The sequence below is a fragment of the Chitinophaga dinghuensis genome (assembly GCF_003259435.1).
GTDB lineage: Bacteria > Bacteroidota > Bacteroidia > Chitinophagales > Chitinophagaceae > Chitinophaga > Chitinophaga dinghuensis.
Map to the genome: position 1 here is coordinate 461,371 of NZ_QLMA01000003.1, position 230,686 is coordinate 692,056.

The following is a 230,686-nucleotide window of genomic DNA, read 5'->3' on the forward strand; positions in this document are numbered from 1 at the left end:
GTCTCCCTTTTTTATCTCTATGATATAGTGCAGATTAATCTGCCAGTTGTCTTTTATAGAGCTGGATGGTGTTTTCCAGACCGAAATAGATGGCGTCAGCAACGAGGGCGTGACCGATGGATACCTCTTTCAGTTGTGGGATATGCAGTTTAAAGAAGCGGAGGTTATCCAGGTTAAGATCGTGACCTGCATTGAGATCCAGCCCGATAGCGGTGGCTTCCCTGGCCGTGTTTTTATAGTCGTTGAACAGTTGCAGATTCTGCGGCTGTGTACGTGCGTTCGTATATTCTTCAGCGTAAGGACCGGTGTACAGTTCAATACGATCTGCGCCAGCGGATTTAGCGCCTGCTACTTTATCCACTTCCGGATTGAGGAAGATAGAAACGCGGATGCCTGCTTTCTTCAGTTCGGAAATGACATCTTTCAATTGAGATTGGTATTTGATAGTATCCCAACCGGTATTGGAAGTGATGGCATCAGGAGGATCTGGTACCAGTGTACATTGATGCGGTTTTACGGACAATACGAGGTCCATAAATTCTTTACTGGGATATCCTTCGATGTTGAATTCCGTTGTTACAATAGGTTTGAGATCCAGCACATCCTGATAGCGGATATGACGTTCGTCTGGGCGTGGGTGAACGGTAATACCGTCTGCGCCAAAGCGTTCGCAGTCCTGCGCTATTTTCAAAATATCGGGAACGTTGCCACCGCGAGCATTGCGCAGTGTTGCAAACTTGTTGATGTTAACACTAAGCTTTGTCATGCTGCGAAATTATTGATTTTTTCTGGCAATGAAGGGGAAAGATGCGAGGCACTATAAACAAAAAGCTCCTGCTGATGGCAGGAGCTTTTTTGATATGATATATCGTAACTGATTAGTAACGATAGTAGTCAGGTTTGAATGGACCTGCAACTGGAATACCGAGGTATTCAGATTGAGCAGAGGTCAGTACATCCAGTTCTACGCCGATTTTTTTCAGGTGCAGACGGGCAACTTTCTCATCCAGGTGTTTAGGCAGTACGTAAACTTCGTTTTTGTAGTTTGCGGAGTTCAGCCAGAGTTCCAGCTGAGCCAGTGTTTGGTTGGTGAAAGAGTTACTCATCACGAAAGATGGGTGACCAGTAGCGCAACCCAGGTTTACCAGGCGGCCTTCAGCCAGCAGGATGATATCTTTACCATCGATAGTGTATTTATCTACCTGTGGTTTGATTTCAACTTTAGTATGACCGTAGTTGGTGTTCAGCCAAGCTACATCGATTTCGATATCGAAGTGACCGATATTGGAAACGATACATTTATCTTTCATCAGTTTGAAGTGCTCACCATTGATGATATCGCGGCAACCGGTAGTAGTAACTACGATGTCGGCTTCTTTGATAGCATCGTTCATTTTTTTCACTTCATAACCTTCCATCGCAGCCTGCAGTGCGCAGATTGGATCGATTTCAGTTACGATTACGCGAGCGCCGGCGCCACGGAGAGACTCAGCAGAACCTTTACCTACGTCACCGAAACCAGCAACAACCGCCACTTTACCAGCGATCATTACATCGGTAGCACGACGGATTGCATCTACGCAAGATTCGCGGCAACCGTATTTATTATCGAATTTGGATTTTGTAACAGAGTCGTTGATGTTGATCGCAGGCATTGGTAAAGTACCATTTTTCATGCGCTCATACAGGCGGTGAACACCGGTAGTGGTTTCTTCACTCAGACCTTTTACATGCTGGATCAGCTCAGGGTAACGGTCCAGTACCATGTTGGTCAGATCGCCACCATCGTCCAGGATCATGTTCAACGGACGATCTTCGCCACCGAAGAACAGGGTTTGTTCGATACACCAGTCAAAATCCTGCTCGTTCAGACCTTTCCAGGCAAAAACAGGAGTACCTGCAGCCGCGATAGCAGCAGCAGCGTGATCTTGTGTAGAGAAGATGTTGCAAGAGCTCCAACGTACTTCAGCACCGAGGTGAACCAGGGTTTCGATCAGTACGGCAGTTTGGATAGTCATGTGCAGACAACCAGCAATACGAGCACCAGCCAGTGGTTTAGAGTTGCCGTATTCTTCACGAAGAGACATCAGACCAGGCATTTCTGCTTCGGCCAGCTCAATTTCTTTGCGACCCCATTCTGCCAGGGACATATCTTTTACCTTATATTTCAGGCTAAAGTCAATGTTTGATTTTGAAATAGTAGACATTCTTACTTTTTTTTACAAATCTATGGGTATTTTTTCTTTTTTCAAGGACTTTCACCCTATGATTTTTCTTTTTAAGCGTTAAATATTCTCCAAAAAATCTAAAATGACGGGCTTTTTACCGTTTGCATATTTTAATTTGAATAAATATAATTTATGTTATAGATTTGTAAATTAAAATATATGATTTTATAATTTATTGTTTGCGGATAATAGACAATAAGTAGTAGATAGAATAAATTATATAGATCATCCCCGGTGCAGCAAGTGTGCAGGGAACTTGTTTCCCCCACGTTGGCATACAACGAACTAAAACGATAGATTAAGACCGGCAGCAGGTTGTTCTGCACATCAGCTAAGTGTGTGCCGTCGGGAAGCCATTTAGGAAATACGCATCATAGCATATAGGTTGGCAAAGTTTTGTTTTTTCATTTTGTGACTTAAGAATCTATATGCATAAATAGAAATTTACAAGCTTATTATGTTAGTTCTGTCCTATCCTATGAAAGATATCCAGACTGCTATGCCCCTACTTTTCCGTCGGCTTGCCGGAGGTGTAGTATTGGCACTGATGTTACTGTTTTCCACGTTTACAACCTCAGCTCAGGTGACCATTAATCCGACCGGTGGAACCAATACCACAGATGGATTAAAAATTGTAGTTAAAGCCAATGGCGATTATCAGATTTTCAGAAATGGAAGAACGGAAACCGGAGCAGATCGAAATGAAGCCGGAAAAGTGGGAATCCGTAACTATTTCAGAATGTATGTCAATTCCCTTGTTAGCGATACGATTACACCTACTGTAGATTATGTATCCGGCCTTATGGGAGACGGTTCTGCCGCCAATCCATATGAGGTAGCTATCTTCTCTCATTTCGATGCAGTGAAATCTGGAGTGACTTATCGCATGATCGTGCGTAAAGTGATTAGCTACGAAGCGCCTAAAAAATACTTCCACCTGAAGTATAATGTCTTTCCCAATGACGCAGCTGCTACTGCTTTTATTCCTATGCTCTTTTTTACAGAGTATCCCAAATTGCAGGATAATATAAGTACGGCTCAAGATGATAATAACCGTAACTGCTTTGCAGATACGGCTATGGGAATTGCAGGAACCCCACGTCTGGCAGGTATATACCGTACTTCAACAACTACGGCTCCCAATAGTAATAATGGGAACTACAGTCATATGTTCCGTACCATCGATACTTCTCGCTTCTATGGGCTCAGTATCAATTATGATTATGACCGGGAGGAAGATTCGCAGGATGGAAGAATGCTGAATGGCCTCATGAATAAGTTCCCAGGCACAGGATTGAACTATTACAGAGGAGTTGGCCTATGGACCATCATGAACCAAACAGGTACTACCCTGACGAAATTAATGTCTTCCGGTACAGTAGTACGCGTTGGATATGATGATACGCAAACAATCAAGAACTCCACTACCGCAACAGATGCCATGTCTACCGCCCACAGCGGAAAGAGTACACAGGTAACCGTTGCTTTTACCAAGGATACATTATCCCAGCTGGAAGGCGATGTGACAGCCACTGCTACCAACCTGACACTCACGGTAACAGGAGGGATTTTATACGGTCCCGCTTTCGTTCAGATAGATGTAGCTGCTCCTGCCAGTGGTGAACAACATCCTGCTGTAGAAGGAACAGACTTCACCATCAACAGGGTTGGTTTTATGATCCCTGCAAGGGACTACACAATAGCCGCTAACCAAACGGTAACTGTTCCACTTGTAAGCATAAAAGGAAATAAAATCCTGGAATATGACAGACGACTGAATTTAAAGTTATTGTCATCTCCCGATAATATGATTAAGCTGGGGGCACAATCCACGACCTGCTATGTCATTGTAGATGATGAACCCAGCAACATCAGCGCTCCCGCCACTGCCACTGTACAGGAAGGCAACAGTCTCCCTATTCATGTACAATTGCCAGCCGGTGTGAACGCGTCTGAAAAAATAAAAGTCACTGCCTCTATTGTTAATGACGGTACTGCTAACCTGGCCACAGTAGGAGATGATTTCGATCCTATTGCTGATGCAGAAATTGCTGTAAATGGTAATGGCACAGATCTGATACTGGTGACAAAACCAGACCTGGTACTGGAACCGGATGAATATGTGAAACTGAATATCACTGCGGTAGTAATGGGCAAAACTAAAACCGCGACTACTACCGTTACCATCACAGATGCTACCCGTCTCGATCCGGAAAATATTAAATTAACTTTCTCCACCATTCCTGCTACAGGACTGAAAGAAGGTTATGATGGTAAACTGGCCGTATCGCTGCCTAATGGCGTCACTACTACTGTTCCTATCAATGTCAATCTGAATAATATTACAGGAACGGCTTCTACACTGGATTACACCCTGGTCAACCCTTTCACATTATCTTCCGGAAATGCCACTACCACGGATCTGCATCTGCTTCCCGACGATCTGCTCGAAGGAGATGAAACCATGATCCTGGGCGGCGTTGCCAGCGATGGCATCACTAATTTTACACTCAATCCTTACACCATCACCATTGGAGACGCAGACTATCCGCCTGCGCATCCTGTGATTGTACACCTGGATCAGGCTTCTGTAAAAGAAGGAGATGCCACTGGCGCAGCCTTCTGGCTGGAGTTGCCAGACGGACTTAAAGCAGGAAAACAATTTACATTCAACCTGACGGCCGACGCCACTTCAACTGCGGTAGCAGCCAGATATGTACTACCTGCTACCATTACCATTGATCCGGGTAAGTCGGCCTCCGATAAAATATATATCAAGGCAAACACCAACGATGTCCTCTTTGATGATGCCATTTTATACATCAATACCGCCTGCACTGATACTAATATTCCAACTGATGGACAGAAACAACTGAATATTCTGGATAATACCAGTCAGACCACCAGCGGTAGTAAAGTGCTGACCATCACTCCGGTTAAATCCACCATCAAGGAAGGGGAGAGCGTGCAGTTCAAAATATCGCTGCCTCCGAATGTGACCAGTACCAAGGATATTAATATTACCCTTACCAGAGATGCCGCTTCCACCATTGGCATATCAAATGATTATACCCTGTTGCAGAATGTCATCAAACTGCCTGCAAATACCAATAGCATCACCACCGCAGAAAACATTGTCAGAGCAGAAACGGATCTGATTATTGAAAACACAGAAACATTGTTACTCAATGCAGCAGCAGATGTGGACGTCACCACTAATCAGATCAGACTGGATGTGACGGATGAAACCAGTAAGAATCCGGATAATCTCAAACTGAGCATTACTTCCCTGGCTGCGCCGGCAGATTTCAAGGAAGGCTACAAAGGACCTTTAACCGTTTCTCTGCCTACGGATGTTACTACAGAAGTGGAGATTAGTTTCACTTTCAAACCTAATACTGGAACCGCCAGTTCGGCGGATTATACTATTACGCCTGCCGCTTTCACACTGCTGGGACACTCGCAGGATGTAACCCTGGACCTGCTTACTGATAATCTCGTAGAAGGTCCGGAAACGCTGGTGTTGGATGGTATTGCTACGGACGTTATCAATACGCCGTACACGGTTACCAGCAAAACTATTACCATCATTGATGCGGACTATCCTCCTGGAAATGTGATCCTGCATTTGGATCAGACTTTCGCAAAAGAAGGCGATGCTACCGGCGCTGCTTTCTGGGTGGAATTACCAGGTGGCCTGGCTACCGCCAACCAAATGAATTTCAGTTTATCAGCCGGCACAGGTACTACAGCGGCTTTAGCGAGATATAATCTTCCTGGAACCATCAGTATCGCAGCCAATAAATCAGCTTCTGATAAAATATACATTACTGCCAATACCAATAAAGTACTGAATGATGATGCAGTGCTGTATATCAACGCTACCTGCACAGATCCTTTGATCACTACTGCACCTGCTGTTAAACTGGATATCCAGGACAACACGCGGGTTACTTCTCCAGGCAGCGACGCAGTTACTGTAACACCTGTAAGTACGGTATTAAAAGAAGGAGATAAAACGAAGTTTACCATTGCGCTGCCAGCAGGTATCACGTCTGCGACAGCCATCACCGTTAATCTCACGCCAGTATATGTTGCCAATGGCGCTAGTGCATCTGATTATGATCTGGCTAATCTGCCATTGACATTAGCAGCAGGCAGCAACAGTACCACCACTATTGACGATATCCTGACAGCAAATACAGATAATATTCTGGAAGCAGATGAAGCGGTACAACTGACAGTGACGCCATCCACAGGCTTCACTGCTACGCCGGCTTCTCTGAATCTGACGATCACCGACGAAACGCGTAAGAATACAAATAATCTGAAGTTGACTTTCATCACTGATCCAGCCGATCAACTGAAAGAAGGCTACCATGGAAAGGTGACAGTTACCTTACCTCCAAATATCACTACAGAAGTACCTATTACCGTTGTCTTTAAAGCCAATACGGGTACTGCTGATCTGAATGATTACAGCCTGACTTTACCACAGCCATCTTTCACCGGTCACTCTATTGATGCAGACCTGGTGCTGAAAACCGATGGTCTGATGGAAGGTCCGGAAACGCTGGTGATCGACGCTACAGCGGTAGATGCACTGAACACTACTTTTGCTGTTACACCAACTACCATTACCATTATAGATGCAGACTATCCGCCGGCCAATCCGGTGATCCTGCACCTGGATCAGACTTTCGCCAAAGAGGGCGACGCCACCGGCGCTGCTTTCTGGGTAGAACTGCCGGATGGTATTATAGCAGGTAACCCTGTGAACTTTACACTGGCTGCCGGCACAGGTACTACAGCGGCTTTAGCGAGATATAATCTTCCTGGAACCATCAGTATCGCAGCCAATAAATCAGCTTCTGATAAAATATACATTACCGCCAATACCAATAAAGTACTGAATGATGATGCAGTGCTGTATATCAACGCTACCTGCACAGATCCTTTGATCACTACTGCAGCGCCTATTAAACTGGATATCCAGGACGATACCAGGACCACTTATCCGGGTAGTAATGCACTCACACTTGCAGCCGTTACAAATCCATTGCTGGAGAATACGGCTACCAAAGTGAGTATCGCACTGCCTGCAGGCTTTACTTCTGCCAAAGACATTACTATTAATCTCGCTGGCGCTGCTACCAGCGAAGCTGGTGCAAATGACTTCGACTTACTCAAAACGGCGGTTACACTGCATGCAACAAATAACAGTGAAACTACTACCGAAGACATTATCCTGGCGAAGAAAGACGATGTAATTGAGAAAGACGAACTGCTGACCATCCATCCGGATGCAGGTACTGGCTATACCAGCGCTGATTTCTCCCTGACCATTAATGATGCTACCCGCAGAGATGCCAACAACAGAAAGCTGTCAGTAACGCCAGCCGGCAAACTCCAGCTGCATGAAGGCGATGCGCAACAGTATACATTTAGTCTCCCTGCAAATATCACAACAGAAATACCTATCAATATCAGCTTCAGTACCAGTGGCACGGCTACAGAAGGCGCGGGACAGGATTACACCATCCCTGCAACTGCCAGCTTCAGCACAGGAAATAGTACAGTCGTTACCGTGAATGTATTAAATGATGACCTGGTTGAAGGAACAGAAACATTTACCGTTACCGGAACAACAACTGATGCTACCGGTGAAGCCTACACGACGGATGCAATCACAGCCGATATTATCGATGCACAGTATCCTGTAACGCTGGAAATTACGGCCTCGCCGGATCATATCCTGGAAGGCTTCAGTTCTGCTGTAAATGTAAAATTGCCAAACAACTGGAGAGCAGGATTTGATATTCCTGTGAACATCAGCAAAGGCGCCGCATCCACCTTAGATAATGCAGAGCATAGCGCTTTACCTGCTCAGTTCATCATTCCTAAATTTAGCAATACAGCTACTGCGGTGAATGTATTAGCGAACAGAAATGATATGTTGGGAGACGGCGGTACGATTGTAGTGGAAGGAACTACCACAGATGCCAATATTTTGGTAACTCCGGTAACCATTACTGTAGAAGATAGTACGATCAAACGTCCGGGTACTAATATCCTGAATATCACCAGCAGTAAAACTGTACTTAAAGAAGGCGAAAGCGCTGATATCACGGTAAGTCTGGGTACTAACCTGAGCTCTAAATCTCCGATTGTAGTAACCCTGGATCGGGGCGCCGCATCTACCGCTTCAGCCAGTGATTTGAGCTTTGTGTCGAAAACGGTTACACTGCCTGCTGGTCAGCATAGTATTACCTTTGCCAATCTCATTAAAGCAGAGAACGATGATATCCTGGAGCGAGATGAAACCTTTATTATCACAGGTACATCAGGTCCATATGTGATCGCTGATCTGCCTATTACTATCCAGGATGAAACAAGGAATGATCCACTGAAAACGGTACTGAATATCACACCAAGCAAAACCGGTACACTCCTGGAAGGCGATGATGTGACATTACAGGTAAGTCTGCCTGCGGGAGTTACCACCGAAGTGCCTATTACGGTAACGCATATACTGAGTGGTACCGCTACCGCTGCCGACTATACGATTCCGGCTTCTTTTGTTTTCAATAAAGACACCAGCATCGCTTTGCATATTGTGACAGATGACCTGGTAGAAGGCGATGAAACATTACAAATAGGACTTTCAGCCACAGATGGCATTTCCTCTTATACGAATACACCTGTTAATTTTACCATCAAGGATGCCCAGTATCCTGCCCGGATTCATCTGAGTGCAGAACCGGATAAGATCGATGAAGGCGGTGCAGGAACTGTGCTGAAAGCCACCTTTGAGAATAACTGGAGAGCTGGTAAGGACTATACCATTAACTTATCCAAAGATGCCAGCAATAGTACCGCAGATGATACCGATCACTCTGCCTTGCCAGCATCCATTACCATCAAAGCCGGAGACAATGCAGGCGCTGCTGCTACTTTGCTCACAGCCTTTAAGGATCTTATCCTGGAAGATGATGAAATAGTAAGTATTACAGGTGTCTGCAACGATCCGCAATTGCCGGTGGATGCCACCCGCGTAACGATCCTCGACAGAACACATGATGATCCAAATACAGGAAGAATCTATTTGTCGCCAGTAACGCCAGGAAATACGGTAGTGGAAGGGGACAGCTATACTGTAAAAGTGGCTTTTGCGCCAGGTGTTACTTCCAGCAAACCGTTGGTAGTAAGATTGGATGTATCGCCAAATTCCACCGCAGACGTATCTGATGTAAATGGTCTGCCAACCACTATTACTATACCGGCAGGCGATCATGAATACTCCTTTGCCTTCACTGCGCTGAAAGACGATATCATTGAAAGACCTGAACTGTACAGAATAGTGGCTACTCCGGTTAACCTGCCTGGTATGAGTGGAGACTCCATCGATGTAACCATCATTGATGCCACCAGTGCAGATCCGAATAACCTGAAAATGAAACTGAGCATAGACTCTACCACTTTACAGGAAGGGCACAGTACCAAAGTGTTGCTCAGCTTTACAACAAATAATATTGTGGCAGGGGAAGACGTGGTTCTTCATGTAGCTCCGGATGCTACCTCCACCGCAGATATCAATGATTACAGTGGTCTGCCGGATAACCTGGTATTGCCAGCTGGAGAGCATCAGATAGAATATACCTTAACTGCGGTAGCGGACAAAGTAATTGAAGGAGATGAAATACTGCAACTGCAAGGCAATTTCGTGAACAGCTTCTTTGCCTACCAGCTGCAGCCGCCACATGCCCTTACCATTACAGAGACGGTACAGGCAACAGTACAGTTGCTGAAAGGTACAGATGCCGCTGAGCCTTCCACAACAGGTGCTTATACTGTGAAGCTACCATTGGATTATACCGCAGCGGCGCCGGTACAGGTAACCTTGTTTGTAGGCAGCGTACCAGGAGCTACCAACATTGGTAGTGTAGCCAATACCGTTACCATCCCAGTGGGTAGTAACAGTGCGGATGTACAGGTACCTGTGATTGATAATAATATTATTGATGGAGACGAATTCCTGCCTGCCGCACTGCAAACAGCATCTATGGTAAGAGGAACGAATACCATTCCATTTGCTGTCAACAAGCTGGATACCATTAAGCTGCCGGTGCATGACGATGAAAGTGCCGCCACTGGCCCTAAAGCGACCGCCAGAGAATTACTGGTAGAAAAAATCAAGGATGCCGCCGAACCGGCAACGCAGGGTCAACTGAAAGTTCGCTTTACCGAACCTGCACTGACAGCCGCCAAAGATGTGACAGTGAATTATACCGTAGGTGGTACTGCCACGCCAGATGTGAGATACAAGAAACTGAGTGGTCAGGCTGTAATTCCGGCAGGTAAGAATGAAGTTGTCATTAATGTAGATCCAATTGATAATGATATTGTAGAGGGAGATGGAACTGTAGCGCTGCAACTGAAGAATGTAACCAGCAACCTGGTAAATGTAACATGGCCGTTCTCCGCACAAGCCATCCCTGATCTCATTATCAGCGACAATGATACCCTGATAGTAGAGTTGTTTACCACCGTGACCACAGTTCCGGAAGGTAAACCTATCCAATACACGATTAAATCGCCAAGTAGAGCGGCAATTCCTGTACCTGTAAGAATACAGATAGACCAGGATGCGGTGCGCACCTTCACAGCCAGCGAAGGGCAGATCAATGGTAATATTCTGACCATCACCTTACCGGCGATGCAGTCTGAACACAACTTTACCATTTCTTCTTCTGATGATGCTACCAACGATGATGATGGCTTCCTGAATACAACGCTGCTTCCTTATGCAGGTAGCAACAGTACGCCACTGTACCTCCTGGGTAGTCAGATCTCTAATCACGTCATTGTAACAGATAATGATCCGCTGAATATCTCCTTCGCTGATACGAAGTTTAGTGTGAAAGAAGGAAATATGGGAGACACGAATCTCCTGCGCTTTGTGATCAAACTGAGCAACAAGAGCTCCCGTCCTGTGACCATTACCTTCGATAATGAAGAAGCGACAGAAGGAGTTAGTTATCCATTCTTCGACTTCAAAGCTACTCCAGGAGAGGACTTCATCATGGATGTGAAACAGATCACGATCCCTCCGTTCTCCTCAGAAGGGGAGCTGTTCGTTAAAATCATCGGTGATACCACTTTCGAACAGAATGAATCCTTCTATGTGAAGATGTTGTCTGTTTCGGTTCCTTCCAGCACCAATCTGCCTAAGCTGGTAGATCCGGTGAAGGCGCTGGGCGTAATCCTGAACGATGATCCTATGTGCGGTGAATGTGATACCGACGGCGATGGCTTAACCAACGCAGAGGAAGATATCAATCAGAACGGCGATCCATTCGATGATGATACCGACGGAGATGGTATTCCTAACTTCCTGGATCTGGATTCAGACGGCGACGGCGTACCGGATTCTGTGGAAAGATGGACAAGAGATAAACGCTACATTAACGATAACAACGGTCTTATCAGGATACATCCGGCTATTTCGCCAAACGGAGATGGCAAGGGTAACGATGTGATGTATATCGAAAACATTGACAAGTATCCGGATAATGAAGTGGTGATCTTCAACCGTTGGGGTGGTACTGTATTTAAAACAAAGCATTACGATAACAAGTCCAACAACTTTAAGGGTAAAGCGAATGTAGGAATGGGATCGGGAGCAGATGTGCCAGATGGTTCTTACTTCTATACAGTGCAGATTCGCACAGAAGGAAAGTCACAACAGGTAACGGGCTTTATCGTAATCAAACGCTAATAAAAAAAGTTGAAATCTATGCGAAACTTTTTGGTAAGATCAGGATATCTGCTGGGCATGCTTCTATGTTTCGGTCTCTATGCGGAGGCCCAGCAGCAACCGATTTACTCTCAGTATATGTTTAACGGTATGGTCATCAACCCTGCCTATCCTTCAATGGATGAATCGTCCAGTCTGACCGCTGTAGGGCGTAATCAATGGGTAGGAGTGGAAGGGGCTCCGAAAACTTTATCGGCCTCCTTTTATACCCCTATCAAAGCGAGTAATACCAGTTTTGGCGTATCGTTGATGAATGAGAAAATTACGGTTAATTCCCAGACGCAGGTAAATTTCAACATATCTCAACGTGTAAAGCTGAACGAAAAAATGTATATAGCGCTCGGTTTGAAAGGAGGGATGTCGCAATATCGGGAAGATAATGCCTCATTGGGAACCTATGATCCCGTTTTTGCGGAAAACCAGAGCTATTGGAAGTCGGATGTAGGATTTGGACTGATGTTGTTTACGGATAACTTCTTTATTGGATTATCTTCGCCTACTTTTCAGAGTTTCGACCTGGGAAGTAAGTTAAACAAGGTGGAGTCCAAACCGCATTATTATTTGCAGACGGCTTACCTTTTTACCATTAATGACGCTATAAAAGTTAAACCTAACCTTTTGATTCGCGCTGTAAAGGGTTCTGGTATTCAGTATGATATCAATGCCAACGTATTGCTGAAAAACCTGGTCTGGCTGGGAGCTTCCTGGAGATCGGAACAAACGCTGACGGGGCTGGTGCAATTACAGGCTACCAAGAATTTACAGATCGGATATTCCTATGATACCCCTATGCAATCCAATCTTAAGGGAGCGCAGACGGTATCACATGAAATAATGGTGAACTACCGGTTTGCGTGGAGCAAGTGGAAAGTGGTAGCGCCTCGCTATTTCTAATCGAAAAAACATGAATGTATGCCAACGAAGCCCTTTAGATCCCTTATATTAATACAGGGTACTGTATTGATTCTCGCATCATGTTCTGTCGTGAAAAATTCCGGCAGCTTTGGAGATATGTCCAAGGTAAACCGCGCCGAGCGCTTATTTAAGCGTCAGGACTATGAGCATGCCATCTCCCTATGCAACAGCGTTATTAACAATGGCAGCAGTCCGGAGGCCACCCGAAAAGCTAAATTGCAACTGGCAAGGGTGTATTATGAAACCCGGCAGTTCGAAAAAACCATCAGTTTATATGATGAAGTATTGTATAAACCTGAAAAAGATATCCAGGAAACGGATGTCACCAATTACACAGATCTTCTCAAACGTACCGGTAGAGTAGAGAAAGCAAAGCAAATTGCAGACAACTTCTCTAAAACCTACGCAGATAATACCCGCTTTGCCAATATTCAGCGTTCCCTGAATAATTATTATTCCTTCTTCGACAGGAAGACAGCTGCTACCATGAAGATAGACAGCCTGCAGCTCAACCTGCCGGGATATCAGTACGGACTGGCCCTGTTCAAGGATAATGTAGTGTTCCTCTGTAATGATGTTAAAAAGAAGGATGCCCAATCGCTGTACACGAATTCGAAAATGTATATGATCTCCGAAAATGGAGTTCAGCCTTTCAATACTTCGCTCAAAGGTATTCTGCAACTGGGACCAGCCTCTTTTTATGATGGCGGTCAGAAGGTAATTTTTACCTCCAATCAGTTTTCCGATGTCCGGAATGAGAAAAATTCCTACATCAATTACAGTAACAATACCCAGTTACTGGCTTCCACCTTCCAACCAGAGCACAATACATGGACTCGTCCGGTAAGGGTGGAAATCGGAAAAAACAGCGCTTCTTACTCAATTTTGCATCCTTCAGTTGCTCCTGACGGGAAACGTTTGTACTTTGCATCCGATATGCCAGGTGGTTTTGGTGGAACAGATATCTACTATGCCGACTGGGATGCCACAGAAAAACGGTGGAAAGCGCCGGTGAATATGGGCCCAAAGGTAAATACCAATGGAAATGAGCTGTATCCTTACATCGCGGGAGAGAAATTATTCTTTTCTTCCAATGGCCTGGAAGGGTATGGCGGCCTTGATATTTATGTCATCAATACGAAGAAGCCGGAAGAAGGCGTTGAACATTTACCTTTCCCGGTAAATACCCAGTTCGACGACCTGAATCCAGTGCTGGATGAAAATAAGTGGTTGCTGTATTTTACTTCTGATCGTTCGGGAGTACACGATAATGACCATATCTATGTATTGAGCCTGCAAAACAATCCTTTGAAACAGGTAGGTATATCCAATCCCGATGCACCTGCCGAAGATGTTAAACAGTCCCTTACCGTGATTCAGACGGATGAACGCCGTCAGCACACCTATACCGGAGACGCGCGTTATGACAATCTCATCTCAAAAGATTCTTCTGTTAAGGCGATTATCAATGAACCTGTTCAAAAGGGACAGTCACGCGCGGAAGTAAAAGACCAGCGTGTAACAGTAGACTATGCCAATTCAGCCGCCAACAGCACTCCTGAAATAATCTCCTGGGAATACCAGGCCGGAAGTCCGCAAGCCGCTGCTGCCGCTCAGCTGCAGCAAAAGGCCCGTGCCTCCGAAAATATGCAGTCCGAGAAAACGGTGAATAGTCAGCCGGCAACTATTGCCTGGCAACCTAACGCCAACGCCGCTACAAAAGATAACGGAAATACGGTGCAGGAAAAAAAAACGGTAGCCGTAAACGATAATGCCTCCGCCTGGCAACAGAACAATCATGGCCTGGATGCCCGTATGGACAGCATTACACGCGCCGCCAACATGCTGCTGCGTATGCCCGGAGTGATCTATTTCGACCTGAACTCCAGTATACCGCTGGATCAGGAATGGGGAAAGCTGGATACGATTTTTCGTCGCTGGAAAAAATATCCGAAGCATATGATCGTGATCAGCGGACATACAGACATCATCGGCACCGAAAAATACAACCTGACCTTGTCTAAAAGCAGGGCAGTGTATATCCAGGAATGTCTGAAAAGCAAAGGAGTAGAGGCGGATAAGATCCGTATCAACTACTATGGCTCCAGCAAACCGGTATGGGTGGCTGGTCAGCAATCGCTGGATAACGACCGGGTGGAATTTATCCGCCAGCAGGGAGTGAACCGTAGATGTGAGGTGAAAATATTGTAGTAATAATGTTTAGCGGATATCAAAATTACAGAAATGAACAAAATGCAACCTGACCTTGTCTAAAAGGGCAGTATATATCCAGGAAGGTCTGAAAAGCAAAGGAGAAGAGGCGGATAAGATCCGTATCAACTACTTTGGCTCCAGCAAACCGGTATGGGTGGCTGGCCGGTAATCGCTGGATAACGACCGGGTAGAATTTATCCGCCAGCAGGGAGTGAACCGTAGATGTGAGGTGAAAATATTGTAGTAATAATTTTTAGCGTATATCAAAATTACAGAAATGAACAAGATTGCTTCATTAATGCTTTTCCTGGCTGTAGGTACACAAGCCATGGCTCAGGAGATGCCAGTAGTGTTCAACAAGAGTTTCAGTGGCGCCAAGAACCAGTATAAGAAACTGGCTATTGCCGACAATAATTCTATTGTTGCTATCGGTGGAGGAACTGATAATGGATGTATTACCAAGTTATCATCTGCCGGAAACCTTATTTACAATGCCAAGCTGAATAAAGGAGGTCTGGTAGCATACCAGGACATGCTGATGCTGCCTAAAAATGAGCTGGTAGCCGTGGGTGGAGGTACGATTGCCTATGGTAATGCACGTATCACCAAGCTGGCTTCCACCGGTGAAGTTATCTTTGATAAAAGCATCGGCAACGGCCAGGGTGGCTTCTTCACCAAAGTGATTACCGACCGTCATGGTAACTATATCACTGTAGGCGTGGATGGTAGCAAACCTGCACAGGCCCGTATCACGAAAATGGCTCCCGATGGCAGAATTGAATTCGATAAAGCCTTCGGTGCGCATAACGTATTCAACAACGTACTGATCGACGAAGATGAGAATATCATTGCCGTTGGTGGCGACGTTGGAGATGGCCAGGGTAAAGCCTTTATGGTGAAAGTAGACGGTAAGGGAGAGAAATTATTCGAACTTACTTTCGGTAAACCAGGGGCCGTATTTGAAAAAATGTTGTTGCTGGAAGATGGCGCAGTACTCGCAATGGGTGGCGGCGCTTATGGTACCGGCAACGCCAGCCGTATCGCGAAAGTGAATACGGAAGGACAGGTAGTATTCGATAAAGAATACAGCACTGTAGATGGTAAATTCAACGAGATCCGCGTAAACGATCTGGGTCAGATCTTTGCCTGCGCGGAAGAAAAAGAAAAAGGCCGTATCGTGAAACTTCGTCCGGATGGAACGGAGCTGTTCAATAAAGAAACCGATGCTGCCCTGTATGCACTGGAAGTAGGTAAAAACGGTAAAGTAGTAGCTGCCGGCGGTAACTCTGGCACCAACACTGGTAAAATCGTTAAACTGCTGCCTGACGGTACAGAAGTGATCAACAAAAATGCAGGTACTTCCTTCTCTCATCTGTTACTGACAGAAGATGATGAAATCATGGTAGTTACCAAAGAAGGCTATCGCCTGATGAAATTCAATCCCGATGGCGAACAAATGTTCGACAAACAACTGGGTAAGTACGATGCAAAAACTTCTCTCTCTGCCCTGCTGATGAGCCCTTCCGGCGAAATCATTGCAGCTGGCGGTGGCGACGAAGACGGTAACCGTATCATCAAAGTAAGTCACGGCGTATCTATCAACGATATTGTGGTAACAGAACCGCTGAATGGTCTGTCCAACGCATCGCTGACCATCTCTCTCTCCGGCTTCCTGCGTAGCAATGGCGTTCGTATGCCCGTTAACGTGCATTACAAAACCGTAGCGCATAAAGGTGGCGCTGGTGTGGGCGATTTCGATGCTACTGAAGGAACTATTTCTTTCGTACCATCTGAGTTTGCAGCAGGCGCACAGATCACCAAAACCATTCAGATCCCTGTAAAAAGCGATAATCTGCTGGAAGGGAAAGAAACTTTCCACGTAGAAATCATGGATGCATCTGATCTTCACCTGACTAAAAACAAAGGAGAAGTAACGATCCTGGATCAACCTGCGATTGTGAAATTCATTGGCGGTAGCAATGGTGCAGAACCTGCAACTGATGTGGTTTTCTCCGCTGGTTTATTTAAGAGAGACGGTACTCCGCTGATCAATGCTACTTCTAAGCCAGTACGTATGACTTACAAATTCGGTAATGGCACAGCTGTACCAGGTTCCGATTTTGTGAACAGTATTAAAGCGCCTTTTGTGATTGACAGTGGTTCCAGCACAGCTAACCTGAATGTAAAAGTGAAAGACGATAATCGTTTTGAACTGGCAGAAACAGTAGTGCTTGTACTGAGCGAAATCAAAGCAGAAAACGAAGCAGTGGTAGGCTATAATGGCGATGTAACCAGCATCTCCGCTACACAATACATCCAGGATCAGGCAGCATATATCACGCTGGTAAAACTGACAGATGCCAACGAATCTGCTACAGCGCCGGTGAGCATGTTCAAATGTATCCTGGTTAAAGCTGCTGATCAGTCAGTACAAACTAACTGCACAGGTAGCGATATCAATATCTTCTTTGGTGTAGATAGCGCTTCCACTGCTGCTTATGGTAAGAAGTATATCATCATGAACGGCGATATGGTGAAAATCACTGGCGACTGTGCGTTCAGCGAAACTGATATCCAGGTGGCTTTGGTAAACGATCGTATCAAGGAACCAGATGCACTGATAGTACTGAAATTGCGTGATGTTACAGCAGCTACAAATGCAGGAATGCTGAAAGTGGCGCCTGATATGAAACTGAATAAAGCTGTAGCAACTATCCACGATGATGATACAGACGAAAATGGCGCTGTATTGACATCGAAATAAAAACGGCTTGATTATTTAACCGATATACGCACTCAAGCACCTACGTTCCCGCATAGTTTCTTCTATGCGGGAATTTTTTTTATCAATATGATAGTATTAACAATTGAATAATAGATGAATATGAGCAAATATTATTTATATAGCTGGTAATCAATTATATATGAATTGTTTATAAAAAATTATATGTTTTTTGGCTAATAAAAAATCCAAAGGGAATATAGGGGCGTATATGATTGAGAAGGCATTAAAGAAGTTTTTTACCGTATCCTACATATACTAACCAGTTCTTGTAAAAGATTGTCAGAAATTCGGATGAGCAATGCTCATTCTTTATGGAGGCACATGTTTTTTTCTTGTACATCGTGGAGTCTCCTTGTACTGGTTCAAGGGCAGATGAAATTAGACGACAAAGGTTTCTCTGCCACGACCGTACAGATTCAGTAATGCGTTTTTTAAACCACTTCGGTGTAGAAGAGCTGCAAATTGAGCGTTGTAGATTTTTTGGTTACACAACGTTCAATTTGCAATAGCTGAAGCCTGAAGAAATTTAAAAACAAACGAACTAGTAATGCTACCCATTCGTGGGACTATGGAAATTATTCAATTCTTTAAAGAGTTGTGTCTTTTAATGGTTAACTTGGGAATAAGCCTGGTATCTCCTTACCGGGCTTTATTTTTTTACAACTCTTTTGATCCTGTTTATTTCAGCGGCTTTTGCATTACATAATCTTCCATCAAATAGCCGTTGCCGATGTCTGTATTTTTCTCCTTTATAACGGAAAAACCCATTCTTTCGTAGAAATGCAACGCTTTATTGAAGCGGTTCACGTCCAATTCCAAAATGGTTGCGCCTTTAGCCGCCACCTGATCAGCAACGGTATTCAGCAGAAATTTTCCGGCGCCCTTGCCCTGATAGGCGGGGTCCAGATAGATTTTATGCAGTTTATAAATGGCTGCATCATCGGTTTTACTATAGGCAGCATAGGCAATGGGGGCCTCTTCATCTGTCATAATAATAAACTGATGTTCCTTCTCTGTCATTTGTTGTTCAAGCGATTGATCGCTGTACATCATGTCCATCATAAATTCCATCTGCTCTGGACTAAGAATAGAGGAATAGGTAACTGTCCATATTTTAGCTGCCAGTGCCTGGATAACAGGGATATCTTTGGTCGTTGCTAATTGTATCTGATACATCTCTTATTGTTTATTTTGACTTTCTGCGAGGATATTGTCGATGGTCTGCTGTACTTTTTCAAGTGGCGCAAATCCTCTGGCGCAGAGATATAGTTGGTCGCCTGTGTCCAGGATAGCTGCCGGAAATCCGGTGATACCCCAGTTTTGAACCAGTTGAAATTCCTGTTGTGTTTCGTAACGGGTTTGTTCTTCCTGCATTTTCTGGAGGAACTCTTCTACTGGCAGTTCATAGCGGGCAATCAGTGGTCGGTAAGTATCATCATCGATCAGATTGTGTCCGTCGAAATTTAAGGCTACCTGCATATCATGTGCGAAGTCCAATGCCTTTGCTGGCAAGTACTGTTTGAATACGGTAAGTGCGATCGCTGGTTTCTCTGAATCCATTTTTTGAGAGGAAGGCAGTAGTTCATACAGAAACGCGTCTCCAAACTTCACACCTGTCATTTCTTCTACATTCTTATGTGCCTGCAGAATATAGGCCTGCATGGAGGACCATGGTCGTTTGTTATCGCCCAGGATCATACCGCCGGAAAGCACTTCAAATTCCCAGTCGGGATGTTGTTGCTGGAGCTGTTGCATTACAGGTGTGAAGCCATAACACCAGCCACAGAGTGCATCGTATACATAGATTATTTTCATTACTGTTTGATTATCGTTGAGCGGTTAATTTATAGGATATCGTCAGCTTTGGCCGCGATTATCATCTTCATTAAAGTAGTTATTCTCGTGCAGTTTCTCTGATAATGCACGATCTTTTTTAATAGCTCTGATGGCATTCCTGATGGCGAAAAATAAAGTTACTAATGCCGCGCCAAAGAAGAACAGATTATTTCCGGTGAAGAGGAAGAAATCGTATGTCCCGTGAAAAAATATGGCTACCAGTAATCCTTTTCGAAGCAGTTCATCTTTTTGCTGAGGCAAGAATTTCGCCAGTCCTACATAATACCCCATTAGCACGGCAAAAGCGCCATGCGCAGGCACCGAGAGGAACATACGGGCCACGCCGGTGCCCATGCCATATTTGGCCACATATGCGATATTTTCCAGGGTAGCGAATCCCATACCTATCATTACCGCATATACGATTCCGTCGAACGGTTCATTGAATGCTTTTTTCGGATAGGCGTACAGGTAGAGGACCAGGAATTTTGCCAGTTCTTCTGAGAATCCTACGATGGCATAGGCGAAGAAAGCGGTGTTGAAAATGGTATCACCGCTTTCGCTAAAGCCCAGCATCAGGGCGCCGGATTGTACTACCAATGGAAGTATAATGGACGCCATGCCCAGGAAGAAGCATTTCAGCAAGAGCCCTAGTGGTTCGCGGTCGTATTTGTCGAGCGCATAAATCAGCATAGAGATTGCCAGTCCGGGTGCTACTGCCAGGGCCAAGAGTATCATGAGATCAGATTTTTTTGTTTTTTCCTTTCTTTCAGGAAGGCATCCAGCTGATCAACAGTGAAGCTACTCAGATTGTTTGCCTTTGTCAGGCCGCCTTTCTGTGCAGCGAGGGTACCGTAAAATACATCTTGGTAACCTTCAATGCTATGGGCATCTGGATCTATGGAAATGAGTACATTTTTTTCCAGGGCATAATGAATCCAGGACCAGTCCATATCCAATCTGCGAGGGTGGGCATTGAGTTCTATCACCACGTTATTAGCGGCGCAGGCGTCAATGATTTTTTTATGATCTACGGGATAGCCATTTCGACTTAGTAGGAGTCGGCCGGTCATATGTCCCAATATCGTTGTGTAAGGATTTTCGATGGCTTTGAGCAGGCGTGCCATTGCTTTTTCCTCGGTCATTTTCAGCGTAGAGTGCACAGATGCAATTACCAGATCGAATGTAGCGAGGATCTCATCTGGGTAATCGAGGTTACCATCGTTGAGGATATCTGCTTCGATACTTTTGAAGATGCGGAATGGCGCCAGTTGTTTATTCAGTTCATCTACTTGTGATTGTTGTGCCAGAACGCGGGCAGCATCCAGACCGTTTGCATAGAAGGCAGAGCGGGAGTGGTCGCTGATTACCAGGTATTCAAAGCCTTGTTTCTGAGCGGCTACCGCCATTTCTTCCAGGGTATAAAGGCCGTCGCTCCATTGGCTGTGGGAGTGGATAATACCTTTGATATCGGACGATTGAATCAGTTGTGGCAATGTTCGGGAGCGTGCTTGCTCCACTTCGTATATACCTTCCCGTAGGCATGGCGGGATAAAGTCCATATCGGCTCTGCTGAAGATATCCGCTTCGCTGGTGGCGCCAGCGATGGCTGAATGGCCGCCGGCAGCGTTGAATTTATCAATAAAGGCAGCAGATCCTGTAGTGAGGAAGAGTTGTGCGGGGAAGTCGGCCTCACTGCATGCATGGGTAATAATTTTTATTTTCTCTTCGGTAGACCAGATGATATTGGTATCGTTCACGGCTTCCAGGTGAAATCCTGGCAGGAGAGAAAGTTGTTCCTGGATGGTTTGTACAGGAGCGGCTACCAGCAGTTCTATTTCGTCGATGATGATAGCGTTTCTTCTGAAGGCGCCGGTGATACTAACGGGAGCTGGCTGGAACAGTTCCTGCAGTTGTTTCTCTAGCTGGACGCCGGTGGCGGCTACTTCAGCGTAGAGGAAACGGTGTTTATTGGAGAGATAGAATTCAATATTCTGGCGGACGTTATCCTGTGTTTTCTGGCCGAAGCCTTTGAGGAGGAGTAGTCTGTTTTCGTTACAAGCATAGAGGAGTTCGCCCATGGATTCTACTTCCAGTTCTTTCCAGATGGTAGCAATTTTCTTAGGGCCGAGGCCTTTTATTTTCATGATTTCGAGGATACCGGGAGGTGTGACTTCCAGGTAATGATCGAGTAAGGCAAAGCGCTGGTTTTCCAGCATTTCTATGATAGCTTTTCCGGTAGATTCTCCGATTCCTTTGATTTTAAATATATCGTTATGGGGAGTATCTTTTAATTGGCCCGGGAGTTTTTCTATGGTAAATGCAGCGGAGGCAAAGGATTTTGCTTTGAAGCTGTTTTCGCCGTGAATATCCATTAGTTTGGAGAGCAGGGCGAAGTTATCGGCAATTGCGTAGTTGTCCATTTGATAAAATTAAGGGATTTTTTCACGTGGTGGTTTGGTCTCGCGAAGGGCTCAAAGAAAATGTGATGCAAAGGGCGCAAAGGGAGGGTGTATGAATTGGAAACGGGGGCTGGTCTCGCAAAGGGCGCAAAGAAAAGTGACGCAAAGGGCGCAAAGGAAAGATAGTTAGCGTAACTAAGTCAGGCAACAAAATCTAATCTTTTGCGGCCTTTGCCTCTTTGCGTTTTTGCGAGCCTCCTTCGCAAAGGGCGCAAAGGAAAGATAATTAGCATAACGATGCAGGCAACAAAATCTAATCTTTTGCGGCCTTTGCCTCTTTGCGTCTTTGCGAGAATCTCCTTCGCTAAGGGGCAAAAGAAAAGGTCCTGAATTTCAGGACCCTTATAACTACATTTTGTAAATCCGATCTTAGTTAGCTGGATTTGCTTGAGCTGGAGCGCTAGCAGGAGCGGCTTTCTTAGCAGCAGCTTTCTTCTTAGGCGCAGCTTTTTTAACAGCAGCTTTCTTTTTAGGAGCGGCTTTTTTAGCAGCAGCTTTCTTTTTAGGAGCAGCTTTCTTAGCAGCAGCTTTCTTTTTAGGAGCAGCTTTCTTAGCAGCAGCTTTTTTAGGAGCGACTTTCTTAGCAGCAGCTTTCTTTTTAGGAGCGGCTTTCTTAGCAGCAGCTTTCTTTTTAGGAGCAGCTTTCTTAGCAGCAGCTTTTTTAGGAGCAGCTTTCTTAGCAGCAGCTTTCTTTTTAGGAGCAGCTTTCTTAGCAGCAGCTTTTTTAGGCGCAGCTTTTTTAGCAGCCGCTTTTTTAATTGTTGCCATTGTTTTTTGAATTTGGGTTAGTAAAAAATAATTGGGTATAAAAAAACTTTATGGCAAACACTGATTAGGCTTCAGCCTGAGCAGTGGTGTCAAATGCTTTAACAGAAACGTAGGTTTTGTTTTCGCGACCTTTTCTGAATTCCACAACACCGTCAGTTACTGCGAAAATGGTAAAATCTTTACCAATGCCTACATTTTGACCTGGATGGTAAACAGTACCTCTCTGGCGAACAATGATGTTACCAGAAATAGCAGGTTGACCACCGAAAATTTTAACGCCCAGCCTTTTGCTTTGGGAGTCACGGCCGTTCTTTACACTACCTTCACCTTTTTTATGTGCCATTGTATAATTACTTTAAAAAACTTGTCTAAAAAATAAGTTGCGCTTAATGTACAAATTAAGCGATTTCATTGATTTTGATCTTAGTGAAGTGGGTACGGTGACCAACTTTCTTTCTGAAGCCTTTTCTTCTCTTCATTTTGAAAGCGATAACTTTATCACCCTGAACATGTCCTAAGATTTCTGCTTTTACTACTGATTTTACATCAGTACCTACAGCCAGCTTACCAGCGTTATCTGTTAACAGCACTTCAGAAAACTCCACTTTATCTCCGATATTTCCCTGTAACTGCTGTACAAATATTTCCTGGTCTTTTTGTACTTTAAATTGCTGACCTGCGATTTTTACAACTGCAAACATAATTATCCAAAATATAATTTCCGCAAAAGTACCATTTGTTTTTCTAATTGACAAAGTTTTCCGGCTTTTTTTAATTCACATGTGTAAATTAATGTATTCAACCAGATAAAACTTAATCTTTTCAAAGATACGTACTTTCCTGAAATTTAGATTTTTTTAACAATTTCTTACCATATTTTAAATCATCATTTTTACGGTGAAAGGCATCGCATTTTTATATACATTTGTCGTTTACACCATAATATAGTGGATGTCCATTCTCTCAATAATAAAATAAAGAGGCATGAAGTTTAAATCACTGCTGGCCAAACCATTTGCTTCCATTGTGCATAACAAGATCAAGAAGGAAATGCTGAGGGCGGTAGAAGACCAGGATCGCATCCTGGAGGAGCTGATAAAAACAGGAAGGAAAACGGAATTCGGCGCAGAACATAAAATGGATGCAGTCAATACCCACGAGGAGTTCAGGCAGGCCATCCCCGTTCGCGACTATGAGCAATATAAACCTTATATAGAACGAATTAAGCAGGGTAAACAAAACGTTCTTTGGAAAGGCCAGCCCATTTATCTGGCCAAAACATCCGGCACTACCAGCGGCGTAAAATATATTCCCATCACAAAGGACTCTATCTCTAATCATATAGATACCGCTCGCAATGCGCTGCTCAACTATATGGGAGAAACCGGCAATACAGCCTTTGCTGATGGTAAAATGATCTTCCTCTCCGGTTCCCCTGAACTGGAAAGAGTAGGAGGTATCCCCACCGGAAGGCTCAGCGGTATCGTTAATCATCATATTCCAAAATATCTCCGTACCAACCAGCTCCCATCCTACGAAACAAACTGTATCGATGACTGGGAAACCAAACTGGACAAAATCGTAGAGGAAACCATTAACCAGGATATGACCCTGATCAGTGGTATTCCACCTTGGGTACAGATGTATTTCGACCGACTAATGGAGCGTACCAACGGGAAACGAATAAAAGAAATATTTAAAAACTTTGATGTAATGGTATATGGCGGGGTGAATTTTGAGCCTTACCGCGCCAAGCTGATGGCTTCCATCGGCGCGCCTATTCATACCATCGAGACTTTCCCGGCTTCAGAAGGATTTTTCGCCTTCCAGGATTCCCAGGAACAAGAAGGATTACTCCTGAATACCAATTCCGGTATTTTCTATGAATTTGTTCCGGCACAGGAAATATTTAACGAAAATCCAACCAGACTGTCACTCAAAGATGTACAGGTTGGCGTAAATTACGCCCTGATTATTAATAATAATGCCGGCCTCTGGGGATATAATATCGGAGATACCATTAAATTTATATCTACCAATCCTTATAAAATCCTGGTAACTGGTCGTATTAAACATTTTATCTCTGCATTCGGAGAACATGTTATCGGAGAGGAAGTAGAGTATAGTCTGATGAAAGCGGCACAAGAAGAAAATGTCCACATCACTGAGTTTACTGTAGCGCCGATGATTCAAACAACCGGGGAATTACCTTACCACGAATGGTTTGTGGAATTTGAGAATATGCCGGCAAATCTGGAAGCTTTCGCCAAAAAAGTGGATGAAAACATGCGCCAGAAGAATATATATTATAACGACTTATTGACTGGCAATATATTGCAACCCCTGAAAATAAGACCTGTACGGAAACAGGGCTTTATCGACTATATGAAAGCGATTGGAAAACTGGGCGGACAAAACAAAGTGCCTCGTCTGAGTAACGACAGGAAACTGGCAGACGAGCTGACGCAGTATTTACAATGATAGTATTCCGGGAGGAACTTATATAACTGCTGTAAACCATTTTTACAGCTGATCGTTCATGTATTGTTAACCGATAAAATGTAAATCACCGTAATGAATAAACGAAAAATTGCCATCTTCGGCTCCACCGGATCGATTGGTATTCAGGCACTGGATGTGATAGCGGCGCATCCCGACAGATTTTGTGTGGAGGTACTGACCGCACAAAATAACGCAGACCTGTTGATTGAACAGGCGCTGAAATTCAAACCTAATGCGGTTGTCATTGGGAATGAAGAAAAATACAAGCAGGTTAAGGACGTTTTATTTGATAAAGGCATTAAAGTATTTGCCGGCGCTAAATCCATGGTGGAAGTAGCTGCCTGGAATTCTATTGATATGATGCTGGCAGCCATTATGGGCTTTGCTGGTCTGGCTCCTACCATGGCGGCCATCGAACAAGGTACTGCCATTGCCCTGGCCAACAAGGAAACCCTTGTTTGTGCCGGCGATATCGTAATGGCGGCTGCTGCCAGGAGAAATGTGCCGATTATACCGGTAGATTCCGAGCACTCGGCCATCTTCCAGTGTTTGCTGGGAGAACCACTGTCCAAACTGGAGAAAGTAATCCTTACCGCTTCAGGCGGTCCTTTCCTCGGTAAAAAGCCGAACTTCCTCATCAACGTGAAAAAAGACCATGCGCTCCAACATCCAAACTGGAGTATGGGCGCTAAAATCACCATCGATTCCGCCACCCTGATGAATAAAGGACTGGAAATGATCGAAGCTAAATGGTTATTTGGTCTGAAACCAGAAGATATTGAAGTAGTGATCCATCCACAGTCCATTATCCATTCTATGGTGCAGTTTGTGGACGGTTCCCTGAAAGCCCAGATGGGCCTGCCGGATATGAAACTTCCTATCCAGTATGCACTTGGCTTCCCTGACAGGCTACAAAATGATTTTCCTCGTTTCTCCTTCAGAAACTATTCCTCGCTGACTTTTGAACAGCCAGACACGAAAACTTTCCGCAACCTGGCAATCGCTATTGAGGCCATGTACAAAGGCGGAAATGCGGCCTGTGTGATGAATGCTGCCAATGAAGAAGTGGTGAATGCCTTCCTGAAAAACCGTATCGGATTCCTTCAGATGACGGAAGTAATCGAGGAAACAATGGCAAAAATCCCGTTTGTAGAAACGCCTTCACTGAACGATTACTACGAATGTGACACTGCAGCCAGAGAGCACGCGTCTTCCTTAATCAATTCCATTGTAATTTAATAGCAGTCAAAAATTAACAACACATTTTGCCTTTTTATCTGTTAAATCTGATATTTTACAGGCGGAATAAAAGCAGCATATACTAAATGACATTAGAGTTAATATTAGTGAAAGGCGGACAGCTTATTCTGTCGCTCTCTATACTGGTGGTTCTGCATGAGCTGGGCCACTTTATCCCTGCCAAGTTGTTTAAAACCCGTGTAGAAAAATTCTACCTGTTCTTCGACCCCTGGTTTTCCCTGTTTAAAATCAAGAAAGGAGAAACGGAATACGGTATTGGCTGGCTTCCGTTGGGCGGATACGTGAAAATATCCGGTATGATCGATGAAAGCATGGACAAGGAACAAATGGCCAAACCCCCGCAATCGTGGGAGTTTCGAGCCAAACCAGCCTGGCAGCGACTGATCATCATGATCGGTGGCGTTACGGTGAACATCCTCCTGGCTTTCTTCATCTATTCCATGATTCTATGGTCTAAAGGATATACCTATATTCCTACCAAAGACCTGCCTTATGGCGTAAAAGTAGATTCTCTCGGTAAAAGCATCGGGCTGCAGGACGGCGATAAAATCCTTAGCCTGGATCATAAAGAAGTAAAGGAATTTGATAAGATTCCGGTTTATATGATCCTGCATGGCGCCAAAACTATCCAGGTGGATAGAAATGGTCAGCAGGTAGATGTGGCCGTTCCGGAAGGTTTTATTCGTCGTGTAATGGGGATCATGAAAGGTGGCGGAAGCTTCCTGGACCCTAATATGCCAGATACCGTGCCTTATGTAATCGGAAAAGTAGTGGAAGGATTCCCGGGCGCAAAAGCTGGTCTGCAAACAGACGACCGCATGCTCGCTGTAAACGGGGTGTCTACACCGGATACCAAGTCTTTCCTGACGGAAATGAAGAAGTATAAGTCACAGACCATCGATCTGCAGATCCTCCGCGGAAAAGATACCATGACCGTGCATCCTGTTTTGGATACCACTGGTAAACTGGTACTGTTACCATTTAAAACAGTGACCATTCACTATTCCTTCCTGGAATCTTTCCCGGCAGGCGTAAGAATGGGTGTGGATAAACTGAATTCCTATGTGCTGCAACTGCGACTGCTGTTTGTATCCAAGGAAGTGAAAATGACAGAATCTGTAGGCGGTTTCGCCAGCATTGCCAAACTGTTCCCGGATCAGTGGAACTGGCTGGATTTCTGGCAACTGACAGCGTTTTTGTCGCTCATCCTGGCATTTATGAATATCTTGCCTATTCCGGCATTGGATGGTGGCCATGTGCTCTTCCTCCTGTACGAAATAGTAACAGGCCGTAAGCCAAGTGAGAAATTCCTGGAATATGCACAAATTGTGGGAATGGTCATCGTACTGGGGCTCTTGCTCTTTGCGAACGGACTGGATATTTGGAGAGGAATTTTCGGCAAATAGCCACTTTTGCATAAATTTTTGAAAAAAGCATACAGCTATCACAGCTGTATGCTTTTTTACTTTGCGGAAAAGTTGTATATTTGTGGAATAATCCGGGGGCTGCCTGGTTTTGACAGCATAGGTCTTTGAAAGTGTAAGCATGTCGTGCGTTGGATAATTAGCACGTTAATCTGAATATTCAAACTTTAAATGGCGAATCTAACTACGCCATGGCTGCCTAATCAGAGATTAGACACCCATTATAGCCGCCTGGAGTTGTCGCCTTATGCGACTCCCGCCGCTGAATCATCAAACCCATAGGGATAGGTACTCATGGTTTCTGTGAGTGAGTACTGAAGCTACAACGGATAAGAACGAGGTTGGTTAGTTGCGCCCCTGCTGAGTTCCGACATACCAATGCGTAAATAAACATGTAGAAGCCTTTCGACGAATATGTTTGGACACGGGTTCGATTCCCGTCAGCTCCACTAAACGCCTTCTCTACCCAGTAGAGAAGGCGTTTTTTATTGCACATATCTTTCCTTTTTTTACAACTTACCTTGTAGTAAATACCCACTTTCTGATACCCACTGTTCCAATAAATTGTCTATATTGTCATTGTTTGTTGGCATTGAATTGACCATGATCTGAATTAATTCATTATCCCTGTTAAACAGATTTACAGATAAGCAACTGTCGTGTGCCATAGTACTGTAAGCATACTCCTGTTGAGATTATCCCTGAAACCAGATAAGAAAAAATCTAATTGCGATGAAAAGAGTCCTACCTATGACAGGAAAAAGTGTGTTCGCATTTTTTGTACTGTTCCTATGTTTTGCTATAAATAGTATGGCGCAGGATATGAAGTATGCAACCATCAAAAATTTTATTCCCCCTTCACCAGATGTAGCCGCCTTTGCCAAATATGGCGATATCCCCGTGAGTTATTCCACTGGTATCCCGGATATCAGTATTCCATTGTATGAAATTAAATCCCGTAAACTTTCTTTACCACTGACGATTTCTTATCACGCCTCCGGATTCAAACCAGATGAGATTCCTTCTATTGTTGGATTAGGATGGGTGTTGAATAGTGGAGGTATGATTTCAAGAACGGTAGTAGGCCGGCCTGATGAGCTTCCTGGTGGATACCCCGATACTACGGCTAATGCCTATAGAACCCGGAGTTCTCTGCAATATGCTACTTACAGCACCAGCGATGATAATTTTTATTACCTCAATAAATGGTCGAATACAGGTAACCTGGATACACAGGCGGACCTTTATAATTTCAACTTACCGTCTGTGGCCGGCCAATTTATGTATGATACCAAAGGAAAGATACATTATACGCCTACGGACCGTAAACTGAAAATTAAAAAGATCGACCTCAATACGTTCACCGTTACAGATGATAACGGAACTATCTACACTTTTAATGAAACAGAAACAACAAGGACAGCAGACCAGGCAGGCCTGGAACCAATTACCTGTTGGTACCTGACAAAGATGGTAACTTATGATCATACTGACTCTATCGTTTTCCATTACAGAAATGCGGTAGAGCAACATGATATTGCTTGTAGCTACACTTTTAATATACACGTAGATCCACCATTAGAGGGCCCACCGAGTATTACGCCAAGTGTGCGTCAAAGTATAGTGGATATGTATTTTAAACGTAAGCTGCTTGACAGTATTATCTTTTCCGGAGGAAGCATAGGATTGGAATATCTAAACGACCGCCAGGATTTAGGACATGAAAGAATCTCATCGCTGAAAATTTATAACGCCAACGGTATTCTGCGTACCGTTAGTTTTAATCAGTCGTATTTCCCTGGTCCGGATAAACGGCTTAGACTTGATGGGCTTAGCTTTAAGGATGCGACACTGAATACGGTGAATACTTATGCTTTGGCATATGATAATACCTTTGACCTTCCCAGGTATACACAGCAATCTGGTCCCTTTACCGGGTTTAAGACTGCTTGTACAGACTATTGGGGATATTATAATGGTAACGCATCCACAACTACCTTACCGCTCGATTACAATGATGCAATAAATACTTTCATCATCAATATGAATGGCTCATCACTGAGTTATATCACCAACTATTATCAGAATTATGCCGGTAACAGGAGTGTTAATCCTAGTCTCTCCCAGGTTGGAATCTTAAAAAAGATTACCTATCCTACCGGCGGTTTTACTGAGTTCTCCTATACCAATAACTGTGTAAACTATACCGGAAATGATAAGGATCTTCTGGGAGGGCTCCGGATTTTCGCCATCTTAAATTCGGACCCTGTCACAGGCAAATCCAAAATCAAAACATATACGTATGATTCAGGAATTGCTATGGCCAGAGTTGTTCCGGATAACTTTTATTACAGACAGCCTACGTTAAAACGTATTCAGCTATCGCCAGTCTTGAATTATGATTTTTTCCGTTCTGATTTTAATGTGGTATGTAGTCCGGTGTCTTCTTTTGGTTACTACAACGGCTCCACTGCTCTCTATAATAAGGTAACCGAATACGAGGGCTTCCCAGGTAGTAATAAGGGAAAGACGGAATACGTATATGATTATGCGCCGGATTCTCTTTATGGAAGCGATATGTCCAAAAACTGGAATCTCAGCTCTGACAGAAGTTGGATGAGAGGACAGCTTTTAAGTAAAAAAGTGTATAGAAATGATAGTACTCAATATACACTGCTGCATCAAACCAGTAATACTTATGGCAATTTTGGGTTGGAATCATTCGCGATTGGTGTAATAAGTGAACCAATGTTGACGACCTTTGGTTCCAACATTACTCTGGAAGCATATCTGCAGCAACTGGTCATTTATGGTGCCTCCTTACCATTGTTAAGTTACTTCGATTACCAGGATCTCCGTATGACAATCGGTACAAAGGCGCTGTTGAAAACAGAAGAAACTGAATACTCGAACGGTACTCAGGTTACTACAAAAACCTTCACGTATGGTGGAAATAATCACCTGTATCCAACTATCCTTACTACTTCGGGAAGTAAACCTAATGAAGTAATAACGGAAATCAGGAAGTATCCATTAGATAAGAATTTGATCGGTGGACTTTCAGCATCCGCATCCGCTGGTATAGATGGATTAACTGCATTGAATGTGGTGGCTGCGCCATTAGAGATAGAAACAAAACTGAATAATAATACCATTCAGATAAACCGGACCGATTATCAATCCTTTGGAGCTCCGGAAAAAGTTTTTCCAGCTTTAATTTCACAGAGAAATGGTAATAATCCATTGGAGCCGCGTGTACAGTTTGATAGCTATGATAACGTAGGAAATGCCACTACACTAAGATATGTAAATGGTGGTGCGGTGTCTTATATATGGAATTATGACAAAAAAGAAGTGGCTGCCAATGTTAAAAATGCGGCTGATAACGAAATCGCATTTACCAGCTTTGAAACTACTGATGGCGGCGGCTGGCAGTATTCCGCAGCTGCGGTTAATGGAGGTTTTGCGGGATTGAAATCCTATAATTTAAGTCAGGGAAATATTGTCCGTAATGTATTGAATACTTCCAGAAATTATGTGGTATCCTATTGGTCAAAAAATGGTAGCGCGAACGTAAACGGAAGCCCAGGTATATCGAAGAACACCAGCAATGGATGGACAAGATATGAACACATCATTAGTACGCCTGCTTCTATTACGGTCTCAGGGAATGTATTGATAGATGAATTACGGTTGTATCCTGTAGATGCACAAATGACAACATTTACGCACATTCCACTGGTAGGAATAACCGCTACATCTGCTCCCAACAATACTTATAGCTTCTTTGAGTATGATGCTTTTGGCAGATTATCTGTTGTAAGAGACCTGGATAAGAATATCCTTAAACAGTATGATTACAGTTATCAGGATGGGAACGCGATATCTAAGAAAGGTACCTGGCAGTTGTCACAATATACGCAAGGCAATGGGTTGAAACAAGGTGAGTATCTGGACACGGATCCATCCAGTCCTACCTATAATTCAAAAGCATGGATGACAATCGGATTACTGACTAATTATACTCCTCCTATTAGTACCTGGATTCCAACCGGACAAAAAACATGTGAGTTGGTTCCTGTAACAGGGAATACTGGTTATACATTGGTAGAGATGATTGATAAAGGTATTTACAGTAGCAACTATGGTAAGAAAACTTGGATTAAAGGCCCTTATGATGCTACCACATGCCCTCCACCATGTAATCAGGAAGGACAAAAGTTAGTAAATGGTATTTGTCAGACAGGGACTAAAATATTTACGAATTATCGTCAGTATATCATGAACGGTCAAACCTATTGTGAAGCCACATATCATTACAACTTTACGGATGGTACTCGTAGCATTGACTATTTTGTTACCACGACTGGTGAGTGTCCATCTGATTCCTGATGCATACTGCTGAATGCAGTATCCTGTTTAATCCTTCAACCTATTTGCAATGATATCTCGATATATAAAACTCCTTATACCAGTAACCCTGTTACTATGCGCCCTACAGCCCTGGACGGTTGATGCGCAACAGAATGCTCCTGTCGCAAACCCCCAATCTAAACCAGGAGCTACGCCGGTGAGTATAACCCCTGTTCCTGCTACTAATGTGAATGTGGTAAGAACCTATCAGCCAAGTGTTCCTATAACGGACCCAAATGCTGTGAGAAATACCAGTGATGTCAGTCAGGTGAAACAAAAAGCCCAATATGTTGATGGTTTAGGAAGACCCATACAAACGGTTCAGAAAGGGCTTTCACCAAGTGGAAAAGATAATGTGGCGCCCATCACCTATGATGAGTTTGGGAGGGAAGTGTACAAGTATCTCCCCTATAGTCACCTGGATAAATCCAATAGTGCCCGTTCTTCAGATGGTATGTTTAAAACAGATGCTTTCATCAACCAGGCTGCTTTTTATAACGAGCGTACAGGACAGGCAGATGAAAAGGTGTTCTATGAAGAAACGGATTATGAACCCAGTCCCTTAAACCGGGTAGTAAATAAATTCGGCGTTGGGGCTTCATGGGCAAAAACAGGTGGTAACAGACCCGTGTCTGCCAGATATCTGCTTAATACTACAACTGATAATGTACGTGTTTGGGAATGGCCTCAAACAGCAAATGTACCTGTAACAACAGGCAGTTATGCGGCGGGAGCATTAACAAAGAGCGTCAATATTGATGAGAATGGAAACCGGATAGTGTCATTTTCAAATAATAGGGGAAAGTTAATTCTGAAACAGATTTACCTGACGGCCGATACCGCAGATGGCTATACGAATAAGCTAAGTACTTATTATATCTATGATGATTTCGATAATGTGCGTGGCGTGATTCCTCCAAAGGCAGTTGAACCATTGTTGGCTGCCAATTGGAATGTTACACAGAATATTGTAGATGAGCTTTGTTTCCAGTATCAGTACGATGGTCGGAACAGGATGATTGTAAAGCGGGTACCAGGTGTAACGGCTGCGACGGAAATGGTGTATGATCTGCGGGATCGCCTGGCTTATATGCGCGATGCCAATTTGCGTCGGGATAATCAATGGTTGGTGACATTCTATGATGCACAGGATCGTCCGGTGGAAACGGCGCTGTACAATCGTGGTGGTACACGTGAGGAATTGCAACAGGCAATGAATCAATTTACGGCAACTACCACTACCATGATATATAATTCGCCAGTGAAACAATTGGTGGTGGCTAATGACGATGGCAGAAATAATTACGTCGCGCAGGAGACTGTGGAATTAATCCCTGGTTTTGAAACGGGATCTGGTGCGGAGGTGACGATTAATATTGATCCCAATGCTACTGAAACAATTACACAGGTAGTCACGCTTAATCCACTGCCAATAACAGAAGGCGGTGCATTATATCCGTTGACCTTTACTTACTATGACGACTATACGTTCCCAAATGCAGCTCCTGCTAATAGTAGTGCGTATACTAAAATTAGTCAATATGATAGTCGTTTTAGTGCGAATGCAACAGTTGTCTCACAGGAAACAAGAGGTCTGCAAACCGGTGCACGCATAAGAGTATTACAGGATGGAGAAAAGTGGATGACCACTACAACATATTATGATCGCAAAAGCCGCCCTATCCAGACTTTTAGTAATGATGGGCTGGGAAAGCAGGAATCTGTGAGCATATTGCTGGATTTTGAAGGTAAGGCCTTAAGTACACTTCATCACCAGCGGAATGCTGCTGCTATAGCAACTCCTGAGTCTGAAATATTTACCAGATTGGAATATGATGCTGCTGGGAGATTGTTAACCGTCAATAAACGTATTAATGGTAGTGCTGAGAAATTAATTGCTTCCAATGAATACGATGAGTTGGGACGTTTAAAGAAGAAAACCCTGGGAACTGATCTGGAAAGTCTGAATTACGAATATGGTTTAAATGGCTGGTTGCAAAGTATCAACAAGGATTTCGCAGTAAATGGTAATGGCCATTATTTTGGTATGGAGTTGTCCTATGATATAGGATATAGTAAAAACCAATATAATGGAAACATTGCTGGGATTAAATGGAGAGGTTTTGCAGATAAGGAATACAGAAGTATGGGTTTTGACTATGACAAAGCCAATCGCCTCCTGTTCTCCGACTTCAACCAGTTTACAGGAGGAGCCTGGAATAAATCGGCCAATGTGAACTTCTCCACAGTGATGGGAGATGGGATTAATCCACAGACAGCCTATGACGCGAATGGAAATATTCGAGCCATGATCCAGAATGGTCTGAAAGGCGGTGTGAGTACGATTATTGACAGTTTGTCTTATAGTTACCAGGGAAATGGCATCAGTAATCGTTTACAGGGGGTGCAGGATGCAGTGGTAGATCCATCCTCCACATTGGGCGATTTTAAAGAGGTGAATGGTAAAGGCTTAAATGATTATACGTATGATCCTAATGGCAACCTGACTAAAGATGATAATAAGGGGATTCTCTCTATTAGTTATAATCATCTGAATTTACCTACCGTCATACAGATGGCTAATAACAAGGGATCTATTCGTTACATCTATGACGCATCAGGAACAAAGCTTTCTAAAATTGTAGAAGACAAAACAGGGGATAGTGTAAAAACAACCATCACTGATTATCAATCCGGTACAGTATACACGGATAATAAGCTGGAATTCCTGCCGCAGGAAGAAGGGCGTATTCGCTTTGTAACTAAATCCGGACAGGCGCCTTACCTGGCATATGATTATTTCCTGAAGGATCATCTTGGAAATATCAGAACGGTATTGACAGAGGAAACTTCCAATGGTATTTATGCCGCCACAATGGAAAGTGTTAGTGCGGCTAAGGAAGAAGCATTATTTAGTAATGTAGGATCTACCCGTGTGGCTACTCCGGCAGGTTATCCTAATGCCGGATCTGGGAATCAATATGTTGCAAAACTAAATGCCGGTACTGGGGCCAAGGTGGGTCCTTCCCTGGTATTACGTGTAATGGCGGGAGACACGCTTCGTATAGCCGGCAATGCCTTCTACAAATCTACTGCAGCAAAAAATAGTAACGTTACGCCATCGCAGATGCTGACAGCAGTGTTGAATGCATTCTCTGGAACGTCTGCTGGTGGCGGCGCACATACCGCCATCGGATCAAATGAATTGTCCACCAATTTCAGCAGCTCCGATATGCGCCATCTGATAGAAAAGGATAACAATCAGAATCTGCCTGACAAACCGCGAGCCTATATCACTTTTGCCGCTTTCGATGACCAGTTCAAACTGGTGGATGACAACAGTGGTTCCCGCCAGGTACAGGGATCTCCGGATGTATTACAGACACTCGGCGCCGATAATATTATCATAAAGAAGAGTGGATTTATTTATATTTATACAACTAATGAGAGTAATGAAGATGTATACTTTGATAACCTGGTAGTTACGCATGGCAGCGGGCCATTGATGGAGGAGACGCATTATTATCCGTTTGGGTTGACGATGGCGGGGATTAGTGCTAATGCTTTGGTGGGTACGAAGTACCCTAAGAATCATAAGGAATACAATGGGATAGAGCACACAACGGAATTGGATCTAAATCAGTACGATGCTTTTTATAGGAATCTTGATCCACAAATTGGAAGATGGTGGCAGATTGATCCTAAACCCAATTTTGCAGAAAGTCCATATGCTTCAATGAGTAATAATCCAATCTTGAATATGGACCCATTAGGTGATTCGCTCCTGAAAAAGGCAGATCACAGAATTGCCAATAGGATTGAAAAGCAGCTCAACTATAAAAATGTAAGCTTGAACAAGCAGATAACAAGGCTGAATAATAGGATTGCGAGTGCTGAAGCTGGAGGCGATAAAAAAAGGACTGAAAGTCTAAGGGCTGATTTGAAAGATGTTAATGCCAGAATAAGTGCCAATACAGCTACTCTTTCACGTTTAAATGCGATAAAGGATGATCAAAAAATGGCATATACATTTAACGAGTTGCCGATGGGTAGCACACGAGGTGAAACTAAATTGGACGCTGTAAAGAATTCTGCCGGAGATTATCAGCCTGCGATTGTTATGAGTATTACAAGTGATGTAAATGCTGTACACGAAATTACTCACGCTTATCAAGGGGGTATAGAGCATTCTATTATGTTAAACGGGAGCGGAGCAGCTTATTTAGGATCGAATCTCGCTGCTCAGCAAATGAGCAATGCGAAATCTGAAATTGAAGCATATAGGGCGCAATATGGGTTTGATCCTTCCTCGATGCCTTCTTCTACAATGACGAATACTCCAGCAAGTATGCAGGCTGTAGGGATTTTTTATATAGGTGGAATCATTAATAACGCAACTTCTAAGCCTGTTTATCAACACATTCGAGATAGAGTTAATGTTATTATTCAAGAACTGATGATTTTTTAACAGTATGAAATCTTTTCAAACAACAATTATTATTTTTTTGCTTTTACTTTTGGGGGGCTGTATATCCACGGCGCATGTTCAAGGGACGTATACCAATGTTTATGCTGAAGTTGCAGGAGTTGAGTTTAAGTTATGTCAAGAACCTAACAAATTTGAATATTATTCTAGGACAGAAGGGAGTGTAACAGACTACTCTTCAGGAACTTGGCAACAGGACAAAAAATCAATCTTCTTGCATGGTTTTGATGATAAAAATATCAAAGTTCTGAATGTGGAAAGTAAAGTGGAAGATTCTCCAAATGAAAATGACGACAAAATTGTGGTAAATTATAAGGGCAATCCATATGATACATTCATCAAAGTAGATATTTTAATAAATGGATGTTTCCACTCCCGTATCACTGGTGATACAATTCACTCAACTGATAAAGTAGTTAGGACACTTCAGGTAAAATCGTATATGATGCATGATGGTTTTGGTTTTGTAGCACCTCCTCACATTGATACTTTGTATTCTCCTGAGATAGTACTAACTAATCCAAATAATCGAAAAAGAATACTTCTAAAAATTAATGTAGCTCACAAAGATTATTATAGATCCAGCTTTACAGATACTTTAATCGTCAAGAGTAAGCATACTCTAGAATGGCGTGGGCAGAAGTTTAGAAAATTAAGGGATTAACTTATTCTCAATTTCATAATAAAGGAATACCTATAAAAAGACTATCTGGATTATACGGGTGGTCTTTTTATTGTGATAGCTATTTAGAACTTATGTTATTAATATTTCTTTATTAATATCATAAAAAAAATTGCAAACAAAGGATTCGTGATGTTCAATATATTTATCATAACGGGTAACTACTCGGTTGAACTTATTAATTATCCCCGGATATCTTTTGTACTTGGATTTAAGTATAATAGAATTATGACGTTTTAAAAAGTTAAATACTGTTTGGTACTGGGGGAAGCCCACTATTATACTCCAGGGAAGCATTTCCCGCTTTCAAATCCTCGGGCATTTGATAATGCGGCTCATCAAGAAACAAATTATTTTATTGTATTTAACCTTGATCCAGATCTTAACCCAAATACAATCAGCTTTGTGCCAGGTAAGGGAGGAAATGTCGGATCGGCACCTTTAGAAACTGTCTCATTCAGTGGAAATGCGCCTGATGGATTTACATCAAATGATTCGTTTATGCCTGGGGCCTAGGTACTCAGTTAATAATAGGTACGGTGCATCCCCACCCAGATCCTGGGCCGGATAAAATACTTGAGCGGGGTGTAAGTACAGTTAAAAATGAGTATGGTGGAAATGACCTTGATGTAGCCACTTCAATGCATATACCAGTGTATGCCCGTGATAATAGGAATGTGCATAAAGTAGATCAGAACGGAAAAGTTTCTAATAAACAAGACAAGTCAATGCCTATCATCAACGATGCATTGAAAACAATAAATCAATTAAAGCGTTAAAAAAAAATGCGTTTGATCCATCTCACAATGCTTCTACTTTTTTTAAGTGGTGGAGCTATCGCTCAACTACAGCCAATTTACTATCGATTTGATAAGCAGGTTTTAAATGAAATTAATACTAGTATAGGTAGATTGCCATTAAACGATACTACCATGCCATTTATTCAATGGGTAAAATCTATAGATACTACTGCTATTATGGTTACAACTTACTGTTCCTCTTGTAAAAGTAGCCCACTCACACGGATCGTTGAAAATTCTAATAGATTTGTCATGCTTAAAGATGATAAACAGCTTCCGATTGTGCTATCGACAGATTTAGTTTACACGGATTTCTTGAATAAGGTAGCCAATGAAGGAACCGCCACCGAAAATATTACTGTATTACGTTTTCAGCCTTCTGGATGGATAGTGAAATTTATAGAACGAAGGGGAAATATGAAAATTGTATCCGTTACTTATTTTCAGCGGTAATCTATAAGGAGTTCTTATTTTGGAACTACTACATTTGAGTGAACATGAAGACACGCTAATGATGCAATGATATTGGAAGGGTAGTAAATAATAACACAAGAGTTATCACTGCGGATAGGAGATATGTAAGAAGTCGAAAGTGGGAAATTTTTACTCAATTTATCAAGATTGCATGGAGTATTTTCCTGGTTTTGGGAGAATCAATAATGATAGTCTCTTTGTTTAATAAGAATTGGACATTATTCTTCCCGAAACTGGAGAATTCTTGGTCATGGATAGCCATCTTTTTCTAGTGGGGATCCAGAGAATCTTAAGACTACTATTCATATTGACGGTAATTATAAAGAAATACGTACAAAAGCAATACATTAACATGACTATGAAAAGGATATTGGACATATTTGCAATTCTTTTAACTGTAGTAATCGAATTGATAGAAATATATAGTAGTAAAAATACCGCTGTTTTAACAATTTTATATTGCGTTTTATTAGTATACGTTTTTCGCCACTATAACTATATTATACTAGAAAAGGATTACTATAAAGTAAAGGGAAAAGAATCTGTTGTCATTGCAATTGTGAAAATTGTATGTTTCTATATAGGGTTGGGAGGTGTGTTTCTTTTATGGAGTAGCTGGTCTAGCTATCCTTTATATTTACTAGTACCTAGAATGCTGTTTTGGATTACCGTTGGGCTATTTCCTATAATATATTTTAAGAATATTTGGAGGCGTAAATGTGATAATACTTTAAAAATTTAAATTGGTCTAAGTGTATCGGTAGGACTTTCTGTGAATGTAGGCACTATTGGTGTTACATATTCTAACACTATTTTTTTAAATGATGTCAAGCCGACATCAGAAAGAGGATTTTTTGATAGATTGACTAATGCTACAATGCCAATAATGTCATCATTTACCAAAGTCGGATATTCGGCCGTAAAAAAACTCTTGAATTAATTTTTATGGGAAAATACAAGCTATCGCTCGCTTTATTTATTATGTTCCTGTTTGGAATTTGTTGCTGGAGTTGCGTATCAGACCAGTTTTCAAAGGCAAATATCCGTTTACAGAATCATGTTAAATTCTCAGGAAAAATTATTTATCTGAATGTATCTAGCAATCACGCTTATGGGATAATTGGAATTTCTGTATTGACAACAAATAAGAATGAATTGGTAGATTCTGCCCAAAACTTTTTGTTTCCGTACAGACTGAGTCAGGAGTATGCGGAATTTTATGGCTATGTACCTGTGGAAACAAAAATTGGTTTTAATATTGAGCTTGATTCTGATAAAGGGATAATGAGGATTTATGATGGTAATAAGCTGATCAGGGAGACTGCTGTTGCTGTTTCTTTCGAGAGAATGAACATCGATTTTGTTAGAAAGAATTCGAAATTTAAGTTTTCAGCCCCAGCGTGAATGATACAAGAGTAGAAGATAATACTGGTTCTATACTCAGTTGGTAGGGTGTTTAAAATCAGTATGTCAAAATCTTATCGAGGTCGCGGTTAATGGCATCGGTATTATTACATAAAGTGTGTCACGTTGATTAAAAGATTAAGTTTCAATCGATCACTAAATATAATTGATAATTGCGCTAATGTCTGGCTCCAGTTGTGTACTGGCTTGTTCCACTTGGTACATATATTCTCAAAAGTTAACTGGCAAACCAGAGTATTATTCGGGGCAATTACTTAATAATAAATAATATTGTAAGCTATAGGAGAGAAGGTTGTTGAACTTAAAAATAAATAAAGGATGCAGATTAAGATTAAACATTTCACAAAGAATGTTCTTCTCTGGGACAAGGTAATTGAAAATCCTGATAAGAATTTTACACTGCCAGAAAGGATTTTCTACGTTTTACTCAGTCGCCTGTTTATAGATAAAGAAATTACATTATTAACAATACAACCGCAATCATATTCACTTGGATTTGAATTGTTAGACTATAAGGCGATAAAGACCAATGGCATGAGATATTTAATAAATCATGTTGAAAATTGTGATGATAATTTATTGACGGATATTACTTCTTCTGAGGAGTTTAAAAGAACTTTGTTAATAATAGTCCAGACTGATATACAGATTGATGACCTCTTTATTTCGGAGTTGATGGCTTTGGTGAAAGACGCTGCTTACCAATCAGAATTGCTTACTTCGGCTACGGTTGCTTATTGTGAGGATGACGGAAATAGCCTGTATTTGTTTAATTCAACACTTCTGCCGAACGAAGTGGATGCGATATAAGACAAGAACGATTGAGAATATGTTTAAATACATATCAAGCACAATTTACCATAGATAGTGGCTCTTACCCGGCACCTGGCGGCGCGAGGAAAATTAGTGATATAAATGGAATAAGTTTAAGAGCAATAATTGGAGATAATGGGACACCTATTTATTCATTTTAGAGAAAGTATTGTGAAGCTTTTTGTTTGTATTATTTTATGCTTTACATTTTTATCATGTTTTAGCCAACAAATAATATATCCATCTGGAGGAAATCCTGACGTCGGAGTGTCTGGCCGATATCAAAAAGTAAATGGTGACGAAATTCTATTATTTAATAGTGATGGCGCATTTATTTGCCTCAGAAATCATATTCAGAAATCTGATGTAGTTATACCCCTTTGTGATACTTTGAGTAAAGGTTTTTGGAGTTTAAAGGATGGATTTATTCTACTAAAGAATCGTAATGGGTTTAATGATGTTAAATATTCTATCATTGAATCGACGATGGGATCCCAGGATTCTGTATACTTCAAGATTATATTACCTGAAGAGGACGCCTTTAGCTATAATAATTTTAAGTTTTCAATTGTTACGTCTCCCATATATCGGCAGTTCGTAAAATCCGGAAAATCGGAATTAGCGATATCAAAAAAACAATGGGGGAACATGGCCTTTGGGCTTGTGATACAAAATATTTCTCCTAATGTTTATTATGGAATGAAATCTTATCAGCGTGTTTATTTTAAAATTTTCGAATCTTATAAAGCTATTGACGGTAGTAAGAATTGCTTTACTATTCTTGTTAGTGGTTTTAATCAGTGTTTTTATGAATCTATGGATATAGATAATGAAGTAATTGGCATAGACAATAACACATTGATTTGGAGAGGAAATATTTATAAGAAAAGTAAATAGCCTAACTGGTTATTGCTAAACCTACTTTAATATCCATTTGGGTTGGTGATGGCGTGGATTAGTTCGAATGCACTGAGAGGGGCAGATTATGTGGAGAATAGGACGAAGTATAATGGGAAGGAGTTACAGAGTAAAGAGTTTGGTGATGGGAGTGGATTGGAGTGGTATGATTATGGAGCGAGGATGTATGATGCGCAGGTGGGAAGATGGCATGTATTAGATCTGCTATCAGAAAAAATGAGAAGGCACTCTCCGTACAATTATGCGTTTGATAACCCAATAAAGTATGTTGATCCTGATGGAATGGGGCCTACGGATATTATAATTCGTGGTAATCAGTCGCAAGAGGCATTTAGACAGTTGCAAAACTCGACAAATTTGCAATTGTTGCAAGATGAAAATGGAAAGCTTGCTATTGCAGGAGGTAAAGCAGAAACAGATGCTGATAAGAAGCTTCAACAAGCTATTTCGGATAAGAATACTATAGTGAATATTAATGCCTCCTCCGAGAATTTTACTAAAGATGGAGTAGCAATAGTAGGTGGCGCATTTTTAGGAAATGCCAGCTTTGCTGGAGGAAAAGATGATGGAAAAGTTGAGGCTCGGCAGCAAGTAAATCCCGCTCAACTTGCTATTGTGGATGATATTACTAATAGCAGGTCCGGGGTTTCAATGCTACATGAGGTGTTAGAGGCATTTATTGGTGGTGAAAAATACGCTAATTCTCCGACGGCCTTAAGTTCTAACACTGAAGCAGAGAATGCTAATTTTACTAAAGCACATGATGAAGCGGTTAAGATAGATCCTAGAAAGAAAGATGATATTGACACAGAAATTAAAGAGCATAAAATTTATATTCAATACAACGGTAAAGAAAAGGTAATCAATAATTTGGAAAAAAAATAATACGATGAGGAAGATCTGTCTAGTTCTAAGTATAATTTTCAGTTTTTCTTATAGTTCCCAAGGTCAGACAAACGACACTCTTTCGGCTAAAGTAATATGGATTAAAAATTTTCAAGAGTGTTCGCTTATCGGTGCGGTGTCATCCTGTAATGCGATTGATACAAGTGTTCTGATTTCTACGAAGAATATTAATACCAATTTAAGAAAAGAAAGAAAAATACAAGTGGGCCAAACCTATACATTTTTTGTTGAAAAAGATATAGTCATTGCTAGTCCAACAAGAAGAATGTCCGTCAAATTTAAAAACACGATTGTCTGGACTAATGAGGAACCATATAAGCTAAAACCCAGATTATGTTTAAATTGTATTGGAGAGTACATGAAATAAGCTTCCTCAGATGGAGAAGACGCTATTATTATCCATTTGGGTTGACGATGGTGTGGTATAAGATCAATAAAGATAAACTTGCAATAAGCCACAGGTGTTGTCTGCGGCTTATATGCCGTCCAATAAAACTTTGAAATATTCAGTAACCTTAATGCATCCAGGTCCTTTTACGATGCCAGGAAATTTAATGAATCAAACCGCAGCAAGTGATGCAGGAATGAAAGTGAATAAAAACCAGATTCAGCAAATAATAGATGCATACCTCGATAATAAACTTAATAAAGGTAGACAACGCTATTAAAATTTTTTTATGCTAAAGATTTTTTTAATGCTCTTGATGACCATGAATAACTCATCCACTTCGCTGCCGAGAAGAGATAGCTTACAAAATAAAATCATTTTTTGAGATTGATTTTCAAGATTTTTTTAAAAATGATAAGGTCGATTTTAGTATTAAAAACTGTACAGTTTTTAGAAACTTAATATTGACAAGTGACGGAACTGATGGCTTCACGGGAATTTCAATAAAAGCTTATAGTAAAAGCAAATCTGATATACTAATAAAAAAGTCGGATTCCATATGTACTATCTGTAGGCTAAATAAGGGCGAATTATTCATTATAACACTAACAATTAATGAGAATAAAAGGTTTTATTCAGTTGATTTAAATAATGGTAGGTATATAGGCATCTCAAAGGGAAAAGAGAATGACTTCCATATTAAGCAATCCCATAAGCCATTCATATATGACTAAAGTTTTATTAATCCTTTTCTTTCTATCCCCAAAAATAGAAGTATCGATAGTGTATTCCTGAGTTGGAATAAGGCTACTTATTACTCATTGAATGAGATGTGTAAGAAATCGAAAGGGGAAAGTCGTTACTCAATTTATCAAGATCGCTTGGATAACATTTCTGGTTTTTTGGGAATCGATAATGATAGTCTCAACCAACTTTCAATTCGGTGGAAGTTTTTGAAAAGAATGGAAATGGATACTATCTTGTTTAATAAGAAGTGGACATTAGTAGAAGTGATGAAAACAGGAGAGAGAGTTAGATTAGTAAATTATGTGATTTTCTTTTCAAAGAAATTATACCAGTGTTCTGGCTTATAATTATATTTATGGTGATTGGTCAAGAGTTTATGAAAAACGAGTTCGTCAAAGAAGGTCGGATGTTAACCTTCCCCTAATTGGAGAATTCTTTACCTTGGATAGTTTTCCATTCGACTTTATAGTATCCAATTTTACAGAGGAATTTGTTGTTGGAACTAATTACTATCTACAGCATACGATTAGTAATAAAAATAACTTTTTTAAGTTTGTTGAAATGGCAAATTAGACTGGTTTAAATTGGTGATAATACCAATGGTCTTCAAAAAGACCCCAAACCACAAGATATGCCTTCTGTTACTAAAGAAGAAAAGGAATCAGATAAAAAAGCTAAAATACCTTTCAATCTATCGGTATTCATCGATAAAGGTAAATCATAGAAGATGCGATTAATCATGAACCCAACAGCGATAAGATACCTGCCTATTGTATTATTGATGGTAGTGATATTGAATGCATGTAGCCATAGAATCGATAAGGTTTCGAAATCTGTCACTGGAAGTGTAATGCAGGGTGAGATGAATTATTATTCAGATAGCAATATCTTAATTTATAGAAGTAATGTAAAATTGACTGCTGATAAAGAGATTTTTAATCCCAAATCATTTTATGCTAAATTGCCGAAAGGAATAGCATGTTGGACATTTTCTAATTCATCATCATTTATTTTTCTTTATCCTCATAATCAGGCAATCGCCATTAATGTACGATTGGATAATATAAGCCTATCGGATACTACTTTTATACCAAATGAATTGGAAATCGATAGTTTTCTAAACCGGGAGATCTCTGGTTCTAATAATTGTGATGTCAGGAAGATTCGAATTAGATCGAATCGAAAACAATGTTTTATTCAAAAGGGGGCAGCAACGATATTTCTTTATAATATCGCTAAAACCAGATTTAGTAAATATGTAGACGATTTACAACAGTTCAGATTCTTGGATAACTAAATTTATACGATAAGCTACACGGAGCAAGCATCCTTAGCTTTTAATACCTTTACCACGAAAACATACAAGTTATGTCCCTGGTAATCAAAACCCATAAGCCTGATCCCGTTATCGCGCCTTATGTAGACAGCCTTTGGATGCTGCATAATCCCGATAAAGAAGATAAGAAAGTAGTGGTGCTACCTGATGGAAGAATAGATATCTTCCTCTCTCAATCTACCTCAGAATCCTTTCATATCACCTTACACGGCCTCGGTACGGAACCAGGTCAAGGCCTCATCCATGCTGGCACACTTACTTTTGCCATCAGTTTTAACCTGCCTGCGGCAGAATATATCCTCCATCAGTCAGTAACGGAATTGGTAAATAAGGTCGGCGGTCTCCCCAATACTTTCTGGAACTATACAGTAAACGACCTCCAGCATTTCGACGATTTTTGCGCAAAAACAACTCGCCAGATTAAATCATTAGTACCCGCTGATCCAGATACCCGAAAGCTGCAACTGTTCGAACTCTTAGCCGCTACAGAGGGCAATATCAGTGTGAAGGAACTCTCTGAGAAAGTCTTCTGGAGCAGTCGCCAAATCAACCGCTATTTCAATCAACAGTTTGGTATTTCCCTAAAGGCTTATTGTAATATTCTTCGGTTCCGGGCTTCCCTGCAGCATTTGAGCGAAGGCAAATTATTCCCCGAACAGCACTTCGCTGATCAGTCCCACTTTATTAAAGCAGTCAAAAAACTCACAGGCGTTACGCCTAAAGAACTGTTCCAAAATCAAAACGACCGATTTGTACAATTCTCTGCGATGAAATCAGACTAGCTTCGTAGTATCAAAAACGAAGAAATGATGCTGATTACAAATAAACAGATAGCTATTGTAGGCGGCGGCCCAGGTGGACTTATGCTCGCCAGGTTATTACAAATGAAAGGCGCTACCGTAAAAGTATACGAAAGAGATAAAAACAAAACCATCCGCCAACAAGGCGCTACATTGGATCTGCATGAAGAATCCGGCCTGAAAGCTATGACTGCAGCCGGTTTAATGGAACAATTCCAGCTGCATTACCGGCCAGGAGCAGAGAAACTTCGTGTGGTTGATGAAAATGCCACCATCCTCCTGGATGAACATACTCACCAAGATAATAATGTAAGTCATCAACGACCAGAAATAGACAGAGGCCCTCTCAGAGATATTCTCATGGCTTCCCTGCTGCCAGACACCATCACCTGGGATGCCCAATTTGCATCCATGGAAACGAAGGATAATGGATGGAAACTTCATTTCAAAAACGGTGCAACGGCCCTCGCAGATATCGTTATTGCAGCAGATGGCGCTAATTCCCTTATTCGTCCCTGGTTATCGGATATCGCACCTATTTATAGCGGAGTCACTGCGGTGGAAGGAAATATCTATCAAGCGAAGAAAAATGCACCCAAGTTGAACGCGCTGTTGCAAGGAGGGAAAGTCTTTGCACTGGGGAAAGAAAAATCGCTCATTATGAGTGCTAAAGGTGATGGTACGCTTTCTTTTTATGCCGGATTTAAAGCAGTTGAAAACTGGCTACAGACAAGTAATATCAATTTCAAAGATCCCCAAAGTGCATTTGATTGGTTCCTGCATGTATATGCCGACTGGCATCCGATCTGGCAGGAGTTATTTCAGGCGGAAGATATCTCTTTTGTACCCAGACCCATGTATCATTACCCGCTGGATCAACAGTGGCAAACACAATCCAATCTGACGATGCTGGGAGATGCGGCCCATCGCATGCCGCCATATGCGGGTGAAGGCGTAAATATGGCCCTGCTGGACGCATTGGAACTGTCGGAATGCCTCACCAGTGAGCAGTTTGAAACGATCCATGATGCTATCGCAGCTTACGAAAAACAAATGCTCCCGCGCGCTGCTGCTGCTACGGAAATGTCTGTTGCCAATACGGCATTATTACATGGAGAAAATGCGATGAATAGCCTGTTCGCTATATTTCAGGGAGATTAATGGAATACTATAGGGAGATGAAAAGGCCGTTGATAGAATAGGCTCATGAATGCCCGAATACTGCGTGTCTCACTGAAACACTTTTAATATCCGGTCGGTTAAAGTCTCCTGCTTCCTCGTGATAATCACTGTGCCTTCAGCCCCACTAGCTGGACTGATACGATGTCCTTTATCCGTTTGCATACCTGTTGTATTGGAAGAGAGCACCAGCGCCTGACCGTCGCCATCCAGTTGATTGATTGCACTCACTGTACTGTTCACATAACCCATGTTCTCAGGAAACGCTTTGAACGCTAATACCAGCGGACTTCCGACATGTATATCTGCGACTACCTCCTGCGGGAGATTTACAACCAATGATTTATCATGGAACACGAAAGTAGTTTCATATGTAATTGGAAAACGCATCATCATCAGTAGCGTTGCTGATATGATGAGAAATATCACCATGATGCTGTTGGCCAGTACATAAACATGTCTGGGAAAGGAAGTCAACATTTTCTGTACTTCCTCTGAATGCACGGTGAGCGCCTGGTTAGGCTGATTAGTTGTCATCTTCCTAATTCTAACTGGTTTCTGATCAATTCAAAATAATTGCCTCTTTTTTCTACCAGGGAATCATGATTACCCTGTTCTACAATACGTCCTTTCTCCAATACGATGATCTGGTCTGCATTGTACACCGTACTCAAACGATGTGCAATAATCACCACTGTTCTGCCTGCAAAGAATTTTTGCAGGTTTTGCATGATTTCTTTTTCATTATTGGCGTCCAGGGCGCTGGTCGCCTCATCGAAAAACAAGAAAGAAGGATTCTTATAGACAGCCCTCGCTATCAGGATACGCTGTTTCTGACCTGTACTGAGTCCCATCCCCGTATTGCCAATCAATGTTTCATACTTTAACGGCAACGACTCAACGAATTCATGAATATTGGCAATCCTGCAAGCCTCCTCTAATCGCTGTAAATCGATCGATTCATTACTCAGTGCTATATTTCCGGCAATAGAATCATTGAAGATATAGCCTTCCTGCATCACCACACCACAGGCGCTGCGCCAGTTATTATGAGAAACCTCCTTTAACGGCGTATCCCCTAGCAGTACTTCGCCTGTCAAGGGTTCATAAAATTTCAATAATAATTTAATCAGGGTAGTTTTGCCACTGCCGCTGGAACCTACTATAGCCGTTACTTTCTGATGCGGAATGTTTAAGGAGAGGTCATTAAAGATAAAAGGCGCATTACGCACTTTACTATATTTAAAGGAAACCTCATGCAGACTTATATCTCCTGCCACACGGTTACCTGCACTTAATGGACGGCTATCTGGCAGTTCCTCCTCTTCAATCTGATGAATATCATTGATCCTGGCTAAACTAAGACGGGCATCCTGGTAATCTTGTAAGAATTGAGTGATGATGACCATAGGGCCGTTCAATTGTCCTATAATAAAGGAAACAGAGAGCATTACGCCGAGTGTCATCTCTCCCTTCATGACCAAACTGGCAGCGAGGAAGGTAATTAGGATATTTTTGAGCTCATTGATGACTGAGGAGCCATCCATCTGTAATTGCCTCAATCGCAGGGAAGAAAGGTTGATGTGGAATTGTTTCATTTGCAAACGTTCCCATTCCCAGCGTTTCCTGTTTTCCGCATTGCCCAGTTTGATTTCCTGCATTCCATGGAGTATTTCCATGTTTTTTTCTGTAATCGTCGCCAGCCATTCGAACCGCCTAGAATCCAGGAAGGCTCTCCTGCGGGAAAAAGATTTTATCCAGATGAAGTAAAATGCGCTGCCAATCAGAAAAACAAAGAATATACTGCGACTATAAAACGCCAGTACAGTCATGAATACCAGAAAGTTGATGGCAGAAAAAATCACAGATAATAATCCCGTTGTGATGAAATTGTCCAGCCGCGTATGATCAATGATTCGCTGCATGATATCCCCACTCTTGCGCTGATCGTAATAGGAGATAGGTAGTTTGAATAACTTGATGAAGAAGTCGGCCAACAAACCGATATCTATTCGTATACTCAGGTGTAGCAACAGATAGCTGCGTATCATTTCTATCACGGTTCTGCCGAGGAAAATAACCAGTTGAGCAGCGAGAATCAGATATAGCAGTTGGAAGTTATGCTGCTTAATACTGCCATCAACAATACTTTGAGTCAGGAATGGGAGGGTAAGTTGCAGTAAACTCGCGGTAAACAGCCCGATAATAATACGGGTAATGACCTTCCGGTAACGATTCAAATGTTTCTGTACCAGGCGCGTGCCGATTTTTTCATCTGCGGTGTGATGTGGTATCTCTTTAAAATCAGGGCCTGGTTCCAACAGCAGCACAATTCCTTTGCCATCTGCCTGCTGCCAGTTTTCGAGGAATTCTTCTTTACTGTATTTAATCAGTCCGCTGGCAGGGTCAGAAACTTTGACAGTGGTGGCAGTCATGTGATATACTACCACAAAATGTTTTTTCTTCCAATAGCAAATAAATGGAAATGCCTTTGTAGCCACGAGATCATCGTATCGCGCTTTGGCGCCGATAGTTTTGAATCCCAGCTGTTGCGCAGTTTCGCTCATATCCAATAATGAACTGCCTTCTCTGGAGGTAAACAGCAGCGCACGCAGATGCTCCATGTTGAACCGCTTGCCGTAATACTTTCCAATGATCTTCAGACATGCTGGTCCACAGTCCATTTCATCCAGTTGCCTGAAATGTGGAAAGCGTTTGAATATCTTAGTGAAGCTCATGTTCATTTATTTATTCTCCATTCTGGTTTTTTCAGTTTCGATACCGGTTTTCCGATTACTGGCCTGCTTCAGTTTCTGGTTGCCCAGTTTATAGCGCAGTGTCAGACTGATCGTTCGGTTATCACGGAAGAGGCGTTGCTGATATTGCAGATTGTTATAGTTTGTTTTGTATTGAAAACTCACATGGGTGAGCTGATCGCTTAAACTCAGGTTGACGTTCAATCTGTTTTTGAGCAGGCTTTTACTGAAGCCAAGACTGGCGAATCCACTCCCGGAATATTGAAAAATAGTGCCCCGGTAAGGCGCGCTGTAGGCCACCACCACACTGGTGGAGAATTGGTGTGGAAGACTGATATTATTAAATAAAAACAGATTAAATCCCCATCCTTCATTTTTTACCGGCGCATTTCTGAAATCTGTGTTGATATAGTTGTAAGTCAATACAGAAGAAATGGAAGTGGTCCATTTTGAGGTAATGGCGCCACTGTAAGACATATCCAGTTCCCAACTGCGGGTAGCAGATAAGTTATCATAAGTGGTGATTAGTGCATTATCCTGATCGTTTTTCAGGTATAATGAGGAGACGGCATTTTTTGTCCAGGTGTAACTAATTGTGGTGAAAAGCTTATTCTTGAATGAGTGACCGGCCTCCACAGATCCCACGATGGCAGGATACAAATCAGGATTACCTATCGTATAGTTAAACTGGTTCTGGAATTGCCGGAAGGGGTCCATGTAGTTATAGGTAGGGCGATTGATGCTCTTCCTGTAAGACAAGTTAAATTGATGTACCTGGGAAGGAGTGTATTCCAGGTTTACACTTGGGAACAGATCCAGGTAGTCTTTTTTAAACTGTTGGTGAATAGCGACTGAATTCCCGTTAATATGAGTATGTTCTGCACGTAACATTAACTGCATACTGATTTTCTTCCAGGAGTGCTCGTAACCGCCGTAGAATGCATTAATATTTTCGGTAAAAAGGAATTGATTGGTAACGGAGCTATCTATTTTCCAATCATTGTTGTGCTGGGTTTGCCAGGTATATTGATTGTCTCTGTCAGCTTTATAGAGCTTGAATCCCATGAGTATTTTACTATTTTTCAAGGGATGGGTATAGTCTGCTTTCAGGGAATAGATATTATTGATGCCAGGCATATCGCTTCTCAGTAGCAGATCATCTGCATATTTATTGCCTATGTTATTGAAAAAAGAGTTTTGAAAGTCCTGGTTCAGATGCCTGTCGAACCGCCAGTAGTCCAGGTTTACAATCAACTCGCTACGCCTGACAGTATCTACTGTTACTTTGTAATAAACGTTGACAGATGGGTTAAATGAATTAGCGCCGGTGTGCATATTCATTTTCACAAGACTATCGGTGACCGCTGCTTTGTTGAAGCGGGTATCATTATCCTGTTGTTGTTGTAGATTGGAGATGGTGCTGTAGAACGTGATGCCTAAGAGACTGTTCTTAGTAGCAGCATAATCCATTCCTACTTTAATATTATGATTCCTCGTCCTGTTGATATTTTCGCTGCCGATGTCTATCATTTCAGGCGGTTGGTGCGTGTCTAAAGGGCGGTCGCTAAAGCTGCTGGTGCGTTCTTTCACACGAGAGAAGCTGTAGGTACCGAACAAATTGACTTTATTCTTTTTATAGTTCAGGTCCAACGAGGGCGCATAGCGGGTGAAATGCCCTTGTGTGGCGCTCAGGCTGAGTGTGCCGTTCCATCCTGCGCTGCGGGATTTATTGGTAATAATATTGATAATAGCGGATGCCTGGGCATCATGCATCATAGATGGATTCTTGATGAGTTCTACTTTGCTAATAGTATTGGCCGGAAGGCTGCCCAGGTAGTTTTTTAGTTCATCTCCTGATATGTTTAAGGGTCTGCCATCAATCATGACTGTTGCCAGTTTACCTTGCAGGAGCAGGATACCATCTTGTTGCAACATTACGGACGGCATTTTCTGCAACAGGTCAAAGGAGGTGCCTGAATTAGTGAATACCGTGTTATTGACATCAATGATGGTTTTATCGAACTTTCTTTCAATTTTTAGCTGGTTACTGTTGACGGTAACTTCTTTAAGGTCATATTCCTTTTTATGGAGGAGTACATCCGGCAGCAAGGTATCTTTCGAAAGCGCAATAGGAAAACGTTCCGTACTATAATTTTCGAAAGTGACAATCAGGATATATTTGCCTGTTGGGATATTGCCAAGCACGAAGCCTCCAGTTTGATCTGTTCTTGTAGTCTGTATTATCTTGCCTTTTTCCGCTGTTAGTATAACATCCGCGTTATTGATTGTTTGGGGAGACGCCATATCCTTTACTTTCCCGGTTATTCTTGCCAATACAGGCTGTTGTGCGGCAGCAGTTGCCGGCAGCAGCATGAACAGGGCGAAAAGAATATTATACAGGCTTTTGATCATGTATTTTTCAGTTTGTAACAGGAGTGGAGCTGGTGGTTTCAAGTGTCCGGAAGAGTTTACTCTGCGGATTTTCCGTTTCGTTGAGCCATTGTGCGGTATAAGGATCATAAGAGCATTTGGAGGGCTTGCTGTATGGATCATTCTCATCGGCCACAAATACCCTGCAATCCACGCACATATATCTGAATTCACAATCTTTACAAACGGCGGTTTTGTCTTTTGAAATATCCCACGCTTTTCGGAATGCAGATTGACTGATAACAGATTCCAGAGAAGTATGCTGAACATTCCCGAAAGCCTGCGTGGCAGAAGGACAATTCTTGATGTTCCCATTTACATCAATGCCTACTTTCCGGTTCAGACAGGAATTATGAGCCTGGGCTTCGGTGAACAGTTCGATATTGGTTCTGAAATGAGAAGCGTTGATAAAGCCGCAATGGGAGGCGTCATTGATCACTTCTGTAGTATATACCAACGTGGCATTGAATGCAGGTTTCAGTTGCCTGGATGCAGTTGGTGCGCTATGTATGATGATACTGTTAAGACGTTTATTCTCCTGCATGAGCGTATCCAGTACTGGTTCGGTAATGGTTTGCTGATAGGGGATGACCAGTTCTACAGATCGTAATCTGGATTGTTTGGCTGCTGCAAGAATGGATGTAATCGCCGTAAGTGTCACTTCTTCATAGAACCTGCATTGTAAAGCAGCACAACCCAGTTGACTAAGCTGGGTAATAATATCATTATAATCGTGGTTGGAATGAATAGTAGTATCGATGACTGCATTGGTAATATGAAGGGCCGACTTCCATTCCAGGGATATCTTAGGAAAATGATCCGGCGTATCTGTATGGAAGGCCAATTCATTGTTGAACAGGAATGCAATATATTGATCAATAACGGCATCATGCTCGTGCTGATAAGCTGCTTTGGCCTCCTCCAGGGGCTTTCCTTCATACAATGTAATTAACTCATACATGGCATTAGGAATAAAATAATATCGACCGCGTTGAAGATCATAAATGAGACTTCTTCTGCTGCCTTTCACCGGAATACAGCAGGAGAAGAGCATCCACACCTGGTTGTTAGGCATTGTACTCATACAATAGAAGAGAATTGTGAAATGGATTTGTGTAATGGAACACAATAGTAATTTTGCTCATTGTAATAGTCGCAAGCTTCCGTGGAAGGCGGGAGCGACTTTGCATCTGCTGGCGTGAGCTGAAAATAACATAATGGAATATAGGGCTCGCTTCCAGTGAATTCTTCCAGGAAGAATTGCTGGAGTGGATTCGTATAGAGATTGTTGTTTGTATTCATGCTTGATCTTTTTCTATAAGCCAGTCTGCAATTTTTTCTTCCAGGAAATAATTGCATGGAAAAGATACCATCCCGAATTGGCCTACCGGGTTGACTTCCAGGAAATAGTATTTCCCTTCAGGCGTTCTTACAATATCAATAGAACCACAATTCAGATCTATTAGTTGCATCAGTCGGCCTATTTTAGCAGATAGTTCCGCTGGCAATTTGTAGGGAACATTTCTATTGGGAGTTGCTCTGTCATATCTTCTGAAATCCACCGCTGTCTGGTTATTTGACTGTGAGAATATAGCCATCGCATAACAAGCACCATCCAGGTAAAATACTCTCAGTTCATAGGCTTTGGGAATATTTTCTTGTACCAGTGAAGGATGAAAGGTGGCTGGTAATGCAGCCAGTTGCGCTTCATTAAAAGTAGCTGTATAGGAAACATAGTTGCTACCTTCATAGGAGTACATGGCTGGATTACAAAGACTTTTCACAATGATATCCGGAACAGACTGACGAAATTCCAGCAGGTGTTGTTTGCTGGAAGTAACGATACTGCGGGGAATATCCATACCTGCCTGAGCAGCGGCCACCAAGACTTCCAGCTTATTGAGCGCATCTTTGGATGGATTTCCTAGCGTTTTGTTCGTCTTCAGATTATGCAGAAAATATTCCCGAATAGTCGCATTCTCTTTACGCAGGAAATTGTAGACATTAATGAGATTGGCATCTCCACCTATTTCCAAGCTGGAGAACATGGTTGCTTTTCCGGACATCCATCTCCGAAACCAGATAGTGTCTGTTTTTGATGGTAGTATAGTATCCGTATTATCTGTTCTTTCAATGCGTGTTTCGTTACCGTTTCCCAGGAGATAGGTATGCCGAAGTATAGCATCGAGACCGTTTATTCTGTAATGATGGGCATTCTTGTAATGGAGCCAGTCCATCACCGCAACGGTGGAGTGTTCTCCTTCTGCCTGACTAATAATAAAAATCATATTCAAAAATGCTACAGGCTTATATTACGCGGGATTCCGGGTAATGGGGAATTAGTGGATAGTCAACACAAGAGGGTACTTTTAACAAGTAACCTCTTGTAGAAGAGGACATCAGTCAACGTCATCAACGTCAATGGCAGTACCCTTTTTGGTAGGATCATCAATATTGGTGATGTTAACGAGTGTCAATGATATGGCCATTTGTGCGCCACCATTGATTTGGCTCATGCCTTCAGCAGAAATCTGCTCGAACAGATGTTGGTTGAGTTGCTCGAATTTCATAAGTTTCATGCTTTAAAAGTTAAATGGAAATCAATTGGAATAGAGGACAGGAGGAATACTCTCCGAGAAAGATTCCTCCTGTAAGAATTAGGATCAATCAACATCACCTGCATCAACAGGGTCAGCTTGTTTGCCAACGCGAGTTGCAATGATAACGGTGTTGCGGATGTCTGTCAGAGAAATAAACATTTCAGCTGCAGCGCCGCCATTGATTTTGCCCAGGTCTTCTGAGGAGATTTGCTCGAAGAGCTGCTGATTGAGTTGCTCGAATTTCATAGTTTCGTGCTTTAATACTAGGTAATTGGATTGATGCCTACTCTTTTCGAAGGTTTTCGGCTTCCCCTGGATTGACTAGGTTACCAAGGACATGAAATGTCCAGTCAGATAAAATCCGAAACAAACTCAAATTGTGAGAAAAGCTACGATTGGTGGAACACTTTTAGTGTTAGGACAGTGTCATTAAAAGTTATTTTGATTTAGCTATCTCCAAAAAACAAAACTTCTACGTTAGGGCTCTTTGTTTAGATTTTTTAGATACTGGGTCTTGGGCTTGGGTTCTGCGCTGTGTAAAATAAAAGTATATGATTAGTTTTTAATAAACAAATATTTCTTCAATTTTTTTGCGACAATGTTTCAGTTGAATTCGGACTGCAAACTATAATATAGATAAGCGCGATTTATTGTAAATACCCGTTTTTTTCCTTTTGATATTTTAGAAAGATGACAACCGCTCAATACTAAATAAGCAAATTAATATCAGTAATTGCGAATCCGCTGCAGGATGTATTGCAATCGATTGTTTAGTTTCGGAATATATTGTTCACCCAAATAAATTCCCTTATGAAAATCAATCAGGCACTTATTATTGGCCTGTTGGGTATTTCCTGTATTACAGGATTAACCAATTGCACTAAAGACAACAGCAACCCTGCAACTGCCAAGACTGGCAACGCCGGCGCTCACGTGGAATCCCTGCTTTTTAATGGCGACGCAGCCCTCGGTTCTTCCAATGTTTGGAAGGTACTGAACTTTGAAGGTAGCGGTACCATTACTGTAGAAACAGATCCTACTTACGGACAAGTATGGAAGTTCTACAAGCCAGCAGCGAGCCATCGTACAGAAGGCCATGGCGCTAAGAATTATCAGGCTGCAGAAGGAGATGACATCTACATCGGATGGCGTTCTAAACTGAGCATTCCTGCCAATCAGAACACCAATGCGGTATTCCAATGGAAGGCATTCGGTTCTACGTTGCCCATGTTGCAGAATTATCCCATTGTACTCAGTACCTCTTCCAGCAACACTTTCCACCTCATGCACTATGCACCGGGAAAAATTGGAACAGAAGTATGGGTAACTCCTTTGTCGGCCAACGTTTGGAACACAATGGTATTACATCTGAAAGTATCGCGTGATTCCTCTATCGGCTTCATCGAATTCTGGTACAATGGCACGAAACAAACACTGGTAAATGGTACCCAGCGTTACTATGCCCGTACCCTGGATGCCGATTACTGTGATCCTAAATGGGGAGTATATGGTGGAGATCCCGCTGATATCACTAACTATGTGCATGGGATTAAAATCGGTACCACCCTCGCTGACGTAGATCCAGGTGGCGGCGGCTCGCCAGCACCGCAGGTCCTGGTATACCAGAACTGTAGCTATGGCGGCTGGAGCGCGAGCTTTGGCCCAGGTCAGTACAATACCGCTGCTATTGTTGCTGCCGGCGGTCTGGATAATGACGCGTCTTCCCTGAAAATTCCTGCCGGCGTAACCGTTACACTCTTTGACGGCGATAACTTCACAGGAGATTCTCTGGTATTAACTTCCGATGCGAGCTGTCTGAAGAACACCAGTACGTTTAATGACCGCACTTCTTCCTTGAAAGTAAAGGTGAATTAATACGTCACTGAAAATTGTTGAAAACGGCCATGGGTAATAGTTTGCTCATGGCTGTTTTCTTTTGGTATGACGTGGATTTTTCCTGATGGATGTAAAATTGAAACGCATTTAGTAGAAGTGTATCATCAAACTTTTAATCCCACTTCCGCCATTCCCGTCGCTGTATTGAACGGCACAGAACTATGTGAAGCCACAATCTTCCATTCGCCTTGTAACTTCTCCCAGCAAAGGGTTTCCCGCCAATACATATCCACTTTTTTTCCGGTTTTTAACTGCGCATTCATGTGCTTGAGACAATTGCTGAATGCAACAGATTCTTCGGCGACTACCACCAGTTGATGGGTTGAGAGCAGCGCTGGCTCTTCACTGAAAGTCTCCATCCATGCCATTAACCGGTTTTTCAATTCTCTGGCCCCTTGATCCTGCAGTGGCCCCACTATGTCAAATATCTTTACATCATATTGAAAATATTCTACTGCCGCATTGAAATCCCTGTCGCTGACAGCCTGATCCTGCGCGGTTATCAACGCTCCTATATGCGTCTCCTCCCGATGATGATGACTTTCCATATAAAGACATTTTAGGTTCACTTTAATCAACACCTAAATACACTGCTGGTTCAATGCATAATTAACAGATTTTGTTAAAATGTGACCCGATTTTGTTCATTTTGCAATAAAATGGCGGTTTTGTTTAAAAATATTTCATTATTTGGATAATATTTTTGAATATTGTCGCATAAATCACGACTTTTGTAAAATATATTCTAACAAAGTCATATAATTAACATAGAAAAAGCAACGGAAGTATTATGCAACCGACGGCCAAAACATCAGCACAAAGCGATATGCTCGCGAAAGAACAAATTATTGCACAGGTGAAGGATTTCTTCGCTACTCAACTGTGCCAGCAGCTGTCCCTGATTAAAGTGACAGCCCCTCTGTTTGTGAAATCCGGAACTGGTTTTAATGATGATCTTAATGGCGTGGAAAAACCTGTTCAGTTCCAACTGAAAGGCGTTTCCGAATCTGTGGAAATAGTGCAATCTCTCGCTAAATGGAAACGTATGCGTCTCCATGAACTGGAAACACCTTCCGGACACGGCATCGTGACGGATATGCGCGCTATCCGCCCGGATGAAGTAATATCGCCCATCCATAGTTTCTTCGTAGACCAATGGGACTGGGAAAAACGCATCAGCCAGCAAGACCGCACCCTGGCATATCTCAGACAAACAGTGAACGCTATTTATCAGGCAGTTAGAGCTACTAATGATATGGTAGCCGCCGAAACCGGTCAGGCACTGGATCTGCCAGCAACCATTCACTTTATTCATAGCGAAGACCTACTCAAACAATACCCGGATCTCACTCCAAAAGAAAGAGAGAATGAAATTACCCGTCAATACGGCGCAGTATTCGTCATGGGTATAGGCGGCCCACTCAGCAATAGCCAGGTACATGATGATCGTGCCCCTGATTATGACGACTGGACCACTGCCAACGAAGATGGCTACCATGGCCTCAATGGAGATATTCTCATCTGGAACCCAGCACTCAATAGCGCACTGGAAATCTCTTCCATGGGTATCCGCGTAGATGCGACTGCATTGAAAAAACAACTCGCACTCAAAAATTGTGAAGAACGCGCCGCACTGGAATTCCATTCCAATGTCCTGAACAGCGCCTATCCACTGTCTATGGGCGGCGGTATCGGCCAATCACGCCTTTGCATGCTGCTGTTGCAAAAACAACATATCGCTGAAGTGCAATCCAGCATCTGGCCTAAAGGCGCCTATTAAAATAATCCAGGAATAGTATACCGTAAAAAGCCACCAACAGGTGGCTTTTTTTTATTGCATTTGATCCGTATCTTCATATATCCCTCGGTCATTTATTTTCTAATTTAATCATGCTCAAACTCAAAGCTATTCTGGCTGTTTCCTTGATGCCACTTGCTGCATTTGCACAGCAATATGCTGATGGACCATACGTCTACTACAAAGGAGACAGCGCCATTGTGAAAACAATTTTTCAACGGGAAGATCTGAGATCCGTTGAAACAAAAACTTATCCGAAAGACAAAACTCCTGCATTACAAACAGGCGGATTTTCGGTACAATTAAAACAAGACATAAAAATCCAATCCTCTATCAGCCCAAAGGCAGACAAGGTTTTTATACTCTCTGATATTGAAGGCGAGTTTGATGCGGGCAAACAACTACTCCTGGCCGCAGGAGTCATTGATCCGCAGTTTAACTGGACTTTCGGGAAAGGTAACCTCGTTATTGCCGGCGATTTATTTGACAGAGGAGTGGCAGTAATGCCCTGGCTGTGGCTCCTCTATAGCCTGGAAGATAAAGCTGCCGCCGCAGGTGGCGCCGTGCATGTAGTACTCGGAAATCATGATGTGATGCAACTGAGTGGCGACTTCCGATACACCGATGCCAGCTATTTCAAAAATGCCTGGCTAATGGGGCGCGATATGCGTACCGTTTTCGCTACCGATACGGAACTTGGCAGATGGCTGCGGAGCAAAAATGTGATGGAACAAATCGGCGATCTGCTGGTGATGCATGCTGGCCTATCCCCAGATCTGCTACGCAAAGGATGGTCACTCGAACGCATCAACGAAACCGTAAGACCCGCATTAGGCACTCCCAGAAAACAATTACCCGATTCCATGCAAGTATTCTTCGATAGCAGAGCCCCCTTCTGGTACCGTGGCTATTTTATGGACCCCGCTGCCAGCATGGCGGTTGTCGACAGTACCTTACAATTTTATAATTGCAAAAAAATCATCGTAGGACATACGATCACAGATACCACCATCGTCACAAAATATAATGGTAAAGTGATAGGCGTAGATGTTGACCAACATGAAGGCCACCACCAGGGCCTGCTCATTGAAGGCGAAAAATACTATGTGATCGATAATACAGGTCGCAGAAAACCGTTGGAGTAGCCAAAAGGCTACTCCAATATTATTTCCCTGGTAATACCAATATCTTCAGTAAAAGATCGATCATGCGAAATCAGGATCATCGTTCCCCTGTATTCCGCGAAAATCTTTCCCAACATAGTAATATTGACCAGGTCCAGGTTATTGACCGGCTCATCCAGGAAGATGACGTCCGGCGTTTGATTCTGAAGTATCATACAACAAAGCGATAAACGCAGCATTTCTCCTCCGCTCAGTACAGAACAGGGTTTATTCCATGTGTCCGGCTTAAAGATGAAATTAGCCAACATGGTATGTATCTGCGCGGGCTCCAGTTTCCGTTCATTGTAGGCAAACGCTTGTTCCAGCAACGTTTTGTTCCTGTCTATCAACGTATAATCCTGATCCAGCAATACGCTGGAAAAAGCGGCTCGCTGTAAGCTGCCAGCACTCGGTTGCAGTTTCCCCAACAATAATTGCAATAAAGTAGATTTACCAGCGCCGTTACTACCGGTAATGGCTATACGATCTCCACTACGAATAGTAAAAGTAAGCGGCGTTTGCCATAATGGCGACTGCTCCGTATACCCGAAGTTCATATCATCTGCCTGGAATAATACTTTTCCATTATGCAGGATGGCATTCTCAAAGAAACCTTTCATCATCTGTTGCATCTGTACCAGTCCGGCCGCGTCCTGTAAGGATTCCCGGATATTCCCGATTTTATCCGCATGGACCTGTTTTAATTTTCCGGTACTGTTTTCTGCCGCTACTTTCCGGCCATTCAACAGGATTTTCGGTTCAGAACTGAACTTACTTTTTTTCCTCGCTTGCGCATCGGCATGCTGCTTGCGTTCCAGTGCTTCCTGCTGCTTCTTTCTGGCCTCTTTCAGGGCCTTTTTGTGAAAGTCGAGCTGCTGCTCCTTTGCGGCGGTTTCCTGTTCTTTTTGCGAGGCATACAGATCATAATTGCCTCCGTATTCCTGCATACCATCAGCTGTAAGCTCCATGATAGGCTCGCATAACCGCAGTAGTTCCCGGTCATGACTGGTGAGTAATACTGCGCAGTTGGTAGTGGCCATCCACTCATGCAACTGCGCTCTGGCTTTACGATCCAGGTGATTGGTGGGCTCATCCAGCAGTACAATGTCTGGCGAAAAAATAGAGATCCCTGCAAGGAATAGTTTCGTTTTCATACCGCCACTCAGCGCCAGTAAAGACTGATCGAGGCGTATACCTGTTAATCCCCATTCAGCAAAGGCTTCTTCGCATCTGGCCACGATATCCCAGTTATGTTCCATTATATCGTAATCCTCCTGCGCTACAGAACCGTTTTCTATGGCCTGCATAGCGGCTGTCAGATGGGAAATACCCAATGCGCCAGCTACTGTTTGCTGATCAAAATGACCATAGTGCTGTGGCACATAATACAGTGAACCACTGATCAATAAACTGCCTTGATAATCCGGTAATTTTCCGGCAATGATTTTGAGTAAGGTACTTTTCCCTACTCCGTTTTTTCCAACAATAGCGGCCTTTTCGCCTTTCTCTATTGTAAAGGAGACATGTTCGAAAATGCTGGTGGAATCAGGTTGACGGAAGGATATATTTTGTGCGTTAAGTAGCATGGAAATTGGGTTGAGAGATGAGCAAATAAATGAGGCGTCCGTTGGCAGGATGTCAGTTTCATGTCAGTAAATTTTAGTTAAGAAATATGTGTATATGAGAAATAGCAGTGCCGGGTGGCCTGCAATAGCTTGGTGCTATATTTTTGGAAGGATCAGAATCACATAGTGACGCAAAGGTAGGCAAATTTTTTAAAAATGCTATAGGCCCCAATTTTGAGCGAGTATGTTCTCTAGTAGCTCAGGGTAGGTCCAGCCGATTTTAGCGGCGGCTATGCCGGTCAGACTTTCCATATTCCGCCGGTGAAACCTGGAAGGACCTGGCAGCGCGGGTTGCATGTTGAGGTCGATGAGGGTAAATGTACCGGTGGCATCAGCGCGGCAATCGATTTGTATAGGCGCACGGATACCTACCAGTCTGGCTGCCGCTTCACAATGTTGATAGGCAGCCTGCACCTGCATGGTATTTTCTTCTTTATCGTTCAGCACTTTATTATCCTGAAGAATGGTAGCTGGATTGGTTTCCGGTGAGATGCTGTTATGATGGTCCAGTCGTTTTACACCTGGGAGATGCCATGGACTTTCCTGTACAACTGTTTTTCCTGCTATATTGTAAGTGCCGGCCGGCATGATCGTCACGGCGATTTCTTCGCCCGGCAGAAAGGATTCCAGCAGCACAGCGGTACCGTGTCTGTCTACATCAAACATTTTAGTCAGCGCTTCCTGGAAGTCCTCTTTATTCCGGATAATCGCAATCGTATCGCGGTGATGTCCCCGAATAGCCTTTGCTACCAACGGGTAACGGAGCTTTTTATTATAATTCCGGAAGGCGTCATATGGTAGTAGTTCCGCTTCAGGAACGGGAATATCATTGTCTTTCAGCAGCAGCAAAGTATTCCATTTATCGTTGTACATACCGGAGAGCATAGGATGTTGTCCTACCACGCGGATACCTCTGTTCAGCCAGGTGGTGATGGGATGATCTGCGGTGAGACAAGTGTTCAGCCAAATGCAGTCTGCCCCGCTATTCACCGCATGTTCAATCCCTTTCGCGGTATCGGGGAATACCCAGTCACTATCTTTATCGATATAGGGATTTTTTGCAGGAGTAATAACAGTCATCGGAAGATTTCTCAGTGCACAGGCAATATCAGCGCCACTATCAGTATGACTGGGACTGTCTTTAGCAGCGGCCTGGCAGGCTACCGCTATTTTAAGTGATTCCGTCATGATAAAAAAGTTATGCCTTATCAGGTATCAACAAAAATGCCGGAGAACAGTTTGTTTCCCGGCATTTTTATTTCCATTACAGTAACGTAGAGGCGTTACCGTAATTATAATTCTCTGATCCAGATATTGCGGAAGCTGATAGGTTCGCTTTTATCGCCATGCGCCTGCAATTTGATAGGAGAGGCGCCGTGTGCCTGTGCATAGGACGGTTTACCGATATATTGGGTAGGTCCGAGCAGGGAGGTATTATTTTGTACTAGTATGCCATTGAAGAATACTGTTACGCGGGCCGGAGATTGCAGGGAGCCATCGCCATTGAAAACGGGAGCTGTCCAGATAATATCGTACGTCTGCCATTCTCCTGGTTTACGGGCCGGATTAGCGAGGGGAATAAATTGTTTGTAGATACTGCCTGCCATTCCGTTGACATAGGTTTTATTATTGTAGCTGTCAAGGATTTGCAGTTCATAGCCACCATCACCTTTACCTATAGAGGCGAGAAAGAGGCCGCTGTTACCGCGGGCCTGACCGCTGCCTGTGATATTGGCAGGAATACGCCATTCGATATGTAACTGGTAATTGGAGAAGGCTCTTTTGGTTTCGATATTGCCGGCGGATTTGTTGACCGTCATAACATTATCTTTTACATCCCAGCCAGCCGGCTTGGTTCTGTCTGCCACAGATACCCATTCATTGAGGTTTTTACCGTCAAATAAAATGATGGCATCTGAAGGCGCATTGTCGAAGGTGATTTTACCGGGAGTAACCACTTTTGGAACGGGTTCCCATACTTCTGTGTCTTCAGGTTTGGCTTTGTCCTGAGCATGTACCATAAAGCTGCCGCATGCCAGCAGCGCGGTGAGCAAATGTTTTCTCTTCATTGTGGAAAGTTTAGCAATATGTAATCTACCATTTTACGGATGGTTCCGGCGCGGATAAAGGTGATCTCTACACGCCTCAAGATAGGAGAAAAACTTTATTCTTCACAGTGTAATTGCACTACGCAATTCTATTGCGTACCGACAGCTTAGTTTTGATGTCAGAATAATGAATACATGGACGAACAACAATTTTGGGCTTTAATAGACGCATCCTGGAAGGATATTCCTGGAGCAGATAAAATGCGACAGACAGGCATTAGAACAAACGAACCGGAACTTATTTTTGAATTGAGCGAATTGTTGTCAGTAGAAATTGCCAGTTGTATAAAGACACGGTTACTCGATCTGGAAAAGGCCGATCTGGTGCGGTTTATTCGGATACTCGAGGCCAAACTCCATCAGATCAACCGGGAGGAAATACATTTTTATACGGATGGTTCTGATGAGGGCTTCCTCTATTGCCGGGCATTTATTGTGGGCATGGGAGAGGCGTATTTTAATCTGATAGACCGTCATCCTGCTTATGCCACCTGTGATGCAGAAGCGGAGATCATCAGTTTTATAGGCTATGCCGCCTACAGTGACAACTTTGGACATGAATTTCACAGAGATGCAGATAATCTCTCTGCCTTAGATGCTGCAGAGGGCTATTCCCTGAACTAAAATATTGCAGTGGCGCCGATACCTGACTTCCCAACACTTCCCCCTACTAGGGTGTTGGCGCCCTGTATCTAAATATACAGTTAACCCGGATTTACTGCGATTGAATAGCAGCAGCATCGCCATTCTTAAGCTGATACCTGTTCTGCATCCAGGTAATGGGTTAGTATGCTTTCATCCATTGTTTGTTTCCTTTCTGACGTTTAACGCACAGGAGCCGTCAGAAGGTACTAAATAGTCATGGCATCATAAACAACCACGCGTTCCCATAAATGCCCGTAATTTTTGACAAACTCCAGATGTACGGGATGGGTCTGATACGATGCCTGGCCGGAAATGTCATCAAAGAAGATCATCTCTGATACATCCCAGGAGCCATCTACCACTTCTCTTTTCTCTGTATCCGCCACCACCCCTACATGTAAGGTGCGGATACTTTCGATTTTACCCAGTCCTCTCACTCCTTCAATTAGTTTATTCCTGTCTTCCACAGAATGCGGATTTTTCAGCCAGAAAAAAACGTGATGAATCAAGGGCTGGAGGCTTTTTGAGGGAGCAAATGGTTTTGCTGAGGCGGTCACCGCGCCTACGGCAAGCGCCGCGGCGGTGCCGATGAATTGTCGGCGGTTAGCGTTGGACATAGTGTATGAGGTTAAGTACCCTGAAATTACGCATAACCGCGCAGAAATCAAAGCGCAGCCGGGATTTGCAGGCATTCGTAACAGAATATTGCTATTTCATCCCATTTTATTACCGCAGCAACAGCCAATGCTTAATATTGCTGTAAATATTAAAGCCTTATATGAATCAGCAACAATTGCGAAAAATTGAATTTGGAGTGGCTACAGGAATCTTCCTGCTGGCGCTGATCAATCTCCTGGGGCCTTCTTTCATGTCCCATGACGGACGGATCTCCGTAGACGGTCCTTATGCCTATAAATTCGCCCAATATCACCAGGTATACGATTATTACCTGCATTATGTAATGCCCGCCATGGGGAAAATCGTATTTCTATACCTTTCCTTTGTAGCAATGAGTTTCCTGATTGGCCCCTATTTTTTTGAAAAAAGAAAATGGGTTGCCGGCGCCATGTTAACCTTCCTGGTTTTGGTAATCCTCTTTTTCGCCCTGCTCGTCACTAACTCTTATACCTATGGCTACATGCTGGGACGGTATTCCTCCATTCGGGGCGCCCATATGCAATTCGCAAAAATGGCCTTTCTCAGCACCGCCGTATATGCCATCCTGTATGTGATCTATTACGTTTTCAAAACCCTCTATGCCGGATACCTGCATCGTTGGGTGACAGAAAAATTCCTTCCTGCAAAAGGCGCGAAAGAACTGTTGATTATGGGTGTCATTTGGGCGGCGTTAGTGGCTGTAACCTTTAGTACTACCAGGAAAGTCATCTTCTTCTCAGGACCCGTAATAATGGCTGTGTACTACTTTACCCAATACCGCATATTCCCGGAATATGAAGGGCATCGCAACAAACGTGTACTATGGAGAGACCTGTCCATCTTACTGTTGACGGCTAATACCTTAATGGTAATTATTTTTGCCCTGATATCCCATCGCAACGCCAACATCAGTGTACCCATGGGCTTACTATGCCTGCTGTTCTGCGTGATATTGATATTGCCACTTTGCTGGATGCTGTTTAAGTCGAGGCTCCAGCAACAGGCTACCGTTACCGGCCTCCAGAAAGCGCTCGGGCATTCCGCCGCAAATCTGGATTTCCTCCGCACACAAATTAACCCGCATTTCCTTTTCAATGCACTGAATACACTCTATGGAACCGCATTGCAGGAAGAAGCCGCCCGTACCAGTGAAGGTATTCAGAAACTAGGGGATATGATGCGATTCATGCTGCACGATAACCATCTGGAAAAAATTCCGTTGGATAAAGAAGTTGCGTATCTTCAGAACTATATTGATCTACAGCGACTGCGTGTACTCGTGTCTCCCGATATCAAAATTGATGTGAATATCGATGAAACAAACTGCCGTCATGATATTGCTCCTATGCTGCTGATCCCCTTTGTCGAAAATGCTTTCAAACATGGAATCAGCCTTAGAAATAAATCTAGTATAGTCATTTCAATGTCCTGCAGCGAGGAGAAAATATTTTTCGATGTATATAATACAGTACATCCCCGTCCTGAAAATGATCCGGAAAGAGATAGCTTAGGTATAGGACTGAACAATGTGAAAGAGCGACTGGTATTACTTTATCCCGACAAACACGAACTCAGTATAAGACAAACCGGCACCGGATTTTTTGTACATCTTACCATTGATGTGAATTGATAAACAGACCATGACAACTTCATCAGAAAACAAAATTCAACCTGCTCAGACAGAACCAGATGCCATCACAAAATTCTTGTGGTGGCTTTCTGCTGCTGATACCGACATCCTGAAAGAATGCAAAACAGAGAAAGAACGCTACCGCATCGTTGGTATCGCGGTATTTGTCACCTGGATGTTTGCCACCCTTGCCTGGGGATATTTTTTCTCCACCATCGTCAGCGACGATATGATTGTATTGGCGCTGGCCCTCTTCTTCGGCTTCGCCATTCTCAGTATTGATCGCACCCTCATTGCCGCCATGACACGCAGCAATGGTAATAATAAATGGATGCCGGTCGTATTCCGGCTACTGCTGGCCATCACCATTGGATTGTTTATCTCCCAACCGGTTGTGCTGATGCTCTTCAAAAAAGATATCAACGCACAACTGGAAATTAATAAGCAAACAAAAATCGATGCTTTCAAAGATTCCCTCGTCAAACAAAATGCGGTACAGCGACAAATGTTTTTATCGGACCTTGATAAACTAAATAAAAACATCGCACAGAAAGAAGCACAAACAAAAGACTATAAAGACGGTTATATCAAGGAAACAGACGGTACTGGCGGATCTGGCAGAATCGGCGAACAGGCCGTTGCCCGCGTGAAAAAAACTGCCTGGATCTCATCAGAAGAAGAACTCGCCGGATTGCGCAAACAACTGGCGCCCCAACAAGCCGTACTGGAAGAACAACTGGCACATATGCGATCTGTTGATAGTATCAAAGTACTGGCCTATACCAGTAGCCTTACAGATGGCTTTCTGGCACAGATTGAAGCCCTGCATGATCTGACCGACAGCCATCCTCCGCTGAAACAACGCTACCGCCTGATTGTATTTATTATTACGCTCATTGAAATCATGCCCCTGCTCAGTAAAATGCTGATGCCCAGAGGCGAATATGATGAAAGACTGGCTGCTGCGAGCTCACAAGGTATGCTGAATGCCAAACTGGAACAGGAAAAAGGCCGGGAACTACAGGAACATTTTCAGGATGCTGCCACGGCGGCAGACAAAGAACTTATGGACTACCTGATGGAAGAAAGTAATGCGATCCGCCGTCAACAGGCAGAACAGCTGGTCAGAGAATGGAAACAACGAGAACCCGCTTCTATCAGATTATTCTGGCAGCAGGCGAAGAAATTGTTTTTTGGAAAAATGATGTAAAAGGTAACTGAATTTATGAAACTCACTGCAATAGCTATAGATGATGAACCCGTTGCGTTGACGGTGATTAAGAATCACGCTGCCATGGTGCCTTTCCTGGAGATGAAAGGCTATTTTACCAATGCCTTCGAAGCAATGGAATTCCTGAACAAGGAGAAAATCGATCTCCTCTTCCTGGATATTAAAATGCCGGACATCTCCGGGCTCGACTTCCTCACCAGCATGCCGGAGCCGCCAATGACCGTTTTTACAACCGCATATTCAGAACATGCGGTGAAAAGTTTTGAACTGGATGCCATCGACTATCTGCTCAAACCTTTCTCCCTGGCACGTTTCATTAAAGCATGCAATAAAGTACATGGCTTATGGTTACTCAAGCAACGCCAAACAACCGTTCGGGATGTACCGGAATATATATTCATCAAGAGCGGATATGAACAATTGAAAATCATTCTGGATGATATTCTTTACCTGGAAAGCGCAGGTAACTATGTCAATTTCGTGCTGAAGGATAAGAAAATTATTTCCAGGTTATCTATGCAGGAAGCCATTGATCTCCTCCCTGAATCTATGTTTACACGGGTACACAGATCCTATATCGTAGCCAATAACAAGATTGAGCGGGCCGACAGGAACTCCCTGTATATTCAGCATTTCCCCGTTCCAATAGGGGCGGCATTTGCGGAAGCAGTGGAAGAATTACTGTTGCGTAAATAAGTTGTCGCATTTACCCCGGTAAATGTCTTAATACCTCCCCAGGAAAAAGGAATAAGCAGTATAATTTTACATCATCGAAAGCAACCGATTATTTAACTATTATACTGTTTATTATGACAACCTTAACCACTTCCCGCATTGCCAAAAAAGATCGTATTATCTATTGGATTTTTACTTCCCTGTTTGTATTGCTGGATAGCGTTCCTGCTATCTGGTTCAACAGTGAACTGGCACGTCAGGGGATGAAAGATATGGGCTTCCCCGCTTATTTCGGCGTAGAATTAGGTATTGGAAAGATTATAGGTGGACTATTGCTGATCTTGCCAATGATTCCTGCACGTTTCAAAGAATGGGCCTATGTAGGATTCGGTATTTCACTAATCTCAGCAGGTATTGCCAACCTGGTAGTAAAAGGACCACTCTTCGCATTAGCGCCACTGGCGGGCCTTGTAATCCTCACTGTATCTTATGTTTATTTTCATAGAATCAGGAAAGATGCCGCTTTATAAGCCGGCATCCTTCCCTGTCATTCATCAAAAAAAGCAACCTGTATTCTCATAAAAACGATATATTTAAATAAAACCACGTTATTATGAGCAATACGAACAATCGCCGTGATTTCCTGCGCCAGGTAGGACTTTACACCATGGGACTAGGAATCCTTCCTTCTATTCTGGCGGCCTGCAACAACGGGCAATCCACCGATGACAAGGATAAAAAAGACAGTACCGGCAATAAACTGGTCACTGAAAATGTCCATGATCTCTTCTTCAAAATTTCTTTGGCAGAATGGTCTTTCCACAAAGCCTTGTTTGCTGGAAAAATGAATCACCTGGACTTTCCGCTGCGTGCCAAAAATGAATTTGATATTCATGCAGTAGAGTATGTAAATCAGTTTTTCAAGGATAAAGCGAAAGATAAAACCTACCTGGGTGAGATGAAGAAACGTTGTGACGACAACGGCGTGAAAAGCGTATTGATTATGTGCGATGGGGAAGGGGAAATGGGAGACGCAGATCTGAAGAAACGGCTGCAGGCAGTCGAAAACCACTATAAGTGGGTAGAAGCGGCACAGTTCCTCGGTTGCCACGCTATCCGCGTAAACGCAGCAGGAGCCGGTAATCCAGAGGATGTTGCCAAAGCGGCCGCAGAATCGCTGGCGAAACTCGCTGCATTCGGGAAAGATCATAACATCAACGTAATCGTGGAGAATCATGGCGGCAACTCCTCCAATGGAAAATGGCTGAGCGGTGTCATGAAAACCGTCAATATGCCTAACTGCGGTACCTTACCGGATTTCGGTAACTTCTGCCTGGAACGCTCCAAACCAGAAAGTAATACGCCGGAAGCATGGGCTAAAACCAAATGTCTGCAAGACTATGACCGTTATACCGGTATCCAGGAACTGATGCCTTTCGCAAAAGGAGTAAGCGCCAAATCATACGACTTCAATGATAAAGGAGATGAAACTACGATGGACTTCGCCCGTATTATGAAGATTGTTAAAGATGCCGGATACACAGGCCATGTAGGGATTGAATATGAAGGTAACAACCTGTCAGAAGAAGATGGTGTTCGCAAAACAAAAGAACTGCTGTTACGCGTAGGCGCTAGTCTTAGCTAACAACCACTAGATAAATATGGATGACAAGCAAAGCAATTATACTGCTTTGCTTGTTTTTTTGTACTGAAAGCGAACATGATTTGTTTCAAAAATGAACATATGTGTATTTGTTTAATACTTATGGATTTGATTATATTGATGTAGATTTAAGGGCACTGCATTGGTTACTCACTGGCATTATATCAATTTACACCTTATGATCCGCAATTATTTTAAGGTTGCCTTACGGAACCTGGTAAAGAACAAAACCTACGGCCTGCTGAATATACTGGGGCTGGCGTTGAGTCTGACTTGTGGTATACTGATAGCAATGACAGTGCAGTTTCACCTGAGCTTCGATAATTTTCACAAGGATAGTGATCGTATCTATCGTTTTGTTACGGAGCAACACCGTGATCGTATATTCTATTCCGCAAGTGTACCGCCGCCACTAGGAAAAGCTTTCATCCATGATTATACATCTGCGGAAGATATGTGTCGGGTAGTAGATCCAGGTCCTGTTTTGTTAACCATGAAATCAGGCAGTGATATAAAGAAGATAAAGGAGGAGTCTGGGGTAGTTTTTGCAGACCCCTCTTATCTGAAAATGTTTTCATTTCAACTGTTGCAGGGAAATGCACAAACGCTAGATGAACCTAATACAGCCATCATTTCTTCATCTATAGCCCAAAAATATTTTGGAGATAAAGATCCTATTAATCAGGTATTATATTATGATAATAAGCAAGCGGTACGCATTACCGGAGTAATACAGGATCTGCCGAGAAATACCGATCTGAAAGGAAAAATTATTCTTTCCTGGCCTACTGTAAAAGTGTATAATGATTGGTTTCTAAAAGACGATTCATGGGGTGGGATTGCCTCCGGACTGAATAGCTATGTACGGTTGAAGCCGAATGCGAATGTTGCGGCTATTGAAAAAGATTTACAGTTATATGTAAAGCGCTATCGTCCTACTAACAAGAATGTACATCACTATTTGCTGCAACCGCTTGCGGATGTACACTTCAATGCCCATTATGATGGAGTAATGGAGAAAAAGAATCTATGGATACTCTCTCTTATCGGTGTTTTTCTACTCATAACCGCCTGCATGAATTTTATTAATCTTGCTACTGCTCAGGCTTTGAACCGTAGTAAGGAAGTAGGTATCCGGAAAGCGCTTGGGAGTTTTCGTGGCCAACTGTTTTGGCAATTTATTGCAGAAACAGGTGTTATAACTATAACGGCTACACTTTTAGCGATCATATTGTCGTATTTCACATTGCCATTTTTTGGATCGATGTTTAATGCAGAGATTCCGTTCCATCTTTTCAATAACCCATTGTTGCCTTCTATTATACTCTTGATGGTAGTTGTTGTGACTTTCCTTGCGGGCGCTTATCCCGGACTGATCTTATCTGGATTCAAGCCAGTGGAGGCATTGAAAGGAAAGCTCTCCTTTCAGCAGCTCGGAGGTTTCAATACTAGGAGAAGCTTAATTGTAGTGCAGTTCAGTATCTCATTGGTTTTAATCATTGCGATGCTGGTCATTACCCGACAGATGCAATATGCGAAAGAGTTTAATATGGGATTTGATAAGGAAGCTATCGTGATGGTACCTGTAGGCACAGAAGAACAGGATATTAGTCGAATGACCCTTCGTCGGGAGCTGGAAGCGATTCCCGGCGTACAGAATGCCAGTATCTGTTATTCTTCTCCCTCTTCTAATTCAAACTGGACGACTACCATCACCTTTGATAATCGTCAGGAGCCAGAGGCTTTTCATGCCAGTATAAAAGGAATTGACGAGAATTATCTGTCTACATTCGGACTGAAGCTGGTGGCTGGTAAAAACGTTTTTCCTGCGGATAGTGTGAGGGAGTTTATAGTCAATGAGACTATGGTACATAAATTGGGATTAGCTTCTCCGGAAGAAGCCTTAGGCAAGCTTGTCTCTATCAGTAGTGGCGCTTTTGTCGCCACCATTACCGGGGTGGTAGCCGACTTTCATGACGGTTCTCTCCATGATGATATTGGAGCAGTCGCCATGGCTATTTATCCGGATCAGTATGAGTACTATGCTGTTAAGCTCGATACTCGGAGAATGTTGACTACCTTACCTGCGATTGAGAAGGTATGGAATGCCATGTATCCGGAAAAAATGTATTCTTTCCAATTCCTCGATGACCGTATTGCAGAGTTCTATACTACAGAAGAAACCATGTTGAAAATCATTCGCATGTTTTCCCTGTTGGCTATATTTATTGCATGTCTTGGCTTGTATGGGTTGGTATCCTTTATGGTAGTGCAAAAACGAAAGGAAATCGGCATCCGTAAACTGCTGGGAGGAACGATACCCGGCATATTGTGGTTATTCGGGAAGGAATTCGGCCGGCTGATTCTAATATCATTCCTGTTTGCAGCCCCGCTGGGATGGTGGCTGATGAGTAACTGGCTAAATGATTTCCGTTATCATGTGGAGTTAGGACCTGGCGTATTCGGTGTTGCTATTATTGTCACGATTATCATAGCGGCACTTACTGTTGGAATGCAAAGTATACGTGCCGCTATGGTGAATCCTGCGAAGAGTTTGAAAAGTGAATAACTGCTGCTATTTCATACCAAACTGCTTACGAAGAAATGCGATAGCATAGCCATACGCTTCTGTGGTGGCTTTGCTATCGTATATTGGATTACTCGGATTAGCGAAACCATGTTCTGCATCAAAGGAGTACACCGTTAATTTCTTTCCTGCTGCCTGCATGTTTTCCTTGAATGTTTTTACCACTTCAGGATTGATGCCTTTATCTTTCGAAGCAAAGAGTCCGAGTACTGGCGCATTCAGTGTTTTAAGTCGCTCAATATCTTTTTCCGGCATACCGTAATACATTACATCGCCGATATTCTGTTTACCATTTATCAGCCCGGATTGCAGGGATAATCCTCCGCCGAAGCACCAGCCAATAGTAGCAATTTTAGCAGATTTCCCAGCATACTGCAAGGCGCCCTCCATAATTGCCTGGAGGCGTTCCCGTGGCGCAGCCTGCATTAGTTTACTGGCATCCTCCCGATTGGTGGCAATCTTCCCATCATACATATCCAGGGCCAGCACATTCACTTTCCCACCGAGATCGTTATACAACTTTTCAGATTCTTTCTTGATGTAATCATTCAGTCCCCACCATTCCTGGAATACAAAAAGGTATTTATCAGAAGGCGTTTTTGCTTTGAACAAAAAGCCATGTACTTCTTTTCCGTCAGGAGCTGGAAAAGACACATTTTCTCCTTCGGCGCCCTCATATTTATAAGGTAGGGGATTGGCATGCTGATTTCTGAAATCGGAAGAATTGGCAAGGTCGGCAAACTCAGTAACGGCATCCTTATGGCAGCAACTGGGGGTCTGTGCCTTGGCGGCCGAAACCAGGCCCAGCAAGGCAATAGCGAATAGTAACTTTTTCATGGAAAGTTGATTTGAGTAGAAGGTACAAAAAATGTATAAAAAGCCTGCTAACGGAGAAGTATATACGTTAGCAGAACGATTAAAATTTTATCTCTACCTGGTTATTGTCGGCCTTCCAGGTGAAACCCTGTTCCTTGCCCAGTTTATCCAGTACCTGGGCCAGCGAGGCTTTTACAAAAGTTTGGTTGACAGGCTTCGCCTTGGAGGCGTTTCCTTTCACATCGATCTCTACGCCATACCATTCCTCCAGTTTTCTCCAGAGATGCAACCCCTGTAAATCATCCAACTGTAGGGTGTCGCTTAGCCAGCGCTCCGCATCTGCCGGGTTATAGGTCTCCTTTTCCATCAGGTCGATTTCCCTGTTGGCCAGGATCATCTGCCCTCTTTCCAGTATTTCCGGTTGATTATCGGTGGCAGAATGATAACTCTTAGCCACCTTCAGTTTGCCCGTCAGCAGGTAAACAGTAGCGCCCTGCTGCCCCGTAAAGCAATGCATACGGAAACTGGTTCCCAATACAGTAGACGTCAGTTTATCCGCTACCACACTAAATACGGCCGTATCTGGCTTTACCTCAAACCAGGCATCTCCATCCAGTAATATGCGCCTTTCCTGGTGGCCGTAATTCTCCGGTACCAGCAACAAGGTTGCTGAATTAAGAATGACAGTGGAACTATCCGGCAACACGACCGTCGTACGGTTGCCCAGGGTGCCGGTATAAGTCTGATATTTAATTCCCGGTTGTTGTAAAGAGAGAATTGGACTGGGCTTTTTCACCTTTGGAGCTGGCTGCTGACAGGCAAAAAGGGCCATACCACAAATCACCGGCAACAAGTTGGAAAAAGTCAGTATTTTCTTGGTATCATAATTAAATAGCATATACCGGGAATTTTGTATGCAAAGGAAAAGTCCTAAAAGTAATCAAATTTAGTAGCAGTCGGAAGCGTCACATTTCCAATTTCTATCAAGCAATCGACAATATCTGTTAATGCTGTTAAAAAGATGTTTCAACCGGCCAATGTTTTTTGTTGGAACCGTCGGACCACCCTAACTTTGCGGCCCATGGAAAAGCAGCTACCTTTATCATTCGATAATACGGCTATTGCATTTGAGGCAAAGACCGACAAAGCCTTGAAAAAAGCCAACTTTCTCTTTAGTAACATAGGGAAACCTTGGTTAGTTAAACTGGGCGCCACGTTTACTCCCATCGCATTCAAACTGCGATTACCTATTAAAGGCATTATTAAAAATACAATCTTCTCCCAGTTCTGCGGAGGAGAAACACTCGAAGAAGCAGCGCACACTGCATTACAGCTGGGCAACTACCATGTAGGCGTAGCCCTGGATTATGGTGTGGAAGCCATGGAAGGAGAAGAAAACTACGACCATGCAGTGCCTGAATTCATTCGCGCTATTGAATATGCGGCCTCCCGTCCGGATATTCCATTCATCGCTATCAAAATCACCGGTTTTGCCCGTTTCAGCCTCCTGGAAAAAATCCATGCCGGCGAAACCCTTACCACCGAAGAACAACAGGAGTTCGAAAGAGTGCGCAAACGCGTACTTTCCATCGCGGAAGCTGCTGCCAAAAATAGTGTAGGTATCCTCGTAGATGCGGAAGAATCCTGGATTCAACAGCCAGTGGACGACCTCACAGACGAAATGATGGCCCTGTTCAACAAGAAAAAAGTCATCATCTTCAATACTTTCCAGATGTATCGCCACGACAGACTGGAATTCCTGAAAGTTTCCCTCGCCAAAGCGCAAAAAGAAGGCTACCTGCTGGGCGCTAAACTGGTACGCGGCGCTTACATGGAAAAAGAAAACAAACGCGCCGCTGAAAAAGGTTATCCAACACCTATCCAGCCTAGCAAAGCTGCTACTGATAAGGATTACGATGCAGGGGTTAGCTTCTGCCTGGAAAACCTGGATAACCTGGGCCTGTTCATCGGTACCCACAACGAAGACAGCTGTATGCTGGCTGCCCGTATCCTCCACGATAAAGGCTACGCACATAACCATGAACATATCAGCTTCTCCCAGCTGCTGGGGATGAGCGATAACATCACCTTTAACCTGGCACATGCCGGTTATAACGTGTCCAAATACCTGCCTTACGGACCAGTGAAAGATGTAATGCCTTACCTGATCCGCCGTGCACAGGAAAATACTTCCATTGCCGGACAAATGGGACGAGAACTGGGCCTGATCAGAAAAGAAATGAAACGCAGAGGATTATAATTTTGTAAATACAGTGTAAAGGGCTGACCAAATAAATGGCCAGCCCTTTTTTTATGCTTCTCCAGATTAAAATGCTATGCGCAAGCAAGATTAGATATTGACTTCTGTTTGTGGTAGCGGGAAGTTGGGCCAAACCTTGTCATTCGGCCTGTCTATTGGCAAATCTCCCAATCGGCCATATCTCCGCATATCAATCCAGCGATGACCCTCTCCCAACAACGAATATCGACGCTGGTATAATAATTCATTCAACAACGCAGGGGCTGTAATGGCCCCGCCATAAGGAGGCAAATTGTGCCCGGCCCTGATAGTATTCAGCGCTACCTCTGCATCAGGATAGCTGGCTAACTGAATCTTTGCCTCTGCATACAATAATATCAACTCTTCATTTCGAATGATGGAAATAGGTGCATCCAGGGCCGTCCAGATCCAGAGATCACGGTTACTTGTGAGGCCCGATTGGCTAACAGTAGCGGTGCGTAATGGCGCTTTCGAGATACGATCATCTCCAGGCAGGATGTCTGTTGCAAAACTAGGTTGTACCGCTCTTACTTCCCCTGTGCCGTTAAGCGCAATGAAGGAAGGATTCACCTGATCGCCGCCGCCAGTAGAAAAGTAGTGATAAACCCCTGTGCTGAATTTACCATTCATATCCATAAAAGAGCCGCTCAGATCAGTGAGTACGCTGGCCCAGTTTTTACGATAAGCATCTACACGGGCTGCCAGCGCACGGTTGAATTGCGTCAGTCCTGCTGCGTTATTGAAGCTGCCAAATCCGGCAGACAATGGGAAGATCACAGAAGAGGCGCTTAAATCAGCTGCGCCATCTGCCAGGTATTTCAGGATAGAATCCTGTACCTGTCCCGGATCTTTGATAACAGGTCCAATATAGGTGGGATCTGCGGTGGGAATACGTACGCCATTTACATCCGTCAGATTCAGATTCAGCAAGAGCTGATAACCGATGATGGTTTTTGCGAATCCGGTAAATCCTTTGCGTTCCGCATCTGTAATGGATTTGCAGTTGGCCGCACCCTGCAAAATGAGCCAGCATTGACGAATAACCAGGTACCTGGATGCCCATGGATTACTTAGGTAGAAAGTATTGTTGTCTAATCCACTGGTCAACATATCCGTTACCCAACGTGGTTCAGAATTGGAGAATCTGTAAATCTCCCTGCCAATTACCCCTACATCGTCCAGGTAAGTGCCCACATCTCTTCTCATACCAGATTCAACTCCGGATACTAAGTTGTTCAGATCCGCCTTGCTGGGATTAAGTATAATGACATCTGTAGGCGTATTCAGGTTAAGAATCTCTCCTTTCTGACAAGCATGACACAACAGCATAATGCCAGCCAGTACTGCGAGTTGTATATATTGATGATACTTTTTCATGTGAATAAATTTTGTCTGTTGAAGAATCAGAAGTCAATGCCAAAATGGAAACTCGCTCTCTTAGAGGCAGGATATGGCATAACGTCTACACCAGTGGAAAGTCCGTTGCTACCGCGACTTTGAGCAGTAGTCATCGTGTTACTTCCGAAATTGGATACTTCAGGATCGTACCCAATATATTTTGTCCAGGTGAAGAAATTATTAGCAGAGACACCCAGTCTGATTCCTCTGATATGTTTCACATTGGTAAGCGGTATGTTGTAGTAAAGACCGATCTCACGTATACGTATGTACGAAGCATCCTGTACATAGATAGAAGCGTCGCCGGCATTAGGTCTGTACGCTCCGGCTTTTTTTCCGTTGATGATATTGTCATAATCAGCGGAGGTAGCGCCCAGGTCTGTCAGCAGTTGCGTAAGATTGATATTATCCCCGCCTTTCTTCCAATGTAATAAGAAACGGAAAGAGAAGTTTTTGAGGAAAGTAACCTCGTTGTACCAACTGGTCTGGAAGTCTGGTTCCGCATTGCCCAGCGATTTGAGAGAACCGCCAACAGTTCCTTTGATCTGGGTGGCAGGCTGTCCTTCTTCCAGGTAGAAAGTACCGAGAGAGTTACCGAATGCGCCAATTGCAAATGGAGGTATCACGAGTTTGGTTAATACCGCCTTGTTCTTCCACCAGTTGATGTTGGTCGTCCATTTCACTTTAGGCGAATTCACAGGAATAGCGGTAATACCCAGTTCTATACCTCGGTTGCGAAGGTCGCCACTATTTTTCCACTCGCTTACATAACCATTGGAAGCTGGGAGGGTATGGCGCAACAGCAGATCGTAAATTTTCTTGTTGTAATAAGAGGCTTCCAAACTGATACGACCTTTCAGAATACTGATGTCGATCCCTGTTTCAAGCTCTGTTTGTCTTTCCGGTTTGATATCAGGATTTCCTCTGAGGTTATCTAACAGAATACCAGGGTAGGAATTGATATTGCTGGGTAATAGGGAGATGAACTTACTACCGTATGGAGGCACATTTCCGGATTGGCCGTAAGCCGCGCGTAGCTTGAGGTTATCGATTAAGTCCGAATGCCAGAAAGACATTTTGGAAATATTCCATGAAGCGGCCGCTTTAGGGAATACATAGTATTTTTTATAGTCTCCGTTATTGCTGGAACGGTCGAAACGCACGCCACCAGAGAGCGTGATCGCATCAATTAAGGTCAGATCTTCCTGGAGGAAAATACCATTATCACGATATTTCATGCGGAATTGCCGGGTAGTGGCATTGGCGCTTTGATCCACATTACTTTGGTCCGTAATGATATTGGTGGCCACAGTAGTGATATTCTCAAAATACCCTGTTTCATACGTGGCGCCGAGGGTACTGGATAATGTCAGATTACTGTTGGGATTGAAAGTATTTACCAGGAATCCGGCGAAGTTAGTGTTCAGGTTATTACTCATTCCCTGAATGGAGTGACCTAACTGGCTGTTCTTTTCAAATTGCAGATCGCGAGGGAAAAGCGCCAGGGTCTTGAAGTTGAAGAAGTCCACACCTCCACGTAAAATAAGGCGGGTAGTACTGGTTTTGCTTTGTTGGAAAATCGCATCCAAATTTCCGCCACCTACAAAACGGTTCGTGGTTTCATTATTGGTAGCTCTGTCTCTTGTTTGTAACGGGTTGGATGCTGCGAAGGAATCCACCGGATATTCTCCCTGTGCATTTGGATGGATGTCTATCCAGCCAGGGGTAGAGGAGAGGGCAACGCCAAAGGTAACGCCATTGTTATCGTTGTTGGTCATACCTCTGTCTGCCGATGAATTAATATAATTGGTAGTAACGCCAAGGGATACACGATCAGAAATTTTGTGATCTACGTTGAGGCGTACAGAGTTGTTGAGATAGCCAGTATTCTTGATGATACCGTCTTCTTTGCGGCGATTGGCAGAAGCAAAAAAAGTGGTTTTGTCAGAGCCGCCGCTTACAGAAATATTGGAATTCAGGACTAACCCTGTCTCTCCATACATTTCCTTTTCATAATCAAATATTTTTCCTGCTGCCTGCGCTGCCTGGAATTTTGCTTTGTACCAGGCCCTCGCTTTGATTACATCAGGATCTGTGCTGGTAGCAGATCCTGCGAGGTCGGCAGCTGTTTCAGGGGTGAACGCGCGTACGCCCATCAGATGACGCGCTTTTACAAAACCGGTTTCCTGGTTGAAACTGATATTTGTCTTACCGCTTTTCCCTTTCTTGGTGGTGATAATAACTACGCCGGCAGCGGCTTTCGCGCCATAGAGTGCAGCGGCGGAAGCGCCTTTGAGGATTTCCACATTTTCAATATCGTTAGGATTCAGATCCGCGATACGACTGGAAGGGTTATCCTGGTTTTGTGGGTTACCGGCAGTAGCGGCGCCGGTTACATCATTCAGCGCTGCAGGAATACTGCTGTTGTTAAAGAATACGCCATCCACGATAAACAGTGGCTGCGAGTTCCCGAAGATGGAAGTGATACCGCGAAGCTTAACAGAAATACCGCCGCCGGGAGCGCCGGAGTTGGCGGTAATCAAAGCTCCTGGCACTTTTCCACTGAGCGCTGCATCAAAGGTTTGTGCAGGCGCTACTCCAGTCAGTTCCCTGGAGGAAATAGTGGCTACCGCATTGGCCAGGTTTCTTCTCTTAACAGTAGTAGCCATACCTGTCACCACCACCTCATCCAATTTGGCGAAGTCTTCTTCCATGGAAACGGTAAGCGGACTACTGCTCTGGGTAATAGCAACTGTTTTTGTCTTGTACCCTGTGAAACTAAATACCAGCGTGGTGTTGGCGGAATTTGCCACGATGCTGAACTTTCCGTCAGCATCAGATACGGTACCACGTGTACTGTTAGGAATTCTAATGGTAACACCCGGGATAGGGCGTCCGTTGGCGGCATCTTGTGTTTTACCCGTAATTGGCTGCTGGGCATAGGTCACAATACAGCATACGAGTAACAACACCAGAAAGGTGAATCTGGATAGAAGCATAGTAAATGGAGTTGATAAATATGTAAAATGGGATCACCAATGGTGATCGGGTTCTAAAGCAGCTTAGTTTTCTTGTTTTTTTAGGTTAATTCGATTTTGGTCTTTTGAGAATCCGGTCTGTTTCTTTTTCAATAATGGACTTTGGATGGACGGTTAATCCTATCGTTTTGCTACTCTTTGCTGGCTATTACTACATTTCAGGGCACGTGGCAAATTATCTTCGTATAGTCGTCAAGTTGGGGGAAATATCCTGTCTGAAAAATATTTGGCAGATTACGAAAATTGCAGATAAATCCACTTTTTTTATTTAAAGTATTTTTTTTATATTCTCTTGAATTGTCGCTTTCCTATCATATGATGATCTGAGGCTCCCGCTATTTTTTAAAACTTCGTATCTTGCCCGCATTATGGAGCAGTACCTTTCATTATTACAGCATATTATTAAGGATGGAGTTGTAAAGTCAGATCGTACCGGTACCGGTACTACGAGCGTGTTTGGTTACCAAATGCGGTTCAATCTGCAGGATGGTTTTCCCCTGGTGACCACCAAAAAGTTGCATCTGAAATCCATTATATATGAGCTCCTTTGGTTTTTAAAGGGAGACACGAACATTGCTTACCTGAAAGAACATGGCGTGAGCATATGGGATGAGTGGGCAGATGCCAATGGTAATCTCGGTCCTGTTTACGGTAAACAATGGCGCAGTTGGGAAACCCGCGATGGCCGTGTGATAGACCAGATCACGGATGTTGTAAACACCATCAAAAATAATCCGGATTCCCGCCGCATTATAGTGAATGCCTGGAATGTAGGGGATTTGCCAGACATGAAGCTCAGTCCCTGCCATTGTCTTTTCCAGTTTTATGTGACGCCTCCGGATACTGCCAAAGGCGAAACCCGTGGAAAACTAAGCTGCCAGCTTTATCAGCGAAGCGCGGACGTATTCCTGGGCGTACCTTTCAATATTGCTTCCTATGCACTCCTGACCATGATGGTGGCCCAGGTATGCGACCTGGAACCGGGCGATTTCGTACACACCTTCGGTGATGTGCATCTCTACAGCAACCATATGGAACAGGCGCAATTGCAATTGAGTCGCCAGCCATATCCACTGCCTGTAATGAAAATCAACCCGGCAGTAAAAGATATTTTTGCCTTCAATTATGAAGATTTTGAATTGCAGAACTATCAGTTTCACCCAGCTATCAAAGCACCAGTAGCGGTTTAAGCAAATCTTATGAAAACAGTTTCCATTATAGTAGCCGCTTCCGAGAATAACGCTATTGGCATTAATGGCCAGTTGCCATGGCGTATTGCGGACGACATGAAATATTTTAAAAACACGACCACAGGCAAACCCATTATTATGGGACGCAAAACCTTTGAATCATTGGGTAAGCCTTTGCCTAATCGTCCGAATATCGTGATTACCCGCCAGCCCAACTATGCGCCAGCCGGTACTATTGTGGTAGATTCTCTCCAGGCTGCCCTGGAACATGCGAATACCTATGATGTACAGGAAGTGTTCATTACCGGTGGAGGTGAAATCTTTCATCAGGCAATGGAGATCACGGATAAAATCTACATGACCCGCGTTTACGCTGTTGTTCCAGGAGATGCTTTTTTTCCGGAAATAGATGGCAATAAATGGACATTGGAAAGTGATGAACGCCATGAGGCAGATGAAAGAAATCAATTTCCTTTCTCGTTCCAGATTTGGGGAAAAATCAGGTAGACAAATATTATTTAAAGATAACGGTACCCAGCCCCTGGGTCAGCTCCTTCTCGAGTTGTTTCAGGTGCTGGTGTAGTTCCATACAGCGTTTTAACTCCTCCATATCGCTGAGATTAGCGGCTTCCTGCTGGTTTTCCATAATCATCTTCTTGATTTTCCGCAGAATAAGGTAGTTACTGGTAGAAATAGTGTCTTTCAGATAGGCTACGTCTCCATATACCGTATCAATTTCAAAACGCTCCTTCCAGTTAATGCTGAGGTCAGCTTCTTTATCTTCAATGATAAGAGCAATACTTTTTGCCAGGTCCTGGTCTTCATGATAGAGGAACATCTTCTTATCGGGAACAGTTCCTTCATCATAGATGCGTTTATATTCCCGGAGGATACGTTTTACCAGATCGCTGTCTACCAATGACTCAAAATCATAGGGGAGATGGAAGACGTAATCTGCTACAGTATTCTGTGATTCCTCGCTGAATGGCCGATCGCCAAAACGGAGTAGTATTTTTACCAGTTCTCTTTCCTGTTTTTCATCAGGGTTAAAGAGATTCTCGCCTCCATATGCCGCTTCTGCTGCCTCCATGGCTGCAATCGCCTCATCGGAGAGGGCATCGTCGGCAGGAGTAGGGTTATTTTTATTGTACTGTTGTTCTCTTTTTACGAGTCGCTCCCGTATGTATTTATTCACCAGCGTGATCAGGCCCTGTTCATCAATTTTCAGGAGCTGGCTGCATTGGCGGATATAATCCTGTTGACGGGTGAAATCTTCTGCTTTATCAATCTTGGAAATTGTTTCTGCGATTTCATTTACCAGCTGCGATTTTTTTACATTATCGTTGCCGGCGTCACGGAGACTTATTTCCAGTTTAAAGAGAACAAAGTCTTTCTTATTTTCTTCAATAAACTCGCGGAAAGCGTTTGCTCCAATACGTTGTACGTAACTATCCGGGTCTTCTTTTTCCGGGAGCAATACCAGCTTCACATTCAATCCTTCTTCGATGGCCATATCCAGACCACGGAGGGCCGCCTTTATACCTGCGGCATCGCCATCGTAGATGATAGTGAGGTTATTGGTGTATTTTTTTACAAGGCGAAGCTGGTCCTGCGTAAGAGAAGTACCGCTGGATGCCACTACGTTTTCCACGCCTGCCTGGTGCAGGGAAATAACGTCTGTATAACCTTCTACGAGCAGACATTCATTGAGCTTATCAATGGCATGTCTGGCGAAGTAGGTGCCGTAGAGGACGCGACTTTTAATGTATATCTCGTTCTCCGGGGAGTTGATATACTTAGGCGCCTTATCTGTTTTTACGAGGATACGGGCGCCGAAACCGAGTACTTTTCCCGATTGGTTATGGATAGGGAAGATGACACGTCCGCGGTAGTTATCCGCAGGTTGTTCGTTGCGGATGGTTACCAGGCCCGTTTTCTGGAGGTATTCCAGGTTATAGCCTTTTGCGGTAGCCGTTTTAACGAAAGAGTCGCGGGTATTCAGGCAGTAACCCAGTTGGAATTTACGTATAGTCTCTTCCGTGAATCCTCGTTCTTCAAAATAGGAGAGGCCTACATTCTGGCCTTCTTCCGACTGAAAGAGGGTATCGGTGAAGTATTCTTTGGCGAATCCGTTGATGATGTAAAGACTGTCGGCCAGTTGCTGGTATTGGCGGAGTTCGGGACTTACTTCCGTTTCTTCTACCTCTATCTGGTATTTTTGCGCCAGCCAGCGAAGGGCTTCCACGTAGGAGTATTTCTCATGCTCCATGACGAAGCTGATCGCGTTGCCAGAGGCGCCGCAACCGAAGCATTTATAGATTTCCTTACTGGGAGATACGGTGAAGCTGGGAGTCTTTTCATTGTGAAAAGGGCAGTTGCCTAAATAGTTGGCGCCGCGCTTTTTGAGTTTCACAAACGAACCGACAATTTCCACAATATCTATGCGGCTGAGAATCTGTTGTATGGTGTTCTGAGAAATCACGTTCTTTACAAATACATCTGCAAACATACAGTAAAAATCCCAGTGAGCGCACATTCCCTTCCTTTTCGTTATATTTGGAGATTATCATAAGCCAAACAATCTTTTATCAGATGAAAGAAGTATTTATAGTATCTGCTGTTCGTACACCAATAGGTTCATTTAACGGTGGGCTGTCTGGAATTGCTGCAACTAAACTGGGTTCAATCGTCATCAAGGCGGCGCTTGAAAAGGCTGGAGTAGCTGCGGATCAGGTAAATGAAGTGTATATGGGTAATGTACTCAGTGCCAACCTGGGACAGGCCCCGGCAACGCAGGCGAGTCTGGGTGCAGGCCTTCCTAATACAGTTCCTGCCACCACTATTAACAAAGTATGTGCTTCCGGTATGAAAGCCATTATGTTGGGCGCTCAGAGCATTATGCTCGGAGATAACGATGTAGTGGTAGCTGGCGGTATGGAAAACATGAGTCAGGTACCTTATTACCTGGATAAAGCCCGCACCGGTTATAAGCTGGGACATGGCAGTGTTACCGATGGTATTATCCGCGATGGCCTTTGGGACCCTTATAAAGATTTCCATATGGGCAATGCAGCAGAAATCTGCGCGAGCGAATATCATATCACCCGTGAAGATCAGGACGCGTACGCAGTACAGAGTTACAAGCGTGCTGCTGAAGCATGGGAGAAAGGTTATTACAAATCAGAAGTACTGCCAGTAGAGATTCCTGGCAAACAAGTAGTTACAATTGCAGAAGATGAAGATTACAAAAAGGTAATTTTCGATAAAATCCCTTCTCTGAAGCCTACTTTCCAGAAAGACGGTACTATTACAGCTGCAAACGCCTCCAATCTGAATGATGGAGCAGCTGCCGTATTACTGGTAAGTGGCGAGAAGCTGAAGGAGCTGGGTCTGAAGCCACTGGCTAAGATCGTAAGTTTTGCAGATGCATCGCAGGCGCCTGAATGGTTCACTACTACGCCGGTAAAAGCGATCAACAATGCATTGCATAAAGCGGGTCTGAAGATTACAGATATGGATTTTGCAGAGGTAAATGAAGCCTTTAGCTGTGTACCTATTGCGAATGCCAAAGATCTGGGACTGCCAATGGAGAAAGTGAATGTTTGGGGTGGCGCCGTATCTATGGGCCATCCGATTGGCTGCAGTGGTGCAAGAATCGTGGTTACGCTGAATTCCATTTTACATCAGGAGAATGCGCGCTATGGTGTAGCGGGTATTTGTAATGGTGGTGGTGGCGCCAGTGCAATCATCATTGAACGCGTATAATAACTGCCATAATATTTTGAAGAGAGCCTGTCTGAAAATGACAGGCTTTTTTTGTGCGTTTCAGGATCAGAATGATCCATTTTACATCTTTATAATAATATGTAAATTATTAATTATCAATAACAATTGATTAACTTTAGCATTGATTTTCGAGAAGGTAAAGCTTGCTACTTTTGGAAGTAGAAATTGATTTCTTAACTCAAAAACAAGTATTTATGTCACATGATCAGATGAAAGAAATTTTAGTTGCTTTAAAGGGGCTTGATAATCGTCTCAACGGAATAGATAATAGATTCCAAAAAGTGGATGATCGGCTCCTGGTGATGGAGACTAACATGCAGGAGTTGAACAAGCAAGGGAAAGACCTGGAGGTCAAGCTCATTTCAATGGATATCAGATATGAGCAAAGGTTTCACCTTTTAGAGCGCAGGTTTGACACCATGGAGGAGGAATTAAAAGTAATGGATCACAGGATTGAAAAGCGGTTTGATGGTATTGATGCGCGCTTAATCAAAATTGACGATGATTTGAATCGTATTGATCCATGGACGGGCTATAGAGCAGATCCCAATTTGCCGCCGCTTCGGTTACAGTGAAAGTATATTCATCTCATTCATTTCAAAATTTAGTTATGATCAAAACAGTTGAAGTCGTTATTAATCCTGAAGGTTTTTTCGATCAGGAGGCAACTCGGAAAAGAGATTATGAGAAAAGCCTTGCAGCAATTCGTAATAGAATTGAAAGATATTCAAGTGATCCTTCGTTGGGTGTCAGAGATCTCATTGCGGCTGGTATTCTCGATGAGCATTTAAATTTTACAGAACCATACAAACGTTTAAACCAATTCAAGCAAAATGTATGATCGGATTTCATGGATGCGATGCTAAAGTAGCACATGCAGTAATTACTGGGCAGGTTGAGTTAAGGCCCAGTGTGAATAATTATGACTGGCTTGGTCATGGTATTTATTTTGGGGAAAGAAGTCCCTCAAGAGCAATGCAGTTTGCGATAGAATTAAAGCAGAATAAAGGAAGAGCAGTCTGTCCTATTGAAGAACCGGCAGTAGTAGGTGCTGTGTTGGATCTTGGACACTGTTTGGATTTGTCTGATTATAAGGATTTGCAATATGTGAAGTTTACATTTTCTGGGCTCTCAAAAATTGTATCTGATTTAGGTGCATCTCTGCCAAAGAACCTTCGTATCGGCCAGACCGAAGACCTGTTGCTCCGGGAACTTGATTGTGCAGTCCTTGAATATTTATTTAAAATCAATGATCTTGAAGGAAACAGGCATTTTGACTCCGTAAGAAGCCCATTTATTGAAGGTGATGAATTATACCCTGATTCTGGATTCCGGGATAAGAATCATATCCAAATTTGTATTAGAAACACTGAATGTATTAAAGCTTACTTCAGACCACGAAACGCTGAGTATATCCGCTTGTACAGCATGTCCTAAATACATCCGGACCACTTTGCCCATTTTCCTTCTATTTATTGCAAATAACCCTGTTTTAAAGCCATTATCGTATCTATACTGTTTGTGCCACCAGTCTTCATTGTACCACTCTTTATTAACTGAATCCTCACACTATCGGCCCCTTTTTTGGTCAGGCGTACCGCGCTTGGAAAGGCTTGCGGATCAAGAATGCCCGGCGTTATTTTTTCGAAAATGCCATATTTGTCTTCTATCATGCTGTAAACAGGATAGCGGGACATAATTCCCATTGTTTTCGTCTGAATAGCATAATCATCATCAATTTTATAGCGCTGGAACTCGCTGTCGGCATATAATGTAAGTGCCAGCATTAGCACATAAGTGCGTACAATCGGTATTATAAGCCCAAATGCCAGCACAAAGGGTAGGGCGAATAATCCGGCCAGGTAATAATAACGGGCGTTAATTTCGGGCTTGGAGAGACCATAGAGGATCAAACCTGTACCTGCATACAAGGAAAATATGATTCGCTCCGTCTGAGCTCCTTTAAATCCGTAGCCATTTAAAGACAAAAACAGACTGATGATGGCCAAGGCCATCAAAATAATGTGGATATTCCAGGTCAATAGCCGCAATACAGGCGCTTTCGCATTTTTAATACGGATCGAAAGCGCAGCCAGGTAAGATATACCAAGGATAGTAATGGTAATCATTTCAACAGGATGTGAAAGATAATTAGATATCAAAATATAAATATATAAATATTATACTTTATGTTGTCTGGTTTTTTTTCCTTTGCTTTTTCGCCAACAAACGATATTTTTGCCCTGCCTAAAAGAAAACTAGGCAATTAAACTTTCAAACTTTATTAAGATTAGCATGCGTCAGATAGCTTTCAGACAAGCCTTAAGAGAAGCCCTGCAGGAGGAATTTCGCCGTGATGAACGGGTTTTCCTTATGGGGGAGGAAGTAGCCGAATATAATGGTGCTTACAAAGTGAGCCAGGGAATGCTGGATGAGTTTGGACCTAAACGTGTTATCGACACGCCGATCGCTGAACTCGGTTTCGCTGCCATTGGCGTAGGCGCCGCACAAAACGGTCTTCGCCCGGTAGTAGAGTTCATGACCTGGAATTTCGCAGTTCTCGCATTAGACCAGATCCTCAATACTGCCTCTAAAATGCTGGCAATGAGCGGTGGACAGGTAGGTTGCCCTATCGTTTTCCGCGGCCCTAACGGTTCAGCTGGTCAGCTGGGTGCTCAGCACTCCACTGCTTTCGAAAGCTACTATGCCAATATCCCAGGCCTGAAAGTAATCTCCGTATCTAACCCTTACGATGCTAAAGGTCTGCTGAAAGCCGCCATCCGCGACGAAGATCCAGTTGTTTTCATGGAATCTGAACAGATGTACGGCGATATGGGCGAAGTTCCTGAAGAAGAATACATCATCCCAATCGGTAAAGCAGATATCAAACGCGCAGGTAAAGACGTTACCATCGTTTCTTTCAACAAAATGATGAAAGTAGCTCTCGGCGCCGCTGAAGAACTGGCTAAAGAAGGTATCGAAGCCGAAGTAATCGATCTCCGTACCATCCGCCCGCTCGACTGGTTCACCATCTTGGAATCTGTTAAGAAAACAAACCGCCTGGTAATCGTTGAAGAACAATGGCCTTTCGCTTCCGTTTCTTCCGAAATTACCTACCGTATCCAGAAAGAAGGCTTCGACTACCTGGATGCTCCAATCCGTCGTATCACCGCACAGGATGCTCCTATGCACTACGCGCCAAACCTCGTGAAACTCTACCTCCCAGATGTAGAACGTACCGTGAAACTGGTGAAAGAAGTAATGTACATGAAGAAGTAATTTCAACTTCGTTATAAACAAAAAAGTCCGTCTCTAACAGGTAGAGACGGACTTTTTTTATGTATGCTGCTTTATATATCTACGCAAATAAATCACTGCTCAGGTACCTGTCGCCCCGATCGCATATAATACATACCAATACGCCACTACGCAGCTCCTTCGATAATCTCGCTGCTGCAGCCACGGCCCCGCCACTACTCATTCCACAAAATACCGCCTCCTCTCTTGCCAATCGTTTCGTCATTTCACGGGCTTCCGCCTCTGAAATATCCATTATCCTGTCTACCCGGGATCTGTCGAAAATCTTCGGTAAATACGCCTCCGGCCATTTACGGATACCTGGAATCTTAGAACCATCAGTAGGCTGACAACCTACAATCTGTATATCCGGATTCTGCTCCTTCAAAAACCGCGATACGCCCATAATAGTCCCCGTTGTTCCCATGGCACTTACAAAATGCGTTATCCTGCTCTGCGTATCTTTCCATATCTCAGGACCAGTAGTTTTGTAGTGCATCATGTAATTATCCGGGTTGGCAAACTGATTCAACATAAAATAACCGCCATTCGCTACCTGCTCATTGGCATAATCAATGGAACCTTCCATCGAATGCTCCTTCGGCGTCAGGATTACTTTAGCGCCATAAGCCTGCATGGTTTGCACCCTTTCCAGCGTAGCGTCTGATGGCATCACCAACTCTATCTCAATACCGAAAAGATTGGCTATCATCGCCAATGCAATACCGGTATTGCCACTGGTGGCTTCAATGAGCTTAACGCCTGGTTTCAGTTCGCCTCTGTCCAGCGCCCCTTTGATCATCCCAAAGGCGGCCCGGTCTTTTACACTGCCGCCAGGGTTATTCCCTTCCAGCTTGCCATAAATGGTTACGGCGGGGTTAGCGGAAATCTTTTTCAGTTCTACCAGTGGGGTATTGCCCACCAGATCTAATATTGTAGCCATGGCTTATGATTACAGTTCTGTTAATCTGTGTTCTGCTTTGTAATAAATACGGGAAAATGGCTCCACACTTCTGATCAGCCACACGTTACCGCCAATAATACTGTGATGCCCGACTACCGTATCTCCTCCGAGAATAGTGGCCCCCGCATAAATAACAGTATGCTCCTCAATGGTCGGATGACGCTTGTTATGCGCCATTTCCTTATCCACACTCAGCGCCCCCAGGGTGACGCCCTGATAAAGCTTTACATGTGGCCCTATGACAGTAGTTTCTCCAATAACCACGCCTGTACCGTGATCTATACAGAACCATGGGGCAATCACCGCTCCCGGATGAATATCAATCCCCGTTTTGCTATGTGCCAGCTCCGTAATCATCCTCGGCAAGAGCGGAACCCGCAGCTTACAGAGTATATGCGCCATCCGATAGAAGGCTACTGCATAAAACCCCGGATAAGCCCTGATGACCTCATAGAGGCAGGTAGCAGCCGGGTCTCCCTGTAACATCGCATCCGCGTCTTTCTTCAACTCTTCATACATATTCGGTACCTGCATCATAAAATGCCGGCTCAGCTGCATAGCTGTATCCGGTAATTGATGCTGCATCGATTGTAACAGCAGTTCCAATTGTATCTCCAGCTGCTGGCCATATTGCTCCAGCATGACAGGATCGGCCATCACCTGGCCGGTATGTTCGGGAAATAACCAGTTTAATAAATTGTTGGCAAAGTCATTGACAGCTCCGGTAGCAGGAAATGCGCTCGCCGCTGCCGATTGATGCCGCCGCTTCAATTCATCCAGAAAATCATTCATATGCGGTTCGGAATTACAGAGTCAGACCTGAGATCTAACAATAAAATTACATATAAATCTACAAAGGTAGTGGACTAATTCTGATATTTAACTGCGTTTAGCCACAAATTTTAGCAACTCATTATACCGGATTCTTGGGTAAGTATCTTATTTTTGGCGCTGTGAATTAACACTTAATCATACTATGGCAAACATTTTAATTATTGATGATGAAAAAAGCATCCGTAAGACCCTTACGGAAATATTAAGTTACGAAGGGTACAAAGTTGATGAGGCGGCAGATGGACAAGAAGGGTTTAAAATGTTTAAAGATAAACAGTACGATGCCGTACTGTGTGATATCAAAATGCCAAAAATGGATGGATTGGAATTTCTGGAAAAAGCCCGGGAAGTCAATGCCGATATTCCCATCATTATGGTGTCAGGTCACGGTAACATCGATACAGCAGTAGATGCCGTGAAAAAAGGCGCGTATGATTATATCTCCAAACCGCCAGACCTGAACCGCCTGTTGATCACACTGCGTAATGCCATGGACAAAACCACCCTGGTGACAGAAACCAAGACCTTACGCCGCAAAGTGAACAAAGTGCCTGAAATGATAGGGCAGTCGTCTCCTATCCTCAAAATAAAAGAAACACTGGAGAAAGTGGCTCCTACCGACGCCCGCGTACTCATTACCGGTGAGAACGGGGTAGGTAAGGAACTGGTTGCACGCTGGCTCCATGAACTGAGCAGCCGCGCTGCCGGTCCAATGGTGGAAGTGAACTGCGCTGCCATCCCTAGTGAACTGATTGAAAGTGAACTGTTCGGCCACGAAAAAGGTTCCTTTACTTCCGCAGTAAAACAACGCATCGGTAAATTCGAACAAGCCAGCGGCGGTACCCTCTTCCTCGACGAAATCGGAGATATGAGTCTCAGCGCCCAGGCTAAAGTACTACGCGCCCTGCAGGAAGGCAAAATCACCCGCGTCGGCGGCGATAAAGAAATCAGTGTAGACGTACGCGTTGTAGCAGCTACCAACAAAGATCTGCTCCGCGAAGTGGAGGATAAGAATTTCCGCCTCGACTTGTACCACCGTCTGAGCGTGATTCTGATTCATGTACCTTCTCTGAACGACCGTCGGGATGATGTGCCTTTATTGGTAGACAGCTTCCTGGATGCCGTTTGCAATGAATATGGTATCGCCCGCAAACCAATAGATAAAGAGGCCATGAAAGCGCTGCAACAACATAACTGGTCCGGAAATATCCGCGAACTCAGAAACGTGGTGGAGCGACTGGTAATCCTCTCCGGTAAAACGATCACCGTAGAAGATGTGGACGATTTCGTAGTGCCGAATCGCGAAAAGAAAAAAGTCAATTCCTAAGACATTATAGCAATGAACAGGAAGCATTTGTATCTCATAAGTGGACTGGGCGCTGATGAAAGAGTATTCCAGCATCTTCAGTTTCCACCGGATTATGAGCTGCATTACCTACCCTGGATTCCCCCATTGCCAGATGAGTCTATCAGTAGTTATGCTGCCCGTATGGCGGAAAGCATCACTACTGATGGTCCTGTCAGCTTACTCGGCCTCTCTTTTGGCGGTATCATGAGCGTGGAAATAGCCAAGATCCGGCCTGTTAGCCAGAATATCCTCATATCAAGCATAAAGAATACCCAGGAGAAACCCGGATATTTTAATTGGGTATTGAGACTACATCTGCTCCAACTACCTGATTTCCTCATTTTCCAGAACCGCCGTTTTGTCGTAGAACGCTATATGGACGTACAATCCGCCGAAGAGAAGGAGTTGTTGCGCGCCTATCTTGCTAAGAAAGATTATGCCTATACCCGTTGGGCCGTCAACGTTATGCTGCATTGGCAGAATGAATATTTGCCGGAAAACCTGGTGCATATCAACGGAGATAAAGATCATCCTTTTCCTATCAAGTACGTACATCCCACCCATATAATTCACAATGGTGGCCATTTTATGGTGATGAACAGGGCTGAAGAAATCAGCCGCATCCTGGCGGAAAACCTGCTCTAAGGGCCAGACAACCGTCTTATTCCTCTCCGCTTACGCTTTTTTCAATATCTTTAGTGATGGAATTATCCGTCTGGAGGCCATTTCTTGGGTTAAACATTAATGTATTTTTAAGAAAGTTTTCCCTGATAAAAGCTGGAAGGATAAGACAGAATATTATATTTGCCTTTTTAAGCATTTAATTTAAGCCTAACTGAATGAACCTGGCATTTTGGAAAAATAATAAGGACAAGCAGCCCAAGAAAAAGAAATCTGTGGCTCGGGAATGGCTGGACGCTGGTATATTCGCTATTATAGCCGCTACACTGATTCGCACTTTTATTTTTGAGGCCTATACCATTCCTACTCCTTCCATGGAGAAGACCCTGCTTGTAAACGACTTTCTGTTTGTAAGCAAGATCAGTTATGGTCCACGTATTCCGATGACCCCATTGGCAGTGCCTTTCGTGCATCATACCATGCCGTTTACAAAGAACACTCCTGCTTTCTCCGAAGCAGTGCAATGGAAATATCGCAGGTTGCCAGGTTTTACAGACATTAAGCGATATGATGTGGTCGTGTTTAATTTCCCAGAGGGAGACACGGTTGCTCTGGATCAGCCAGATCCCAGCTATTACAGGCTGGTTCGCTTATACGGCTGGTCACAGGTAAACAATACCTATAAAATTATTCATCGTCCGGTTGATAAAACGGAAAACTATATTAAACGCTGTATGGCGGAGGCAGGCGATACAATCAGTATTGTTCACGGCCAAGTATTCGTAAATGGTCAGGCTGCACCTGTTCCTCCTGGCAGTCAGCACAACTATGTTGTGGAAATTTCTGAACCGCTGAACCCAACACGTTTGGATGATCTGGGTATCTCCGGTCCTTTCCAGACCATCAACGCAAATACGTTTGAATATAACCTGACACCTGCACAGGCAGAGGCCTTGAAACAATTCCCAGTAGTGAAAAATATTCACATGGCGGAAGATGAAAATATCAATGCCCTCTTCGATATGAATGATATCTTCCCACATGATACGATTCATCATCGCTGGACAGACGAAAACTTTGGTCCTTTATACATTCCTAAAAAAGGCGCTACTGTTAAACTGGATGATAGCAATATTTCCCTGTATGACAGAGTAATTCGCGTCTACGAAGGCAATACCTTAGAAAGGAAAGATGGTAAATTTATCATCAACGGTCAGCCTACAGATAGCTATACTTTTAAAATGAACTACTACTGGATGATGGGAGACAATAGAAATAACTCCCTCGATTCCCGCTACTGGGGCTTTGTTCCGGAAGATCACGTAGTAGGTAAAGCATGGATGATCTGGATGAGCTATGGTGAAGGCGGAATCCGCTGGAGCAGACTGTTCAGAACAATTAAATAACGCAATAAATTACAGTCATGGCAAAACAACTGCAACAATTCGAGTATTCCGTTTATGATGATATCACTGAACTGGATGATGCGGATGCATGGCTGCTCAATGAAGCTCGTGACGTTACGCAACATGCGTATGCACCATATTCTCATTTCCAGGTTGGAGCTATAGCAAGGCTCGTTAACGGCGAAATCATCGCTGGCTCCAACCAGGAAAATGCCTCCTTTCCTGTAGGCCTCTGTGCAGAAAGAGTTGCGCTGGCAGCAGCTGCTTCCGTTTATCCTGAAGTAGCCATAGAAACAATCGCTATTAGTTATCATAACCTAAATGGAGATAGCTCACAACCTATATCTCCCTGTGGCATCTGCCGCCAATCACTGGCAGAAGTGGAAATGCGCCAGCAAGAGCCTATCCGCCTGATTATGGGTGGCCTTAGCGGTAAAGTAATCATCGTAGAAAAAGCGAATGACCTGCTTCCCCTGGCTTTCAATGGCAGTTTGCTGTCCATCTGATCCGTGTCTTCCTATAGGATAAAAAAATAATATCTATAAATTAATATTTATTTATATTTGTCGGTATACGCAAATGCCGATTCATGATATCCTGTCGAAAAAACCTGCTGATACCATTCCTGTTGCTATGGATGGGAATTCAGCCTGCCACAGCGATCCATCGGAATACATCACATGATAAGTCCCGCCAACTGGTACGGGAAGGTCTTGCTCTGAAAAAGTCAGGACAGCTACTCGCTGCGCGGGAACGCTTTCTGACAGCCATTCAGGCGGATGCTAACTGTGCTGCTGCGTATAGTGAACTGGGAGATAGTTACTTTGCAGGTAAGGACTATCAGCATGCTTTGCAATACAGTTTACGTGCAAAACAGCTGGGAGTAAATACTGCTACCACGATAATAGGACTTAGTTATTATCATCTTCAGCAGTACGATAATGCCCTGGAAGTGCTCCAGGACGCCATTCAGGAGCATCCTGATAATGGGTTGCTGTTACAAAAACTGGCACAAATACAAGGCCAGCTCGGGAACTACCGGGAAAGCATACACTATTATCAGCGGGCATTAACAATAGACAGCTCACATGCAGAAAGTTGGTATCAACTGGGCATGATGTATTTTAATGATACAGATTATCCCGCTGCCACCAGGGCTTTTGATAAAGCCATTCTCCATGGATACGATCAACAGGCATTGTTCTGTTTCCATGCCGGCGTAGCTGCCATGCAATGCGGACAATTGGATAAAAGCATTCAGTTACTGACGAAAGCCAGTGCCCTGGACCCTGATAACGAACAGGTATTATTTAATCTGGCACATGCCAATTACAGAAAAGAGAATTATCCGGCAGCCGTAGATGCATGGAAAGCTGTCCTCAAACATCAGCCTGGTAATGCTTTTGCGCTGTTTATGTTGGGGAAATCGTATATGGGTGCAGGTGAGAAAGAGAAGGGAGAACGAATATGCGATCAGGCACAACAAATGCCGGGTCTATAAACTAACTGCGCAGAATATACGTTATAATTATACAAGTTATTCGCCACAGTAGAGAAGTGATTACAAACAACGTTTACAGGAAAGGCAAGCTCTTGTAACATTGTGCTGATGACTGTGGTATCTTCTTCGGCAGTTTGGCCACGGTGGCTGCAAGCTGCTAAACGCTGCGAACCTTCCGGTCCGCAGCGTTTTTAGTTTATTACATACGCTCAGGTACACGAATACCCAGCAGCTGCATACTTTTCGCAATAGTATTTGCAGTCATCTGAATGATCTGCAAACGTAGTTTTTTCTTCTCCTCGCTTTCCGCTTTTGTAATAGCATATGTAGGTACATTGTCTACTTTTTCGGCGTAGAAGGAGTTGAAGGTTTGTGCCAGTTGGAATGCATAATTCGCAATCACGGAAGGACTCATTTCCTTATACGCATCCATCAGAATGCCAGGGAACTGCTCGTTCAGGGATATCAGTTCTTTCTCCAATGGCAGCAGGGAACCGTTATAGTTAAACTGATTCAGACCCGCTTTCGCATCCATATTATCCGCATCGCGCAGAATAGATTTGATACGTGCATGCGCATATTGAACGAATGCAGCAGTGAAGCCATTCAGATCAATAGATTCTTCCGGATTGAAAATCATTCTCTTCTTAGGATCCACCCGTAACAGGAAGAACTTCATGGCGCCCAGACCAATCGTCTCAAACAGTTCATAGAGTTCATCTTCCGATACATCTGCCAGTTTTCTAACCGCATGTTCTTTGGTCTTAACTTCAGCAGCATTGATCATCTCTGTTATCATATCATCGGCATCCACAACGGTACCTTCACGACTTTTCATCCGACCATGTGGCAGTTCCACCATGCCATAACTGAGGTGGAAAATGCCAGGAGCGGCAGGTTCACCCAGTTTCTCCAGGATCAGTTGTAATACTTTGAAGTGATAATTCTGTTCATCTGCCACCACATAGATGCTTTGATCCATATGATAATCGTCGTATTTCAGACGGGCAGTACCCAGATCCTGGGTCATATATACGGAAGTGCCATCGCCACGGAGGAGGAGCTTTTCATCCAGTCCATCAGCGGTGAGGTCGATCCATACGGAGTTATCTTCTTTTTTAAAGAGGACGCCTTTACGCAGACCATCTTCCACCAGGTCTTTACCTAACAGGTAAGTCTGGCTTTCGTAGTACATTTTATCGAAGTCGATGCCCAGTTTTTTATAGGTCACGTCGAAGCCTTCGTATACCCAGCTGTTCATTTGATTCCACAGCTCGCGTACTTCCGGATTGCCAGCTTCCCATTGCTGCAGCATGATTTTAGCTTGCAGCATGATTTCGGTTTTATTACGGGACAGTTCTTTAATGTCGCCCATAATTTTCCCTATTTTATCTTCATCTGCCTGTACTTCCGGTTTATGCAGGGCCGTTACTAATTTCTCCAGCTTTTCTGTTTCAGCAGGATTGAAATCGCGGAAATCGCGTTCCAGTACGCGGTCAATGATAGGTTCCGCTTGTTCTTTTACAACAGATTCGAACTTCACATAATAGTCGCCTACCAGGTGATCGCCTTTGATACCGGTGGATTGCGGCGTATCGCCATGAGCGAATTCCTGCCATGCCAGCATGGATTTACAGATATGTATACCACGGTCGTTAACCAGGTTGGCTTTAATCACTTCAAAACCGTTCGCCTTCAGGATTTCAGCGATAGCATAACCTAAGAAGTTATTACGCAGGTGACCGAGGTGTAAAGGTTTGTTGGTATTAGGAGAGGAATATTCTACCATGACTTTTTTGCCATTGGCAGGTTGAATTCCGAATTGAGTATTGGTGTATTCTTTTTGCAGGAAGGCAGACCAGTAATTGTGGTTGATGACGAGGTTCAGGAACCCTTTAACCACATTGAAACCGGAGATCAGCTCCTGGTGATTGTTTAGCAGGTATTCACCGATGCGTTGGCCGGTTTCTTCCGGTTTTTGTCGGCTGACTTTAGCGAATGGGAAAACGACAATGGTGTATTCACCTTCGAATTCAGGTTTGGTAATATTGACAGAGATGTCAGCTTCCGAAACCTGTTGGTCGTAAAGTGATTTAATGGCGGCCACTGCGGCCGTTCTGATTGATTGTACAACACTCATGCTGAAAATGGTTAATGCGAGGAGCAAAGATAATCGTTTCTGGCTAAGTGCGCAAAGGGGCTTGCTGAGCTGTTGTATGAATATGGCTGCGTATAGGGGGTAATGTTAGGGAGATGACAGTCGCTCCAACTGCCATGAAATTATAAAGCCACGGGAAATGATCCCGTGGCTTTGCATAATTTTTTCTAAAGTTGAGCTGAGCGATTAGAATTGGTAGAACACACCTACCTGAGCTACCGAGTTTTTGCTGGTAGAATTGCTATAGTCGCTGTTCACAGCGTTTGTGATGCCGAACATATATCTACCGGAAACGCCAAAGCCGCAGTCAAATTTGTAACCGCAACCAAAGCCAAGACCGAAATCGGCGCCACTTAATTGATTTTTCACATCCTTGCTGTTAGAACCTATTTTTTGTTTAGCGCCAACCAGAATACCTACCTGTGGACCCGCTTCCAGGTAGAAGCTAGGAACGATAGAGTACTGAATCATGACAGGAATATTGAGGTAATCTGTTTTCAATGTTACATCTGCAAAGGGACTAGGATTATCTTTTTTAACGCCTTGTCCGGAGTACAGTAATTCTGGCTGGATAGCCCATTCTTTGGTCAGGCCGATGTTTACAAAACCACCGACATGAAATCCTGCCTGGGTTTTGGCGTTGTCCGTGTTAGTCATTTTGTCGATGTTCAGACCACCTTTCAAACCAAAATGAATGCTTTGTGCTTGAGTGCTAAGAAAAGCTCCTATTGCGAGAACGCCGGACAGAATAAGTTTTTTCATGATATGTTTTTATTTGAGGCTAGGGCAAAGGCAATAACTGTGCCGGTTATATGAAAACATATAAATAATTTTTGTACTGGATAAAATAAAAAGGACAAACCAATTGGTTTGTCCTTTTGCGTTGGGTGTATTTAGAGAGTAGGTTTAGAAAATGTTAAACTCCACGCGACGGTTTTTCTGACGGCCGGCAGCAGTTTTATTAGAAGAGATTGGTTGGGTTGGTCCATAACCAACAGCTTCAATTTTATTGGCTAGTACGCCTCTGCCAATGAGATAGTTTTTCACGGCTTCGGCTCTTTCTTTAGAAAGTTCCATATTCCGGGCGAGGCTACCTACGTTATCCGTGTGGCCAGAGAGTTTCAGGTTCAGGTTTTTACGTTTCATGAGGTCTGCCACTCTATCCAGTGCAGGATAAGAAGATGGTTTGATAGAGGCTTTTGCAAACTCGAATTCCAGATTGCGGATAGCTTCTTTTACAATACCTCTGTCTTCTTCCGTGATGACTACCTTTTCTTCTACTTTTGGCACTTCAGGAACAGGCAGTGGGCAACCGCTACCATCTACTTTAACGCCTGGAGGAGTGTTCGGGCATTTATCGAAGAAGTCGGACACGCCATCTCCGTCGGAATCTTTTGTCAGTTTATCCATATCGGCAGCCATCCTGGCATTAGCAGCGGTGGCAGCATCCAGTTTGGCACGTGTTGCCATATTTTCTGCTGTCAGGTCTTCATACATTTGTTTGGCTGGATTGTGGAACTGCAGTTGTGGTCTGCCTTTTTTACCCAGGGCGAATTCCAGACCTACGTGGCCATAGGAGAATTTGTCCTTGTCAGGTCCTCTGTAGTAGCCGTCGAGATTATCTCCATCGGTGTAGTACATCGTGTATCCGAGATCCAGGTTAATCAGCTCAGAGAGTTTGAATTTGATACCTGCGCCAACTGGGATAACTAGTTCACTGATGGTGCCGCCTGGTTTATAATCCATAGTAGAACCATTTCTTAAAGTGAGCGTGGGGCTGTAGCCTGCCAGACCGCCACCTACGGATGCATACAGTGTGGCTATGTTTTGCCGGGTGAGCCAGTTGACGGTGGTGATATTGAATACTGCGTTCAGGGTACCTGTGTATTTCAACTTGGTTTTGAATTCCAGGTAAGGTCTGTTGGGAGGCATGCCATTACCAAGATTTTTGTCGTTGTTGCCTTTCAGTTGTCCACCCATATAGTCCAGCCTAAGACCGAAGAAATGCAGGATTTGATACTGTACATAGGCGCCGTAGCCGAAATCCGGCTTCCACTTGGTAAAATCATTGCTACCGCCAGTAACAACGGAAGGAGCGGTCATACCGCCGTTGATACCGATGTACCACTTTTTGTACTCTTTTCCGCCTTTAAAAAGTGGGGCTTTAGGTTCTTTACTTTCCCCTTCTACAGTAACGGTGGCTTCTTGTTGGGCCTTGGCAATAAATGGCATGAATGCCAGGAGGGCTATGGCGAATTGCCATATCATGGTTCTTTTCATAAGAATGAACATTATAGCAGATGAATAATAAAATGGTTGATAAGGCTCGGGGATAATAGAATCTTTTGGGCAGGCAGAGGTTATGAACAATCGGGCCCCTGTATTTGTCTATTAAGGACGTCAACGGACGGACGTCTGGGGGCGCTATGAGTAAAAATAGTGATTATTCATTTAATTAATCATTAATCACTTAAAAAAAACGGACTGACATATTTTCAGATTCTTTCCGCTTGGCATAATCATTGACAAATTTCCGACAAACACGCATTTTACTTACAACTAAAGGAGAATCTTAATACTATGGGAAAAATAATAGGCATTGACTTAGGAACTACCAACTCATGCGTTGCCGTAATGGAAGGTAACGAACCGGTAGTTATTGCCAATGATGAGGGCAGGAGAACCACCCCATCTGTTGTGGCATTTTTGAAAAATGGTGAAAGGAAAGTGGGTGATCCTGCAAAGCGCCAGGCTATTACCAATCCTGTGAACACGATCATGTCAGTAAAGCGTTTCATGGGCCGTCATTTTGACGAAGTATCCAACGAACTGACACACGTTAGCTATAAAGTAGTTAGAGGGGACAACAATACTACCCGTATCGATATTGATGGCAGATTATATACGCCACAAGAAATTTCTGCAATGATTCTGCAGAAAATGAAGAAAACAGCAGAAGATTACCTGGGTCAGGAAGTAACTGAAGCAGTAATCACTGTTCCTGCATACTTTAATGACGCACAACGTCAGGCAACGAAAGAAGCAGGCGAAATCGCCGGCCTCACCGTTCGTCGTATTATCAACGAACCTACTGCCGCTGCACTGGCATATGGTCTCGATAAAAAACATCATGACAGCAAAATCGCTGTATTTGACCTTGGTGGCGGTACCTTCGATATCTCCATCCTGGAACTGGGCGATGGCGTATTTGAAGTAAAATCTACCAACGGTGATACGCACCTCGGTGGTGACGACTTCGATAAAGTGATCATGGACTGGTTAGCAGATGAGTTCAAGAAAGAGGAAGCAGTTGATCTGCACAAAGATCCAATGAGCTGGCAGCGTCTGAAAGAAGCTGCTGAAAAAGCTAAAATTGAGCTGTCTTCTTCTGCTGAAACTGAAATCAACCTGCCATACATCACCGCAGTTGATGGAGTTCCTAAACACCTGGTGAAAAAATTAACCCGCGCTAAATTCGAACAGCTGAGCGACTCCCTGGTGGAAAGAACACTGGAGCCTTGCCGCGCTGCACTGAAAGATGCCGGTATGAATACTTCCGAAATTGACGAAGTAATCCTGGTTGGTGGTTCTACCCGTATTCCTAAAATCCAGGAAGTGGTAGAGAAATTCTTCGGTAAAAAACCTAACCGTGGCGTAAACCCTGATGAAGTTGTTGCCGTTGGTGCTGCAATCCAGGGTGGCGTACTCACTGGTGAAGTGAAAGACGTATTGCTGCTGGACGTTACCCCACTTTCTCTGGGTATCGAAACCATGGGCGGCGTTATGACTAAACTGATCGAGTCTAACACCACTATTCCTACTAAAAAATCAGAAACATTCTCTACTGCTGCTGACAACCAGCCTAGCGTAGAAATTCACGTACTGCAGGGCGAAAGACCAATGGCTAACCAGAACAGAACGCTGGGTCGCTTCATCCTCGGTGATATTCCTCCTGCTCCTCGTGGCGTTCCTCAGATCGAAGTTATTTTCGATATCGATGCAAACGGTATCCTGCACGTAACTGCGAAAGATAAAGGCACCGGTAAAACCCAAAACATCAAAATTGAAGCGGGTAGCGGTCTTAGCAAAGATGAGATCGAAAAAATGAAAACCGAAGCCAAAGCAAATGAGGCCAGCGATAAAGAAGCACGCGAAAAAATCGAGAAGCTGAATAAAGCTGACAGCATGATCTTCCAGACTGAAAAACAGCTGAAAGAATACGGCGATAAACTGGGCGCTGATAAAAAAGCTACCATCGAAACCGCACTGAACAAACTGAAAGAAGCACACAAAGCACAAGATAGCGCAGCCCTGGATACAGCTACTGCTGAACTGGATGCTGCATGGACTGCCGCTTCTGAAGAACTGTACAAAGCTACGCAAGGCCAACCTGATGCAGGTCAAGCCAACGGTGGCGGTCAGCAACAAAGCCAGAGCAACGCTGGCGGCGACGGTGTTACCGATGCTGAATTTGAAGAAGTGAAGTAAGTACAATAAAGCAAACATAATGCACAAAGGCGCTCTTTCGGGCGCCTTTGTTTTTTTATTCCCCTCCTGCTTTTACAGAATTCCTTATTTTGTAGCGGCTTAGCAGGAAAACATGTATTACAGACTCAGGTTCTATCTTCATTATCAAACCCAGTTCGGGCAGAATATTTTCCTGCTCGGAAATATTCCCGTAGCCGGAAATAATCACCCGAAACAGGCTATACAGCTGCATTGGCTCCCAGGCAACTGGTGGTATGCAGACATCAATCTCCCTCAGGAAGAAACCATCGAATTTCAGTACCATTATCTCGTCAGAGAACTGGAACAGACAATTACAGAAGGCGCTGTCCGGAAAATTGCTATTCGCGCGGGCGCCCCATACGACCAGGTTTTTATCGATACATGGAATGATGCCGCCAGCCTGGAAAACAACTGGTCCACCGCGCCATTTACCCGTGTGTTCTTTCCCCATAAAATAGCTATCGTCCCAGGTCAACTAACGGCAACGCATATATTTAAAGTAAAAGCGCCGCTGCTGGAAGAACATCAGACAGTATGCCTGCTGGGAAGCAATCCCGCTTTGGGAAATTGGGATAAATCCCATCCCGTTTTTATGCAATACACCGCAGATGGATGCTTCACTGCAGCGGTTGACCTTCGTAATGTGGCTACGCCTCTCCCTTATAAATACGGCATCTGGGACTTGAAGGAACAACGTTTCCTGACATATGAAAACGGAGAAAACAGATGGCTGCATTTTGAAGCGCAACCTGGCCGCCAGGTTACTCTACAGGACGGATTTGTACGCAGAAATTACCAACACTGGAAAGGAACAGGCGTAGCGGTACCCGTGTTCAGTCTGCGTTCCACCGCAGGACTAGGTACAGGCGAGTTTGCCGATATTCCATTGTTGGCGCAATGGGCTGCATCAAAAAAGATGCAGCTGATACAACTACTGCCCATCAATGATACCACCGCCACCCATACCTGGCGCGACTCTTACCCTTATGCAGCCGTGTCTTCCTATGCCTTACATCCCCTTTATATCCGTTTGCAAGATGTAGGTCAACTTCCGGAAGCACATCCATTACAACTGGAACTGCCATTATTACGGCAACGCCTCAACGATCATGACAATCTGGATTATGAAGCAGTCATGGATTTCAAGCTGAAATACTTGTATGCATTGTATGAACAGCAGGATTATCAGTTGGAGACAACCGGGTATTGGCAGTGGTTTGCAGCCAATGAGCATTGGTTATTGCCTTATGCGGCATTCTGTTTCCTGCGGGATAAGTATAAGTCGCCCGACTTCCATCACTGGGCTAATTACAGCCAATATCATTTCAGGTCAATTAATACCATGATCATGGAAGATGCGGTAGCGGCAGAATCCGTGAGATTCCATTTCTTTGTTCAATATCATCTGCACCTGCAACTGGAAGCGGCTGTATCTCAATCGCGCGCCCTCGGCATAGCGCTGAAAGGAGATATTCCCATTGGCGTTGGCAGATGCAGCGTGGAAACGTGGACGCACCCCGAATTATTCCATATGAATATGCAGGCAGGCGCGCCGCCAGACAGCTTTACCGCCGAAGGGCAGAACTGGGGTTTCCCTACTTATAACTGGTCTCGCATGGCAGAAGATGGCTATGAATGGTGGCGACAGCGATTCCAGCAGATGGCCCAGTATTTTGATGCTTTCCGCATAGATCATATTCTCGGTTTCTTCCGTATCTGGCAAATACCCATGGATGCCGTTCAAGGAATATTGGGGTATTTTCATCCAGCCGTTCCCGTTAGTAGGGAAGAACTGATTTATAAGAATATTGGTTTTGATGAAGAACGCTTCTGCGAGCCATATATCACAGATGAAATGCTGGATAATGCCTTTGGAAATTATGCAGATGTCATCAGAGATACTTACCTGATACGGCTTACAAACGGAAGATATGCATTGCAGTCTGCTTTTAATACACAACGGAAAGTGCAGCAGCAAGAGCTGCCGGCAGGCATGAAAACGGCTTTGTATCATTTGCTGGCAGATGTCATTTTACTACGGGAAAATCGGGAAGGGAAAGTGATGTATCATCCGCGGTACGACTTCATGTCTACCGCTTCCTTTGCAGATTTACCTGCCGATGTCAGAGCGAAACTGGCCACCTTGCATCAACAGTATTTTTACGGGAGACACGAGCACCTCTGGCGGAAAGAGGCCCTCCGGAAATTACCTTATATCAGCAAGGCTACAGACATGCTGATATGTGGGGAAGATCTGGGAATGGTGCCTGCCTGTGTACCTGCGGTAATGCAGCAGTTGGGGATATTAAGCCTTGAAATTCAGCACATGCCCAAGCATCCGAAAGATACTTTCTCCTCGCTGCCATTGGCGCCATACTTATCCGTAGTGACACCATCAACGCATGATATGCCTACTATACGAGGTTGGTGGGAAGAGCAACCAGTACGTACCCAACAATATTGGGAAGAAGTATTGCAGCATAAGGGTAAAGCGCCGCAGACCTGTTCGCCGGATATCATAGGGGAAATCGTAGCGCAGCATTTGCAATCTCCGGCAATGTGGCGTATCTTTCAAATCCAGGAACTGTTGGCAATGGATGGTCTGCAAACTGCCGCCAATCCAGAGGATGAGCGGATAAATATCCCGGCAGTCGCTGTGCATTACTGGCGTTATCGCATCAAAACAAACCTGGAAGACATACTTAAAATCAATTCTGAAGTTAATGGAACTGCATCTATATCCATTTGAGCTGAAGTTCAGACATACCTTTACCATCTCAAGAAAATCTAAAGACACTCAACCAACTCTTATCGTAGAATTACGCCACGACGGACTCAGCGGCCTTGGAGAAACAGTAGATAACTCCTACTATAACATGACTGTTCCTATCCTGATGGATACTATCAACCGCCATCGTGATTTTATCGAAAATTATCAACTGGATACGCCGGAGAAATTCTGGTCGGATCTTTATCCGCATTTCAGCGACAACATGTTCGCTTTATGTGCGCTGGATCTTGCCGCCTGGGATTTGTATGGTAAAAAGAAAGGACTACCGTTATATCAACTCTGGGGGCTGGATATTTCTCGCAATCCAATGACCGACTATACCATCGGCATAGATACCATTGAAAACATGGTGCAAAAGCTGAAAGATTTTCCATGGCCGATCTATAAGATTAAATTAGGTACCAAAGAAGATATTGCTATCATGCAGGAGTTGAGAAAGCATACCGACGCGGTCTTTCGTGTGGATGCCAACTGTGCCTGGGGGGTAGAAGAAACGTTGAAGAATGCCATTGCGCTGAAGGAACTGGGCGTAGAATTTATAGAGCAACCGATGCCTGCTGCTGATGTGGAAGGTATGCGGGAAGTCTACAAAAAATCAGTATTACCGTTGATTGCCGATGAAAGTTGTATCCTGGAATCTGATGTGGCCCTTTGTCATGGCTGTTTTCATGGTATCAATATCAAGCTGGTGAAATGTGGCGGTATAACGCCTGCACGTCGTATGATTGCAGAAGCCCGACAGTTGGGTATGAAGGTAATGACGGGTAGTATGAATGAAAGTACAGTAGGCGCATCTGCGGTAGCGCAGTTATTACCTTACCTGGACTATGTAGATATGGATGGTCCGTTGTTGCTGGCAGAAGATACGGCAACGGGTATACGAATGGAAACTGGTCGTATCATCTATGCCGATAGACCCGGCACTGGCGCTTTATTGAAGTAGCCTTATAAATTCGGGTTGAATCCCGGCCAGAGAATTTCCTGGTAGTTTCCCATCGCTTTTATTACTGCATTTTTAATCCCGGGGTGCTGGCATCTGCTGATATCCCGGGTTACAATAATTCTGTCTGCATACGCCTGTAGTAATGCGTTATCCTGTAATATCGGGGTAAGCGTTCCGGTGAGGGTAATCTGCATGCCTGTAGATGAGAACGGCCATTGAGCGGCAGTTTGGAGGACATAGTCCTGCAAAGGGCCTGGCTTTGTGTATTGCAACAGATCCGGTAGATAACGAAGACAGAGGTCTGCGCTATAAATAACTGCCGGCGTAACGGGCGGAGTAAAGGGCGGTAGGTGAGTTATAATTTCGGAAGACACGGGCGCCTCCGCCAGCTGAATGATGCGGTAGGCAAGGGTAGCGGCCCAGAGGGCAGCATCTTCATGAAACGGAGGAGGTGTTGTGGGCATCTCCTGGCTGTCGTCTCTATAAAAATTATACAACACCACACTTGCTTCCTGTAACGCAGTGGGAGAGAACGGGGTAATACCGGGTAAAACAGATACTTTACTGTCCTGGGTAAGGGCAGTTACAAATAAAGCTAGATTCATAGGTAACAATGGCACAGCCATTCTCCCACAAATTAGCAAAAAAAGGGTTAGCTAGTTAGTCGTTATTGGCGACTTCCTTCCAGGAGGTTACCAGGAAAACGTAGTCTACAATCGTGCCTGTGGCAGCAATGATTTTACCGGCCATGGGCATCAGGGGATTGTCGGCGAACGGATTTCCTTCAGCGGGGCGGATAAGGTATTCGCCCTGATCAGAGGCGATGTAAACGCCCATATGTTCACTTTTGCTGTGAGGAGCGAACATACGGAGTATTAATCTGCCGCGGAGCGTAATGGTTTTAGTGTTGCTGTCCATTTTGTTATCTGCTGACATATTCACGATATCCCAGGATTTGATTATTTTTTGCCTTAACCACCAGCACTTTCACGCCGGAAGCCTGTTCTGATGCAGGTGTTGTTTCCGAAAATACATGAAATTTCACAGATGGTTTATTATCCTGTCTTTTATGTCGGTTAATGAAAGTACGTTTATGTTTAGTGGCTTTGAACTGCCGGTCTTGGAGGAGGCTGTCCATGGATTTATTCAGGTGATCATTTGCTTCCTCATCGTTATCGGGCTCAGGGCTGGAGATGAACATATCAAGCATTTTGCCTCTGGCCTCCATGTTTTCCCTGCGGTTTTGGATGGAGTTGACAAAAGACTGGCTGTTATCTACAGGGGCGTCTTTCTCATTGATAACCGGTTGAATGGAAGGATCGCCGAGCAGGTTGAATTGAGCAGCTGTTTTCAGTTCATATGGGTCCAGTGTAGGGCCCATTTCATTCAGGAATTTTTGTCTTGCTTCCAGGAGTGCGCGTCCGGTGCTGGCTCCATTCAGCACATTGATTACAAAGAACTGGGTGAGCAGATCCGCCAGGCCCTGGCCGGTAGAAGGGCCATAGGCGATATTTGAACTGCCGAGAAATGCGATAGCATTGTTACCGAGATAACTGTTTGCCATGCTGATTTGTTTGAAGACATTTTTAGCCGGATCAAATAATTGAGCGCCATAGCAGCATTCAGCGGCTACCACTGTACCGACAGGCACTCTTCCTTTAATCAGGTCAGACTTCATAGCGAGTGGAAAGTCGGATTGTTTCTGGCCGTAATAACGGGGATTGTTGAGGGCGCCGTGGCAATTGATGAAATGTGTTTTTGGTGTCAGCTGATCGGCGGACCAGTCGCCATTATCCGGGATGTTTTCTCCGGGAATCAGGCGCAGTGCGTTATTGTTACCGAAAATATTCATCAGAGAGCGTTGGGTGGAATCCTGCCAATCGAATGTACTCAGTGAGAAATAGTTTTCGTAGATATTTCTTTCTTGTGGGGTATACTGGAGTATATTATTAACCAACGAATGAAAATAGGATGGGTCCGGATTTCCGGGGATGTCCGGGAGCCGGCCGAGTACGCGGGAAGGTGCAATGAACTTGCCGGGATCTTTATCATACGGCGCATCGCAGGCATATGGCAGATCGCTGGGAATAAGGGAATCGGGGTCATGGTCGCCGCCTACCAGGTTGGTGAGGCGTTGGAATGGCACGATATCTTGAGCGCCGGCGATCAGGATATAGCCTGGCGTAAAATGAGTATAGAGTGCATCAATGGCGTTTTTGTTCTGGGCGTCATCGGTAGGTGTTGTTACCGGAGGCGCTTGAAAAGAAGCCATTTGTGTGGCGTCGTCGAGGAAAACGATATTGGTATCCAGTTGACGTGATTTATCGAATTCCTGAAGGCGTTGCAGGTCCTGCAGCAGTTGGGTATGCTGATCGCCGTATTTGGCTGCCAGGGCTGTTTTATTGGTAATGATAAGTTTTGTTGACTGCATAAGTGATACCGGGGTTTCCATTTTACAGACGGATTAGTTCGTCAAAAATATAGAATAAATTAACCAAAGGGATCGTGTCTCCCTAAAATTAATTTCCTGGGGATGTAAGGTACTTGTATACGGGCAAACAAACGATTATCTTGTTAGCATAATCGGCGTTATGAAAAAACTTTTCCTCTTTTTGCTGCAGGTGGCGGTAGTCCCTGCTCTTGCGCAGGATATGCAACTTACGGTGAAGGCGGGTAAATATGAACGGCATAATACTTTGGTGACTTATCATCCAGAGAAGCAGCTTCCAGCGGGGAAAGTATGGCAATTAGAGGAAATAAAAGGGAGTATAAGAGTGCCGGTAGCGGTGCAGCAGGATGCAGCGGGAAATTGTATTTGGATGATGGAGGGGCATATGGCAGCAGGTGCAGAAAGGACGTATCATTTATATGCCGGACCGTTTGTGAACAGTGCTGCATTACAGGCGCTTGTTTCCGATTCAGCTATATTACTGGAAGAAGGGAAGACGCGTGTCTTGCAATATAATACCGCTGTAGTATCTCCACCGGCAGGCAGTGATACTGTTTACAAGAGAAGTGGTTTTATACATCCTCTTTGGGCGCCCAATGGGGTGGTCTTGACAAATATATTTCCGAATGCGGGGCATCGTCATCATATGGGGATTTGGAACCCCTGGACCCATACTATGTTTGAAGGGAAAGAAACCGATTTCTGGAATGTGCAAAAGAAGGAAGGGAAATTGAGGTACGGTGGTTTGGTGGCTGTTGCGGGAGGAAATGTTTATTGTGGATTTAAGGTAAAGCAAGAGCATGTCGCGTTTCCGGAGCAGGGACGTGAAAAAATTGCAATAGCAGAGGTGATGTCCGTCAGGGCATATCGGGCATATTTGGGAGGCAGCCGTCGGATATGGGATATGGAGTCGGAATTTGAATGTCCGGGAGATAGTGGGATTTTGTTGATGCAATATCGTTATGGGGGTGGGTTTGGTTTGCGTACCACGCCATATTTTACAGATAAGACCAGTAAGGTATTGACTTCCGAAGGAAAGACCCGTAAGGATGCGGATAGTACGCGGGCGCGTTGGGTAATGATAACGGGAGATGCGCCTCAGGGAAGGGCAGGACTCCTGATTATGAGTTCGGGGGAGAATTACGATTCGCCAGAAGCGTTGCGGGTATGGCCGGAAAATATGGAAGGGGGAGAGTTAATGTTAAATTATTCGCCTACAAAAATTAAATCCTGGCGATGGATTCACGGGAACGTATATACGCTGAAGTACCGTATATTGGTGTATAGCGGTGATTTATCGGTTTCGGAGGCGGAGTTGGCCTGGCTGGATTATGCGTATCCTCCTGAGGTAATCGTTTCATCGCGTTGAACAAATCAAACAGAAAAGCATTATTTTAGTAACAAGATATAATTGTAGGTTTCTTTAGGCATCCTGTCGTCCCTGTATCATTAGGTTTAATTATCCTTAACCATAATGGGACAGTATGAGCAATAGTGTTAATTCCAAACCGGACAGACCGGACAATTCACCTGAAGACGATCCATCCTGGGGCGGTGTCATAGTGGGGTTGATGTTAGCGACCGCAGGAGGAGGGCTTATTTACAACAGATATCAACAATTTCATGATCCGGACAACGACCCCATCAGTCTAACCAGAATCGAATTATTGATTTACAAGATAGCAGGAGGAAACGAGTGGGTATTACTGGCAGCCTATGGAATCATTGCTTTGGTCGGAATTTATTTGATTATCAGCAATATTATTCATTTAAGAATCAAGCAATAGCATAATAACCCAGCGAACATGAGAAACCTTCAGGAATTGAAAGTGTTTTTGCTGTCCATGCATCACAAGGATGTGAAACAGACCATTATAGCATTGATAGTGGCGGAGTTCATTACATTCCTGATGGTGTTGCTGATATTGTTTATTATTTACGAAAGGGCATTACAGCCGCCAGGTTTCATTTGGGGGGTGATAGCTTTGCTGCTGGTGGGGCCATCTATTCCTTATTTGATGATGTTGTATAAGGCTACTCAGCGGCCGGGGATGATTATTTATTTTATAGAATTAATGGAAAGGGGCGCTGTAATTCAGCAGGTGGAAATAATTCAGCAGTATAAGTTCCAGTTGGTGATAGTGCAATTGTATCCGGTAATTTATGCGAGAATTACAGTGGGTAGTGACAGGCAGATATTTGTTTTCCCGGTATCTAAAGCATATGTAGCGCAATTTCAGTCGCAGATAAGCAGGGAAATCAGTGGGGTCAATGGTTTTTCAGGAATCAGCTGGTCTTCCAACTAATCCAATTATGAAATCACCGCACAGTTTAAGTGAATTTATTAGTAGCCATCTGCAGGGAACATTAAAGCAGTTGGAAAGTGCCAGGAAACGCATGCGCAGTACCTGGTGGCTATGGGTGTTATGTCTGGGCCTGGCGGTGTTATTTTATTTATTTGTGGTGGAGCCAATACATTTGGAGCAGTCTTTTGGGCATGAATTGTACATCAAATTGTTGTATGTAGGGATTGGGATTGTGTTGGCGCTAGCCGGAGTGATGTTGATTCGGAATTTAATGATGCGGCAGTTTGTAGACAGGCCTGCAGAGCAGTTGCAGCGAGATTATAAGCAGCGTGTCATTACGCCATTGTTGCAGTTTCTGCATCCGCATTATATATATGAACCGATGGAAAGTCTGCCAGTAGAGGATTTGGCAGAGACGGGTTTATTTGCCAATAAGGATTATACGACGCAGGGAAATGATCTGATTACTGGTCGGATGGGACATTTATTATTTCAGTTTTGTGATTTACGGGTGTCGGTGATTCCGGGTGCGAGGTTTCAAAGGGCCAGGGCGGATATTGTATTTAATGGTAGTTGTTATGTATTACAGTCGCCCCGTTATTTTGGAGCGCCGGTATATGTGCATACCCGTGGTTGTAAATTTATAGAGATGGTGGGTCCGGGGAATTTTGTGTTATTACCTGACAAGGATTTTAATCAGCAGTTTGTGGTATATTCAGAAGATGTATCTGAGGCGGAGCAGTTATTAAAACCTAATCTGGTAAAGTGTATCAGCGCGTTAAAATTTGTACCGGATATTAGTTTATTTATTGCATTTCATAAGCAACGTATTTATGTTGCGATCAATTCCGATATGGATAATTTCGAAGTGAATTTGAACCGGTCTATAGATGATAAGCAGTTATTGGTTGATTATTGTACGGTCTTTATGCATCAGTTGCAATTGGTGCAGGAGTTGAGGGATAATATCAGTATATGGACGACAGCCGCTTTTTCCCGCTCATAATTTTCATTCGCGGATCTGATATCTCTAAATCTTGATTTTTCGATACTTTCTCTCCGTAATTTAGGGTGTTAATTAATGTTTGTTAATCAGGATTGTTATGATAAAACACCCAGGTATTGGTGGTACGGAAGTACGGCCGGAAACCAATGAAGCTATTGCTGAAATATCTCCCAACAGAACGTTGTTTGCTGAAAGTCTGACTTTGACGCCTTCGCTAAAGCCCGAGATAGTAGCGGGATTATCGAACATTGCTGCTGTTTTTGCACAGTATAAGCCGACTGTCCCGATTGATTTTCTTGGGCCAGACGGAGAAATGATTACAGAGGTATTGGCATTTCAGGAGATGGGAGATTTTGGAGTGGGGGGGATTACGGCGCAGAGTGAATTCCTGAGGGCGCTTGCTTTGCGGCGGGAGTTATATTTGCAGGTGATTCGTCATTTGGGCGGCAACAAGGTACTTCGTATGGCGCTGGCAGATGAGGCTGCGAGGACATCATTGTTGGTGCTTATCCGGCAGTTATTAGAGGAATTATAGTGATTATTTATTTAAACCATTGTTATGTTAACCACACCAACCAAAGACCTGTCGTCTTCTGCGACAGTGTATGCTATTCAATTGCAATGTCTTTCCCGATTTGGAGGTTTTGAGTTGTTGGAATCTGCTATTGAAGGAGTCCAGAATTTGAATCCGGAACGTAAATCGAGGCGGCAGATTTTTTTGACGGAATCTTCGAAAGAGATGGACAGGAGCCGTTTGAAGCAACTATTGCTGATATGGGAGCAGATCCTGAGCGGGCATTCTGAAGTAAAGGAGATGATCCAGGAATGCAGTGCTGCGGTGATGCAATCGGAAGCTTTACTAAAAGAAAACCTGGTATTAGCATTGGAAGCTACCCGTATGTTGGAGCAATCGTATCGGAATGTATCGCTTTTCTTTGCGAATACCACCGAAGAGAAAGTAAAGAATGTAAGCTTTATCAATGCGGCTCCGGAGCAGTTGCGGGATCTGGATAACAGCAGGTTCCTGGATGCTATCCGACAGGAGTTATCGCAGCATTATGACCGGTTGGATTTGAAGGGGAACTATAGTTTGTTATTGATACCGGGATATGCAGGTAGTAATAAAATACTGGAAAAATGGGCGCGTATCGCCTATGATAATAAGTGCCTGTTGATCACAGATTTCTGCCACATGGATACGCCGGATGATGTGATGGAGATGTTTGATGCCGCTTGTTTGACAGGGGCGGAAGCCTGTAAATCCAATGTAATAATGACTTGTAATTGGTTGATTGGAAGAGGAAAGGCGATACAGGTTGGAGAAAAGGAGCATTTGCTGGTATCGCCATCAGGGGCATTGGCAGGAAGAATTTATAGTACCCTAATGTCGCAGGTGACGGCCGGAAAAAAGTATGGGGCTTTGTTGGACGTAGATGGGGTTAGTTTTGAACTAAAGAAAAGTGAGATTGCTACCCTGGAGAAATTGGGCTTGGTACCTATGGTCCAGGAATATGGACGGGTAATGGCATTCAGTGCCAAGACATTATTCACAGGGGATAATATTGGGTTACAAACTTACTCCGTAGTTCGGGTATTTGACTATGTAACCAAAGTATTGATCGACTTCCTGAACCGGCGGGCTTTTGAGAACTTCAGTGCAAATACGCGGAAAGACTTACAAAGACAGATCATACAGTTTTTGGATAGTATCACCGGACCGGATCGTCTGATCGAGGATTTTGAGATACGCCGTTTTGAACAGGATAACCGTCAGAAAGATACCATACACCTGGATATATTCCTGAAACCCTATTTTCCTGCGCGGAATTTTATGATCCGGATGGATGGCCATAAAGGGGAAGACGCCAATGCATGGGAAACCAGTTATGAACAAACTAAATAGTGATGGAGAACAGGTGTAATAGGAATCCCTTAAAGCAAACAGTTTTGAGCCTCATAGGAATACTGCTATCAGTAACCGTATGGGGAATAACAGATACTGTTGTTGTAACTAAAGGAGCAGTAACTGTGCTGACCTTCCCTTCAAGAGTGGTTACTGTGCAGTCGGGAACTACTAATGAACAGGAATATGAACATACACTGGCGGGGCGTTTGGTATTGCTAAAGGTACAGCACCCCTTTGCAACCGCGACGAACATTGTGGTCATTACGCAAAAGCAGATTTACTACCTGGTGGTAGTTTATCGGGCATCGGTAGATATGGCTGTTCTGAACATGGATTTTTCCAAGAAGAAGGCCGGAGCCAGCGATGGTAATCACCCACAGGAACGCTTACGCAGGCAGTTGAGTACATGCAGCGAAGCGGCAGATACTATGCTCATACTCAATCCCATTGATACGGTCATTGCTTCCCGCATAGCTGCTGATTATCGCTTACAGCATAGAAGAGGGAGTATTTGTAAGCTCCGGAAACTTGCGATTACCTTCGGCTTGGAAGATGTCATGAAGCTGAATGGTTTAATGTACCTGCGTTGGTATTGGAGGAATAATGCCGGATTACCTGCGGAAATTGTCCATATATCCGTATGTATGAAAACGGCCGCTACAAATGCAATCCTGCCATTAAGAACTTGTTTGAAACTACCTTCATTAATGCTTCCGGGAAAAGCCAATATCCGGCAAGTATTAGTAATAGCCGCTCCAGTGATCGATAAACGAGATGAACTGTATGCGGTGGTACACATGAGGAATATTGCAGATCCACTGATACTAAAAATCCAGGCGGCGGCATTACCGAAACATATATTGAAACCTGGTTAGGATAAGTAGAAAGGGTACGTGTACCCAATATGATGATGAAGTATCAGCCATACAAAGCTATGTAAGGGTTTTAGATGATCGAAATATTGCCAGGAACGAATCGAATGGTAAGTAGATGTTAATCGTGATGGTTGTGGACCTGGGATGAGGATACAAAACTATCAAGGATTAAGAGGTAGTATACACACCGCCGTACTTGGCTGATGTATTGAATGACTTAAAGTAGGAACGAAAGAGAAATGAGAAGGGTAGGAGTAGGAATGCAACTATTAAGCATCCTGAATAAATGAAATGCATACTGGCAGTAGTTGAAAGGATTTTTCCTGTAATTGCTGCAGTATGCATTCCTTGTAGTGTGTGAGTAAGGATGGGGCATATGGTAATCCTCCGCTATTGAGAACTAATGATATTTGTAGTACGCGCCTGTAGCCTTCCTGGATACTAGCTGACAATCTATAGCCATTTTCAATATGACAGTCCAGCAGATGTTCTCCCATAATAGCAAAACAACATAACCGGATATCCGCAGGCGTGACTATTTTATTTCCGGAAAAGAATTGTTGCCTGAAATGATGGGTAATGCCAGTAGTGGTTAAGGGTTGTTTACCTCCAGCTGAAACAGTCATCGATTTGATACTACCTTTTATATAGGATTCATCCTCAGTTGTTTGGAATGCTGTTGATAGTGGGATGTTGTTTGCAAGTTCACCAGCAGTACAAAAGTACTTCAGAAAGATGAAATTCGCATCTGGTAGAGGTTTTATGGAGAGAATGGGCCACTTGAATTTTTCCTCCTGGTGGATGTGTTGATGCATGTCGGAGATAAGCTGCTGCAAGTCTTGTAGTTGTTGCAATAGGATGCCATTTTGTGTTGGTTGCAGTAAACGGTATTCCTCTTGAAGTCGGTGTATGATAAATTGTAGCTGTTGCTGTAAGTCATGTTCCTCCCATCTTTTGCGAACAGGATAATCGCAGGTGAATTCTCCAGGTAATAAGTCCGATATTGTTTTGATCTTTTCTTGTTGATAGCTACGTTGAAGTTGATCGGTACAGGAATGAAGGTGATAGAAATATTGTTTTCCTGAAAGTACATGGACTTGAAACTCATGTGTAGCCGTAAGTGACAAGGACATTTCCAGTAGGTTTACTGCTGGAAAGCAATTTACCTGACAGATGATATCAGGAAGAACTTCCGTAGGGAACCCTGGTAGCTCTATTCTTAACCAGATACCTTCTTCTAAAGTCTTTAATTCATTTTGTTGTTGATACTGCCGCAAAGGTTCAGGAATATGTTTTTTTATCTCCTGAATGTCATAATGATCCAGAATAGTCAGGAATTGTTGTCTATATTTTTGTTGCCAGAAAGTCCAGTTGGTAGCTGAATGGCTGGCGTTTAGCTCATTAGGAAAACCACTAATGATCCGGATAGGCTGATCATTGACATACAGCTTTGCGATGGGTAGTACCTGTTGTAATAATGTTTCGAGGTTCGTATTGCGAACCTGAAAGAACAGGGAAACATGGTGTAGATCTGCTATGGCGCCTGATGGGTATTCCAATCGGGCATAAATTTGTGACGGTGTATTGTACCAGATAGTATCATTTACTAATACGCTTATTTGCATAAGCTCGTTTATTTGCAATACAGTGTCAGGACTGACGACATGCGTAATATGACCAGGTGTCAGCTTATAATTGCCGGCAGGAATAAAGGCAATCTTTTCAGCGATTTGAGGAAGCTGAGTAATAAATTCCTGTTGAGGTGTAATGATTATTTCTTCTTTTGGTAAGGCATGCAACAGCAGGTCCGCAGGTTGACTGCAAGCATGAATGGATGGAATTAGTATGCTGGCTAACCTTTCAATCATAAGCGCTTGATGAGTGTAATGCTCACTTTGTAATTTCTCCAGCTCCTTTGCCAGCCCTTCCAGGAGCAACTTTACTACCGGATCAAGTAATGTATCCATATCCTGTTCTGATAGGTTCCATGCGCGACATGCCAGCCGTAACAGACGTTCTTTTATAGTAGTTTTCATTCAATTTATAGTTTGAAAGTGACTGGATTTATCTTCAGTTTAAATTCAAATTCGAATGGCTGGACGGGTTTTATCGTATGTCCGCGTATGGTGAAATGTGCGAAAGATTGTTGGTGGCTATTATTTTTCAATGAACGTTCCAGGGTAACCTGGATATCCGTTTGGTGGAGACGTTTTTCATGTTTTGTAATACAGTTGAGTACAATGGCTTCCAGGTCTGTTTTTAGCAGATGCGCCGGACTTGACAGTTTTAACAGTTGTTCCTGGATGCTGCATCCATATTCGGGATTAGCTGGAAATTCTCCCTTAGTTGTTTGTACCAGTAATTGTATGTGTTGAATAACGGATGATTTGAGTTGAAGTGTCCGTTTGTGGTTACCGGTTATAAGGGCCTGGATGTCTAATGGCAGTTTAAGAAATGTTGGTTTCATATTGAATTTTTAAAATAGTCCGATAAATTTTTTCTTGTTGTACTGAATGTTAAGCGCTGTAATACAACCTGATTTGTCCCGGGTTATATTTACCTGGTCAATGGATAGCCGTTTTTTCCCTCTGATTTGTAGGCAGAACTGATTGAATGGCATCATTGTTTTTTCATTGATGATGACGGGTGTTTGAATATTATTACAGAGATATTCGGAGAAGTCGGTGAATTGTTTATTCCCATAAATTACCTGTTGCAGCATGAACCTGAATTCTTCTGCTGTGATGGATGGCACTGCAGGTTCCACCTTCTTAATGGGTAGGTGGGGGATGGGAGGAGGAGCAGGTGCAGTAGGGGCGGGAGTACTGGTCAATATGGGAGGAGGGAATATGTGGATGCGCTTAACCGCCATACGGGCAGTGTCCCGGTTGACGATAAGCGTAAGTATTTTTTCGCCTGGGGAACGAAAAGTATAGGTGACCGTTGGTGTGTTGTATATACTATCTTCCTTACCGGAGAGTTGCCATGCGAAGCTTACATCTGCTGGCTGATTGGAACCAAAGGTGGCAGCAGTACCCACTGTTACACTTCCAGGGCCAATAATAGCAGGGTATATTGCAGTTGTATCTTTTGTATTAATTATTGCCGGTTGTACAGTTACGCGCCGAAAGTAGTGACAGATGCCTGTAAATACGTGTATATCCTGGATTCCGGGCTGGCGAAATTTTTGTGAGATTCCTAAACCTTCAGCATATCGATGATTTGGAAGTATCCAGAAAATATGATGAGGCTTTTTAATGGTAGGAATGAATAAACTTAATGTATCGTTTGTCGTGTATACTTCATCGTTATAAATTCGATTACGTTTTATTTCGATTCCCTTTTGTATACATGATGCTGGTGAATGTGCACGGATGCAACATAGGAAAATACCTAGTAAACCATTGGCATTAATCGTAAAAAATAGGACCCGTTCCCGAAGGAAGGGAAGGTTGAAATGTAACATGGTTAATGATTTGGGTTAACTTCTGCTAAAGGGGAGGTAGGTTGCAGAAAAATTACATGTAATGATTACAAGTTTAATTATTATTTCAGGAATTAGAAATTTTTTCTAAAAAATTATTTTGATTTTTTGTTTTGTATTGATGCGATTATTTATTTTTGCTTACCTCTGATTCACTTCTTTATCACATTTCCTTCAGGCAATATTTTTTTCAGTTAACCCATTGATTATGCCTGATATTTTTTTTGATGATTTCATTAATGCAGAGCTTTTAATGCCACTATTTCTGCATCGCGAGTTAACTGTCAATTACTCGGGTGGTTTTGTACGCGCGTATAGTACCGATATCCAGCGCATGGTGGTGAATAAAGCGATGGCACATGTAATATTGAACCGGAATGGTTTGTATCATCAACTTCCGGAAGGACTATTTCATATAGCAGATTGTCCATTGGATACAGTGGGAATAGAGGTGATGGCGAATGTCAGTCGTCAGTTGAAGAAAGAGGCAGCAGCGGCATGTCTACTTTTTCAGCCTATGGAGCAGTTATTATTTGAGCAGGGCTGTATGCTTACTGAAACATCCTTTGTGCCTGTATTGGTAGGGTTGTTGCGAGCTATCAGTGGAATGGAGGATACCCATTCTCTAATGAGATTAATTCCTTTTTTATCGGATATACGAAGTTGTAACAGTATCCCGATGGCTGTTACCCTTATATCAAGGATAATAAAACAGCCCGTATCCTTTGTTTGCAAGTCTCTGAGTAATTGCGTAAATCCTGGAATGACCAAAGAAGGGATGGTGGCTGTATTGGGAATGGATTTAGTACTTGGGGATGTAATCGGGGAAGATGTACCGCAGCTTTTTTTAGAGATAGGGCCGGTAGAAGTATCTGTAGCCGCTGATTTCCTGCCCTGGAAGAATGAAGGGAAATTCCTTCGGTTACTCGCATGCCTGTTACTCCCAGCCGGGCTTGAGATTATCTGGCAACCGTTTGTTGATCAGAAGGATTATATCTGTGCCATCGATGGATATATGTATTGTTAACCCAGAATCATATGTGAAATGACTTATTTACTTATTGCCGTTGCAGTATTGATATTGGTGGGCGTTTGGTTGATAAGAAGCGCATTGAATATCAGGAATGTAACATCTCTGGTTATTGCGATGATATTTCTACTGTCATTATTATCAGGTGGTTTTCTATTCTCCCGGTGTATTAACCGTATTTCCTGGAATGGCGTATTTATGCTTGGAGCGGCTGCCTCCTTTGCCGGTGGTATAGTGGCGGTGGTCTGTGGTCAGTATGGGAAATGGTCTCCAAAGATGAAGGCCCTTCATGGTATATTTATCATTATACTTGGTATAACCCTCCTTCTTCTGGCGCATTGTTTACAGCTATATGACCAGCTTCCTCCTTATACTATTGGTGTTGGACTACTTGACTTCCTGATCCCTGTTTGTTTTTGGGAACTGTGGGAAGTGGTATTGGTAATTCCCCCTGCATTATATGAGGATTGGTATTATCCGACTGAAAAGGAGTACGAGGAGATCGCCGAAAATGATATGAAAGATCTCCTGGTAATTGCATTGAAGCTCAAAAAAAACACGGGTGGCGGACTTACTGGATTTCGGGCCAGAGCGCCGCGTCATGTAACATGGGGGTTATTCTTTTACCATTTTATCAATGATTATAATGCCCGGCATCCGGAACAACCGATAGATCTTTCTGCAGAAGATCCGAAAGGTTGCAGATGGAGATGTTATCGTATACGCAGTTACTGGTGGCCAAGAGTAATAGATCCTAATTTACCGGTTTACAGTAATGGTATTAAAGAAAACAGCATCATTCTTTGTGAAAGGATTCATTCTATAAATATTGAAACATGCAAACAATAATAAATCATCCAATGGTAAACTGGGTGGACGGAATGAAAGTGCGGCAGGAAGATTTTACTACCATGGAAAATGCCCTGTTAGAACGTGTTCAGCGAACAGCTGCGTCTATTTTGAATGAGCACAATTATGGGTTGTTGGGAATGCGTTCGTTGCCAGAGAAGAATCTACACTTACAATTTAAAACAGACCCTCATTGTTGTGTATTGCAATTATATACCTGTCAGGCAATTACAGCAGCGGGAATGTTAATACAATTCCCACTCGTAACTACTGAAGGAAGGGTTATTTCGGATAGCCTTGTTTTTCATTGGCAGACGCCAAAACAGGATGGTGTTTGGTATGTAATCATCCATACAGATTATTATCAGCGGATTCCGGCAGGAGATCCGGTACCAGACGTGCTTCCATGCAGAACAAAATATACTATGGACCGACTCTTGCTTTCAATGGTAGCGACGCAGGATATTCCTGTAGAAGGACTGTTGCCCGGTCAACTTACAATTGGCCGGGTGGTAGTAAAGAACCATATGGCGGAAGTGGATCAAGGTTATATTCCTCCATGTATCAGCATCGGCGCTCATCCTCTGCTAATGGTAATAGGAGAGGAAGTCATGGTATTATTAAGGCAAGTACGTTGTAGTTGTCAGGAAATAATCGAGAAAATATATTCCAGGAATCAGCAACAGGAAATGGCTGCTATCATTTTGTACCTGGCTGAACATGTGGGGCAGGTGCTGAGTTGGTCGCTTCCATTTTATCAGGATAAGGTGGGGCAGGACTCGCCATTTCATCTTTTTACGCTTGCTAAAACTACTGGCGGCGTATGGTTGTCGGCATTGGAACAAAGGGCATCAGGCAGCAGAGAGGAGATACTGCAATACTTTGCAGAATGGTCAGGAGTGCCAGCAGGAGAAATTGAAACGAAATGTTATGACCTGGTGGTGGCAACCTATCATCATGTGGATATGCAGACGGCATTCCATAGTGCTTTGAGTTTTCTGAGAATCATGCAAAGAGTATTCGCTGCCATAGGGAAGCTGGAATACATTGGTAAGAAACCGGACGGTAACATTTTTGTAAAAGAAGAAGGTCTTGGTCAACCGCCAATTGCTACAGGCACACGTAAATCCAAATGGTCCTTTTCGGAATAAAATTTTCAATTATGGAGCCTTTAAATAGCCAAATAAGAAGAAAGGGATTCTTGTTATTTCTGTTGTTTTATCTGCTAACAACAGGACTACTGATATTGGGTGTGTTCCTGTATTATCAAGTCCCGGTGGCAGAGAATAACATGTTACGCAGCGAGTTGATATACCATGGGGAAAGATGGGCGCGACAACAACAGTTCAGTGACGGTTTAGGAAAAGTAAAACAGGAACTGTCAACCGTCAATGATCCCGGACAGAACAGCAGCTATGTGGATCAGCTGATCGCTACTACGTTGGCGGGTATGCGTAACCATATTAGTCCCAAAGAATCGGGATTTAATTTCTATGACGATATCCTGCAGTGTTGTTTGTCACTCCAACAAAGCAAGCAACAATTAAGAGAATGCAGAGATGCGCAGCAAACGATCATGGCGTTGAGAATGGAAGTCTCACAATTACAGCAGCAACTGGATGGGAAGTCCAGAGAGCTGGAGAACTGTCGTTTGTTAATGATGGCTAACCATACACAAACATCCCCTTGATGATTATTTGTTAACCTTTTAAATCTGAAAGTATGTCATTTAAATCAATTCTTACCGTGAATGGTGAGCAGTACAACGTGCAGCATGTAAGTTATGAGCTGCACCAGGAAACGGATGCAACGGGCAGACCTTCTGCCATTACAAGAGGAGGACGTATTGAATTGACAGTGGAATCCACCGGAAAAACAGATTTGTTTGAATGGATGGTCAATAATTTTGAAAGGAAAGATGGTACTATTACTTTTTATAAGAGAGATACAGATGCCAAGTTAAAATCCCTGGAATTTAAAGAAGGGTATCTGGTGAAGTTTGAGGAAGTATTTGATTATGTGGACAAGCATCCAATGAAGATTACGTTTACTATTTCTGCGAGAGAAATGAGTATGGGGAATGCCAGCCATATTAATGAATGGGTTTAATACAGTAGGTCGCGGAAATCCTTGCTGGGAGGTAGTTGTATTAAGCACTGCATTGGGATCGGAGAGAATGCGAGGGAAATACTTTTGTGGAGGAAGACTTGAATCCAGCTGGGGCCAGTAACCATTTACGCTGCTGTTATTGCAGCGTAAATGGTAAATGTGATGATAATGGAAGAAAGGGGAGAAGTGAATTAATTCAGCATAATCCAGTCTCCCGGATCTGGAATATTACATTCCTTGGAAGCAACAGCCACGGCAACGGCCAGGTCTTCCCTGGTGAGGGTGCAGTGATTGATTGATTCCATATGTACTGCGATAACATTTGTATTTGCAGGATGATTAATGACCTGTAATACATCTTCCGCAGTCATGGTAATAGGATCTCCCTGGAGGAATCTTGCGGCGCCTGCATTTACTACAGTATGTTCCGGTTTGAAGCGGTCCAGGGTTTCTTTTACCTCATTGCACCAGATAGTATCTCCAGCAATGTATAATCGTTGGTCGCCATCGGTGATTACGAAGCCGGAAACAGGAGCCATCAGTTTACCGATTTCGCCGGTACCATGTTGGCCACCGGTGCGATGAATGGTAAATTGATTCCAGGTAATACTGTCATTAACGGGGATAACGTTGATGAATCCTGCATCAGTAATTTTCTGCACATCTTCCGGTTGGCAGATAATCGTGGTCGTTTTTGGGAGCATCTCCTGTGCGGTCACATCCCAATGATCTCTGTGGGTATGAGTCAGTAATACTGCGTCGATATCCTGTACCATGGTTTGTACTGCAATGTCACTAAGCGTAAGATCCACCGTGGGATTGCGGATAGCGTTGGCAGTGTTGGGGACAGGATCCATACTTCCTTTAGTGCCCAACATGGGATCTACCAGGATTTTCTTGTTGTTCCATTCCAATAGGAATGTGGCATTTCTTAAAAACAGTAGTTGCATGTCGATCAGGTTTTCCTGAGTTTGATGGATTGAACAAAATGGTTACTACCTTTCTCCAGTATCAGGCCTGCACGGTAGCGCGTAGGTGCAATGTTCTGTTCCAGATTGGGTTTGTTGATATCTTCCCAAATCTGAGTGGCGAGTTCCACGGTGGCGCCATCGGACAGTCCAGCATATCTGTGAAAGAATGAATCCGGGTTTTGGAAGGCCGTCTGACGCAAGGATTCAAATCGCGCGATATACCATTTACGGATATCTTTCTCAGCGGCATCTACATATATTGAAAAATCGAAGAAGTCTGATACGAATACGGCCGGATCTTTCTGTTGTTGGCGAGGACGTACCTGCAGTACGTTTACGCCTTCTACGATGATAATATCCGGTTGTTCTATCCATTGGAGTTGTCCTGGGAGTACATCATATTCCAGATGGGAATATAATGGCGCGGCTACACGTTCTTTACCGGATTTGACATCTGCCAGAAAGTGAACGAGGCGTTTAATATCATAGCTTTCAGGGAATCCCTTACGGTTCATGATATTGTTTTGTTCCAGGACTTTATTGGGATAGAGGAAGCCGTCTGTGGTAACAAGATCTACCCGCGGATGATTGGGCCAGGCCTGTAATAATCGTTGTAATACTCTTGCTGTGGTACTTTTACCTACTGCAACACTACCAGCTATTCCAATGATATAAGGCACTTTCAGGTGTTGGCTTCCCAGGAAATTACTGGTGGCTTTATGTAACTGCTGGGAGGAGGTTACATAGAGATTTAATAGATGGGCCAGGGGAAGATATACCTGCGTAATCTCTTCCTGTGTAAGTGGCTCATTCATACCATGCAATTGTTCCAGGTCATAGTCTGCCAACTGTAGTTTGGCATCGCCGCTTCTTTCTGCCCATTCTTTACGGGAGAAAGTGATATAGGGAGTAAAGCGGTCGCGTTTCAGAGATGTGGTCATGTTCTAAAAGCCTAATGTATGTAAACGGTCTTAACGTTTAAAAATTCGTGTGTTCCTTCCAATGATAATTCCCTGCCATATCCGGATTGTTTAACTCCTCCGAATGGTAACCGGGCATCAGAACGAACCATAGCATTGATAAATACATTGCCGCTTTCAATCTGGCGTGCCAGTCGGGCTGCTTTTTCCAGGTCTTTTGTCCATAACGCGGAACCCAGACCGAAATCTGTTTCGTTGGCAAGTGCTATCGCTGCTTCTTCACCCGCCGCTTCAATGATGACGCCCAGTGGTCCGAAGGTTTCTTCCCGGAAGGCGGTCATATCTGCGGTGACACCAGTCAGCAGTGTAGGGGCAAAGTTACATCCTTCATAGGTGCCACCCAAGACCAGGTGTGCACCCTGGGAAATTGTCTCTTTCAGTTGTCTTCCCAGATCCTCCGCTAAATCGGGTCTGGCCATTGGGCCCATGTTGGTACTTTCCAACATCGGATCTCCTTGTTTCATGGCCTGAAGGATTTCCGCTACCGCCTGTGTAAACTCCGCTACTGCCGGTTTTTCCACTATCCAGCGTTTGGCGGCAATACAGGACTGACCAGCATTTTGCATACGTCCCTGCACTGCAACTTTGGCTGCCTCCTTAATATCGGCGTCTTTCAACACAATAAAAGGATCGCTACCTCCCAGCTCCAGGACGGTTTTTTTGATATATTTCCCTGCCAGCGCAGCCACACTTTTCCCCGCAGGGGTACTGCCAGTGAGGGTAACACCCTGCACGCGCGGATCTGCGATGATAGGCTCTATATGTTGGGACGATAATAACACCGTCTGGAAGGTTCCTTCCGGGAATCCCGACTCCGTAAAGAGCTTTTCAATGGCCAGTGCACAGCCACTCACATTACTGGCATGTTTTAATAATCCTGCATTTCCTGCTAAAATATTGGGAATTGCAAAACGAAAAACCTGCCAGTAAGGGAAATTCCAGGGCATTATTGCCAGAATGATCCCTTTGGGCTCATAAGATACATAACTTTTTGAGGCATCTGAGCTTATAATACGTGGTTGGAGGATCTGTTCTATATTTTCGACATAATAATCGATGGTAGTCGCGCATTTCTGCACTTCCGCTGTGGCTTCCTGGAGGGTCTTCCCCATTTCCTGGGAAATAATCGTGGCATGCTCCTTTACATTGTCGCGCATGGACTTAGCTACTTGAGCCATCCATTGCCGGCGCTGATCCAGTGGGATATTTAACATGTCCCGAAATGCCTTCTCGCCTTTCAGCAGTTTGGTTTCAATTTCATTTGCTGTGTGTTCCTTATACTCTGCTATTAATTCCTGTGTGTAAGGATAGATACTTTTGAACATAACTATCTGCTTTTAACGGTGAGCAATTAACTATTACAAATTTACCGTTTCCGGGGGAATGAAATCGTTCCGAGAGTTTTAGGCTTTCAACTATCTTTGCACATCAAAAATCGGAAACTATGGCGCTTAGCAGATGGAATATAGCCGTAATGGCACTTTGTACGGGCTTGATCGTCGCAAATATTTACTATAGCCAGCCTTTGCTGGTATTGATGAGTGATGAATTCGGTGTCTCAGAATCTAATGCGGGACAGGTAACCTTTTTCACGCAGGTAGGATATGCCCTGGGGTTATTGTTTTGTGTGCCCCTGGGAGATATGTTGGAAAAGAAAAAGCAAATTATTACTATGACATTGGCCTCCTCGGTGGCGCTGGTCGCGTCAGCGATGTCCAATAATATCGCCATGTTGAAAGTAACCGGCCTGCTGATCGGATTTACTTCAGTGGTGCCACAGCTGATACTCCCGCTGGCAGCCACGCTAAGTAGCGACAACAATCGTGGTAAAGTGATCGGAACGGTCATGAGTGGTTTATTAATAGGGATTTTATTGTCGAGAACACTCAGCGGTATTATCGGGCATCATCTGGGATGGAGAGGGATGTTCTGGATTGCGGCTGCTATCAGCGGATTATTAGCGCTGGTCATGATGTTTTCCTTTCCGAAGACGGAGCCTACATTTAAAGGCACTTATGGGGATTTAATGAAATCATTGATCACATTGGTCAAGGAACAACCGGTGTTACGAGAAGCCTCTGCCATTAATGCCTGCAGCTTCGCTATGTTTGGCCTTTTCTGGACAACGGTGGTCTTTCTGTTGTCGGATGCGCCCTTCTTTTATCAGAGTGACAAAATTGGGCTGATGGGATTGGCCGCTGCCGCTGGCGCCCTTGGCGCTCCGTTGGTAGGACGTGTGGCAGATAAGAAGAATCCCCGCATAGCTGTGGGATATGGCATTATTTTCCTGTTTGCAGGTTACTTTCTTTTCTTCCTCTTCAGAACGGAGATTATCGGCATTATTGTGGGCATTATCGCAATAGATCTGGGGTTACAGGCAATTCACGTTTCTAACCAGACAAGAGTGTACGCATTAATTCCATCTGCCAGAAACCGCCTGAATACTGTATTTATGACCACTAGTTTTATCGGTACCTCTCTGGGCTCCGGTATTGGGCTATGGGTATGGTCTGTAGGCAAGTGGACAGGTGTCTGCGTAGCTGGTACAGCCCTTATTACAGTGGCACTTATCATCTATCTGCTGACTTTGCCTAAAGCGGCTGTCAGCAAGGCTGGGTAATTAAATACATCTGATTCATAAAAAGCCCCCGCTGGAATTTCCAACGGGGGCTTTTCTTATCTTAAATCCTGTTTACCAGGAATTATTACTATTCTACTCTGGTAATTTTCAATGTGTTGGTAGCCAGATGCAGTTTCACTGGGGTACTACCGGTATTTACCACTACATCGCCTGGTTTGATGAAACCTCTTTCTTTCAGGATATTGATCTGATCGAATACGATATCATCCAGGCTTTCTTCTTCTTCATAGAAGAAGGCGCGTACGCCCCAGCTCAGGCTCAGCTGATTTACCAGTGTTCTTTCTTTGGTAAATACATACAGCGGAGAGCGTGGACGGTAAGAGCTCAGCATGAAACCGGTGTAACCGCTTTGTGTCATACCAATCAGTGCATCCGCATCCAGGTCTTCTGCGATTTTACATGCATTGTAGCAAAGTGCATCACTGAGGAAGGTAGGAGAGTGACGGTGAGGAATCAGGTTACGATTGTAGATGATGGCCTCTTTTTCCACTTCCTGGATAATTTTGTTCATGGTCTGGATTACCAGTACCGGGAACTGGCCGGTAGCTGTTTCGCCGGAGAGCATTACTGCGTCTGCGCCTTCCAGTACGGCATTCGCAACGTCGGTGATTTCAGAACGGTTAGGACGGGTACGGTCCATCATGCTCTCCATCATCTGAGTAGCCACGATCACAGGTTTTGCGCGGTGGATACATTTGCGGATAATATCTTTCTGAATCATTGGGATTTGTTCCACTGGCAGTTCAACGCCGAGGTCACCGCGGGCGATCATCACGCCATCGCTTTCCCAGATAATTTCTTTCAGGTTTTGAATCGCTTCAGGTTTCTCAATTTTAGAGATCACCTTCATTTTAGAGTCACGTGCTTCCAGACGTTTGCGCAGATCGATCAGGTCTTTAACGCTTCTTACGAAGGAAAGCGCTACCCAATCACATTGATGGTCGATGATGAATTCGAGGTCAATGATATCTTTTTCAGTCAGTGCTGGCAGGGAAACTTTGGTATCAGGCAGGTTAAATCCTTTTTTGGAGGACAGTACGCCCGGGAGGGTTACTTCTGCTTTGATTTCGCCTGCAGCTGTGATTTCTCTAACAACTGTTTCAATTTTACCATCGTCCAGCAAAATTTTCTGGCCGGGTCTAAGATCTTTATACAGGTCAGGGTAGGAAACATAAATTTTTTCCATGTTACCCACTACTTTCTCATTGATGAAAGTAAGGATATCGCCGGCTTTCAGTGGGAGTGCATTATTCTCGATTTCGCCCACACGCAGTTTAGGACCTTGTAAATCGGCCAGGATGGCTACGTTGTAAGGTTCCGTTTTATTGATCTGACGGATGTATTCAATGATGCGCAGTTTGTCTTCATGCGAGCCATGGGAGAAGTTTAAACGGAAAACATTCACACCTGCTCTAACTAGTTCCAACAACTTGTCATAGGTATCACTAGCTGGACCAACGGTAGCCACAATCTTAGTTTTGTGGGAAGAATGTTCTCTACCGGCAGCATTGTCCATCTGCTTGTGATAGTATTTGGAAAGGTCCTTTGTACTCATAAGTCTTATTTTTTAACTCGCAAGAATTTTAACAATCTTAAACCATTCGGGGTCAATTTCCTGTTTTGCTTTCACCGCTTTATCGAGCGGAGTATACTGAATTTTGTCGTTCACTACACCCACCATGACGTTGTGAATACCTTCGCGGAGCGCTTCTACAGCGGCATATCCTAATCTGCTTGCCAGGATACGGTCCTGACAGGTAGGAGATCCGCCACGTTGAATATGACCAAGGATGGTCACTTTGGTATCCAGTTGCGGACAGGCTTCTTTAATTCTGCGGGCTACTTCGTTGGCGCCTCCGGTTTCATCACCTTCTGCCACCACAATAAGGTTAACGAGCTTTTTACGACGTTCGTTGGCCTGCAGTTCTTCAATAATTTCGTTTACTTCTGTTTTGCGTTCTGGCATTAACACATGCTCTGCACCTGTAGAGATGCCGCTGTGTAATGCAATGTAACCGGCATCCCGGCCCATAACTTCAATGACAAATAGTCGGTCGTGTGCATCAGCAGTATCCCTGATTTTGTCGATCGCATCCACCGCAGTATTGACAGCTGTGTCAAAACCTATGGTGAAATCGGTGCCCGCAATGTCCTTGTCAATAGTACCAGGCAAGCCTATACAAGGAATATCAAATTCCTGGCTGAATTTCTGCGCACCATTAAATGAACCGTCTCCACCTATTACGACCAGTCCATCAATGTTGTGTCTCTTCAGATTCTCATAAGCCTTTTTTCGCCCTTCATATTCATAGAACTCTTTGCACCGGGCGGTCTTTAGGATGGTGCCTCCGCGCTGAATGATATTGGCCACTGATTTAGACTCCATCCTGAAAATGTCATTTGTTAACATTCCCCTGTAGCCGTACATCACGCCATACACATTCAGCTGATGATAAATGCCCGTTCTTACAACTGCACGAACTGCGGCGTTCATGCCAGGAGCATCTCCTCCTGAGGTAAGGACTGCAATGTTGTTCAACTTTTTCATATAAATTGCTAAAAAAATATCTTAAGGGCGCACAAAAATAACATTTTGGAATTGTTTTCTAACTGTTATCTCATGAAATAACCTAAATTTTTAATTTTCATCAAACAAAGTAGCATCTTTTTTTAAAAATTATAGGCATGTTTAAAAAATCTAATAAGACCTTGCTGATTATGAGTATGACTTTTATGACGGGACAGGCCATGGCACAGCATCACAGCGAAATCAAATATCCGGAGACAAAGAAAATCGATGTAACGGATGATTACCACGGGACCAAAATTGCTGACCCGTACCGCTGGTTGGAAGACGATAATTCCCCGGAAACTAAAGCTTGGGTAGACGCCCAAAACAAGGTTACACAAGATTATCTCTCCAAAATTTCCTTCAGAAATGATGTGAAAATAAGATTAGAGGAACTCCTCAACTATCCCAAGACATCTGCTCCATTCAAGAAAGGGAAATATTATTATTTCTACAAAAATGATGGACTCCAGAATCAGTCAGTACTCTATCGTTGCACGACTCCCGGCGGACCTGCAGAAGTTTTCATTGACCCCAACAAGCTGTCTGCCGCCGGTACCACCGCTCTCGGCGCCCTCTCTTTTTCCAAAGATGGCAAGTACGCAGCCTACCTGATTGCTAAAGCAGGGTCCGATTGGCAAGAGGGCTATGTAATGGATGTAGCCACCAAACAACTCCTCTCCGATAAACTGGACTGGATTAAATTCAGCGGTATTTCATGGAAAGGAGATGGTTTCTATTACAGTCGCTATGATAAACCGGATGAAGCCAATAAATTATCCCGGAAGAATGAATTCCATAAAGTATACTTCCATAAAGTAGGGGATACACAGGAAAAAGATCAACTGATTTTCCAGGATAAAGAACATCCGCTCAGAAATGCCGGTCTCTCCGTAACTGAGGATGAACGCTTTCTTGTGCTGAGCCTCTCTGAAGGTACTTCCGGCGAAGAAATCCGGGTATGGGATCTGAAGAACCCCGCTCAGAAAGATTTCTCCGTCCTCATCCCTGGTTTTAAATTCGAACCGGCAGTGATTGAAAATAACGGCGATAAATTATTGGTTCGTACCAATCATAATGCGCCTAATTACAAAATTGTAGAAATCGATCCGAAACATCCGGAAGAGAGCAACTGGAAAACAATCGTGGCAGAAACGCCGGAAGCCCTGCAAAGCGTAGGCACTGGCGGCGGTAAGTTATTCCTGAGTTATCTAAAGGACGCGTCTTCCTATATTGTTCAATATGACCTCGACGGCAAGAACAAGAGACCAGTAAAGTTACCTGGCATCGGTTCGGCTGGCGGATTTGGCGCAGAAAAGAATGAAAAGGCATTTTATTATACCTACTCTTCCTATGTAACGCCGGCAACAGTATATAAATATGATATCGCTACGGGCAAGTCTACACTGTTTAACAAAGCAGAAGTAAAATTCAACCCAGATGAATATGAAACCAAACAGGTTTTCTTTACCAGTAAAGATGGTACAAAAGTGCCTATGTTCCTTTCCGGTAAGAAAGGCTTCAAACTGGATGGCAATAATCCGGTATTGATTTATGGATATGGTGGATTTAATATACCGCAGACGCCATCATTCAGTGTTTCCAATCTTTATTTCATGGAACAGGGAGGCCTATACGCTGTTGTATGTTTACGCGGCGGAAGCGAGTACGGAGAAGCATGGCATAAAGCAGGTATGATGGAGAAAAAACAAAATGTATTTGACGACTTCATCGGTGCTGCGGAATACCTGATCAAAGAAAAATATACAAATCCTTCCAGAATAGCTATCCGTGGCGGTTCTAATGGTGGTCTGCTGATTGGCGCTTGTATGACACAACGTCCTGAGCTATTTAAAGTAGCACTTCCGGCAGTAGGCGTAATGGATATGCTCCGCTTCCAGAAATTTACCATCGGTTGGGCTTGGGCTACGGAATACGGTAGCAGCGATAACGCTGAACAGTTCAAGTATCTGATCAAATATTCTCCGCTGCATAACCTGAAACCAGGCGTATCTTATCCGGCTACAATGGTTTTAACTGCCGATCATGATGATCGCGTGGTGCCTGCTCACTCTTTCAAATTTGCAGCTACACTGCAGGCAGATAACGCCGGCCCAAATCCAGTATTGATCCGTATCGATACGCAGGCTGGACACGGCGCTGGTAAGCCCACTTCTAAAGTAATTGATGAAGCGGCAGATATCTGGTCATTCACCATGTATAACCTGGGAATGAGAAAGTAATATCCTCTTCTCTCATAGAATGAAAAACGACTGCTAATGGCAGTCGTTTTTCATTTAGCGAATAGCGGAAAAATTTAGTATCTTTAGAGATAGTGTATGATTAAGGCTTATGAACGTACTAATAACAGGCAGTAACGGCTTATTGGGTCAGCATCTGATCCCTCTTTTTCTACAGGACAAACAATTTAATGTAATAGCTACCGGAAGAGGTCCCAACCGTATTCCTGAGCGCGACAATTACATTTATGAGGCAGCTAATCTTCGTACTCCCGGAGCAGCAGCGAATCTCATTGATAAGTATAAACCGGAAATCATCATTCATTGTGCCGCGATGACACAAGTGGATGAATGTGAAAAAAATAAGGATGCCTGCTGGGATATGAACGTAGGCGTTACACGGTACCTGGTACAGGCAGCCGAAAAAGTGAATGCGTATTTCCTATTTATATCTACAGATTTTGTATTCGATGGGCTTAAAGGGCCTTATACGGAAGAAGATCTTGTAAACCCCATCAATTATTATGGTACTAGTAAGGTAGCTGCTGAAAGGATCGTCCATAACAGCAAACTTACCTGGGCCATCGCCAGAACAGTGTTGGTATATGGCGTTGCAACCGATGCACAACGCAGTAACATGATTACCTGGGTGAAAAATAATCTGCAACAACAGAAAAAAATCAAAGTAGTAGACGACCAGTTCCGTACGCCTACTCTTTGCCAGGATCTGGCCATTGGTTGTAAGCTCATTGTAGATAAGAAAGCGACCGGCATATTCAATATTTCTGGTAATGAAACGCTGTCGCCTTATGATATGGCTATTAAAACGGCGGACTATTTCAACCTGGATACCAATTTTATTGAAAAAATCAGCTCCAAGAGTCTTTCCCAGCCTGCTGCCCGTCCTGCCAAAACAGGTCTGGTAACTGAAAAGGCGGAAAAAGAACTCGGCTACAATCCCCATACCTTCGCTGAAGGGTTGGAAATTGTAGCCGGTGAACTTAACAGATAGTCGTATCCGTTATATTATGGCTTCTCCAGGAACGCCTGGGTACCAAAGTCTTTTCTTACTTTCTTAATGGCTTCCGCAGTATCGGCATCATTGATTTGTACTGCCAGTCTGTATTTACCATCTTTAAAATACATCATTACCTCTCTGCCCCAGTTTTTCTGACGCTGCTGCTTTTTAGCGGCATCTGCACTGTCTTTCGTGGTAAAATAAACTGCTACATAATGCAGTGTATCCGTTGCCGTTGGTGCAACAATAGGCGCAGCAGCGGCTGTACTGTCTACCGGAGCAGCGTGTACAGTGGTGTCTGCGGGAGGAGTGGCGATAGAATCCGGTTTTGCAACAGGTAATACCGGCGTATCTTTTATTACCTCGGGTTGAACCGGTTTGGACTGATAAGTAATATACCACCAAGCAGCAACGCCTGCCAGAATAACTACAACAGGAATTACGGCCCACCACCATTTAAAACCGCCTTCTTCTTCAATCGCTTCCAATGTGTTTTCCACCTGTTCAGTCATGATAGGTTCTATCGGTTCGGCAGGAGGAGGAGGGGCTACCGGAGTCTCTTCCGGTTGCTGCTCACGAATTGGATGCAGGTCGAGAGATGCTTGTGAAACAGGTAGTTTAATAGCAAAAAAGTGGATATTTCCTGCGAAATCTCCCTGTAAAGTGCCAATTCCAGGCAATTCCATGGGTTTGCCGGTACGAAGCTCCTCTTTCATTTCTTCCAGGTACTTTTCCAGTTTGCGCTGGGCAACGGAAGGGACGAGGTTTTCTTTAAGGGCAATCCATTCCAGACAGGAACCATCATCTTGATAGGTCTGACTGAATAATACCTGATCCCATGGTGGTGTCAGGGTTTGTGTGTTAACATTATATTGGGCAGGAAAATGCTGTAAGGTAAAGGTGCCTAACTGGGGAATCACGCAAACACGCTGTCTGAAGAGGACTTCCTGGATATATTGCTGTAAAATCATAGTGATTCGTACTTATTACTATTGGGCGAAACAGGGCTGACTTAAAGTCATTATATAATATTGATACCTGTGGTAGCTGCCGCCCGAGAGCGGAACCTGGAAAAGTTGACATCGAAGATGCCAACTTTTCCAGGTGATATTACAAATTATTTATTGTCTGCGACGTATAAATCGACATCTTCGATTTTGTTGGTCACTAAACGAAGCGCAGTAACGCTTCGTTCCTTAATCAGCCCACACAATCTCTTAATTACCAATATGTAATTTAGAACTTAAATAGCAACCCACCAACTATATTAAAGCCATAGGATGGATAAAGGTAGTAGCGCTGGTACTGCGTATTAAAGATATTATTTGCATTTAACCAGAGACCAAAATTCTTGGTGATATCAAATGATGCACCCAAATTCATGTCCCATGCGCCTTTGGTTTTACCGAAATCCACTTTGTTTGGATTCATGTAATAAGCGCCGCTCAGCGCATACAGTTCTGCGTTGAGGTGCAGCTTTTTCATGAGAAGGTAGGAAGCAGAGAGGTTCCCCTGGAATGCTGGCAATGCCCAAGGTTTAATCTGGGATTCCTGCTTGTTGTAGTTAAACCAGTCAAAAGCTACTCTCACTTGTAATTTCTCTTCCTGGATATAGCCCACTTCTGCATGCAGTTGGAACGCGCGCATTTCCGCTTCGTTCAAAGTAATGAAACGGCTGGCATTCAGCGTATCATTAACAAATAGTGGCAGATTATACCAGGTTACGCTGGCGAACTTGGTGTTATAGTTGAAATGACTACCCAAGGTACCTTTGATCCCTGTATATTTTTCTTCTACGCGGGTATTCTGCATACCGTCCAGCGATCCCAGGAAGAAAGGATTGCGGTTGGTAAGTGTGCGGTAGTTGTTTTTTTCGATGTAAGAGATCCATCCACTGCTGAGGATCAGCTTTTTGCGAATCAGGTGCGTTTCGTTCACGATGTCTGGCAACAGGTAAAATTTGCTGACGCCGGGCGTATTGCTCCAGGTTGGATTTACGCCGGCATGGAGTACAAACCCTGGATACACCACATCTACAGCCGGATGAACAGCCACTATACTGTTGTTGATGGCTTTCAGATTATCTTCTCTGTAGGTGGAGAGGTCAAATACGCCTTCTGCCTGCAAGTAGATATTTTCAAAAATCTGTTTGCGAATAGGCACATTCAGCTGGAATGCACTTTCATTTCGCTTATAGTTATCGCTGAAGTAGATAAACTTCACTTTCGGCTGGAAGCTGAATGCCCAGTCATTCCCAGGCAGATTCTTACCGGAGGCAGTGGCAGTGATCTGGTTGAAATGCTGCGCTATGCTGCTTTTCTCAACGGGGCCGCTGTTGTGATCATAGCCATAATAGTGTACGGTATTACGATCGTAGGCGAGACTGCCATTCAGTTGGAATTTATTGATTAAATAAGTCCCGGCAGCAAGTGTATTCAGTGTACTGTAGTCCTGATTTTCTATTTTCCCTTTGGAGGAGGTATAGTTTACAAACAGGCCATAGTTATAATTTTCATGTCTGCCGCTACCAAATCCGGCCTGTACATATGGCGTACTCAGGTTACCATATCCCAGTTTTACGAAATTGTTTTGGAGCAGATCCAGTGAATCTTTACCGAGTGCCAGTGGTTTCAGCGGAGCGGCCTGATATCCGAAACTGAGGTTCAGGGAAGGTACTTCGTACTTCAGAGAAGGACGGGCAGTATCCACACCTGGCAATGATGCTGTCAGATTCAGTTTGGCGGCATCGCGCAAACGGGGCTGGTAAGTGGAAATAATATCGATAGTTTCCTGTTTCAGGGAGTCTTTCGCTTGTGCCGTCGCTTGTTGTACGGCTGCTGCTGAGAGTCCCATCGCAGCTAATAAGAAAAATCCTTTGTGATATATGTTCTGAATGTTCATGCTGTCATTTGCTTAAAATCCGTTGCCGGATGCTGATACGAAATATTATTTCTTTTTCTTGCCGGCAGCTTTTTCGTCTGCTTCCGCTTTCGCCAGTTTATCCTTTGCTTCCTGTTTCAGCTCTGGAATGCTACTATTGGCGGCAATACTCTGATAAGTCGCTTTTGCATTGAAATAATCCTGTTGTTTGGAGTAAACATCGCCCAGCAGGATATATGCTTTCGCAACCCAGTATTCGTATGAAGCGGTATTTTTGATGACATCGAATCCGGCTTTCTCTGCAGCATCCAGTTCATTTTGCTGGAAGTAAGCATCGGCAATATCATAACGGGCTTCTGCTCCGATTTCAGATTTAGTAAGACCCGTTACCGTCTTGAACTCAGTAATTGCTGCTGCATATTGGCCCTGTTGTTTAAGCCCTTTTGCGTGATAGAAGTGACCGAGAATCTGGTCGTCGGTGCTGTTGTTGCTACCGGCCAGCAGCATCTCTGAGTAGTTGGTCACATCGTCCCAGCGCTTCAGCATGTAGTTGCTACGCAGCAGGCCGCGAGTGGCAGCCATGCTGTTTTCTTTGCTGGTGGCCAGGTCTTGCAGTTGCAGATAGTAATTTCTTGCTTTCTCGTAGTTTTTAACCTGATAATAGTTAATGTTGGCAGCCTGGAGGGCAGAGCGTTCTGCGTACAAGCTGGTATTACGGGACAATACAAACTCATACGCTGGCAGGGCCGTCGTATAGTCTTTATTGTTATAGCTACATTCTGCTTTATAGAAGTTAGCCGGCAGGATAAACTGACCGTCAGGGTATTTACGGATGTAGTTATTGAATGCCACAATCGCGCCTGCACAATCATTATTAGTAAAGCGACTTTCAGCGGCGGCATATGCCAGGGAATCTTCAGCCGATGCGCTTACTGTTTTTCCATTAGCTTTCAGGAAGGCCAGATAGTCATCCGTCTTCCCCTGACCAACATAAATAGAACGAATGCTTTGCAGGGCTTCATTGCTTTCCGGAGAGCCCGGGAATTTTTCCACCACCTGACGATAATAACTCAGCGCTTTGGTTTCATTATCCTTGTTGTAATAGCAAAGACCCAGTTTCAGCAATGCTCTCGGAGTATTTGCGCCATTAGGTTGCTTTTGCAATACATTTTCCAGGTAAGGAATGGCTTCATTGAATTTTTCGGCAGACAGATAAGTATTGGCGATCTCCATATCTGTTTCATTGCCAAAATTACTATTTGGGAATTTGTTGCCCAGTTGCTTCAACAGTGCCAGCTTTTCTGTTTGTTTACCCTGTAATCCCAAGATGATACTTTTCTGATAAGTGGCATAATCAGCGCCCGGATCATTGTTGTTGATAGCTTTATCATATAACGACAGCGCTTTAGGGAACTGACGCATCATGTAGTAGCAGTCCGCACTACGGAGCAGTGCATCGTTACTGATACGCTGCGCATTCGGGCCGCTGGCTTTCTGAGCGGATTCAAACCAAGGCAGCGCTTCACTGAAACGATCTTGTTTGAGGAGACTGTAACCCAGGTTGTAGCTGGCGGTTTGAGCGTTTGCTTCACCAGAGAGTACTGCCGTATTGCTCAGGTAAGTATTCAGATTGGTGATCGCTGATTCTGTTTTATTCTGGCGCAATGCAATTTCTCCTTTCCAGAAGTAAGCCAGTTGTTTGATCTGCTGATCGTAAGGATTTTTGATAGCAATATCCAGGAGGCGATCCGCTTCCGCCAGCTGGCCATCATTGATGAGCTGCGTAGCGCGGCCATAAGCCACTTTCTGGTATGCTTTCAGAACAGTCTGGTTTTTATCAGGAATCATTTCGATGGTAGCCAGACCTTCCTTATAGTTATTGGAGTTCATAAAGAGATTCACCATGATTTCACGGGCCTCTTTATTGTAAGTTGAATTTGGATAAGTTTTTACAAACTGTGTCAATTCACTGAGTGCAGCATCTGGATATCCCAGTTCATAGGAAAGTTTACCGTAGTTGAAGCGGGAGATTTCCTGTTGTTGCGCATTAGAACTATTATTGGCACAGAAGGCGAAAGCGTTTCTGGCATTCGTTTTCTGACCGGTACGAAGGTAGCAATCGCCCAACAGATACATTGAGTTCTGTCCCAGGGAATCTTTTGCGCTGCTCAGTTGTTTGAATCCGCTGATAGCTTTCTGGAGATTGCCAGTTTGGTAATAGGAATAAGACAACTGATAAATATCTTCATTTCTTACGTCGTCGGAGTTGTCCTGGAATTCCTGGAGATAGGGCAACGCTTTTTTATAGTCCTTTTTCTCGAAGTAAGCTTTACCGAGCAGTTGTTTCAGTTCAGCCTCATAGTATTGGCCACCTTTTTTGATTAATGGTTCGCCATATGCAATCAGTTGATCCGTTTTGCCCTGGAAGTAATAAATTTCAGCGACATAGTAAGGTACTACGTTGCTGTATTTAGGGTCATTTGCCACGCGTTGGAAGCTGTTCAGGGCCTCGTTGTACTGGCGGTTGTTGTATGCAATGAATCCATAGTAGTAATTGGCAGGGAGATAATATTTTCCCTGTATTTCTTTGATGGAAGCAAACAACGGTTGGGCCTTTTTAAAGTCCTTTACATTGAAATAGCAATACGCCAGTTCAAATTTGGCATCGGCAATTTCATCATTGGAGAGATTGTCGATACTGGCCTTTTCATAGTATGGAATGGCCTCTTTGAGTTTGTTGGCGTGGAAATAGTATTTCGCCAGCTGGTAGCTGATCAGCTGTTCGCGGGCATTGTTGTTGAAGTTTTTAAGGTAATCCAGCGCGAGTTGCTCTGCATTGGCTTGTTGCAGTTTCAGTGCGCAGGAGGTGTAATAGTAGTACGCATCTGATTTGACAAGATCGCGATTGGTTTCATGCCAGTAATCGATATTGTCGATAGTCTGCTTGAAGAGCTGCATGGACACTGCATATTTCCCGTGTTGGAAATATTGCTGCGCATCTTTGAACGCTTTCTCCGGATCTGTATATATGCGGGTTTGCTGGGCCTGTGCTGCGGGGATGCCTGCTACACTGGCGCCTGCAAAGGCGATTAGGGATAAGTACAGATGTCCGGGAACAAAAATTTTTCTTATGACCTGCATGTTTGCTTGTTATCTTGAATATGCGATTAAAACGAATACCCAGCGGAAATATTTTTCAGCCGGGCGATTATTGCTGTTACATGATCCTCTATTCCGCAATTCCTCATTGGGCTGCAGGAAAATGTAGCCATGACAGAACGGTTAGGAGCAAATATATAAGTTATATCCATTCTTTTTTGAACGTGTTCTTAACAATGTGGATAACTCCGTATAGCCGACATAGGCCATTACGTTATCTTGTGAGAAAGATTTTTATTAGCAAAAACCTTACCTACTATGCGAAAACTTTTTTCTGCCGGCTTTACGAATGGTGCTGTTCATTTCTCGATGCTTGTGCTACGACTGGTTTTTGGGGGATTGATATTGTTACACGGATGGCCAAAATTGATTCATTTTGAGGCCAAAAAGAATTCGTTTCCTGATCCCTTGCATGTAGGACATACCCTTTCGCTGGGTATTACCATTTTTGCGGAAGTGGCCTGTGCCATCTTCCTGATACTGGGATTACTGACCCGGCTCGCCAGCGTACCGCTTATTATATGCATGGCAGTCATTATTTTTGTGATTCATGCAAATGAGCCAATTGATAAAATAGAACTACCGATTATGTACCTGGCCGCCTTTTGTACCATCCTCTTCGTAGGACCTGGTAAGGTTTCCATAGATAATCTGATTGCCTGATATTAAAAAGAATGGACCATGTTTATTAGTACAACCACCATACGCGTGAGATATGGCGAAACAGACCAGATGGGATATCTCTATTACGGAAATTATGGCCTTTACTACGAAGTAGGAAGGGCAGAAGCCATCCGGGAACTGGGCTTTACTTACAGAGAGCTGGAGGAACAAGGGGTGATGATGCCGGTGGCAGAATTAAATGTAAAATATTTCCGGCCGGCTTTTTATGATAATCTCATCACGGTCAAGACTATACTGAAAGAACTGCCGAAAAGTTCCAAGATCCAGTTTCACAGTGAATTGTACAATGAAAAAGGGGAATTACTCAATGTAGGCGTCACTACGTTGGTATTTATAGATGTGAAGACCAGACAAAAATCCGGCCTCCCACAGGTGCTGAAAGAACGCCTGGAACCATTTTTCAATTAAAAATAACGTAAAGTGGATAAAATAACTGTCAGCATCATTACCATCGGGGATGAGCTGCTCATCGGTCAAACCATTGATACCAATTCTGCCTGGATGGCGCAACAGCTCAATGGCATGGGTATCTGGGTACATCGTCGTGTAGCCATTGGCGATGTAAGGGAAGATATCCTTTCCACACTGGCAGAAGAAGCTGCCTTGTCGGATGTGGTGCTCATGACAGGCGGCCTCGGCCCCACTGCTGATGATATCACAAAGCCTACCCTCTGTGAATATTTCCAGACCCGACTGGTGCAAGACCGCGAAACCCTGCAACGGGTACTCTATATGTTCGAAAGCAGAGGATTACCTATCCTCCAGCGAAATGTAGATCAGTCGCTGGTACCGGAAGCCGCCACGGTTATTCCCAATGAACGCGGTACCGCTCCTGGCATGTGGTTCGAAAAGGATGGAAAGATCTACGTTTCCATGCCTGGCGTACCGCATGAAATGAAAGGAATCATGGAAAATTATGTGCTCCCACGCCTGGAAATGCATTTCAGCACCCCGGCTGTAGTACACCATACATTGATTACCTCCGGAATGGGAGAGTCTTTCGTAGCAGAAAGACTGGTTGACTTCGAAGCGAAATTACCTCCACATATCAAGCTGGCTTATCTTCCCAGCTACAGTTTGCTGAAACTGCGCCTGACGGCTCACGGAAAGGATAAACTCAGTACAGCTACTGAACTGTCTATGTACTTCACGGAATTAAAGGAGCGACTGGCAGATATTGTGGTCATAGACCAGGATATTTCCATGGGAGAGGTGCTGGGGCGTATCCTATTGGCAAGAAATAGAACCGTAGGAACGGCGGAAAGCTGTACCGGAGGTCTTATTGGTAGCTGGATTACGGCTATTTCCGGGAGTAGTTCCTATTACAAAGGCGGCGCTATTACCTACTCCAATGAAATGAAAATGAAGATGCTGGGGGTAAAAAAGGAAACCCTAGCCGCTCATGGGGCAGTCAGTGAGGAAACTGTCCGTGAAATGCTGGCCGGCGCACTAGATCTGCTGGAAGTGGATTATGCCATGGCTATTTCCGGAATTATGGGCCCTACTGGCGGCAGTGAGGAGAAACCTGTTGGAACTGTCTGGATAGCAGTGGGTTCGCAGGAAAAAACGGTAACTATCAAGTATACTTTACGGTACGATCGGGAAAGAAATACCCAGATGGCGGCCGTATATGCAATGAACGAATTGAGGAAGCTTATTTTAGAGCTGGAGCCGGAAGGCCTGAATTGATCTAATTCCCTTATTTTTGTTGCGCACTAAATTAAGCTCAAATCAAGCTAAAATCAATCTTATGGCTATTGTAGAACTGGTAATGCCGAAAATGGGGGAGAGCATCATGGAAGCTACCATCCTGCGTTGGCATAAAAAGCCGGGAGATCACGTAAAAGTGGATGAAACCGTGCTGGAAATTGCTACCGACAAGGTGGACAGCGAAGTTCCTTCTGTTGCAGAAGGCGAAATTGCTGAGATCCTGTTTTCTGAGAACGATGTAGTTCCAGTTGGAACTGTAATCGCCCGCATTAATACCAATGCCGAAGCCGGCGCTAATACGGCTCCTGCTGCCCCTGTAACTACTGAACCGAAATTTACGGCTGCACCTGTTCCCGTGGCAGCTGCACCCGCCGAAGCCACTCCTGCGCCAGCCGCTGGTGGTACCCGTTTCTATTCCCCGTTGGTGCTTACCATTGCCCAACAAGAAGGTGTTAGCTTCGCCGAAATGGAGAAAATCCCAGGTAGCGGTACCGAAGGAAGAGTAACCAAAAAGGATATCCTGCAATATGTGGCCGACCGTAAGGAAGGTAAAGTAACTGCGGAAGTAGTTACTCCAGCTGCTCCGGCGCCAGCCGCCGCTGCTGCACAACGCCCGGCTGCAACGCCTGCGACTGTGGTTTCTCCTACCTATAGCGGTAATGTGGAAATCATTGAAATGGATCGTATGCGTAAACTGATTGCCAATCACATGGTGATGAGCAAGCAGGTAAGCCCGCACGTGACCAGCTTCGCAGAGGCAGATGTAACCAATATGGTGAAATGGCGCGATCGCATGAAAGGTGAGTTCGAAAAGAGAGAAGGGGAGAAGTTAACCTTCACACCACTCTTCATCGAGGCTATCGTGAAATGTATCAAACGTTTCCCACTGATCAACTGCTCCCTCGATGGCGATAAGATCATTATCAAGAAAGATATCAACGTGGGTATGGCGACTGCATTACCTAGCGGTAACCTGATCGTTCCGGTTATTAAATATGCAGACCAGCTGAACCTGGTAGGTATTACCAAACAGGTGAATAGCCTGGCCAACGCCGCACGTAACAATAAATTGAAACCAGAAGATACCCAGAGCGGTACCTTTACATTGACCAACGTAGGTACTTTCGGTAGCCTGATGGGTACTCCTATCATTAACCAGCCACAGGTAGCTATCCTGGCGGTAGGCGCCATCAAGAAGCGTCCGGTAGTAATTGAGACCGAACAGGGCGACAGTATTGCGATCAGACATATGATGTACCTGTCCATGTCTTACGATCACCGTATTGTTGACGGCTCTCTCGGCGCTACCTTCCTGACTGCTGTAGCACAGGAACTGGAAAACTTCGATCCGAAAAGAGGTATTTAATATATCAGGTAGATGCAGGTTGCGCATCCAGCGCGAACGCATGTATCAACATAAAAAAAACTCGTCATTGTAAATGACGAGTTTTTTTTATGTTGATAATCAATGATTTATTGCATAAGAAAGGGAAGCCAATTTGGCCTCCCTTTAATTTTTTTAACAGCTTTACCGAGAAAAAAATGACTTAGTAGCGTCCACCGCGATCGCCGCGAGGACCACCATATCCTCCGCCACCACGATTGTTTCCACCACCTCTGAAATTATTGTTCGGTTGTTTTGGTCTTGCTTCGTTTACCGTGATTTGTTTGCCGTCAATCTCACTGCCATTCAAACTTTCCATAGCCTTAGCTCCTTCTTCCTGATTAGGCATTTCCACGAAACCGAAACCGCGTGAGCGACCAGTTTCATGGTCCTTGATGATCTTAGCGGAGGTAACCTCTCCAAATTCGCTGAAAATCTGATGAAGATCTTCATCGTTCAACCTGTAATGAAGGTTGGCTACGTAAATGTTCATGTTAACTGAATTAAAAAAATGAAAAATAATATACTGAAGATATGAAAATTAAGCTAATAAAAAAGGTAGGATAAGAAAATATTCATCTTTTTTATGTTTTTTTATACATGCTAATCCCTTAAATCCCCTCCCAGCTTCGCTTTATATGCAATAAAAAAATTATTTTCAAAACCCCTTTACCATGAATTTTAGGATATTTTTGCCAGTTTTTATTCGTAATTTAATAGTAGAATCCATTAAATTATTTTTTTATGGGAGCCTTGAGCGATACCTGGTTTGCAGACGGCTACATAGACTTTGAGCTGAAAAAATATACGCTGCTCGCATATCTCCAGGACATCAACCGTTACTTCAACGAACATAAACTTTATCCGCAGTTGGCGGATATCATCTTCCACTATAATAACCTGGTGGCATTTCGTGATAACAAACAGTTTCTTCAGCAAAGTTTTCCAAAGAAACTCTCTGCTATCAACCTGGAAAAGCTACAGCTGCTCTATGAACAAATCATAGCTGATGATGAGTTAATGCAGGAAATGGAAGAAATCATTGAGTATGCCATGAAAGAAATGAATGGCACCATTAAAGATGGAACAGAACTCTATGAATTTGTGGAAGGGCGCTTAAATATATCCCCGGTTGGCCTGGTACCACTGGAAACCGGTGAGGGATACATGCTGCTTATCGATGGCCGGTACAGGGAAACACTTGTATACAACTATCGACTGACCATCTTCGAAAGGCATGATGAGAAATTCCGAGGAATCCATATGCATTACATGGACTCCTACAATAAAGATCTGATGCACACCTGCGAATATATCAAAGGACAGCTGATCCGGCAGTACCAGCAGCTACCCAATCCCGCAGTGTACTGCGTGGAAACAAAGTTAGTACTGCCGATTAATGAAACATTATTGCCGGTGGCGAAAAGAAGCCTGGTGAAGTTTATTGCCGCCTGATTATGGCAGTTTAGGATTATTGACAACATGTACAGTATCCCCTTCAAAACGTACCTCCAGAGTATGATCCTTCAGGAAAGGGGCATAATATTCCCGCATAATAGCGATAATCTTGTTTTTGGAACGCTGTATATAAACAGGACTGCTTTCCAGTTGCGCCCGGGAAGTCTGGTATAGTTTCTTCTGAACCCCAGTATAAGTTTCATCATCCTGGGAGAGGAGCCACCCTTTACGGTTGGCGGTTTCCATTTTGTCTACCTTTAATTCGTAACTGAGTAGTTTGGGAGACGGAAGCTCCACTATGATATGTTTCTGCGCAATGCTAACCTTAAAATTATTCTCGGTGATATCCACGCCATATTTTGCTTCATATGGAATCGTTACCCAGACCGTATTTTCAAGGAATGTTTTTTTAAGATTATCCGTCCAGTCGCTGGAACCTTCCTCCAGGTTGCTCCGTTTGATACTGGCACTGCCCTGCACATCCAGACTGGAGAGTTCTGCTATCTCCTTTACAATAGTGCTGTTGGAGATAATCTGCTGACTGATGTTCTTATTGCCAAAAAAGCGGCCCAGCCAGAACATCAGCATGGCAACTACCACAAATACAACTATGTAAATAATCTTCTTCATAACTGAAAGATAAAGAAAGATACCATGTAATCCATGCCAGTACCAGGTTGGTACGGCTCTAAACAAAGACTATGCGCTTATCGCGTAAGTTCGCCAATCAGGGCGGTATGCTGCGGATATGCTGCCTGAAGAGCAGATCTGTCGGCCAGCTCAAAATCCGCGAAATCAAAACCCGGAGCTACCGTACAACCAGTTAAGGAAAAACCACCCGGAACTTCTGTACGGGAAGCAAACCAGTTACCCGCAGTAATGATTACCTGCAGACTTTCCCCTTTATCAATATCCCTTCCCAGTTTATGGGTGATTAGGTTTCCTCCCGGCTCCACTTCATAAATGGTGAGGGTAGTACCATCATAGAAATGCCAGATTTCATCGGCAGCGATGCGATGAAATGCGGAGAACTCTCCATATTCCAGCAGGAAATAGATACAAGTGGAGGCATTGCGGTTGCCAGACATACCCGCAGGAAGGGTGCTCATGTCCAGCATCCATTCAGAACGGTATGTTTCCCGAAAGGCGCCGCCTTCTACATGTGACTGCAATTGCAGCTTTTCCCGCCACCAGTTAGCAGAATATTGCATAGGTTCTAAGATTGAGACCGGGAAGGTATGTAAAAAGGCTGTCTTTAAGAGGATTTTTTCGTATATGGATTAGCGTAACTGAGGTTCATCAGTTTGCTCGTGTCTTCCAGCGGTCCAAATCCAAATTGCTTATATAAGCCATGTGCATCAGAAGTCATTAGCATCCAACGGCGTAAGCCCTGGAGGGAAGGATAATCCATAATGGTGCGCATGAGAAACTTCGAGAGGCCCTTGCCGCGCCATTCCGGCAGTACAAATACATCTGCCAGGTAGGCAAATGATGCCTGGTCTGTGATAAGTCGCGCAAAACCAATCTGGTCAGTGCCATGGTATAGCCCGAAGCAAAGCGATCCGGCAATACATTTTTCCACGAGTTCCTTCGGAATATCCTGTGCCCAGTAAGACGCTGTGCTGAGGAATTGATGAATCAGGTCAACATTCAGTTTATCAGTATCCGTGGAGATACTATATGGGCCTTCGTAAAATGTGGTAGTCATAGTGAAGTGGCTTTTACGAAGGCCCAATTTACGTTATAAATTATCAACTGGCAACGGCTACCTGTAGTCGGTTACCGGTATGCATATGTGCAATAGTGGTGGCTACAGGCTCAAAATAATCCGGAAGATCCCCGTTGAACAAGAGATAATCCTTTACAAACATGGCCTGATTATAATAATTATTCCTGGACATATTTACCTGCCACTGTGGGAAATTCATCTGTTGTAAAGATTTCAAAGCTGTCTTGAATCGCACCATGCGGGTAAACAGCTGGGGCGGTAACCCGGTAACGGTAGTGAATACACGCTCCATAGTGGGGCGCGACAAATGAAATATATGCGCCAGCTCTTCCAGGCCTACGTTTCCTTTTCGGGCTACCAGGTAATCAACCATCTCATCTACCTGGCGGAGAGAGCGACTTCCCGCTTCCAGGCAATTACGATAGGCGCTGTTCAGCATTGAAATAATACCGTCTGGCTGCCGCGCAGTTGCCAGATTAGCCGCCAGGTCCTGCCACATGTTAGTGGAGCAGGTATCCAGATTGCGGAAATAATTGGTAAAAGAAGGCATGTCAATTCCCAGCAATTTGTAACAGCCGTAAGCATTCAGCTGTACAATCACAATTTTTACGGGTCCTTTCACCTGCAACTGACAAGCGCAGGTAAAATGCCCAATTACTGAGTTGGCTGGGAGCGTATAAGCGGGATGGTTGGTTGGCTTCACCGTGGCTTCGCCCTGCTGGATAAAGGCCATGTACTGGTCGCCAAGGGCAAATAAGCTTTGTGGTAACTGAATAATGCCACGGGTATTGTCTTCCCAATAGTAATACTGCTTAACATAGGGACGCAATGCGTCTTCCGGTTGGAAAATATGGAAGTTCATAGGCACGATGTTTCTGGTTTAATAGGATATTACTAGCATAGGCCCAGGCTTACCTAGGGTAAGTCGGCAGGGTAAATATATGTTAAAAAATATATAATTATTATTTTTTTATTACATGTGAAGTGTTTTGTAATATGGATGAGTTCGATAATGTGTAACCGAAGAATGCCAAAATAATAAAGCCGGCGCTATCTGGTAGTGCCGGCTTTATTATTTTAAGCTAAAGGAATTTTATTTCGTGAGTTCAAAGCCCCAGTTAATACCTTTCTCTGTAGCGGGAACGCCTGATTCCATCCATTCAGGAGCTGGCGCGCCTTTCAGGAAATGGTCGAAGAACTGTTGTTCTCTGCGGGAGATATCTTTACGGTTCTGACGCTGTACCAGGTTATGTGCTTCATTGTTGTAGTTCAGCATCCAAACCGGTTTACCCAGTCTGCGCAGCCCGGTGAACATTTCAATACCCTGATACCAAGGTACTGCCCCGTCGGCGTCATTGGCCATGATGGTGATAGGAGTATTCACTTTAGGCAAGGAGAACAGCGGTGAGTTCTGTATGTACAGATCTTGTTTTTCCCAGAGGGTAGCGCCGATACGGCTTTGGCTTCTCTCATACTGGAACTGTCTGTTCATACCACTTTCCCAACGGATACCGCCATAAGCGCTGGTCATGTTGGCTACTGGCGCACCTGCCCATGCAGCCGCAAAGATGTTGGTTTGGGTAATCAGATAAGCAACCTGATAACCGCCCCAGCTCTGGCCCTGGATACCCATATGTTTACCGTCTACGTATGGCTGTTTGGCCATATCTTCCGCAGCACTTACGATATAATCATATGCGCTCTTGCCTGGATAACCATCTTCGTAAGTGATATCTGGTGCGAAGACCAGGTAACCGCGACTTACAAAGAAGCTAATATTCAGGCGGGAAGGGGTAGGAGCGGGTGGATTGTAGCCATACAGGCCATCTGTCAGCTTCTCATAGAAATAGAAGATAACAGGATATTTTTTGTTTGGATTGAAATCTTCCGGTTTGTAGAGGATACCTTCTGCTTTTTTGCCGCTGAAAGTAGTCCACTTGTATAATTCGGCAGTACCCCAATTGAAATCTTTCTGCTGAGGATTGGTATTGCTCAGTTGCTCTGCTTTGCTGATATCAGCTCCTGCAAAGATGTTGGGAGAGTTTACATAGCTGGCTTTTACAAAAGTATATACGTCAGCATTTTTAGCTTTTGCCAGATCTGTGTAGCTGTTAGGAGTCAATACGATCTCTTTTGGTTGCGCTGCTTTTCCTTTTGCACCAGGCAACTGCAGAGAGAAGTAGCCATTGTATTTGGTGGTGTCGGAGAAGGCGGTGAGGATGCGGGTCTGTCCTGGTTTCAGGAAGCGCTCTTCTTCATCCAGGCGAACCATGCGGAAACGGATACCGTGTTGACGGCCATAACTGCTGGTGATATTTACTGGCGCTTTTTCTCCGGAAGGGTCCAGCTGCCATATATCGTAACGGTCATAGATCAGTACATGACTGTCATTTTCCATCCAGCCTGCAAGTCCGTATGCTTCTGGAGAATCCGGATGATCGTCTTCTTCATCATAGACTTTCACAGGTACATTTTTGCTGATATCTGCGAGTTTACCGGTTTCGTTATTGTAAGCCCACCAGTGTTGTCCTTGCAGATCATACCAGATGGTATATTTTCCTTTCGGAGAAATGGAGTACATGCCATCGAGTTTGCTTTTAATCTCTTTTCTGCTACCATCGGTCACATTAACGAGATAAGCTGTTTTCAGGGTACGGCCTACCCATTGCATTTGTACACGTTCTCCTTTATCGGTATAGCCCAGTGCAAAGTTGCTGTTGCCCTGATCTGCGGGGATCACTGTTTCAAGATCTTTGTCGCCCAGTTGTATCATGCGTTTGCTGGCAGGATAGTATACGGCGGCATAGTTTCTTTTCAGTTCTTTGTCGGCATTTTTCAACTGCATGGGTTGCAGGTAATCATCTTTATAGTTCCAGATATCCAGTTTTGCCACTTCGAAATCAACAATATTGGTATCCTTTACTGGCAGTACCGGTGCGGTACCGAAGAAGATACGTTGATTGTCTTTGCTGAAGGAAATGTTGCTATGTTGGCTAACTGTCCATTTGGTAGGGATGGCGCTGTTGCTTTTTTCTACTGCGATGTTTGCGCTGTCCATGCCTGGTTTGAAATAATACAGGGCATAGAATTGCTGGAGGGATTTGGCGCTGTCGCGGGTAGCGAAGTAAGCGGCTTGTTCTCCTTTATCATCGAATGCGAATTGTTTGTAATCGCCGTATCCTCTGCTCAGGGTGTCAGCTTTACGGGTGGCATTATGCCACAATAAAACGCCTGTTCTGGAGAGAGAATCTTTTTTATCGCTGTTGATAGCTACCAGTAAGTTGTTGCCTGGTTTGCTGATGGCATAGGCGCCGGCGTTCTTGATGGTATCTTGTTGTCCGGTCAGCAGTTGACGGATAATGAGTATACCATTTTCGCTTTTATCGCCGCCTGGTTTATCATCGTCATCGGCGTCTGCATCTTTTTTGACATGCTTGGCTACCTTGCCTTTGGAGCTGTCTGCTGCAGGAGTAGGCGCTTCTGTGAGGAATGCCAGTAATCCGTTGCCTTTTTGAGGCGTTTTAAAGGATTTTACATTAGCCATTTTCACCAGTTGCCCAGTGGTCAGGTTGACGATGGCCATAGAATCCTTGGGCATTTCAGGCCCTTTCTTTTTCTTAATTTTAGCCTCCCTGGTATCCTTGAACAGTGGTTTGATGGCTGCGATCACGAATTTGGAATCTTCGGTGATCACTGGCATATTACCACGGGGAATGATGATATCTTTCCCTGTTTTACGATCATGGATGATCAGGCGACCATCACCTTCCTGCGGATTAATGGTATAGGCAATCCATTGTCCGTCGTTACTGATAACTTTTGCTCCGGCAGATTCCCATCCATCGTACACGCTGTGATCCAGCGGTTTTTTGGATGGTTGTTGCGCATAGGTCATAAGGGCAGATCCCATTAAAAAGGAGCCCAGCATTAATTTTCTCATAAGCGCCAATAATAGACTTTAGTTAAACGGGCTGAAATTACAAAACAGAACTGGTGTCTTCATAAAAAAAATGGATGAACGTCGTCGCGGCTTCATGGAAAGCCGGGGCATTTTCAATAGTTTTGGCCAAAAGTTCCCCCGAACCAATGAACAACGCCACAACGGATACAGAGTTATTGTTGGGTATCTCTACCGGAGATGCAAAGGCTTTCAGGGTTTTTTTTGATACCAACCGGAAAAAATTATATGCATTTATTTTGCATATGGTGAAGTCGCGCGAGGTGGCAGAAGAAATTGTGATGGACGTCTTTATGCGTATCTGGCAGGGGAGGGATTTATTGCGACTGGTGGATAATATTGACGGATTTCTCTTTAAGGTAGCCTACAATAAATCGGTGGATTTTCTCCGGGCTGCCGCCCGTACGCCGGAGTTGGAGCAGGCCGTATGGGAAGAACTCCAGCCGGCCAGCGATGTACATGCCGATACGCGGTTGCTGTTGCGCGACTATGAGGAACGGTTGCGGGAGGCGATGGAACTGCTGCCGCCAAAACGTAAACAAGTGTATCTACTGAGTCGCGAGCACGGGCTGTCTCACGACCAAATAGCGGATATGTTACATATTTCCAGGAATACTGTCAACAACCATATCGTTACATCTCAACAGTTTATAAGAAATTACCTGGTGAAAAACCTGGATCTGGGAAGTACTGCATTTATCGCTTTTATCATCAGCCGTATCTAGCCATAAAATTTTTTTTTCGGTAGAATAGTTATACCGGTTAATTCTGTCGTCATTACTTATAAGAGCATCTTACAGTGAACAACGAAACTATGCCCAAGGCAAGATGGAATCATATTGTAGAAAAATATCTGGATAATACCTGTACTCGTGAAGAACTGCAGCAATTACTGCAATGGGTAGAGGAAGACCCGGAGAATGTGCATTTCGCAGCTATCCTGCGCGACCATTGGGAGCGCCTGGAAGCCGATATGCCAGATGATGCTGCCCATTGGGATCAACGTTTCGAAGCCCTTACCTCACAATTCTCTCCTCCGCCAAAACGCGTCATTCGTTACCGGCCATGGGTGGCTGCTGCAGCCGCTCTATTGTTGCTGGTGTCGATTGGCGTGGGATATTTCAAATACCGGCCCGTTAAATCCATTGTTGCTTCCCCAGAAGCTATTGCAGTACATGATGTGGCGCCTGGTGGCAATAAGGCCATGCTCACGCTGGCAGACGGTTCTGTTATTTCGTTGGACAGCGCGGCCAACGGCCTGCTGGCACAGGAAGGAGGTACCAGCGTCAGTAAGCAACATAATGGCCAACTGGCCTATAAAGGCGCGAATAATACCGGTGAACAGCAGTTTAATACCCTCAGTGTACCGAAAGGAGGAACCTATGCCCTCATCCTGCCGGATGGTAGTAAAATCTGGCTGAACTCCGCATCTACCCTACGTTTTCCACTAGCCTTCGGGGCAGAAAGAAAGGTATTGCTCACAGGCGAAGCCTACTTCGAAATCGCCAAAGATGTAAAACATCCTTTTATCGTGGCGGTTAATAATACCGAATTGAAAGTGTTAGGAACCAGTTTCAACGTAATGGCATATCAGGATGAATCCAGGTTGACAGCCACACTGGTGGAAGGCGCCCTGGCGGTTAGCCATGAACATAAACAAGTAGTCCTGAAACCTGGTCAGCAGGCGAATATACCTGCAGGCAAAGAAGTTATTGATATCTCCAACGCCGACCTGGAAGAAGCCCTGGCCTGGAAAAATGAAAGATTCTATTTTAATAATACCGATATCCATACCGCTATGCGCCAGCTGGAACGCTGGTATGATGTACATGTGACTTTTCGCGATTCACTTAATATGCGCCTGAATGGTACTATCAGCAGGTCTGTAAATATTTCGAAAGTGCTTAAAATGCTGACGTTTACGGGCGAAGCTAACTTTTCTATCGAGGAGAAAACCGTCAGTGTAGGAAAATAAACTATCTATTTTTTCGTCAACCAAAAACTGAAGAAACTTATGAAAAGCAACTAACAACCATTGGCATTATAAAAAAACCGGAGGTGTAGCAGCACCCCCGGCGAGTTTGAAATAATGCCTGCAACATCCGACAGAACGTATTCAACACTTCCAAACAGTAACAAAAGTATGTATTTACGCACTCTAATCAAAGGTATGCGTAGGCGTAGCCTTTGCCAGATCACAATCATTCGTGTGATGCAACTGAACACCTTTTTAATATTAGCATGTATGCTGCAAGTCCATGCAGCAGGCTTTTCGCAGAGTAAAATTAATATCACGAAGAATAATGCCACGCTGCGGGAGGTATTTCGTGAAATCAGCAAACAGACAGGCTATGATTTCCTGTACACCAATAAGGTACTGTCTGCCGGCAAACGCGTGTCCCTGGATATGAAAGACGCGGCACTGAAAGATGTGCTGGTCAAATGTCTGGAAGACCAGCCTTTGAATTATACTATTCTGGATAAGACAGTGGTGATCAAAATACAGCCGCCTGCGGCAGCCACGCTATCCGCTGCCATGGCTGTTCCGCCAATCGATGTGAAAGGTGTGATCACCGATGAAAACGGCAGTCCGATTCCGGGCGCCACCATCATGATTAAAGGAACCACCAAAGGAGTAGTAACAGCTACGGACGGTTCCTTCCATATCGCCGCCCCTGAAAATACGGTGCTGGTGGTGTCTTTCATGGGGTTTGAACCAAAAGAGATAACTGTCGCTGCTGGCGGCGGTCCGCTCAACATCGCCCTGAAAGCAGGTAATACGGCGCTTACAGAATATGTAGTGACGGCATTAGGTATTAAAAAGGAGAAAAAAGCCCTGGGTTATTCTATCCAGGAAGTAAAAGGAGAGGATCTTACCAAAGCCCGCGAATCCAATGCGGTGAGTGGTCTTACCGGTAAGGTAGCCGGCCTGGTAATAACGCCAAGTCCAAACCTGTTCGGTGATCCGGGTATTGAATTACGCGGACGTACCAACGTATTAGTGGTAGTAGACGGGGTACCTATTAGTACCGACTCCTGGAACCTAAACGCAGATGATATTGAGTCTTATTCTGTGCTGAAAGGAGCCAATGCCGCGGCGTTATACGGCCAGCGTGGCCAGAATGGCGCTATCCTGATTTCTACCAAAAGAGCAAAGAGTAATAAAAAAGGTTTTCAGGTAGACTTTAACTCCAGCACACAACTGCAAGCAGGTTATAACTCTATCCCTAAATACCAGACAGAATACGGTCCTGGCGATGATTTTAAGTATGCCTTCAAAGATGGCCGTGGTGGCGGTATCAATGATGCCGATTACAATATCTGGGGCCCTCGCTTCGAAGGACAGCCTATTACCCAGTATAACAGCCCTAAAGATCCTGTTACTGGCCAGTTGACGCCTATTCCATGGTTGGCACGCGGTAAAAATAACCTCACCAACTATCTCCGCAACGGCTTACTCAGCACCAACAATGTGGCTATCTCCACAGCTAATGACAAAGGCGATATGCGTATCTCCTTTTCTCAGGTGGCACAGCGCGGACAGGTTCCTAATACCAAGTATGGAAGTACCAGCGTAAATTTCAACGGCGGAATCAATATCGGAGAAAAACTGCGCGTAGATGGAGCAATCAACTATAGCAAACAATATACGCCTAACTATCCGAGCCTGGGCTATGGCCCCGGCAGCCTTATCTATCTGATCACCGTATGGGGCGGCGTAGATTATGATATCAACGATCTGCGTAACTACTGGCAACCTGGTAAAGAGAATGTACAGCAGTATAACCGCGAATACACCATCTATAACAACCCATGGCTGATCGCCAATGAGGCCACGCACTCTTATTACAAAGATGATATCTACGGCCACTTACAGCTACAATATCATATCAGCAAGAAACTGGATTTCAAAGTGCGCTCTAATGTGAGCACCTGGAACCGTCATCAGGCATGGCGTTATCCTATCTCGGCCGACTTCTACGAACCCTATCGTCGTGTAGGCGGTTACCGTGAGCTTTATGATTATTTCTGGGAAAATAACACCGAAGGCGGATTTACTTATAAAGACAAGTTCAGTAAAGATTTCAGCTTTACCGGATCATTGCTCGCCAACCTCCGTACCGTGAAAGTAAGTAGCTTAAGTGGCGCTACCAAAGGAGGTTTGATTACTCCAGGCGTATATGACCTGGGCAACTCCAAAGAACAGAATTCTCCAGTGAACGATTATGCAAAACGTCAGGTGGCGAGTGGTTACGGCTTCATTGATATGGACTGGCGCAGCATGATATTCCTCAGTCTGACCGGCCGTTTCGACCGTTCTTCCACTATGCCTGTAAAAAATAACACGTACTTCTACCCATCGGCTTCCCTCAGCTTTATGCTGTCTGAAATGTTTCATATGCCGGACTACGTGTCTATGTTAAAACTTCGTGGCGCTTATGCAAACGTAGCAGGAGACCTGGTTACAGGTACGGACAACTATGATATCTATAAGCTGCTGGCCAACTATAATACCATAGGTACCCGTTGGGATAATAACGTAGGTATTACGTATACAGGTACCCGTTATAACCCTGACATTCTGCCTAGCCGCGTAAAAACAAATGAAGTAGGTCTGGAAGGTAGTTTCTTCGGTAACAGACTGGGCTTCGACGTCGCTTATTACCGTAATGTGGAAGGTCCTGGTATCGTGAATGTGACCGTGTCTTCTGCTTCTGGCGTTTCTACTATTCAACGTAATGCAAATACGTATATCCGTAAAGGTGGTGAGGTAACACTCACTGGAGCGCCTATACGTAAAAAGGATTTCTCCTGGGATGTAATGGTGAACTGGTCAACTAACCAACGCTGGCTGAAAGAAATCGATGGTATCCAGACACGTACCGGCATGATCAAAGTAGGCGATCGTGCAGATGGTTACTATATCACCGATTTTCAGCGGGATAAAGATGGTCAGATCCTCGTGGGTAATGATGGTTTGCCTTTATATAATCCGTTCCAGACAAAGATTGGATATGAGCGTAATAATTTCATGATGGGCGTGAATAACACCTTCCGCTATAAGAATTTCTTGCTGAGTATCCAGGTAGATGGCCGTTTTGGCGGTCTGATTAATAATTATGTTGATGGTTATCAATGGCGCTCTGGTACTGCTCCTGCATCGGCGAGCAGCTATCGTTATCAGGATTGGATGCACCGCGATGATCCAAACTGGGAAGGTACTGTTATGACCAACGGTCAGAAAGTAGTTTCCGGTAAACTCAATACCGACAGAGATGGTAATATCATTTCCGATGATCGTAAATATGCGCCAAATGATGTACCTGTATTGTGGAGAGACTGGGCGACAGATTATTATACGGCAGACAGAAGTCTGGTACACAGTGCTACTTTCGCCAAACTGCGTGAAGTAATTCTGACTTACCGCATACCGGCGGCTACATTAAAACGTACCAATATATTCACGAATGCCAGCATTTCCCTGGTGGGTCGTAACCTCCTGTACTTCACCAGCAAATACAATAAGAACATAGAGCTGGATCAGTATACCACTGATAATGCAGGCTTCCAGACGCCTTCTGTGAAAAGCTATGGTGTGAATATTAACCTGTCCTTCTGATCTTATTAAACGAACAAGAAAATGAAAGCTGTAATTTCAAGATATATATTAGGTGCGGCACTGGCAAGCAGTTTATGGGGATGTGAAAAAGTAGCCACGTTACAAAAAGATCCTTCCGCAGTTTATGACGGTAGCCCGAAACTATTGCTCACAGGACTTTTGATCAATATGAAAGATGGTCCCTGGAATGATGTGCAACGCCATAATCAGTATGCTACACAAAACAACTCCTATTATTATGGTCAGCCTTATGACTGGACCACCAGCGGGGAGAGTTTCAGTGCCTTTGATCGCTTGCGCGACGCGAACCAAATGACCATCGAAGCTATTAAAGGCGGCGATGTAGCCAAAGGCTATCTGCCACTGGCGAAATTCTTCAAAGCATGGTTCCTGGTTCGGGCTTCAGAAATGTATGGCGATATTCCTATGTCTGACGCCATTAAAGGCATCAGCAACGATAACTTTACCCCTAAGTATGATGAACAGAAAGAGGTGTATCGTAACTGCCTGCAATTGCTGGATACTGTTAATACAGAACTGACGGCGCTTGTAGCGGCCAACGTAAAAGTTGAAGGAGATTTCTACTACAAAGGAGATCTTTCTAAATGGCAGAAACTCGTAAACTCATTCCGACTGCGTGTATTAATGAGTCTTAGTAAAAGAGTAGATGATAATGCAGACCTGAAAATCAAAGAGCAGTTTGCTGACATCATTGGCAATCCCTCCAAGTACCCGCTGATCCTGACAAACCAGGATAATCTGCAATTGGTTTACAACAGCAATGCCCGTGATAATAACTATCCGCTATGGCCTGCAGACGGTATTGTAATTAAAAATGACATCAACAATAACCTCGCGTCTACCATTGTTGAAATATTAAAACAAACGGCTGATCCGCGACTGTTTGTAATGGCTTTACCTACCGATTCAGCGAAGAAAAGCGGCGATCCTTTATACGCTACGAAGTTCACTTCTTTCCGCGGCGGTTCTGTAGGTATGATACAGTCGGAGTTGAAAGACCTGGCTACAGCCGGCAAATTTTCCCAGTTGAATTACGACTTCTGGGAAGCAACTCCAGCGGGCGTTCCATGCATACAGCTGGGCGCTGCCGAAGTGAATTTTACCATTGCGGAAGCCATTAACAGAGGATGGGTAGGCGGAGATGCCGCTACTTATTATAATGCAGGTATCCGTGCGAATATGGCGTTCTATAATATTGCAGCTGCTACGCAGGATGCATTTATCGCTAATCCGGTTAATACCTATGGAGGCAATACAGCGGCTGGTCTGCAACAAATTCTGATACAGAAATATGTTGCGTTTTTCCAAAACTCCGGCAGACAGGCATTCTTCCAGAATCGTCGTACTGGTATCCCTACTTTTGAAGTGGGGCCTGCCAATAAGAACTCCAAGATGATTCCTGTAAGATGGAAGTATCCATCATCAGAATATGATACCAACAACAAGAATTTGCAAGATGCGTTGAAGCGCCAGTACAATGGTTCTGATACGCAAAATGATAAGATGTGGCTGATTAAATAAGCTTAACTTATCATGCTGAAAATCGGGCTGGTCCACCATTGGGGCCGGCCCGTTTTTTTTGTGCGACTGCTGGCTGCTGGCAGTCTGGGATATTATAATTGTTGCATCCGTTAATCCATAATTATAAATCTCCCCTTATGAAAATGAAATTTACCCTATCTGTATGTCTGTTGCTCATACAACTGCAATTACGGGCCCAGCATGTATTACAGTCAGATACTTCTTCCAATGGCCAGGTGAATTATATACAACTGGATGTGAAACAACGTCCGGTGGCTGCCGCCGATGCCTATGGATTTATGAAATCAGCATTGAAACTCACCGCAGATGACACGCTGCGTCCGGTGCGTAATATTACAGGCAGTAATGGCCGTAATCACCGCCTGTTTCAGCAGTATTACAAAGGCTATAAAGTAGCGGAAGGTACTTATGCCGTACATGAGAAAGATGGTCTAATAGAGGCCGCCAATGGTAAAGTTGCCACTGTAGGCAAGGTGAGTCTGGATGTAAGTATCGATGAGACCACCGCCCTCACTACTGCATTGGGCACTGTAAACGCCGTAAAATACGGCTGGCAGGACCCCGATGCGGTGGCCAGGTATCGTGAAGTCAACCATGATCCTAATGCCTCCTTGTATCCTAAAGGAGAGCTGCTCATCGTCAAAGATGACAGCATCACGCACAAATACCGTTTGGCGTACAAATTTTTTGTGTCTGCGCTACAGCCTTATCAGGAGCTGGAAATATACGTGGATGCCGGCACTGGCAGGGTATTCAAGAAAGTATCTCTGATAATGCATACAAATGTAGCAGGCGGGGTACAGACTTTATACAGCGGTTACAATGCCATCACGATGGATAATTACGGTACCAACTTGTACCGGTTGCAGGAAACCCGTACCACTAATGGTAAAACGGCGGCTATTCAAACATTTAACATGAATAACGGTACCGCGTATACGAATACTGATTTTACCGGCACTACCCAATACTGGTATACAGCAGAAGCAGGTAACGATGTACATTGGGGAACTGAGAAGGTTTTTGATTACTGGGCTTCCATCCGTAACTGGAATAGTTTTGATAACAGTGGCACCGCTTTACAAGGTTATGTACATGCCAATCTGATTGGAATGGGGTATGGAAATAATGATAATGCTTTCTGGAGTAGTGCTTATCGTCGTATGACTTATGGGGATGGTACCACCTCTTTTAAAGCAGTTGTATCGCTTGATGTGGTTGCACATGAGATCGCGCATGGTATAACACAATATACTGCCGTATTGAATGGAGGAGGTGAAACCGGCGCATTAAATGAAGGGCTCAGCGACATTTGGGCTGCTACCATTAAGTCGTGGTCAAACACTTATAAATCCACCTGGACGATAGGCGATGAAATTATGAAGAATGGGCAACCTTGCCTGCGTAATATGCAGAATCCTAAACAGGTCGGATATCCTGATACCTACCATGGTACCAACTGGGATTACAACAATGAAGTACATAAGAACAGTACTGTATTCAGCCACTGGTTTTATCTGTTGAGCCAGGGGGGAAGTGGTACCAATGATCTGGGAAATGCTTATGGTGTTTTGGGACAGGGTATTACGGTGGCATCTGATATTGTATGGAATGCGCAATCTACCCTTAAATTACAGGCGAATAGCACCTATGCAGATGCAAGAACAGCCATGGTTGCCGCGGCTACGGAATTATATGGAACCGGCAGCTGTCAGGTAAAGGCGGTAATAGATGCCTGGTATGCAGTTGGGGTAGGTACTCCTTTTACCACAATATCCTTGTCCATTTCCGGTAGTAATGCTTTCTGCGGAACAACTACTTACACCGTGAGTGGGGTTCCTGCTGGCCAAACGGTTACCTGGAGCGTATCTCCGGCGGGTATCGTAAATGTGGTACCTTCTGGTAATAGTGTATCATTAACTAAAGTAACGCAAGGTAACTTCACCCTGACGGCCAGTTTGCCTAATTGTATTCTGGCTACCAAGGCAGTGACTACTGTGATTAGTATGGGCTTGTCTTCCAGCCAGAACGGAACTTGCAGAAGTGGCTGGCAGGATTGGCTGATTACCACTTCCCCGAATATGCCACTTACGAATTATAACTGGACTTCCAATGCTTCTTCTGGTAGTACTATCAACATTTATAGTCCTTCTGGCGGAAGTTCTTATGTGAGCGTATATGGCGGCGGCGGTATTACCATTACAGCGAAAAATGCCTGCGGTGAAAATATTCAGGACGGCGTAACGGTATATAGTCCTTGCCCAAGAACCTTGTTATTTAATGTATCGCCGAATCCAGCTGTGAACAATATTATGGTGAGTCAGCATACCGATCAGGCGCTGGCAAAGGCCAATAATGCGCAGGCGCGTATCAATGTTATCAGTATATATGATCAGATGGGTAACCGGGTACGGCAACAGAAATATACAGGTGTGAATACTGCCCAGTTAAACGTGGGAGGATTACGGTCAGGTATGTACTATATCGAAATAGAATATGATAATACCAAGGAGAGACAACCGTTGCTGATAGGGCAGCGTTAACATAACAGTCAAATGAAAAGGCCGTCTCTACTTAGAAGAGACGGCCTTTTTTGTTTATCAGGCAGTTGCCTTTAATTTTTTATGTTGCCAGGTAACTCTTATCATTTGAAGAATTACAGACAGTATTATACAGGCGAGGCCCCCATAAAAAGCGGGATTCAGGTATTTATTTTCATGAAAGATCACAAATGCCATCACGATGCTATATACAGGTTCCAGGTTGAAGCAGAGGTTTACTGTAAACGGAGAAATCTTTGTCAGCGCGCTCATACTCAGGAGGTACATACAGATGGTACAAGCCCATGACAGGATGAGTAGGTATACCCAGTCCATCGTGCCAGGGAGGAGGCTCGTTACAGGGAACATATGGAGATATATTGGCGCAAACAGCGTCAGTACAGCCAATCCTGTAGAGAGCTCGTAAAAAGTGATGGTTTTAGTATCGAACCGTTTGATCAGTCGCTTATTGAATACAGTGAATAAGGCCGCAAACATGGCCGAGATAATGCCCAATATGATACCGGTTCGGTATTGGGTATCGAAATGGAAGATCAGTAAAATCCCGCCCAGCGTGAGCAGGCTGAGTAGCATTTCCACTGTATCGAAGCGGCGTCTGTTGATCAGTGGATCAAAGATGGCGGTGAAAAGGCTGGTCAAACTGAAGCAGACTACCGCGATGGATACGTTTGCATATTTGATACTGCCATAAAAGAACAGCCAGTGTAATGCTACTACCACTCCTGTACTGCCAATTGGCAGAATATCCTTCCAGGAAAGTTTTTTCAACGTTCCCTGGTAGCGGAAGAGGAAGAACATGGTGATAACGGTGATGAAGAGGCGATACCAAACCAGCATTCCCTCATTGAGGGTAATTAATTTACCCAGAATGCCGGTAAAACCTGCCAGGAATACTGAGAGGTGTAATTCTATAAAAGCTTTTTTCATGATAAACCGCCCAGGGCGGATTTGCACAGCGAAGATGGTTCCCGGAGAGGGGCATACCGTCCGTAGACGGTATGCTTAGTTTCTTACTCGTTTCTTATACTTGCGAAAGAGACTTTGCCATTGAATTTTCAGGACACCGAGGATACCCTCTTTTACAATGCCTTTACTCATTTTGGAATAGCCTTCCTTACGATCCTTAAATGTGATAGGTACTTCAGCAATTTTGAAGCCCAGTTTCCAGGCAGTAAACTTCATTTCTATCTGGAATGCATAGCCTACAAACTGGATCTGGTCCAGGTTAATGGCTTCCAGTACTGCGCTGCTATAGCAAACGAAACCTGCAGTCGGATCTTTCACTGGCATCCAGGTGATCAGTCCTACATAGATAGAGGCGCCATAGGAGAGCACTGCTCTGTCCCATGGCCAGTTTTCAGTTTTCCCACCTTTCACATACCTGGAGCCTACGGATACGTCTGCGCCACCTTTGGCACAAGCGTCGTAGAGACGGATCAGGTCTTTCGGGTTATGGGAAAAGTCGGCATCCATTTCAAAAATATAGCGATAGCCTTTGGCTAAAGCCCATTTAAATCCATGGATGTATGCGGTTCCCAAGCCCTGCTTACCTGAACGTTCTTCCAGGAAGAGTTCGTTGGGATGTGAACCCTGTAATGATTTTACAATGGCGCCGGTACCATCCGGAGAACCATCGTCAACTATCAGGATATGGAAATCCTGCTGTAAGGAAAATACAGCGTCAATGATGTTTTGGATGTTGTCCTTTTCATTGTACGTAGGTATGATGACAAGCTTTTCCAATTCGGCAGATGGTGTTTTTTAGGACTGCGAAAATAATTCAATTCGGCTGCAAGTTAGGATGTTCTACCCGAAGATTACATTTTTTTTAACATCATATTATAATAAATCTCGGAGAGTTTTTGTTTTGTATTCAGGGGGAAATCCGCTTTCATCATCCAGTCGTAGTACTGAGGTTCGATTTTCAGGACCTCTCTTACTGGCTTTCCTTTGTATTTTCCGAAGTTGAATACTTCCTGTCCGCCCTGCATGACAATTCTGCGCGCGAAATCCACATAATCTTCTTCTTTGGTGAAGGTGGCGAGGGCATCGATATCGTTCTGGAGCTGTTCGTACCTGGTGAGCTGGGCTTCCAGGATTTCGTAGGTAGCCAGGGCGTCTGCTTCGGCGCTATGGGCATTTTCCAGGTTTTTATCGCAGTAGAACTTGTAGGCGGCGCTGAGGGTACGTTTTTCCATCAGGTGGAAGATGCGTTGTACGTCTACAAATTTACGTTTAGTGATATCGAATTCCATTTCTGCGCGGAGGAATTCCTCTACCAGTAAAGGAATGTCGAAGCGGTTGGAGTTATAACCTGCCAGGTCGCAGTTGTCCAGGAACATTTTGAGTTCGTTGGCAGCCTGCTTGAAGGTAGGCGCATCTTTCACATCTTCATCGCTGATACCATGAATTGCTGTAGATCCTGCGGGGATAGGCATTCCCGGGTGAATACGCTTAACTTTGGACTGGGTTGTTTTATCAGGAAATACTTTAATGATAGCAATTTCAATGATACGATCTGTGGCCACGTTTGTACCTGTGGTTTCCAAATCAATAACGGCCAGAGGCCTTTTGAGGAGCAGAGAAGACATCGTCTGTTTATTATTTGTTTTGTTTTAGTAAAATTATCCGAGCAGCCTGGAGAGTCCGTTGAAGTCGATACCATCATAAGTACCGGAGCTCATCAGCAACAAGTTGGTATGCTGATACTCTTGTGCTTCAAGGAATGCTTCAAAGGCGGCGCGGTCTGTAAAGATATGCAGATCATTTCTGCCAAAGCGGGCTTTTACCAATTCGGGGTCCAGATCGGGCATTCGTTTTATTTCGAGGGCATGTTTGCTGTAGAAGACGCCCGCTACATCTGCCGGGTCCATGGCGCCTGCATATTCGGATAGAAAGTCTGCATTCAGACTGCTATAGGTATGCAGTTCCAGTACGGCAATCAGTTTGCGGTCGGGATATTGTTGTTTTACCGCTTCCATAGTGGCTTTCACTTTGGAAGGTGCATGGGCAAAATCGCGGTAAATGGCGCTACGTTCATTTTTAGCGATCAATTCCAGGCGTTTGGCGGCGCCTTTGAAGCTGGCAATGCCGGCCAGGAATTCTTCATCGGAGATCCCCAGTTCATTGCAAACCAGTTTGGCAGCGTGCATATTCAACAGGTTATGACCGCCAAATACTTCCAGGTCAGCGAATCCTTCATCGAAGTACACCCTGGTGACGCCATTGCTGATCATATGAATAGGCATATTATAAGGAATCAGTCGGAGATGGCGTCCCTCGTGGGCTACCAGTTCAGACAATTCCGTATCGCTGCTGTTATAGATCAGTACACTGCCGGCTTCCATGGTACGCAGGAAGATGGCAAACTGCTCTTTGTATATCTCGTAAGTCGGGAAAACGTTGATATGATCCCATGCAATACCTGTCAATACGGCAATTTGCGGATGCAGGAAATGGAATTTCGGCCGTTTTTCGATCACGGAAGCCGGGTATTCATCTGCCTCACATACGATTACCGGGGCGTCGGTGATGTTGACCGACTGGGAGAAACCTTCCAGTTTTGCGCCCACCAGGTAGTCGAACTGCTTGCCGCTGTGCTGTAATACATGCATTACCATGGCAGTGGTAGTAGTTTTACCATGACTACCGCCGATGGCTATACGGGTTTTATTGCGGGATTCCTGGTAAATATATTCCGGGAAGGAATAGATTTTCAGGTTTAGTTCTTTAGCTTTGAGTAACTCAGGATTATCAGCCCGGGCATGCATGCCCAGGATAACAGCATCCAGGTCCGGAGTGATTCTGGTAGCGTCCCATCCAGTGGAAGGGGGGAGGATGCCGGCCTGCTTCAGGTTGGAGAGGGCGGGCTCAAAGATCTCATCATCGCTGCCGCTCACTTCATACCCTTTGATTTTCAAGGCTATGGCTAACTGGTGCATTACACTTCCTCCAATCGCTATAAAATGTACTTTTGTCATGGCGTCTTTAAGGTCACTACCAGATATATAGTGTTGTTTTTTATAATGTATTTTTTATCTTTGCAAAATAACGTTACAAAAGACGATTAAAAAAGAGATCGTATCATATTTCCTGTGAAATTTCGTTTTACTTATTTAAAACTCCCATCATGAAACCTTACTACAGAATTTTGGGCTGCACCGCGATGTTATTTATCTTTGCAGCTTTCATGACATCCTGCGCGACGCATCAGAAACTGGGCTGCCCTATGAGAGGAATGGGGATGGTGCCTACGCATAACGCAGATCAAATTAAGCATTGCTAATTCAAAAATGAACTGGATAGCGTTAACCAACGAGGAGCAATTGCAGCAAATCAATGCTGCATCTGCAGAGCAAACAATCGCCATTTTCAAGCACAGTACCCGCTGTTCCATTAGTTCCATGGCCAAATCGAGGCTGGAACGAACAGTCGTACCTGAGGCGTTAACGTTCTATTATCTGGATCTGATTTCTTACAGGTCTGTATCTAATGCCATCGAGGCAATGTATGGCGTGCCTCATGAATCTCCGCAAATATTACTCATCCGCAACGGTAAATGTATCTATGATGAAAGCCATAACGGCATCCGCATGGAAGAAATTGCAGACCATATAGCCTAGATAATATTCGTGACAAGATATTGATAAAGGTCCGCCATGGCGGACCTTTATTAGTTTTTAGGGAGACAACATCAAAAATACCTAGCTTTGTTCTATGAAGCATCGTATAGTTGTAGCTGTTACTGGAGCCAGTGGCTCCATTTATGCCCGTCAGCTCCTGAAAAAGCTGGCCAATGCGCAGGAACAGCTGGATGAAGTGGCCGTTGTGATGACGGAAAATGCCAAAACAGTATGGCAAACAGAACTAAATAACACCGACTACCAGGATATTCCCTTTAAATTTTATAGTCAGCAGGACTTCCATGCGCCCTTTGCTTCCGGTTCCGGACGTTTCAATACCATGATCCTCTGTCCTTGCTCTATGGGCACACTCGGACGTGTGGCGACAGGCATCTCCAACGATCTGATTACCCGTGCTGCCGATGTGGTACTCAAAGAAAGACGTAAGCTCATCTGTGTGGTAAGAGAAACACCTTATAACCTGATGCATATACGAAACATGGAAGCGGTAACCCTAGCCGGTGGTATCATCTGTCCTGCCACTCCTTCTTTCTACAGTGTCCCGAAAACGATTGAAGAGGTAGCAGATACTGTGGTAGACCGTATCCTGGATCTGGCTGGTGTGGAGATAAAAACCTACCGCTGGGGCAGCGATAGCAATAGTTAAGCGGATTAACTATATTAGTGCCCGTATCTTTATTCTTACTTATTTTATGCAGATCGTAATTATAAATGGCCCGAATCTCAACCTGCTCGGCAAAAGAGAACCTGGCATATATGGCAATGAGTCTTTCGAGGAATACCTGGAAACATTGAAAAAAGCTTTTCCACAGGTGAATTTTACTTATTTCCAGAGTAACGTGGAAGGGGAATTAATCAATTATCTCCACCAGGTGGGCTTTTCCGCAGATGGTATTCTGTTGAATGCTGGCGGTTACACCCATACTTCCGTCGCTATCCGTGATGCGATTGCCGGTATTAAAACCCCGGTAATTGAAGTGCATATCAGTAATGTATATGCCAGAGAAGAGTTCAGACATACTTCCCTGATTGCGCCTAAATGTGTAGGTTCCATCTGTGGATTAGGGATGAAAGGCTATAAACTGGGCGTAGAATATTTCCTGTAAAGGATTACATAAATGATTGAAATGCGGGCTGGGCAAAGTTATTTGTCCAGCCCGCGTTTTTTTACATACGCTGACCTCCAATGGCTAACCCGCCATCTACGGCAATGCTTTCTCCGGTTACAAAGCGTGCAGCCGGACTACTCAACCAGAGTACTAATTCCGCTACTTCCTCAGATGTTCCGAATCGGCCCATAGGCGCATGTTTCCGCAACGGTGCCATTAACGCTTCTCCATTTTCTGCTGGGAAAAACCGATCAAACATAGGGGTATGGATATAGCCAGGTTGCACATTATTTACCCGGATATTTTCTGCAGCAAGTTCTACTGCCAGTCCTCTGGTCATAGCATCCAGTGCCGCTTTGGAAGCAGAATAAATCGCGGAGCCAGCAAAAGCGCCACGGGCCAGCCAGGAAGAGGTATTAACGATTGCGCCTCCATCTCCCTGACGCTTAAACTGTGCCACAGCGTATTTTGCACCCAGCCAAACACCTTTCACATTAATGTGCATCAGTTCATCATAACTGGATTCTGCGATATCGCCAATTGGGCCAAAATGTCCTTCTATACCGGCATTGCTGAACAAAACATCCAGTCGGCCAAACAACTGAACAGCTGTATCAATCAATTGTGCTACTTGCTCAGATTGGGAAACATCTGTTGATACATAATCTACCTCCTGACTGATTTGACGGAGTTGTGCGAGGGCTTTGCGGCCTTCTTCCTGACGGCGTCCTGCGATCACCACTTTCATTCCATGTTGGAGAAATAATGCTGCAGTGGCTAATCCTATACCAGTGGTTCCTCCTGTAATAACGGCTACTTTGCCTTTCATTGATTCGTTTGTCATAGTTTGAATATTTATGACAAAGGTGAGGCAGTGGCAATTTTAAAAATTATGCCATTCAAACAGAAAGTTATTAATTGACAACAATCGTTTTGCGGAACTGATTTGGCGTAAGGGAAGTATGTTTTTTGAAGAAGGTATTAAAATTAGAGGAGTGCTCGAATCCAAGCGTATAGCCTATTTCAGAGATCCCCCAGCTGCTGCGTTGCAGTAGCGTTTTCGCTTCCTGGGTAATCCTGTCGGAAATCCATTCCGTAGTGGTCTTACCGGTAACTTCGCGGAGCGCTCTGTTCAGGTGGTTGGTGTGAATATTGAGCTGAGTGGCAAACTCGTTGGCATTCTTAAATTGTAAAGTCTGTTGCCGGGAATCTATGGGGAATTGTAAATCCAGTAATTCCATAAACAGGCTGCTGATCCGTTCTGCTGCGTTGCCCGATTGGTACTGATCTGTGGGCGGTTGCATTTTCAGCGCTTCATGCATAATGATCTGCACGTAGTTGTTCAGGATTTCATTTTTATTGGCATAATCAGATTGGCTTTCCTGTAGCATACTTTCAAAAATCCGTGTGAGCAAGATTTGATTGGCAGGTTCCAGGAAAAACAAGTGATCCCCGCCCACCTTGAATAGAGGAGACTGGGCCAAGCTTCCTTTCCTTAGTTCTGGGGTGATGAACTCTTCTGTAAAAACACAGAAATATCCTTTCTGATCTGTGGTGGTAGGCTCCCAGGAAAAAGGTATCCAGGGGTTTGAAAATGTGATGGCAGGTTGTTGTATATGAATAGTTTTGTCTGCATGCCCTACAATACCTTCCCCGGAAGTAATCATAGATATTTTATAGAAGTCCCGCCTGTTGGAAGGTAGCTGCGTTACATCACATGCAAATGCCTCTCTTTGGTACACAAAAAAATTACCTCCTCCGGCATAGGGTTGCCCATGTTGGTCATAAAAGCCTGCGATCGTTTCTTTCCTGCTCATATCCTAAAGTTAACCATAAAGAATGGGTATCAAATGCGGTACCAGGACAACCGAAAAGATCAAACCGTAATGAACATCGCAGACGTCCATTACGGTTTTGAGCTTTTATCCTGAGAATTATTTAGTCTTTCAGGTAGTTGAAATTAGTTTTTGGTGTGATGGTGAGGAGGGTATGATAAATCAGTTGAATGGTATTTTCAATATCCTCTTTTTTCACCATTTCCACGGTAGTATGCATATAGCGTAATGGCAAACTGATCAGTGCAGAAGGAGTACCATCATTGGAATATGCAAATGCATCTGTATCGGTACCGGTACTGCGACTCACAGCATGCAGTTGGTAAGGGATATCATGCTTTTTAGCTGTTTTGATGATGATATCACGCAAAATGTTATGTACTGCCGGACCGTAAGTGATGCTTGGACCTGCGCCACATTTGATTTCACCTTCGATGTTTTTATTGATCATCGGTGTGGTGGTATCGTGGGTTACGTCTGTGATGATAGCCACGTTAGGTTTGATACGTTTGGCGATCATCTCTGCACCACGCAGTCCTACTTCTTCCTGTACCGCATTGACGATGTATAAACCAAAAGGAAGCTCCTGTTTCTTTTCTTTCAGGAGGCGGGCTACTTCAGCAATCATAAAACCGCCGATACGGTTATCTATGGCGCGGCAGATATAATAATCGTAGTTCAGCTCTTCGAAACCATCTTCGAAAGTGCATACGCAACCAACGTGGATACCCAGATCTTCTACTTCTTTACGGCTACGGGCGCCGCAGTCCAGGAAGATGTTGTCTACCTTTGGTTGTGGCTCTTTCCCTTCTCCACCGCGTAAACGGGTGTGAATAGCGGGCCATCCGAAGACTGCTTTTACAATACCTTTTTCTGTATGTATGTTTACTCTTTTAGAAGGTGCAATTTGCTGATCGGAGCCACCATTACGGATTACATAGATCAGTCCTTCCGGAGAAATGTAGTTTACAAACCAGGAGATTTCATCCGCATGGGCTTCAATAACCACCTTGAATGGCGCTTTCGGGTTGATAACGCCTACAACAGAGCCATATGCATCTACCATATGTTCATCGATATACGGCGTGATATATTTCAGCCATAACTTCTGTCCTTCTTTCTCAAAACCGGTAGGAGATGGGTTGTTCAGGTAATCTTTGAGGAATGCAAGCGATTCCTTCGTGAATATTGATTTCTGTTTCTTAGACATATGCTTCCAGATTGTGATCGAACAAATGTAATTTATTTTGACAATTTCAAATGCAGTATACCAGCAGCAGGTGAATGACCGCGGATAACATCATAAAACCGTCCAGTACGAAGTAATAGAGATAATCGGCATTGTTTGTCCATGCCTTGCGGGTAATCAGCGCGGTGGCCAATACGGCCAGGAGCAAACTCGCAATGGCTGGAGCATCTGCATAGGGCGTAAGGGCGCCCGCTGTAACGGCAGCCAGCAGCAGGGAGGCAAAATATACCCGCAGTAAATCCTTTGTGCTCAGATGTGTGATCAGACTGCGGATGCCGGCCTTTCTGTCTTCCTCCAGGTCTCTGTTATCAAAGAGTATACAAATGGCATATACCAGCGCAAAACGGTGTAGCGTGAACAGTATCACGGGTATGGTGGCGGCATGGTCGGCGATCAGTGCCGGCAAAACCGTAGTGACGTAAGTCCATACAAAGGTGAGGAACAGCGTTTTTCCTACGGCGATTTTGCTCAGCCATCGTAAAGACGGATGTGGCACTTTGGGCGCTGAATATAAAAAGGTCAGGAAGGCGGCTCCACAGAGTTCCAGCCAGTGTGCGCGTAGCTGCCAGAAGAAATAGGCGGAGCCAATGGCGCCAATAGCGCAGCATACCAGCATCATCTTGCGATGACGGGCAGCCCAGTGTATACGTTCGGACTGTGAAGTAGGATCATCCGGGGTGAGGTACCAATGGAAATTATAACTGCAAATGGTGGAGAAGAAAACAAACAGGTAGAAATTACACTGGTCATATTGCAGGAGTAGCAGCCGGTTGGTCTGCCAGATCATCAACAATGCACAGAGTGTAATCCAGAGTGATGAATTAACAAAAAAATTGAATAGCTTTTTCAACATGCGCACGAGCATTTGGTAAAGTTGCAGGGGCTGCCGTTCAGGCAACCCCTAACCACATTACAAAGGTATATTGCCGTGTTTTTTTCTTGGCATGTTTACCACTTTATTTTCGAGCATTTTGAAACCTTTGATCAATTTAACCCTGGTCTGGGAAGGAACTACTACCTCGTCTATATAGCCCTTCTCTGCCGCCAGATAAGGATTTGCGAAGCGTTCTGTGTAGTCGTTAACCAGCTCGGTCATGCGTACTTCGGGGTTCTCTGCACCATCAATTTCTTTTTTGAAAATGATTTCTACCGCGCCTTTAGCGCCCATTACCGCAATTTCTGCTTGTGGGAAGGCAAAATTCAGGTCGGCTCCGATATGTTTGGAGTTCATCACACAGTAAGCGCCGCCATAGGCTTTGCGGGTGGTAACCGTCAGTTTGGGCACGGTGGCTTCGCTGAGGGCATACAGTAATTTAGCGCCGTTGGTGATGATACCATTCCATTCCTGGTCTGTACCAGGGAGGAAGCCGGGTACGTCTACGAGTACGAGCAACGGAACGTTGAAGGCGTCACAGAAGCGGGTAAAGCGGGCGCCTTTTACGGAAGCATGGATGTCCAGTACGCCGGCCAGATGGGCAGGCTGGTTGGCCACAATACCAATACTTCTGCCGGCGATGCTTGCAAAACCAACGATCAGGTTTTCTGCGAAGTCTTTATGTACTTCGAAGAAACTGTCTGCATCAGTGAGTTCTGCGATCACTTCCTTCATATCATAAGGCTGGTTGGGATTGGCCGGAATCAGGGTATCCAGCTTTTCTCTTACCTCATTCCCTAACGTGTAGGGGTATACGGGTGCTGTTCCCTCGCAGTTTTGCGGGATATAGCTCAGGAGTTGTTTGATGTTTTGGATACATTCCACTTCGTTGGCGCAGGAGAAATGGGTTACGCCGCTTTTGGTAGCATGGGTTTGTGCGCCGCCGAGTTCTTCGGAGGTTACTTCTTCATGCGTAACGGTTTTCACCACGTTAGGTCCTGTAACGAACATATAGGATGTTTGCTCCACCATCATGATAAAGTCGGTGATGGCAGGAGAATATACGGCGCCGCCGGCGCAAGGTCCCATAATGGCGCTGATTTGTGGAATCACGCCGGAAGCCCTGGTATTGCGGTAGAAAATATCTGCATAACCGCCCAGACTCACTACTCCTTCCTGGATACGTGCGCCGCCACTGTCGTTCAAACCAATTAATGGGGCGCCATTGTCCATGGCGAGGTCCATGATTTTACAGATTTTACGGGCATGCGGTTCGGAGAGACTACCGCCGTAAACGGTGAAGTCCTGAGAGAAAACATACACCAGACGGCCGTTGATGGTTCCATAGCCAGTAACCACGCCATCGCCGAGGAACTGTTCCTGGTCGAAGGTGAGGCCTCTGTTACGGTTGGTAACCAGCATATCCAGTTCTTCAAATGAGCCTTCGTCCAGCAGGAGCTGCAGCCTTTCGCGGGCGGTCAGTTTACCTTTTTTGTGCTGGGAGGCAATTCTTACTTCACCGCCACCTAACTTGGCTTCGGCTATCTTTGATTGTAGTTCTTCTATTTTATTCATCGCGGGAAATTCTGGCAGTAATTTAAAGATAAAATAAACGCCGCAGTGTTGCGGCGTCTATAAATTTTTTATCAGGAAGGGAATAATGGCCAGTAATCATGGCGCGCGCTTCTTGAATATGGGAATTTTTTTAGTGGTAATGGTATCGCTGATATTCCCTGCTCTGTCCTGGATGAATACTTCCATCCACATACTATCCGGGCGGTCTTCGGTGTGTTCTATCCAACGGACAAAATCAATTTTTTCCAGCGGCAGTTTCACCTGGGCATTCACGCTTTTACCTGTATTTTCGCCAATTCCCGCCATATGTTTCATGCCAAATCGGGCAGTATCTGTAGCTGGATTGGCAATAAAATAATGTATACGATAGAAAATGGCGGAGTCGATGTCGCCATCTCCGTCTTTCACGCGGAAAAAGGCATTTACTACTGCTGTATTGCTGTCTATGGAAGGTAAGGACCAACTTTCAAAACTAATGGTGGGTATCGGGCCGTAATTGTCCTTGTTACAAGAAAGCACAACGAAGGCTGCAAACAGGAATAATAACAGGAATTTCTTCATAAAACAAACCTACATTAATTTAGGTAATATACAAATATATCGTTGTATCCCGCAGGTACTCATTAACTAACGTTTTTTTATATCAATTGTTACTTACTGCGGCTAAAATTATTCTTCTCCCTACCTTTGCATTGATTTAAAGTATCTAACAGATGAGTGGAGTATCACCAGATAATATTTTTACCCTGCAGCCGGAAGGCCTGGAAGCCTTATCCCTGGAGCTTTTTCGTTTTCAATATCGCGAAAATGATATCTATCGCGCCTATACGAATGCCCTGCATATCCGTCCTGAGGAGGTAAAAAGCATCCTGGAGATACCGTATCTCCCGATACAATTCTTTAAAACCCACGCTGTTGTATGCGGTAACTTCACGCCGGAACTGGTTTTTGAAAGCAGCGGCACAACGCAAACCATCAACAGCAAACACCTGGTAAAGTACAGCGATATCTATACCCGCAGTTTTATGACGGCCTTTGAGCAGTTGTATGGTAGGGTGGAAGATTATGTGATCGTTGGTTTGCTGCCTTCTTACCTGGAGCGGCAGCATTCCTCGCTGGTACGCATGGTACAGGTGATGATCGAGAAAAGTGGAAAACCAGAGAGTGGCTTCTATCTCTACGAACATGCCAAACTCGCAGCAGAACTGCAACAGCTGGAAGCCCGCGGACAGAAAGTACTGCTGATTGGCGTCACCTTTGGGCTGCTGGATTTCGCGGAAAATTTCAAACTAAACCTCCAACACACCATTGTCATGGAAACCGGCGGAATGAAAGGTCGCCGGGAAGAATGGACCCGACAGGAAGTCCACGATTACCTGAAAGAACGTTTGGGCGTACCCGTTGTACATGCCGAATATGGTATGACCGAACTCTTGTCCCAGGCATATTCCCAAGGAAATGGCCTGTTTACCACGCCGCCCTGGATGAAAATTCTGCTCCGCGATGAAAATGATCCCTTCGATCTCAAAACAGGTAAAGGTGCAGGCGTGATCAACGTCATCGATCTGGCCAATATTTACTCCTGTGCTTTTATTGCCACAGACGATATCGGTAAAATGCACGAGGATGGCCAGTTTGAAGTATTGGGCCGCCTTGATAATTCCGCCCTGAGAGGCTGTAGCCTAATGGTTAGCTGATTGTTTTATTGTAATTTATTTTAATGTAAATTGCCCGGGTATATAACACCTATGCCTATGAAACGGGTAATAATGCTACTCGTATGTACCCTTATCTGGGCCGATTCCATGGCCCAGGAAGCGATTATTAAGCAACTCAAAGATGGATTCCGCCTGGAAGGCCCGAAAAAGGATACCCTTCAGTTGGACGATGGTCCTTATGAATCTGCCGGTAGGAAGCCCCTGAGTGGGCCTTCATTGATTATTGGCGGAGCGCAGAAAATCCAGATAGATTCTACCTATGATTTTGATGTAGTCCTTTACCAGAAGGTGTATCGCAAGGCGCCTGAGGATACTGCTTCCCGGGAAGTAAATGAAGTGCTGACCATGTATAACAGTGAGCAGCCGCAACTGGCCATCCTGATGTCTAATGCCTCCAATAAGGCGAAATACATGTATATCGCGGATTTCAACCATGCTTCCCAATTGAGTGTAACGGCCATTCATAACATGGGTAGCGGAGAGAAAGCATTGCTGGACCTGCGTGATATGTCGCCAGTTTATCCCGGAGAGCCGGACTACCTGGATCAACTGAAGCCGACGGGCGAAGAAGAGGAGATCCTGGGGGTAAAATGCCAGGAATTTGCTTTTACACAGGAGATGCCGGCGGATACCAGTGGTACACCGGTATTGGTATCTGCTCGTATATGGATGCCTGTTAGTATGCACCAGGTATTTGGTGGATACATTCATATCCGGGAGCCATATCGTCAGCAGTTGCAGGACATTACAGATGCGGGTAAAATACTGCCGGTAGCGGCTCCGTTCAGAAAGGAACTGTGGTACAGCGACGGCACGGTGATGCTTACGCTTCCCTGGGATATGATTACCCAGGAGCCCCGTCAGTTAAAGATTTCAGATATTATTCAAGAGAAGCTCCATTCTTAGCCATATGCAGCAATGCCGGTAATTTGGACGGCTCCTGCATAATGGCGGCCAATGTGTGCATGTATGGAAAGGAATGATGGTCCATACCGAAACGGTTCAGCAGGTAAACATCCAGTTGTTCCGGAGAGGTATGGCCCTGGATATAATCGCCCAGGTAGAAGAGGAAGCGTTGTTGTTCTTTTTCTGTAAGTAACACGAGGGCTACCTTATCTTTCAGCACCTGATGCTGTTGATTGCTGAGGATTTTAAGGGCTTTTTCGTAGTGTTCGCGGGTGAGTTCCTTGCCGTATTGTGGCAGGAGCTGGGTGCAGAGATAATCTATCGCGATATCGTCGAAGAAGCCGGCGCCCATATCTGTATTGGGTTCATTATGCCAGGTGGCCCATTCCAGGAAATCGGTGGTACTAATGTGGCCAGCCAGCAGCGCTTTCAGGTGGTGGATCATGCCGGCACGGGTAGGCGTAGTTTCCACGGCATGTGGCATTTCAGTGAGTATCTGCTGATAAAAATCCTCATTAACAGTGCGGGCTGTAGACAGCAGCATCTGTGTTACTTCTTCCCCAACAGCCACAGAGGCGGCCTGTACAGGAGCGATATCAGCTAATACTTCCGCTTTTGTTTTGTTTCCACGCAAATAATCCTTCACCAGTGCAACAAAGAAGGTGGAAGTTACAGGAGGCGTTTGATTGTTCATGGCCTGTTAATTAGTTTTAGCAAGTCACCTGAAACTACCCGTTTAGGTATAGTATATGGATGTCCGTTATATAAATTTGCCGGAATAGCCGGCAGGTAGTTGTAGTTACCGTCATGTCAAAAATAATACAAATTGGGTTATCTACATTTTTTTGCCACTACTTGTAAAGTAAAATGCCCCATTTTTTAGCTCCTGGTATCCTAACTGATTAAAAAGATTTTCCGGAGAATAGCATTGTTGGCATTTCCAACAGCTCTTAATACTGAACCATCTGCCTTCGGATCGGTTATTGTAGAGGAAGAATATTTAGGGAGACAACCGGACCTCTGCATGCGATATCTTTTCCGGAGCCTGGCATATGATTACCTGTAATAGCGAGTTCAACAATTCATTGATCCCCCTTCTGAAACTATCATGAATCTGAAATAAACGATGTGTGCACGAAAGAATAGGCTATCCGTCTGATTGTAAATTTGTTTCATTTTATTGTAGTTAGGATTCCATATTTATTTCCGATTTTTTAGAAACCAGTAATGCTTTTTTTACTCAGTTATAAATTCTCTAAACATGGAAAACAAATCAGTTAACAAGAAAGTAATTTTCTCCGGATCTCTTGTTGCCGGCGCTATCCTCGGGCTGGCTACGCTGGCTAATGCCAACCCTGTTAGTTACAACAATATGGGCAGTGGTACCTCTGTAAGAAGTGCACTGGCAGGCAACGGCCATATCATGACTACAGAAATGAAATGCAGCGGTAAAGACTCCACCGCTAAAACACATGAGGGCAAATGTTCTCCAGGTAAATGTGCTGCGGGTAAATGTGCAGGACATAAAAAAGGCGCTAAAGGAAAAGGTACCAAACCAGTGAAAGATAGTACTGGTAAAGGTGGTGGTATGTAATTATATGCAATCAGGAAGACAGCAGTAAAGCGCTGTCTTCCTTTTTCTCTTACCTGTAAACGCTATCTTATGGTAGGTATTGGATTTAGACGGGAGTTTGCACAGGAGCTGATCGCCGGCGAATTAATTCATCCCGATTTCATAGAGTTTGCACCAGAAAACTGGATGCATATCGGAGGACATTGGAAGAAATTATTGCATCAGGCGGTAGAGAGATACCCGGTGCTCTGTCATGGTTTATCGCTATCAATCGGAAGTCCGGAACCTTTGGATCAGGAATTCCTGCGTTATGTAAAATCATTCCTGGAGGAATATCAGATCCAGCTTTACTCTGAACATATCAGTTACTCCAAGTGTGATAATGCGCATATGTATGATCTGTTGCCCGTGCCATTCAGAATGGATGCCGTCAGGCATATTTCCGAGCGTATTCAGCAGGTACAAGACTATATGCAGCGACCGCTGGTGATGGAAATCGTGTCTTACTATACCCCTGTAGCGGCGGAAATGAGCGAAAGCGATTTTATCAGTGAAATTGTGCGTCAGAGCGGTTGTCAGTTGTTGCTGGATGTAAACAATATATATGTGAATGCATTCAATCATCAGTATGACGCGAAGGAATTCATTGCGCAACTTCCCCTCGATAAAGTAGGTTATATCCATATGGCGGGGCATGAAAAAGTAACGCCGGATCTTATTATTGATACCCACGCTGATGCCATTATCGATCCGGTATACGATCTCTTTGAAGGGACTATACAGCGACTGAAACCTGTACCGGTATTGCTGGAACGGGATTATAATTTCCCGCAGCTGCCGGAATTGCAAGGTGAACTAAACCGGTTAAAAGCTATTTGTAATAAACATTGGAGTAGAAATCATGCACTTGTCAGCGGAAACATATAGCGTCCAACAGGCCTTTTCCCGCTATTGCCGCACCGGCAAAAAGGGTAATCTCTCTGGAGTGCAGACCGACCGGATGGCCTGGTACCGGGAAATGGTATTCAATATTTTTGCGGATGCCCTGGAAACAGCATTCCCTATTGCTTTTGCGAATCTGCCACAAGGAAAATGGGACAGTATGACAAAGGAGTTTTGTAGTCAACATGCCTGTCAATCCTACCAGTTGTGGAAGATGCCGCTGGAGTTTTACACTTATGCGGTAGAAAATAGTTGGGATGAAAAACATCATATTCCTTACCTCAACGATTTGCTCAGCTTTGAATGGGCGGAGTTGGAACTCTACAATATGGAAGACTTGGCTGTTCCTGCATTTAAACTGCAGGGCAACTGGCTGCAGGAATCCATTTTACTTAATCCGGAATATAGGCTGCTGGCCTTTAAATACCCGGTACATAAGGAAACAAACCGTCGTAAGATATTGCAGCAGGCAGGAGCATGGTTTGTATTGCTGTACCGCATGCCTGAAACCGGCCTGGTACAGTTTATTGAATTATCGCCCTGGCTGGCCTTTGTGATGGAGCAATTATATGCGGGTATAACGTTGTCGGATATACTGGCTTATGCGCCTGATTTGAATATAACGGTAACGGATACTTTAGCATCGGAGACTGTCCTCTTCTTGCAGGAGATGCAGACGCGGCAACTCGTACTAGGATTTCAACCCTGATATATGAAAGCATATCGCATTTGGGCGGAAAAGTTGTCTGCCCTGAAAGATTTACCATTGTTATTATTGCGGCTGGTACTCGCATATGGCTATCTGGGGCCTGCCACCATGAAATGGAAAGATATTCATGGTATCGGCGATTGGTTTGGGCAACTACATATTCCCGCGCCCTACGTCAGCGCTTACCTGGTAGCATGTACAGAAACCGTTGGGGTAGTATGGCTGTTCCTGGGATTATATGTCCGGTATATCACTATACCACTGATGTTCAGTATGGTAGTAGCCATTATTACCGTCCATTGGGAGAATGGATTTGAGTCCGGCAATAATGGCTTTGAAATTCCTTTATATTATATACTGATGCTGTTTGTATTATTGGTGTATGGCGCTGGTAGAATCAGTATCGACTACTTCATTGAGCGCAAGCGACGCTGATGGTTTCCGGTGAACTGCAAATCCGGATTTATCTCCTCTGAGATGCGTTTTCAGTAACTCATTTTCATCGTAATCGCCAGCTACAGAAGAGTAGTATTGAATAGGAGGAAGCGTTTCCAGGGAGTCGAGCCGCGCTTTCAGCGCTTGTAAAGCTGCCGCTACTCGTTCCTCTGGTATATGATTGGCTTCATGCACAATAAAAGGCGCCAGTGGCGTAATGCCGCTATACCACATAATACCATGATGAATAGGAAACAGTAGATCATCCATATGGCCGTTGATGCCATTCAGACTAAAACTGTGGGTATCGCTTCCCGCCGTAACGATCAGCATCCCTTTCTTGCCCAGGAGTTTGCCACCGCCATAGCGTTTGCCTGTACCATAGCCAAATCCTTTGGTAAATACCCTGTCTACCCAACCTTTCAATATTGCCGGCATAGAAAACCACCATAGCGGAAACTGAAATATAATGAGGTCGGCACGTAATACTTTTGCTTGTTCTGCAACGATATCCGGAGATAAGGTTTGATTTTCGAGCGCTGATTTAGAGGCGTTGCCTACGAATAGGCGTTCTTCCTGGTTGTGTTGGTAATCCGCTCCATCTACAGCAGATTTCCAGTTCATTTGATATAAGTCGGAAACTTCCACCTGATGGCCGGCCGCTTCCAGATGAGCTACCGCAGTATTTTTAATGGTACCGTTGAGAGAACGCTGTTCGGGATGTGCAAATATGATTAGTACATTCATAAAATTTGTTACTTTTGATAATGTAAAATTGTACAATTCGATAGTGAAATAATTGTACAATTTTTCCAAATTTTTGAATTATGATGAGAGAAAACATATTTCAGCCATTTGAGATCCGGGAAATCAATACGGATCATTGTCCGGTAGTACCGCATTATCATAACTTCTTTGAGTTGGTATACATCCTGGAAGGGACTGGCACGCAGGTGGCGAACGACAACCGGTTTGAGTACGGCCCCGGCCATTTGTTTTTGTTAACGCCTGAAGATAAGCACCACTTTGAAGTACATGCAACCACGCAGTTTTTTTTCCTGCGGTTCAACGCTGTTTTTATACGGCAGGTGATGAATGAAAGAAAGGAATGGGTAAAGCGAATGGAGTTTATCCTGGACCATGCGGGGCATGCGCCTGGATGTATTTTGCATGAGGAAACCGATGGCGCTATTGCGCATCATCTGATACAGGCATTGCGACAGGAAAATCAGCGGGATAGTCTTTATAAACAGGAAGTTATGGAGCAACTGGTGAATACATTGATTACTTTGGTAGCCCGAAATGTAGCCACCAGACTGCCAGCGGAAATGCCTAATAACAATGACCGGACCCTGCAGGAAATTATTCGTCATATTCAGACGCACATATATGAGCCCGAAATGCTGAAAGCAGAGAAGATAGCGGTTGCAGTAGGTGTTTCTGTTAATTATCTGGGAAGGTATTTTAAGAAGCAAGCCGGTGAAAATATGCAGGATTATATTTTGCGTTATAAACTGAAGCTGGTAGAAACCCGCTTGTTACATAGTAATATGAGGATCAATGAAATTGCGTGGGAGTTGAATTTTGCAGACGAGAGTCATCTGACCAGATTGTTCAAAAAACATAATGGTATGAATCCAAGCGCATTCAGAAAGAAAGCGCTCCTGACGGCCTGATATTAAGGCTGCTAAAGGTTTGAACAAATGCTTTGTGTTAGCAGTTATCTACTTAAAATAATTTGTAAAAACTTCCGGATTATGAAAATAACTGAAATCGCAAGTCGCCTGATAGAACTTTGCCTCAAAGGTGAATTTGAAGCTGCACAAACTGAACTTTATGCAGATGATGCTATTAGTGTGGAACCCTATGCTACTCCTGCCTTTGAGAAAGAAACGCACGGATTGCAGGGCATTTATGAGAAAGGTAGAAAATTCGATGGAATGGTGGAGAAATATCATTCGTTGGAATGTTCTGCACCTTTATTTGCAGAAAGTTCATTCGCTATAACTATGTCGATGGATGTCACGATGAAAGGTATGGACCGGATGAAGTATACAGAAATTTGCGTGTATGAGGTAAAGAATGGCAAGATTGTAGCGGAACGTTTCTTTATGTAACTATCGGTAACGGGTAAACGTATTGTGCAGGGAATGGGGGGATGCCTTCATTCCCTGTTGTTTTATTGCAGTCCTTTCTCGCCGAGGGCACTTATGCTGTGCCCAATGAGCACTCCCAGTGCGTAGCAGCAGATGTCTGTCCAGCTAAAATCAAAACCGAGTATTAACCCAAACGGAGGGGTATGTCGCAGGCGGATGATCCAATCTGCCCGATAGAGCTGTTGCAATTCGATCAATACGCAGAATACAAAGCTCGCAGTGCTGATTTTCCAGCGTGCGGGGCGTAATGCCAGTAATCGCAGCCCGAATACAATCAGGGTAGCGTAGAGGACATCGCCGGCATAAGGATTCATCAGCGGGATATTTTTCCAGCTGGGTAGGCGGGTGGAAAGTCCCAGCCATATGGTGAATGGAATCAATAACAGGTAGAATAGGCGCAGTTTGATTTTCAGACTCATAAATGTAAAGGATATACGAAAGGAAGCAAATTTAAGGGATGACGTAGAATTGAAGTACATGATAAATTCGCGATCCAGCCTCCTTCTGATACATTTGTCGGGTTCCGGAACCTATTATTCACTGTTAAAAATTCCATTATGAAAGGACGTTTATTTACCCTGTTTTTACTGTTTGTTTGTTTCCTGTCAGCCACTGCACAGTCGCCGTTTCGGGTGGTTGGCTATATGCCTTCCTGGGCGGGAAGTGTAAGTGCGGTGCAATATAGTAAGTTGACCCACATCAATTATGCCTTTTTGTTGCCTACTACAACAGGTGGATTGCAAGCGATTGACAATCCTTCCAAGTTGCAAAGTCTTGTTTCCACAGCGCATGCTAATAATGTAAAAGTGCTGATATCTGTAGGAGGATGGAATAATGGAGATGACAGCGGATTTGAGAGTCTTGCTGCGAACAGTGGTTATCGCAATACTTTTGTGAATAACATGATCAACTTTGTGAACCAGTATAATCTGGATGGTGTGGATATCGACTGGGAGTATCCGGATGCGGGCGCATCTGCGAATAATTATATTTCACTGATGACACAGCTCAGTACGGAGATGCATAATCGCGGTAAGTTGCTGACAGGGGCCGTAGTGGGCACTGGTGGCGCCAGTATACTCAGCAGCGCTTTTGCATTGGTGGATTTTTATAACCTCATGGCTTACGATTACAATAACTTCGATCATTCTACTTATACATATGCTTCCCAGTCTGTTAGTTATTGGTTGGGTCGCGGATTACCGGCATCCAAGTTAGTACTGGGCGTACCTTTTTATGGCCGTCCTACCTGGGAATCTTTTGCCCAGTTGGTGGCAAGAGGGGCTAATCCATATTCAGATGTATTTGATAATGTGGGCTATAACGGTATTACTACCATTAAGCAGAAAACGAATCTGGCCTTCGATCAGGGTAGTGGCATCATGATCTGGGAATTATCTCAGGATGCTACGGGCGCTAATTCACTGTTATCTGCCATCAATGAAGTGGTGGTGAGCAGATCTACTTCCACGGCGCCTATCGGAAAGGTGATTACGTTGAGAGGGAATAACAATATGTATGTGAGTGGTGAGAATGGTACTACCGCTATGAACTGCAACCGGGCTACGCCAGGCACCTGGGAACAGTTTTCTGTATTGGATGCAGGTGGCGGAAAAATAGCTTTACGTTCTATGGCAAAATATGTTTCTTCTGAGAACGGGCAGCAGTCGATTACCTGTAATCGGGCTACGGCACAGGATTGGGAGAAATTTACCTGGATTACAAACAGTAATGGTACGATCTCTTTGCGCTGCAATAACAATGCATACATCAGCTCCGAGAATGGAGTGGCAGCGATGAGTTCTTTCAGAACGGCGGTAGGTACCTGGGAATCATTTAATTATTCTGTTGTAGGCAATGTGGTTGGTTCTATCTATGCGCAGGCGGCGCCGGTGAACAACGCCGCTTTATCGATGGCTACCATGGCTACTATGGATGATGCTGGCAAGAGCAGCACCCCGGTTTTCAACGTGTATCCGAACCCGGTAGTATCTGGTGGAAATTTACAGGTTAAGATTCCGGGGTATAGCGGTAAGTCGGTAATAAAAGCGGTGTTACTCAGTGCGGGCCGTCAGGTGGTGCAACAGCAGCAAGAGCATGCGGCATCATTTGTTATGAAGATGGCTAATTTGCCAGCTGGCAGCTATTTCCTGGAGGTAACATATGACGGTAAGGCGTATACGCAGCAGGTGATTATACAATAGTTTATAGTTTCTTTTCTTCATGAGCCGTTGCAGGAAAACTGCAACGGCTTTTCTATTTGGTAGATATTATCACAAGTGCTAAGTTTGTATTGCATTTGGTTACAAGGGCACTATTTGCTCGTGTATTAAAAGGGAATCCGGTGTGAAACCGGAACTATCCCCGTAGCTGTGATCCTGCATACTTTAATCAGTAATGATTTTTCGGTATCATCTCCTTTGCCACTGTTTCTACCAGTTAGAGATGGGAAGGCCACCGGAAAAGCAGGAAAGTCAGAAGACCTGCCAGATTGCATTTTCATTCAACACTTTCGGGTGAAAGGTTAAGAATACTGGCTGTTTTTAAGCGGATAAATTATTAGTGCGTCCTTCTTTTAGGTACTGTGGAGCAGAGATGCTTGTAGTGTTTTATTAGTTAGGATAACATTCTAATTTGCTGTTGCCGTATGCCATCTTTTGAAAGTGTTGTTATTTTCTTTTTGAAAACATAAACAACCAAAAATGCAAATCATCGATTGACATTCCAATAGTAACCCATCGTAGCAGGCATAATGCCTTTTGGTTATACCCGTCATACTATCCGTAGCAGCATCCTAAAAAAACACATAAAATGAAAAAATCCCTTTTCCCTGTAGTGGCCCTGTTGGGCGCTGTAGTCTGGAGCTCTTGTCAAAAGGCTAACCAGGCTGAAGAACTGCGTATGCAGCCGTTAAATGGCTCAAAGTCTGCCCTGTACCGGCCCGCCACCGCCAGTAGTAGTCCGCTGATCAGTAATGTCTATGAGTACCTGCCGGCAGGAGGACAGTTTGTAAACAGTAGCGGTATCGGAACATTGGCTGCTGCTCAGGCTTTGGTGGGCAGTACTTCCAACATGGTATCGTTGGGTGCTTTTGGCGGCTATATTATTTTTGGATTTGACCACTCTGTTAGTAATGGTACCGGGGCCGACCTGGGTGTGTATGGCAACCCTATAGGCGGTTCGTATCAATGGTCGGAGCCAGGAGTGGTAATGGTTAGCCAGGATGTTAATAACAACGGCATCCCTGATGATCCCTGGTATGAGCTGGCCGGCAGTGAATACAACAGTAGCGCTACTGTCAAGAACTACCGGATTACCTACTATAATCCACATGCAGTAGGAACGAGTGTTGCCTGGAAAGATAACCAGGGTAACAGTGGAGTGGTGCAGGCCAATGCGTACCACACTACGAATAATTACTATCCTACTTTCGCCGCCAACCAGGATTCTATTTCATTTACCGGAACGAAGCTGGCAAACACACTGGCAGCGGGTTCCATTGTTTCCAACCTAGCCTTTGCCTGGGGATACAGCGATAGCTATTCCAGTGATTATAGTACTTATGGCTATAATACTTTCGATATTTCCTGGGCGGTGGATAGCAGTGGTAATCCGGTTACATTGGGTTATATCGATTTTGTAAAAGTTTACACAGGTCAAAATTGCAATGGCGGCGCTATGGGTGAGATATCGACAGAGGTGAAGGGAGCAAGAGACTTGCATATTTAAGAGGGCATTGCCTTCATGGGAAAGCATCGCGGCGTCCACACTGCCGCGATGCTTTTATTTTTTACGTAGTACTTTCTTGCGGACCTTACTGAGGAATTCGTGGGAAACGCCCAGGTATGCTGCAATTTGATGTTGTGGAATGCGTTGTGACAGCGTGGGATATTTTTCCTGGAAGTCCAGGTAGCGTTGATCAGCATTTTTGGACAGCATACTGATCATACGTTGGTGCATGGCTGCGAGGGAAGTCTGGTTCATGAGGCGGAAGAGGCGTTCTGCTTTAGGCATTTCCTGGTACAGTTGTTCTTTCCTGGATGCATCAATTACCAGCATAGTGGAGTCTTCCAATGCGCGTATATTCATATTGGAAGGCGTACCTGCAACGAAGCTGCCGATGTCTAACACCCACCAGTCTTCTATTGCGAAGTACAGGATATGTTCTTTCATGTTTTCGTCTTCACAAAAAATTTTAAAACATCCTTCCAATACGAAGCCTTCGAATTGACAGATTTGTCCTTCTGAAAGAATGTTCGTGTTTTTAGGGACCTGTTGCAGCGTATAGCAGGCGCTTAACTTCGTCAGTTCTTCGGCTGACAGGTCAATATACTTTCCGATATTCTTTTCAAAAGAAGGGTATCTGTTCATGGTTTATTTTGTTAAATACTGTTCGCCGGACTGGATTTGCGTATATAGTCCACCGAGTGCATTTAATCCTGCCAGGAAGGATTTGGTAATATTTCCTGCCGGGATGGTTTCTCCATGCAGTTCTCTGTTGCGGGTAGTGACTGCATCGCTGATAATGGTATTTTCGAAACCGAGGTCAAATGCTGCTCTGACGGTGGCGTCTATGCAAATATCCGTCATCATACCACAGAAAACCAAATGGGTGATGTGCTCCGCTTGCAGATATTCCAGCAGGGCGGTATCGCGGAAACTGTTAGGAAAATGTTTAGTGATGACTTTTTCTGATGGGAGAGGGTGTACGCTTTGATGAATAGCGGCGCCGGGCGTATTTGGTAAAAAGAAGGTAGCGCCTTCCTGCAGGGCGATGTGCTGGATATGGATAACAGGTTGCTGGCTGTTTCGGAAATGCGAGAGGAGGTGGCTGGCGGTAGCTGCAGCGATGTCGGGTGCTACCAGTTCCATGGCGCCGCCTGGGAAATAGTCATTTTGTAAATCTATGAGTACCAGTGCTGTTTTCTTTGCCATTTTTCGGAATGTTTTAGTGATTAGAAATGATGAAGCAAAGGTAGAATGGTAGGAGAGGAAAGTTGGTTGAACTAGTTCAAGGAATGGGAATGGTGGAAAAGTGCTTTCGTATTGTTATATTGTTGGGAGCTGCGTAGGATGAACAGCTATAACGCGATTATATAAACGAAGTACACGTATGAATAAACTGCCTGATGCCTTTCCTGTGCTTTCCACGGAGCGGCTGACCTTAGCGCCTGTGAGCATGGCTATGTTGGAGGATATCTTTTTCATTTTCAATGATCCGAAGGTGGTTCGGTTTTATCCTGTGGCGCCATTGGCGAACAGGGGGAAGGCGATGGAGCGGATTCAGCAGTACCAGCGGATGTTCCGGGAGAAGACAGGCATCAGGTGGGTAATCATTGCTAAGGGAACGCATAGTGTAGTTGGGACGATTGGAATTAACAGTATGGACAGTAATAATAAGTGCAGTATATCCTATGATTTATCCAGTAACTGGTGGAAGCGGGGTTATATGCAGGAGGCGATGCAGGCGTTTCTGGCGTATGTGTTTGGGACGTTGGAGATAAACCGTGTACAGGCGGAGGTGATGAAGGACAACACTGATTCTTGTGTATTACTGGAGAAATTAGGTTTTGAGAAAGAGGGATTATTGCGGGAGTGGCAGTATTGGGACGGGAGATATAATGACATTTACATGTATGCCTTATTAAGGCGGGAATATAAAGCAGAGGACCATACGTTGGGGGTATAGTCCTCTGCGATATTATAGTAGTGAAAAGAGATTAAGGAAGTTTGTCCAGCATAACGATACCGTGTTTGAGGGCGTAAGTAACGAGTCCAACGCGGGTTTTCACCTGTAATTTGGCGAAGAGGTTGTCTCGGTAGCCATCAATGGTGCGGGCACTGAGATGCATTTGATCGGCGATCTCTTTATAAGTTAGTTCAGTACAAACTAGTTTGAGAAAGGTGATTTCCCTTTCTGTTAAGTTGGTAGCGTATTTGGTGGTATTTCCTTCTTCTTCCGCTTCATGGATGGAGTGGATGAGTTTTCCGGTAACCATTTCTGAGTAGTAGTACCCTTTATGAGCGAGCGAGCTCATGGCTTCCCGGAGTTCGGAAGGTTCTGAGTCTTTGAGGATATAGCCTTTGGCTCCGGCTTTGAACATTCGAACGATGGATTGTTCGTTGTCGTACATGGAGAGGGCGAGTACCTTGATGTGGGGTTGATTTTTCTTCAGCCAAAGGCAGGTTTCATAGCCGTCCATTTCCGGCATATTAATATCCAGCAGCACGATATCCGGGAGGTTATCCGGGCGGAGCATGCTGATAAATTCCTTACCATTATTGGCTTCAAACAGCAGGGTGTAGTCGTCAAAGCTGGCGATGAGTGTACCCAGACCTTTTCTGAAGAGTACGTGGTCATCTACCAGGGCTATACTGATTTTGTTGTTCATATCATTTTAAGGGAGCAGATAGGGGATATTGACCTTTACACGGGTGCCCTGGGGCTCATTTTCGGCTATACTGAGGTCAGCTCCTATCAGGTTGCTTCGTTTTCTCATGCTACCGAGGCCGATTCCGGTGGTTTCGCCCTGCAGTATATTGGGATTGATGCCTTCGCCGTTGTCAGCGATATCCATGATACAGCATTGTGGCTGATAGTCGAGATTGATATCGATGGTAGAAGCGTGGGCGTGTTTAATAATGTTGTTTAATACTTCCTGAAAGATACGAAATAGAATTAATTCCTTGTTGGGCTCCAACCGGACAGGATTTCCTTCAATTTGGAAATTGATGTCGAATGTGCCTATTCTGCGGAGCATTTCTACTTCCTGGCCTATGCCGGCGCAGAGGCCTTTGTCCATGATGAGGTCAGTATCGAGTGATTTACTGAGGTTTCTGAGATCGTGGATTGCTTTGGTCAGGAGTTGTTTGGAGTCGCTGATTTTTTCGTGGAGGCCAGGGGTGGCGGAAGTATCTATGGTACCCATGTTAAGTTTTACGAGGCTTAGTACCTGGCCTATATTATCATGGATTTCCTGGGAGATATTTTTTTGTGTTTGTTCTTTTATTTCCAGTTGAGCGCGGAGCATTTCCTGGTCGAATGCGGACTTCAGCTGTTGTTTTTCCTGTTGATGAGCGGCACGGCGGCGCTGGTATATCATCCAGAATGCGATGATAAAGCTGATCAGCAGGAGAAACAAGAGGGTTGCCATTACGATGCTTAAGATGATATCATTTTCCATTTCCACGATGATGAGCTATGTTGGCAGCTGATAACTTGCGATCTTTCCAGATTCCGATTGTAAAAAGGCCATACATAGTAATGTTAAAAATGCTTTGAATTACCCAAAGTCTGGTCATAATAGAGTTTGGGTGAACCTTGATATAGTGCCATAGCGAGAATACCAGCATGGTACATGGTGCATACAGAAAAATACCTGTCAGATACCAGAAGAACGGCTTTTTGGGTGAAATACCATCCATTACTTCATATTGATCGAGAATAATCAGCAGTATCCAGCCGGTATACATAAGATTGTTAACAGACACAGCTTCACTGATAAACCGGGCCGACAAACCATTCCAAAGCACTATCCCTAGATTGAATATCGTTATTAGACACGTTGTGATGAAAAAGAGGCGTTTTCTCCCTTTATTAATAATTTTTGGATAGAACAGCCAGCAGATCAGACTTATTTCTGCCAATGTGTACAGGTTATATGTTACATTGAGCAGCGGTCCATTGTCTATGAATGCCCTTAGCAACTGAGGGATAGCAGCCAAAGCTACTATCCCAAATATGATTTTCGAATCGACTGATATTTTCGGGTAGCAATAGAGTCCCACAAGGAAGGGACAAATTACTATCCAAATTGAAATTTCACTTAAAACATCCTGTAGCTGCATATCGCCCTTAGTCTAGTTCTCATAATAGGGGGTGTGGATATGCAAAATACAGAAGTTCAGTCGAAAATACCTGCTAATTATACATAGTTAATCTGAGTAACGTCTGTTGCAGGTGGATGTTCCAGTCCGATGGTTGGATCGCCATCGCGCAGATTGGATGTTTTAGCGATACCAGCAGCGGTTCCTTTAGGTTCCAGGCCGGTGGCTTCCAGTATCATTCCGTTTTCTGTAGAGGCTTCTGAATCTTTGGTCAGGAGTCTGCAAGGGATAATCATCACTGTAGGATCGCCTTTTTCGAATTGTTCTGATTTTTCCGGGTGAGCGCCAGCTATGACCATGAAGAAAGGAGCATCGCTGTTAATCAGTTTTAGCAGTTCATCTTTGGAAAACAGGAAAGCGTTGGTTTTACTAAGGTAATAGTTGGTAACTGCGGGATCATGCAGGATGCCGGTCGATATTTTCAGTGCCAGCTCCATTTTGTTAAAATATTCTTTTCGAACATTCATGATTCTCCGTGCCTCGTCGAGGCTGATTTCTTGTCCCGGTAGTTGTTGAATTGGATCCATTAGGATTAAAAGGTTTTAGTGAGTAATTTTCAGATCTTGAAATATATAAAATTAATTTTTAATGGGTGGTGAAAAAAGAGGATGCCAGAAAAAGAACGAACTGGCACCCCCTTGAACCTTGGGGAACAAACCAGGTTGGCGCTAGTACGACAGCGCCGGATAAGCAATATATTGATCAGACCTAGTGAAGGAAGATGCACCGGTATCTGTTGTGGATACGGGCATCTCCGTAGTATTGTTATAGAATTCTTTGGTAGATTTTTCCTGTGTAGTACTGTGTTGCAGGTGAATCGCGTGGCGCATGTAAATGGCCAGTTGCGTAACAATCAGTAGCATCAGGAACAGGAACCGCTTCATTTCATAGTAGTTTTATCAACAGGATGTCGTAGGATTATGGCATCAAAATTAGGAGCTGACTTTCAGTTGTTCAACGTGAAAATCTACATAGAGGTACCGTGTTTTCACGGTATTTATCATCCACTTGAGAAGTAGAGCAGCGGTATTGGGAGTTGGGGTGTTGTCTCCCTATTTACTTTTCTTCACATAATTCCAGCCAAAGACCACCTGTTACTGGAGGGGAGAGCAGGATAGATTTTCCGTTGGCTGTCTGGGAAATGGAAACATGAAAACCGGCCAGGGTTAATACATTCCGGGCAGTTTGAATATCATGAACGCGCAGGGTGACGCCTATAATAGGATGATGAGGAATAATGCGCCTTGTTGTTGGGAAAAATAAGATTTTACCCTCAGGAAGAACCGCGGATGTAGCATTTAGCGTAGCGCCTGATGCACTTAGGAGCTGGCGGATTTGTTGCGTATTGTCCGGGGCAAGCCAAACGCTGATCAGACTTTCAGCTGTATTGCTATGCGCAAAATGTACTGGTTTGTCGGTGGCCGATTTATTCCTTCCGCCAAAGAAAAGGAAGTCGAGCGGATGGGGAGGCGTTATTTCCGGATAGCCATTATCGATGATGAATGGAAGGCGGGAGTTGCGTAACAGGGAGACGAGTTTATTGGTATCCTGCACATACAACGCGAGGAAGGCAGGGCCGCCGCCCTCTTGTATAAATTTCCGGTAGAAGGCGGTGAGCGTGTCCTTTACTGCGGGGGCAGTGATTAGTTCTAATTCGGTTCCATCTTTGAATTTTACGTGGAGGTTTTGTATCCCATTTGAGTGAAAACGTCCATTTTTGATGGAAAATCCCAGTTTTTTATACAAAACGGCGGCACTATCGAGATTACTAACGGCAATGGGTATATGATCCAAACCGATGATTACGGGTGGATGTTTTACCTGTGCGGTAGTAATGATGTTTGTGATGCAAAGGAGGAGGGTCAGTAGGCAGCGCATTTTCACTTTTTATGGTGTGATGGAAAGTGAAAATACGATTTTCAGGGATATATTATGTGTCAACCCGCTGCAATAAAAAGGGCTGCAAGTGTCCTACTTACAACCCTTTTCGCGTTTTATACTCTTGGTTGGATTTATTTAATACTTCGGATTTTATCCAGCAGTCGGTTCAGCTCTGCAACATCTTTATCGGACAGGCCGGCGTATACGGCGTCTACGTGTTCCAGGTCTGCAGTAACTTCTTCGCAGAGTGATTCTCCTGAGGGAGTCAGTTGTATATCGATCAGGCGTTTATCTACTGCGTTGGTTCTTTTCTGTACCAGGTTTTTAATTACGAGGCGATCGACCAGCCGGGATACTCCTGCATTTTTCTCCACCATCTGTTCCAGCACTTCAGAAGTAGATATCGGCCGGTCCGCCTCGTAAAGAATTTTAATGACATTATATTGTTGGGAAGTAAGTCCGTATTCAGCAAAGAATAGCTGTGAGCGATCATATACCCAGTTGAAAGTTTTCACCAGATTGATGCCTAACTGTCGGCGTATGGGCATTTGTTGCTCGTTGTTTTGCTGTTGTTTCTTCATGTTTGGGTAGCGTAATTCTTTATTGGATCAGGTATCCGCCGTCTACTGGCAGGTACGCGCCTGTGCAGAAGCTGGCATCGTCTGAGGCGAGGAATAGAAAAGCTTTTGCCACTTCTTCTGGTTTTCCCAGTCGTTTCATGGCATGTTTGGATTCCATGTATGCCCTGTATTCTGCGCCGGATGCGGAATTTTCCATCAGTAAAGGTGTTTCGATATAACCTGGTCCGATGGCGTTTACGCGGATGTTGTTGGTGGCGTTTTCCAGTGCAGCTACTTTGGTGAGTCCTACCAGTCCATGCTTGGACGCGGCATATGCGCCGATTCCCTGTTCTGCCACTTGGCTCATGATGGAGCCCATATTCACGATAGCGCCACCTGTTGCCTGTTTGCGCATTTGGGCGATCTGGAATTTCATGCCATAAAATACGCCGCTAAGATTAATATTCAAAACGCGTTGCCATTCGTCCTGTGTTTTTTCATGTACAGGAGAGGCGTCTACAACGCCGGCATTGTTCAAAGCTATATCCAGGCTACCAAATATATCTACGGTTTCTTTTACGGCTCTTTCCAGGTCTTCATAGCGGGAAACGTCGCACTGTACGAAACGGGCATCTGTGCCTTCTTTCTTTATTTCATCCAGGACGGCCTGGTTTTCTTTCAGGTCGGCGATCATTACTTTCGCGCCTTCTCGGGCAATCAATATGGCTGCCGCTTTTCCGATGCCGCTGTTTCCTCCGGTGATAAAGGCCACCTTATTTTCAAAACGTTTCATATGATGGTTGTTTTAAAAAATGAATCAAAACTTTCCTTTACAATATTAATGATTAATCATTAATGATTAGTCAATGAATTGTTAAATTGTGGAGAAGCGAGCTCAGATGAATAGTGTGTAATAGCGATGGCAACAGGGTTATTTAGTTCTTTTATCTTCTTCTGTGACGCCGGAATTGCGTTGGCGGGCGGGTTTTACCTGGTTATTGCCGAAGTGGTAACTGAGGTTGACACTGAGTTGCCGGGATTCTTCTTTATTCATGGCGATGATTTCCTGGCCGGCGAAATTACTGGAGAGGTGGGTGGTGAGAGTATTGAAAATATCTCTGACGGTAATACCGGCACTGACTTTCCCATGTGCCCAGTTTTTGCGGATACTGCCGTCGGCGCTGCCCAGGCTTTTACTTTGGAAATAGGCTTGCAGGATACTTGGGGAGGACCAGGAGACAACCAGTTCGGCCTGCCAATCGTGCCCCAGGAGGAAACGCTGTCGGAGATTACAATTGACTGTAGTAGACTGGAGTGATATGCGTCTGCCTATACCATCATCTCCTTGGTAAACTGCATAATAGGCGCCGGTATTTACAAATATTTCATACCAGTGAAAACGGTGGTGGTAGCTGACTGTCAGGCTTGCCTGATTTTTACGGGCGAGATTATCTTTAATGATAAAGGTGTGCGATTGTTGTGTGGTATCTGTCACTGTGGTGAAAATATCTTTTGTATGGCTGACATCCGCCATCAGTAAGAGATCTTTGTGATAGAGCCAGGAAACGCTGACACTATGGGTATATTGGGGCTTTAGATGGATATTTCCTTTTTGGTACGTATAGTCGTCCAGTTTAAATTCAAAGGGATTCAGGTCTTTATAGGCAGGCCGGTCTATTCGGTAATTGTAGTTGATGCTCCATTGGGAGTTTGGTTGTTTGTTGAATGTCAATGCTATACTGGGAAAGAGTTTCAGGTAATGCAGGTAAAAGGTGGAGTCATAGTTTTCAAACCTGTTATGCTGGTATTGAAATCCTTTGGAGTTTCCTTTACTATTGGTTTGTTCTGCCCGCAGGCCAGCCTGTAGGAGGACCCCTTTGATTCGTTGTTGCCAGCTGACATACAGTGCATTGATGTTTTCCGTATATCGAAAATGATTGCTGCGGGCGCTGTCTGGCAATTCCTGTTGTTGTATAATATCTGCCTGGCTAAAGTTGTTATCTGTTTGCACGACGGAGGATTTGGCCCCAAAGCCCAGTTTACTTTTTTTGAATTGCTTTTCATAGTCTGTTTTAATGCTGTATAAATATATGCTGGCGGGGGTGTACATGCGGTAGATGTTACTGTCGACCGGCATTTGCGTATTCGGTTTGAAATAGATATTCGGTTGCAGTTGATTACCATTGGTATTATAGATGGCCAGGTCTGCATCAATATTCCATTCCTTACCATTGCTGGCATAGCGGTAGTTCAGGTTAGTACTGAGTGATTTTCGTTTATTGTCAGAGAAACTATGGCCCAGCAGTATCCTGTCTGCCTGGTGGGTGGCGCGCTCAATGATATTGGTACTGGCGGCGGTCCACATTTGCTTGTCTGTTGATAATCCGGTGATCATTATACCCGCAGATTGTTTGCTATTAAAAGTGTAATCCATACCTGTAAAGAGGTTATGCGTACGGTTATATACACGAATATTTGCCTGTTGATCAAAAATGGTATCCGTGATGGTACGCAGCATACTAGTGTACGCATCATAGTTGCCTATACCAACATTGTAATTAGTATACGCATTCAGCTTTTTGTTACGATAATTAAGAGAAAAGCCGGAATTATATTTAGGATAAACGCCGAAAGTGTTGCCGATATTGATTCCTCCGTTGATTCCATCGCTTTTATTTTTTTTGAATTGCAAGTTTATGATACCGGCATTTCCGGCGGCATCATATTTTGCGCCGGGGTGCATGATAATTTCGATTTGGGCAATCTGAGTGGCGGGAGTATTTTTCAGGATTTCAGCGAGATCTTTGCCGCGGAGGTATAGTTGTCGGCCATTTATGTAAATGGTTGTCCCATTTTTGCCCATGATGGAAATATTCCCTTCGTTATCAGCGATGACGCCGGGCGCTTTCCGAAGTAGGTCCAGCGCCGTTTCCCCGGGTGCTATAATACTATTTTCTGTATGCAGAATAATTTTATCGGCTTGCAGTTCGATCATTGGCATTTGACCTTTTATAGTAACCGTTTTGAGGGTATCCTGGGCGTAAAGAAATATGTTCGGAAGTAGCAGCAGGAGAATAAATAGTTTAATTTTCATAATAAGGATTTTCATAAAATTCCTCGTTCACGGTAAAGGATTAAGATGAATTCAACCAAATCAGGTATCCTGGCGCTAAATAGCCCAATAAGGGATGGAAAAGGATTGATGGTTTAGAGAGACACGTTGACCTTTAAAATGCAGCGTTTCGTTGAATAATAGAAAGAGCGCATTACAAGCATATTACTTTTGGGATATGAATAAAAAATTGCTTTTCGGACATATCGTTTTCTGGTTCCTGATTGCCGCTTTTCAGGTATATACAATGATCTGGTTAGGGGCTGCCAATGGAATTGCACATTGGCTTACAGCATTTTTCATGTATATCGTTTCGTTTTATGTAAATCTGCTTGTGATCCTGCCCAGGTGGGTCCAGCAGCGGAAATGGAGTATCCTTGCCGGTGGATGGAGTCTGATCATTCTGACGAATACAGTGGGTATGCTGGCGATCAACAAATTGTATGGGTTCTATCAGGATGGTGACTGGACTTTTAAAATACTGAAATTCTTTTTTCAGGCCGGTTGGCTGGAAGGAATACTGATACCGTTGGCAGTGGCCTATCGGTTTGGGGTAGATTGGTTTCGGCATGACCAGGTACAGCGACAACTGGAGAATCTGCAATTGAAAACAGAAATGGCCTTTTTGAAATCACAGATCAATCCGCATTTCTTTTTTAACACGTTGAATAGTATCTATATCCTGGCGTATCAGCAATCTGTCAAAACTGCGGATGCCGTTATGCGGTTATCAGATATCATGCAGTATATGTTGTATGAAAGTAACCAGGAGAAGGTACCTTTGATGAAAGAGGTGGATTATATACGGCAGTTGATTGCTTTACAGGAGCTACGGATGACGAAGCCGCTGATGTTGCAGCTGAATGTGACTAGCGAGGTGGAAGACCGGATGATGTCTCCCCTTATCCTTATCCCTTTTGTTGAAAACATTTTTAAGCACGCAGTCCTCGACGACCCTGCCGATCCTGTAGTAATGCAGTTGGAAGTCCTGGAAAATTCCTTATCTTTTTATTGTCGCAATCGTATGAACCCTGGGTGGAAAGATAATACAGGCGGAATAGGACTAATCAATGTCAAACGGCGACTGGAATTGCTGTATCCAAAACGTCATCAGTTGGATATCCAGCAGGATGATACGCATTTTGTTGTAAAACTGGTCATTCTATGAGGATATTAAAATGTATAGCGATAGATGATGAACCGCTGCCATTGGAGCTTTTGCAGGATTACATCGAGAAGACGCCGTTTCTCGAACTAATGCATACCTACAACAATCCGCTGGAAGCGCTCGCTGCACTCAGATCCCAGCCAGTGGATCTGATATTCCTGGATATTCAGATGCCGGAACTGAATGGATTGAAACTTACTGCGTTACTAGGAGATAGTACAAAAGTAATTTTAACGACGGCATATCGGGAGTTTGCCGTAGAAGGTTTTGAGTTAAATGCCATCGACTATCTTCTGAAGCCTATATCGTTTGAACGCTTCCTGAAAGCAGCCACCAAAGCGTTGCAGACAATTCAGCCACCTGTTGCAGCTATACTTCCTGTTGCTGCACATGAGCCATTTATTTTTGTGAAAACGACCGGGAGGTTGCAGAAAGTAATGCTGGAGGATATCCTTTACATTGAAGGACTAAAAGAATATGTTGCATTGCATACGATATCCGGAAAAGTGGTCACCCTGCAACACCTGAAGAAGCTGGAAGCGGCGCTGCCAGCAAAATTGTTTATGCGGGTACATAAATCTTTTATTGTAGCACTCAATAAAATTGAATCTATCGAACGAAATAGAATTTTTATAAAAGATACTGTGATTCCGGTTGGAGACTTGTATAGAGAGATGTTTCAACTGGAGATACAAAGGAAGAGTATATCGGGATAATAGTTACGCCGATGCAGACTTACGATGCTTCGATCTAATCCAGCCATCCAGCTCTCTGACGATATATTTCGTATTGTCCTCTTCTTCTTCGGATATGCGCAAGCGTATGAGCATGGGTGCATCTGTCCCAGATTGCTACAGAAAAACGTTTTTTGACTTTACTACTGATCCATAGGTCGTAAATATCTCCATATTTTCTTTTATCCAGAAAAACAGTATCTGTAATTACTACAAAATTCCTTCCGCAGATGTCCTTCAGTGTGCATGATTGAAAGAATCGGGAGGTATCTAAAATAATGATATAGTTGTCGGCTATTGATTTGCCTCGAAAGAAAATATAAGAATCGGGGTTTTCCAGTACTTTTTTAAGGAGGTTGCACTTATCAGGACCCTGAGCTAAGGATACGATAGAAATGCTGAGGAAAACGATAATGCCCATGAAGGATTTCATATATAATAGGAAATGTTATATCAATTATTCATATACCCGTTAACGTTATAAGGAGGGAATGGATGCGTATATAACGGATCTTATATCCATTTTATGATGGGCACTGCGGTGAGAATGTTGCCAGATGGGTTTATGATTGTTATAGCGTATTGAATTACAGATGGTTATGAGAGATGCAGATGTTGTCGTACAGGGAATTATAAAATAATAAGCAACTGGCAGCGATCACTACCTGGCTATTGAAAATATGCCCCCAATCGTTGAAATTAGTTTTTTATCCCGGCAAAGAGTTGGAAATTAGTGACACCCAATTATTAACGGTTATGAAACAACTATCCTTATTCTTCTTCTTCTTATATGCTGGTGGCATGCTTCAGGTTCAGGCACAACAAGCGCCTCCTAAGTTACCGGCCCAGCTGATACAATATTTTATGGGTACGTGGGAAGGTAAAGGCACGTTTGCTAATGGAAAGCCGATAGCCTCCACCGTTAATTGCCGTATGTCATTAGATAGTACCTGGTTGCAATATGAGCATTCCGACGTACCTCCCAATCAGTATAAGGCCCTTTCCATGTGGGGGGTAGAAAAGAATGGCGACTTTATCGCTTACATTTTCGATAATTTCGGCGGACACCGGCAATTCACTGGTAGTCTTTCGCAGGACAAGTTAGTACTTACTAATTCGCAGATGTACCAGGGATCGAAGTTTTACCAACATTTCGTATATGAGAAGCTAAATGACCATGCATTTAAGATGGCGTATGAAACGAGCCAGGATAGTATTAAGTGGAGAATGGGAGATACGTTGATTTATCATAGGATCATGCCATAGTAATTTGGCTGTCGTGCAAACGTAAACCTATGAAAGTACTGGCGCCATTGCATCCACTGACAATAAACTCCCCTTCAACAGGCTTCACTATTTTATAGCATTCAGATCTATACTCATTTGCAGGGAAGTTGCCGAGGGGCAGAAATGCATTTACGCAATTTTCTTTTTTAATAGTCTGATCCTTACGGTTTCTTCAAATAACTCATAATCAATAGATAACGATTGGATTCAAAAAAATAATTGCGCAGTCAAATAACTGCGCGTATATTTGCAGTCAAATAGCTGCATAAATGAAGATTAGAAGAGATGTCTTTCATGCCCTGGCAGATCCTACCCGCAGGATCATATTAAGCCTGGTAGCGCTCCAGGCAATGACGCCTGGCGCTATTGCTGAAAAATTTGATACTGCCAGACAGACCATTTCAAAACATATTCAAATTTTAACGGAATGCGAATTGTTGACACAAACGCAAACCGGCAGAGAGATTTTCTATCAGCTTAATCTGAAGAAGCTGAAAGAGGTTGGAGATTGGCTGGACCCATACCGCAAAATGTGGGAGGGTAGATTTGATGCAATAGAGGATTTATTGGATGAAATGCAAACAAAAGAAACCAAACGTAAAAAGTAATTCAACATTAACCTAAACATCATTTTATGAAAACACAAATGCATCCTTGTCTTTGGTTTGATGGTCAGGCCAGAGCGGCAGCAGATTTTTACTGCACTATTTTTCCTGATTCTAAAGTGATAAATGACAATGGAATGGTGGTCAATTTCGAGCTTAATGGGCAACTGTTTATGGGGCTGAACGGAGGAGATAACTTTAAGTTTAATGAGGCCGTGTCTTTCGTTATCCCTTGTAAAGACCAGGAGGAGATAGATTATTACTGGAACAAACTGACTGCAGACGGAGGTAAAGAAGGAAGATGTGGATGGTGTAAAGATAAATTTGGCTTATCCTGGCAGGTAGTGCCTACTGTATTAAGTGAGTTAATGTCTAATCCAGAGAAAGGGCAACGGGTGGCGCAAGCATTCATGAAAATGAATAAATTTGATATTGCGGCGCTGCAGAATGCTTAAAGCATACGCGTCAATAAGAAGTAATCATGGCAAAGCAAATAGAAGTTACCAGAACATTTAATGCGCCGGTTGAACTGGTTTGGAGCATCTGGACAGATCCCGAGTTGGTGAAACGCTGGTGGGGACCTAAGCACTTTACCTCTCCTGTTGCGAAACTGGATTTTCGGGAAGGAGGCATATCTCTTGTCAGTATGAAAGCGCCGCCGGAAATGGGTGGTCAGGAATATTACTCCATCTGGGAATACAAGGAAATTATTCCGCTTCAGCGCATTGAGTTCATTCAAAGTTTAGCGGATCAGGAGGGGCATAAAACAGATCCAACAAAAGTAGGCATGCCCTCCGACTTTCCGATAGACATCAGAACGGTGGTGACTTTCCATAAGCTTGCAGCAAATAAAACTACAATGACCGTTACGGAATACGCCGCATTTGGTACGATCAGTAACTTTGCACAAATAGGCCTGGAACAGAGTATGGATAAGATGGTGGCCATTTTTAGCTAGTAGAAGAATACTTAATCATGAAAGGCCGGACTGCAACCGGCCTCTCATGATTATTTTTTATCAGGGTTTTCCATTGCAACCTCGATTCGTTTTAACATCACTTCATTTCCTGGATATCCTGTAAATTGCTGTTTTAACGCTCCTTTTTTGTCATATATCAGGTAGGTGGGTATCCCACCAAAATTTAAACTTTGCTGAATATATTTATATTCTTCAACTGTCAGATAATAGTGCTCTCCTCCTATACCATCTTTATACATTTCCCATAAATATTGGGGAGAGAATGGACTTGAATGCTATAGTTTCCGGATGCCGCTACGTATATTTTCTCTGTGAGAGCTATATTTTATAGGATAATTTAGTACTATCCTCCTGGTCTAAATCCTACTCCTTCTCTTTATCGTATTTATTTTATTGCATATGCTGTCAATGCAGCAAATGCTGCGGATTTGATTTTACATTTCTGTCTGTCTATTCCCTTACCCTGATGATCATTTTAGTCTATTTACGCTGTTTCGTATATGAATAATACGGTATTAAATTATAAGGTGTTTGGCATCGGAAATGCCGGATCCAGGATAGTGAGTCATTTAAAAGAAAAGGGGCTTCCTCCGGAGCGTCTTTTTTATATAGATACCGATAGGCGGGATTTCGGAAGAAATACCCTGAATAATAAATTCCTCTTTGCAGAAGAACTTCTCGGTGGTTATGGAACGCTTGGCAATAAAGACAAAGGGCGGGAAGCCTTTTTGCAAGACCGCGACTTATTCGAACGCCTAGCACAGGATAAATGCCTGTACATAGTTGTTGGTGGCCTTGGAGGAGGCACATTTTCCGGATTTGCCAGTATAATAGCAGAATTGTTGTCGAAAGATGGAAAACAATGTGTTTTTATCACCACGTTTCCGGCCGGAACATTGGACAGAACGCAGCGATTCAATGCCCTGGATGTGTTGAGCCAGATAAATGATTATACTGATAAACTTATTCTATTAGGAGAAAAGCATATTAGCTCCATTTTAGGTACCCATGGTAAACCGGATGGCTATGAAATAATCAATAAGGAAATTGCTTCTATTTTAGAGCAACTGCTGTCTGCTAAAGAGGATAAGATCATAAAATGTATCAGTGGGCCGGAGTGTAAAGTAGAAGAAGCGATCGAACGTATATGCGTCTATATTCATAAGAATAAGTTTTTTGTTTCTCTTCGCGAGTCCAAAATGATGCTGAAAAATATCCTGAAATCATTGCTGGGAGCCATTCGTGACAGGCCGGAACATGTGCATAAAATTTCCTCCAGGAGGTTTGAAGAAATAGTGGCCTATATATATGAGGCGGCAGGATATAGAACAGAGTTGACTCCTGCTACAAGGGATCATGGGGTTGATATTAAAGTGTGGACTTCGCCCCCAATTATTGGGGAAGATTTACTGAATATTGTCCAAACAAAACAACAACGTAAAATGAAGGTGGGGGAGTCTGAGGTACGTGCAATGGTGGGGGCCAAAGTTTATCAGAAAGCGGAAAGGGGAGTGATTGTTACCACCAGCGGTTTCAGTAAAAGTGCTATACAGGCGGCGAAACATGAGAAAATTGATTTGTTGCGCTTTTATGAATTGAGTGATGCGGCGAAGGAATTTATAAAGTAAAGCTCAAAAGAGCACTCTCTGTAAATGAAACTGCCTGTAAGCATTCTTACAGGCAGTTTCAATTTTATATCTGAGTCATTATTGTTTGACTATTCGTCGCGTTTCTGTATAGCCGGACTCTTTGTACAACACAATAAAGTAGATGCCTGATGGTAACTGTTCAACCGGGATATTAATCCTGGTTTGGTTCATAACAGATTGTGCATACACTTCGAAGCCATTTCTATCCTTCAGGGAGAGTCGCTGCCAGTTGTCGGATGATTTCAACAGCACTGTCAGTAAGTTTGTTACTGGATTCGGGAAACCAATGATATTGCCTTGGGTCGTATCTGCCCAAGGGATATTGCTGGTATCGATGGGGGTAATAGGAGGGATAGTGGAAGACGTGTCTCTTCCCAACAACCTAATTTCATTACTAATCGTCTGATAAGGTGTGGAGCATGGCGTAATGGTATTGAGAATACATCTGATACCACTCACTTTAGCAGGAGGTTCATAAATGAAATTGAAGGTGTTCGTAGGTTGGTTTATCTTCTTCCAATCTTTACCATTCAGCGTTTCTTCCCAGTCGAAACTATAGTTGACTACATTACCAAGAATGGCACTGATCCAGTATCTTGGCTGGTTGCCAGCTAAAACAGTGTATTTGATATATATAGTAGGTGCGCTATATCTAAAATAATTCACCGTGATACCATGTCTCGTATCATTCACAACTGTTTTCCCACAAGGTGTCACCATTTTCATCCTGCAGGAAATATAGTCATTGTCGGCTAGTGTGCTGTCTTTATAAGTGGAGCCAAATATACCAAGGTATCGACCATTCTTAGCCCATTCAAAAGTTTGCCCCTGTGCAGGCGATTGTGGAGTAGCAGTGAAAGTAACCAGTTGTCCGGGGCAAATAATATCTCTGTCTGCAGTAATATCAAAGTTGGTATTATAATCCAGTTCAAACAAGGAAATCCCTTTGAGCGATTCTACATAACCGCATGGTAGCAACCATACTGCCTTGGCTCTCACAAAGGTTATACCGGCGCCGACTGTCACCTCTCTGACGGTGTCATTGGTGATAGTAACTACGTTATTTACGGTCCATTCCACCCGAACCGGCATCTGGTTGATGCCGGCCCAAGTTAGGTGGACTTTTACTTTTTGGCCTATGCAACCCTCGGCGTTATCTGGTGTAAGAGTGGCTTCTGGTTTGATGGTGTCTACCTTAATATTGACCTTATTGCTGATATAGGTAGTGTAACCGCATTCATTGTATTGTATTGCGCTGAGCCAAACGGAGTCCTTGCTGGTAAGTTGTGCGTCTGTGTAGGTGTTCATATAACTTCCATTGGCCATCTCTTTATTATTCTTTATCCAGGTATAGTTATACACTTTATCTGGGTTAGGAATTTTGGCAGTAAATGTTACAGGCACGCCATAACAGGTGCTGGTGGCATCGGGTGTGATAGTAGCAATGCCAGGATATGTTTTGGTATTCACCAGCACCGTGTCGCTGCTAACAGTTGCCGGAATAGCGCAAGTGGCATTACTTTTTAAGGTGACATTCACCTTTACCGGACCATTGATACCATATGAGAAAAAGGTAGTGCTTGGCGATACCGGGTATTGCTGCACGTCCATTAAACCACCAGGTATAACTAGGGGTATCGCCTGCATTTTCGCCGGAAGCAACCATTTTAAAGTTGTTGTTGGCACAAATAAGCGAATCATATTCACTGATACGTACTGCAGGTACTACTTTAGGTATCAGTTTCACCAGAACTGTATCAGTGGTGGCATTCTGGCATTCCAGTGTATTCGTTACCGTTACAATGTATCTGGTCGATGTTGTTGGCGATACTAATGGATTGGCTGTTGTGGAACTGAATCCTGCCGGGATGGATGTCCAGGTATAGGTGGCGCCAGGTTGAGCTGCTGTTCCAATGCGCGTAGAAGTAGTTTCGCATATTTGCTGGTTGACGCCTGCCGGCTTACGGTTCCCTTTGATACTTACCTTTACGCTATCAGTACTTCTTCGACCATCGTTGCCGGTTACCGTCAGAATGTAGATGGTGGTATCTGTTGGCATAACGCTGATCGTCGCCGTTTTAGCGGTGAAGCCAGCCAGCAGAGAGGTCCAGTAGTAACGATTCCCAGTTATGGCTGCAGTGCCAAGGGTTACGTTGTCTCCGCTACAGATAAGCTTATCCGGACCGGCATCAGCAACAGGAGGAACGCCATCCAAACAAAAATCGGGTTTTGCTTTCAGGAAGAAAGAGGAGGGCGATGGCAAAATATTATTGAGTATGTTGACTGTAGACGGCGCCTGATAGTAGCCTTTTGAAAGACCTGTCATCAGCCAGTTGCCGCTGGCATCGTGTTTAAGTGAATTGAAACCCGAAGTATTAAACGTATTGGATGTGCCGGGAATCATTTTTTTCAATACGCCGGAAGTATCAAATTGCAAGAAGATGTTATCCGTATTTACACTGTTGAGCGACCACCAACCACCTTTTCCGTCAGCGATTGCAGTAGCATTCTTTCCGCTGAAACCTGAAACCAAGCTGGTAAGTGTGGCCCCATTTAAATCTATTGGCCCTGCAGACCCTGTGGCGGTGGTACCCATGCCCCATTTAATGCCATTGATCCAGGCCACGCGTCCATCTGTAGTCAGCTTCATGGTAAAGAATCCATTCAGGCTATCAGGAAGAGGGGTAGTGTCTCCATTCTGATGTGTAGTGTATAACTTATAGTCGTTGAATTGCGTAGAGACGTCACCGTTAACATAGCAGTTACCTGCTTTGTCGGTAGTAAGTTGGTAGATAAAAGAAGTTCCATAACCATTTCCCTGCGATTCCAGGAATGTTCTCCATTTGAACATTCCATTCGCATCAAGTTTAAACACGAAAGCTGCGAACCTGCCTGCTCTGGTTTCTTTCCTGTAGGAAAATTCTTTTCCGGACGCATCTACCACACGGGATTCGAACTCCATATAGCCTGCCACATAGGTATTGCCGGCATCATCCGAAGAGAACGCCTTCATAGAGGCGGAATTTGTATAGCTATTAAAAAGAGAGGTGGTCCAGGAAACATTTCCATCCAATGTCATATTTATCACATAGGAATAGAAAGGGAAAACGGAATTGGTTGCAGGCTGTTTTATCAGCTCCCGTACGCTCCCAGTTCTATCTTTAATACTCAATGGTCCAAAGAAATCGCCCAGAATAGTGATCTTATTATTGCGTACCGCAATACCATTTGTTTTGACAGAGTTGCGGGATGAGTTGGCGTTGGTATCAAACAGACTTATCTGCCAGATAGACTTACCTGTACTGGACATTTTTACCACAAATCCGCAGTAATAATCGTAGTTGAAGTTGAAACTAAAGCCTGTATTGAGTGTCAGCGTATCGCCAGTTCCGGTAACTAATTTTACGCTAGGTTTGGTCATACCATACATGTAAATATTGCCATCATTATCAGTAGCAGTAGAAGTGATGGTCCCTTCTCCCAGTAAATAGCTTATCCAGCTGAGTGTTCCGTCTGGCTTATATTTGGCCATGTAGGAGGTACTTTTGCCTGGTAATGTTTTGTTCACGCCATAGCGACTAAGTACCACCGTAGTATCCACTCCTTTGCCGATTAGCAGGTAGCCATTGTCGGCACAAGGGGTAACATCGAAATTGGTAAATGGGGATCCTACTGCATGTAAAGGAGATGCATAGCAAACGTCTTCTCCGTCAGCGGCATCATAAACAGTTATTTTTTGTCCCAGTAAGGTGTCAGCACAACCGGTTGCGGAAGACACGTACAAATCTATCGTCTTTTCTCCCGCACTGTTAAATGTGACAGGAATCGCACTGCCATTAAAGCGGTTATTAATTTCGTTATGGAAGACGAAGCTGCTGCTGGTGGATTCCTGTGCTTTGCTTAGGAAGACCACTTGCTCTCCGGAGGTGATATTTACTTTATCTGTTTCGAATCTTGCACGTGGGTATTCGATCTGGATATTATACGTTGTGGTGAATGTGGCGATATTACCTGGGAATACCTCCGTATATGCCTTCATGGTATAATTGCCGCGTTGGGTGAGGGTACGCGTGGTAAAGGATAGGACCGAGTCGGTGGCAAGGCCGCTGCCTACAGTTGCGCCTCCAGGTTCGAACAGCTCATAGCGGATACCTGGCTCTGCGTTCGTCACTGTTACAGTCAGTGGTTCGGCTTTACATAATAAAGGCTTACTGAAAGTCACGGGTAGATTTACTTTCGGCGGCTTCAGGTAAGTGAATCCATAATAGGAAGCAATGCCATTCGGCGTATATACCGTCACTGTTCCGGAAGGGGTCATATATACATTCGCTGTTATCTGCGTAGGCGATTTCACCGTAAAGAGGACAGACTTTCCGCCAATGGTTACCGCATAGGCCTGATCCAGGTTTTCACCAGTAAGAATAAGACCAGTATTGTCAATTCCATACATGGACGACAGTTTGGTGATAATAACCCTTGGTTTGAATGTCAGATATCGTATCAACGAATCTTTTGTTCCTGCTGGCGTTTCGGCCACCAGCATGAGGGTATCTTTCAGCTTGTGGTAGTCTCTGGTATAGGTAGTGTTGTAATTTGTGCTAATGGGTTTTCCATTCAGGTACCATGCCATGCGATAGGTGCTATCTGAAGCATTCCTCAGGTGAATGATATTGGAGGTATATTCACCGGTGGTATCGGGATTGAAATATACGCCTGGTAATCCTTTTCCTCCGCCATTACTGGTGATTTCAGCGAGGCCGCTGTTGCTGCCTGCGATTACTTGTTGCGTATCAAATACTTTCAAAGCCTTGTGCGTACCAGTGGAGGGGAGTGGAGAAGCATGTTGCAGGCGATGCCAGGTGCGGCCGCCGTCTAATGTGCGCCACAGGTTATAATCTTCCCCGGTGGCAAAACCTGTTTTTGCATCGGCAAACTGCATCTGACTAAACCGGTATTCATCGTTGGTACCATCTGCCAGTACTTCCCATACTTTACCTGCATTGGTAGAGTAGAGGATTAATGCTTTTCCCGAATCGGAAACGGTATTGATCCAGGCGGAGTCTTTACTGGAGAAGTAGAAGGAGAGTGGCTTTCCGCGAAGGGGGCTATTGATGATTCCGGAACGGTAATACGTGTATAGGTAGTAGTAAACATCTCTGCCAATGTATTGCCATTCTTCTTTGGAGCTGATATTTGTCAGGAGGACCTGGGAGTATATAGTTTGTTGCTGATACTCCCAATTGGCGCCTCTGTCGGTGGTCCGGTAGAACGTGCTATGGTCGACCAGGTAGCCGGTATCGGATTTCGGGACGAACATTGGAACTGTAAATGTACTGTCCCGGTAGGGTTTGCCCATGTTTTCCTTGTAGTATACCAACGTATAGGTGTTACCGTTATCTGCGGACATGATCATTCCGTATGCTTTCGGATAGGAGCCTACAACGAGGATTGTATCGCCATGCTGGGAGGAGATTCCCAATGGTGTGAAACGGTTGCTGGTGTCTGCGCCAGTAAATTTACCCAGTGAGTAAGAAGCGGGGAAAGGTTTATACTGATAGGTATGCGCTGTATCGGTGGTGATACCTACTCCTCCCTGAAAGAGTAAATAACCTTTGGCTTTATCCCTGAAAGTAAAAGAAATAATAGGTCGATTCTTATCTAGCTGGATCTGTCGTAATTGTGCAAAAGAAGCATATAACGTAATCAGCAACAAACAGCTGGTAGCAAACAAGCGTCTGGTGGCGCTTATAATAGTATATCTCATATAGGTAAGGAAGATCAATAGGGTTGATCTCGGTCATTTAATCCATGAATATTAGTATTTTTTATGAAATGTGAGGTGAGAAACGCGACTGGAATATTTTAAACATTTACCTATGAGATTAGTTATAGGTAGACACAGGTCCTCTATTATATTATGGTGTATTATGAAATAATATAATATATTTAAGAAAAGTAAACTTTACGGTTATGGCTACATGGAAAATTGATCCTGTTCACAGTGATATAGAATTCAAGATCAGGCATCTGATGATAACCAATGTGACTGGTTATTTCAATAAGTATGATGCCACTGTTGAAAGTAGTAATGATGATTTTTCTGATGCAAAGATTTCCTTTACCGCGGACGTGACGGGGATCAGCACTAAAAATGAGCAGCGGGATCAGCATTTACAATCCGAGGATTTCTTCCATGCTGCGCAGTATCCTGCCATTACGTTTGCCTCCACAAACATTAAGAAAGTAAATGATGAGGAGTATAAGATCAGTGGTGACCTGACCATGCGTGGGGTAACCAAACCGGTGGATTTAAACGTGACTTATGGCGGTATTGTCAAAGATCAATATGGACAGACCAAAGCTGGCTTTGAGCTGAGTGGTAAATTAAACAGGAAGGATTTTGGTATTGCTTTCAATGCGGCCACAGATGCGGGAGGAGTCATGTTGAGTGATGAGGTGAAGTTTTATGCAGATGTACAATTAATCAAACAAGCATAACCTTGGGTTATGGATAAAATTTAGAAGGCTTGTAAGATGACTTACGGGCCTTTTCCATTTGCCCGGAGATGGATGTTTTATGGGCATTGGTCGATATTGTGATTCTATTAGCATTTAAATAAAAATAGGATCCTTATCTTTAGTCTTATGTTACGGATCATTTTACTTGCTGCAGTTTTAATGTCTGGTTTGGCTGTAAAAGCGCAGACAGATTCCTCTTTTGGCGCTGTGAATCGCTGGCAGTCGGCTTTTGATCGCCCACACCCCGTAAATGACAGTAATCATCTCCGTTCAAAGTGGTTTGTGACGAAGTATGCAGGCATATCTGCCGGCTTTGTTGCATTCAACGGAGGAGGAGGTTCTTTCTTATCAGTGCCATTGTCTTTACAGCTGAATCGTCAGTTAACCAATAACTTGTTTGCTTTTGGCGCCGTATCCGCTGCGCCTGTCGTTTTTCGTTCCAGTATGCCCTATCAGCCTGTGACGAACAAGGGCAATAACTGGATGCAGCAGAACAACTTCTCCGCCTGGTCAGATGCCAAAATAGGGGTGATGTATATCAGCAATGACCGGACTTTCTCCATTTCCGGAAGCATTGGTGTTGGAAGAGGTACTTATAATGGTTATTCACCATTTTATGCCCCAATGTATGCGCCGGTTCATTCTCCGGTAAATCGGCATGGAGGCTGGTAGTCATCAATTGATAGCAGAAACAGCCATCTAAAAACAATTAGCTAAAATATTTTTTAATGAGTTTGTTAAATGATTGTTGGGAAACGAAGTCCATGATTTCGTTGCAGTCTCGGATAGACTTCCATAACTCTGGTTTTTTTGAATACTCACCGTAATCATCACTAGCTGAGTACTTTTTTATCAGATTATTCATCAACTTCATTAGCTCTGATGCCGTATCGGTCAGGTCATTGTTAAGGTGTTCATTTTGCCAAATTTTAGTCAGATTGAAATGTTTATCGCCTTTCAGTTGTTCTGCTTGTTTAAAGAATATTGAAAGAGAGTATGGTACTACTGCAGATCTTATCTGTCCAATAGCATTATTCCCAAATCCATAAATCTTTTCAAAAGACCTGAATAATATGATGCGACTTATTACATCTTCATAGAATGATCTGTCGATAGAACGTTTATTTTTTGAGAGTTTTTTCTCACTGATTTCTTCAATGAACAGTCTGAATACCTTTTCTCCGCCTTTCTTTACTAAAAAAGGGTGTTCACCCCAAGCGTTATAGTATTTGGCCAATTCCTCTTTTGTGAACCTTCTTTCTTTTGGAAAATCTTTATTGATTTTATTTTTGCTATCGGGAGATTTCCTAATCATAGTTGCAAACTCGCCTTTAGCCCTTTCGAAAAACCACTTTATACCGGAAGGGGTAATTACACTTTCACTAAGTGACTTTAGTTTTATTAGTTGTGTGTTCCTTGAGCGAAGGTCCACTGGTGAAACTCTGGATTGAGCATTTGAGTATTCGCTAATTTTTGAAATCAGCTCGTCAAAATTCTCATTGGAGACGTCTTTGACAATATTTACTTTTGCCATCACTTTTACTTTACTGATGTCTAGTCCGGATTTGCTGGAAAAGTATATTGTTGCTGTAGTTTGACCTCCATTTACAATCTGAAAATCTGTGAGAGAGGTTAATATTATCTTACCATTTTTTATGACAACCTCCTTCCCGGTTGCTGTTATTGTCAGTCCATTATTAAATGCAATGAATTTTTCAGGATATCTCCTAATGGTGTCTTGAATTCCCTTATTAACATTATTTTTGAGCTGGAGAAAAGATCGAACATTTTTTTCGAGCATTCGGGAGCTGTGTAATTTATATAGATCGGCGAGTAACTTCCCCGGTAATACACATAGATATGATTCGTAGTGAGGCTCGTTTGCTGCCTGGATACTCTCAATATTGTATTTACTGAAGTCTACTGTAAGTGGGGCTCTGTTTCCCTGAGCAATTGAAACATCGAATAAAAAATTTAGGTCAATAAGCCTTTTTCGGATCAATATTGTTTTTCTAACTTTGTTTTTGTTTTCCTGAAAACTAATTGTTACCTCTTCATCAGAAAATTCAAGCCTTTTAGGTTTGGGTGTCTCCCCTCTGGGCTCAATTGTTGCTGTAGCAGAAAGCAAGAAAACTTCGATAACATCAATACTCTTTATAAATTCCGGATTGCATAGTTGCCGGGCTAATATTTTAGAACCATCTGAATCTTGTAAAACTTCACTTAGTTGATTCTTCGATGCCTTTTTTATAAAATTGATGGCTCTTGAAAAGAGTTTTTCATATGCATTCTTTTGTGAAACAGATACATGGTCTTTGGGAGCCTTTAATAAAAGGGAATTTTCGTTAACCGTTAGTAATTGTAATCTTTCGCCTGACTCATTAATAGTATAACCATTAAGCTTAAGATCATGCAGTCTTATGTTGCAGTAACTGTCGTTGAAATCATCACCCTCAGTTAGTTTGGTGTCACTCAGTGCAGGCATACAAGTGCGAACAAAGGATGACTCCATTATAAAGTCATGGTCGTCCATGCTTTCATTTAAAAGATCATGTCTGTATGAGTGTAATTCTTCTAGCTCCATTCGTTAAATATCTTTTTATCGATGATATAATTGCTGAGTCCGACTACATTTAGTCTGTATTTTACATCACTAATAAGAACTGGGATATTCGATTTTATTAGTTTGGGAAAATCTGGTGATGAACAATTGTAAATATCCATTGAAATAATTTGATACTTCTGGTCATCATACCAATTAATCGAATCATTAGTTATATATGCCTGGGTGAGGGCTTCATAATAAATGGAAATCTCACCATGTTTAGAATGTATAATATTCTTGATCTCTGTGATAAGAGCGGATAATGTAGTACCCATTGTATCCTTCCTTACATTCACTACAGATAGGTGTAGCGGAGCACTGGTTTCTGTCTCCATTTGCCATTCGCTTGAAATCACTACATCTGGATTTAATAACTCCTTCGTTTTAACTTCAATAATTTGATTGTCGAATACAAAATCATGCCTGTAATTATATGGGCCACGCCAACCTTGAAGAATTTGATTGACTTGATAATTAGGTGATGCCAACAATAGTTCTCTAAGAACAACCATTTCACCTATCAATCCTGTTATAGCCTCTTCAGACAGACGATTAGGAGTAATGTCTTTAAAAAACTGATTCCATTTTTCAACCTTTTCAGCAAAAGCGGGAACATACAATGATGGGCTATTCATTTGATGAACCTCTTGGTATATGGAGATTATCAAATCATTAAAAAGGTCTGCATACGTAATATTATGCAATTTTAATACTAACCATCTGGTATCATTGAATAATTCTAGTGACAGATTAGTTTTCTTTTGTGACTTAAGGTTAATGCTAAATTTTGCAGGTAAGTTGAGAATCAGGCATCTCTGGACTGAGCCCTGTAAACCAATAAAGAGGTCAGGAATACAGGCGCCGTCAATTCTGAAGGATGGATTTTCGGATCCTTCTGCAGCGAGTAGTCGCCATTTATCTTCAATTAATTTGGTATCCATTGTTTACTCTTCCTCTCCATTTAAACTTTCATCAAATTCTTCTGCATCCTCCTCCTCATTAATATCTGTCTCTGTTATGCCATATTTGCCAACAGCGTAAGTTCCTCCTGGATCAGGCTCTATTTCAGGGAACCCAAATGCATACCCAATCAATGGAATTGTAAGGTCAAAAGAAGATGACATATTCTTGAAATCCCCATTATTATTTTCATCGAGGTTAAACACAGAGTGAAGATCTTGCAGATACACAAGAAGTAGTCCATTATTATCAGACATCTCTCCTCTGTATATTTTTTCAGGATAACGTATAGGATGTGTTTTGATATATTTTTGGGCATCTTCTTCTGTCATCCCCTTTCCTTTAATCAAATCTTTAATCCTTGCATTATCATACTTCTTCTTGGCTGCCTGAATCTGTTCCTGGCTTAAAAGAATAGAGAGATCTTCTGGTCCAGTAACAATATTGGCAGATTTTCCAGATACAGAGAAAATGTTCTTGGTTTCGAAATCAGCTCTTAAATGCCCCGAATTGGGTCCTGAACGCTGGATCATAGTAATATCCAATGGAAAATCTGTATGGAAATGCTTTAATTGTCTGCCATTCCCGGTGGCTTTAATAGCAATGGTCCACTTTCTAAGCTTACCATTATCTGCACATAGTTGGATGAATTTTTTTATTTGATCAAGGTCTTTGCCATAGTTGTGTAGGCTATTGGGATTTGTTATGAATGAAAATAATCCAGTATAATCTGTTTCAAACTGATAAAAAGAATTTGTAATACCGGAGCCATTATATGATCTGCTGACCCATTGCTTTAAACTTGTCCAGGAGGCTTTTATTCTATCGGGATTCAGGTCGAATTTCGTCGGTTGGACAAGCTTATTTTGATATGACCACACTACTGTATCAGCATTCTTTAAAATGGACGGTCTTGTTATCTTTAGAACCCCAGGATCTTTACGAACTCTTAAGATGAAATCTTTTGGAAATTTGCCGGCTCTTTCCATTTTGGAAAACTCCACTTCCAGCTCTTCTATTGTTCTTGTTGCAATATCATATTTTTCGATTGCATCAGCTGTTGTAAACAATTTGCAGCAATCAATATAACCAGGTCTATATCCGAACCAGCGCCCCATTTGGAGTAAAGTGTCCGAGAAATTTGTATTCCTGACAAAATAGTTTATAGTTAAACCTTCAAGAGTAAATCCTCTTGATAACCTGTTCCCCCCTATCGCAATATATTTTTTCCCATTTCCTGCCGCATCTTTAATATAATCAAGTTTATCCTTTGTCTCACTATTAACAGCTTTTATCTCAATCCCTTTAATGGCTTCGATCAATAATGGTTCAATGTCATTGTAATTTCTGTGGGTGAGAAATTCATCCTGATAGCCGACTGGAAGATATGATCTTATGTCAAATAAGATCGCGGCGAAGTATTTATTCCAGATGACTTCCAGTTCGCGGTAAATTGAATTCTCACCTTTAGGCAATTCATTTTTAATTCTGTTCTCAATCAATTGCACATATTCGGATATAAGTTTTTTTGTTTTATTCTGCCAAGGTATAAATCTGGAAACGTGTACCAACATTGTATGATGAGGCTGGTACATTTCGGAATTGACCATTTCTGGTTTTCTGCTTAAGCGGACTGCTATACTTAATATGAAACATTGAATAGCTTCATGAAGAGATTTTGGTAATTCAAATGGGAATGGATCGTATCGGGTCGACGCTCTCGATTCTCCGTTTTTAATCTCCTCTGCTGTTGCTCCTCTGATAGGACCTTCTTCAGAGTTAACAACTTGGGCAGGAAATGATCGGTCAATATCTTCCACTTGTTCGAGAAGTGGTATTTTTTTCTCATGGTCGTCTAAAACCGTTTCAAAAATATTTTTTGCTCCAATATAATTGCTTGGTGGGTTCAATAATTCTATAAAATCATCAGGGAAGATATTATTTTCCTGTTCATATTCACGGGTAATAGGTTTCCCTTGGGATTTAAAAGTAATTGGCCATTTTTTGTCTGGTGGATCCTGATGTCTGTCTTGTAATACATTCGCAAATGGTGTAGCAGTATAACCCAGGTACGTTTTCCGGGAGAATAATTTAAGCAGGGCTCGGATATGGCCATTAATTGTGCTGGCATAATCAGCACCTTTATGTCCTAAATTATTCAAGGAGGCATTATCTGCTTCATCATCAATTAATAATAAAGGAATCTTATGTTGCTCCTGATTCTCACTGAGATAGCCACTCAGCCAGATTAGCAGGTTTTTAAGTACACCTGTATTTTTTTTACAAATAAGTATATTTCTATGATTAAGAGAAAAATCAAGATCTTTTACTGATTTTTTAAAATCTGATTTTACCGAGGTTATCGATCTGACCTGTCTGACATCTTTGTTTCCTTGTTCACCAAACCTATTGATCAGTCCAACCCCTTTTGCGGCCGTTCTTCCATTGGCCTTATTATATCCTTCTCCTATGACATCATAATCAATTCTTTCCTGCGTCTGACTTCTTAAGTCTTCCATTATTCCAGATAAAACGATTATAAGCGGATAACCACTGTCAATTGCGCGGTTGATAACCGCGTTGAAATTGGCCGTTTTCCCTGACTGTACACTTCCTACAACCAGACCTTTACAGTAGAAATCTGTTCCTGACTGAGGATCTCCAAGTTTACCTAGTATTGATTCACTGGATTTTATGACTTCATTGATAACCTTTTCGGGGCGCCCAGATCGGATGAGGGATTCAATGTAACGATCCAGATAGCTGGTAGGCATATTTTTCTTTCTGTCTTCTGTTAACCAGGTTCGGAGTCCCTCACGCCGTAAAGAACCACTTGGGTCAATTTCTACAGGATATACAGATATGAATTCATTTTTTGCGGTATTATAAAGCGTTTGCAGGGTTACCTCATCGAGATGTTTTACTTGGGAGGACATCACTTTTACCATATTTAACACTTCATCCCGAATATCTTCGAAGAATTCAAGGGTAATGGCCGGCTGGTCTTCAGCTTTACTTTTAATAATGGTTTTCAGGAGGTAAACAATTTCATGACTCTTCATAACATTAATTTATTTGCTTTAAGATATCTGGCGGCAGATTGTCTTCCCGAATATCCATAGAGGTTATTATCAAGGATTTTATTTGTTTGCTTGTTAAGCCTGCATGCTTCAAAGTCAAAATTATTGCTGCGATATTTTCTTGTTCCACTATATCTTCCTCAACCCAGGAATAATCTGGATGCTCATAAGAGTTTCGTAATGCATTAATGGTTGTTAACAACATTCTCATGATAACACGAAGTAACTGGAACTGGTCTTGTGTTAATTGTTGCTTCAGTACTGTTAATAAATGAAAGTTCTCATTCACTTCATAACGTATACTCTTACTTGTTTGAGTTTTTACCAAGAAAACTTCGCCGAAGGTATTAAGTTTTGAGGAAGATTTGGTACCTCTGTTTGAATATTCATTTTCAGCGTTTTTCTTTAAGTTACTAATATACCTTACAAACGGGAATTGTAATTCATACGGTATGGTGATTAAAGATTTAGCAACATTTAGCTGGAAGTATTTATCGACGCTGTTACCAATATCTACTTTTAATCTGGCAAGTTGCATTCTTGGCGCTTTTTTTATTACACCCAGCCATCCTCCGTAAATTATCAGCCTGTCTCCTCTGTATACATATATACCTTCCATGTCCATTAGACTTTTGTTGGCAGGAGTCCAGATAGGGTTTCCATCCTTACTTTCTTGAATGCTACTGGATGGAAGAATAAAGCCTTCAACGGAAATAGTATCTGTTTTGAAGATTTTTTCCATCCTTTCAAGTTTTCTTAAATTAGTTTGTACTTCGGGGAAGGGGTTGAATGGAATAAGGAGATGATTATTGATCCGTATTTTAATCTTTTTTTCTGATCTTTCCAGGAATCTGTGGAATACTAAGGATAAGTATTCCGATGTAATTTCTGTAATCTCTTTTTGAAGTGCTGGTTTTCGGTCTTTCTCCAGATAATTTTCAAATTTGTACAATCCATCCCAGATAATAATAGTAGAAGGAGCGTAGTTGTCAAAATTGTTAAGAAAACCTTTACTCAGCAGCAGATATTGATCAAGTTTTTCGTTGATGATTTTTTGCTGGTTTTTATGGATTTTCCAACCCTGATTTTTTGCAAAAAGATCAACATTCCATGAATACGAGGAAAAAGGAGCATCAGAAGATATCCTACTTCTGGAAAGAACTGTTAGCTGTCTTGTTTGTGAAAATGATGCTGTTTTCATTCCCAGTCCAAAACGTCCCAGGTCATCTGGGGCTCTCACATATTCGGATGAAGTACTCGGAAAGTGCATACTTTTCCGGAGTACATCATCTGTCATACCAATTCCATTATCTGCCAGATACAATACAAATGGTTCCTTGTTAGTATCGATCAGAATTTCAATCTTATCGGCTCCCTTGGAAACAGCGTTATCAATTAGATCAGCCAGCGCAGTTTCCAGTGTGTAACCTTGTTCTGCAATTGATTTGATAAGAAATTCCGGATTGGGAGTTGCGTCCACTTCATCCTGGGTATTAAAGTTATCTAGCATTCCGTAATGTATCTTTTAAGGCCTGAGCTATTTTTTGGGCCATAAGAGGAGGAACTGCATTTCCTATTTGTTTAAAGGCAGCTGTTCTACTTCCTGCTTCTTTGATGCCTTCAAAATAATAATCGTCAGGAAAAGACTGGAGTCTGGCAGCTTCCCTGACAGTAATTGACCGATTTTGATCTATATCAGGATGGATATAATAATGACCATCCTTTGCAATATGTGCGACAACCGTTTGTGAAGATTTAAGATCCTGAGCGACCACTTTAAACCTGTCACAAAATGATGATCTGTTCTGGTGTGTCTTTAAGCGGTCAGGTAAATCATTATAATCCAGACGCTCCTTCCGCTCATTCCATTTGTTAACAGCTATCCGGTATATTTCCTTGTCTTGTTTGGTGTGCGGCCTTGCTATATGCTGGGTCAGAATATTCAGATTGGAACGCAGATCATTGTCAACCAGATATTTTGAAGCTTTACCAGCATATTTAAGATATTTATCCTGACCTTCACCGGCATTTAGAAAAGGCAAATCTGAAAGAACAGAGCTTACTTTGAACTGAGACTTTGCTTTTATATCCTCAAGATTCGGTATGCTAGGTACAAAATCATCCTTCCATCCTATCAGAATAATTCTTCTTCGGTTTTGTAAAACACCAAAATTATCGGCCTGAATAGTAAAAAGTTCAAATTTATAGCCTTTCTTCAGAAACAGGCGCTTCATATTCTCCAGATAGTGTCCCCCTTTTGCAGATCTAAGCCCAATCACATTTTCAAAGACAAACATTTTTGGATTATACTTCTGCAGATATCTTCCATATTCAACATACAGGTAATTTCTAGGGTCACCTTCCATACTATTGGCACTCCGCGCACGTCCTACCAATGAATATGCCTGACAAGGAGGACCTCCAATAATAAGGTCAACTTCAGATTTATGAAGCTGTTGATGAATCAATGTATGAATACTCTCATTATTTTCAGCACCTATTGCCAGATTGATAACACTCTTAAGCTGATCTTCAGGTACTTTACTATACAATTCCTGTCTGGTTATTTTTCCTTTCAGATAATCAGTATAAATCTCCGGATTATTCTCATTTTTATAAAAGTAATAAGCAATTCTGGTCTTTAACGAATAACATGCGGCTTCGTCCATCTCCACGTGTGCTATTGGATGGTAACCCTCTCTGATAAATCCTTCAGATAATCCACCTGCTCCTGCAAATAAATCAATATATTTCATCTGTAATTTTCTTTGATCAATCTGGCCAGTCCAGCCAAAGTAGTTTCTCTTAGTTTAGGTTTTAATGTGCATTCCCAAACAACTACCACTTTCCATCCTTCTGCTGTTAACAGGGCAAGTGCATTTCGATCGTTTTCAATATTTTTGTTAATCTTATCTAGCCATTTTTTTGTATCTGTTTTGGGTACCACAAACAATTGGCAATTGTTATGTCCATGCCAAAAACAGCCATTAATAAAAAGTACTGTGTTGTACTTAGGTAGAACAATATCCGGCCGGCCTGCTAACTCCTTAACGTGCACCCTGTATCTGAATCCCAAAGCATGCAAATACTTCCTGACACACATCTCAAGTGCCGTATTTTTATTCTTTATACGGCTCATATTATAACTTCTTACTTCACGGGTGTGTACATCTGCCATCTTTAGTTATCAACATTGTTTTCCAGAATGGTTAGTTTATATTCCCATATTCTGAAGATTTGCATAAGTATTTTACATTAGTACCATTCTGTTGATTGTACGTTCTTACTTTCTGCTTCCAAATTCGATGTAATTATCTTAGTTAATATGCAATATATTGAACTATTCTTTTTGTAAAAATAGCCTACATCGAAATTATTAGGTAGTTGCGCATTGTATTTGCGTAGCCCACCTGTTTGTTACCCATTTCTTACAAATTTAGCTATGTAATCAAAAGATAGCCAATAAATAAAAAATTTCTGATAAATACTATAAGAAAATGGAAAATGCCACGTAAATATGGCCCAATAGAGAGCAATTAATAACAAATAAAAAAGGTTGTAAATCAAAAGACTTACAACCTTTTTTTAGTGCCCAGAACTGGATTCGAACCAGCACACCCTTGCGAGCGCTGCGACCTGAACACAGTGCGTCTACCAATTTCGCCATCTGGGCAACTGATTTTGTGTTTCAGGACGGCAAAGATAAGCAGAGTTTTCTTTCTGCCAAATTTTTTTTGATTTTTTATGCTGATAATGAAAGGATTGTGTCTACTCTGCATACTCCCACGCGCTCTGGTAGCCGTTTTGATCCTCTGCATACTTTATAAAGTCAGCATAGAAAGGCAGTTGAGAGAGGGTAGCGCTGTCGCCAATGATCACTAATTTCTTCCTCGCACGAGTCATCGCCACATTCATTCTACGGATATCTGACAAGAACCCGATCTTACTCTCATTATTGCTACGGGTCATGCTGATATACACAATATCCCTTTCCTGTCCCTGGAAGCTATCGATCGTATTTACCGCTATACGGCTTATATAAGGCTGCAAATCGGGGTGATGGGCCAATTGCTCTTTCAATACTTCTATTTGCTGCCTGTAAGGCGAAATAATGGCAATAGAAGGGAATTGTTCCGGACTGTAATGCGGACTTAACGTTCCTGCCACATGGGCCAGATGACGGAATAGAAATGCTGCTTCTTCCGGATTAGTGGTACTGGTGCCATCCGTTTTTTCATCGAAGCCACAGCCGGCTGTATCAATGAATGCCAGCGGCGTATCTTGTGCAAAGAGAAGATGATCCGCCACGGAAGCATGCGCTTTCAATTTGTCGCCATAAAAAACGCCAGATGAATAACCCATGATGGTGGCATGCATCCGATATTGTTCTTCGAGTAATGTTACACTTTCCGGATACAATGCGACTATCTTTTCCATCAAGGTGTTTGCCAGGCCTGCCTGTGCAGCATCATTGGATTTGATAGTTGGAGGAAGCTGACAATGGTCGCCGGCAAAGATGACCTTCTCTCCTTTGAGAATAGGTATCCAGCAAGCAGGTTCCAATGCCTGTCCGGCTTCATCTATCACTACTGTACGATACTTCAGATGACGTACGGTGTAATGATTCGCGCCAACAGGCGTAGCTGTGATCACCTGCGCTTTAGCGACGATATCTTCTACTACATATTGTTCTGTGTTTTCTACGGCTTTCATGATGTTGCGGGCTTCATCAAATAAAGCCTTGCGTTGCTCCCGCTCTGCTTTCCCGAAATTGCGCTTGTATTTATGCGCCATATTCCGAAATTCATTCGCCTGTTTGCGTAACCGGGATACTTCTTTCATGCCACTGTGGCCCGACATTTTACTATCAAGTGTCAATGACAGTAAACGCTCCGATACTCTGGCTGGATTCCCTACCCGCAATACATTCAAGCCTTCTTCTGATAATTTTTCACTCAACAGATCTACAGCTGTATTGCTGGGCGCTACTACCAATATCTGTTGCGGCTCTTCTTTTATCAAGGCTTTAATCGCCTGTACCAGAGTGGTGGTTTTACCTGTTCCCGGAGGACCATGTACTACCGCTACATCACAGGCTTCCAGGATTTTGCCTACAGCGGCCTGCTGTGAGTTATTAAGTCTGCCAAAAGTGACAGGAGAGATATCTGTTCTGAAATTAGGCGCTGCTTGTCCGGTGAGTACGCGTACAAGTCGCCCTGTTTTTGGATCATCTGCAATGGCTGCTGCCTGTTTAAGGGCTGCCTGCATTTCATCATAGCTGTTGTCATCAAAGAGAAGATCGATACCTAACTTGCCATTATCGGCCCAGTCAGGGAGCTCATCGGTGCGAAGGGTGATTTTCAGCCGATTTCCACCCACCCAGGAGATGACACCTTCCTGCTGATCCTGCTTCCGGTCGTGGTTGGAGAAAAATACCGCAGAAACGCCGCTACGCAGCTGATGCGGTACCTCCTGATGGGTCGTGCGTTCCAGCTCTACGGTCAGATAATCGCCGCGACTCATCTCACTTCCCCGGATGGCAACAGGGTACCAGGCCAGCCCGCCGGCACGACGTTCCTGCACAGAAGTGCTGGCGGTCAATGCCTGGTACGATTTACGGTCTTCTTCCCTTTCTGTTTTTAATAAATCCTGCAGCTTTTTGAAATAATCCATCCCGCAAAGATACTAATAACTCAGGGTTATACCGGCTCCAAAGCCCATGTCACTGTCATAATGCGTGGATAATGCAAAGTTTTTCGTGAATATATAACGGAACCCTGCCATGTATTCATAATCGGTGTTCACCATGAAGTTGAATCGAAGTCGCCTGGTGACAGGTACATCCTCCCTGGAGAGCTGTAAACGCAGCCTGCCTTCCGTATCCAGAGACGCATCTGCTACTATCAGCATCGGCAATGTATATTGTAAACCTACATGCAATACCTGCCTGAAATCTTTGGTGTTCTTTTGTCCGAATAAATTCTTCTCATGCTCATCCAGCTTACGATAGCGGACATCCCAGCCCACATATGGAAACAGCCATTGCATTTTACCTATATATCTACCAAAATGGCTCTCACTTTCATAGCCATGCCGGTCGTTCAGCCCGATTCTCCATTCTGTAGATAGCTGGTAGCGGGTGTTGGATAACCGTATCTCGCCATCGCTACCATTACTTTCTAATCCTACACGGCCCATCAGGTATAGCATGCGGTCATCTTTCTTAATCATTTTCCATCCATAACTCGGATCGGGTACTTGTGGGTTTGGGGGACTGTCTTCATAACTGAATACGCGTCCCATTCCACTCATCATATGATAGAGAATATGGCAATGGAAGAACCAGTCGCCACTCTCTGTGGCAGCAAATTCGATGGTGTCCACTTCCATAGGCATGATATCCAGTACGGTTTTCAGCGGGGAATAATCGCCTTGTCCGTTTAATACCCGGAAGAAATGCCCGTGTAAGTGCATCGGATGCCGCATCATGGTATTGTTATAGAGGATGATACGAACATTTTCTCCTTTGCGGATAAGTATTTTATCTGATTCAGAGACGGTTTTATTGTTGATGGTCCAAACGTATCTGTTCATATTACCAGTGAGTTCAAATTTGAATTCACGGGTGGGCGCATTGGCAGGCAAATTCGTTTTCTCTGGCGCACGCAGCATACCATAGTTGAGCGTAACAATGTCGCCGGATGCAGGCATGTTCATGTTTCCCATATCATGTCCGCTGTGATCTTCGTGGGCAGTGGGTTTGTTGTCTCCCCCTCCTGTAATTTCCGGATACATAACGGTATTCATATCCATGGTTTGGTTGGTCATTTGCATGCCACCGCTGGTATCCAGGTTGCCGTTCATTTGCATCATGTCGTTCATCATCTTCATGCCTTCGAAATACTTCAGCTTAGGGAGTGGCGCCATAGGCATATTCATGCCTTGTCCCAGCCAGAGCGAAGTGGAGCCGGTACGGTCTTCCGCAGTAGCGAGTAGTTGATAGCGCATGTTTTCAGGTATGGTGACAATAACATCATACGTTTCAGATACGCCAACGATTAAACGATCTACTTCCACGGGTGTAACATCTGCGCCATCGTTGGCTACTACAGCCATTTTACCACCAGAGAAATTTATCCAGAAGTAGGTAGACGAACTACCGTTGATGATACGGAGTCTTACTTTATCGCCCGCTTTCAGACCAGGCATACTGTCCGTCAGTTTGCCATTGGCGAGGAATTTTTCGTAGTACACATCGCTAACGTCCATGGCATTCATTCGTTTCCATTCGTTGGTGACTTTGGTACCAAAATGTTTATGCTTGATGGCCTCTGTATAGCTTTGTGTAGAACCCTTTTTAATAGCGAACCAATCATTCGCATTATGGAGGTAACGATTGACCTGATGCGGATGCATGTCTGTCCAATCGCTTAACAGCAGCACTTTTTCCGGCATGGTACTTTTTTCGCGTGGATGGAATACTAAGGAGCCATACATCCCGCTTTGTTCCTGGAACATGGTATGACTATGATACCAGTAGGTGCCGTGTTGTACGATTGGAAATTTGAATATATGAGTCTGACCCGCTTTGATAGGTTGGGTGGTCAGGTATGGTACGCCATCTTCCTGGTTGGGCAGGATAACGCCGTGCCAGTGAATGGAAGTTTCTGTTCCGAGTGTATTGTGTACGTAGATGAGGGCGGTATCGCCTTCTGTGAATTCGAGGGTAGGACCAGGAATGCCGCCATTGATGGTCAGTCCGTGCGCCATTTTTCCGGAATAGTGTACCATGGTATCGCCTACGTAAAGATCGTATCTGACAGTTTTGGGCGACTGTGCATAGAGCTGGCTGCCAATAACCATCAGGGTTATATATAAAAGAAATTGCTTCATAAAATAAATCTGTTGTTGCCCGGAGCGGGCAGGAAAACTACAGGTGAACAGATATACAACCCGTTCACCTGTATAAAAGTTGAAGGAAATATTATTGGATGGTATCAGCTACTTTTCCGCAAGTCAGCATTTGGTTGCCGAAGTATGGATTTTTCACTGCGCTGGAGTTGCTCAGCCAGGAAGCTTTTTTCATTGGGCAGTATTGCTGATAAACTGGCTGTTCAGAGAGTTTGGTAGATTTTGCGAGATCGTACATATCGGTGGAGAACTGTTTAAATTGTTCTCTTTGTTGTGCGATATCTTTTGCGGATGCGATCTGTTGTGCTTCTGCTACCAGTTTATCTTTCGCAGCGGCGATTGATTTATTGGCAGTTGCTTCGTCGGCCACTGCTTTAACGAATGCGTTGGCGGCAGTGCTGGCAGCGGAGCTATTACCACTGATGAGAGCGTCTTTTACGGCATAATACTGTGTGAGAATACCGGATTTATTTTGAGCGTTGGCTTTAGATAAAGAGAAAAGAACAGCGATGGCCAGAAATAATTTTTTCATAATTGTTGATTTGATATGATTTATTAAATGAAGTTAGATGTTGGGCCGTCTGTGACGGCGGGAATGGGTGAAGAGATGTCTGTCAAATCAAATCAAAAATCGCTGTATCTCTATACTAATATCCCTGACGGGCAATCCTAATGTATGGTTGGTTAAATATCGTTGAGAAATGTTTGGATGGAAAGCCTGGATATCCATATGATTATAAGTCTGGATATCGGGAGACACGTGTCCGGGAGCTGCAGCGATTTGCAGCGAAGCATCGAGTACCTTGTCGAGCATAGGCTGTTTCGCCATTTCATCAGAGCAGCAAGGGTCGGTGGCTGCGTGATGATGGTGAGTAGCCTTTGCTGTCAGCATGATGGCGGAGCAGGTAAAACCTGTCAGCAGGTGCAGGCTGAAGATCAGCAGTAGACTAAGGGCTTTTATGGTGTTGCTTCTTTTCATAATGATGGCTCAAAGATAGCACACGATAAAAGCCGGTTGTTTACATAATTGCGGATATGATTTATATAATTTTATTGCCGTTTATAGAGGGACATTAGCGGGAAGGCGGCGGATTTTCCTTTATTTCTGCCCGCTTCCTGGGGGTACATCCATCTGACAACGTCGCTTTGATAGAAGGTACCGTTGTCTGCGTCCAGTGCGGTGAGCCGGCCATGGTAGGCAGCGCCTGTGTCCAGGTTCCAGAGGTTATACAGATGCATGGGGAAGGTACAATCTGAGAACAGGGTAGGCGTATGGCCTATGAATACTTCTTTATAGAGAGCGAGTCGGGCCGGGCCATTGGGGCGCTTTGCCTGCCAGTAGTACTGCGTGTCTTCCCATAAACTGCGATCCCAATACAGCTGGTAGGCATTTTTTTCGTCTGTAACGCCTGTTGCTGCGGTATATCCGGCATGTACAAATAATCTGTTTTGCGGGTCGATGTAATAATTTCTCAGTTGTTGAAAGAAGTGGAGGTGTTGCTGGCGCAGATCATTGGGTAGTTGTTGGTAGCTATCGATGGTGGAGGCGCCGGAGTTTTTAATCCAGTTGGGATCTGCTTTGCCTGTTTCCAGCCATTGCTGGCAGTAAGCATCATGGTTGCCTCTGAGAAACACGCAGGAATAACTGTGTTGTAATTCAATGAGAAAGCTAATTACGCCAGCAGATTGTGACCAGCCATCTACATAATCGCCGAGGAAGATGAGGGTATCCAGGGGTTGGATACCGGCTTTGTGCAGTACTTGCTTCAATGCCTGTAATGCACCGTGAATATCGCCTATTACAATGGTTTTTGAAAGCATAGTGTCAGTTTTAAAGGTTATTGAGGTATAATAAAAATAACAAGGGGATATGATGCCAATGTTATGTGGGGAAGGAATAACCTTTTCTTCATATCAAGGTACGAAAAAAGCCGCCTCACTGAGTTGAGACGGCTATCGCAAACAAGGGTTACAAACAAAAACTGGTTGAAAGGCCGGTTTGGGTTCTCCTAAGTGTACTGTTTAAAAATCAGTTTATTATTTACCATTTAGGATTTTGTACCATCGCAGGATTACCATTCATTTCCGTAATTGGAATAGGCCAGAGGTAATCTCTGTCAGGGTTGAATACGCGTGTCTCCACTACCACTGGTTGTCCTGTGGCAGGGTTAATGGCGCCCATTGTAGGGCCGCTCAGTACTTCCGTACCAATTTTCCATCTGCGGATATCGAAGAGGCGGGTACCTTCAAATGCCAGTTCTACTTTACGTTCTCTTCTGTACAGTTCGCGGATTTTTTCCTGGGAATTATATATAGCGAGGTTTACATTTGGCATACCTGCGCGGTTACGGATTTTGTTGAGATATAATACTACATCCGGATTTTGCCAGTCGCCGGATTCTACCAGCGCTTCCACGTAGCTTAACAAGATTTCTGCATACCGGATAATCATGAAATTCAAAGTACCAGAGTTGTTTCTGGACACATCTTTTGCATCAACATATTTTCTTACCCAGTATCCGGTTTGAGTGGATTGTGCTGCGCCAATCTGGTCAATGGAAGTTGGTGAGAATGGATCCAGCAGTCTGTTTACGAAGGTCTGGCCAGGCACCAGTATACTAGCGACGAGGCGTGGATCACGATTGTTTTTATACAGCGGATTGGCCCAGTAATAGTTCAGACTGTCTTGCCCCAGTTCCTGTAAGGTTTTGCCCTGCAGGGTTTCGTAAGAATTGATCATGGAAGAGGTAGGGCCATTACAAGCCTGTCCGGAAAGGCTCTTTGGCGCCAGGCGGAAGAATGCGCCGGAATTTCCGGTGCGGCGGAACAGGATTCTTTCTTTGTTTTCCAGTGCATCATAGCTAAATAGCTGTGCATAGCTGTTTACGCCTGGCGTAGTGGAATAATGCAGATCATATACGTTGGAACTGATGATCTTTTTAGCATATTCTATCACTTTTGGGTAGTTCTTAATGCTCAGATAAAGCTGTACCTGCATAGCATTGCACGCTCCTTGTGTAATCCTGTAAGCATCGCTGCTAGGGTAGGAGGCGGGGAGAATTTCCGCTGCTTTATCCAGTTCTGTAGAGATGAAATTTACTACTTCTTCCTGGGTATTACGTGGAACGGAAGCACCTTCTGTTGGTGTCATACTATTCTGAACAATAGGTATTGGGCCAAAGAAAAGGAAGAGATTCAGGTGCGCTCTTGCACGCAAAGCTCTTGCTTCGGCTGCACGTTGTTCTTTTACCACTTTATCTTCCATATAGACCCTGGAATAGTTTTCCAGTATACGGGAGGCGTTACGGATATCTTTATAGTTCTGACGATAAGTATCGGAGAGATAACCATCTGTAGCAGTGACAGCCCCCAGCGGATAAGAAGCCCAACTACCAAAGTTCGCGCGAAACACGGATTCGTCGGTAATGCCGCTCATATGCATGCGGGCATTGGCCTGGTAAGTGTTAGAGGTGATGAGAGCTCCTGGAGACATCTGGTTGATATAGATTACTTCCAGATATTGGAAGAGATCATTTTCCAGACGCCACCATTTATCGTCCGTAGTCGCCTGCGGATTATCTCTTTGCAGGTAGTCTTTGGAGCAGCTGAAAAGCAGACTGGTAGCCAGCAGAGAAGTTAATATTTTTTTATGTAGATTTTTCATGACTCCGTTGTTTAGAATTTAAGATTAAGGCCCAATGTGTATGATTTCAGCAATGGCACTGTATTCTGGTCGCCGCCACTTTCCGGATCGAACATTTTCACTTTGGAGAAAGTGAATGCGTTCTGGGCATTAAAGTATACACGTAGCATTTTGGCTCTGATTCTTTTGGAGAGCGCATCAGGCAGCGTATAGCCCAATACAAGGTAACGGGCACGAAGGAACGCTCCGTTTACCCGCCAGAAATCGGAGAAGTTACCATTGGTACCTGGCGTAGGCGTCAGGCGAGGACGGGAAGCATTGGTGTTGGTGGGGGTCCAGTAGTCCAGCTGGGATTTCTGAGGCGTTCCACTTTCACCGCCGATGTTTAATGGAATAGAGAGATTACTGGTATAGAACAATGAATTACCGGATTGACCTGAGAAGAGACTTTGGAAATCAAAACCTTTGTATTTCAGTCCCAGATTGAAAAAGAATACGTCGGTTGGTTCCGTGTTTCCAAGAGGCACCCTGTCGAGGTTATTAATTACATCGTCCCCATTTGTATTGATGAAATGGATATCGCCGGCTTTCTGGCCATCGATCTTCATTACTTTCGGATTATCGATATCTGGTTGTTGCAGTAATCCCTGGGTTTTATAACCGTAGTATTCTTTCAGCCCGCCGCCAACATACAGGATAGTATTACCGTTGATGATAGGCTGGTCATTCACCAGTTTCAGGATAGTGGTTTTGTTTTTCGTATAGCCAACACCGACATCCAACGTTACATCTTTACCGACAATTTTATGCCAGCTGATTTTGATTTCTTCGCCTCTGTTTCTGACACTTCCCACATTGATTGGCGCTCCCTCATTTTTGGTTCCAATTCCTGTTCCAGATGTGAAGTTGGGATTGGGGATGATGATCATATCAGTAGTCAGCTTGTTGTACCAGTCGGCTGTGATCGTGAAGCCAGCTTTCAGGTGAATATCTGTACCGATATTTGTTTCTTTTACTTTTTCCCAGCTAATGTTGGGATTTCCGATAACAGTTTCAGTACCGTTACCAGCATCGATGGTACTTTGGTAAGAGAAGGGATCTATGTTATTATTACCGAGTGCGCCCCATGAGCCTCTGAGTTTCCAGGCATCTATGAAGGATACATTGAAGAAATCTTCTTTGTCGATATTCCATCCAACTGCAACAGATGGGAAATAGCCCCATTTATGACCAGCTCCGAACAGGGAGGAACCATCACGGCGCAGACCAGCTTCAAGGAGATATCGGTTGTCGTAGGTATAGAATGCTTTAGCAAAGATGGAGCGTAGGGCTACATCTTTCCAGGATTCGTAGGTGCGCAATTCCTGTGTGACACCTGCGATAGCATTGACAGTATGTTTTCCGAAATCGTGGTTATAGTCAAGATTACCACCAAAGTAAAGATAATTTTCTCTTGCAGTGAGGGTAGCAGACTTCACAGTATTATAAGGGGTGCCGCCGGTACGGTTGGTAAACCAGTCGAAGAAGATATAAGATTCCTGATCTGCTTTATCCAATCCGGAAGCTACCCGGTAGCTGGCTTGTCCTTTCAGGCTAAGGCCTGGCAGAATATTCCACTGTGGACGGATATTCAGCAATGCTTCATCGCGTGTTTTACCCAATTTTCCGCCTTTTTCCAGCATAGCGACTGGGTTCCAGCTTTCGCCATAGATTCCATAATACGTATAGCCGGGGTTTTCATCTTTATTCGGAAATTTGGCGATGATATTTGGCGGTACAGAATAAGTACGTTTATAGATATCTGTTGTCAGTCTGTTATTGGCATATGGTTGGTTTTGCAGGGTCCGCGATGCGAAGAGGTCCATATAGATAAAGAATTTCTTGGTCAGATCTACTGTTGTATTGGCGCGTACGGTAGTTCGACTGTAGTCGGAATTCTTAACATGTCCCTGTTGCCAGGTTTGGTTGATAGCCAGTGCAAAACGGGCAGCAGTGTTACCTCCAGATACTAATATAGCATGTTGTTGCAATGGAATGTTTTCACGCAGTACGAGCGAAGGCCAGTTGGTATTGGGGTATTTTACCGGATCAGTACCATTTTTGGTCATCAGAATAGTGGAGTCGGAATAGATAGGAGCCCCACCTGAATTGGCCATTGCTTCATTATTCATTCTCATCCAGGTAGCAGCATCCACGAAATCTGGCATATACTGTGGTCGCTGTACTCCATAATATCCATTGTATTCAATATTGGGAACACCAGCCACGCCGCGTTTGGTAGTAATGAGTATTACTCCGTTACCGCCGCGGGCGCCATACATGGAAGCAGAGGCGGCATCTTTTAGTACCGTAATACTTTCAACGGTATTGGGATCGAGGTTGTTCATATCGAAGGGGACGCCATCGACAAGTACCAGTGGAGAAGCATCTTTAATCGTACCAACGCCACGGATGCGTATATTTGCCTGGTCGCTACCTACAAGGCCGGTGGTTTGACTTACCTGAATACCAGTGGCTCCGCCTTGCAGCGCCTGTGATAATTGCATTACAGGCTTATCTTTTACATTATCCATGTTTACCGTACTAACGGAGCTGGCTATATTTTTTACTTTTTGTGTGCCGAAGCCAGTCACCACTACCTGATCAAGTGTTTTCAAATCTTCTTTCAGGGAGATGATCAGGGAAGCTTGCTCATCACGTACAATGTATTCCTGTGTTTTATATCCGATCATACTGATCACCAGCGTACTACCTTTTGTAACGTGTAGTTCAAATACGCCGTCTACGTCTGTTTTAGCGCCTTTGGTGGTGCCTTTTACGCCAACAGTTACGCCTACCAGAGGTCCGGGAGGGTCTTTGGCTTCCAGAACACGCCCCAAAATTCTGACAGTTTTTTCCTGTGGGGGCGCCACGGAGGGAAAGGATTCTACATTGATCTGTTTCTTTTTAACCACTACGGTTTTATCGATAATATCGTATACAAGTGGTTGATCTTTGAAACAGATGTCGAGCGCCTGTTTCAGCGGAGCTTCTTTCACTTGTATAGAAACGGGAGCTACCGCATTCAGCTCCTGTTCTTCATATACCACATAGACGCCTGCTTGTTTGGCGATTTTTTTCAGAACAGATTTTAGTTGTTCATTTTTTGCGGTGATGGTAATGCTTTGTGAGATGCCGGTGGCATAGACATTCATCAATGCCAGCAGCATAAATAATGAGGTAAGACGCATAATCCGGAAGATTTTTATACGTTTTTCATAATCGCGCTTTGGAGCAATCGATTGCACTTTCAAGCACGACAATGCATGTGGCTTTCCATTGGAGGAAGCCTCTTTGGATAAATTTAGATGCATACATCAGTGGAATTTGGTGATATACTATAGTTGATTATTACATTGGATTCGTTTACGCATAGATCAGGTTTTAAAACAGTACGGATGCGGATGGGCGGCCATCCTGTAATTGAATTGGTGTTGTTTATTTTGGTTGTTTATTAAATCGTATTACTTCGTTACAGATAGAATTGTTAGTTTTCTATTCGTTAATTGACAATGAATATTATATAGTTCCAGAATTTTCAAAACGTCGTTCAGGTTCATATCGCGGCCTATCTGACCACCGAATTTCTTGGCGGCAACCAATTGTGCGGGTGCTGCTACTTCTATTTCGATGTCATACCAGCGGGATAATTGTCTCAGAAATGCCGGCAGGTCGGTATTTTCCAGTTCGAAGTGCCCGTTGCGCCAGGCCAATACTTTATCCAGGTTGGCTGGTTGTACTTCCATTGTTCTGTTGCCGGTATGGAGGATCGTTTGTTGGCCAGGATGGAGCAGTTGGTTGTTGTCTCCCTGTTTTACTTTTACCGCGCCGGACACCAAGGTGGTGTTAATCGTTGTTTCATCCTGATAAGCCATTACATCGAAGGAGGTGCCTAGTACCTGCACTTCCATATCGTGTACTTTCACAATAAAAGGTTGGTCTGCGTTGGCTGCGATATCGAAATAGGCTTGTCCTTCCAGTTCCACTATTCGTTTATTCGTAAACGTTACCGGGTATTTCAGGGACGATGCGGCGTTGAGCCATACATGGCTGCCATCAGGCAATACCACTTGAAATACTCCACCACGAGGCGTTTCCAACTTGTTGAATGTAGGCACATGACTGGCAATAGCGCTATATTGTAATTGTCCTTTCTGTTGACGTATATGCGTGGTGTTAGTATTTATTTCCTGGCTGGCGGTATCATTCAATGCAATTTTGGAACCATCCGCGAGGGTGAGCACTGCCTTATTGGAAGCAGGTGAAATATTTTTGGTGGCGACAGCAGCAGGAGGCGGAACCGGCTGCTGACGGAGTATGGGAATAGTCAGACCGATACCTGTAGCCACTGCGGCTGCAGCCCACCAATATTTTTTATTGGATCGTTTTAAAGGAATTACAGTAGCCGCTCCCGATTCGGTGCTGGCCTGAATATGTTCCCACATGCGACGGGAGGTGCCTTCCGGCAGCGGATTTCCTTCTGCCAGGTGTTCTCTGAACATTGCGGCCGCTACATCCTGCAGCTCGCTGGCATCCGTCCTTTCCAGGTAGGCTTTCAGCCACAGCTCTTCTTCTTCCGTACGAGGTACCGAAGAAAGAATTTCCTGTAGTTTTTGTAAATCATTTTTCAAACGAGGAATTGTCTTGTTTTATATATGTATACAACGGGATATAAAAAAAGGGGGGGTAGGAAGAAAAAAATTTTTTAGAAAAGATAAATTAGCAGGAGCATCATAGTGGTATCGACGATCATATTTTTGCTCACATATTCCCGGATGCTGTGCATCACTTCACCCAGGTATTCTTTAACGGTATAACGGGAAATGCCCATCATTTGTGAGGTTTCCTCATAAGTGCGGCCTTCCATTTTGCAGAGTTGGAATACTCTTTTTTTCTGTGGGGAAAGCTGACTGATAGCGGCTTCCAATACCTGCCATCGGGTTTCCAACAGCAGGAGGTCTTCCTCGCTGGCTTGTAATTCGGCAGCAGCGGCAGTTTTACTTTTCTCCCGGAGTTTTTTCTTCAGACTATTGAGCGCCCGGTTGAAAGTAACGGTAAACAGCCAGGGGCCCAGTGGACGCTCTGTGTCTATTTCCTGACGTTTCTCCCAGAGTATAATAAATGCTTCCTGGATGATATCTTCTGTTTCAGAGGTGGATTGAAGAATCTGGAATGTTTTGCGGTAAAGGGCATGGTGATATCTGTCGTACAACGATTTAAACGCTGACTGACAGCCAGCGGACAAACTCAATAAGAGTTGCTTTTCATGGTGGAAATCGACAGTGTTGATCAATAACTGGAATCTTGGTTGATACTCCCAAAGTAATCAAAAAGTGAGATATCAACCTGATACTGAATTGATAAATGCTGATATTGAATTGAGCGAAAGTGGTCTTCCTCCAAAATAATAACCGGGCAAAAAGGCTTAACAGGTTTTTACGTATCGCTCTATCCAACTGAGCTACCCCGGTTTCCCGGGAGTGGGACTCGAACCCACCACCTATACAGTCACGAAGTATCCCGTTAATACGGCACCGGTTATCAAGAAGGTGATTATTGCAGGGCGGTAATTAGTCTATCAGACAAGGATTGTGATAATTGATTACCAACTGCCAATATGTAGGAACGTTAACAATTAGGCAAAAATCGTGTTGAGTGCTTATTTCTGTAACCTATTTACGAAGTAACTCATCACTACGGCACCAATTGCTAATAATTTTGGGTGTTCCACAATGAAATAAAATCAACAACCAGGCAAAAAGCATAACAGGAATCATTGCTCTACCAACTGAGCTACACCGGTTGCCCGATGGCAGGACTCGAACCTGCGACCCATGTACCGAAGTATCCCATTATTACGGCACCAGTTGTTATTTCTTTTGATAAAACGGCTGGGCAAGAAGCGTAATAAGCCTTTTTGGCTCAGCACTCTAAACCCCTGAGTTACATTGGTTTCCCAATGACGGGATTTGAACCCGCGACTTCTGAGGGACGAAGTATCTCACTACTACGGCACCAACCGTTTTATCAAAGTAAATATTTTTCCTAACCAGAAAGATCAATATATTGACAACCAGGCAAAAGACGGAATGAGCCTGTAACGTCCATTGCTCTACCAACTGAGCTACAACGGTTTCCCGAAGGCGGGGATCGAACCTGCGACACATAAATCGAAGTAACTCATTACTACGGCACTGGGTGTCAAAGAATGTAAAGGTATAACAATAATAAATAAACGAAATCACAAGGCAACTAACGCATGGGAACTGTTTCCGGCTCATTACACTGGCTATACCAGGTAAAGGCGAGGACTCGAACCTCCTTTACGGCACCAAAGAAGTAACCCATTACTACGGCACTTGTGATAAATTTGATAAAGTGGTAAGGCAAATGGCGCAACGAGGCTTTTTTTATACCAGCGCTCTACCAATTAAGCAACAACCGGTTTCCCGGAAGACAGGACTCGAACCTGTACTAATGATTCCGAAGTAACTCACTACTACGGCACTTACCACTTTATCAAATGGAATGTTATTCAGGGAAAACAAACCAGATGATTATAATTGAATGGCGGATATATGTGTTAAAGCATTTTCTCCATTGTCGATGGCTTCCATCACTTCAAAAACTTTGTCGCTCCATCCTGCAATCAGGTGAACGTCGTTCTCCTGGATATTGAGCGGACTATGACCCAATCCTGCCAGATCGAACAGGTAAAGCTTTGCAGCAGGGAATAGTTGTTTATATTTCGTCCATGCCTGTTTCAATGCATTGGTAGTTGGCGAGTGTTGTGTGCTCCACATCTGACAGTCTGTGAAGAACATGATCTTATCCGCCTGATATTTGCGTTGTATCAGATCTTCCAGTACGAGATGTGCGTTGGTGCTGTATCCAACTTCCCCTTCTCTTTTATAAAAAGCATCTACGTTAGAGAGTATACTTTTCCCTGGCAGGTTGACCACTTTCCAGGAATCTCCGAACATACCGCTGATAACGTGCTCGCATTTGGACTGCAACATCATTCCCAACATCAGTCCGATATCATATGCCAGCACTTTACTGCGGGCGGAAACAGGGCGTTGCATGGAACCGGAAACGTCGCAGGCAATGACTACACGGGTGTTGGACTTGAACCCTTTCAGGTGCTCAATGCTGATATGCAGCGCGGCCTCCAGGGATTCCATTATTTTCCCTGTCATCCCATGTTGTACTTCCCGCAGTTCGCGGTAAGCGGCCAGGTATCGGAAAGGCAATTGTTTAGATTGCCTCACAGCTGCCGGA

190 protein-coding genes, 1 tRNA gene, 1 other RNA gene and 1 riboswitch (1 of these 193 cut by a window edge) are annotated in these 230,686 nt (G+C 43.8%); of the genes, 94 read left to right on the forward strand and 98 right to left on the reverse strand.

Features of this window, described 5'->3' with window-relative positions; genetic code table 11:
- Positions 1 to 34: 34 nt before the first annotated feature.
- Together CLV59_RS10970 and ahcY are read right to left on the reverse strand one after the other, a co-directional pair.
- Complete coding sequence (locus CLV59_RS10970; protein WP_111592072.1) at positions 35 to 766, reverse strand: pyridoxine 5'-phosphate synthase; 732 nt, start codon at positions 764 to 766, stop codon at positions 35 to 37.
- Positions 767 to 878: 112 nt separating this feature from the next.
- Positions 879 to 2,207, reverse strand: a complete 1,329-nt coding sequence (gene ahcY, locus CLV59_RS10975) for an adenosylhomocysteinase (protein ID WP_111592073.1) — start codon at positions 2,205 to 2,207, stop codon at positions 879 to 881.
- Between the two features lie 478 nt (positions 2,208 to 2,685).
- Between ahcY and CLV59_RS10980 the strand changes: the two genes are divergently transcribed.
- From CLV59_RS10980 to CLV59_RS10995, 4 genes are all read left to right on the forward strand, one after another.
- Complete coding sequence (locus CLV59_RS10980) at positions 2,686 to 12,006, forward strand: T9SS type B sorting domain-containing protein (RefSeq protein ID WP_111592074.1); 9,321 nt, start codon at positions 2,686 to 2,688, stop codon at positions 12,004 to 12,006.
- Positions 12,007 to 12,024: 18 nt separating this feature from the next.
- Positions 12,025 to 12,939, forward strand: coding sequence for a PorP/SprF family type IX secretion system membrane protein (locus CLV59_RS10985; RefSeq protein WP_111592075.1), 915 nt, complete (start codon positions 12,025 to 12,027; stop codon positions 12,937 to 12,939).
- 90 nt (positions 12,940 to 13,029) lie between these two features.
- Positions 13,030 to 15,171, forward strand: coding sequence for an OmpA family protein (locus CLV59_RS10990; protein ID WP_211323802.1), 2,142 nt, complete (start codon positions 13,030 to 13,032; stop codon positions 15,169 to 15,171).
- Positions 15,172 to 15,451: 280 nt separating this feature from the next.
- Entirely contained in the window at positions 15,452 to 17,938 is a 2,487-nt protein-coding gene (locus CLV59_RS10995; RefSeq protein ID WP_111592077.1) for a Calx-beta domain-containing protein, read from the forward strand.
- Between the two features lie 699 nt (positions 17,939 to 18,637).
- Here the strand turns inward: CLV59_RS10995 and CLV59_RS11000 are convergent.
- The 7 genes from CLV59_RS11000 to rplU all read right to left on the reverse strand — a co-directional run bounded on the left by CLV59_RS11000 (position 18,638) and on the right by rplU (position 23,726).
- A complete protein-coding gene (locus CLV59_RS11000) occupies positions 18,638 to 19,135 on the reverse strand; it encodes a GNAT family N-acetyltransferase (protein WP_111592078.1) in 498 nt (165 codons plus the stop codon).
- A gap of 3 nt (positions 19,136 to 19,138) precedes the next feature.
- A complete protein-coding gene (locus tag CLV59_RS11005; RefSeq protein WP_111592079.1) occupies positions 19,139 to 19,774 on the reverse strand; it encodes a DsbA family protein in 636 nt (211 codons plus the stop codon).
- Positions 19,775 to 19,816: 42 nt separating this feature from the next.
- Positions 19,817 to 20,533, reverse strand: a complete 717-nt coding sequence (locus CLV59_RS11010) for a PrsW family intramembrane metalloprotease (RefSeq protein WP_111592080.1) — start codon at positions 20,531 to 20,533, stop codon at positions 19,817 to 19,819.
- Entirely contained in the window at positions 20,530 to 22,218 is a 1,689-nt protein-coding gene (locus CLV59_RS11015; protein ID WP_111592081.1) for a DNA polymerase/3'-5' exonuclease PolX, read from the reverse strand. Before CLV59_RS11015 ends, CLV59_RS11010 begins: the two co-directional genes overlap by 4 nt.
- Positions 22,219 to 22,626: 408 nt before the next feature.
- Positions 22,627 to 23,025 (reverse strand): histone, encoded by a 399-nt coding sequence (locus tag CLV59_RS11020; protein WP_111592082.1) that lies wholly within the window; start codon positions 23,023 to 23,025, stop codon positions 22,627 to 22,629.
- Positions 23,026 to 23,089: 64 nt separating this feature from the next.
- Positions 23,090 to 23,368 (reverse strand): 50S ribosomal protein L27, encoded by a 279-nt coding sequence (gene rpmA / locus CLV59_RS11025; RefSeq protein ID WP_111592083.1) that lies wholly within the window; start codon positions 23,366 to 23,368, stop codon positions 23,090 to 23,092.
- 55 nt (positions 23,369 to 23,423) lie between these two features.
- Positions 23,424 to 23,726, reverse strand: coding sequence for a 50S ribosomal protein L21 (gene rplU / locus CLV59_RS11030; RefSeq protein WP_111592084.1), 303 nt, complete (start codon positions 23,724 to 23,726; stop codon positions 23,424 to 23,426).
- A 283-nt stretch (positions 23,727 to 24,009) separates the two neighbouring features.
- Here rplU and CLV59_RS11035 point away from each other — a divergent pair, with 283 nt between their 5' ends.
- From CLV59_RS11035 to CLV59_RS11140, 16 genes are all read left to right on the forward strand, one after another.
- Positions 24,010 to 25,506: a GH3 auxin-responsive promoter family protein gene (locus tag CLV59_RS11035; RefSeq protein WP_111592085.1), complete on the forward strand. Its 1,497-nt coding sequence runs from the start codon at positions 24,010 to 24,012 to the stop codon at positions 25,504 to 25,506.
- Between the two features lie 93 nt (positions 25,507 to 25,599).
- Positions 25,600 to 26,766: a 1-deoxy-D-xylulose-5-phosphate reductoisomerase gene (locus CLV59_RS11040; RefSeq protein WP_211323804.1), complete on the forward strand. Its 1,167-nt coding sequence runs from the start codon at positions 25,600 to 25,602 to the stop codon at positions 26,764 to 26,766.
- A gap of 86 nt (positions 26,767 to 26,852) precedes the next feature.
- Positions 26,853 to 28,193 (forward strand): RIP metalloprotease RseP, encoded by a 1,341-nt coding sequence (rseP, locus tag CLV59_RS11045; RefSeq protein ID WP_111592087.1) that lies wholly within the window; start codon positions 26,853 to 26,855, stop codon positions 28,191 to 28,193.
- 95 nt (positions 28,194 to 28,288) lie between these two features.
- Positions 28,289 to 28,663, forward strand: a transfer-messenger RNA (tmRNA) gene (ssrA, locus tag CLV59_RS11050).
- 280 nt (positions 28,664 to 28,943) lie between these two features.
- Complete coding sequence (locus CLV59_RS11055; RefSeq protein ID WP_146616164.1) at positions 28,944 to 32,603, forward strand: hypothetical protein; 3,660 nt, start codon at positions 28,944 to 28,946, stop codon at positions 32,601 to 32,603.
- 49 nt (positions 32,604 to 32,652) lie between these two features.
- The gene (locus CLV59_RS11060) at positions 32,653 to 37,092 is read left to right on the forward strand and encodes a DUF6443 domain-containing protein (RefSeq protein WP_111592089.1); all 4,440 of its coding nucleotides are present in this window, start codon (positions 32,653 to 32,655) and stop codon (positions 37,090 to 37,092) included.
- 4 nt (positions 37,093 to 37,096) lie between these two features.
- On the forward strand, positions 37,097 to 37,774 hold the full coding sequence (locus tag CLV59_RS11065) for a hypothetical protein (RefSeq protein WP_111592090.1): 678 nt from the start codon (positions 37,097 to 37,099) through the stop codon (positions 37,772 to 37,774).
- Positions 37,775 to 38,577: 803 nt separating this feature from the next.
- A complete protein-coding gene (locus CLV59_RS11080; protein WP_146616165.1) occupies positions 38,578 to 39,045 on the forward strand; it encodes a hypothetical protein in 468 nt (155 codons plus the stop codon).
- A 966-nt stretch (positions 39,046 to 40,011) separates the two neighbouring features.
- Positions 40,012 to 40,470 carry a hypothetical protein gene (locus CLV59_RS11090; RefSeq protein ID WP_111592095.1) on the forward strand — a complete coding sequence of 153 codons (459 nt, stop codon included), beginning with the start codon at positions 40,012 to 40,014 and terminating at the stop codon, positions 40,468 to 40,470.
- A gap of 339 nt (positions 40,471 to 40,809) precedes the next feature.
- Positions 40,810 to 41,301 (forward strand): hypothetical protein, encoded by a 492-nt coding sequence (locus CLV59_RS11095; protein ID WP_111592096.1) that lies wholly within the window; start codon positions 40,810 to 40,812, stop codon positions 41,299 to 41,301.
- A 138-nt stretch (positions 41,302 to 41,439) separates the two neighbouring features.
- Positions 41,440 to 42,201 carry a hypothetical protein gene (locus CLV59_RS11100; protein WP_111592097.1) on the forward strand — a complete coding sequence of 254 codons (762 nt, stop codon included), beginning with the start codon at positions 41,440 to 41,442 and terminating at the stop codon, positions 42,199 to 42,201.
- Between the two features lie 48 nt (positions 42,202 to 42,249).
- Positions 42,250 to 43,107, forward strand: coding sequence for an RHS repeat-associated core domain-containing protein (locus CLV59_RS11105; RefSeq protein ID WP_111592098.1), 858 nt, complete (start codon positions 42,250 to 42,252; stop codon positions 43,105 to 43,107).
- A 518-nt stretch (positions 43,108 to 43,625) separates the two neighbouring features.
- Positions 43,626 to 43,796, forward strand: a complete 171-nt coding sequence (locus tag CLV59_RS28885) for a hypothetical protein (protein ID WP_170137709.1) — start codon at positions 43,626 to 43,628, stop codon at positions 43,794 to 43,796.
- Positions 43,797 to 44,990: 1,194 nt separating this feature from the next.
- The gene (locus CLV59_RS11130) at positions 44,991 to 45,560 is read left to right on the forward strand and encodes a hypothetical protein (protein WP_111592103.1); all 570 of its coding nucleotides are present in this window, start codon (positions 44,991 to 44,993) and stop codon (positions 45,558 to 45,560) included.
- Positions 45,561 to 45,631: 71 nt separating this feature from the next.
- Positions 45,632 to 46,381, forward strand: a complete 750-nt coding sequence (locus CLV59_RS11135) for a helix-turn-helix domain-containing protein (protein ID WP_111592104.1) — start codon at positions 45,632 to 45,634, stop codon at positions 46,379 to 46,381.
- Positions 46,382 to 46,405: 24 nt separating this feature from the next.
- Positions 46,406 to 47,560, forward strand: coding sequence for an FAD-dependent oxidoreductase (locus CLV59_RS11140; RefSeq protein ID WP_211323806.1), 1,155 nt, complete (start codon positions 46,406 to 46,408; stop codon positions 47,558 to 47,560).
- Between the two features lie 69 nt (positions 47,561 to 47,629).
- Here the strand turns inward: CLV59_RS11140 and CLV59_RS11145 are convergent, their stop codons facing one another.
- From CLV59_RS11145 to CLV59_RS11180, 8 genes are all read right to left on the reverse strand, one after another.
- Entirely contained in the window at positions 47,630 to 48,115 is a 486-nt protein-coding gene (locus CLV59_RS11145) for a hypothetical protein (RefSeq protein ID WP_111592105.1), read from the reverse strand.
- On the reverse strand, positions 48,112 to 50,316 hold the full coding sequence (locus CLV59_RS11150; RefSeq protein WP_111592338.1) for a peptidase domain-containing ABC transporter: 2,205 nt from the start codon (positions 50,314 to 50,316) through the stop codon (positions 48,112 to 48,114). The genes CLV59_RS11145 and CLV59_RS11150 overlap by 4 nt, the downstream gene beginning before the upstream one ends.
- 6 nt (positions 50,317 to 50,322) lie before the next feature.
- Positions 50,323 to 52,746: an outer membrane beta-barrel family protein gene (locus tag CLV59_RS11155; RefSeq protein WP_170137710.1), complete on the reverse strand. Its 2,424-nt coding sequence runs from the start codon at positions 52,744 to 52,746 to the stop codon at positions 50,323 to 50,325.
- A gap of 7 nt (positions 52,747 to 52,753) precedes the next feature.
- Positions 52,754 to 53,848, reverse strand: coding sequence for a grasp-with-spasm system SPASM domain peptide maturase (gwsS, locus tag CLV59_RS11160; protein WP_111592107.1), 1,095 nt, complete (start codon positions 53,846 to 53,848; stop codon positions 52,754 to 52,756).
- Positions 53,845 to 54,066: a hypothetical protein gene (locus CLV59_RS11165; protein WP_111592108.1), complete on the reverse strand. Its 222-nt coding sequence runs from the start codon at positions 54,064 to 54,066 to the stop codon at positions 53,845 to 53,847. Before CLV59_RS11165 ends, gwsS begins: the two co-directional genes overlap by 4 nt.
- Positions 54,063 to 55,052, reverse strand: a complete 990-nt coding sequence (gene gwsG, locus CLV59_RS11170) for a grasp-with-spasm system ATP-grasp peptide maturase (RefSeq protein ID WP_111592109.1) — start codon at positions 55,050 to 55,052, stop codon at positions 54,063 to 54,065. Before gwsG ends, CLV59_RS11165 begins: the two co-directional genes overlap by 4 nt.
- A gap of 111 nt (positions 55,053 to 55,163) precedes the next feature.
- Positions 55,164 to 55,343 carry a hypothetical protein gene (locus tag CLV59_RS28890; RefSeq protein ID WP_111592110.1) on the reverse strand — a complete coding sequence of 60 codons (180 nt, stop codon included), beginning with the start codon at positions 55,341 to 55,343 and terminating at the stop codon, positions 55,164 to 55,166.
- A gap of 84 nt (positions 55,344 to 55,427) precedes the next feature.
- Complete coding sequence (locus tag CLV59_RS11180) at positions 55,428 to 55,610, reverse strand: hypothetical protein (protein ID WP_111592111.1); 183 nt, start codon at positions 55,608 to 55,610, stop codon at positions 55,428 to 55,430.
- 564 nt (positions 55,611 to 56,174) lie between these two features.
- Between CLV59_RS11180 and CLV59_RS11185 the strand changes: the two genes are divergently transcribed.
- Positions 56,175 to 57,239, forward strand: coding sequence for a heparin lyase I family protein (locus CLV59_RS11185; protein ID WP_111592112.1), 1,065 nt, complete (start codon positions 56,175 to 56,177; stop codon positions 57,237 to 57,239).
- 125 nt (positions 57,240 to 57,364) lie between these two features.
- Here the strand turns inward: CLV59_RS11185 and CLV59_RS11190 are convergent, their stop codons facing one another.
- Positions 57,365 to 57,808, reverse strand: a complete 444-nt coding sequence (locus tag CLV59_RS11190) for a YybH family protein (protein ID WP_111592113.1) — start codon at positions 57,806 to 57,808, stop codon at positions 57,365 to 57,367.
- 242 nt (positions 57,809 to 58,050) lie between these two features.
- Between CLV59_RS11190 and asnA the strand changes: the two genes are divergently transcribed.
- The gene (gene asnA, locus CLV59_RS11195) at positions 58,051 to 59,040 is read left to right on the forward strand and encodes an aspartate--ammonia ligase (protein ID WP_111592114.1); all 990 of its coding nucleotides are present in this window, start codon (positions 58,051 to 58,053) and stop codon (positions 59,038 to 59,040) included.
- Between the two features lie 110 nt (positions 59,041 to 59,150).
- A complete protein-coding gene (locus CLV59_RS11200) occupies positions 59,151 to 60,203 on the forward strand; it encodes a metallophosphoesterase (RefSeq protein ID WP_111592115.1) in 1,053 nt (350 codons plus the stop codon).
- 8 nt (positions 60,204 to 60,211) lie between these two features.
- On the opposite strand, the gene CLV59_RS11205 is transcribed toward CLV59_RS11200, so the two are convergent.
- The 3 genes from CLV59_RS11205 to CLV59_RS11215 all read right to left on the reverse strand — a co-directional run bounded on the left by CLV59_RS11205 (position 60,212) and on the right by CLV59_RS11215 (position 63,915).
- On the reverse strand, positions 60,212 to 61,807 hold the full coding sequence (locus tag CLV59_RS11205) for an ABC-F family ATP-binding cassette domain-containing protein (protein ID WP_111592116.1): 1,596 nt from the start codon (positions 61,805 to 61,807) through the stop codon (positions 60,212 to 60,214).
- Between the two features lie 198 nt (positions 61,808 to 62,005).
- A complete protein-coding gene (locus tag CLV59_RS11210; protein WP_111592117.1) occupies positions 62,006 to 63,034 on the reverse strand; it encodes a D-alanine--D-alanine ligase family protein in 1,029 nt (342 codons plus the stop codon).
- A 104-nt stretch (positions 63,035 to 63,138) separates the two neighbouring features.
- Positions 63,139 to 63,915, reverse strand: a complete 777-nt coding sequence (locus tag CLV59_RS11215; protein ID WP_111592118.1) for a 3-keto-disaccharide hydrolase — start codon at positions 63,913 to 63,915, stop codon at positions 63,139 to 63,141.
- Between the two features lie 174 nt (positions 63,916 to 64,089).
- Here CLV59_RS11215 and CLV59_RS11220 point away from each other — a divergent pair, with 174 nt between their 5' ends.
- Positions 64,090 to 64,578, forward strand: a complete 489-nt coding sequence (locus tag CLV59_RS11220) for a DUF4240 domain-containing protein (RefSeq protein ID WP_111592119.1) — start codon at positions 64,090 to 64,092, stop codon at positions 64,576 to 64,578.
- 227 nt (positions 64,579 to 64,805) lie between these two features.
- Here the strand turns inward: CLV59_RS11220 and CLV59_RS11225 are convergent, their stop codons facing one another.
- Complete coding sequence (locus CLV59_RS11225) at positions 64,806 to 65,216, reverse strand: Dabb family protein (protein ID WP_111592120.1); 411 nt, start codon at positions 65,214 to 65,216, stop codon at positions 64,806 to 64,808.
- 161 nt (positions 65,217 to 65,377) lie between these two features.
- Here CLV59_RS11225 and CLV59_RS11235 point away from each other — a divergent pair, with 161 nt between their 5' ends.
- From CLV59_RS11235 to CLV59_RS11260, 6 genes are all read left to right on the forward strand, one after another.
- Positions 65,378 to 66,886 carry a sensor histidine kinase gene (locus tag CLV59_RS11235; protein WP_245950852.1) on the forward strand — a complete coding sequence of 503 codons (1,509 nt, stop codon included), beginning with the start codon at positions 65,378 to 65,380 and terminating at the stop codon, positions 66,884 to 66,886.
- Between the two features lie 10 nt (positions 66,887 to 66,896).
- Positions 66,897 to 68,096, forward strand: coding sequence for a DUF4407 domain-containing protein (locus CLV59_RS11240; protein ID WP_111592122.1), 1,200 nt, complete (start codon positions 66,897 to 66,899; stop codon positions 68,094 to 68,096).
- A gap of 15 nt (positions 68,097 to 68,111) precedes the next feature.
- A complete protein-coding gene (locus tag CLV59_RS11245) occupies positions 68,112 to 68,813 on the forward strand; it encodes a LytR/AlgR family response regulator transcription factor (RefSeq protein ID WP_111592123.1) in 702 nt (233 codons plus the stop codon).
- Between the two features lie 113 nt (positions 68,814 to 68,926).
- On the forward strand, positions 68,927 to 69,322 hold the full coding sequence (locus CLV59_RS11250) for a DoxX family protein (protein ID WP_111592124.1): 396 nt from the start codon (positions 68,927 to 68,929) through the stop codon (positions 69,320 to 69,322).
- 83 nt (positions 69,323 to 69,405) lie between these two features.
- A complete protein-coding gene (locus CLV59_RS11255) occupies positions 69,406 to 70,437 on the forward strand; it encodes a sugar phosphate isomerase/epimerase family protein (RefSeq protein ID WP_111592125.1) in 1,032 nt (343 codons plus the stop codon).
- A 196-nt stretch (positions 70,438 to 70,633) separates the two neighbouring features.
- Positions 70,634 to 73,024, forward strand: coding sequence for an ABC transporter permease (locus CLV59_RS11260; protein WP_111592126.1), 2,391 nt, complete (start codon positions 70,634 to 70,636; stop codon positions 73,022 to 73,024).
- 6 nt (positions 73,025 to 73,030) lie between these two features.
- On the opposite strand, the gene CLV59_RS11265 is transcribed toward CLV59_RS11260, so the two are convergent.
- Positions 73,031 to 73,879 (reverse strand): dienelactone hydrolase family protein, encoded by an 849-nt coding sequence (locus CLV59_RS11265; RefSeq protein WP_111592127.1) that lies wholly within the window; start codon positions 73,877 to 73,879, stop codon positions 73,031 to 73,033.
- Positions 73,880 to 73,958: 79 nt separating this feature from the next.
- Positions 73,959 to 74,756, reverse strand: a complete 798-nt coding sequence (locus tag CLV59_RS11270; protein WP_111592128.1) for a FecR family protein — start codon at positions 74,754 to 74,756, stop codon at positions 73,959 to 73,961.
- Positions 74,757 to 74,939: 183 nt separating this feature from the next.
- On the opposite strand from CLV59_RS11270, the gene CLV59_RS11275 reads away from it, so the two are divergent.
- Positions 74,940 to 76,118 carry a proline dehydrogenase family protein gene (locus tag CLV59_RS11275; protein WP_111592129.1) on the forward strand — a complete coding sequence of 393 codons (1,179 nt, stop codon included), beginning with the start codon at positions 74,940 to 74,942 and terminating at the stop codon, positions 76,116 to 76,118.
- 90 nt (positions 76,119 to 76,208) lie between these two features.
- Here CLV59_RS11275 and CLV59_RS11280 read toward each other — a convergent pair whose 3' ends face one another.
- A complete protein-coding gene (locus CLV59_RS11280) occupies positions 76,209 to 77,516 on the reverse strand; it encodes a RagB/SusD family nutrient uptake outer membrane protein (protein ID WP_111592130.1) in 1,308 nt (435 codons plus the stop codon).
- Between the two features lie 26 nt (positions 77,517 to 77,542).
- Positions 77,543 to 80,536, reverse strand: coding sequence for a SusC/RagA family TonB-linked outer membrane protein (locus CLV59_RS11285; RefSeq protein WP_111592131.1), 2,994 nt, complete (start codon positions 80,534 to 80,536; stop codon positions 77,543 to 77,545).
- A 407-nt stretch (positions 80,537 to 80,943) separates the two neighbouring features.
- Between CLV59_RS11285 and CLV59_RS11290 the strand changes: the two genes are divergently transcribed.
- Together CLV59_RS11290 and CLV59_RS11295 are read left to right on the forward strand one after the other, a co-directional pair.
- Positions 80,944 to 81,765, forward strand: coding sequence for a thymidylate synthase (locus CLV59_RS11290; RefSeq protein WP_111592132.1), 822 nt, complete (start codon positions 80,944 to 80,946; stop codon positions 81,763 to 81,765).
- Between the two features lie 9 nt (positions 81,766 to 81,774).
- Positions 81,775 to 82,272 carry a dihydrofolate reductase gene (locus CLV59_RS11295; protein WP_111592133.1) on the forward strand — a complete coding sequence of 166 codons (498 nt, stop codon included), beginning with the start codon at positions 81,775 to 81,777 and terminating at the stop codon, positions 82,270 to 82,272.
- Positions 82,273 to 82,279: 7 nt separating this feature from the next.
- Here the strand turns inward: CLV59_RS11295 and dnaG are convergent, their stop codons facing one another.
- Positions 82,280 to 84,274 carry a DNA primase gene (dnaG, locus tag CLV59_RS11300; RefSeq protein WP_245950853.1) on the reverse strand — a complete coding sequence of 665 codons (1,995 nt, stop codon included), beginning with the start codon at positions 84,272 to 84,274 and terminating at the stop codon, positions 82,280 to 82,282.
- A gap of 83 nt (positions 84,275 to 84,357) precedes the next feature.
- On the opposite strand from dnaG, the gene CLV59_RS11305 reads away from it, so the two are divergent.
- From CLV59_RS11305 to CLV59_RS11320, 4 genes are all read left to right on the forward strand, one after another.
- On the forward strand, positions 84,358 to 85,530 hold the full coding sequence (locus tag CLV59_RS11305) for an acetyl-CoA C-acyltransferase (RefSeq protein ID WP_111592134.1): 1,173 nt from the start codon (positions 84,358 to 84,360) through the stop codon (positions 85,528 to 85,530).
- A gap of 173 nt (positions 85,531 to 85,703) precedes the next feature.
- Positions 85,704 to 86,126, forward strand: coding sequence for a hypothetical protein (locus tag CLV59_RS11310; protein WP_146616166.1), 423 nt, complete (start codon positions 85,704 to 85,706; stop codon positions 86,124 to 86,126).
- 35 nt (positions 86,127 to 86,161) lie between these two features.
- On the forward strand, positions 86,162 to 86,392 hold the full coding sequence (locus tag CLV59_RS11315) for a hypothetical protein (RefSeq protein WP_111592136.1): 231 nt from the start codon (positions 86,162 to 86,164) through the stop codon (positions 86,390 to 86,392).
- Entirely contained in the window at positions 86,389 to 86,988 is a 600-nt protein-coding gene (locus CLV59_RS11320; RefSeq protein ID WP_111592137.1) for a hypothetical protein, read from the forward strand. Before CLV59_RS11315 ends, CLV59_RS11320 begins: the two co-directional genes overlap by 4 nt.
- Positions 86,989 to 87,023: 35 nt before the next feature.
- Here CLV59_RS11320 and CLV59_RS11325 read toward each other — a convergent pair whose 3' ends face one another.
- The gene (locus CLV59_RS11325) at positions 87,024 to 87,680 is read right to left on the reverse strand and encodes a hypothetical protein (RefSeq protein WP_111592138.1); all 657 of its coding nucleotides are present in this window, start codon (positions 87,678 to 87,680) and stop codon (positions 87,024 to 87,026) included.
- Between the two features lie 166 nt (positions 87,681 to 87,846).
- Between CLV59_RS11325 and CLV59_RS11330 the strand changes: the two genes are divergently transcribed.
- On the forward strand, positions 87,847 to 88,830 hold the full coding sequence (locus CLV59_RS11330) for a pyruvate dehydrogenase complex E1 component subunit beta (RefSeq protein ID WP_111592139.1): 984 nt from the start codon (positions 87,847 to 87,849) through the stop codon (positions 88,828 to 88,830).
- A gap of 79 nt (positions 88,831 to 88,909) precedes the next feature.
- Here CLV59_RS11330 and cysM read toward each other — a convergent pair whose 3' ends face one another.
- The gene (gene cysM, locus CLV59_RS11335) at positions 88,910 to 89,791 is read right to left on the reverse strand and encodes a cysteine synthase CysM (RefSeq protein WP_111592140.1); all 882 of its coding nucleotides are present in this window, start codon (positions 89,789 to 89,791) and stop codon (positions 88,910 to 88,912) included.
- A gap of 9 nt (positions 89,792 to 89,800) precedes the next feature.
- Positions 89,801 to 90,604, reverse strand: a complete 804-nt coding sequence (locus CLV59_RS11340) for a serine O-acetyltransferase (protein ID WP_111592141.1) — start codon at positions 90,602 to 90,604, stop codon at positions 89,801 to 89,803.
- 184 nt (positions 90,605 to 90,788) lie between these two features.
- On the opposite strand from CLV59_RS11340, the gene CLV59_RS11345 reads away from it, so the two are divergent.
- The 5 genes from CLV59_RS11345 to CLV59_RS11365 all read left to right on the forward strand — a co-directional run bounded on the left by CLV59_RS11345 (position 90,789) and on the right by CLV59_RS11365 (position 95,522).
- Entirely contained in the window at positions 90,789 to 91,973 is a 1,185-nt protein-coding gene (locus CLV59_RS11345; protein WP_111592142.1) for a sigma-54-dependent transcriptional regulator, read from the forward strand.
- A 12-nt stretch (positions 91,974 to 91,985) separates the two neighbouring features.
- Positions 91,986 to 92,639 (forward strand): alpha/beta fold hydrolase, encoded by a 654-nt coding sequence (locus CLV59_RS11350; RefSeq protein WP_111592143.1) that lies wholly within the window; start codon positions 91,986 to 91,988, stop codon positions 92,637 to 92,639.
- A 194-nt stretch (positions 92,640 to 92,833) separates the two neighbouring features.
- The gene (gene lepB / locus CLV59_RS11355; RefSeq protein ID WP_111592144.1) at positions 92,834 to 94,021 is read left to right on the forward strand and encodes a signal peptidase I; all 1,188 of its coding nucleotides are present in this window, start codon (positions 92,834 to 92,836) and stop codon (positions 94,019 to 94,021) included.
- Between the two features lie 17 nt (positions 94,022 to 94,038).
- The gene (locus tag CLV59_RS11360; protein ID WP_111592145.1) at positions 94,039 to 94,527 is read left to right on the forward strand and encodes a cytidine deaminase; all 489 of its coding nucleotides are present in this window, start codon (positions 94,039 to 94,041) and stop codon (positions 94,525 to 94,527) included.
- Between the two features lie 83 nt (positions 94,528 to 94,610).
- On the forward strand, positions 94,611 to 95,522 hold the full coding sequence (locus CLV59_RS11365; protein ID WP_111592146.1) for a tetratricopeptide repeat protein: 912 nt from the start codon (positions 94,611 to 94,613) through the stop codon (positions 95,520 to 95,522).
- A gap of 199 nt (positions 95,523 to 95,721) precedes the next feature.
- Here the strand turns inward: CLV59_RS11365 and argS are convergent, their stop codons facing one another.
- From argS to CLV59_RS11380, 3 genes are all read right to left on the reverse strand, one after another.
- On the reverse strand, positions 95,722 to 97,662 hold the full coding sequence (gene argS, locus CLV59_RS11370) for an arginine--tRNA ligase (protein ID WP_111592147.1): 1,941 nt from the start codon (positions 97,660 to 97,662) through the stop codon (positions 95,722 to 95,724).
- 204 nt (positions 97,663 to 97,866) lie between these two features.
- Positions 97,867 to 98,442, reverse strand: a complete 576-nt coding sequence (locus CLV59_RS11375; RefSeq protein ID WP_111592148.1) for a porin family protein — start codon at positions 98,440 to 98,442, stop codon at positions 97,867 to 97,869.
- 144 nt (positions 98,443 to 98,586) lie between these two features.
- A complete protein-coding gene (locus CLV59_RS11380; protein WP_170137712.1) occupies positions 98,587 to 99,960 on the reverse strand; it encodes an OmpA family protein in 1,374 nt (457 codons plus the stop codon).
- Between the two features lie 300 nt (positions 99,961 to 100,260).
- On the opposite strand from CLV59_RS11380, the gene dnaK reads away from it, so the two are divergent.
- The 3 genes from dnaK (at position 100,261) to CLV59_RS11395 (ending at position 105,923) form a co-directional block, all read left to right on the forward strand.
- Entirely contained in the window at positions 100,261 to 102,168 is a 1,908-nt protein-coding gene (dnaK, locus tag CLV59_RS11385) for a molecular chaperone DnaK (protein WP_111592150.1), read from the forward strand.
- A 112-nt stretch (positions 102,169 to 102,280) separates the two neighbouring features.
- Complete coding sequence (locus CLV59_RS11390) at positions 102,281 to 104,938, forward strand: 4-alpha-glucanotransferase (protein WP_111592151.1); 2,658 nt, start codon at positions 102,281 to 102,283, stop codon at positions 104,936 to 104,938.
- Positions 104,913 to 105,923 (forward strand): dipeptide epimerase, encoded by a 1,011-nt coding sequence (locus CLV59_RS11395; RefSeq protein WP_111592152.1) that lies wholly within the window; start codon positions 104,913 to 104,915, stop codon positions 105,921 to 105,923. Before CLV59_RS11390 ends, CLV59_RS11395 begins: the two co-directional genes overlap by 26 nt.
- Positions 105,924 to 105,925: 2 nt before the next feature.
- Here CLV59_RS11395 and CLV59_RS11400 read toward each other — a convergent pair whose 3' ends face one another.
- The 3 genes from CLV59_RS11400 to CLV59_RS11410 are packed head-to-tail and all read right to left on the reverse strand — an operon-like array spanning position 105,926 to position 108,354.
- Positions 105,926 to 106,528: a hypothetical protein gene (locus CLV59_RS11400; RefSeq protein ID WP_146616167.1), complete on the reverse strand. Its 603-nt coding sequence runs from the start codon at positions 106,526 to 106,528 to the stop codon at positions 105,926 to 105,928.
- Positions 106,529 to 106,583: 55 nt separating this feature from the next.
- Complete coding sequence (locus tag CLV59_RS11405) at positions 106,584 to 106,865, reverse strand: hypothetical protein (protein ID WP_146616168.1); 282 nt, start codon at positions 106,863 to 106,865, stop codon at positions 106,584 to 106,586.
- Entirely contained in the window at positions 106,846 to 108,354 is a 1,509-nt protein-coding gene (locus tag CLV59_RS11410) for a C25 family cysteine peptidase (RefSeq protein ID WP_170137713.1), read from the reverse strand. Before CLV59_RS11410 ends, CLV59_RS11405 begins: the two co-directional genes overlap by 20 nt.
- 160 nt (positions 108,355 to 108,514) lie before the next feature.
- On the opposite strand from CLV59_RS11410, the gene CLV59_RS11415 reads away from it, so the two are divergent.
- From CLV59_RS11415 to CLV59_RS11445, 7 genes are all read left to right on the forward strand, one after another.
- Positions 108,515 to 109,741, forward strand: a complete 1,227-nt coding sequence (locus CLV59_RS11415; protein WP_111592156.1) for a DUF6807 domain-containing protein — start codon at positions 108,515 to 108,517, stop codon at positions 109,739 to 109,741.
- A gap of 115 nt (positions 109,742 to 109,856) precedes the next feature.
- On the forward strand, positions 109,857 to 110,159 hold the full coding sequence (locus tag CLV59_RS11420; RefSeq protein ID WP_111592157.1) for a hypothetical protein: 303 nt from the start codon (positions 109,857 to 109,859) through the stop codon (positions 110,157 to 110,159).
- Positions 110,160 to 110,177: 18 nt separating this feature from the next.
- Positions 110,178 to 110,678 (forward strand): hypothetical protein, encoded by a 501-nt coding sequence (locus CLV59_RS11425; RefSeq protein WP_111592158.1) that lies wholly within the window; start codon positions 110,178 to 110,180, stop codon positions 110,676 to 110,678.
- Between the two features lie 7 nt (positions 110,679 to 110,685).
- Positions 110,686 to 111,684: a DUF3137 domain-containing protein gene (locus CLV59_RS11430; protein WP_170137714.1), complete on the forward strand. Its 999-nt coding sequence runs from the start codon at positions 110,686 to 110,688 to the stop codon at positions 111,682 to 111,684.
- A gap of 97 nt (positions 111,685 to 111,781) precedes the next feature.
- Entirely contained in the window at positions 111,782 to 112,219 is a 438-nt protein-coding gene (locus CLV59_RS11435; protein ID WP_111592160.1) for a hypothetical protein, read from the forward strand.
- 24 nt (positions 112,220 to 112,243) lie between these two features.
- A complete protein-coding gene (locus tag CLV59_RS11440; RefSeq protein ID WP_111592161.1) occupies positions 112,244 to 113,587 on the forward strand; it encodes a DUF5458 family protein in 1,344 nt (447 codons plus the stop codon).
- A 44-nt stretch (positions 113,588 to 113,631) separates the two neighbouring features.
- The gene (locus CLV59_RS11445) at positions 113,632 to 114,465 is read left to right on the forward strand and encodes a hypothetical protein (RefSeq protein WP_170137715.1); all 834 of its coding nucleotides are present in this window, start codon (positions 113,632 to 113,634) and stop codon (positions 114,463 to 114,465) included.
- A gap of 269 nt (positions 114,466 to 114,734) precedes the next feature.
- Here the strand turns inward: CLV59_RS11445 and CLV59_RS11450 are convergent, their stop codons facing one another.
- The 3 genes from CLV59_RS11450 to CLV59_RS29105 are packed head-to-tail and all read right to left on the reverse strand — an operon-like array spanning position 114,735 to position 117,505.
- The gene (locus CLV59_RS11450) at positions 114,735 to 116,501 is read right to left on the reverse strand and encodes a type VI secretion system baseplate subunit TssF (RefSeq protein WP_111592163.1); all 1,767 of its coding nucleotides are present in this window, start codon (positions 116,499 to 116,501) and stop codon (positions 114,735 to 114,737) included.
- Positions 116,502 to 116,506: 5 nt separating this feature from the next.
- Positions 116,507 to 116,932 (reverse strand): GPW/gp25 family protein, encoded by a 426-nt coding sequence (locus tag CLV59_RS11455; protein WP_111592164.1) that lies wholly within the window; start codon positions 116,930 to 116,932, stop codon positions 116,507 to 116,509.
- Between the two features lie 9 nt (positions 116,933 to 116,941).
- The gene (locus CLV59_RS29105) at positions 116,942 to 117,505 is read right to left on the reverse strand and encodes a PKD domain-containing protein (RefSeq protein WP_211323808.1); all 564 of its coding nucleotides are present in this window, start codon (positions 117,503 to 117,505) and stop codon (positions 116,942 to 116,944) included.
- Positions 117,506 to 118,157: 652 nt separating this feature from the next.
- On the opposite strand from CLV59_RS29105, the gene CLV59_RS11465 reads away from it, so the two are divergent.
- Genes CLV59_RS11465 through tssD form a run of 5 tightly spaced genes read left to right on the forward strand, consistent with a single transcriptional unit; the run spans position 118,158 to position 121,937 of the window.
- Positions 118,158 to 118,976, forward strand: a complete 819-nt coding sequence (locus tag CLV59_RS11465) for a hypothetical protein (RefSeq protein ID WP_111592166.1) — start codon at positions 118,158 to 118,160, stop codon at positions 118,974 to 118,976.
- 18 nt (positions 118,977 to 118,994) lie between these two features.
- Entirely contained in the window at positions 118,995 to 119,828 is an 834-nt protein-coding gene (locus CLV59_RS11470; protein WP_111592167.1) for a TssN family type VI secretion system protein, read from the forward strand.
- The gene (locus CLV59_RS11475) at positions 119,816 to 120,979 is read left to right on the forward strand and encodes a hypothetical protein (protein WP_111592168.1); all 1,164 of its coding nucleotides are present in this window, start codon (positions 119,816 to 119,818) and stop codon (positions 120,977 to 120,979) included. The genes CLV59_RS11470 and CLV59_RS11475 overlap by 13 nt, the downstream gene beginning before the upstream one ends.
- An 11-nt stretch (positions 120,980 to 120,990) precedes the next feature.
- On the forward strand, positions 120,991 to 121,518 hold the full coding sequence (gene tssO, locus CLV59_RS11480) for a type VI secretion system TssO (protein ID WP_146616169.1): 528 nt from the start codon (positions 120,991 to 120,993) through the stop codon (positions 121,516 to 121,518).
- 32 nt (positions 121,519 to 121,550) lie between these two features.
- Positions 121,551 to 121,937, forward strand: a complete 387-nt coding sequence (gene tssD, locus CLV59_RS11485) for a type VI secretion system tube protein TssD (RefSeq protein ID WP_111592170.1) — start codon at positions 121,551 to 121,553, stop codon at positions 121,935 to 121,937.
- Between the two features lie 191 nt (positions 121,938 to 122,128).
- Here the strand turns inward: tssD and CLV59_RS11490 are convergent, their stop codons facing one another.
- Genes CLV59_RS11490 through CLV59_RS11500 form a run of 3 tightly spaced genes read right to left on the reverse strand, consistent with a single transcriptional unit; the run spans position 122,129 to position 125,213 of the window.
- Complete coding sequence (locus CLV59_RS11490) at positions 122,129 to 122,887, reverse strand: MBL fold metallo-hydrolase (protein WP_111592171.1); 759 nt, start codon at positions 122,885 to 122,887, stop codon at positions 122,129 to 122,131.
- A gap of 5 nt (positions 122,888 to 122,892) precedes the next feature.
- Positions 122,893 to 123,849, reverse strand: coding sequence for a type I pantothenate kinase (gene coaA, locus CLV59_RS11495; RefSeq protein ID WP_111592172.1), 957 nt, complete (start codon positions 123,847 to 123,849; stop codon positions 122,893 to 122,895).
- Positions 123,850 to 123,860: 11 nt separating this feature from the next.
- Positions 123,861 to 125,213 (reverse strand): NAD-dependent succinate-semialdehyde dehydrogenase, encoded by a 1,353-nt coding sequence (locus CLV59_RS11500; protein WP_111592173.1) that lies wholly within the window; start codon positions 125,211 to 125,213, stop codon positions 123,861 to 123,863.
- A 119-nt stretch (positions 125,214 to 125,332) separates the two neighbouring features.
- Here CLV59_RS11500 and CLV59_RS11505 point away from each other — a divergent pair, with 119 nt between their 5' ends.
- Positions 125,333 to 126,508, forward strand: a complete 1,176-nt coding sequence (locus CLV59_RS11505; RefSeq protein ID WP_111592174.1) for an MFS transporter — start codon at positions 125,333 to 125,335, stop codon at positions 126,506 to 126,508.
- Between the two features lie 88 nt (positions 126,509 to 126,596).
- On the opposite strand, the gene pyk is transcribed toward CLV59_RS11505, so the two are convergent.
- Complete coding sequence (pyk, locus tag CLV59_RS11510) at positions 126,597 to 128,084, reverse strand: pyruvate kinase (protein ID WP_111592175.1); 1,488 nt, start codon at positions 128,082 to 128,084, stop codon at positions 126,597 to 126,599.
- A 12-nt stretch (positions 128,085 to 128,096) separates the two neighbouring features.
- Complete coding sequence (pfkA, locus tag CLV59_RS11515) at positions 128,097 to 129,077, reverse strand: 6-phosphofructokinase (protein ID WP_111592176.1); 981 nt, start codon at positions 129,075 to 129,077, stop codon at positions 128,097 to 128,099.
- Positions 129,078 to 129,214: 137 nt separating this feature from the next.
- Here pfkA and CLV59_RS11520 point away from each other — a divergent pair, with 137 nt between their 5' ends.
- A complete protein-coding gene (locus CLV59_RS11520) occupies positions 129,215 to 131,341 on the forward strand; it encodes a prolyl oligopeptidase family serine peptidase (protein WP_245950854.1) in 2,127 nt (708 codons plus the stop codon).
- A 109-nt stretch (positions 131,342 to 131,450) separates the two neighbouring features.
- Entirely contained in the window at positions 131,451 to 132,350 is a 900-nt protein-coding gene (locus CLV59_RS11525; RefSeq protein WP_111592177.1) for an SDR family oxidoreductase, read from the forward strand.
- A gap of 14 nt (positions 132,351 to 132,364) precedes the next feature.
- On the opposite strand, the gene CLV59_RS11530 is transcribed toward CLV59_RS11525, so the two are convergent.
- From CLV59_RS11530 to CLV59_RS11540, 3 genes are all read right to left on the reverse strand, one after another.
- Positions 132,365 to 133,327: an HU domain-containing protein gene (locus CLV59_RS11530; RefSeq protein WP_111592178.1), complete on the reverse strand. Its 963-nt coding sequence runs from the start codon at positions 133,325 to 133,327 to the stop codon at positions 132,365 to 132,367.
- A gap of 265 nt (positions 133,328 to 133,592) precedes the next feature.
- Positions 133,593 to 135,257 (reverse strand): TonB-dependent receptor, encoded by a 1,665-nt coding sequence (locus CLV59_RS11535; protein WP_111592179.1) that lies wholly within the window; start codon positions 135,255 to 135,257, stop codon positions 133,593 to 133,595.
- 45 nt (positions 135,258 to 135,302) lie between these two features.
- Positions 135,303 to 138,377, reverse strand: a complete 3,075-nt coding sequence (locus CLV59_RS11540) for a tetratricopeptide repeat protein (protein WP_111592180.1) — start codon at positions 138,375 to 138,377, stop codon at positions 135,303 to 135,305.
- 276 nt (positions 138,378 to 138,653) lie between these two features.
- Between CLV59_RS11540 and CLV59_RS11545 the strand changes: the two genes are divergently transcribed.
- The 4 genes from CLV59_RS11545 (at position 138,654) to CLV59_RS11560 (ending at position 142,155) form a co-directional block, all read left to right on the forward strand.
- Positions 138,654 to 139,058 carry a DoxX family protein gene (locus CLV59_RS11545; protein WP_111592181.1) on the forward strand — a complete coding sequence of 135 codons (405 nt, stop codon included), beginning with the start codon at positions 138,654 to 138,656 and terminating at the stop codon, positions 139,056 to 139,058.
- 18 nt (positions 139,059 to 139,076) lie between these two features.
- Positions 139,077 to 139,487 (forward strand): acyl-CoA thioesterase, encoded by a 411-nt coding sequence (locus tag CLV59_RS11550; RefSeq protein ID WP_111592182.1) that lies wholly within the window; start codon positions 139,077 to 139,079, stop codon positions 139,485 to 139,487.
- 12 nt (positions 139,488 to 139,499) lie between these two features.
- Complete coding sequence (locus CLV59_RS11555) at positions 139,500 to 140,768, forward strand: CinA family nicotinamide mononucleotide deamidase-related protein (RefSeq protein ID WP_245950855.1); 1,269 nt, start codon at positions 139,500 to 139,502, stop codon at positions 140,766 to 140,768.
- Between the two features lie 61 nt (positions 140,769 to 140,829).
- A complete protein-coding gene (locus CLV59_RS11560) occupies positions 140,830 to 142,155 on the forward strand; it encodes a dihydrolipoamide acetyltransferase family protein (RefSeq protein ID WP_111592183.1) in 1,326 nt (441 codons plus the stop codon).
- Positions 142,156 to 142,336: 181 nt separating this feature from the next.
- Here CLV59_RS11560 and CLV59_RS11565 read toward each other — a convergent pair whose 3' ends face one another.
- Positions 142,337 to 142,666, reverse strand: coding sequence for an RNA recognition motif domain-containing protein (locus tag CLV59_RS11565; protein ID WP_111592184.1), 330 nt, complete (start codon positions 142,664 to 142,666; stop codon positions 142,337 to 142,339).
- 251 nt (positions 142,667 to 142,917) lie between these two features.
- Between CLV59_RS11565 and CLV59_RS11570 the strand changes: the two genes are divergently transcribed.
- Entirely contained in the window at positions 142,918 to 143,628 is a 711-nt protein-coding gene (locus tag CLV59_RS11570) for an HAD family hydrolase (RefSeq protein ID WP_111592185.1), read from the forward strand.
- Here CLV59_RS11570 and CLV59_RS11575 read toward each other — a convergent pair whose 3' ends face one another.
- The 5 genes from CLV59_RS11575 to CLV59_RS11595 form a co-directional block, all read right to left on the reverse strand.
- Positions 143,629 to 144,261 carry a DUF4230 domain-containing protein gene (locus CLV59_RS11575; RefSeq protein ID WP_111592186.1) on the reverse strand — a complete coding sequence of 211 codons (633 nt, stop codon included), beginning with the start codon at positions 144,259 to 144,261 and terminating at the stop codon, positions 143,629 to 143,631.
- Between the two features lie 77 nt (positions 144,262 to 144,338).
- Complete coding sequence (locus tag CLV59_RS11580) at positions 144,339 to 144,842, reverse strand: cupin domain-containing protein (protein ID WP_111592187.1); 504 nt, start codon at positions 144,840 to 144,842, stop codon at positions 144,339 to 144,341.
- Positions 144,843 to 144,886: 44 nt separating this feature from the next.
- On the reverse strand, positions 144,887 to 145,339 hold the full coding sequence (locus tag CLV59_RS11585) for a GNAT family N-acetyltransferase (protein ID WP_111592188.1): 453 nt from the start codon (positions 145,337 to 145,339) through the stop codon (positions 144,887 to 144,889).
- A gap of 43 nt (positions 145,340 to 145,382) precedes the next feature.
- Positions 145,383 to 146,222: a DUF6597 domain-containing transcriptional factor gene (locus CLV59_RS11590; RefSeq protein WP_111592189.1), complete on the reverse strand. Its 840-nt coding sequence runs from the start codon at positions 146,220 to 146,222 to the stop codon at positions 145,383 to 145,385.
- Positions 146,223 to 146,453: 231 nt separating this feature from the next.
- Positions 146,454 to 149,300: an alpha/beta hydrolase family protein gene (locus CLV59_RS11595; RefSeq protein ID WP_111592190.1), complete on the reverse strand. Its 2,847-nt coding sequence runs from the start codon at positions 149,298 to 149,300 to the stop codon at positions 146,454 to 146,456.
- A gap of 146 nt (positions 149,301 to 149,446) precedes the next feature.
- Here CLV59_RS11595 and CLV59_RS11600 point away from each other — a divergent pair, with 146 nt between their 5' ends.
- The 5 genes from CLV59_RS11600 to CLV59_RS11620 all read left to right on the forward strand — a co-directional run bounded on the left by CLV59_RS11600 (position 149,447) and on the right by CLV59_RS11620 (position 159,044).
- Complete coding sequence (locus tag CLV59_RS11600) at positions 149,447 to 150,043, forward strand: RNA polymerase sigma factor (RefSeq protein WP_170137716.1); 597 nt, start codon at positions 149,447 to 149,449, stop codon at positions 150,041 to 150,043.
- 89 nt (positions 150,044 to 150,132) lie between these two features.
- Positions 150,133 to 151,293 (forward strand): FecR family protein, encoded by a 1,161-nt coding sequence (locus tag CLV59_RS11605; RefSeq protein ID WP_111592192.1) that lies wholly within the window; start codon positions 150,133 to 150,135, stop codon positions 151,291 to 151,293.
- Between the two features lie 270 nt (positions 151,294 to 151,563).
- Complete coding sequence (locus CLV59_RS11610) at positions 151,564 to 154,938, forward strand: SusC/RagA family TonB-linked outer membrane protein (RefSeq protein ID WP_211323810.1); 3,375 nt, start codon at positions 151,564 to 151,566, stop codon at positions 154,936 to 154,938.
- A gap of 21 nt (positions 154,939 to 154,959) precedes the next feature.
- Positions 154,960 to 156,480 carry a SusD/RagB family nutrient-binding outer membrane lipoprotein gene (locus CLV59_RS11615; RefSeq protein ID WP_111592193.1) on the forward strand — a complete coding sequence of 507 codons (1,521 nt, stop codon included), beginning with the start codon at positions 154,960 to 154,962 and terminating at the stop codon, positions 156,478 to 156,480.
- A gap of 137 nt (positions 156,481 to 156,617) precedes the next feature.
- Entirely contained in the window at positions 156,618 to 159,044 is a 2,427-nt protein-coding gene (locus tag CLV59_RS11620; protein WP_111592194.1) for a M4 family metallopeptidase, read from the forward strand.
- Between the two features lie 57 nt (positions 159,045 to 159,101).
- Here the strand turns inward: CLV59_RS11620 and CLV59_RS11625 are convergent, their stop codons facing one another.
- The 4 genes from CLV59_RS11625 to CLV59_RS11640 all read right to left on the reverse strand — a co-directional run bounded on the left by CLV59_RS11625 (position 159,102) and on the right by CLV59_RS11640 (position 163,042).
- Positions 159,102 to 159,989 carry a DMT family transporter gene (locus tag CLV59_RS11625; protein WP_111592195.1) on the reverse strand — a complete coding sequence of 296 codons (888 nt, stop codon included), beginning with the start codon at positions 159,987 to 159,989 and terminating at the stop codon, positions 159,102 to 159,104.
- A gap of 75 nt (positions 159,990 to 160,064) precedes the next feature.
- On the reverse strand, positions 160,065 to 160,805 hold the full coding sequence (locus tag CLV59_RS11630) for a polyprenol monophosphomannose synthase (protein ID WP_111592196.1): 741 nt from the start codon (positions 160,803 to 160,805) through the stop codon (positions 160,065 to 160,067).
- Between the two features lie 74 nt (positions 160,806 to 160,879).
- Entirely contained in the window at positions 160,880 to 161,653 is a 774-nt protein-coding gene (locus CLV59_RS11635; RefSeq protein ID WP_111592197.1) for a 3'-5' exonuclease, read from the reverse strand.
- A 33-nt stretch (positions 161,654 to 161,686) separates the two neighbouring features.
- Positions 161,687 to 163,042 (reverse strand): UDP-N-acetylmuramate--L-alanine ligase, encoded by a 1,356-nt coding sequence (locus CLV59_RS11640; protein ID WP_111592198.1) that lies wholly within the window; start codon positions 163,040 to 163,042, stop codon positions 161,687 to 161,689.
- Between the two features lie 312 nt (positions 163,043 to 163,354).
- Between CLV59_RS11640 and ytxJ the strand changes: the two genes are divergently transcribed.
- The 3 genes from ytxJ (at position 163,355) to aroQ (ending at position 164,811) form a co-directional block, all read left to right on the forward strand.
- On the forward strand, positions 163,355 to 163,684 hold the full coding sequence (gene ytxJ, locus CLV59_RS11645) for a bacillithiol system redox-active protein YtxJ (RefSeq protein WP_111592199.1): 330 nt from the start codon (positions 163,355 to 163,357) through the stop codon (positions 163,682 to 163,684).
- A gap of 94 nt (positions 163,685 to 163,778) precedes the next feature.
- Positions 163,779 to 164,351 carry a UbiX family flavin prenyltransferase gene (locus CLV59_RS11650; RefSeq protein WP_111592200.1) on the forward strand — a complete coding sequence of 191 codons (573 nt, stop codon included), beginning with the start codon at positions 163,779 to 163,781 and terminating at the stop codon, positions 164,349 to 164,351.
- 46 nt (positions 164,352 to 164,397) lie between these two features.
- A complete protein-coding gene (aroQ, locus tag CLV59_RS11655; protein ID WP_111592201.1) occupies positions 164,398 to 164,811 on the forward strand; it encodes a type II 3-dehydroquinate dehydratase in 414 nt (137 codons plus the stop codon).
- A 61-nt stretch (positions 164,812 to 164,872) separates the two neighbouring features.
- On the opposite strand, the gene CLV59_RS11660 is transcribed toward aroQ, so the two are convergent.
- The 6 genes from CLV59_RS11660 to CLV59_RS11685 form a co-directional block, all read right to left on the reverse strand.
- Positions 164,873 to 165,658, reverse strand: coding sequence for an SDR family NAD(P)-dependent oxidoreductase (locus CLV59_RS11660; RefSeq protein ID WP_111592202.1), 786 nt, complete (start codon positions 165,656 to 165,658; stop codon positions 164,873 to 164,875).
- Positions 165,659 to 165,728: 70 nt separating this feature from the next.
- Positions 165,729 to 166,631, reverse strand: a complete 903-nt coding sequence (locus CLV59_RS11665; protein WP_111592203.1) for a helix-turn-helix domain-containing protein — start codon at positions 166,629 to 166,631, stop codon at positions 165,729 to 165,731.
- A gap of 121 nt (positions 166,632 to 166,752) precedes the next feature.
- The gene (locus CLV59_RS11670; RefSeq protein WP_111592204.1) at positions 166,753 to 167,859 is read right to left on the reverse strand and encodes a M42 family metallopeptidase; all 1,107 of its coding nucleotides are present in this window, start codon (positions 167,857 to 167,859) and stop codon (positions 166,753 to 166,755) included.
- A gap of 46 nt (positions 167,860 to 167,905) precedes the next feature.
- Positions 167,906 to 168,751 carry a UbiA family prenyltransferase gene (locus CLV59_RS11675; RefSeq protein WP_170137717.1) on the reverse strand — a complete coding sequence of 282 codons (846 nt, stop codon included), beginning with the start codon at positions 168,749 to 168,751 and terminating at the stop codon, positions 167,906 to 167,908.
- A 57-nt stretch (positions 168,752 to 168,808) separates the two neighbouring features.
- Positions 168,809 to 170,347 carry an acyl-CoA carboxylase subunit beta gene (locus CLV59_RS11680; RefSeq protein WP_111592206.1) on the reverse strand — a complete coding sequence of 513 codons (1,539 nt, stop codon included), beginning with the start codon at positions 170,345 to 170,347 and terminating at the stop codon, positions 168,809 to 168,811.
- 96 nt (positions 170,348 to 170,443) lie between these two features.
- Positions 170,444 to 170,908, reverse strand: coding sequence for a hypothetical protein (locus tag CLV59_RS11685; RefSeq protein ID WP_111592207.1), 465 nt, complete (start codon positions 170,906 to 170,908; stop codon positions 170,444 to 170,446).
- Between the two features lie 152 nt (positions 170,909 to 171,060).
- Here CLV59_RS11685 and CLV59_RS11690 point away from each other — a divergent pair, with 152 nt between their 5' ends.
- Entirely contained in the window at positions 171,061 to 172,044 is a 984-nt protein-coding gene (locus CLV59_RS11690; RefSeq protein ID WP_111592208.1) for a LuxE/PaaK family acyltransferase, read from the forward strand.
- A 57-nt stretch (positions 172,045 to 172,101) separates the two neighbouring features.
- A complete protein-coding gene (locus tag CLV59_RS11695; RefSeq protein ID WP_146616170.1) occupies positions 172,102 to 172,971 on the forward strand; it encodes a hypothetical protein in 870 nt (289 codons plus the stop codon).
- On the opposite strand, the gene CLV59_RS11700 is transcribed toward CLV59_RS11695, so the two are convergent.
- Positions 172,946 to 173,665, reverse strand: a complete 720-nt coding sequence (locus tag CLV59_RS11700; protein WP_111592210.1) for a hypothetical protein — start codon at positions 173,663 to 173,665, stop codon at positions 172,946 to 172,948. The genes CLV59_RS11695 and CLV59_RS11700 overlap by 26 nt on opposite strands.
- A gap of 567 nt (positions 173,666 to 174,232) precedes the next feature.
- Here CLV59_RS11700 and CLV59_RS11705 point away from each other — a divergent pair.
- The 4 genes from CLV59_RS11705 (at position 174,233) to CLV59_RS11720 (ending at position 176,630) form a co-directional block, all read left to right on the forward strand.
- Positions 174,233 to 174,565, forward strand: coding sequence for a hypothetical protein (locus CLV59_RS11705; RefSeq protein WP_111592211.1), 333 nt, complete (start codon positions 174,233 to 174,235; stop codon positions 174,563 to 174,565).
- Between the two features lie 69 nt (positions 174,566 to 174,634).
- Positions 174,635 to 175,471: an HvfB family MNIO-type RiPP peptide maturase gene (locus CLV59_RS11710; RefSeq protein WP_111592212.1), complete on the forward strand. Its 837-nt coding sequence runs from the start codon at positions 174,635 to 174,637 to the stop codon at positions 175,469 to 175,471.
- Entirely contained in the window at positions 175,446 to 176,195 is a 750-nt protein-coding gene (locus tag CLV59_RS11715; RefSeq protein ID WP_111592213.1) for an HvfC/BufC N-terminal domain-containing protein, read from the forward strand. The genes CLV59_RS11710 and CLV59_RS11715 overlap by 26 nt, the downstream gene beginning before the upstream one ends.
- 3 nt (positions 176,196 to 176,198) lie before the next feature.
- On the forward strand, positions 176,199 to 176,630 hold the full coding sequence (locus tag CLV59_RS11720; protein ID WP_111592214.1) for an HvfX family Cu-binding RiPP maturation protein: 432 nt from the start codon (positions 176,199 to 176,201) through the stop codon (positions 176,628 to 176,630).
- Here the strand turns inward: CLV59_RS11720 and CLV59_RS11725 are convergent.
- Positions 176,568 to 177,377 carry an NAD(P)H-dependent oxidoreductase gene (locus tag CLV59_RS11725; RefSeq protein WP_111592215.1) on the reverse strand — a complete coding sequence of 270 codons (810 nt, stop codon included), beginning with the start codon at positions 177,375 to 177,377 and terminating at the stop codon, positions 176,568 to 176,570. The two genes, CLV59_RS11720 and CLV59_RS11725, sit on opposite strands and share 63 nt — an antisense overlap.
- Before the next feature lie 80 nt (positions 177,378 to 177,457).
- On the opposite strand from CLV59_RS11725, the gene CLV59_RS11730 reads away from it, so the two are divergent.
- Together CLV59_RS11730 and CLV59_RS11735 are read left to right on the forward strand one after the other, a co-directional pair.
- Complete coding sequence (locus CLV59_RS11730; RefSeq protein ID WP_111592216.1) at positions 177,458 to 178,306, forward strand: helix-turn-helix domain-containing protein; 849 nt, start codon at positions 177,458 to 177,460, stop codon at positions 178,304 to 178,306.
- A gap of 81 nt (positions 178,307 to 178,387) precedes the next feature.
- The gene (locus CLV59_RS11735; protein ID WP_111592217.1) at positions 178,388 to 178,747 is read left to right on the forward strand and encodes a SnoaL-like domain-containing protein; all 360 of its coding nucleotides are present in this window, start codon (positions 178,388 to 178,390) and stop codon (positions 178,745 to 178,747) included.
- A gap of 62 nt (positions 178,748 to 178,809) precedes the next feature.
- Here CLV59_RS11735 and CLV59_RS11740 read toward each other — a convergent pair whose 3' ends face one another.
- On the reverse strand, positions 178,810 to 179,205 hold the full coding sequence (locus tag CLV59_RS11740) for a ribosomal maturation YjgA family protein (RefSeq protein WP_170137718.1): 396 nt from the start codon (positions 179,203 to 179,205) through the stop codon (positions 178,810 to 178,812).
- A gap of 138 nt (positions 179,206 to 179,343) precedes the next feature.
- On the opposite strand from CLV59_RS11740, the gene CLV59_RS11745 reads away from it, so the two are divergent.
- Positions 179,344 to 180,990 carry a glycosyl hydrolase family 18 protein gene (locus tag CLV59_RS11745; protein ID WP_111592219.1) on the forward strand — a complete coding sequence of 549 codons (1,647 nt, stop codon included), beginning with the start codon at positions 179,344 to 179,346 and terminating at the stop codon, positions 180,988 to 180,990.
- 79 nt (positions 180,991 to 181,069) lie between these two features.
- A riboswitch (cobalamin riboswitch) is annotated at positions 181,070 to 181,291 on the forward strand.
- Positions 181,292 to 181,597: 306 nt separating this feature from the next.
- Entirely contained in the window at positions 181,598 to 182,515 is a 918-nt protein-coding gene (locus tag CLV59_RS11750; protein ID WP_111592220.1) for a PKD domain-containing protein, read from the forward strand.
- Between the two features lie 54 nt (positions 182,516 to 182,569).
- Here the strand turns inward: CLV59_RS11750 and CLV59_RS11755 are convergent, their stop codons facing one another.
- Both CLV59_RS11755 and CLV59_RS11760 read right to left on the reverse strand, forming a co-directional pair.
- Complete coding sequence (locus CLV59_RS11755; RefSeq protein ID WP_111592221.1) at positions 182,570 to 183,157, reverse strand: Crp/Fnr family transcriptional regulator; 588 nt, start codon at positions 183,155 to 183,157, stop codon at positions 182,570 to 182,572.
- A 3-nt stretch (positions 183,158 to 183,160) separates the two neighbouring features.
- Positions 183,161 to 183,721: a cysteine hydrolase family protein gene (locus tag CLV59_RS11760; RefSeq protein WP_111592222.1), complete on the reverse strand. Its 561-nt coding sequence runs from the start codon at positions 183,719 to 183,721 to the stop codon at positions 183,161 to 183,163.
- 178 nt (positions 183,722 to 183,899) lie between these two features.
- On the opposite strand from CLV59_RS11760, the gene CLV59_RS11765 reads away from it, so the two are divergent.
- Positions 183,900 to 184,475 carry a GNAT family N-acetyltransferase gene (locus CLV59_RS11765; RefSeq protein ID WP_111592223.1) on the forward strand — a complete coding sequence of 192 codons (576 nt, stop codon included), beginning with the start codon at positions 183,900 to 183,902 and terminating at the stop codon, positions 184,473 to 184,475.
- Between the two features lie 31 nt (positions 184,476 to 184,506).
- On the opposite strand, the gene CLV59_RS11770 is transcribed toward CLV59_RS11765, so the two are convergent.
- The 9 genes from CLV59_RS11770 to CLV59_RS11810 form a co-directional block, all read right to left on the reverse strand.
- Entirely contained in the window at positions 184,507 to 185,178 is a 672-nt protein-coding gene (locus CLV59_RS11770; RefSeq protein WP_111592224.1) for a response regulator transcription factor, read from the reverse strand.
- Between the two features lie 6 nt (positions 185,179 to 185,184).
- On the reverse strand, positions 185,185 to 185,970 hold the full coding sequence (locus CLV59_RS11775; RefSeq protein ID WP_111592225.1) for a sensor histidine kinase: 786 nt from the start codon (positions 185,968 to 185,970) through the stop codon (positions 185,185 to 185,187).
- The gene (locus CLV59_RS11780; RefSeq protein ID WP_111592226.1) at positions 185,960 to 186,634 is read right to left on the reverse strand and encodes a hypothetical protein; all 675 of its coding nucleotides are present in this window, start codon (positions 186,632 to 186,634) and stop codon (positions 185,960 to 185,962) included. The genes CLV59_RS11775 and CLV59_RS11780 overlap by 11 nt, the downstream gene beginning before the upstream one ends.
- Before the next feature lie 77 nt (positions 186,635 to 186,711).
- The gene (locus CLV59_RS11785) at positions 186,712 to 187,200 is read right to left on the reverse strand and encodes a hypothetical protein (protein WP_111592227.1); all 489 of its coding nucleotides are present in this window, start codon (positions 187,198 to 187,200) and stop codon (positions 186,712 to 186,714) included.
- Between the two features lie 141 nt (positions 187,201 to 187,341).
- Complete coding sequence (locus CLV59_RS11790) at positions 187,342 to 187,557, reverse strand: hypothetical protein (protein ID WP_111592228.1); 216 nt, start codon at positions 187,555 to 187,557, stop codon at positions 187,342 to 187,344.
- A gap of 172 nt (positions 187,558 to 187,729) precedes the next feature.
- Positions 187,730 to 188,551 carry a VOC family protein gene (locus CLV59_RS11795; protein ID WP_111592229.1) on the reverse strand — a complete coding sequence of 274 codons (822 nt, stop codon included), beginning with the start codon at positions 188,549 to 188,551 and terminating at the stop codon, positions 187,730 to 187,732.
- 134 nt (positions 188,552 to 188,685) lie between these two features.
- Positions 188,686 to 189,135, reverse strand: a complete 450-nt coding sequence (locus CLV59_RS11800) for a MarR family winged helix-turn-helix transcriptional regulator (RefSeq protein WP_111592230.1) — start codon at positions 189,133 to 189,135, stop codon at positions 188,686 to 188,688.
- Between the two features lie 19 nt (positions 189,136 to 189,154).
- Positions 189,155 to 189,907: an SDR family NAD(P)-dependent oxidoreductase gene (locus tag CLV59_RS11805; RefSeq protein WP_111592231.1), complete on the reverse strand. Its 753-nt coding sequence runs from the start codon at positions 189,905 to 189,907 to the stop codon at positions 189,155 to 189,157.
- Positions 189,908 to 190,045: 138 nt separating this feature from the next.
- A complete protein-coding gene (locus tag CLV59_RS11810; protein ID WP_170137719.1) occupies positions 190,046 to 192,208 on the reverse strand; it encodes an outer membrane beta-barrel family protein in 2,163 nt (720 codons plus the stop codon).
- Positions 192,209 to 192,404: 196 nt separating this feature from the next.
- On the opposite strand from CLV59_RS11810, the gene CLV59_RS11815 reads away from it, so the two are divergent.
- Positions 192,405 to 193,394: a sensor histidine kinase gene (locus tag CLV59_RS11815; protein ID WP_146616171.1), complete on the forward strand. Its 990-nt coding sequence runs from the start codon at positions 192,405 to 192,407 to the stop codon at positions 193,392 to 193,394.
- Positions 193,391 to 194,110 carry a LytR/AlgR family response regulator transcription factor gene (locus tag CLV59_RS11820; protein ID WP_111592234.1) on the forward strand — a complete coding sequence of 240 codons (720 nt, stop codon included), beginning with the start codon at positions 193,391 to 193,393 and terminating at the stop codon, positions 194,108 to 194,110. The genes CLV59_RS11815 and CLV59_RS11820 overlap by 4 nt, the downstream gene beginning before the upstream one ends.
- Before the next feature lie 34 nt (positions 194,111 to 194,144).
- On the opposite strand, the gene CLV59_RS28895 is transcribed toward CLV59_RS11820, so the two are convergent.
- A complete protein-coding gene (locus CLV59_RS28895; protein ID WP_111592235.1) occupies positions 194,145 to 194,561 on the reverse strand; it encodes a hypothetical protein in 417 nt (138 codons plus the stop codon).
- A gap of 323 nt (positions 194,562 to 194,884) precedes the next feature.
- On the opposite strand from CLV59_RS28895, the gene CLV59_RS11830 reads away from it, so the two are divergent.
- The 4 genes from CLV59_RS11830 to CLV59_RS11845 all read left to right on the forward strand — a co-directional run bounded on the left by CLV59_RS11830 (position 194,885) and on the right by CLV59_RS11845 (position 196,978).
- Complete coding sequence (locus CLV59_RS11830) at positions 194,885 to 195,394, forward strand: hypothetical protein (protein WP_146616172.1); 510 nt, start codon at positions 194,885 to 194,887, stop codon at positions 195,392 to 195,394.
- A 290-nt stretch (positions 195,395 to 195,684) separates the two neighbouring features.
- Positions 195,685 to 196,023 carry an ArsR/SmtB family transcription factor gene (locus tag CLV59_RS11835; RefSeq protein ID WP_111592237.1) on the forward strand — a complete coding sequence of 113 codons (339 nt, stop codon included), beginning with the start codon at positions 195,685 to 195,687 and terminating at the stop codon, positions 196,021 to 196,023.
- 26 nt (positions 196,024 to 196,049) lie between these two features.
- The gene (locus CLV59_RS11840; RefSeq protein ID WP_111592238.1) at positions 196,050 to 196,475 is read left to right on the forward strand and encodes a VOC family protein; all 426 of its coding nucleotides are present in this window, start codon (positions 196,050 to 196,052) and stop codon (positions 196,473 to 196,475) included.
- 26 nt (positions 196,476 to 196,501) lie between these two features.
- Positions 196,502 to 196,978: an SRPBCC family protein gene (locus CLV59_RS11845; protein ID WP_111592239.1), complete on the forward strand. Its 477-nt coding sequence runs from the start codon at positions 196,502 to 196,504 to the stop codon at positions 196,976 to 196,978.
- Between the two features lie 50 nt (positions 196,979 to 197,028).
- Here the strand turns inward: CLV59_RS11845 and CLV59_RS11850 are convergent, their stop codons facing one another.
- A complete protein-coding gene (locus CLV59_RS11850) occupies positions 197,029 to 197,238 on the reverse strand; it encodes a beta/alpha barrel domain-containing protein (protein ID WP_111592240.1) in 210 nt (69 codons plus the stop codon).
- Positions 197,239 to 197,499: 261 nt separating this feature from the next.
- Here CLV59_RS11850 and CLV59_RS11855 point away from each other — a divergent pair, with 261 nt between their 5' ends.
- Positions 197,500 to 198,627: a restriction endonuclease gene (locus tag CLV59_RS11855; RefSeq protein WP_111592241.1), complete on the forward strand. Its 1,128-nt coding sequence runs from the start codon at positions 197,500 to 197,502 to the stop codon at positions 198,625 to 198,627.
- 78 nt (positions 198,628 to 198,705) lie between these two features.
- On the opposite strand, the gene CLV59_RS11860 is transcribed toward CLV59_RS11855, so the two are convergent.
- Together CLV59_RS11860 and CLV59_RS28900 are read right to left on the reverse strand one after the other, a co-directional pair.
- Complete coding sequence (locus CLV59_RS11860; RefSeq protein ID WP_170137720.1) at positions 198,706 to 200,259, reverse strand: T9SS type A sorting domain-containing protein; 1,554 nt, start codon at positions 200,257 to 200,259, stop codon at positions 198,706 to 198,708.
- Positions 200,165 to 204,412, reverse strand: coding sequence for a WD40/YVTN/BNR-like repeat-containing protein (locus CLV59_RS28900; protein WP_170137721.1), 4,248 nt, complete (start codon positions 204,410 to 204,412; stop codon positions 200,165 to 200,167). Before CLV59_RS28900 ends, CLV59_RS11860 begins: the two co-directional genes overlap by 95 nt.
- Positions 204,413 to 204,618: 206 nt before the next feature.
- Between CLV59_RS28900 and CLV59_RS11865 the strand changes: the two genes are divergently transcribed.
- Positions 204,619 to 205,146, forward strand: a complete 528-nt coding sequence (locus tag CLV59_RS11865; protein WP_111592243.1) for a YceI family protein — start codon at positions 204,619 to 204,621, stop codon at positions 205,144 to 205,146.
- Positions 205,147 to 205,293: 147 nt separating this feature from the next.
- On the forward strand, positions 205,294 to 205,839 hold the full coding sequence (locus tag CLV59_RS11870; protein WP_111592244.1) for a hypothetical protein: 546 nt from the start codon (positions 205,294 to 205,296) through the stop codon (positions 205,837 to 205,839).
- Between the two features lie 37 nt (positions 205,840 to 205,876).
- Here the strand turns inward: CLV59_RS11870 and CLV59_RS11875 are convergent, their stop codons facing one another.
- From CLV59_RS11875 to CLV59_RS11955, 17 genes are all read right to left on the reverse strand, one after another.
- Entirely contained in the window at positions 205,877 to 207,751 is a 1,875-nt protein-coding gene (locus tag CLV59_RS11875) for an AIPR family protein (protein ID WP_111592245.1), read from the reverse strand.
- Positions 207,742 to 208,713, reverse strand: a complete 972-nt coding sequence (locus CLV59_RS11880; RefSeq protein WP_111592246.1) for a PD-(D/E)XK motif protein — start codon at positions 208,711 to 208,713, stop codon at positions 207,742 to 207,744. The genes CLV59_RS11875 and CLV59_RS11880 overlap by 10 nt, the downstream gene beginning before the upstream one ends.
- Positions 208,714 to 208,716: 3 nt before the next feature.
- Complete coding sequence (locus CLV59_RS11885; protein ID WP_111592247.1) at positions 208,717 to 211,794, reverse strand: Z1 domain-containing protein; 3,078 nt, start codon at positions 211,792 to 211,794, stop codon at positions 208,717 to 208,719.
- A gap of 4 nt (positions 211,795 to 211,798) precedes the next feature.
- Complete coding sequence (locus CLV59_RS11890; protein WP_111592248.1) at positions 211,799 to 213,322, reverse strand: ATP-binding protein; 1,524 nt, start codon at positions 213,320 to 213,322, stop codon at positions 211,799 to 211,801.
- A complete protein-coding gene (locus tag CLV59_RS11895) occupies positions 213,312 to 214,568 on the reverse strand; it encodes a DNA cytosine methyltransferase (protein ID WP_111592249.1) in 1,257 nt (418 codons plus the stop codon). The genes CLV59_RS11890 and CLV59_RS11895 overlap by 11 nt, the downstream gene beginning before the upstream one ends.
- Positions 214,565 to 214,990, reverse strand: coding sequence for a very short patch repair endonuclease (locus tag CLV59_RS11900; RefSeq protein ID WP_111592250.1), 426 nt, complete (start codon positions 214,988 to 214,990; stop codon positions 214,565 to 214,567). The genes CLV59_RS11895 and CLV59_RS11900 overlap by 4 nt, the downstream gene beginning before the upstream one ends.
- Before the next feature lie 411 nt (positions 214,991 to 215,401).
- Positions 215,402 to 215,485: transfer RNA gene (locus CLV59_RS11905), tRNA-Leu, on the reverse strand.
- A 95-nt stretch (positions 215,486 to 215,580) separates the two neighbouring features.
- Positions 215,581 to 217,485 (reverse strand): AAA domain-containing protein, encoded by a 1,905-nt coding sequence (locus tag CLV59_RS11910; RefSeq protein ID WP_111592251.1) that lies wholly within the window; start codon positions 217,483 to 217,485, stop codon positions 215,581 to 215,583.
- 12 nt (positions 217,486 to 217,497) lie between these two features.
- Positions 217,498 to 219,705, reverse strand: coding sequence for a multicopper oxidase domain-containing protein (locus CLV59_RS11915; protein WP_111592252.1), 2,208 nt, complete (start codon positions 219,703 to 219,705; stop codon positions 217,498 to 217,500).
- Between the two features lie 91 nt (positions 219,706 to 219,796).
- Positions 219,797 to 220,255: a DUF3347 domain-containing protein gene (locus tag CLV59_RS11920; protein ID WP_111592253.1), complete on the reverse strand. Its 459-nt coding sequence runs from the start codon at positions 220,253 to 220,255 to the stop codon at positions 219,797 to 219,799.
- Positions 220,256 to 220,342: 87 nt separating this feature from the next.
- The gene (locus CLV59_RS11925) at positions 220,343 to 220,702 is read right to left on the reverse strand and encodes a hypothetical protein (protein ID WP_111592254.1); all 360 of its coding nucleotides are present in this window, start codon (positions 220,700 to 220,702) and stop codon (positions 220,343 to 220,345) included.
- A gap of 71 nt (positions 220,703 to 220,773) precedes the next feature.
- Positions 220,774 to 221,544, reverse strand: a complete 771-nt coding sequence (locus tag CLV59_RS11930; RefSeq protein WP_111592255.1) for a metallophosphoesterase family protein — start codon at positions 221,542 to 221,544, stop codon at positions 220,774 to 220,776.
- Between the two features lie 220 nt (positions 221,545 to 221,764).
- Positions 221,765 to 223,387 (reverse strand): RagB/SusD family nutrient uptake outer membrane protein, encoded by a 1,623-nt coding sequence (locus CLV59_RS11935; RefSeq protein WP_111592256.1) that lies wholly within the window; start codon positions 223,385 to 223,387, stop codon positions 221,765 to 221,767.
- 11 nt (positions 223,388 to 223,398) lie between these two features.
- Positions 223,399 to 226,719, reverse strand: coding sequence for a TonB-dependent receptor (locus tag CLV59_RS11940; protein WP_111592257.1), 3,321 nt, complete (start codon positions 226,717 to 226,719; stop codon positions 223,399 to 223,401).
- A gap of 150 nt (positions 226,720 to 226,869) precedes the next feature.
- Positions 226,870 to 228,036, reverse strand: a complete 1,167-nt coding sequence (locus CLV59_RS11945; RefSeq protein ID WP_111592258.1) for a FecR family protein — start codon at positions 228,034 to 228,036, stop codon at positions 226,870 to 226,872.
- Positions 228,037 to 228,110: 74 nt separating this feature from the next.
- Positions 228,111 to 228,698: an RNA polymerase sigma factor gene (locus CLV59_RS11950; RefSeq protein WP_111592259.1), complete on the reverse strand. Its 588-nt coding sequence runs from the start codon at positions 228,696 to 228,698 to the stop codon at positions 228,111 to 228,113.
- Positions 228,699 to 229,962: 1,264 nt separating this feature from the next.
- Positions 229,963 to 230,686 carry the 3' end of a TROVE domain-containing protein gene (locus CLV59_RS11955; protein WP_111592260.1) on the reverse strand. 800 nt of this gene lie beyond the right edge of the window, so 724 of the gene's 1,524 nt are visible here — the last part of the coding sequence; its start codon lies off the right edge, out of view; it ends in the stop codon at positions 229,963 to 229,965.

Bases quoted from the DNA above. Each gene is read 5' to 3' on its own strand.
- CLV59_RS10970 (WP_111592072.1), bottom strand. From the start codon at position 766: ATGACAAAGCTTAGTGTTAACATCAACAAGTTTGCAACACTGCGCAAT.
- ahcY (WP_111592073.1), bottom strand. From the start codon at position 2,207: ATGTCTACTATTTCAAAATCAAACATTGACTTTAGCCTGAAATATAAG.
- CLV59_RS10980 (WP_111592074.1), top strand. From the start codon at position 2,686: ATGTTAGTTCTGTCCTATCCTATGAAAGATATCCAGACTGCTATGCCC.
- CLV59_RS10985 (WP_111592075.1), top strand. From the start codon at position 12,025: ATGCGAAACTTTTTGGTAAGATCAGGATATCTGCTGGGCATGCTTCTA.
- CLV59_RS10995 (WP_111592077.1), top strand. From the start codon at position 15,452: ATGAACAAGATTGCTTCATTAATGCTTTTCCTGGCTGTAGGTACACAA.
- CLV59_RS11000 (WP_111592078.1), bottom strand. From the start codon at position 19,135: ATGTATCAGATACAATTAGCAACGACCAAAGATATCCCTGTTATCCAG.
- CLV59_RS11005 (WP_111592079.1), bottom strand. From the start codon at position 19,774: ATGAAAATAATCTATGTATACGATGCACTCTGTGGCTGGTGTTATGGC.
- CLV59_RS11010 (WP_111592080.1), bottom strand. From the start codon at position 20,533: ATGATACTCTTGGCCCTGGCAGTAGCACCCGGACTGGCAATCTCTATG.
- CLV59_RS11015 (WP_111592081.1), bottom strand. From the start codon at position 22,218: ATGGACAACTACGCAATTGCCGATAACTTCGCCCTGCTCTCCAAACTA.
- CLV59_RS11020 (WP_111592082.1), bottom strand. From the start codon at position 23,025: ATGGCAACAATTAAAAAAGCGGCTGCTAAAAAAGCTGCGCCTAAAAAA.
- rpmA (WP_111592083.1), bottom strand. From the start codon at position 23,368: ATGGCACATAAAAAAGGTGAAGGTAGTGTAAAGAACGGCCGTGACTCC.
- rplU (WP_111592084.1), bottom strand. From the start codon at position 23,726: ATGTTTGCAGTTGTAAAAATCGCAGGTCAGCAATTTAAAGTACAAAAA.
- CLV59_RS11035 (WP_111592085.1), top strand. From the start codon at position 24,010: ATGAAGTTTAAATCACTGCTGGCCAAACCATTTGCTTCCATTGTGCAT.
- CLV59_RS11040 (WP_211323804.1), top strand. From the start codon at position 25,600: ATGAATAAACGAAAAATTGCCATCTTCGGCTCCACCGGATCGATTGGT.
- rseP (WP_111592087.1), top strand. From the start codon at position 26,853: ATGACATTAGAGTTAATATTAGTGAAAGGCGGACAGCTTATTCTGTCG.
- CLV59_RS11055 (WP_146616164.1), top strand. From the start codon at position 28,944: ATGAAAAGAGTCCTACCTATGACAGGAAAAAGTGTGTTCGCATTTTTT.
- CLV59_RS11060 (WP_111592089.1), top strand. From the start codon at position 32,653: ATGATATCTCGATATATAAAACTCCTTATACCAGTAACCCTGTTACTA.
- CLV59_RS11065 (WP_111592090.1), top strand. From the start codon at position 37,097: ATGAAATCTTTTCAAACAACAATTATTATTTTTTTGCTTTTACTTTTG.
- CLV59_RS11080 (WP_146616165.1), top strand. From the start codon at position 38,578: ATGCGTTTGATCCATCTCACAATGCTTCTACTTTTTTTAAGTGGTGGA.
- CLV59_RS11090 (WP_111592095.1), top strand. From the start codon at position 40,012: ATGGGAAAATACAAGCTATCGCTCGCTTTATTTATTATGTTCCTGTTT.
- CLV59_RS11095 (WP_111592096.1), top strand. From the start codon at position 40,810: ATGCAGATTAAGATTAAACATTTCACAAAGAATGTTCTTCTCTGGGAC.
- CLV59_RS11100 (WP_111592097.1), top strand. From the start codon at position 41,440: ATGGGACACCTATTTATTCATTTTAGAGAAAGTATTGTGAAGCTTTTT.
- CLV59_RS11105 (WP_111592098.1), top strand. From the start codon at position 42,250: ATGGCGTGGATTAGTTCGAATGCACTGAGAGGGGCAGATTATGTGGAG.
- CLV59_RS11130 (WP_111592103.1), top strand. From the start codon at position 44,991: ATGCGATTAATCATGAACCCAACAGCGATAAGATACCTGCCTATTGTA.
- CLV59_RS11135 (WP_111592104.1), top strand. From the start codon at position 45,632: ATGTCCCTGGTAATCAAAACCCATAAGCCTGATCCCGTTATCGCGCCT.
- CLV59_RS11140 (WP_211323806.1), top strand. From the start codon at position 46,406: ATGATGCTGATTACAAATAAACAGATAGCTATTGTAGGCGGCGGCCCA.
- CLV59_RS11145 (WP_111592105.1), bottom strand. From the start codon at position 48,115: ATGACAACTAATCAGCCTAACCAGGCGCTCACCGTGCATTCAGAGGAA.
- CLV59_RS11150 (WP_111592338.1), bottom strand. From the start codon at position 50,316: ATGAGCTTCACTAAGATATTCAAACGCTTTCCACATTTCAGGCAACTG.
- CLV59_RS11155 (WP_170137710.1), bottom strand. From the start codon at position 52,746: ATGATCAAAAGCCTGTATAATATTCTTTTCGCCCTGTTCATGCTGCTG.
- gwsS (WP_111592107.1), bottom strand. From the start codon at position 53,848: ATGAGTACAATGCCTAACAACCAGGTGTGGATGCTCTTCTCCTGCTGT.
- CLV59_RS11165 (WP_111592108.1), bottom strand. From the start codon at position 54,066: ATGAATACAAACAACAATCTCTATACGAATCCACTCCAGCAATTCTTC.
- gwsG (WP_111592109.1), bottom strand. From the start codon at position 55,052: ATGATTTTTATTATTAGTCAGGCAGAAGGAGAACACTCCACCGTTGCG.
- CLV59_RS28890 (WP_111592110.1), bottom strand. From the start codon at position 55,343: ATGAAACTTATGAAATTCGAGCAACTCAACCAACATCTGTTCGAGCAG.
- CLV59_RS11180 (WP_111592111.1), bottom strand. From the start codon at position 55,610: ATGAAATTCGAGCAACTCAATCAGCAGCTCTTCGAGCAAATCTCCTCA.
- CLV59_RS11185 (WP_111592112.1), top strand. From the start codon at position 56,175: ATGAAAATCAATCAGGCACTTATTATTGGCCTGTTGGGTATTTCCTGT.
- CLV59_RS11190 (WP_111592113.1), bottom strand. From the start codon at position 57,808: ATGGAAAGTCATCATCATCGGGAGGAGACGCATATAGGAGCGTTGATA.
- asnA (WP_111592114.1), top strand. From the start codon at position 58,051: ATGCAACCGACGGCCAAAACATCAGCACAAAGCGATATGCTCGCGAAA.
- CLV59_RS11200 (WP_111592115.1), top strand. From the start codon at position 59,151: ATGCTCAAACTCAAAGCTATTCTGGCTGTTTCCTTGATGCCACTTGCT.
- CLV59_RS11205 (WP_111592116.1), bottom strand. From the start codon at position 61,807: ATGCTACTTAACGCACAAAATATATCCTTCCGTCAACCTGATTCCACC.
- CLV59_RS11210 (WP_111592117.1), bottom strand. From the start codon at position 63,034: ATGACGGAATCACTTAAAATAGCGGTAGCCTGCCAGGCCGCTGCTAAA.
- CLV59_RS11215 (WP_111592118.1), bottom strand. From the start codon at position 63,915: ATGAAGAGAAAACATTTGCTCACCGCGCTGCTGGCATGCGGCAGCTTT.
- CLV59_RS11220 (WP_111592119.1), top strand. From the start codon at position 64,090: ATGGACGAACAACAATTTTGGGCTTTAATAGACGCATCCTGGAAGGAT.
- CLV59_RS11225 (WP_111592120.1), bottom strand. From the start codon at position 65,216: ATGTCCAACGCTAACCGCCGACAATTCATCGGCACCGCCGCGGCGCTT.
- CLV59_RS11235 (WP_245950852.1), top strand. From the start codon at position 65,378: ATGAATCAGCAACAATTGCGAAAAATTGAATTTGGAGTGGCTACAGGA.
- CLV59_RS11240 (WP_111592122.1), top strand. From the start codon at position 66,897: ATGACAACTTCATCAGAAAACAAAATTCAACCTGCTCAGACAGAACCA.
- CLV59_RS11245 (WP_111592123.1), top strand. From the start codon at position 68,112: ATGAAACTCACTGCAATAGCTATAGATGATGAACCCGTTGCGTTGACG.
- CLV59_RS11250 (WP_111592124.1), top strand. From the start codon at position 68,927: ATGACAACCTTAACCACTTCCCGCATTGCCAAAAAAGATCGTATTATC.
- CLV59_RS11255 (WP_111592125.1), top strand. From the start codon at position 69,406: ATGAGCAATACGAACAATCGCCGTGATTTCCTGCGCCAGGTAGGACTT.
- CLV59_RS11260 (WP_111592126.1), top strand. From the start codon at position 70,634: ATGATCCGCAATTATTTTAAGGTTGCCTTACGGAACCTGGTAAAGAAC.
- CLV59_RS11265 (WP_111592127.1), bottom strand. From the start codon at position 73,879: ATGAAAAAGTTACTATTCGCTATTGCCTTGCTGGGCCTGGTTTCGGCC.
- CLV59_RS11270 (WP_111592128.1), bottom strand. From the start codon at position 74,756: ATGCTATTTAATTATGATACCAAGAAAATACTGACTTTTTCCAACTTG.
- CLV59_RS11275 (WP_111592129.1), top strand. From the start codon at position 74,940: ATGGAAAAGCAGCTACCTTTATCATTCGATAATACGGCTATTGCATTT.
- CLV59_RS11280 (WP_111592130.1), bottom strand. From the start codon at position 77,516: ATGAAAAAGTATCATCAATATATACAACTCGCAGTACTGGCTGGCATT.
- CLV59_RS11285 (WP_111592131.1), bottom strand. From the start codon at position 80,536: ATGCTTCTATCCAGATTCACCTTTCTGGTGTTGTTACTCGTATGCTGT.
- CLV59_RS11290 (WP_111592132.1), top strand. From the start codon at position 80,944: ATGGAGCAGTACCTTTCATTATTACAGCATATTATTAAGGATGGAGTT.
- CLV59_RS11295 (WP_111592133.1), top strand. From the start codon at position 81,775: ATGAAAACAGTTTCCATTATAGTAGCCGCTTCCGAGAATAACGCTATT.
- dnaG (WP_245950853.1), bottom strand. From the start codon at position 84,274: ATGTTTGCAGATGTATTTGTAAAGAACGTGATTTCTCAGAACACCATA.
- CLV59_RS11305 (WP_111592134.1), top strand. From the start codon at position 84,358: ATGAAAGAAGTATTTATAGTATCTGCTGTTCGTACACCAATAGGTTCA.
- CLV59_RS11315 (WP_111592136.1), top strand. From the start codon at position 86,162: ATGATCAAAACAGTTGAAGTCGTTATTAATCCTGAAGGTTTTTTCGAT.
- CLV59_RS11320 (WP_111592137.1), top strand. From the start codon at position 86,389: ATGATCGGATTTCATGGATGCGATGCTAAAGTAGCACATGCAGTAATT.
- CLV59_RS11325 (WP_111592138.1), bottom strand. From the start codon at position 87,680: ATGATTACCATTACTATCCTTGGTATATCTTACCTGGCTGCGCTTTCG.
- CLV59_RS11330 (WP_111592139.1), top strand. From the start codon at position 87,847: ATGCGTCAGATAGCTTTCAGACAAGCCTTAAGAGAAGCCCTGCAGGAG.
- cysM (WP_111592140.1), bottom strand. From the start codon at position 89,791: ATGGCTACAATATTAGATCTGGTGGGCAATACCCCACTGGTAGAACTG.
- CLV59_RS11340 (WP_111592141.1), bottom strand. From the start codon at position 90,604: ATGAATGATTTTCTGGATGAATTGAAGCGGCGGCATCAATCGGCAGCG.
- CLV59_RS11345 (WP_111592142.1), top strand. From the start codon at position 90,789: ATGGCAAACATTTTAATTATTGATGATGAAAAAAGCATCCGTAAGACC.
- CLV59_RS11350 (WP_111592143.1), top strand. From the start codon at position 91,986: ATGAACAGGAAGCATTTGTATCTCATAAGTGGACTGGGCGCTGATGAA.
- lepB (WP_111592144.1), top strand. From the start codon at position 92,834: ATGAACCTGGCATTTTGGAAAAATAATAAGGACAAGCAGCCCAAGAAA.
- CLV59_RS11360 (WP_111592145.1), top strand. From the start codon at position 94,039: ATGGCAAAACAACTGCAACAATTCGAGTATTCCGTTTATGATGATATC.
- CLV59_RS11365 (WP_111592146.1), top strand. From the start codon at position 94,611: ATGATATCCTGTCGAAAAAACCTGCTGATACCATTCCTGTTGCTATGG.
- argS (WP_111592147.1), bottom strand. From the start codon at position 97,662: ATGAGTGTTGTACAATCAATCAGAACGGCCGCAGTGGCCGCCATTAAA.
- CLV59_RS11375 (WP_111592148.1), bottom strand. From the start codon at position 98,442: ATGAAAAAACTTATTCTGTCCGGCGTTCTCGCAATAGGAGCTTTTCTT.
- CLV59_RS11380 (WP_170137712.1), bottom strand. From the start codon at position 99,960: ATGAAAAGAACCATGATATGGCAATTCGCCATAGCCCTCCTGGCATTC.
- dnaK (WP_111592150.1), top strand. From the start codon at position 100,261: ATGGGAAAAATAATAGGCATTGACTTAGGAACTACCAACTCATGCGTT.
- CLV59_RS11390 (WP_111592151.1), top strand. From the start codon at position 102,281: ATGTATTACAGACTCAGGTTCTATCTTCATTATCAAACCCAGTTCGGG.
- CLV59_RS11395 (WP_111592152.1), top strand. From the start codon at position 104,913: ATGGAACTGCATCTATATCCATTTGAGCTGAAGTTCAGACATACCTTT.
- CLV59_RS11400 (WP_146616167.1), bottom strand. From the start codon at position 106,528: ATGAATCTAGCTTTATTTGTAACTGCCCTTACCCAGGACAGTAAAGTA.
- CLV59_RS11410 (WP_170137713.1), bottom strand. From the start codon at position 108,354: ATGCAGTCAACAAAACTTATCATTACCAATAAAACAGCCCTGGCAGCC.
- CLV59_RS11415 (WP_111592156.1), top strand. From the start codon at position 108,515: ATGAAAAAACTTTTCCTCTTTTTGCTGCAGGTGGCGGTAGTCCCTGCT.
- CLV59_RS11420 (WP_111592157.1), top strand. From the start codon at position 109,857: ATGAGCAATAGTGTTAATTCCAAACCGGACAGACCGGACAATTCACCT.
- CLV59_RS11425 (WP_111592158.1), top strand. From the start codon at position 110,178: ATGAGAAACCTTCAGGAATTGAAAGTGTTTTTGCTGTCCATGCATCAC.
- CLV59_RS11430 (WP_170137714.1), top strand. From the start codon at position 110,686: ATGAAATCACCGCACAGTTTAAGTGAATTTATTAGTAGCCATCTGCAG.
- CLV59_RS11435 (WP_111592160.1), top strand. From the start codon at position 111,782: ATGATAAAACACCCAGGTATTGGTGGTACGGAAGTACGGCCGGAAACC.
- CLV59_RS11440 (WP_111592161.1), top strand. From the start codon at position 112,244: ATGTTAACCACACCAACCAAAGACCTGTCGTCTTCTGCGACAGTGTAT.
- CLV59_RS11450 (WP_111592163.1), bottom strand. From the start codon at position 116,501: ATGAAAACTACTATAAAAGAACGTCTGTTACGGCTGGCATGTCGCGCA.
- CLV59_RS11455 (WP_111592164.1), bottom strand. From the start codon at position 116,932: ATGAAACCAACATTTCTTAAACTGCCATTAGACATCCAGGCCCTTATA.
- CLV59_RS11465 (WP_111592166.1), top strand. From the start codon at position 118,158: ATGCCTGATATTTTTTTTGATGATTTCATTAATGCAGAGCTTTTAATG.
- CLV59_RS11470 (WP_111592167.1), top strand. From the start codon at position 118,995: ATGACTTATTTACTTATTGCCGTTGCAGTATTGATATTGGTGGGCGTT.
- CLV59_RS11475 (WP_111592168.1), top strand. From the start codon at position 119,816: ATGCAAACAATAATAAATCATCCAATGGTAAACTGGGTGGACGGAATG.
- tssO (WP_146616169.1), top strand. From the start codon at position 120,991: ATGGAGCCTTTAAATAGCCAAATAAGAAGAAAGGGATTCTTGTTATTT.
- tssD (WP_111592170.1), top strand. From the start codon at position 121,551: ATGTCATTTAAATCAATTCTTACCGTGAATGGTGAGCAGTACAACGTG.
- CLV59_RS11490 (WP_111592171.1), bottom strand. From the start codon at position 122,887: ATGCAACTACTGTTTTTAAGAAATGCCACATTCCTATTGGAATGGAAC.
- coaA (WP_111592172.1), bottom strand. From the start codon at position 123,849: ATGACCACATCTCTGAAACGCGACCGCTTTACTCCCTATATCACTTTC.
- CLV59_RS11500 (WP_111592173.1), bottom strand. From the start codon at position 125,213: ATGTTCAAAAGTATCTATCCTTACACACAGGAATTAATAGCAGAGTAT.
- CLV59_RS11505 (WP_111592174.1), top strand. From the start codon at position 125,333: ATGGCGCTTAGCAGATGGAATATAGCCGTAATGGCACTTTGTACGGGC.
- pyk (WP_111592175.1), bottom strand. From the start codon at position 128,084: ATGAGTACAAAGGACCTTTCCAAATACTATCACAAGCAGATGGACAAT.
- pfkA (WP_111592176.1), bottom strand. From the start codon at position 129,077: ATGAAAAAGTTGAACAACATTGCAGTCCTTACCTCAGGAGGAGATGCT.
- CLV59_RS11520 (WP_245950854.1), top strand. From the start codon at position 129,215: ATGTTTAAAAAATCTAATAAGACCTTGCTGATTATGAGTATGACTTTT.
- CLV59_RS11525 (WP_111592177.1), top strand. From the start codon at position 131,451: ATGAACGTACTAATAACAGGCAGTAACGGCTTATTGGGTCAGCATCTG.
- CLV59_RS11530 (WP_111592178.1), bottom strand. From the start codon at position 133,327: ATGATTTTACAGCAATATATCCAGGAAGTCCTCTTCAGACAGCGTGTT.
- CLV59_RS11535 (WP_111592179.1), bottom strand. From the start codon at position 135,257: ATGAACATTCAGAACATATATCACAAAGGATTTTTCTTATTAGCTGCG.
- CLV59_RS11540 (WP_111592180.1), bottom strand. From the start codon at position 138,377: ATGCAGGTCATAAGAAAAATTTTTGTTCCCGGACATCTGTACTTATCC.
- CLV59_RS11545 (WP_111592181.1), top strand. From the start codon at position 138,654: ATGCGAAAACTTTTTTCTGCCGGCTTTACGAATGGTGCTGTTCATTTC.
- CLV59_RS11550 (WP_111592182.1), top strand. From the start codon at position 139,077: ATGTTTATTAGTACAACCACCATACGCGTGAGATATGGCGAAACAGAC.
- CLV59_RS11560 (WP_111592183.1), top strand. From the start codon at position 140,830: ATGGCTATTGTAGAACTGGTAATGCCGAAAATGGGGGAGAGCATCATG.
- CLV59_RS11565 (WP_111592184.1), bottom strand. From the start codon at position 142,666: ATGAACATTTACGTAGCCAACCTTCATTACAGGTTGAACGATGAAGAT.
- CLV59_RS11570 (WP_111592185.1), top strand. From the start codon at position 142,918: ATGGGAGCCTTGAGCGATACCTGGTTTGCAGACGGCTACATAGACTTT.
- CLV59_RS11575 (WP_111592186.1), bottom strand. From the start codon at position 144,261: ATGAAGAAGATTATTTACATAGTTGTATTTGTGGTAGTTGCCATGCTG.
- CLV59_RS11580 (WP_111592187.1), bottom strand. From the start codon at position 144,842: ATGCAATATTCTGCTAACTGGTGGCGGGAAAAGCTGCAATTGCAGTCA.
- CLV59_RS11585 (WP_111592188.1), bottom strand. From the start codon at position 145,339: ATGACTACCACATTTTACGAAGGCCCATATAGTATCTCCACGGATACT.
- CLV59_RS11590 (WP_111592189.1), bottom strand. From the start codon at position 146,222: ATGAACTTCCATATTTTCCAACCGGAAGACGCATTGCGTCCCTATGTT.
- CLV59_RS11595 (WP_111592190.1), bottom strand. From the start codon at position 149,300: ATGAGAAAATTAATGCTGGGCTCCTTTTTAATGGGATCTGCCCTTATG.
- CLV59_RS11600 (WP_170137716.1), top strand. From the start codon at position 149,447: ATGAACAACGCCACAACGGATACAGAGTTATTGTTGGGTATCTCTACC.
- CLV59_RS11605 (WP_111592192.1), top strand. From the start codon at position 150,133: ATGCCCAAGGCAAGATGGAATCATATTGTAGAAAAATATCTGGATAAT.
- CLV59_RS11610 (WP_211323810.1), top strand. From the start codon at position 151,564: ATGCTGCAAGTCCATGCAGCAGGCTTTTCGCAGAGTAAAATTAATATC.
- CLV59_RS11615 (WP_111592193.1), top strand. From the start codon at position 154,960: ATGAAAGCTGTAATTTCAAGATATATATTAGGTGCGGCACTGGCAAGC.
- CLV59_RS11620 (WP_111592194.1), top strand. From the start codon at position 156,618: ATGAAAATGAAATTTACCCTATCTGTATGTCTGTTGCTCATACAACTG.
- CLV59_RS11625 (WP_111592195.1), bottom strand. From the start codon at position 159,989: ATGAAAAAAGCTTTTATAGAATTACACCTCTCAGTATTCCTGGCAGGT.
- CLV59_RS11635 (WP_111592197.1), bottom strand. From the start codon at position 161,653: ATGTCTTCTCTGCTCCTCAAAAGGCCTCTGGCCGTTATTGATTTGGAA.
- CLV59_RS11640 (WP_111592198.1), bottom strand. From the start codon at position 163,042: ATGACAAAAGTACATTTTATAGCGATTGGAGGAAGTGTAATGCACCAG.
- ytxJ (WP_111592199.1), top strand. From the start codon at position 163,355: ATGAACTGGATAGCGTTAACCAACGAGGAGCAATTGCAGCAAATCAAT.
- CLV59_RS11650 (WP_111592200.1), top strand. From the start codon at position 163,779: ATGAAGCATCGTATAGTTGTAGCTGTTACTGGAGCCAGTGGCTCCATT.
- aroQ (WP_111592201.1), top strand. From the start codon at position 164,398: ATGCAGATCGTAATTATAAATGGCCCGAATCTCAACCTGCTCGGCAAA.
- CLV59_RS11660 (WP_111592202.1), bottom strand. From the start codon at position 165,658: ATGACAAACGAATCAATGAAAGGCAAAGTAGCCGTTATTACAGGAGGA.
- CLV59_RS11665 (WP_111592203.1), bottom strand. From the start codon at position 166,631: ATGAGCAGGAAAGAAACGATCGCAGGCTTTTATGACCAACATGGGCAA.
- CLV59_RS11670 (WP_111592204.1), bottom strand. From the start codon at position 167,859: ATGTCTAAGAAACAGAAATCAATATTCACGAAGGAATCGCTTGCATTC.
- CLV59_RS11675 (WP_170137717.1), bottom strand. From the start codon at position 168,751: ATGTTGAAAAAGCTATTCAATTTTTTTGTTAATTCATCACTCTGGATT.
- CLV59_RS11680 (WP_111592206.1), bottom strand. From the start codon at position 170,347: ATGAATAAAATAGAAGAACTACAATCAAAGATAGCCGAAGCCAAGTTA.
- CLV59_RS11685 (WP_111592207.1), bottom strand. From the start codon at position 170,908: ATGAAGAAATTCCTGTTATTATTCCTGTTTGCAGCCTTCGTTGTGCTT.
- CLV59_RS11690 (WP_111592208.1), top strand. From the start codon at position 171,061: ATGAGTGGAGTATCACCAGATAATATTTTTACCCTGCAGCCGGAAGGC.
- CLV59_RS11695 (WP_146616170.1), top strand. From the start codon at position 172,102: ATGAAACGGGTAATAATGCTACTCGTATGTACCCTTATCTGGGCCGAT.
- CLV59_RS11700 (WP_111592210.1), bottom strand. From the start codon at position 173,665: ATGAACAATCAAACGCCTCCTGTAACTTCCACCTTCTTTGTTGCACTG.
- CLV59_RS11705 (WP_111592211.1), top strand. From the start codon at position 174,233: ATGGAAAACAAATCAGTTAACAAGAAAGTAATTTTCTCCGGATCTCTT.
- CLV59_RS11710 (WP_111592212.1), top strand. From the start codon at position 174,635: ATGGTAGGTATTGGATTTAGACGGGAGTTTGCACAGGAGCTGATCGCC.
- CLV59_RS11715 (WP_111592213.1), top strand. From the start codon at position 175,446: ATGCACTTGTCAGCGGAAACATATAGCGTCCAACAGGCCTTTTCCCGC.
- CLV59_RS11720 (WP_111592214.1), top strand. From the start codon at position 176,199: ATGAAAGCATATCGCATTTGGGCGGAAAAGTTGTCTGCCCTGAAAGAT.
- CLV59_RS11725 (WP_111592215.1), bottom strand. From the start codon at position 177,377: ATGAATGTACTAATCATATTTGCACATCCCGAACAGCGTTCTCTCAAC.
- CLV59_RS11730 (WP_111592216.1), top strand. From the start codon at position 177,458: ATGATGAGAGAAAACATATTTCAGCCATTTGAGATCCGGGAAATCAAT.
- CLV59_RS11735 (WP_111592217.1), top strand. From the start codon at position 178,388: ATGAAAATAACTGAAATCGCAAGTCGCCTGATAGAACTTTGCCTCAAA.
- CLV59_RS11740 (WP_170137718.1), bottom strand. From the start codon at position 179,205: ATGAGTCTGAAAATCAAACTGCGCCTATTCTACCTGTTATTGATTCCA.
- CLV59_RS11745 (WP_111592219.1), top strand. From the start codon at position 179,344: ATGAAAGGACGTTTATTTACCCTGTTTTTACTGTTTGTTTGTTTCCTG.
- CLV59_RS11750 (WP_111592220.1), top strand. From the start codon at position 181,598: ATGAAAAAATCCCTTTTCCCTGTAGTGGCCCTGTTGGGCGCTGTAGTC.
- CLV59_RS11755 (WP_111592221.1), bottom strand. From the start codon at position 183,157: ATGAACAGATACCCTTCTTTTGAAAAGAATATCGGAAAGTATATTGAC.
- CLV59_RS11760 (WP_111592222.1), bottom strand. From the start codon at position 183,721: ATGGCAAAGAAAACAGCACTGGTACTCATAGATTTACAAAATGACTAT.
- CLV59_RS11765 (WP_111592223.1), top strand. From the start codon at position 183,900: ATGAATAAACTGCCTGATGCCTTTCCTGTGCTTTCCACGGAGCGGCTG.
- CLV59_RS11770 (WP_111592224.1), bottom strand. From the start codon at position 185,178: ATGAACAACAAAATCAGTATAGCCCTGGTAGATGACCACGTACTCTTC.
- CLV59_RS11775 (WP_111592225.1), bottom strand. From the start codon at position 185,970: ATGGAAAATGATATCATCTTAAGCATCGTAATGGCAACCCTCTTGTTT.
- CLV59_RS11780 (WP_111592226.1), bottom strand. From the start codon at position 186,634: ATGCAGCTACAGGATGTTTTAAGTGAAATTTCAATTTGGATAGTAATT.
- CLV59_RS11785 (WP_111592227.1), bottom strand. From the start codon at position 187,200: ATGGATCCAATTCAACAACTACCGGGACAAGAAATCAGCCTCGACGAG.
- CLV59_RS11790 (WP_111592228.1), bottom strand. From the start codon at position 187,557: ATGAAGCGGTTCCTGTTCCTGATGCTACTGATTGTTACGCAACTGGCC.
- CLV59_RS11795 (WP_111592229.1), bottom strand. From the start codon at position 188,551: ATGCGCTGCCTACTGACCCTCCTCCTTTGCATCACAAACATCATTACT.
- CLV59_RS11800 (WP_111592230.1), bottom strand. From the start codon at position 189,135: ATGAAGAAACAACAGCAAAACAACGAGCAACAAATGCCCATACGCCGA.
- CLV59_RS11805 (WP_111592231.1), bottom strand. From the start codon at position 189,907: ATGAAACGTTTTGAAAATAAGGTGGCCTTTATCACCGGAGGAAACAGC.
- CLV59_RS11810 (WP_170137719.1), bottom strand. From the start codon at position 192,208: ATGAAAATTAAACTATTTATTCTCCTGCTGCTACTTCCGAACATATTT.
- CLV59_RS11815 (WP_146616171.1), top strand. From the start codon at position 192,405: ATGAATAAAAAATTGCTTTTCGGACATATCGTTTTCTGGTTCCTGATT.
- CLV59_RS11820 (WP_111592234.1), top strand. From the start codon at position 193,391: ATGAGGATATTAAAATGTATAGCGATAGATGATGAACCGCTGCCATTG.
- CLV59_RS28895 (WP_111592235.1), bottom strand. From the start codon at position 194,561: ATGAAATCCTTCATGGGCATTATCGTTTTCCTCAGCATTTCTATCGTA.
- CLV59_RS11830 (WP_146616172.1), top strand. From the start codon at position 194,885: ATGAAACAACTATCCTTATTCTTCTTCTTCTTATATGCTGGTGGCATG.
- CLV59_RS11835 (WP_111592237.1), top strand. From the start codon at position 195,685: ATGAAGATTAGAAGAGATGTCTTTCATGCCCTGGCAGATCCTACCCGC.
- CLV59_RS11840 (WP_111592238.1), top strand. From the start codon at position 196,050: ATGAAAACACAAATGCATCCTTGTCTTTGGTTTGATGGTCAGGCCAGA.
- CLV59_RS11845 (WP_111592239.1), top strand. From the start codon at position 196,502: ATGGCAAAGCAAATAGAAGTTACCAGAACATTTAATGCGCCGGTTGAA.
- CLV59_RS11850 (WP_111592240.1), bottom strand. From the start codon at position 197,238: ATGTATAAAGATGGTATAGGAGGAGAGCACTATTATCTGACAGTTGAA.
- CLV59_RS11855 (WP_111592241.1), top strand. From the start codon at position 197,500: ATGAATAATACGGTATTAAATTATAAGGTGTTTGGCATCGGAAATGCC.
- CLV59_RS11860 (WP_170137720.1), bottom strand. From the start codon at position 200,259: ATGGACGTGCAGCAATACCCGGTATCGCCAAGCACTACCTTTTTCTCA.
- CLV59_RS28900 (WP_170137721.1), bottom strand. From the start codon at position 204,412: ATGAGATATACTATTATAAGCGCCACCAGACGCTTGTTTGCTACCAGC.
- CLV59_RS11865 (WP_111592243.1), top strand. From the start codon at position 204,619: ATGGCTACATGGAAAATTGATCCTGTTCACAGTGATATAGAATTCAAG.
- CLV59_RS11870 (WP_111592244.1), top strand. From the start codon at position 205,294: ATGTTACGGATCATTTTACTTGCTGCAGTTTTAATGTCTGGTTTGGCT.
- CLV59_RS11875 (WP_111592245.1), bottom strand. From the start codon at position 207,751: ATGGAGCTAGAAGAATTACACTCATACAGACATGATCTTTTAAATGAA.
- CLV59_RS11880 (WP_111592246.1), bottom strand. From the start codon at position 208,713: ATGGATACCAAATTAATTGAAGATAAATGGCGACTACTCGCTGCAGAA.
- CLV59_RS11885 (WP_111592247.1), bottom strand. From the start codon at position 211,794: ATGAAGAGTCATGAAATTGTTTACCTCCTGAAAACCATTATTAAAAGT.
- CLV59_RS11890 (WP_111592248.1), bottom strand. From the start codon at position 213,322: ATGCTAGATAACTTTAATACCCAGGATGAAGTGGACGCAACTCCCAAT.
- CLV59_RS11895 (WP_111592249.1), bottom strand. From the start codon at position 214,568: ATGAAATATATTGATTTATTTGCAGGAGCAGGTGGATTATCTGAAGGA.
- CLV59_RS11900 (WP_111592250.1), bottom strand. From the start codon at position 214,990: ATGGCAGATGTACACACCCGTGAAGTAAGAAGTTATAATATGAGCCGT.
- CLV59_RS11910 (WP_111592251.1), bottom strand. From the start codon at position 217,485: ATGGATTATTTCAAAAAGCTGCAGGATTTATTAAAAACAGAAAGGGAA.
- CLV59_RS11915 (WP_111592252.1), bottom strand. From the start codon at position 219,705: ATGAAGCAATTTCTTTTATATATAACCCTGATGGTTATTGGCAGCCAG.
- CLV59_RS11920 (WP_111592253.1), bottom strand. From the start codon at position 220,255: ATGAAAAAATTATTTCTGGCCATCGCTGTTCTTTTCTCTTTATCTAAA.
- CLV59_RS11925 (WP_111592254.1), bottom strand. From the start codon at position 220,702: ATGAAAAGAAGCAACACCATAAAAGCCCTTAGTCTACTGCTGATCTTC.
- CLV59_RS11930 (WP_111592255.1), bottom strand. From the start codon at position 221,544: ATGCTTTCAAAAACCATTGTAATAGGCGATATTCACGGTGCATTACAG.
- CLV59_RS11935 (WP_111592256.1), bottom strand. From the start codon at position 223,387: ATGAAAAATCTACATAAAAAAATATTAACTTCTCTGCTGGCTACCAGT.
- CLV59_RS11940 (WP_111592257.1), bottom strand. From the start codon at position 226,719: ATGCATCTAAATTTATCCAAAGAGGCTTCCTCCAATGGAAAGCCACAT.